Source organism: Thiocapsa bogorovii (genome assembly GCF_021228795.1).
In the GTDB taxonomy this organism is placed as follows: Bacteria; Pseudomonadota; Gammaproteobacteria; order Chromatiales; family Chromatiaceae; genus Thiocapsa; species Thiocapsa bogorovii.
On record NZ_CP089309.1, the window covers coordinates 3,522,992 to 3,715,000 of the forward strand.

Consider the following 192,009-nt stretch of genomic DNA (forward strand, 5'->3'; position numbering starts at 1 on the left):
CGTCGCCGGACGCGAACTGCAACCCGTCCCACCGACGGTTCTCGGCGACATGTCGCGCGACACGGGAGCGGATGCCCCGTCCAATCCGGCGAACCGAGGGAGGACCGTTCCGGAAGGGGTTTTTGATCGACCCGCTGGGATGCTCCGGTCGGCGATGATCGGTTGCAATGGTTTGGGAAAACGCTCACGCCCTCGGCGACGCGCCGTGAGCCTCGAAGAGCCGCAAGTTCTGTACGAGCACAAACGAAATCCATGAAATCACCCTACGACGACCATCCGGAGTTCTACACTCAAGACCATCGGCAGAACCGCCTGTTGTTCCCGATCAACAAGGAACAGTTGGAGAGTCGTCACGCCGCGATGTTTTCCGAATGGAATCTTAAAGAAAAGACGGTGCTGGATCTCGGTTCCTGCATGGGGGCGACGGGCCAGTGGGTGCTGTTTAACGGCGCGCGACACTATACCGGCGTCGAGGCACAGGCCGCCTATGCGGAGCGATCGCGGCATCTACTCGGGCATTATTCGGACCGTGTCAGGATCGAGCAGACATCCATCGAAGATTTTCTGGCCGTGAATACAGAGGAATTCGATGTTGTCGTGATGCTCGGCGTGATCTACGCCTTTTTGAGCTATCACGACCTCCTCGCGAAGGTCGCGCGAATCTGCAAGGAAACACTGATTATCGAAGGGGTCTATCCGTATCCGAACGTCTGCAATCCGAAAGCCCCGATCGTCGAGATCACGACCGAGCAATCCATGGTGGTGGCGGACGCCGAGCAGCACGTGCAAGGCATCGGTGTGCGTATCTCCCCGTCGGCATTGTCGATCGTTCTCAGCACCATGGGTTTCGAGCCTGTGGGGAAGCCGACGATGCCGAAGCACATCACGAGCGTGATCGACAATTTTCGTGGAGATCCATCCGAGACCTATTCGGTGCGCTATATCGAGTCGTTTCGTAAGGTGGACAGGATCTGTCGGGTGTTGACGGATGAGTTGGTCCACCCGACCGAGGACACTAGAATAAAGGCATGGGCCGATTTCGAGAAACATCGGCCCTATGTCGAGCCGAAGACCCTGGCGCTGGCGGAAAAGCCATGGCAGTTCGATCAGAAGGTTGCCGAGAATTTTCCGGACGAGGCACGGCAGAATATCCCCGATTACGGGCGCGTGCTTGACGTCTGCATCGAGATTGCAGACATGTTCTTGGAGAAGGACGCCCCGGTAATCGATGTCGGTTGTGCCTTGGGCGAGGCGTTGAAGCGCTTCCATGAGCACGGCTATCGACATCTATACGGCGTCGACAACTCACGCGACATGCTGGCGCGTGCGTTCAACAGTACCGATCAGACTTTGACCTATATCCTGTCCGATCGTTTTCCATCCGAGCATGGACCCTATCGTTTGGTGACCGCGAATTGGACGCTCCATTTCATCAAACAACGCGAGGACTATTTACGAGACATCCATGCGGCGCTCGAAGACGGCGGTTTTTTTGTCTTGACCGAAAAGGTCATGCTGTCCTCGATGATGGATCGTCTCTATAAGCAATTCAAGTTGGATGCCGGGTTGAGTCAGGACTACATCGATTACAAGGAAGAGGCGTTGAAGGATGTTCTCGTGCCCTATCCTTTGGATTGGTACCTGGTGAAGCTCAGGCAGATCGGCTTTCGGTCGGTCGAGATTCTCAACGCGAGACTGTCGTTCGTGACCTTTCTCGCCCGCAAATAGACGGCTCGTTCCTCCGGGGACGCCGGCGATAGGGTGGCGGAGTTGGGTGCATTCAGTCGAGGCAATCAAGAGGGTATCTCGATGTATGTCGTCACGAATCGGAAGGTCAACAGGCGCAAGGAAGGTCTGGATCTCTTCGGCGATACGCCGAATACCGTTGGCCCCAACGAGCTGCGGCTCGTCAAGGTTACCAAACAAGGCTCCCATTACGTCACCGAGCTACTCGCCGACAGGCTGACACAGGCCGAGGTGCGGGAGCTGAAGCGACGACATGCGCTCGACATCGACGAGCGGGCGGATTGGTATGCGAGTTTGAAGGTCGCCTGCGAGCTTATGGAACAGGTTGCTCGCGAGAAGCGCCATTTGTTGATCTATGTCCACGGCTACAACAACGACATGCGCGACGTCGTGAGCACGGTCGAGGCGCTCGAGGCACTCTACAACATCATCGTCTTGCCCTTCAGTTGGTCCGCCAACGGGGGCGGGGCGGTCAGCGGGACGGCGGACTACCTCGACGACAAACAGGATGCGCGGGTCTCGATGGACGCGTTGAACCGCCTTTTCGATAAGGTGCAGTTCTACCACGAGAAGCTGACCGAGGCGCGTCGGGATGCCTTTTGGCGGCAGGCCATGGCGGAGGACGGCGGTCGGGGAAATCGGGAGGCCGTGCAGGCACGCTTCACGCAGCTGTTGGCCGATGACTGCAAAGTCACGCTCAACCTGATGTGTCACAGCATGGGCAACTATGTGCTCAAATATGCCTTGCAGCCAAGCGCTGCAGCCTCTGCAAAACTGATCTTCGACAATGTCTCGCTGTTGGCCGCCGATACGAACAATGCGGCTCATGAGATCTGGGTCCAGCGCATCCAGGCCCGCAACCGTCTCTATGTCGTCATCAACGAGAACGACTTTGCGCTTGCGTGGTCGCGCCGTAAGCCGGGCGAGGCGCAGCGGGCGCGGCTCGGCCATTATCTCAAGAACCTGTTTGCGGCGAATGCGCGCTATATCGACATCACCCGGGCCGATGGCGTGGGCAACGCCCACGGGTATTTCACGGGCGAGCCGGTGGCGCGCAACGCGGCACTGAAGGCCGTGTTCAGCGACGCCTTCGAGGGCGGGCGTGCCGAGGATCGGTTGTCCTATGCGGCCGATATCAACGCCTATCGGTTGATGTAAGCCGCGTTCGGAGTGACGACGAAGGTTGGGTGAGAAACGGGCTTTTGTGTTCCATTCGGTCTTGCAGGTGACGCGGCTTCAATGAGTGAACCGCGCCGACACGAGGGCTGATGGCGTTCACGTATCTGTACGCTTTGCTTCTGAACCGTCTCTAAGCGACCTGCGCCCGGTCTTCGTTCCAGCGCTCTGCGCTACGGGAGTCGCCGTCGGTGCGCATGGCCGGGGTGGCCCACACCCGACCCATTCCTGGGCCGAGCTCGAACTCGAAGGGCGTGGGCAGTCGGTCCATCGGCGACTCGGGCGAGACGTCGAGCATCGGGTCGGATGCTCGAGCGGCCTGGCAGATGTCGTCGATACGCAGGTGCTGGTGATTCCAGGGGTCCTTGTTCAGGGCGAGCAGTGCCGTGTCCCGACCCGTGTCGGACCCTTTGCGGAGCAGGAGGATGGCGGAATTCGGATGATTGAGTCGCTCGAGCGGCCCTTCCTGGCGGAACACCGGGAAACGGTCCTTGATGCGGTTGACCTCGGCGATGAAGCCGGTGAGATCGAGGTTTATGTCCTCCCAATCGTCGGGTCGAGTCTGGACGACGTCGAGTCGCCGTCTGAATCCATGCTCGAAACCGATCGGGATCATAACGCCCGCCGAGAAGAGCGCGGCGAACAGGTAACGTTGCTTCATGGCGTCGGGGTTGCCGCCGGATTCCTGAAAGAGCCGCTCGGTGTCGTGGCTCTCCGGAAAGCTGATCGAGGGGACCAAGCGGCGCGTCTGCTCGTATTGCTCCAGTAGCCAGCCGCCCTCGAAGTCCCACCATTTGGAGCTGTTGAAGATGGCGTCGAAGCCGGCGGCCGCGGTCTCTCGGGTTTGTTCCGGCGAGCAGCCCAGTGTCTCGGCGACGAAGACGACATCCGGATGCGCCTTGCGGATGTGCGCAATCAGATGCTCCCAGACCGGTTTCGGGATCTGATAGGCCGCGTCGCAGCGGAAGCCGCGAAAGCCCAGCGCGACAAGATACTCGACCATCTTGATGCAGTAGGCGAGGAGTCCCGCGCGATCGGGCGAGCCGCGGTGATCGAATTGCGCCAGATCGTGCCAAACGACCCGATTCCCGTCGGACTCGACACAGAAGGCGCTGGCGACCTCGTTGCCGTCGCGCACGAACCATTCCGGGTGCTCATGCACCAACCGCGAGTCCTTGGCGCAATGGTTGATCACGAGGTCGATCATCATGCCGAGACCGAGCCGATCGGCCTCCGCGACCACGGCGCGAACCTGCTCCTCCGCTGTCCGACCCGTATCCGGTGCAACGAAGGTGGCGTTGATCGCGAAATGATCCGCGATCGAGTAGAGGGAGCGGGACTGGCCGAGGACCTGGATCGGGTTGACGAAGATCCAGTCGAAACCCATGGCGGAGGCCCGCTCGAGGTGGGGCGTCCAATCCTTGAAATGTCCGGCGAGCCGGGGAAACAGATTGTAGATCTTCATCGAGCCGATGCGCTCCTTGCCGCGTCTCGGCGCGGCGGATTGAGGGCTGGGTCAAGACCGTCGCGCGGCCGTTCAGCCTTCGCGGATATAGTCGTAGATATTGAGATAGTCCTGGCCGGGCATGTTCCAGGAATAGTCGGTGCGCATCCCGTTCTTCATCAGTTCTCTGAAGTGCTCTGGGTGGTTGCGATAACAGGCGATGGCGCGTCCCAGCGCTGATTCCAGGCCGGGGTTGTCGAAATCGCGGAAGACATAGCCATTGCGCTCGTGCAGCGGGCGGTGCGAATAATCCTTGTCGAACACCGTGTCGGCGAGCCCGCCGACCTCCCTGACCACCGGCACCGTGCCGTAGCGCAACGCGATCAACTGGGTCAGCCCGCAGGGCTCGAAGCGACTCGGCACCAGCATCATGTCCGCTCCGGCATAGATGAGGTGCGAAAGATCCTCGTCGAAGCCGATCTCCAGATGACAGTCGGGGCTGTCGTTGAGCATCCGTTTGAGGCCCCAGAAATCGCCGTTGATTCGGTCATCCGGACTGGATCCGAGCAGCACGAACTGGGCGCCGCGCTCGAGCGTGTAGAAGATGGCGTGACGCACCAGGTCCAGACCCTTTTGGGGGTCGAGTCGGCCGATGAAGGCGACGATCGGCTTCTCGTTGTCGGCGAGCATCAGGCGATGACGCAAGGCGCGCTTGTTGTCGTACTTGCCGTCGATGCTCTCGACGCTGTAGCGCACCGGGATTTGGTGGTCGACCTCGGGGTTCCAGATGTCGTAGTCGATCCCGTTGACCACACCGCCGTATTTCATCTGATGGGTATGCAGCGTCGGCTCCAGGCCGAATCCCTGGCCCTGATCCTTCGTCTCGAAGGCGTAGCGCGGCGAGACCGTGGTGATGAAATTGGAATAGACGATGCCGGCCTTGAGCAGATTCAGTGCCTTGGGATGCGTGTTGTCGGCCATGCGATCCTGATTGAAAAAGCGTTCCGGGCGGTTCAGTCCGGTCGCGTGCAGGATCTCCACGCCCGTCACCCCTTGATGGGCAAAGTTGTGGATCGTCAGGCAGACCCGCGGATGGGTCATCCCGAGCGGTTGATAGAACTCGTACAGGAACACCGGGACCAAGGCGGTCTGCCAGTCGTGTACGTGGATGACGTCCGGATGCTTGCCCGCCTTCCAGAGGAACTCCATCGCGGCGCGCGAGAAGAAGGCGTAGCGCAGCACGTCGTCCTTGAAGCCGTAGATGCTGCCGCGGTTGAAGAAGTTGTCCTGCGAGTGCGGCTCGATGAAGAAGCACTTTCGCCCGTGAACGAATCCGAAGAAGACCGTGCAGTGGATGGCGCCGTCGTACCAGGGGACCCAAAGATCCTTGTAGACCTCGCGCATCTCGAAGATCTGATCGTGCCGCAGGGTCGCGTACATCGGCAGGATGATCTCGACATGATTGCCGCGGATCGCCAGCTCGCGGCTTAGACCGAAGACCACGTCGGCCAGCCCGCCGACCTTGGCGACCGAGGCCAGCTCGGGCGTGATGTGGACGATAAAGAGGCTCGGGCGATTGGGCGCAGGTGGCGGCGGAGCAGGCTCGTGGATCGGCTCGTGCTCGGGAGGTTGCTCGTGGGCCGGCTCCGGCTCCGGCTTGGGCTCGGGTTCGGGCACCGGCACCGGCGGTGGTACCGATGGCGTTTCGGCCTCCGGCTCCGCGAATGGCCCCGGCTCCGCAGGGGGCATCGGCGCGGGCGCGGATGACGGCTCGGGGTCGCGCGTCGGACGTGGTCGCATCGGGGGTGATGCCGGTTTCTCCGCGGGCGTCGAAGCGAGTGCCGGCGGTGTGACCTGCTTCACCTCAGGCTCGGCTTTCGGCTTGGGCTCTTGAGTCAGCTCGCCGCCTGAGGCCGATTCGCCCGGCGGACGTGCTCCAGCCGGCGTCGGCGTCGGCACGGAATCGGTCGGTCGCGGAGCGGCAGAGGCGGCTGTCCGGGGAGTTTGTGCCGAGACTGCAGGAGGGGATTTCTCGCTTTCAGGCATATTGCTCTCAGGCTTGCCTGCCGGGGGCGATACGCTCCGATCCCGCACGGACGCGTCCGCGCCTCCCGCGGTGCTCCTTGCCTCGCCCGCTGACGGTGGCGGATCGTTCTTCGCCGAGGACTTGGGGGCGGTGTGCTTGGTTGGGCCGCGGCGTGCGGCGTCCCTTTTCGATCCGGTTGGCTTGGATCCACTCGGCTTTTTCGCCATGCCTGTTTTCTTCCTGCAGCGGTGTTCGTTCCGGGTGAGACTCAGTGACTGATGCCTAGTGTACCCCGGGCGTCGCGCCGCGGTGTCCCTGGACGGGTGGTCGCGAGCCCCCCACCGAAGGTCTCGATCGACAGTCCCATGCGAGGCGCCCCGACCCGAATCACGTCCTCGCGGGCAGGTCGCCGTGCCGCGGGCCGGCGCCGTAACGGCGAATCGCGTCGCGATAAAAGCGACCGCTGTCCTTGATCAACCGTTGCCGATCGACGGGGTCGACGCGGACCAGGCCGAAGCGCTTCGCATAGCCGTAGCTCCACTCGAAATTGTCCAGCAGCGACCAAGCGAAATAGCCGCGCAGATCGACCCGTCGGCGCACCGCACGAGAGGCCGCGCGCAGATGGCTGCGCAGATAGGCGACGCGCTCACGGTCGTGGAGACGCCCCGCGATCGGCGGCGGATCGTCGAAGGCCGCGCCGTTCTCCGTGATGTAGACGGGCGGGTTGCCGTAGCGTCCCTGGATCCAGAGGAGGATGTCGGTCAGCCCCTGCGGGTAGACCTCCCAATCCATCGCCGTATGCGGGCGCGTCTCTTGGCGCACACGGCGGGCCCCGACGGGCTGCTCGGTCGGATCGGCGCGCACGACCGAGCGCGAGTAATAGTTCACGCCGATGAAGTCCGGCGGGGCACGCAGGGCCTCCAGGTCGCTTGCGGTGAAATCGGGCCAGTCCGTTCCGAAGATGGTCTCCATCTCTGCGGGGTAGCGTCCGAAGAAGACCGGGTCAAGAAACCAGCGATTGATGAAGGCGTCGCGCCGCGCCGTCGCGGCGATGTCGTCCGTTGATGGGCTCGCCGGATACTGCGGTTCCAGGTTGACGGCCAGCCCGATGTGCTCGATGCCCTCGGCACGACCGCTCGCCACACCCGCCGCATGGGCGCGCAGCAGGTTGTGTGCGACGATCGGGGTTTCGTGCGGGCTGCTGTGCCCGGGCGCCATGTCGCCGTAGAGATAGCCGCCTGCCGTGATGACCCAGGGTTCGTTCAGGGTGATCCAGAGTCGGACCCGATCGCGGAGGGCGCGGTAGAGGATCTGCGCATAGTCCGCAAACCATCCCGGACTTGCGTTGCTCGCCCAGCCGCCGCGCGCATCGAGCGCCTCAGGAAGATCCCAGTGGTAGAGCGTAAGCATGGGCTCGATCCCCTGCTCCAGCAACGTATCGACCAGGCGTCCATAGAAATCCAGGCCCGGCTGATTCACCCGCCCGGTACCCTCGGGGAGGACACGCGCCCAGGCCACGCTGAAGCGATAGGCGTTGACACCGAGCGACGCCATCAAGTCGACATCCTCGCGCCAGCGCCGGTAGTGATCGCAGGCGATATCCCCGGTGTCGTCGTTCAAGACGCGACCGGGCGTGTGGGCGAAGCGATGCCAGATGCTCGGCCCCGCCCCGTCGGCGAGCGGCGAGCCCTCGATCTGATAGGCCGAGGTCGCGGTACCCCACAGGAAGCCGCTTGGCGGCGACTTGGTCGGCATCTCGGGTGCCTGCTTGCTTATGTCTGCGCGCTCCAACTGCCGTCCTGGTCGACCAGCAACACCTCGTCATAGGCGCCGGGATCGTCGTCCTCGTCCCCGAGCGTGATGTAGGTCATCCCGCGCTCGCGCAGCATCCCCAGCAGCTCGTCGATCTGGCATTCGCTCAGCGCCCGGGTCGGGTGGTCGAGCATGACGAAGGCGGGCTCGGCGAGGATCACCCGAGCGAACGCAAGAAGCTGCTGCTCGCCGAGCGAGAGCAGCTCGTTCCAGTTGCGTTCCACGTCGAGCCCGCCTGCCCGAACAAGTGCGGGCTCGAGCTTGAGCGCCCGCAAGGTGGCGAGGATGCGCTCGTCGGTGAAGGAGCCGTTCGAGTCGCTCGGCGTGACCAACTGTCGCAACGTCCCGGGCGGAAGATAAGGCCGCTCGGGGAGGAACATGAGTGCTCGATTGTTCGGGCGGAGGATGCGCCCTTCTCCGGCGTCCCAAAGACCGGCGGTCGCGCGGAACAGGGCGGTCTTGGCCGACTCGTTCGGCGCGATGATCAAGAGCCGTTTGCCGTGCGGGACCGAAACGGACAACGCTTTGATCAGATCGCGTCCGCTGCGCGGCGAGCGCAGCGTCAGTGCGTCGAACGCCACGCGGTCGCCGTCGTCGCGGATCTCGATGTTCGAGGGCTTCGGGGTTTCGTCGTCGCCCATGGCCTCTCGTAGCCCCGCCAGACGTGCAATCACGGCCGTGTAGGCCGAGATCGACTGAAACTGGGTGACGATCAGCGAAAAGGCGCCGAGCAGGTGGGCGAAGGCGATCGCGGACTGGGCAATGACCCCGAACTGGGCGTCTCCCTTGATGAATAGCGGGGCGACGACCAAGGCCGGGATGATCTGAATCATGTAATTGTAGCCGGTGGTGAAGAAGCCGAGGTTGCGGTTCACCAGGATGATGCGCTGGAAATTCGCGGTCAGATCGGCGAGGCGCTCGAGTAGCTGGTATTTCAGCCTGGCCTCGCGTCGCAGGAGGGCGATGGAGTCGGCGTTCTCGCGGACGTGGATCAGGCGCGAGCGAAAATTCGCCTCCTTGTCGAGCTGATCGTAATTCAAACGGATCAGTGGTTTGCCCAGGAGAACCGTCATGAACGAGCCCAGCGCCGCATAAGAGACGGCGACGACGAACAGAAGCGGGCTGATGCTCCACATCACGCCCGAGAAGGCGATCACCGTGAAGCTCGCGTTGAGCAACATCAAGACGAACGACAAGGTGGTCGCGGTCAGCGAACGGATGTCCTCGCTGATACGCTGATCCGGGTTGGCGAGATCCCCCGTGTCCTGGAGGCGAAAATAGGTCCGATTGTCGAGATAACGCTCCACCGCCCTCGCTGTGAGCCAGTTGCGCCACACCAGACCCAATCGCTCCTCGCTGTAGCGAAAATAGACCGCGACCAGGGTCGAGAGTGCGAACACGCCGATATAAAGGAGGGCGAAGTGCACAAAGCGGCCCATGTCCTTGTTCTCGATGGCCGTCATGAAATCCCGGCCGACGTAGCTGTTGAGTACATTCAGGCCGTTGATGCCGAAGAGCAGCAGGATCAACAAGGCAAACAGCAGCTTCGCTTTGCCGCCGACCTCCGAGCGCGCCAGCATGGCGAGCATTTCGAGAAAGCGTTTCCAGGTCGTGCGGCTGATGGTTGTGCGCAGTGCAATCATGGTGGAGCCGAGCCTTCGCGATCGGTGAAGCGAGTGCCGGCGGAGCGCACGACGACCCTTCCGGCTACCCTGGCCCAACGTCGCGGATGACGCTGGCCGGGCGCGAGTATAGCCTTACGGCCTGACCGGTTGCGTGATCGGTTGCGCGGTATCCTCGTCGCGATCCCGCCGACCCCCGAACCGACGTCCTTCAACCCCCACCCGCGGGATCCGCAGCCCATGACGATCGAGATACCGGAAGACTTCGTCGACCCCTCGCGCTGGCAGGCATACGCCTCGGGACGGGCGCAGCTCCGGCTGCAGTGCGATACCGGTCACGACGCATCGGCGCTGCGGCTCGACTTCGACTTCCACGGCGGTGGCGGCTTCGTCGTCGCCCGGCGTCCGGCAAGGCTCACGCTGCCGCCGGCCTACTGTCTGCGGCTCGCCGTCCGCGGTGAGATGCCGTCCAATCGATTCGAGCTGAAGCTGGTCGATCCGGGCGGGACCAACGTCTGGCGCTACCAGCAGGAGACGCTCGAGCCCGACGGCGATTGGCACGATATCGAGATCCCAAGTCGTCTCATCGACTTCGCTTGGGGACCGGCCGGCGGCGGTGTTGCGCGCGAGATCGGTGCGATCGAGATCGCGATCGTCGCAGGGTCCGGTGGTCGAGGCCATCTGTGTATCGCCGATCTTCGCATGGAAGACCGCACACCCCCTTGGCCGCCCGGACTCAAGGCATCGGCCGCCCTGCCGGGACATCCGCCGACGGCTGTCCTCGACACCGGGTCCGCGACCGATTGGCGAGCCGGCCGCGGTTGCGGCGAGGCATGGCTCACCCTGGATTTTCGGCGCGAATGCGAGTACGGCGGATTGATCCTGAACTGGACCGAACCCGCGGACGGCTCGCCGGGCGATGGGGCACCCGACTCGGCGTGCGAGCGCGCCTTCCGCGTGCTGGCCTCGAAGGACGAGGAGGATTGGCGCCTGCTCTACACCGCTGAACGTGCCGGCGGCGCCTGCAGCTTCGTCGGTCTACTGAACGGATCCTCGCGCTATCTGCGGCTTGCGCTCGATCCGGGGCCCGACGGCGTCTATCCGGCGCTCGGATCGATCGAGCTTCAGCCCGATGCCTTTTCGCGCTCCCCGAACGAGCTCTTCCATCATGTGGCCGAGCGTGCACCGCGCGGGCGCTATCCGCGTTGGCTCTATCGCGAGCAGACCTACTGGACGGCGGTTGATGTCCCGGACGGGGGGATTCCGGCCCTGCTCAACGAGGACGGGTCGGTCGAGGTCGGTCCCGCCGCGGGCCGGGGCGCCGGCTGGACGCTCGAGCCCTTCCTGTTCATCGACGACCGTCTGCTCGGTTGGGCCGAGCTGGCGCCGGTCCCTGCCCTGGAGCAGGGCGAGCTGCCGATCCCCTCGGTGACCGGGGCGGGGCCCGGTCTGGTCCTCGCGACCACCGCCTATGCGTCCGGTGCTCTCGGGCAGCGGGTGCTTTATGCCCGATATCGTCTGGAGAATCGGCGCGATACCCCGCTCGAGGCCACCCTCTTCGTCGCGGTGCGCCCCTTCCAGGTCTCCCCGCCGTGGCAGGGCTATGCCGACATCGGCGGCGTGAGTCCGATCCATCGGCTGGCCTATCGCGACGGGCGGGTTCGTGTGAACGAGGACGAGGTTGTGATCCCGCTGAGCGCGCCGAGCGGATTCGGCGCGGCGACCTTCGATCAGGGTGCGATCACCGATCGGCTCGCCGTCGGCCGGCTGCCGACGGACCAAGCGGCGGACGACCCGCTCGGCTTCGCCTCGGGTGCGCTGCGGTTCGATCGGGTGCTCTCGCACGGCGGGGTCGAGGAGGTCGTGATTGCGATTCCTTTCGCTCGGGACGGCGCGGGGTCGGACGCGGAGGCGCTGCGTCTCGGGCACGGACTCGATGCGGACGCCGGATTCGCCGAGGCGGTGCGCGAGTGGTCTCACCGACTCGGCGCCGTTGCCTTTGACCTTCCGCCCTCGGCCCGCATCCTCGCCGCGACCGCCAAGACGGCGCTCGCCCACATCCTGATCAACCGCGACGGACCGGCCTTTCAACCCGGCCCGCGTCGCTACACCCGCTCCTGGATCCGCGACGGCGCAGTCATGTCCGCCGCGGTGCTGCGCATGGGCTGCCGGACCGAGTCGGCCGACTTTATTCGCTGGTACGCAGGGATTCAGACCGAGGCCGGCGAGGTCCCCTGCTGCGTCGATCACACCGGCCCGGATTGGCTGCCCGAGCACGACAGTCTCGGCGAATTCATCTTCGCCGTCGCCGAGCCGGTCCGTTTCACCGGTGATCGGCAGCTGGCGGCGGATCTCTGGCCTGCCGTGTGTCGTGCGGTGGCCTATCTGGAGCAGCTGCGCGCCGGTCGGTTGACCGATGCGGAGCGCACGCCCGAGCGCCGCGCCTGTTTCGGTCTTCTGCCCGAGTCGGTGAGCCACGAGGGGTATCTCGCCCAGCCGGTGCATGCCTACTGGGACGATCTCTGGGCGGTGCGCGGGCTCAAGGATGCCGCCTGGCTCGCCGAGGTCCTCGGCGAGGATGCCGAGCATGCGCGTCTAACCGCGCTCTGCGAGGACTTTCGCGGCACCCTCTACGCCTCGATCGAGCGCACCATGTCCGAGCACGGGATCGACTTCATCCCCGGCTCGGTGGAATGGGCCGACCCCGACCCGACTGCGATTGCCGTGGCCTTGACCCTGATCGACGAGGGCCATCACCTGCCCGAGGCGGCCTTGCAGCGCACCTTCGAGGAGCTTCTGAAGCGCTTTCGCGCCATGCACGATCAATGCGTGGACTGGACCAACTACAGCCCCTACGAGGTCCGCGTGGTCGGAGCCCTCGTCCGACTCGGCCGCCGACGCGAGGCCCATGAGGTCCTGCGCGTCCTCCTCGCCGATCTGCGCCCGCCGGCCTGGCATCAGTGGCCCGAGATCATCTGGCGTGATCCGCGCGCGCCCGGCCATCAGGGTGACCTGCCGCATGCCTGGATCAGTGCCGAGTATGTCCTGGTCTTCCGCGATCTCTTCGCCTACGAGCGCGAGGCGGACCGCTCGCTCGTGGTCTGTGCGGGGATTCCGCGTGAGTGGCTGGATGAGGGCCCGGTGAGCGTGACCGGGTTGCCGACCTGGTACGGCCGACTGGACCTGCATCTCGGGCGCGGGGCGGGGGATGCCTTCGAGCTGAGTCTCTCCGGACTCGACCGGATCCCGCCGGGCGGGATCCGCTTCGCACCGCCGCTCGATCTCGCGTCGCGGTCGGTCCGCGTGAACGGCGGCGAGGCGGCGGACGAGGTCACGGCGACCGAGCTAGTGATCCGGGCCTTGCCGGCGCGCGTCGTCGTGACCTGAGCTGCGTCTGTGCCGACCGAATTCGTCTTTAAACCGCGTCTAGAGCGACATGCGACATTTGCGTTTTGGGTTTGGCTTTGGAGACGTCCTCGATCTCGGTGATGCGCGGTTTAAACTTTAATTTTTTTCATGGGTTTAGATGACGCCTGTCGGGAACCTCAACGATGGACACTGATCGCTACAACCGACCGCAGGTCGCGCCTCCCGTCGAGTATCGGCTCACGAACGGGCGCTACGCGGTGTCGTTTTCGGAGGTCGGCAGCGGTGCGTCCTCATGGGACTGGATCGGTCTGACCCGCGGGCGTGCCGATCCCGTGATCGACGACCTGGGCTCGGTCCTGTATTTGCGCGATCTCGATTCCGGTCATTTCTGGTCTGCGGGCTATCAGCCGACCTGTGTTGCTGCGTCGCTCTACCGCTGTCGCGCGATCGGCGAGGGTTCCGATGCAAGCGTCGAGCTCGAACGCGAGACCGAAGGGCTGCTGACCCGTCTGTCCCTCGGCGTCGAGGCTGCGGTCGACCTGGAGTGTCGTCGTCTCAGCCTGCACAACCGATCTGCGCGTCCGCGGCGTATCGAGGTGACCAGCTATCTGGAGGTCGTCCTGAACGATCCGAACGCGGACGCCGCCCACCCGGCCTTCAGCAAGCTGTTCGTCCAAACCGATCGCGACATCGCATCCGGCGCCCTCTTGGCCCGACGCCGGCCGCGTGCCGCCGAGGAGCGATGGCCCTGGCTGGTCCACGCCGTTGCGGGTGCGCAGGTGACCGGCTGGGAGACCGACCGTCGGCGCTTCCTCGGGCGCGGTGGCAGCCCGCATGCCCCGGCGGCCTTGATCGGCACGGAGCCCCTGTCCGGTGGGTTCGGCAGTGTCCTGGATCCGATCCTCGCCTTGCGCGTCGTCGTCGAGCTCGCACCCGAGGGAGAAGACGAGATTCTCTTCCTGACCGGCGCAGCGGAGGGGCGCGAGGCGGCCTTGGATCTGATCCGACCCTTTCGAGATGGACGCGACGCCCGGTCCCCGGCGGGGCGGTTGTCGCAGCCTCAGGAGTCCGCGACGACGACGGCGCCGCCATGCGCCGACACGGATGCGATCGACCGGGACGGCGAAGCCCTGCAATGCTTCAACGGACACGGAGGATTCTCGTCGGATGGTCGTGTCTATGTGATCCGCCTGCCTTGGCACGGGAGCGCGCTGCTCCGTCCGCCTCAGCCCTGGATCAACTTGGTCGCGAACGAGTGTGCCGGGTTCCTGGTCAGCGAGACGGGTGCGGGCTATACCTGGTGCCGCAACAGCCAGGCCAATCGCCTGACGCCTTGGTTCAACGACCCGGTCGGCGATCCGCACGGGGAGGCGCTCTATCTGCGCGACGAGACCGAGGGCGATTCGGCAGAGGCTCCGCGGGGCTTTGACGTCTGGTCGCCGCTGCCGGGTCCATGCCCGGCGCCGGTGGACTACGAGGTCCGCCATGGTTTCGGCTATTCTACGTTTCGTTGTGATTACAAGGGTCTGGCGCAAGAGGTCACGCTCTTCGTGCCGCGTCGCGACCCGGTCCGTATCCTGCGCATGCGCCTGACCCATCGAGGGACTCACCCGCGCACGCTCTCGACCTTCGCCTATCAGCATCTGGTCTTGGGCAGTCAGCCCAGCGCACCCGGGACGATCGAGACCAGGTTCGACCTGGAGCGCAACATCCTGCGCGCAGTGAATCCGGCCGCGGGCGATTTCGCCGGTGCGATCGTCTTCGCCGCGACCCTGGTCACGAGCGGTACTGTGGAAGCGGTCGGCTTCACCTGCGATCGCTTCGCCTTTATCGGCCGTCATCGCGATCTCGTCTCGCCGGCTGCCGTTATTTCCGGTGCCGACCTCCGCGGTGGCGACCTCCGTGGTGCCGAGGGAACCAGCTCGGCCCCCTGTTTCGCGCAGCAGTCGAGGATCCGGCTTGCCCCCGGCGAGACGGCGGAATGCGTCTTCCTGCTCGGGGAGTGTCTCGACGAGGCGGAGCTGGACGCCCTGCTCGCACGCTATCGGCGTGCGGATGCGGTCGCCGAGGCCCTCGCCGAAGTGACGCGGTTCTGGACCGACCTGACCGACGCGCTCCGGGTCGAGACCCCCAGCGCGGCGATCGATCTCATGCTCAACGGCTGGCTGACCTACCAGAACCTGGCCTGCCGCCAATGGGCGCGCTCGGCCTTTTATCAGTCCGGTGGTGCCTTCGGCTATCGTGACCAGCTGCAGGATGCCTCCGCCTTGGTCGGCCTGCGCCCGGATCTGACCCGCGCCCAGATCCTGCTGCATGCCGCTCATCAATTCAGCGAGGGCGACGTGCTGCACTGGTGGCATCCCGCGCCTCTGGAACGGGGGCTGCGCACCCGCTTCTCGGACGATCTGCTCTGGCTGCCCTTCGTGACGGCCGACTACATCCGCGCGACGGGCGACATCGCGATCCTGGACGAGTCCGTCCCGTTTCTGACGGCGCCGCTGCTCGCGCCGGGCGAGGACGAGGTCTACCTTCGGCCCGAAGACAGCGGCGAGTCGGCCGACCTCTACGAGCATTGCTGTCGGGCGATCGACCGCTCGCTCACGCGCGGCGCACACGGTCTGCCGCTGATGGGGACGGGTGATTGGAACGACGGGATGAATCGTGTCGGGCGACTCGGGCGCGGGGAGAGCGTCTGGATGGGCTTCTTCCTGTATCGCATCCTCGAGGATGTTCTGCCCATCTGCACCAGCCGCGGAGATGCTGCGCGCGTTGCCGCTTACGGGGCTTATTGCGACGCGCTCATCCCGGCACTCGAAGACGCCGGGTGGGATGGGGCCTGGTATCGCCGCGCCTACGACGACGCCGGCATTCCGATCGGCTCGCACACCGACAGCGAATGTCGGATCGATTCGCTCGCTCAGGCCTGGTCCGTGCTCTCGGGCGCGGCCGATCGCACCCGTGCCGAGCAGGCGATGGCTGCCGTGCACGCCGAGCTGATCGACGAGGACCGGGGTCTCATCCGCCTGCTCACCCCGCCCTTTGTCGACACGCCGCAGGATCCGGGGTACATCAAGGGCTATGTGCCGGGCGTGCGCGAGAACGGCGGCCAGTACACCCACGCGGCCTGTTGGGCCGTGATGGCCTTTGCTGATCTCGGTCAGAACGCGCGCGCGGCCCCGTTGCTCGAACGTCTCACCCCGGTCTGGCACACGAGCACGCCCGAGCGGTTGGCCACCTACGGGCTCGAGCCCTATGTGGTGGCGGCCGACATCTACGGCGCGGCGCCGCATGTCGGGCGCGGCGGCTGGAGCTGGTACACCGGCTCCGCCGGCTGGCTCTATCGGGCGGCGCTTGAGTCGGTGCTCGGGCTGCGTGTCGAGGCGGGCCGCACGTTGCTGATCCGGCCCTGTATCCCGAGCGATTGGCCCGGTTTTCGGATCCTGTACCGCCTCCCCGACGGGGCGACTCGTTGCGACATCCGGGTCGCGAATCCGCATGGAGGCACCGAGGTCGTCGCCGCCCGTCTGGACGGACGGGCGGCGACGACCTCGGTGGGGGCGGCGCGTATCGTCTTGCCTGCTCCTGCGGATCTCTATCGCATCGAGATCGACATGGGCGGGGGAGCCGCACACGGCGACGAGTTCGGCGCCCGACCGGAGAGACGATGACCTGTGTCGGGCCTCTTTCGGGGGCTTCACGCGGACGCGATGCTCACTTAAGATGTGCGTGTATATTGACCTGATTGATGGCAGTGGAGAAGGAGCCGGGGCGTCTCGCTTCGGATCGATGCCGCGTCGAACGCCAGGGTCATACTCACCTTCGCGGTGCTCACCGCGGGTCGGCCGATCGGTCTCTTCCGTGGTGGCCATGCGTCGACGGCGAGTCCGCGGCGAGCGATCCGAATCCATCCTCGACGATCCCGATGCACGGTCGCGGCCGAAAACCGAGCCCATCGATGTCGGTTGTCCGGATCGTACGGGCCCCGCGTCCGGCATCGACGACTCCGCCATTCGCAACCCCGTATTCGATCTCCCGACCGGCATCTCTTACTGGACAACCTGGCGCTTCCGACTATGAATCGATCTCGCGACCTCAAACGCATCTCCGCCGGCCTGCTCGTTGCTTTTGCGCTGACGCTGGCGGGAGATGCCTTCTCCCAGCCCGCTGCCGCGCCGGAGGATGCGGGCGTGCCCGGTGCATTCACCTTTGCGAACGTCGTGCGCCGTGCTGCCGAGCTGGCGCAGGCACCCTACGAAAGGGATGCGCCCGAGCTTCCCGAAGCCTTTGCATCGCTCGACTACGACGGGTTTCGCGATATCCGTTTTCGACCGGATCATTCACTATGGCGCGGCGACGGGCTGCCGTTTCAGGTCCAGTTCTTTCATCGCGGATTCATGTTCCAAGACCGGGTGACCATCAATATTATCGACGGGGATAAGGTCACTCCGGTCGAGTTTTCGACCGAGTTGTTCGATTACGGCAAGAATTCGGTCCCCGAGCAGATCCCGCACGATCTGGGATTCGCAGGCTTGCGGCTGCTCTACCCCATCAATCGCGACGATCTTTTCGACGAGGTTGCGGTGTTCCTCGGCGCCAGCTATTTCCGCGCCGTCGCCCAGAACTTGAACTACGGCATCACGACGCGCGGCCTGGCGATCGATACCGGCCTCTCGACCCGCGAGGAGTTTCCGCTGTTTCGCGAGTTCTGGATCGAAAAGCCTGCCGAGGACGCCGTGGAGATCACGGTCTATGCCCTCATGGACAGTCCGAGCGTGTCGGGGGCCTACCGGTTCGTGATCAAGCCCGGGCTCGAGACGACCATGGACGTCAAGAATCACCTCTATTTCCGGGACTCGGTCGAGAAGGTCGGCATTGCGCCCTTGACGAGCATGTTCATGCACGGGGAGCTCACCGAGCGGTTCATGGATGACTTTCGCCCCGAGGTACACGACTCGGACGGACTCATCATCGAGACCGGAACGGGCGAGCGCATCTGGCGCCCTCTGACCAATCCGCTCGGTCTTCGCATCAGTACCTTCCAGGTCGAGAACCCGCGGATGTTCGGTCTGCTGCAACGCGACCGTGACTTCGCTCACTATCAGGACCTCGAGGCCCACTACCACAACCGTCCGAGCGCGCAGGTCGAGCCGATCGGCCCTTGGGGAAAAGGCGTGGTCGAGTTGGTCGAGATTCCCAGTACCTCGGAGCGATACGACAATATCGTTGCCTTCTGGACGCCGGAGCGCCGTGTCGAAGCCGGCGACGAGATGGAATTCGCCTATCGTCTGCGCTATTCCGCCGATCCCGAAGCACGCCTGACCGGCGGACGCACCCTGGCGACCCGCATCGGCGCCGCCGGCACGGACGTCCTGGATTCCGATCGACGCAAGTTCGTCGTGGATTTCGTCGGCGAGACCCTGTCGCAGTTGCCGCCCGAGACCCCGGTCATGGCGACCGTGACGACATCCTCAGGCGAGTTGTCACCCCCGATCGCGCAGCACAATCCAGAGACGGGCGGTTGGCGCCTCTTTTTCGAGCTGACACCCGAGCGCGAACGCTCAGCCGAGCTGCGGGGGTTTCTCTACGACGGGAGCGATGTGCTCTCGGAGACCTGGAGCTTCGAATGGATTCCGCAGTGAGCGCGCGGATCGCCGATGCGCGGTATAGCGCGCATGACGGCAGCGAGCCGTCGGCCGCATCGCCGGCCGACTGGGGGCAGGCTGCGCCGCGTGTCGCCCTTTATCTGCGGGCGCTCGGGGTGAGCGACCGGCGCGATTTGGAGCTGCTCATGGCGAGGATCCGCGACCGATTCGAGCATCGGGTCGAGACAAACCTCGTCGCAAGCGCCGTCGAAACGGGCATCGAGGAGGCCTCCGATCTGCTCGACGAGTGGTTGGCCGCGGAGCTCGGCTCGGATGTCCCCGGACCGAAGCGGGGGGTGGCTCGCGCCGTGGTTCTGAGTGGCGCGATTCGTGGGTGGGTCGGCGTCTGGTCGGGGCGCACGCCCCAGCCCGGTGATCAAACCAGAGCTCGGTCGGTTGGCGAGCGCATTCGTGCAAGCAGTCTCGCGCCCGTCCCGGACCCGGCACCTCTGTCCATGATGACCCAACGCATCGATCCCTGTTGTTATCGTCTCTTCCGACGGCTTGCACGCCGGCTGCGCTGGATGCGCTCCGGATCGATTCCCGGATCTGTTCAGCGGCGGCGAGCGAATCTCGGACGATCCATATGACGGGCGTTTCCTCGCAGGGGCGTGCCGACTCCGCCTATCGTCGGATCCTCTTCTTTTCCCTAGTGTTTCTGACCACGTTCGGCGCCATGAGCCTGTTGAGCGGCGTCTTTCAAGAGGGCGGCATCACCCCGCTGGAATTCGTGCTGCTGCTGCTCTACGCCATCTTGATCCTCTGGATCAGCGCCTCCTTCTGGACCGCCGCTATCGGCTTCATTCGCCTGCTGGTCCGTGAGCAGGAGCCGCCTCCGAGCGCATGCGCCACCGTGACTCGGCCCGGAGCGGGTTTCAAGACAGCCCTGGTCATGCCGGTTTACAACGAGGATCCCGAGCGGGTCTTCGCCGGTTTGCGTGCGATCGACCGATCACTGCAGGAGACCGGGCAGGCCGAGGGTTTCGAGATCTTCGTGCTCAGCGACACGCGCGACCCGGACATCTGGGTCGAAGAAGAACTGCAATGGCGAAAATGGGCCGTCGAGGCGGGTCTTCCCGAGCGCGTCTTCTATCGCAACCGCGTCGAGAACACGAGCCGCAAGAGCGGAAACCTGGCCGATTTCTGTCGTCAGTGGGGCGGGCGCTATCGCTACATGATCGTGCTCGACGCAGACAGTCTCATGGCGGGCGAGACCCTCGTGGAGATGGTCGCCCGCATGGAGCGCAATCCGGATGTCGCGCTGATCCAGGTCCCGCCGGTCCCGGTTAACCGTGTCTCGCTGTTTGCGCGGGTCCTGCAGTTCGCCAGCAGCCTCTACGGCCGCATCTTCGTTGCCGGGCTGAGCTACTGGCAAGGCGATACGAGCAACTACTGGGGACACAATGCCATCATCCGGGTCGAGGCGTTCGCGGCCCATTGCGGCTTGCCCGAGCTTCCCGGGCACGAGCCGTTCGGCGGCGAGATCCTAAGCCATGATTTCGTGGAGGCCGCGCTCCTGCGGCGCGCCGGGTGGAAGGTCTGGCTCGCCGACGATCTGGGCGGGAGTTACGAAGAGATCCCCCCGACCTTGATCGACTATGCCAAGCGCGACCGACGCTGGTGCCAAGGCAACCTCCAGCACGCACGGCTCGTCTTCGCGGGCGGCTTTAGGCCCTTGAATCGGGTCCACCTGGCGATGGGTGTCATGTCCTACATGGCCTCGCCGCTGTGGCTCCTGTTTCTGCTGCTCACGGGCGTGCAGGCATATCTGAACAGCCTGGATGTGCCCGTCTATTTTTTCGGGGACTATCTCCTGCCGATCTGGCCCGTGTCTTACGTCGTCGAGATGGCGACCGTCCTCTGGGTCACGCTGGCGATGCTCTTTCTGCCGAAGTTGTTCGCCCTGGTCCTGCTTGCGGTGCGCCCGCGCTTGGGCGCAGCCTATGGCGGATTGCCGCGCGCCATGCTCAGCGTGCTGCTCGAGAGTCTGTTGTCGGTTCTCTATGCGCCTGTCCTCATGCTGTTTCAGAGCAAGTTCGTCGCCTCGATCCTGCTGCGCAAGGTCGTCGGTTGGCCGCCGCAACAGCGGGGCGATCACGGGACCGGGTTGACGGAGGCGGTGGGCGCCCATGGTGGTCAAACCCTCTTGGCGGTCGGGGCCGGGCTGTTGACCTATTATTACGTCCCGGCCTTCTTCTGGTGGTTCACGCCTGTATTGGCGGGACTCCTGCTCGCGATCCCGGTCTCGATGGCGACGAGTCGGGTCTGGCCCGGCGAGCGGGCGAAGGCGCTCCGACTCTTCCTGACACCCGAGGAGCACAAGCCGCCGCGCGTGCTCGAGCTGCTGACCGAGCAGATGAAGAACACCGGAAGCGCTCTGTGCTCTGCGGATACCGCCTCGGATGGGCAGGGCTCCGAGGAGATCGTCGGCGATCTCTGGTATCGCGCCGTCATCGATCCCTGCGCCTATGCGCTACACGCCTCCCTCTTACCGGAAGAAATCCCCAACCGGCGGCGCAGGCATTATCTCGAGGGTCTGATCTTTCAGCTCCAGGACGAGGGGCCGGACAGCCTGAGCGCGGCTGAAAAGCGCGTACTTCTCTCGCATCGCGACGGGCTCGAAGAGCTGCATCTGCTGCTGTGGTCGGCGCCGGTGGGTCCCGTTGCCGTACAGGCTCCATCGCTGCAGCCGAGCTGACGGAGTCGGCGCGAAGGCAAGCGGCGTGCCTGTCGAGACTCAGGGCAAGGTCAGGCCGAGGAGTTTTGCGGCCTGATTCAAACGCCGGTCGAAGCAGGCGAAACTGAGCGGCAAATCCGACTGCACCATGGCGATGTGGGCTGCCGCCAATTGCACTGCATCGTAGCCGCGCAATGCGAAGGCATCGGCAAACTCCCCGGCACGCACCACAAGGTTTTGCGTGACCTCCATCACGACATAACGGGGCCAGTCCCGGGCTAGGTCCGCTTTGGCGAGCTCCAAGGCATCCTGATCAGCCGGGGCTGCACGTGCGCGCCGTGCCACCGCTGCATGAAATTCGGCCCAGGCGATCCGGCACACCACCACTGCGTCTGCCTCCGCGACGAGGCCCTTCGCCCGGGAGCTGTCCGGCTCGGCAACGTAGAGCTTGACCACGGCGGATGTGTCGCAAAACAAAATCATCCCCGATCTTCTTGGACCAGCTCCGAGAGCAAGGGCCCATCTGGCGAAAGACGAATATCGGCGCCCGCTGGTTTGCCGCCGCTCCACTGCGCCGCCCCGGAGACCAGTAGTCGGCCGATGCCTTGCTCATCGCCGTTCGGAACGGCTGTCAGCCGCGCAATCACCCGGCGGTGCGACGTGATTTCGATGGGTTGGCCCGTGCGAGCCTCGGCAAGATAATGCGCAAGCCTGGATTTGAGCTCTCGAACCGACACGGACATTTTGTAGTCACCAATGTAATAAGATGACTTGATTGTGGTCACCGTGTGGCATCCTGTCAAGGACGTCAATGGCCTTTCATTCATCACCTTCATCCGCCGGCCAGCCGGCGCTTCGGGTTTGCATACGACGCTCGTGACGTCCCGTCGACCGCGCCGTGCGCCATTCGTTTCCGAAGCAACGAGAGTCCGGGTCAGCCGCCGTTCCCACGCGTGTTGAAGGCGACGTTCCAATGCTCGTCCGGTGTGTCGACCGGGATTGCCGTCAGCTCCAGCGTCCCGACCTCCGTCACCGTGGCCTGAAGTCGGACCGCAACGACCTCGCCCTTCTTGTGATCTTTCGCGGGCAGCACGGTCTGGATCTCGGCGAGCTCCTCGAGCTCCTCTTCGAGCCACTCCTCGAGCAACTCGCCGACCTCGTCCTCGCGGCGGACGCTCGAGCCGAAGAAGCGAAAGCGCACTGGCTCGCCGACCACGAGACCGAACTCCTGCGGCGGCGCGACCGGATCCGAACCCTCTTCGAGTCCGAAAGGCACGAGGCAGAGCGCCTGGATCTCGGGCTCCATGCCGGGAATGGCCGGCATGGCGCTCTCCACGCCGACGTAATACGAGTGGCTCGTACCGCCGCGGATCCGCACCCCGCCGTGGCGCCGGACATGGGCATAGAAAGCCGCACCGCGGGCCACGGCCAGGTCCAAATCGCGTGCATCCAAGAGCCGTGCTTGGGGTGCATCCTCGGCCGCCAACCACTGGTTGAGCACCTCCAGCACGCGCTCTTGGAGGACCTGCGCCTTGAAGACGCCTCCGTTGAAGAGAACGGCGGTCGGATGCAGGAAGCTCGCCCCCGGTGTTTGAGCGACGAATCCCTGTAGGTCCTCGGTCGCTCCGGTCTGTCGGCCGAGGAAGGCGGCCAGATGGCGCGTGACGGCCGGATCCTGTGCGTAAGGAAGACCGACCTTGGTGATTGCGCCGCGCGCCCGGCTCGCCGGGCGGCTGTCCGCGCCGACCGCAGGGAAGAAACCCTCGATGAGGGTCGAGCGGACCTCGTCTCGGGTGAGCTCCGTGCGAATGCTGCCGCCGATCAGACGGGAGCCGCGGCTGGGGACCACCACCGGGATGCTCTCCAGTTCGGCATCGGCCAGAAGTAACTCCTTGGCGATGCGGCAGCCGTGCGTCAGGGCCTGCAGCTGCCAGCGATCCAGCTCCACGCCGGTCTTTGCCAGCTTTTGTTTCAACAGATGCGCGAGGGTCAGGTCCATGTTGTCGCCGCCGAGCAGGATGTGCTCGCCGACAGCGACGCGGGTCAGCTCGAGCGCCCCGTCTTGCTCGGTGACTGCGATCAGCGAGAGGTCCGTGGTCCCGCCGCCGACGTCCACGACCAGGATGATGTCGCCGACCTGCACCTCATGCCGCCAAGCGCCCTTGGTGTCGTTGACCCAGGAGTAGAGCGCCGCCTGCGGCTCTTCGAGCAGGACCAGGTGCTCGATACCGATCGCGCGAGCAGCCTCGGCGGTCAACTCGCGCGCGGCCGGGTCGAAGGAGGCCGGCACCGTGACCGTGACCTCCTGACGGCTGAGCTGATCGTATGGAAATTGCCCGTTCCAGGCATCGCGCAGATGGGCGAGGTAATGCACCGTCGCATCGAAGGGCGAGATCCTCGGGATCTCGTCCGGAGCGCCGGCCGGCAGGATCCCGGACTTGCGGTCGACGTCCGGATGACAGAGCCAGCTCTTGGCGCTCGAGACCAGACGGATCGGGGTTGTTGTGCCCTGGTTGCGGGCCATCTCGCCGCAAATGCGAGTGGTGTCGGTCTGCCAGGGTAGGCCCAGATCCGCGGCCTTGAGCTCGTCCGGATGCGGCAGGTAGAGAGAGGACGGCAACAGGGGGCGGGCCTCGACGGATCCGGGCCCGATGAGCTGCGGGATGGCGACGAGACCCTGGACGATATTCTCGCCCTCGCTCTTGTCCGAATCCACGAACGAGAGCGCGCAATGGGTGGTGCCCAGATCGATGCCGACCGCGTAGCGATAGTGACTCACAGCTCCACCTCCGCGGCGGCGAGGATGCGCAGGTCATGTCCGCCGGTGGTCTTGGGGAGATCCATCTCCGTGACCCGCCAGCCGCGATGCACCAGCGTCCCCTGGAACGGGGGATCTCCGACGACGTTGCCGGTCGGTCGATTCGCCGAGGCGTCGAAACCGGGCGCCAGGGTGACGCGGCTGCCCTCGGGTTCCTCGCGCACCGGTGCGATCTTCAGATGTGCGTTCAGGACGTCTCGACAACCCTGATGAACGATCCGTGCGGCGGCGCCGATCTCCTGATCGGAGGCGCCCTTGATGTCCTCCTTCAGAAAGTCCACCAAGCGGCCTTCTTTCTGCAGCAATCCGAGCAGGAGCAAAGCCGAATCGGGCGCCGCGCTCGCCGGAGGCACCGCGGCGGGCGCGGCTGGCCGCGCCAGGGCGTGCTCGGCGTCGCCCTTGGCGAGCGCCCCGACGGCGCGGGCGAAGCCAGGATCCTTCAAGATACGTTTGAAGCTGGTGAAGGCAATGAGGGCCCTCCGGAAGAAGGAAGGCGTTGCTGAGCCCATGGAAGCATCCTCGTGACGGCCGGTGTAATCAGTTCGGACGGCGGGCGAGCGCACGCCGTCCCGAGATGCGCATGGTACCGCGCCGCTCGCCGTCGCTCGACCGTGGATTTCAACAAAACCGGGCATGCCTCTCGGACCGCCGCTCGATGGCATAATCCGCGAATCACGAACCGCCCGGATCGGGCGATACCAGGGGTTCCAAATCGATGAAGCCGACGGACAGTACGGCGTCCCGCGCGCCGAGCAGCCACGAGCGACGCAAGATGATCGAGATCGCCGCCTACTATCTCGCCGAATGTCGCGGCTTTGCCCCCGGTGGGGCGGATGCCGACTGGCTCTGTGCCGAGCAGGCCATCGACGCCGTCATCGCCGGCAGACTCGCCGACCGCACGGACGGGTCTTCGGAGCAGGGTGAAGGGCATCGCGACGATGTGGTGGAGGGGATTCGCAACGCGCTCAAGCTCGGCGGCGGACTGTCCGGGTGATCTTCGCCAGGCTCCGAGCGCATGTCAGCGGATTGGGTGACGGGCAGGAGATTGGGCGCTCAATTCACGGAGGATGCTGAGTCAAATGATCCGCTCGGCGGCATTGGATTCGTCGACCCATCAAAGCCAGCCAGGATGACCCGGTTACCGATCTGTATCGGCTTTCAGCAATCGAGCTGACCTGACAACTCGCGCGTCCCGCCGAGTCGATCGATCGCTAAGGAATTTTTGTCGCTTTAGCCTTGATGCCCCGCCGGCGTAATGAGCCGCTATTCTGAGAAGTTATGTAGACGCGAAACCGTCCACATCCCTCCCCGCATCTCGCCCGCAAGGGCGGCGTTGCAAAGGTCCTTCGGCGGTCGTGCGACTGGCGCCGTGGCGCGCCGAATTATCGTTCTCTCGCAGGCCAAGCGCGCTTGTGGACCGCTCGCGGAGTCTGTCAGCCCCTCGGTGTGGGGTTGTACAGTTTCGGAGCCTCCGCTAGCCTTAGCTTCAGATCGTTTTGCGGCGCTGAGGGGCGCTTCGATTTCCTAATGATTCTTATACGACAGTCCGAGGCCTCCGAGTCGGTCTGGTTGAAAGTCGCAAGCCCCACCGTCCTCGACCAGCTAACATGGCCGTTCCTGATTACCAACGAGACTCCGCAGGCTCACGTTTTGAGCCACCGGCGGTCGCACACTGGTGCCGTGACCACCACCGGGAGTCTGCACCATGGCCAAGAACCTCATCCAGTTTCAGAAGGGTCTGAGTTTGCCTGACTTTCTTGCGCAGTACGGCACCGAGGAGCAGTGCGCCGACGCTCTGTTCGGCTGGCGCTGGCCGGCGGGCTTCGTCTGCCCTGAGTGCGGACATGCCGAGGACTTCACGGCGCTGCGCACGCGCGAGCTGATGCAGTGCAGGCACTGCCACCACCAGACCTCGTTGACCGCCGGGACGATCTTCGCCTACACCAAGCTGCCCCTGACCGTCTGGTTTCTCGCCATGTATCTTCTCACGCAACAGAAAAACGCCATCTCCGCGCTTGAGCTCAAGCGCCATCTCGGGGTGTCCTACCCCACGGCCTGGAAGGTCAAGCACAAGCTCCTGCAGGTCATGCTCGAACGCGACGCCGATCGCCAACTGAGCGGGGTAATCGAGATCGACGACGTCTACTGGGGCGGCGAGGTTCATGGCGGCACCCCCGGACGCGGCTCACCCAACAAGACCCCCTTCGTTGCCGCCGTGGCCAAGAACGACAAGGGCCACCCGATCGCGCTGCGCATGAGCGTGGTTGCAGGATTCCGCAAGACCGAGTTGGCGCACTGGGCCGCCAAATTCATTCATCCCGACAGCATCGTCGTCAGCGACGGCCTCGCCTGCTTTCGCGGAATCGCGGATGCCGGCATCGAGCACCAGGCCATGGTGACCGGCAGCGGCGCCGGCGGCGTCGAGTTGCCCGAGCGCAAGTGGGTCAACACCATCCTCGGCAACGTGAAGACCGCGATGAGGGGCACCTATCATAAGGCCAGCTCCCAACATCTGCCGCGCTACCTCGCGGAGTTCTGCTACCGGTTCAATCGCCGCTTCGACCTGGCGGCCATGCTGCCGCGCCTCGGCATTGCGGCCGCGCGAACCCCGCCCATGCCCTACCGTCTGCTCAAGTTGGCTGAGGCTCATTGGTAATCAGGTGGCCGTTTGCTGCAAATCCGATCAGAGCAGCGAATTTCCATCACACCCTTGGATGCTAACCTTATGGTTTCCGGTCAATGAAATAGGCAGGTGCCAGGGTCGTCCCGACAATCGGAGGATGGGAATGCTGCGAAATTCGCTCTTGAGTGTCCGGTGCGTCGGGCTAGGTTTGGCTCTGCTGTTGTTCGGAAGGGGCGAAGCATCTGCGCAGAACACATTGCTCGCACTCTCCGAACAAGGGGGTGGCGCAGTACACGTCAGTCCACTTCTGAGTTTTACGGATATAGAGCAAGGAAACTTTCAGCCGATACTCGAAGATCTATTGGGCGGGGAGCCAGCGCCAACCGATCTGGACTTCCGTATTTTCGCCTTGTGCCACGACGTCTCCGACACGAATGGAGATGAAACGCGCTGTCGGACAGGGTATGAGAGGTTTGTCGATGCGCTTCGAGATGTGCCTTTCGGCGATCGACGCGTCGATCGCTTTTTCGATAGAATGGTGTTTCAGGTCGTCGACGACGGTCTCCCCGATGAGGACATGGTCTTCCAGGGCGAGCTTCAAGGGTTTCGATTCTTGGTCCGTTTTGCGGGGAGGAGGGTCTCTGAAGATCTGCCCGGTCCGCCGGTATCCGATCCCGCCGAAGACGCTTTATTGGCAGGGGTGCGGGCAGCGCCGGCCGGGGATGTCATTCTCAGCGACGTTCTCGGCTTCGAGGCGGTGGGAGCTGGCCGTGGGGCTCGGTTTGTTGAAGCTTTGATCGACGGCCCGGTCGCGGCCAACGATCGGCGCTATACCACCCAGGTATTCTGCTTCCAAAAGACCGAAGGCGTCACCGAACGCGACGAATGTAACGCCCGCGGCGAAGATTTGCGTCGCGCAATTCTATCGATCCCGAATGACGGCGACAGGGTTCGAAAACTCTCGGAAGGTTTGAGCTTTCATCGCCTGACGAGCGGACTACCGGATGATTCGCTCCAGCTGCGCTCGGATATAGAAGGCTTCCGCTTCATCATCCGATTGGCTCCGCGTTTGCTGCCGCCGCGGCCAACCGTCGATACCGCAGCGCCGGCCTATGCACCGGCTCAAACCGAACGCGTGATCCTGCATCCCGATCTTGCACCGCCTGGGTTGGTGATGGCCGAAGCGGATCGAGCGCCGCCCAAAGGCTTGGCTATGGATTTTTGGATGTCGGCGGATTGGTTCGGCCAACGGAAGGTGCCGCCGACACTGCTCTCATTGCAAGGTGAGCAGGGGCCTGTTTTCGCTGTCCACATCATGCCGGACCGATCCGGTCTCGCCGTGTCCGATGGATCGGGCACCGTTGTTTATTCTATGGACAGACGTTTCCAACGCGGTCACCTTTACCGTATCTCGCTGCAATCAACTTTCGGCAAGACAACCCTTTATGTCGACGGTGAGTGGGCAGGCGAGGTCGGTGTCGGATTCATCCCAGGCGATACGATCCGATCTTTGCAAGTGGGTGCACTTAGCGATGGCAGTTGGCCGTTCGAGGGCACGTTCGGAAGGCTCCGCCTTTGGGGGGCCAGCCTTGACTTTATCTTCGCCCGTGAAGTCGCCCAAGAGACTGACCCGGAGCGTCCTCTCCCCCAGGCCGTCAGGCTCATTCTGACCGCCGATGCCACAGGTCATGCCCTCGACTTCAACGAGGCACCCGCTTATCGAACCCCGACAGATGGTTGGTGGCGCCAGGCGACCCAGACCGAGACCCGTATTCACAATCTTGAAGCCTTCATCAAGGGCGGGGAACCGCCGAATCTATCGCCGCTGCACGAGGCCCTCGACGGATACCACAACAATGAAGCGGTATACGGGCCAGCAGCGCGGGCGGCGCTCAGCCAACTGGTCAGTAGCGCGGTGCAGGGAGATGACAACCAAATCGAGCATGGCCAGTTCTCGATCCACCCCCTCTATCGCCTGATCGCCGATGATGGTCTGGACGCCAGCAAATACCAGCTAACGGACGAGCACGGGGAGTGGGTTCAGCCGGATCGTCGACCATTGCCGACCGGGCGGGTGTCTGGACTGCTGATGACGCAGTTCGAAGACCGGCTGACGTGGATCGGCATTATCGCCTGCGACAAACCCGATGATCTGGAGCGGGAGAACTGGTTTCCATACCGGCCCTTGATGACAAGCTCCCAACAAGACCTGCCGGCTCAGGAACCGTTTCGGGTGCAATGCGATCTGCCGCGGGAGCGGCGGCGCCAAGACTATGTCTGGTTCGCCGACGACGAGGAGATCCGGGGACTGACCTGGCGGGTGATGGATGAAGGGAAAATCGCCGCCTTGGAGATCCACACTAACCGACAGACCTATGGTCCGTTCGCCAACGGCCCGCAGGCACGAGCGAAAATCAACCGCTTCACACCGGTACGCAGCATCTGGATGGACCGCGGTGTCGGTTTCTACGGCTTGCAGGGCAAGAGTACCGATGCCTTCACGGGCCTGGCCTTTATCGCGCCGCCGCGGCTCGAAGAGCCGGGTGTGACCCTGATCGCAGAGAACGGAGACGCGCTGCGGTTCGTTCAGGAGAATCCAAACTTCTGGCGCGGTAGCGACGCTCGACAATTGGTGGCACCGTTCGACAACCCGACCATGCAGATCAATCCGGGTGGGTCGATCCAGGTGACGGCTATCGATCCAACCCCGGATTGGGCATTCGGCACCAAAGCGATCACCTTGGAGCGGATCGAAGATCCCGATGCGGTGACGCCGAACGATACTTACAACAACACCTTCGTCGCGCTATCCAAGGCCGTAAATCTTCAGGCCAGCTACACGGGCTACGATCTGTTGCAGATGGACCCGATCCACCTCACCCGGACAGGTGCTTCGGGGATGGTGTTCCGCCAACCGCAAGGGCGCTCAAAGGATTATTACGACTTCAACCGGATCTTCGTTCCCCGGGGGTTGAACTTCGTGCCCGAATTCACAGGTGACATCCATAAGGAGACCCACGAGACCACCACCTATCAGGAGTTCAAAGATGCGGTTTCGAGCTCGGTCAGCGTCGGCCTGAAATCCAAAGCACTGCCCTCTTTTTCCCTCAGTTCGACGATGAAGGAGGCCGAACAGACGATTTCCGAACAGAAGAAGATACGTTCGATCGGCTTTTCTCGCGCCTATTTTTACGACCTCATCTTGGACAAGAGCGCCATCGAGCTCGATGATAACTTCCGCCAGCGGATCGCGCGTTTGGTGCAACACCAGGATTTTCAGAGCTTCATTGAAACCTATGGCACCCATTACGCGGTTGGGGTGATTTACGGTGGTGCTGGCGTGTTGACTGTGGATACGGACGAACGCACGCGTGGAACCTTGCTCGAGAAAGGCATCGATACCAAGACCGAAGTCGGCTTGGTGCTGGATGCCAAAACCGAAACCGCTTTGAACTTCGGTACAGAACACGCGGAAGAGACAGCGCGCCAGTTCCGCGATGTCGTGGGCTCGTCGAATGAGAACTTCTACTGGATCGGCGGCGCCCATGTGGGCCTTGGCGCCGAAAGCTGGTCCGTGGGCACCGATGGCGTCGTCCCGGTTCACGTTGTGCTGCGACCGATCGACGAGCTCTTGTCATCGGTCTTTTTCTCCGATCCGGAGATTTCCCTTCGGGTTCGCCACCAGTTGCGAAGCGCGATCGGCGACTACATCGCCAGCCATGATGGCATTGAGCCAAGACCATCGGCGCCACTGCGTCAAGGGTACTTGGAAGTGCGCTTCGACCACCTCTACTGCGGTGAGACGCCGCCCGACGAAAATTGGGCAACTTGGGGCACCCTCAAGATCGAAGAGGAAGAGAATGTTGCCTATATGGACTACCCGTCCAGGCAGGGCCAGTCGCTCCAGCCGCAGGCGCACGCCACGTATCCATTGATCAGCGTTTCTGCCTATGACCGCAATGGCCACCTGCTGCTCGACCACGCAGCCCCCGCCGAGTTACCAAAAGATGAAGACGGCAAGGCGCTGAAGCCGATGGCGATTCAAGTCCTCTGCAACAGCTTCGACGACATCTTGCCCAAGAGCCAACACTTGCAAGCGAATGCAATGGCTAGGTTCGCGATGAGCGCGGAGGATATCCTCTGGGGTGGCAACGTGGAGTTCATCAACCGCCGCGATCGCGAGTTTCGGGTGCTCCACCGCCATGTGTCAGACGACATGACCACAAAGGACGCGCTGTTGGATGGTGCGCTCGATGGCGCTACCCTGGGCCTCAAAATTCTTTGGGACGAATACGTGACCGGCAAAGGTTCAAAGCTGGTCGATGCCATCAAGCAAGCGGAAAAACCCGAGGAAAGGCCATCTGGGTTATCTAAGTGGTCACCGGCTCTCTGGCTTCTTTGTGCCGCTGGGGAGAACTGCGGACCAACTACCCCGGCCGAACTCGATGGTATCGCCGGCCAGTGGTTCCAGCACACCCTGACCATGGAGCCGCCAGCCGAGAACTGCGCCGACTGCGTCGACCATATCCTCCACTACAGTGTGAGGTACCTCCAATGATCGAACGAGTCTGGCTCATACTGTTGCTGTTGAGTTTAGCGCCTTGTTCCCAGACGCTCGCCAACGGTGAGAGCTCAAGTGAAAGTTCAAGCGAGCGCTCAATTCAGGGCGACCAAGAGAGGGAAGCGGAACGCCAGGACAATGCGGTGGACGAGCAAGGGCTCACGCAAACGACACCGCAATGGCGCCAAGGCTATCGCGGGGAAGAGTTCATTGAATTTGTCGAGGTCATCGGTGAGGAAGCGCCTGCAAGGCACAACGAATTTTTTGAGGCGCGCGCTGAGCACCGGCGTCGGGCACGCGGCCTGCCGGAAAATAGCCGGGCGGTGCGGATCGAGAGGCGTTTAAGTAGTTTCGACGAAGATCACGGACACCCGGAGACGATGCCCGATTTTGAACGGCTTACGGTCGGAGAATCGGAAGGCAGGCTGGCACAGCATCTGGTGAATATTTTTGCGGCATATCGACAACCGGGTGACGGAGAGTTCGAAGCCCAGCTTCAGAACTTCAGAGAGCTGATTGGTCAAGAAAATACCACCAAGCTGAGCGAGAGCTTGGAGGGCATTCGGGACTACATGAAGCGGCTTCCCTTATCCAAGAACAATGAACCCACTGCAGTGCAAAAAGCGCAGCTTCAGTCTGGTATCAACTCGATCGATGCGCTCCAAGCCCTGATCGATATCCGGCGGGAAGAAAAAAGCAGCAGAATGCTTCCAGGTCGAAGCGAGCCAGTCCTAGACCAAATCAAAACTGCTCTGGTTAAGGCCAGTCAACGATTCTTTGAAAATCTCACAGGCGACCCCGTCGCTCGCGATCTCAATCTGAACTCTTTGAAACAACTGGGTGGTGATAATGCCAAGGTCTACAAATTGTATGTTGATTGGAATACCCGTAGCGTAGCCGCTGACCAGAATGGGCGTACCAATGCCGTCTTCAAACCCGACGGTGTATTGAACGACTCTGACGTCGTAACAGACGCGAGAATCGGACTCACCAACGATGCTACGCTTCGCCAAGGTGCGCGGCAGATTATGACCTATCGGCTCGCCCAAGAGCTTGGTATTGGCGAAATGGTGCCGCGAACTGAAGCCTTCAACGTTGCCGGCCGGAATGGCGTGATCCAGGGTGAAGCCGAAGGGGGACCAGCACGCGAGCCGCGCCGGTTAAATATTCTCTCCCGGCAACATGTACAATACGCGGACTTCGACCGGCAGCTAAAGCTGGCGGAGGCTGGCGACGAAGCCGCTATCGCGAACGTGGAGAAAGCGGGGATCTATCGTTACCGCGACGGTCGCATTGGTGTCGGGATTGATCCTCAAAACCAGAGCGATCAACTCGGGCCAGACTTCCGTAAGGCGGCCATGCGGCCGGAACTATGGCGCAATCTCGCGAGGGCCGAATGGTTCGACCTATTGTGTGGTCAAGTTGATCGCAACCAAGGCAATTTCTTCATCACACCTAAGGGTGGCGTCCAACTTATCGACAATGATCAGGCATTCGGTCATAACCGTGATCCTTTCCTGCCGCGCGGTACGCTGCCGGAGCGTCCGGCGTTTATAGATCAGGAACTTTTGAATCGCCTGAAGGCGCTCACTCCAGAGCGCGCGCGCCAGATATCTGTCGGGCTCCTCGATACACCGGAGCAGAACGCTCTGGTCGCACGTCTTGAGGCACTGAAGGAGCATCTGGAAACCGTCATCGAACAAAAAGGCGTGATCGGCACGATCAACCGCTGGCGTAGCCAGGAGGTGATGGAGCATTTCTCAACCAGGCAACATCATTACAACAAAGCGGACCCAGGTGGTGAAGCGATTCCGAAAGAAGTCTAACCCACGCCTAACATTCCGGCCTGAGCGTGTGTAAACGGGTGGTATCACAAAGCGTGGAATCGCTGATCGGGGTCGTGTCCGGCAAGTACGTATCGGATGAGTCGGATTTCAACGGCGCCGTCGCCAAGCGTCGCGACCGGATGGTCCGCGTGTTCCTGTCGGTGGCCGCGAACGCCTTGCTAACCCGAGTAAGCTGTCGGATCTAGGTTGAAGCGCTGGGGCCACGATGTCATCAAGTGTCGTGGAAAAGTGCGCGCACCGGTCCCCGTCGCGAGGCGCCTGGCAGTGAGCGGACACAAGAGACGGATACGGACTGGAACTATTCTCTCGCGGGCCCGAATCGCGGCTTAGCGTCATCCTGAAATGCGAAGGGGAGCAACACCAGGTAATTCGCCGCGGCTGATGCGTTCGGCAGCACGCGGGCCCGACGACATCTCCGAGTCTTCTCCTGCCCTTGCGGTTCCAAGCACGAATTTTCAGAGACGGTTGGCCCGCGTTTTGTTCCCTCCGCCGGTCCCATCCGTCATCTGGACTTTCTTCCGCCAGCGGACCGCAGCTGGGTAAGATGGAAAGCAAAGCACTTTTCGAAGCTGCATTCGGCCTGTCCTTCGGGGAGTCGCGACTCACTTTCCTTGCGAAGTCTTCACCGTCGCCGGGGCACATCCCCCAGTCCGTACTCGCGCTGTCATCTTTGAATAACATGGTGCAGACAGCTTCAGCCTGTTTTGATCGGCTGTTGCGGCCTTGCCGCCGATTCCACCCATGCGTGCGGTCGCCGCCGCTTATGAGGTGGACCGTCTTCAGAACCCGAGTTCATCCGGCAGAGTCGCCACACCGCCTTCCGTTCCAGCGTTCGATGCTTGTTTCCCGGCCGCGCTATCTCTTGGCCATACCGCTGGCGCGGGTGTTCGAGCCCGCGAATGCATGCCGCCACAAGGCCAGAATAGGCGACGTTAGTGTCGGTCAGCTCCCGGAGACTACAGTTTGCTCATGAGAGACCGCATGAAGGATCGGAGCGGCGTTCTCTTGAGTACCGATCGGCCAACGTAAGACCCGTTCTGTTGTGCACCTGCGCGTCGCAATCGAGACGACAAGGCCAAAAGCCCGGAGCCGATCGGTCTTCAATCAGAAGGGCTGTCGACAGTCGTCGTTCTAGCGGCGGATCAAGCTGAGATCCGGCACCCCGGATGAGCAACCGATGAGAGCGACATGATCACCCGTAAACTTCTGATCCGACAAATGTCCCGGCGAGAGCTAGACGAGCTGGTGAACTCGGCAGCGCAGGAGGGCTGGAACCCGGGCCTGCATGATGCCGACGTGTTCTGGGCCACCGATCCCGATGCCTTCGTCGCCGCCGAGCTCGAAGAAGCGTTGATCGGCGGCGGCGCCATCACGTCCTATGACGGTGAGTTCGGCGTCATGGGCTTCTTCATCATCCGGCCGGAATTTCGGGGTTTGGGTCTCGGCAATGCGCTTTGGCACGCCCGCCGTGAGCGCCTGCTCGCCCGACTGCGCCCGGGGGCGAGCATCGGCATGGACGGCGTCTTCGCGATGCAGGCTTACTACGCCAAGGGTGGCTTCGTGTTCTCTCATCGAGACATTCGCTTTCGTGCAGAGATCCCGGACCATCTCGACGCTACGCCTGTTGGCGGCGAGCAGATCACCCCGCTTACCGAGATTGCTTTCGAACAGGTTGTCGCCTACGACCGGACCTGCTTCCCCGCCGCCCGCGCGAGCTTTCTAAACGGCTGGCTGTCGCAGCCCGACACCTTGGCCCTCGGTTGCCGGCGTGCCGGCCGGTTGAGCGGCTACGGCGTCATCCGCCGCTGCCGGGAAGGATGCAAGATCGGCCCGCTGTTCGCCGACGATGCGCAGGCCGCGGAGTCGCTGTTCCTGCACCTTCAGGGTTTTGCCGCCGGCGGTCCGTTGTTCCTCGATGCACCGGAGAACAATCCCGCGGCGATCGAACTCGCGCGACGCTACCGAATGGTCGAGGTCTTCGGCTGTGCCCGGATGTATCTGGGCCCGCCCCCGGATCTTGCGCACCGGCGTATCTTCGGCGTCACCACCTTCGAGCTGGGCTGATGGCGGAGCGCGATCTGGTCGGCTACGGCCGACGGCCTCCCCATCCGCGCTGGCCCAATGCGGCTCGGGTTGCGGTTCAGTTCGTGCTCAATATCGAGGAGGGTGCGGAGTCGAGCATTGTCAATGGGGATGCGCAGTCGGAAGCCTACCTACACGAGCTGTACGGCCGACCATCGCGCGTTGACGAACGCGACCGCAGCATTGAGAGCATATACTCAAGGATGCCTTCGACCAACTCTGGCAGGAAGGGGCGTACTTCCCGAAAATGATTAGCGTCGGGTTGCATGCTCGCATCAGCGGTCATCCAGCGCGCGCGGCGGCCCTCGCGCGCTTTCTCGATCATGTGCAGAGTTACGACTCAGTGTGGGTCTGCCGCAGGGAGGAGATTGCCCGGCACTGGATGACGCAGCACCCGGCCTAGAGGGATCTCGACGAGTCCCGGCCGGTGATGTTTGATCGACTCGCGCCAGCGGGATTGTCCGGCGACATCGACCCGTCGAGCGACGGGCAAAAAAAAAGCGCGACGGGCGTCGCGCTCAGAAGTTACCACCAAAGGAGGATGGAGGAGTGCACCGAAGCGCGAAGCTTCAGTACATCACCAGTTTCTTATTTACCGTTTCTCTTGTCAACCCCTCCTTGAGGGTTTCGAATCCGATCCGAAACGTCGATTTCCGCACCACGCTGTTGCGGGCGCGGCCTCGCCCCCAACTCTCGATGCGAGAAGAGGCCGAAACGGGTGACGATCTCACGCGGCCTCGGTGCGCCACGGCGCGGTTGCGAAGCACAGCGGGAGCGAATAGAGATGGCGATTGAGACAGCGACACTCGGCGGGGGGTGCTTTTGGTGCCTGGAGGCGGCCTTTCAGGGGCTCGAAGGCGTGCAGTCCGTCGTCTCCGGATATGCCGGGGGCGCCGGTGCTCAGCCGACCTATCATCAGGTGTGTACGGGTACGACCGGCCATGCCGAGGTGGTCGAGATCGGCTTCGACAACACGCGGATCGATTTCGAAACGCTGCTCGAGGTCTTCTTCACGATCCACGACCCGACGACCTTGAACAGGCAGGGTGCCGATGTCGGCAGCCAATACCGCTCGGTGATCTTTTATCACTCCGAGGCGCAGCGCGAGGTGGCCGAGCAGGTGATCGCGCGGATGAACAACGAAGGCGTCTGGCCGGACCCCATCGTGACCCAGGTCCAGCCTGCCCCGATCTTCTATCCGGCCGAGGCGTATCATCAGGATTACTACCGCCGTAACCCGAGTCAGGGCTACTGCCAGGTCGTGATATCGCCGAAGCTCGCCAAGCTCAGGGCGCGTCATGCGGCACTCCTGGTCGAGTGATCTCGGTCGACGAATCGGCACGCTCGGCGCAGGATAGAGCCATGCCCGCGTACGCCATTCGACTCATCACCCTCGACCTGGACGATACCGTCTGGCCCTGCGTGCCCGTGATCCAGGCCGCCGAAGAGGTCTTCCACGATTGGCTGCGTCGGCATGCCCCGCGTCTGGCCGAGGCCCACGATCTGGCGAGCATGCGCCGTCACCGTCGCGAGTTGATGGACGCCATGCCCGAGATCGCGCATGACCTGGGTCAGATCCGCCGCCGCTCGCTGGCCATGCTGCTTGAGTCGTTCGACTATGCGGTCGGATTGGCCGAGGAGGCGATGGCGTTGTTCGACGAGCATCGCAATCGGGTCGAGCCCTTCGACGACGTCTCTCCGGTGCTGCGGACGCTTTCGGAGCGCTATCGCTTGGTTTCGCTCACCAACGGCACCGCCAATCCCGAGGCGACACCGCTGCGAGGGCTTTTCGAGCACAGCATCACGGCAGCCGATGCGGGTGCCTCCAAGCCCCATCCGGCGCTCTTCATGCGCGCGCTCGAGCATGCCGGCTGTGCGCCGAGCGAGTGCCTGCACATCGGCGACGACCCCCTGATGGATGTCGAAGGGGCGCGCGCGGTCGGGATCACTGCGGTTTGGGTCAATCGCTATGGGCGGACCTGGCCGGACGATCTGGCGCCGCCGACGCTAACCGTGACCACGCTCCATCAACTCCTGGATTGGCTCGACGCCGAGCCGCGGCCCGACCCGAGGTAAGCACGCATGGATTTCGATCTCCTGGCCAACGATGGACTGGCCCGGCGCGGCCGTTTGCGCTTTGCGCGCGGGACGGTCGAGACCCCCGCCTTCATGCCTGTCGGGACCTATGGGACCGTCAAGGCCATGACTCCGGAGGAGCTGACCGATCTCGGCGCCGAGATCGTGCTCGGCAACACCTTCCATCTGATGCTGCGTCCCGGCACCGAGATCATTCGACGCTGTGGGGATCTGCACGGCTTCATGCACTGGGAGCGGCCCATCCTCACGGACTCGGGCGGATTCCAGGTCTTCAGCTTGGGCGCACTGCGCAAGATCACGGAGGAGGGCGTGCGTTTCCGCTCGCCGGTCGACGGCAGTCCGGTCTTTCTGAGCCCCGAGATCTCGATGCAGGTGCAGCGCGCGCTCGGCTCCGACATTGTCATGATCTTCGACGAGTGCACGCCTTATCCTGCCGACGAGGCGCACGCGCGCGCCTCGATGGCGCTCTCGCTGCGCTGGGCGGCACGCTCGCGCGAGGCTCATGGCGACAATCCCTCGGCCCTCTTCGGCATCGTTCAGGGCGGCATGCACGAGGGACCGCGCGGCGAATCCTTGGACGGGCTCATGACCATCGGCTTCGACGGCTATGCCGTGGGCGGCTTGTCGGTCGGCGAAACGGAGGCGGAGCGGCTGCGCATCCTCGATTTTCTCAGCGACAAGCTGCCGCAGGATCGCCCACGCTATTTGATGGGTGTGGGCACGCCGGAGGACATCGTCGCCGCCGTCGGTCGCGGCATCGACATGTTCGACTGTGTTCTGCCCACCCGCAACGCTCGCAACGGCGACCTCTTTACGCACCAAGGCAAGGTCCGGATCCGCAATGCCGCGAATCGCACCGACGAGGGTCCGTTGGATCCGCTCTGCGATTGCTACTGCTGCCGCCATTACAGCCGCGCCTACCTGCACCACTTGGACAAGTGCAAAGAGATCCTTGGGGCTCGGCTGCAGACGATCCATAATCTTCACTACTACCAGACCCTGATGCGCGGTCTGCGCGAGGCCATCGCCGCAGGCCGCTACACCGACTTCGTCCGCGAGTTCGAGGCATTGCGCGCAACACCCGATCCGGCATGATCCCGGCATGATCCAAGACGCGTCCTTCCGAGGCCAAGGTGCGCGGCGACGTCGGGCCGATCTCGAAACCATGCCCGACGCAATCGACGCGTCTTCCCCGACGCTGCAACTTGCTCCGCGCTATGCCATAATCCGACGCCGAGTTTTCCGGAGGTTGTGTGGCCTTTGCGGTCCCGTCCTCGTCCTAAACCGCCGGATCGCAACCGAGCGATCCCCAGACCATAGGCACTGAATAGATGAGCTTCCTGATCTCCGATGCCGTCGCTCAAGGCGAGGCCGCCGCCGGTGCGGGTGACCCCTTTCTGGCACTGCTCCCGCTGGTGTTGTTTGCGGTCGTCTTCTACTTTCTCCTTATCCGTCCGCAGTCCAAGCGCCAGAAGGAGCATCGCAAGATGGTGGAGTCCTTGGCGAAGGGTGACGAGGTCGTCACCATCGGCGGGATCGCCGGGCGGATCGCCGAGATCGGGGACAACTTTGCGCTGCTCGACATTGCCGACGGTGTTGCGGTGAAGATCCGGCGCAGCTCGGTCGAGTCCGTGATGCCGAAAGGAACCCTGAAAGACCTGTAAACCCTTCGCCCGCACCTCGGCCGCGGTGCCTCGGGCGCCGCGGCGTCTTGACCGGATTCCTCCGGCTCAGGGCGCGGGCGCCCTCCTTGGCGCCGGCCGGTGTCCGGCCCATCCCCGATCGCGCCCGCTGTTGCGACTGGAATTGCAATGAACCAATACCCCTTGTGGAAGAATCTCCTGATCCTGGGCATCATCCTCGGCGCCTTGCTCCTTGCGGTTCCGAACCTCTTTTCTCAGGACCCGTCGATCGAGATCACCGCCGCGCGCGGCTCCGAGGTGACCGAGGCGAGTCTCGCCGAGGTGCGTGCCGCACTCGAAACCGCCGATGTCCCCGTGAAGGACATCGAGATGCGCGAAGGCGGCAAGCTGCTGGTGCGTTTCGCCTCCTCGGGCGCTCAGCTGGCGGGGCAGGATGCGATCGAGCGGACCCTCTCGGAGCGTTACCGCACCGCGTTGACCTTGTCGGCAGACCTGCCCGGCTGGGTGCGGTTTCTCGGCCTCAACCCCATGTCGATGGGTCTCGATCTGCGCGGCGGCATCCATGTCGTGATCGACGTGGACATGGAAGCGGCCCTCGACCAAGCGCTCGAGCGCTATGTCGGCGACATCCGCACCGAGCTGCGCGACCGCAAGATCCGCTACTTGACCGTTGCGCGCGAGGGCTCTCGCATCCTGATCAAATTCAACGATGCGGCGATGCGTGACGATGCTCAGCGGGCGCTGAACAACGAGTTCCGGGATCTCGATATCCAACCACTCGACGAAGGCGGCGATTTCGTCATCGCTGCGAGCTTGCCCCCGGCCCAGCAAGAGGAGGTCCGCTCTTTCGCCCTGCAGCAGAACATCACGACCCTGCGCAACCGCGTGAATGCGCTCGGTGTCGCAGAGCCCAGCATTGCCCGGCAGGGCGATCGCCGCATCGTGGTCCAATTGCCGGGCGCGCAGGACCCCGGGCGATTGAAAGAGCTGCTGGGTGCGACCGCGACGCTCGAATATCGCCTCGTCGATACCGAGCACAGCGTCGCCGATGCCCTCGATGGCCGTGTTCCGGTCGGCAGCCGGCTCTATCGCGAGCGCGACGGCACGCCGATCCTGCTCAATCGTCGGGTTATCGTGACCGGCGATCAGATCACCGATGCCTCCGCCGGCTTCGACAGCCAGAGCGGGAGCCCCGCGGTCTTCGTCAACCTGGACGGGCAGGGCGCCCGGCGCATGCGGGATGTCACGACCGAGAACGTCGGCAAGCCGATGGCCGTGGTCTTTATCGAGAACGTGACCACCACCGAGGTTGTCGACGGGGAGGCGGTCAAGCGAACTCGCAAGGTCGAGGAGGTCATCAGCGTTGCGACCATTCGCGAGCCCTTCGGGCGCCGTTTTCAGACCACCGGATTGGACAGCAGCAACGAGGCGCACAATCTAGCGCTGTTGCTGCGCTCGGGCGCCTTGGCGGCCCCGATCCAGATCGTCGAGGAGCGCACCATCGGTCCCAGCCTCGGACAGGACAACATCGACCAGGGCTTCCTGTCGGTCATGATCGGTCTCGGGCTGGTATTGGTCTTCATGGCGCTCTACTACCGCGTCTTCGGGCTGGTAGCGAACGTCGTCCTGGTGGTGAATCTCGTGATGATCGTCGCGATCCTCTCGATGCTCCAGGCCACGCTGACCTTGCCCGGGATCGCCGGCATCGTGCTGACCGTCGGTATGGCGGTCGATGCAAACGTTCTGATTTACGAGCGAATACGCGAGGAGATCCGCAACGGCAGCACGCCCCAGGCGAGCATCCACGCCGGATTCGACAAGGCGCTTTCGACCATCGTCGATGCGAACGTCACGACACTCATTGCGGCCGTCGTGCTCTTTAGCTTCGGCACCGGACCGATCAAGGGGTTTGCCGTCACGCTCTTCATCGGGATTCTGACCTCGATGTTCACGGCAATCTTCGGGTCTCGCGCCATTATCAATCTGATCTACGGCGGCCGGCGCGTGAAGAAGTTGGCGATTTGAACCGCGCTCTCGGGTGGTGCTCGATACCCCGGCGCCTGGTGCGCCGTCGAGGCCGCCCGAAGTTTCGGTGTCGCGCGGTTCAAGTGAAAACGGGATAAAGACTTCAATCGCGTTTCTCTCCGAAGCTCGGGGATGAATTTCTAGCCGTTCGCACGCTGAACCGGTGCACGCCGCGCCGAACGCGATTGAACCAATGACGATCTCAATTCAGGGCGCTCGATGTCCAGAGCGCCCTAAACCAAGGGCGATTCGATGAGAGACCTGAGTGTCATCAATGAGCTGAATATCGATTTCATGGGTATTCGCCGCCCCGCGGTGATCTTATCCGGGGTCGTGCTGCTGCTGTGTATATTGGCCATGGTGATCCGTGGCTTCAATCTCGGATTGGACTTCACCGGTGGCACCGTCCTTGAGGTGGGCTACCAAAATCCGGCCGAGCTCAGCGATGTCCGAGCGGCACTCGAGGCGAAGGGCTTCACGGGTGCAACCGTCCAGCACTTCGGCACGCGCAGCGACGTCTTGATTCGTCTGGCCCCGGAGGCAGGCGAGGAGGCGAGTGCCGAGCTGAGCGATAGCGTGTTCCAGGCATTGAGCGAAGCGGTCGGAGGGCAGGTCGAGCTGCGTCGAGTCGAATTCGTCGGGCCTCAGGTCGGCGAGGAGCTTCGTGAGCAGGGCGGACTCGCGGTCCTCTTCGCGCTGATCGGTATCCTGGTTTATGTCGCCTTGCGCTTCGAGTGGCGCTTCGCGGTGGGTGCGGTCGTTGCCATTGTGCACGACGTCATCTTCACTGTCGGGATGTTTGCACTCTTTCAGATCCCCTTCGATCTGACCGTCCTCGCCGCCGTACTCGCGGTCATTGGCTACTCACTGAACGACACCATCGTCATCTTCGACCGCATCCGCGAGAATTTCCGCCGGATACGCAAGGGAACGGTCATCGACATCACAAATGTCTCGATCAACCAAACCTTGTCGCGGACCGTGGTGACCTCGGGGACCACTCTGCTCGTGCTCATCGCGCTCTATATCTTCGGCGGCGAGGCGCTCAATGGTTTCTCGCTGGCGCTCATCATCGGCGTCGTCGTCGGTACCTATTCGACTATCTTCGTGGCCACGGCGGCCGTGATCTTCCTCGGGGTGAGTCGCGCCGATCTCCTTCCGGTTCCCAAGGAAGGGGCCGACGCGGGCAGCAGCCTGCCTTAGGATGCGGCGTATCAAGCATGTCCGCTTTGCTTGCTGTTCAGCCGCTTGAGCGGCTGAACAGATGCCTCACGCAGCCGATTCACTCGGCTGTCTCAAGGTTCCAGCGGCCGCTCGAACTTCTCGTGGTTGAGCACCGCGACATCGGACACGAACACGGTGAGGTGATAGCCCTGGCCGATCAGTGCGTCCAGGTCATCAAGCAGGTCGGACATGCGATCGGGAGGCAGAATGACCTTCAGAAGGAGGTTCGTGTCGACCTCCAGGTTACCCGACTGTAAACCGTCGGAACCCGCGCCGCGTGCGCGCAGCAGCGTATAGCCGCTTGCACCGCGGCGACTCACCGCGGCGACGAGGCGGTGTTCGAGCACGTCGGTGGTGATGACGGTGACGAGTTTTTCAGGGACAAGGCGGTGCATCTGGATAGACTCCTGCGACTTGCGATGTGACAGTCCGACGGGACACGAGGGTTGCCGTGCCGCGTGCGTCGATCAGGCCCCGCCGGCCAACAGCAGAGCCAGTTGGTGATAGATCGGGATGCCGAAGACGACGTTGAACGGGAAGGTCACGCCGAGCGACAAGGTCAGATAGAACGACGGATTGGCCTCGGGTATCGCCAGGCGCATCGCGGGCGGGACGGCGATGTAGGACGCGCTTGCGCCCAGTACCCCGACCAGCGTTGTGCCGCCGACACCGAAACCGAGCATCAGGTGTCCGACCAGCACGCCGATGACACCGCCGATCAGCGGCATGACCAGCCCGAAGGCCACGAGAGCCCATCCGACGCGCCGGAAGTCGGCGAAGCGCCGCCCCGCCTCGAGCCCCATCTCCAGCAGGAAGAGGCAGAGCATTCCCATGAAGATATCGGTGGTGAAGGGGTGCAGCGACTCCATCGCCTTCGGGTTCGCGATGGCACCGATCAGCATCGACCCGATCAGGAGCACCACGCTGCCGTTCGTGAAGGCATCGCGCAGGATTTCGGCAAGATGGCCTTCACCCCGCTCGGCGGGCGCGGCGCTGCGGTTCGGGTCGGTCTTGGCGGCGCGCCCGCGACTCCAACTCGCCAGCAAAAGACCGACGACGATGGCCGGAGACTCCATGATCGCGAGCATGATCAGTGGATAGCGCTCGTAGTCGATCCCTTGGCTGCCGAGGAAGGCGATTGCGGTGAGGAAGGTGCCGGCGCTGACCGAGCCGTAATGCGCGGCGATCGCGGCGGCATCGAGCGGACCGACTCGACGCGTCGCGAGCAACAGCCCGAAGCCGATGATCGGCAGCAGGAGTCCGAGCAGCAGCGCCCAGACCACCGCCGCCAGGGCCTCGCCGAGATCCGCCCTCGCCAATTCCACGCCGCCGTGCAGGCCGATCGAGACCAGAAGGTAAATGGAGAGGATCTTCGCCAGATCGGGCGGAAAGCGCAGATCGGATTTGATCAGGCGTGCGATGAAACCGAGTGCGAAGAAGAGTACGGCCGGGATCAACAGGTTGGAAAACGCCGACATCATGACTCCGTGGTCCCGGAATGGGAGCTTGGACGATCGGAACTCTCGACACAGCTTCGCGCCGCGCAGGGTTGGTTAGATCATAATCCTAGATCCGGCAGTTGACCGCTTCGTGCCGCATGCAAGGGTTTGACGTTGTTGAGCATCATGGTCATCTGATGCCTCACCCGCCGGGTGGCGGCCGCTACGACCCCTGGAGCACGTCCCGCGCGGCGCCCGACCGCGTTGCAACTCGTTGTCGTAGAACCACTACGACGCCTCGTTGCGCCTTGCCGGACACCACGCGGGACGCACTCCAGGGGCCGTTCAACTGCCGGATCTAGGATAATCCGAAATCCGGCAGTTGACCGCTGCGTGTTTTATGCAAGGCTCGGGTCGGCCGGGACAGGGCACTGCCGACGGGCGCGAGGATCGGGATGCTCTGCCTGCTCCCGCTCGGAGCGCACCCTGACTAGCGGTAGGGGCGCAGATACCACCACTCGAAGCCGAGCTTCATCCAGTGGAAGAACCGTGTCGAGGGCAGCACCCAGTTGTTCTTTTCGGTTCGCGCGACCAGCATGCCCGTATCGTTGGCGTCGACGATGCAGACCAGCTCGACCTTGAAGGTCTCGCTCGGCGCGCGGCCCTGCAACTCTGCGAGCAGATTCTTCACCGCCGCGCGGGCCTGCAGGTCCGCCATGTGGGCCTGTTTGGGCATCCAGTCCGGACCGGGAAAACTGCCCGAATCGCCCGCGACATAGACCCGCTCGTAGCCGGGGACACGGCAATGGGCATCAGCCTGCAGGAGTCCGCCCGGCGAGCGCGGAAGATCGGTATTGTCGAACCAGGTGTTGCCCGTCATGCCCGGCATGAAGAGGATGAGATCAGCGTCGAATTCGCCGGCCTCGGTCGTCACCTTCGACTCCGAGAACGACTTGAGCTTGTGGCCCAGATGGGTCTCGATCCCGCGCCGCTTCATCTCGGCAAGGATGCCGTCGACCGCCTTCGGGCCAAGCCGGTTGCCGGGTCGCTCTGCCGGGGTGAAGAAGTGCAGGCGGAAGCGGTCGCGACGCCCTTCCTTGCGCAGTTGGCTGTCCATCCCAAAGATGAACTCGAAGATGGGTCCGCCGCGCATCGAGCTCGGCTCGTTGGGGTTTCCCGCAAAGCCCATGGCGATGCTGCCGCCGTCCATCGCCTTGACCCGATCCCGGATCGCCTCCGCGGCAGCGATGCCCTCGCAAGGCGTGATGGCGTGCTCGATGCCGGGGAGCTTCTTGATGAAACGCCCGCCGCTGCCGATGACGAGTCCGTCGTTTTCGACCGGACCGGCGGTGGTTTCGAGCGTGCGCCCGTCCGGGCTCAGGCCGGTCGCCTCTCCGGCGAGATGGCGCACGCGCATCCGCTTGAAGAAGGGGCGCAGATCGATGCGCAGATCCTCGCCGCTGCGGATCCCGCAGGGGACCCAGATGAGGCCCGGGTAGTAGATGAACTCGGCCTTGTTGCTGACGAGCGTGATCTCGGCGTCGGGGGCGGTCCGTCGGATGCTTTGAACGGCCGTGAGGCCGGCGAATCCGGAACCGACGATGGTGATGCGATGCATGGATGACTCCGGTGACCCTTAAACCGCGCCCTGCGCGGTATGCGTCGTTGTTGGATGGGATCGGCCTCGGCCGACTTGACGAGCGTTGAATCCGGCGCGGTTTGGACGGTTCATAAGGATGCGTTGGATTGTATACCGATCCGGCAGTGAGACCGGGACAAGTGGACACGCATCGGGAGTGGGCTTCGGATCGGGCGCGCCGCCGCGATCTATCGGCTCGACTCCAGCAGCGGCTCCAAGACCGGCCAGACATTGTCGAGTATCCGCGGCTGCGCCTCGGCGGTCGGGTGCAGCCCGTCGGCCTGCATCAGATCCCAATTCTCGGCCACTCCGGCGAGTAGATCCGGCACCAAGGGGACGGATTCGGCCTCGGCGACCTCCCGAAACACTGCTTGAAAGCCGTCGGTGTAAGCCGCACCGTAGTTGGGCGGGAGGCGCAAGCCGGTCAACAGGACGCGGCTGCCGGAGGTCCGACTTCGCTCGATCATTTGGATGATGTTGTTGCGGATGACCTCGAACCCCAAGCCGCGCAAGCCGTCATTCGCACCGAGCTCGATCAAAACCAAGGTGGGTGCATGTTCGTCGAGCAGCGTCCCGAGCCGCGTCAGCCCCCCGGCCGTCGTATCGCCCGAGACACTCGCATTGACGACGCGGAAAACCATTCCACGCTCGCGCAGACGCTCTTCGAGGAGCGATACCCAGCCGCTCTCGCGATCCAAACCATAGCTCGCACTCAGGCTGTCGCCGAGGACCAGGATGACCGGTGGAGCGGCCGGCGCGTCGGTCGTGGTTTTTCCGAGCGTCAGGGCAGGCAACAACATACAGGTCAGCAGGAGTAAACGGATCATGTCGGGACAAAGACCTCGGGCCGTGTCGAAAGCGGTCGCAGTGGGGAAGCATGTTACGGGGCCAGCCGGCGGCTTGACCATCTTGGAACGCCTCGACCTTGAGATCCAAGCCGGCGAGGCGGTGGCCATCCTCGGTGCTTCCGGTTCGGGTAAGTCCACATTATTGGGGCTCTTGGCCGGTCTCGACAGTGCGACCTCGGGCGAGGTGTGGCTGTGCGGCCAGCGCGTCGACGATCTCGACGAGGACGGACGCGCGGCCCTGCGCAGCGGGCGCGTTGGCTTCGTCTTCCAGAACTTCCAGCTCCTGCCGACGCTGACAGCCCGCGAGAACGTGCTGCTGCCGCTTGAGCTCACCGGAACGCGCGACGCCGCCCGCCGTGCCGACGAGGCCCTGGATCGGGTCGGTCTGACCCCGCGTGCCCGCCACTATCCGCGACAGCTCTCGGGTGGGGAGCAACAGCGTGTCGCGATTGCTCGGGCCTACGCCCCGCGACCCGAGGTGCTGTTCGCCGACGAGCCGACGGGGAACCTGGACCAGGTCACCGGCGAGCACATCATCGATCTCCTCCTGGACCTGCGCAGCGACGCCGGTGCGGCACTGGTGCTGGTCACCCATGATCCACGACTGGCCGAGCGCTGCGATCGTCGTCTGCATATGAACTCCGGCCACCTGGAGCAAGGCGCGTGAAGACCTGGCGGATTACCCTGCGACTGCTCGGCCAGGATTGGCGTAGCGGCGAGCTCTATCTGCTCGCCTCGGCCCTGATTCTGACCGTCGCCGCCATCACGGCGGTGGGCTTCTTTACCGATCGCGTCGAAAGCGCCATGGCCCGTCAGGGCGGGGAGCTGATCGCGGCGGATCTCGCCTTGGAGTCGGCCACCCCGCTGCCGTCCGAGTACCGGGAGCAGGCGGACCGCATGGGTCTAACGACCGCCCGCATCATCGAGTTTCGCAGTGTGGTGGTTGGTGGGGAGGGGCCGCAGCTCGTCCAGGTGAAGGCCGTCGATGACGCCTACCCCCTGCGCGGGCGGCTGAGCATCCGCGATGCGCTCGATGCGCCTGATCGCGAGGTCGAGACGGGGCCTCCGCCCGGCGAGGTCTGGGTCGAGTCGCGTCTCTTGCCCTTGCTGGGTGCGGGGCTCGGCGACGAGGTCGGTCTCGGTGAGTCGCGTCTGCGCATGGGCGCCATCCTGAGCAACGAGCCGGACCGAGGCGGTGCGCTCTTTGCTCTGGCCCCGCGGGTCATGCTGAGCCAGTCCGATCTCGCGGCGACCGGGCTGATCACCGAGGCGAGCCGGGCCGAGCATCGCCTCTTGATCGCCGGGGAGGCTGCGGCCGTCGAACGGTTCAAAAGGGCTATCGAAGCCGATCTGCCGGCCAATATCGACTTGATCGACGGCAGCACCGCCCGGCCCGAGTTCGAGTCCGCGGTCGATCGCGCCTCGCGTTTCCTGCACTTGGCTACCCTCGTCACCTTGCTAGTTGCCGGGGCCGCGATCGCGCTGGCCAGTCGTCGTTTCGTCGAGCGCCAGACCGACGCCGTCGCCGTGATGCGTTGTCTGGGTGCGCCCAATCACCTGCTGATGCGGGTCTTCACCATGCGCCTGGTCCTCTTCGGGCTCATCGCCAGCTTGATCGGCTGTCTGCTCGGCTGGCTGGGACAGCTCGGGCTCATGAGCCTGTTGTCGGAGTGGTTTGCGGCGGATCTGCCGACCCCCTCGCTCGCACCCGTCGTGGTCGGCGTAGCGACGGGTCTGGTCGCGCTCTTGGGCTTTGCGCTCCCGCCGCTGTTTCAATTGGCGCAGGTCTCGCCCTTGCGTGCGCTGCGGCGCGACCTGGGTGCTCCGCGCGGATCGGCCATCCTCACGGTGGTCGGTGCTGCGTCGGCCTTGGCCCTCTTGATCGTCTGGCAGGCCGATGACTTCCAGCTGGCCTGGAAGCTGATGGCCGGTGTGCTCGGCGCCGTTGCGAGCCTGGTCATCACGGTCCTCGTCCTGGTGCGTCTCGCGGGCGGGCTTGCCGGGCGTGCTCGCGGGGTCTGGCGACTCGGTCTGGCGGCACTGGCGCGACGTCCCTCCGCGGCCGTCCTGCAGATCTCCGGCTTGGGGTTGGGCATCCTGGCCCTGCTGCTGCTGGCCGTGGTGCGTGTGGATCTGCTCGAGACCTGGCAGGAGACCTTGCCCGAAGGTGCGCCGAATCATTTTCTGATCAACATCCAGCCGCAGGATGTCGAGCCATTGGGCCGGTTCCTGCGCGAAGGGGGGCTGGGCGAGTCGGCCATCTACCCGATGATCCGCGGCCGACTGGTGCGGATCAACGACCGCGAAATCGTCCCGTCCGACTACGAGAATCCGCGTGCCGAGCAGCTCGCCTCGCGCGAGTTCAACCTGAGCCAGGGCGCGGACCTGCAATCCGACAACCGCATCGTCGCCGGTACATGGTGGCCCGATGCGGATGCCTCCCCGCAGTTCTCGGTGGAAGAGGGCATCGCCGAGACGCTCGGTATCGCCTTAGGCGACGAGATCACCTTCTTGGTCTCCGGGCGCGAGATGAGTGCCCCTGTGACCAGTTTGCGCGAGGTCCAGTGGGACAGCTTCAACGTCAACTTCTTCGTGATCTCCTCCCCGGCGCTCCTGGGCTCGGAACCCGCGACCTTCATCACCAGCTTCTACCTCCCCGACGATCGTGAGACGCTTGTTCCGGAGCTGGTCAAACGCTTCCCGAGCGTGACCCTGCTCGACGTTGACGCCTTACTGACGCAGGTCCGTCAGGTGGTCGACCGCGGCGTCATGGCGGTGGAATACGTCTTTCTCTTCACGCTCGCGGCCGGGATCCTGGTCATGTACGCCGGCATCCAGGCCAGCCTGGAAGAGCGCCGACTTGAGCACGGTATCCTGCGCACCCTGGGCACGGGTCGCCGCGCTTTGCTGACCAGTCTGGCCGTGGAGTTCACCGCAGCCGGCATCCTCGCGGGCGCGCTCGCCTCCGTCTTCGCCGAGCTGACCGGCTGGCTGCTGGCCGAACAGCTCTTCGGTCTGACCTTCAGCTTCAACCCCACACTCTGGCTGGTCGGCGTCTTCGGCTCCGGCGCCTTGATCGGAATCGCCGGAACCTTGGCAACCTATCCGTTGCTGATTCGCCCGCCGTTGCAGACTCTGCGGCAGGCGGGATAGCGGATTGTCCGATTCTCAGCGCGTTTCTTCTGTGTTGTCTTCTCTAAACGCAGAAGCGCCGAGGTAGCTGAAGAAGATCTCATCCCGTTGCCGGAATCTTTTGCGGAGACCCTGACCGGGGGCTTCTCGCGGATCGTCTCCTGAGAACTGCATCGGTTATTCTTTAACTGTAAGGTTGTTTTGAGATCGGCGAGGGTAGCCCGACACCGTACGGAGGGGCCCGCATGAGGATCGATTGGACACCCGCGGAGGCGTTGGCGTTCGCCTGCCCGGTCTGCCGTTCGGACGGCGTCAAGCGGTCCGTGTTGGCGGTCGAGTCGCCGTTCAACACCCAGGACCCTTTGCGGCTGCACGCCTGCGATGTGTGCGGAACCCTCAGCTTTCCGGGGCTGACGCCCCCTGCCTACGAAGATGACGGAGCGGCTGCGGATGCCGGTGCCGACACGTCCCTTTCGCGGGCCGCGATCAAGTTCTATGTCGAACAGGGTGCGGCGCCCGATACCATGGTCGAGCCTCTGTTTTGGTTCGATCACGCCGATATCGGACGTTACGCGGAGGTTGGCTGCGGCTTCGGGTTTGGTCTGGACTTCGCCCGCGAGGCACTCGGTTGGGAGGTCCGCGGGTTCGATCCCTCGCCGCTTGCGCGCGCCGGGCGGCGATTGCTGGATTTACCCGTGACCTCCGACTATCTCGGGCCGGAAACCTTGCGCGGGGAGGCGCCGGTCGATGTGCTGTTGGCCTCCGAGGTCATCGAGCATGTCGTGGACCCGCACCGTTTCCTGGACGACATCACCCCGACCTTGTCTCCCGACGGCTGGTTGGTGATCAGCACCCCGAATGCCGCCGGGGTCAGTCGCGAGGCGTCCTGGGGCGCGCTTCTGCCGATCTTGACGCCCGGATATCATTTGGTGCTATTCAGCGAGGCGGCGCTGAGCCTGCTGCTTGAGGCGCATGGCTTCACGCAGGTTCGAATCCGAGCGTCGGAGACGAACCTGACGGCGCTCGCCTGCCGTCGTCCCAGGTCTTGCGACCTTTCGCGGACACTCGATCGTGCGCTCTACCGCGACTATCTGAAGCGCCGAGTCGGCGCCCTGGATCCGGACGAGCCGCTCGCGCACGGGTTTTCCGGCCGCTTGATCAAAGAGTGGGTCAATGCGGGCGACATCGAGGCGGCGCAGGCGGAGTTCCATCGTCTGGCCGGCACCTACCGGCGTCGTTACGGAATCGATCTCGACCGCCCCGAGACGGTCTTGGTCGAGCCGATCAAGGCCGAGAGTTTCCAGCGTTTTGCCGCCGCGACCCCGGCGAATCTCTGCGGTCTGGCCTATCGCAGCGCCTTCATCGCGCTGCGTCACGCAAACGATCCGGAACGGGCGTTGGCGGGTTTCGAGCTCGGCGAGCGTGCCGGAGTCGCGCTGCGCGAGGCGTTGCAGTCGATCGGCTCGGACGACGGCGAGACCGAGCATCTCGTCGAGCTGTGCCGGCTCGGCGTGTTGGAGTCTTCGATCCGCGTGGCCCCGTCCGAAGCTCCGATGCGCTTGAAGGCTGCCCGCGAGGCATTCGTCGGAACCGACGGCGACGGCTTGCGCGCGTCGCGTCGTTTCGAGATCGCGGTGGAACACTGCTTCGTTGATCTGGTCTTCGGCGGTGCATACGCAGCGGCGAATGCCTTGGCCGGCGCGCGTTGCGCGCGAGGGTGGGACGCGCCGGAGGCATTCGACCGGGAGTCAGACCCAGCGACCGACCTCGCGCCGCACGAACGGGCGCGTTCCTGCCACGCCCGTGGATTACTGGCCCTGAACGATCGAAGCGATGCGGCGGCGGCGCTTGTGTGGTTCCGCGCTGCCGGCGAGTATCTTCGGGTTGCGACCGTCTCCGACGGTGCGGTCGAGGATCTGGCGGGAGCGATCGAGATGGCCCGCTTCTCGGCGTGGGCTGTGGCCGAGCCCGCGGGCGCTGCGCTTGAATGTGCGGAGCGCTTGGCCGCGACCCCGTCGCCCTCCGCGCAGCTGTTCGGCCTTTGTTGCGAGGTCTTTCAGCGCCTGATCCACGGTGGGGCTTATGCCGAGGCGGCGACGCTCGAGCCCGCCATCACAGATCGACTGAGCCTCGCGCCCGAGATGTTGTCGGCGGAGCTGGCCTTCGTGCTCGGGATTCTCGCGTTGAATCATGCAGCGGGCCCGGTCGATGCCTTCGGGTGGTTTTCGCAAGCGGCGCAGTTGGCCCCTCCCGAGCACCCGCTGAAGGAGCTCGCCCTCTTACATGCACGTCGCGCCCGGGCGGCAGCCGGTATTGAAGACGCGGGCATCGGTTCAGAGTCGCGCACGTCCGAATAACCCTAACCACGCAGTCAGAAAGGATCCGATATGGGTTTGCGCGACTTCCGTCAAACGCTCACTAGGCGCCGAATCCGCAACTTCATCGAGCACCGAACCTCTTGGATGCGGGTGCGTCTGGCGCGGGATCCGACCTGGGTCGTGCAGCGCTGGGGCGGCGACGGCGGATTGGCCGGGGCCAAGCGGATCGCTGTTTTCGTCCATTTCGACGACAAGGGCCTGGTACATCCGTACGTCCTCTTCTATCTGGAGCAGTTGCGGGAGGCCGGCTACAGCATCCTGTTCGTGACCAACAGCCCTCGGCTGTTGCCGGCGGCGGTCGATGTCTTGCGGACGCGCTGTGGGTTGATCCTACGGCGGCGCAACCGAGGGTATGATTTCGGGGCCTATAAGGATGCATTGCGCGAGATTCCGGACCTCGCCGCGCTCGACAGCCTGATCCTCGCCAACGACAGCGTCTACGGGCCGTTTCACGACTTGAGCGCGCTCCTGGAAAAGGCAGGCCCGAGTCAAGCCGACATCTGGGGAATCACGGATACCTTCCAACACTACTATCACCTTCAGAGCTATTTCCTGCTGATCCATCGCCCGGCCTTGGCGGCGACCGAGTTTCATCGGTTCTGGAAGGATGTGTGCTATACCCAGTCGAAAGAGTTGGTCGTGCATCATCATGAAATCGGTTTCTCGCGTCGTATGCTGGCTGCCGGACTGCAACTGGAGGCGCTCTATCCCTACCGCACGGTAGCGATGGAGCTGATCGAGGACCTACAACGCCGGTCGTACGACAATCCCGACTGGGCCGCCGGCTTGCCGCAGCGCGATTATCTCAAGTGGTTGTTCGAGGCCCTGATGGCCGGTATCCCGGTGAATCCCAGCCACTTCTTCTGGGAACCCTTGTTGCGTCGGCATGGCTACCCCTTTCTGAAGCGTGAGCTGCTGACCCGCAATCCCTGCAGCGTGCCGTTGACCCAGTACTGGGAGAGTGCAGTTCGCCAGGTCAGCGGATACGATACCCGCTTGATCTCTCGACACCTGCAGCATGTCCTGCGCGATCGCAGCATCTGACCGGAAACCGAGACTCCCGCGCCGAGTCTGAGTTTATGATCAACGCCGCGCCGCGCTCAGCCGCCGGACCGGGCTATCGTTCTAGGAGGCGTACGCCATGAAAGCACTGCCGAAACAGATATTCTCGGGGCTTGCCGCACTCTTGATCTGCGCGACGGGCTATGCCCAGATCACCCCTTCCTGTTGCGAATCCTCTCGACCGGACACCGAAGTCGATGCGACCGAGCGAGCGCATCCCGGCGCCGGTGTCTTCTCCGATGCTGTCGCTTCGGACACGGATCCCGAAGTCCTCTACCGGCGCGCGGCCGATCACGAGACCTGGATGCGCGAGCACCTGATGCCGGCCGGCGGGGTCATGTCCGGGCAGTTCACGGACGACACCTATACGCAGGTGAAGAGCTACGGCGGCGAGCGGGATCCTGCGATCTGGACCGGCGCCTATCTCGCCGCGCAGGCCCTGCGGTTGGAGGCGACGGGTGCGGCCGATGCGGCCGATCAGCTCGCCGAGACGGTCAGGGTGCTGCATCGATGGTGGCGGATCTCGGGCGATGCGGGCTATCTCGCCCGTTTCGCGGCGCCCGCCGACAGTTCGGACGCGATCTTGGCCACCTTGCCGGCCGGCGACCCGGAGGTCATTCGGGACGTCCCCTACGAGGATGCGCTCTGGCACTGGCGCGGCCGGGTCAGCCGGGATCAATACCAGGGCGTACTGCTCGGGATGTCGCTGGCCTACGAGGCGACATCGGATCCCGGCATCCGTCAGCTCATCAGAGAAGACGTTGCGACCTTCGCCGAGCAGCTCATGCGGCGCGAGCGCAAGCGCGTGAAGGTCATCATCAACGGGTCGAGCAACTTCTCGACCACGCTCGAGCTACAGCATGCGGTCTACACCGACGACGAGACCCCTGACGGAATACCCATCCTCAACGTTCGCACCAGCCCCTTAGAGGTGGAAGCCTCCGGGATGGTGGTGTTTTGGCCGAACCCGAGCGAGTTCATTCGCCAGATCCCGGGTCTGGGCTGGCTACCCGATGTGCTTCTGCCGAGTCAGGCGATCCAACTTGCCGCGGCCTTCCGGGTTGCGCTGCAGGTCACCGCCGGCGTTCCGGGGTACGAGGCGCGTCATGCCGCGCTGTTGGCCCATTACGACGAGCAGGTCGACGACTGGCTCGACATCGCGACGGGTTGGGAGAACACCAACGAATGCGGAGAGGCCTACTACGGTCTCAATGTCGCTTTTATGCCGATGTACAACTGGGTCAGACTGGAGGACGACCCGGTGCGGCGCGCGCGACTGCAGCGCGATGTCCTGCGCGATGCGCTTTGGTCTGCGGTCGAGGATCATAAGAACGTATTTTTCGCGTTTCTCTATGCCGCTCAGGCAGCGCCCGAGGATGCCGTCGAGGCCGTGATCGAGGCACATCTGGCCCAGCTCGCGTTGTTCCCGAACCCCCCTCAAACGGCGGAGCCGATCGACGTGCGTTCCGAATATCCCGCGGATCCGGAATGTCCCGGACTGTCTGCCGTCGCCACCGATGTCGACGATCGACCCGGCGCCACCTTCGTTTGGGAGCGCCAGCCCTGGAAGCTCGTCGATCCCGGAGCGCCCGAGTTCGCATTCGCGGGCGTCGATTATCTCCTGGCGTACTGGCTCGGGCGTCAAACCGACTTCATTGAAGGGAGCGGGCGCGTCACGGCCGCGAAGGCGGGTACGGGTGACGGGACCATCACCTCGAGCCCGCCCGGCATCGACTGCGGCAGCACCTGCGAGGGCGACTTCGATCTCGGATCCGAGGTTTTTCTACAAGCCGTTGCATCGCCCGGCTCGGTTTGGACCGGTTGGTCCGGTGATCCATCCTGCCCCTATCTCCATCCGCTGGAGGGGGCGACCGACTGCGTTGCAACCTTTGAGTCATTGCCAATCGGCGAGACACGGATCGAGGCGGCAGTGCTCCCGTATGCCCGCGCCGTCGGTATCGGCGAGACCGCAACCGCCTTCGCCAGTCTCATTAACAGCGGTGACACGACGGCCACCGACTGCTCGATTGCACCGCCGGGCGGTCTGCCCGTGACTTTCACCTATCAGACGACCGATTCCGGCAACGCCTTGACCGGTACACCGGATACACCGGTGGAGATCCCGCCGGGGGCGACGCAAGGGTTCGTCTTCGGCATCACACCGAGCCTGGCCCTGGCTGCGACCGAGATTGCGCCGGTGTTCGACTGCACGAATACGGCGCCGGCGTTGAGCTACGCCGGGCTGAATACCTTCATCCTCTCGGCGGCGGCAACCGCGCCGCCGGACCTCCTCGCGATCGGCGTGACCCCGAGCGGGGACGGCGTGGTGCGGCTGCCGAGTCGCGACGGCACCGGGTTCTTCGCGACCGCGGCGGTAAACATCGGCAGTGCGGGCACGGTGAGGGTCGGCGTCGACGACGGTGGTCGCGCCCTGCCGCTGGCCCTTCGCGTGTGCGAGACGGATGCCGCGGGGACCTGGCTGGTATGCGGCGACAGTTTGTTCCGCACGATCGGGGCCGATCAGACGGTCTACTACACCGTCTTGGCCAGCGGAAACGGGCAGCCGATCGCCTTCGATCCTGCGATCAACCGACTCTTTCTGCGTTTCGAGGCAAACGGGACAACCGTCGGGGCGACCAACGTGGCGGTCACTACGCCCTAGGCGCGAGTGACTTCGTCCAGAGTCGGCGGGGCGAGAGCCGCGAGGAACCCTGTCTTGGCCTGCGCAGACAGCGGGTGGCCGAACGGCTGGACCTGTGCAGCGACGAGTGCCGAAATGCGAGGAGACGGCTCGGTATGAATGCGATGTGGTTCGCAGGCAGACAAAAGGCGGGTCGCCCCGCCTTTCGGTCCGCTCTTCTGGAGGTGATCGCGCCGAGGCGCTTACATCGAGCTCAGGTCCTTCGGACCTAGGCCTTGACCCAGTCTCCGAAGTTGTCCGTATTCTTCTCTTCGCCGTCCCCGTAGCCGGCCTCGTAGGCCTCGGTGAGGCGCTGCTCTTCGCGCTTCGGGTTCTGGAGGAAGCCGCACTGCCAGCCTTGGATGTACTCGTCGTCGACACCGAGTTGTTCCATTTTGGTTACAGCGTCGTAATAGAACTGGTTCATGTCCGCTCTCCGGGCTCTTATCGTTGACGAAGGGTCGGCTTGGAAAGGCCTTGCCTTCAAAAACCTTAATCTTATTGGCGACGTGGATTCGGGTGCGTCGACCCGGACCCTCGGGTCCTCTCTCGAGTCTCGTATGGAGCCTAGCCCGCACAACCCGCATGGTCATGAGGGGGCGAGAAGGGCTATAAGAATACAGCGTTTTTCTTATGTGTGACAAGGCGATCGCGCACCCGGTTGCGCGCGTATTGCATCAGGTCCTGGCGTTGCCTTGTGAAGCCGAGCGCTAAAACCCACTCTCTTTCCAACTCAATTGCGGTGGTCGCCCGATAACGGGTCGCCTTCGCCCCGGGGTCTCGCGGACGAGGCCCTTTCGCACCAGGCTCAAGAGGAAGACGACCCGCTATGCGTCCAGCCCAGTTGCTCCGCGTCCTCGAGCGCGAGTTTTCGAGTACCGCGGAAGGTCACCACACCCCGGTCATGCTCTGGGGCCCTCCGGGTGTCGGAAAGTCGCAGATGGTGGCGCAGATCGCCGAGCGTCATCGGGTGCCCATGATCGATATCCGCCTGTCGCAGATGGAGCCGAGCGATCTGCGCGGGATCCCGTTCCGCGCCGGCGATCGGGTAGAGTGGGCGATCCCCGCCATCCTGCCGGACGCCGACCGACATGGGCCGGCCGGAATCCTCTTTCTCGACGAGATCACCTCGGCGCCGCCGGCGGTTTCGGCGGCGGCCTACCAGTTGATCCTGGATCGCCGACTCGGCGAGTATCAGGTTCCCGAGCGGTGGGCGATCTTCGCGGCCGGCAATCGGCAGGGTGATCGCGGCGTGACCTACAGCATGCCGTCGCCGCTCGCCAACCGCTTCTCGCACTTCGAGGTCGAGACCCATCTGGACGACTGGGTTGCTTGGGCCTACGCGCAGGGCATCGACGAGCGTGTCATCGGCTTTCTGCGTTTCCGTCCGGAGCTGCTGTTTGATTTCGACCCGGCCCACAACCCGGTCGCCTTCCCCTCGCCTCGCTCCTGGGAGTTCGCGCACCGCTGTCTGAAGAAATTCGAGGACATCCCCGAGCTGCTGCAGGGCACCTTGCAGGGTTGTGTCGGGCCGGCGGCGGGGATCGAGGTCGCCGCCTTCGTCGACAGTCTGGATCAAATGCCCGATCTGGATGCCATCCTGGCGGGCGAGGTCGTGCCTGTCCCGCGCGAGATCGATCTGCAATACGCCGTCGCGGCTGCACTGGTCGGCCGTGCCATCCGCGCGCAGGCGGAGCCGGACAAGGATCGGGTGATCGGCAACATCCTCGCTTACGCAGGTCGTTTTCCGCAGCGCGAGATGGGTGTCATGCTCGTGTCCGATCTGCACCGCGCGGTCGGAAATAGCCTCTTCGAGGTACCGGCCTTCGCGGATTGGGCCGCCGTCGTTGCCGGCGTGATGCTCTATGAGTAGCGGTGTCGGTGCCACAGGCTGCGCCGTCATATCCGATACCGAGCGGCAAGCCATCGAGACCAAGCTCGCGGCAGCCCGGACGCGCTTGATCCTGGACAAGCCTTTCCTCGGCGCCTTGGTGCTGCGTCTGCCGATGCATGCCTCGAACCCGGATTGGTGCCCGACGACGGCCACCGACGCGCGCGCCTTCTACTACAACCCCGAATACATTCAGAGCCTGAGCCTCGACCAGACCCAGTTTATGCTGGCGCACGAGGCCCTGCATTGTGCACTGTCGCATTTCGCTCGGCGGCAGCATCGCGTCAAGCACAAGTGGGATCTCGCTTGCGATTACGCCATCAATCCGCTCTTGATCGACGAGGGTCTGAAGCCCCCGCCGAATGCCTTGGTGATGCCGCCCTACAAGGGCATGACCGCCGAAGAGATCTACCCGCTCATCGACGACAATGACGAGTCCGAGACCCTCGACACGCATGCCTACGATCGCGACAACCAGCAGGGCGGCAGCCGGTCCGGGATGAGCGAGAAGGATCTCGATCGCATGCCCGAGCAGCCACAAGAGCAACAGGGCGAGTCCGAAGCCGGGCAGGGGACGACACGCTCCTCGCAACCGAACCAAGCCGACGGGTCCGACGGCGGCGTGGGCAAGCCCGAGCCCTTGACCCCGGACGAGCAAGAGACCCTCTCTGTGCAATGGCAGCAGCGTCTCGCAGGGGCTGCGCAGCAGGCCGGCAAGCTCGGCGGCGAGATGGCGCGGATGATCGACCATCTCCTACAGCCGCGCTTGCCCTGGCGCATGCTTCTTGCGCGCTACATGACGGCCGTCTCGCGAGACGATTACAGCTACGCGCGCCCGTCGCGTCGCGCGGGCGACTTCATCATGCCCAGCCTGCGTAGTCATCAGACGGACCTGGTGGTCGCAGTGGATACCTCGGGCTCGATCAAGGCGGAGGAGCTGGAGGAGTTTATCGGAGAGATCGACGCGCTCAAGGGTCAGGTGCGTGCTCGTGTGACCCTCTTGCCCTGCGATGCGGCCTTGTGTGAAGGTGCCCCCTTTCGGTTCGAGCCTTGGGAGAGCTTTCAGCTGCCCGAGGCGATCCGCGGCGGCGGTGGTACGAGCTTCCGACCGGTTTTTCAGTGGATCGATCGGGAGGGCGTCCGCCCGGATCTGCTGGTCTACTTCACCGATGCGCAAGGCGAGTTTCCACCGGCCGAGCCGGCGTTTCCGGTGATCTGGCTCGTGAAGGGGCAGGGAAAGGTGCCCTGGGGGCAGCGGATCCAGCTCAACTAGTGCTGAATCGCGTTCGGGGTGGCAGGGTTTGTTTCGAGGTCGATGTAGCGAATGCGTGAACAACGACCTCGGTGCGACGCGATTCAGGAGATTTTTTGTGTTCGGGACGCGCCGCCGGAACGAAGCCCGCGTGTGGTGAACAGCTTTACGTCGACGAAAACCTTAGATGGTTCGCGCACGGCGCGCGCTTTCAGGAACTACCAGGTACGCATTGCGTCTCACGAAACCATGATGATCCGGATGTTTCTCGGTCGGTGTCGACGGTTCGCGCTCGGCGGGCTTGCGTGCTTGGCGGTCATGTCCACGTCGATATCTATGCCGGTCTCGGCCGATGCCTACAGCCTTCCCGATATGGGCAGCTCGTCGGACAGCATGATGACCCGGTCCGCCGAGGCGCGGCTCGGAAAACTTTTCATGCGCAGTGTGCGCAACGCCCTGCCCGTCCTGGACGATCCGCTCGCGACCAGCTACATCGAATCCTTGGGCACCGCCTTGGTGGAGTCTGATCCGACCGCCGGGGGAAACTTCACCTTCTTCGTGATCGATGAGCCGGTCGTCAACGCGTTCGCGGGTCCGGGTGGTTATATCGGCGTCTATTCCGGGCTGATCTTGGCGGCGGAGACCGAGAGCGAGCTCGCGGCCGTGATGGCGCATGAGATTGCGCATGTTACCCAGCGCCATTTGATGCGCTCGTTCGAGGACCAGAGCAAGCTCAGCCTTCCGACGACGGCCTTGCTGATCGCTGCGGCCGTCCTCGGCGCGCAGGTCTCGCCGGATGCCGGTGTCGCTGCGATCGCGGGAGTGCAGGCCGCGGCGCTTCAGCGCAGGATCAACTTTACCCGCGACAACGAGAAGGAGGCCGATCGGATCGGGATCCAGACCCTGGCCGGTGCCGGTCACGACCCCTTTGCGATGGCCGGCTTCTTCGAGCGGCTCGCCAAGGCGACCCGCGTCTACGAGTCCAACGCGCCGGAGTTCCTGCGCACGCATCCGGTGACGGCCGACCGAATCTCGGATTCGCTCGGGCGAGCCGAGAGTTTCGGCGTGCGTCAGCGTCCGGATAGCCTGGGGTTTCAGCTGACGCGCGCCAAACTGCGCGAGCGATCCTATCGGAGGGCCGAGCAGTCCGTCGCCCATTTCGAGGACACCTTGCGGGGAGGACGCTTTCGCGAAGAGATCGCCGAGCGTTACGGCTATGCCCTCGCCCTGCAGCGCGCGCGACGGTTCACCGAGGCGAAGCGCGAGAGCGACAAACTCATCGCAGCTCATCCGAGCCGGGCCGAGTTTATCGTCCTGGATGCCGAGCTCGATTCGGCACTCGGAAAGGGAGCGGAGGCTCTGGCGCACCTCAGGCAGGCCGTGAGCCTTTTCCCGAGCCAATGGCCGTTGCGCGTCGCTTACGCCGAGGCCCTCACGACGGCCGGTCAGCCTGCACGTGCGCTCGATGAGCTGAAGGCCGTGGCCAGGGTGCGGCCGGCCAATGCAATGCTCTACGAGATGATCGTGCTGGCGGCGACCCAGGCGGGCGATCAGACGAGTGTCGATCGCTATCGCGCGGAGAAGCTTTATGTCGAGGGGGATCTCGAGCCTGCCATCAGGCATCTCGAGCTGGCGTTGCGTCGACGCGACGTCCCTTATCACGACGCCGCTCAGATCCAGGTCCGGCTCGACGCCTGGCGCGAAGAGGAGCGCGACGAGAAGAAGCGAGGCGGAAATCCCCTGCGCGCCGCGCCCTTGAGCCTGCGATGAAGTGCGTTCCAAGTCCAGTTGGAGTGCGGTAACATTGTCCGGGCGTGGATGTCGGGAAAGCGCTCCGACGCGTCGGATCCGGCATCCGGCATGACCGTGGCGGGTGGCCTGATCCGGCCAGCCCGTGCAGTGGATCAATAATAAGATCGAGAAGAAGTGGAGGATTTCACCGTTCACACCCCACGCGGGTCGGATCGGGTTGAAGCGGGCTTGAGCGTCCGCGTTTCACGTCCGATTTCCGGTCGCGCGCCTACTTCATCAAGGTCGTTCGACTCCCGGGATGCCCGGTTGCCCGCATCGGGCCCTGCCGGTCACTCGGGAACGTCCTCGGTGCGCCGGCGTCTGCGAACCGTCCCGACGCGTGTGATGCTTGTCGCAATCTAGACCACCCACCCATGCTCCATAGGAGATGTTCCATGATCGATGCAAAACGTCGAATCCTGCTGAAGGGTTCACTCGCCGCCGGTACCGTCGGAGTCGCCGTCGGCGCCGGTCTGCTGTCCCCCCGAATGGTCCTTGCGAGCTGGAACGAGGCGGCCTTCCATGCGAAGGATCTGCCGGCGGCCCTGACGAGTCTGATGGGATCGGATGCCACCGAGACCAGCGATACGATCAAGATCAAGGCACCGGACATTGCTGAAAACGGTGCAGTCGTGCCGGTCACCGTCGAGACGGATATGGAAGGCGTCAAGTCGATCGCGATCGTTGCCGACCAGAACCAGACACCGCTCATTGCCTCGTTCGACCTCGGCGAGTCTGCGCTGCCCTTCGTCTCTACGCGGATCAAGATGGCCAAGACATCCAACGTCGTAGCCGTGGTTCAGACCGCCGACAAGCTCTACAGCAACGCCAAGGAAGTGAAGGTCACCATCGGCGGCTGCGGCGGCTGATCGAATCGATTCCCGCGGGACACGGCATAGACACCAAATTCGAGGTATACAGAGATGTCAGACATCAAGATCCGCGCCAAGCTCAAAGACGGCGAAACCGAAGTCAAGTGCTTGATGAGCCACCCGATGGAAACCGGGCTGCGTAAGGACAGCAAGACCGGCGAGCTGGTTCCGGCACACTTCATCCAGGAAGTCGTCTGCAAATCCAAGGATCAGGTCGTGATGACCGCCAATTGGAGCGGCGGCGTGTCCAAGAACCCCTATCTCGCATTCAAGTTTGCGGGCGGCGCGGCCGGGGATCCGATCGAGGTCACCTGGACGGACAATATGGGCGAAACCCAGAGCGCAACCAGCGAGATCTCCTGATCTCCGGATCGTCTATCCGGGCACAGGGATGTGCTCAGGTCGCCTCCGATATCCTGCTGCGCAATCGCGACACCTGCTCGAGCGTATGCCGGTCCGCAAGCGGTCCGTTGTAGAGACCCGGGGCCCCCTGCGGGCGACGTCTAAAGCGTTTGTACGGCCAAACGTATTGCTCAGGGCAGATCGAGACACACTGCTCGATCCCTTTGTTGAGCGCAGTCGCCGCCTCGATATCGTCCGCGCTGTCGATTCCGGCCGGAGCCGGGATGCAGTGCATCCTGAACCCCTTCGCCCCCTTCATCCGTTCGGCAAACATGAAGATCACGGGCGCGCCCGTGCGGCGCGATAGTCGGTTGACCAAGAGCATGGTAAAGGCCGGAATCCCGAAGAAGGGTGCGAAGACAGCGCCTTTGTCGGCCTTGGGCTCCTGATCGGGTAAGATACCGACATAGTCCCCGCGTTCAAGCGCCTGGACCAGGACCCGGATGCCCTTCGCCGTGATCGGTGCGAGCTCGGCTCCGCTGCGGGCGCGAGAGGCCAGAATCATATCGTCGAGATATTTCTGCGGTTTGTAGAAAATCGCTGTCGGACCTTGTGCCGCGAGGTGCAATCCGGCCAACTCCCAAGCGCCTAGATGCGGGGAGAGGACGATCAAGCCCTTACCGTCGCGCCGCTCCAGCAGTTCGCCCCCTCTGACCTCGCGGACCAGTGCGAGCACCTCATCCGCCGGGCGCAACCACAGATGTGCGATCTCGACATAGGTCTTGCCGAACTCCCGCAGATTTCGGTTGCGCAACCGGATCTGTTCCTTCCCGTCGAGATCCGGAAAGCAGAGTGCGATATTCACGAGCGCGTTGCGTCGTTGCTTGTTGGGCCATAGACCGATCAGCAGCCCGATGGCCGAGCCGAGGCCGTGTGCTGTGCCGAGCGGTAGCCGGTTCAGTAGACGCATGAGGTTGCGCACCAAGGCATCCTTTATGTCTGCGCTTCTTGGTCCTTCGACAGGTTGCCTCTTGTGCCCCAAACCGATCTCCTTTGAGTCTTCGCGCCCTGCCGATCCTTCTCGGATACAACGCTGCGTTGCGCTTCGGATTCGAACGATAGATCCGAGTCGCTTGTTAAACTGCCCGGAGCCGCTGACCGCCATCGGGTACCGCCGGGATGCTCTCCGGTTCAACGGCACTCCGCCGGGATGCGATGCGGCGATCAATCACAACAACAACAACAACCACAACCACAACCACCAAACGAGGTATCCCGCGTGAATGACGATCATCCGAGATCACTAACGCCCCAAGAGGCCTTCGACATGCTCCAAGAGCATCCCCAAGCGGTTCTTGTCGATATTCGCTCCTCGATGGAGTTTCTCTTCGTGGGCCACCCCAAGGGTGCCGTGCATGTCCCCTGGATCGACGAGCCGGATTGGGTGGTCAACCCCCATTTCGTGACCGAGATCCGCAAACTCTTACTCGGCGGCGCCGTCTGCGAGCCGGGAGCGCCATGCGCGCCTGTCATCCTGATCTGTCGCAGCGGCAAGCGCTCGCTCGAAGCCGGTAAGGCGTTGGTCAAAGACGGGCTCAAGGCCGTCTATCACGTCGACGAGGGCTTCGAGGGCGATCTCGACGAACATCACCATAGAAGCACCCAAGGCGGTTGGCGCTTCCGCGGCTTGCCCTGGGAGCAGTGCTGAGTTGTAGAGTCGCTGCGTGACGCCCGGCCCGATCCGCCCCGGGGCCGGGTACTTAGCGGCCGGTCTCAGGACCGGGACGTCAAAGCCGCTCGACGGTCCTCGGCATCACGTCGACAGGTCCCGACGAGCTCGAGTTGGCGCAGGATCTCGCGTGCCGTGGTGAGGTTCTGCGGTGACGGATCGGCGAGCACACGCTGCAGGTCCTTCTCCAGAGACGCCCCCTGCTCGGCGAGATCAGTCAGCATCCCGGCCACCGCTGAAGCCGGATCAGGCCGGCTGGTTGCCTCGTCGAGGCTTTCACGCAGCTCGATCTCGGCCATCAGGAAGCCTTCGAGGGCGCCATACTCGCCGGCGCCCGAGCCGTAGCCTTCGCTTCGGCATTCCAAAAGATCGAGAAGGTAAGCGGCGCGGGCCAAGGGGTCGAGCAAGGTGCGGTAGGCCAACTCGATCTCGATCGGCGACTGCTCGCACGTCGAGTCCTCCGCCGATTCCGGAACGCCGTACGAGTTCGCCGAGTCCCCGTCGAGTAAGGCTCGGTAGCGCTCGCACAGGCGGGAATGGTCGACCACAAATCCGATCGGCAGATCGAAGAGATCGAAATAGTTCTTGGAACCGTTCAAAACGGCGGAGATCGTTGCCACCTGCGGCGAGCCTCGACCCGGAATCCGACAACCGAACCCGAATGCTAGTGCCTGCAGGTCACTCAAGGCAAGCCGACGGCGTCTTTGGCGGCAACTCCGCGTGCGTCGCCGCGGCGTTGGGTCAGGCGTTGGCGACGATGCGTTGCACGCCGAGCTTGACGTCGACGGCCGTGCAGGTCGTGCCCGGACGGTTGCCCGTTTCGTCGCGGCGGTCGACAAGCTGCTGGAGGCTGATGCGATTGAGATAATCGTAGATGCGTTCGCTTAGATCGTGCCAGAGGTCGTGGGTCAGGCAAGGGCCGTTGTTCTGACAGTTGTGCGCGCCGCCGCAGCGGGTCGTGTCGACGTTCTCGTCTACTGCGGCGATCACCTCCGCGATCTGAATGTCGGCGGCTTGGCGTGCCAGGTTGTATCCGCCGCCCGGCCCGCGGACGCTCGTCACGAGTGCGCGTCGTCGCAGCTTCGCGAAAAGTTGCTCGAGGTAAGACAGGGAAATGCCTTGACGTTGGGCGATGTCGGCCAATGCGATCGGCCCTTGCCCTTGATGGATGGCTAGATCGAGCATTGCCGTGACCGCATAGCGGCCCTTCGTGGTCAGTCTCACGTGCGCCTCGCTCCGTTAAACGATATGCCGCAATATGATACGTTACCCGACCACGGTGATCAATTAATCCATACTGAAATTGCGATTAAATCGCGTCGCGGTCGGTCGCGGGTGGGATCTCGACCTCATCGAGCGTCGGGTCGTGCTCGAAATGCTGCATGATGCCGCGGCTTTCGAGCGCCCGGGACATCTGCTCGACGCGCTGATCCATGTGGTGGATGTGATCGAGCATGCGGTTGATGGCGTTCGCGATCGGGTCCGGCGCATCGCGCGTGGCGCCATAGGCGTCGAAGCCGATCCGCTTGGCGGTGTCGGCCCGCCGCCGGGTCGTCGCGTCCTTCGCCGGCTCGATGATGCGGCCGGGGACGCCGACCACCGTCGCGCCCGCCGGTACCGACTTCACGACCACCGCATTGGAGCCGATGCGCACGCCGTCGCCGATCAAGAGCGGGCCCAGCACCTTGGCCCCGGCGCCGACGACCACGTCGCGCCCCAACGTCGGATGACGCTTGCCCTTTTGCCAGGTGGTGCCGCCCAGGGTCACCCCGTGATAGAGGGTGCAGTCGTCGCCGATCACCGCCGTTTCGCCGATCACGACACCCATGCCGTGATCGATGAAGAAGCGCCTGCCGATCACGGCGCCCGGATGGATCTCGATCCCGGTAAAGAGTCGCGCCAGATTGGAGACGACGCGGGCGAGCCACTTGAGATTGCGTTTCCACAACCGGTGCGTCAAACGGTGTGCCAGCACGGCGTGCAGCCCGGGGTAGGTCGTGAAGACCTCGAACCCGGTGCGCGCTGCCGGGTCGCGCTCAAAGACGCAGGCGATGTCTTCCTTCACTCGTTCGAACATAACTGCAAGCCTTTGAAACGTCGGTTTAGTCGGCTGGAGGCGTCGGCCGTCTGCCGCTCTTTCTCCCCTGAGCGGCGCTCAGGATCCCGCGCAGGATGTTGATCTCGACGCGATCCGGGCGCGCGCGATTGAAGAGATGGCGCAGGCGCAGCAGCAACTTCTTGGAGCTGTCGGGGTCGCCGAAGCCAATGTCGCGCAGGGTGTCGGCGAGGTGAGCGTGCAGACCCTCGAGCTCCTGCGCGGTGGCGAGATCGCGCTGGATCTCGTCTGACGGTGCGCGTGCCGGCTCCGTGAGATCCTCGCGCCAGCAGCGGCGGATCTCGTAGGCGAAGACCTGTGCCGCGGCCGCCAGATTGAGCGAGCTGAAGTCCGGGTTCGTCGGGATGTTGACCAGAAACTGGCAGCGTGCCAGCTCCGCGTTCGTCAGGCCGGAACTCTCGCGTCCGAGCAGCAGTGCGACCTCGCCCGCGGCGGCCTCTGCGAGGAGTCTCCGTGCCGCTTCGGGCGGTTCCAGGGTCTCCCAGTCGAGCGTGCGCCGGCGCGCGCTCGTGCCGATCACCAGTCGGCAGTCGGCGATGGCCTCGGGCAGATTCGCGTGGATCCCTGCGTGTTGCAGCAGGTCGTCCGCTCCGCAGGCCCGAGCCAGGGCCTCGGCATCCGGAAGTTGCCTGGGCGAGACCAGTTCCATGCGCGAGAGGCCCATCGTCTTCATGGCCCTGGCGACGGCCCCGATGTTCCCGCTGAGAGTGGGTTCGACCAGGACGAAACGGATGCGCGCGAGCGCGTTGTCGGGGTTCTCTGTCATCATGGTGCAAGTTCTTCAGAACATCAGTAGATTGTCAATCTTTGATCGGGGACGCGCATCGGTTATCTTGCACGGCATGCAACACCCAAGCCTTAATATCGCCATTCGCGCCGCACGCAGTGCCGGCAAGCTCCTGTTGCGCTACATGGACCGCGTCGACTCGCTGAAGGTCGAGTCCAAGAGCCGCAACGATTTCGTGAGCGACATCGACCGTGGTGCGGAGGCGATCATCATCCAGGAGCTGCGGGCGCGCTTTCCGGACCACGCGATCCTCGCCGAGGAAAGCGGCGCACAGGGTCGAGGCGACTTCCAGTGGATCATCGATCCGCTCGACGGTACCACCAACTACCTGCACGGTTTCCCGCAGTTCTCGGTCTCGATTGCGCTCAAGCACAAGGACCAGCTCGAGTGTGGCGTGGTCTACGATCCGCTGCGCGAGGAGATGTACAGTGCCGCCCGCGGTCAGGGCGCGCAACTGAATGACCGGAAGATCCGGGTCGCCAATCGTCCCTCGCTCGAAGGCGCCCTGATCGGGACCGGCTTCCCCTTCCGCGACCAGCGCCACATCGACGTCTATCTTCGGATGTTCAAGGACATGACCTTGTCCACCGCGGGATTGCGCCGGCCGGGCTCGGCCGCGCTCGATCTCGCCTATGTGGCGGCCGGACGCACCGACGGTTTCTGGGAGATCGGTCTCGCTCCCTGGGATTGTGCGGCGGGCGCGCTCCTCGTCACCGAGGCGGGCGGCACCGTCACGGATCTCGCCGGCGGGAAGACCTTTCTCGAGACCGGTAATCTGATCGCCGGGAACCTCAAGGTGCATCGCGCGATGCTGGACCTTCTGACACCGCACCTCACCGAGCAGTTGAAGGCTTAAACCCATCCGGCGGCACCGGTGCCGCCGGATGGCTGAGTTCGCTTTTTCATGCACCTTCGGGCGCCTGCGCGGATGCCGGCGAGCGACGGCCAATCTCGGTTGGAGGGTCTAGACTTCTCTGTGGGTCAATCCACCGCAGGAGGTGATCATGTCCATCCCGTCAACGCTCCAGTCTTACCTTAAGGAGCAATCCGTCGATTTCGCCTTGGTTCGTCATCCGCACACGGGTGCGAGCATGGACACGGCGCAGGCGGCGCATGTCCCGGGCGATCATCTGGCGAAGGGGGTCGTCGTCAGCCAAGACGGCCGTTATCTTCTGGTTGTCGTTCCGGCCGACTATCATGTCCACCTCGGACGACTTCACGAGCACCTCGGCGAGCCGGTAGGCCTTGCGACCGAGGCGGAGGTCGCGGGGCTGTTCCCGGATTGCGAGCCCGGTGCCGTGCCCCCGATCGGCGGAGCCTACGCGCTGAGGACCCTTGTCGATCGCCATCTCATGAATCTGCCGGAGGTCTACTTCGAATCCGGCGACCACGAGCATCTCGTCAAGATTTCCGGGGATCGATTCGCCGACCTCATGCGTGCAGCCGAAGTTGTGGACGTCGGTCGGCACCTTTAGAAGAATCTCGGTATGCCGCTCGGGCGCGAGCGGCGTTTTTTGCGGGGCGACCGTTCGAAGATCATGCCGCGCCGATGACTCCGACCCTACAGATGCTGGTGTTGGTCGTCTGGGCGAACGGCGTCCCGGTCTTGTTTCGTCTGCTTCTCGGGCCTCGCTTCGGGTGGTCGCTCGACGGCGGTCGCCTCTTTCGCGACGGTCGCCCGTGGCTCGGTGCCTCCAAGACTTGGCGCGGTCTCGGCGCAGCCCTGCTGACGACGCCGGTGCTCGCCCTTCTCCTCGGTCTACCTTGGCTCCTCGGTCTGGCCGCCGCCCTTGGCGCCATGACGGGGGATCTCCTCGCCAGCTTCCTCAAGCGACGCCAGGGGCGCCAGCCGAGCGAATCCGTCCTCCTGTTGGATCAGATTCCCGAGGCGCTTATCCCGACGATCATGCTGATGGCTGTCTTGGATCTCTCGGCATCCCGGGTCGCGTTCGTCGTGATCGCATTCACGCTGATCGATCTGCTCTTGACGCCGTTTGCGGCGCGGCTGCGTCGCTTGATCAAGAGGCTCCGCGGATCGAGGTAACGATCCCTTTTGGTTGGCCCTGGATCCGGATCTAGTTCAACTGCCGGATCCCGGCTGACGGGTCGGGGTCTGGGTCCCCACCAACATCGGCATGGCGACTAGAGTTGCGCGCGCCGCAGCTCGTGCACCGTGACCTCGGGTAGGCAGTTGAGTCGGGCGTTGACCACCGAGGTGCCGGCGCCGACCGAGGTGTAGCCGGTCAGCGCGCCGTAGCACCAGGGGCCCGAGGCCATAGCGCGGGGACACCGCGCATCCCAGACAACAGGGATACCGCCGGGTAGGCAGATCTGGCCGCCGTGGGTGTGACCGCTGAGCATCAGACTGAACCCCGCATGGGCGGCCAGGCGATAGATCTCGGGGGTGTGCGAGAGGAGGATCGAGACGGCCTCGTCAGGGATCTCGGCTGAGGCGCGGTCGATGTTGTGGACCTGATAGTAATGGGCATCGTCCACGCCGGCGAGGTGGATCAACTGGCCATCGCGTTCGATGACGACCGCCTCGTTCAGCAGTAATCGGATCCCGAGCGCCTCGAGGCCGGGCACCAGACGCAGGGTGTCGTGGTTGCCGAGGACGCCGTACACCGGCCCCTTGAGCTGAAGTCGGATCGTCGCCATCCCTGTCAGTACGCGATCGATCGGGCCGAACGTGCGGGCGCGATAGTCGCCGGTCAACACGCAGAGGTCGTACTTCAAGCCGCGCACGCACTCGCTGATGGCATGGGTGTTGCGGCTTTCCATGTCCACGTGCAGATCGGTCAGATGCAGGATGCGAAAGCCTTCGAAGGCCGAGGGAAGATTCGGGATGGCGACGCGGTGTTGTTTCACCTGGATGCTGCGGGCGTTGCGCTGGGCTCGGGCATAGAGTCCGCTGAGACGCAGGCACGCGCGAATCACTCCGTGCACCGAGTACCAATTCTCGGGATAGAAGAAATGGGCGCCGGGGCGGCGCAACACGAAGACCTCGTGGTCGCCTTCCAGCCCCAAGCGTTGGCGCAGATGGGTGCGGCCGATGCGTGCGGCCATGCCGGTGAGATCGACCCCGTTGGGATCACTCGTCGTGTCTTCGGTGTCCATGCGGTGCTCGATGCCTTGGCAGTCGTGGAAAGACGGGGTTGAGACGTATCCTGTACGGATCGAGGTTCAACCCGCCCGAAGCTATCATAAGGCAGGGCGAGAAAACGTGACCCGCATCCTACGCACGGGCGGCGTCCAGCGCCGTTTCGCCGTGGGTGTCGCGGAAGAGGCTTCAGGACGATGCGAATCCAGTTTCCCGAGAGTCTGATCTGGGGTGCCGCAACGGCGGCCTTTCAGATCGAAGGTGCCCCTGATGCCGACGGCAAGGCGCCATCGATCTGGGATCGCTTCACGGCGCGCCCCGGGCGCGTGCAGGACGGCAGCCACGCCGGTATCGCCTGCGATCATTATCGCCGTTACGCCGAGGATCTTGATCTGATGGCGACACTCGGCCTCGGGGCCTATCGCTTCTCGATCTCCTGGCCTCGGGTGATGAGCGGCCCCGAGGCTCGGGTGAATCGGCGCGGCCTGGATTTCTACGATCGGCTGGTCGACGGACTGCTCGAGCGCGGTATTCGGCCGTTCGCGACCCTGTATCACTGGGATCTCCCCTGGTTCGAGGAGCAGCGCGGCGGCTGGGAGTCGCGCGCGACAGCCTGGCACTTCGCCGACTATGCAGAGGTCGTGGCGCGCCGTCTCGGGGATCGCGTCAAGCATTGGGTCACCATCAACGAGCCGCTGACCGTCGTCGCCGCGGGCTATGTTTCCGGCGATCATGCGCCGGGCCGGCGTAACCCCTTGATGGCGTTTCGCGTCGCGCATCATCTCTTGTTGGCCCACGGAGCCGCTTTGGAGCGTCTGCGCGGTCTGGTGCCGGATGTTCGTGTCGGTCCCGCGCTCAATCTCTTTCCGGTGATCCCGCGGCGGCGCGGTGATATCCGGATCGCCGAGCGGATCGATGCGCTGGCGAATCGGCTCTTCGCCGATCCCATTTTAGCCGGAAGGTATCCGAACCCGGTTCGGCGTCTCCTCTCGGTCTTCAGCTGGACCTTACGCCCGGGGGACCTCGACCTGATCGGCCAGCCCGTCGACTTCGTCGGCGTGAACCATTACTCGCGCATCATCATCGAGCGCAGCCGGATTCCTTGGCTCGGCTTTCGACTGGCACGCAGTCCGGATCCGAATGCGGTGCATACCGACATGGACTGGGAGATCTACCCGCGCAGCTTTCTGGATACACTCACCTGGCTGCGCGAGCGCTACGACAACCCGCCGGTCTATGTCACAGAGAACGGTGCGGCCTTCGCCGACCGGGTGGAGGCCGACGGCAGCGTGCAGGACGCGGCGCGGCGCGACTATCTGGAGGCCTACCTCTTCATGCTGCGCAAGGCGCTGGATGCCGGCAGCGATATCCGCGGCTACTTCGTTTGGAGTCTGCTGGACAATTTCGAATGGGCCTTGGGCCTGTCCAAGCGCTTCGGGCTCGTTCATGTCGACTACGACACCCTGACACGCACACCCAAGTCGAGCGCCTACTGGTACGCATCGGTCTGCCGCACGGGCGGATTCGATCTCCCCGAGCCGATGTATCGAACCTTGCTTGCCACGGCGCTCGACGACTCGCTCGATCTGATCGAAGAGCATGACCTCGCGAGGGCAACACCATGAAGGCAAGCGTCGTTATTCCTACGTTGAACGAGTCCGGTCTGCTGCCTAAGCTGCTAGACCGGCTCGACCGACAGACCTTTCGCGACTTCGAGGTCATCGTCGCCGACGCCGGTTCGACCGACGGTACACGAGAGATCTGTCGCTCGCGCGGTGTGATCCTCGTCGACGGGGGCATGCCCGCGGTGGGGCGCAACCGTGGCGCGGCCGCCGCACACGGCGATCGTCTATTCTTTTTCGACGCCGATGTCCTGCCTCCGGATGACTTTCTGGAAAAGGCGCTCGCGGAGATGGACGCCGAAAACATGCGGCTCGCCACCTGTTGGTTCGAGCCGGATTCGGACAATCCGCTTGACGAGCTGCTCTTCGAGCTCGCCAACACCTTCGTCAAGCTCAGTCTCAAGACGGACCCGCACGCCGGTGGGTTCGCCATCTTCGTCGATCGAGCGTTATTCGATCGCGTGGGAGGATTCGACGAGTCGCTGCGTCTCGCCGAGGATCACGATTTCGTCAAACGTGCTGCTCGGCATGCGCCTCTGCACATGCTCGACTCCACGCGGATCCGGATGAGCGTGCGTCGCTTGGAAAAGGACGGTCGCTTCAGCTACAGCGCCAAGTGTGTCCAGGTCGAGCTCTATCGCCTCTTCAAGGGCGAGGTCACCGAAGACATTGTCGACTACGGCTTCGGCTACGACGAGAAGGATAAGACCGGGAGAGCGGACGAGGCCCTGAAGCGTCTACGCGAGCGGATGGATGAGTGGCGCAAAGAGCACGCCACCGTCATCCGCCGAATCTCCAAGGAGGTGACGCCGGAGGTTCAGGACGCCATGGCCGAGATCAGACGGAATTTCGATACGTTGAAAGAGTCCGTCCGGGCCTATCTCTCGCGCTGAAGCGAGCATCAACTCTTGTCTCGGGCTTCTGCGTCGTCGGTTCCCCGCGCCGCCTCTTCGCCTTTGTGGTCGGTCTCCGGCCGCTCGGCGCCGGGGGACGGCTTCTTCAGTGCCTTCATCTGTGCATAGGCGAACCAGAAGAGGCCGCCTGCAATTAACAAGACCTCGATTCCTTTAACGGCTCCAGCTGACATATCTGTTGCTCCTGATCGTTGTGGACTGACTGTTCAAAAAGTGGGCACGATCTGCGTCCCACTCCCCTGTGATGTCTGAGGATTCCGAATAAAATCAAGGCTAAGATTCAATATGAGCGATTGTGGGCGCTTCGATCGGGGTCCTGCCGTGCGCTCGCAACCCTCTTGAGGTCGTAATGACCATGTTCTGAAAATAGGATTTCTTGTCTCTGTTCAGGTTGCCCTAATACTTGACCGCGTGGGTAGGTAAATGCGGTCGCAACGCGGTCTACGCCTCGATCGCGACCGTTGCGGTCCTTCAACTCGTTCAACTATGACAGAGGTACCTGACGATGAGCACCGAAAACGCACCCGAGAGAAACCCTTGGACCATCGCCGTCGTGTTGGCGATCGCGCTGGGTCCGCTGACTGCATTGGTCCTCGGAAGCAAGTATGCGGACGAGGAGACCCGCGAGCGGGCGAATGCCGGACTGGTCAACGCCACGCCGTCCGATTCCCTCAACCCGTACGACACGACGCGCGCCCCGGGCTACGCTTCGGAGAAGACGCTAGGCGACATCACCGGCGGCTCGGCGATATTCAGTCAGCTGCAGGCGGCGATCAAGGCGGCTGGGTCCGAAGCCATGCTCGAGGGCGAAGGCCCCTACACCGTGTTCGCACCCAGCGACGAGGCCTTTGCACGGGTTCCCAAGGAGAAGCTCGAGGCTCTGCTGGCTGATCCCGTCGCACTCCAATCGCTAATCTCGGCGCACATCGCCCCCGGACGACTGAGTGCGACCGAGATGATGCAGGGTCTAACCGCCACCAATCTTGCCGGAGAGACGGTGCCGGTGGGTGTCCAGGGCAATCTGAAGGTTGGCGATGCGACCGTGTCGCAGTCGATCGTCGCCAAGAACGGCATCGTTCATGTCATCGATCGTGTGATGCTCTAAAGCGCAAGATGATTTGAGTCAACGGGGCCGATCTCCAGCCCCGCGAACCCGAAGGGCGTGCCGACGCGGTTCGAAAGCGCGCGGTACGCCCTTCGTCTATCGTCCGACCCGATAATCGACTTCCCTTCGGCCGTTTCGTTTTCAGCAGGCCGGTCGACGGTTACGGCCGCTGCTTCGAACGCGGTTCCTTGCCCGATGCGTCTCCGTCGATGAGCTTATCGTCAGGCTCGATCACCTCTTCTCGAAGGAGCGACTCGATGCGATCGGCCGGTTCGGGTCGGCAGAAGAGGTAGCCTTGCGCCTCCCGGCACCCGTGAGCAATCAGGAAGGTCCTCTGATCCTCTGTTTCGACCCCTTCGGCGATAACCTGAAGACCGAGGTTCTCACCCAAGCCGATGATCGCCTTGACGATCGTTTCGGCCTGAGGTTCCGCGGGACCTCCGCTGCCGATCTCGGCGAGGAAGGAGCGGTCGATCTTGAGGGCCTGCACCGGCAATCGGTTCAAGTAGCTCAACGAGGCGTAGCCAGTCCCGAAATCATCGATCGCAAGCTTAAACCCCAAGTCGCGCAGCTCCGACAAGACCTTGACCGCTTGGTCGATCGAGCGCATGGCGGCGCTCTCCGTGACCTCGATCTGCAAGAGCCGGGGATCGATACCGATCTCGCTCGCGGTCATCGCGATACGGCCCGCAAGCCCGTCCTGATAGAGCTCGGTGGCGCTGAGGTTGAATGCCACCGGTACCAGAGGAACGCCGGCACTGCGCCAGGCGACGATCTGCTCGCAGACGAGTCGCACGACAATGGGTCCGACGAACAGGATCAAGCCGCTGGACTCGGCGACCGGGATGAAGCGGTCCGGCCGGATCAGCCCGAGCTCCGGATGGTTCCAGCGCACCAAGGCCTCCAAGCCCTGAATGCGGCCGGTGACGATGTCGATGCGCGGCTGGTAATGAAGAAGCAGCTCGTTGTGCTCGATCGCGCGGCGCAGGGCCTGCTCGAGCCGAAATTGCTCCTGCAGATCATCGTTCAAGGCCGAGGTAAAGAACCGATGGAGCCCGCGGCCCTCCCGTTTTGCGCCGTGCAGTGCGGTGTCGGCATGACTGATCAGCTCTTCGGCCGTGCTCGCATCCTCCGGGTAGAGTGCGATGCCGATGCTGCAGCTCACAACGACGCCTTGCTCGCCGAGGACGATCGGTTTCGCCAAGGCGTTGTGGATCCGATCGGCAAGGCCGGAGGCATCCTCGACCTGCCGCAGGCCGGTGGCCAGGGCAATAAAGTTGTCGCCGCTGAACCGGGCGAGGGTATCCTCGTCCCGCAAGAGCGGCTGCCAGCGTTCGGACACGGCGCGCAAGAGCAGATCGCCCGCCGGGTGGCCGAGCGATTCGTTCACGGACCTCAGGTCGTCCAGGTCGATCGAGAGAAGCGCGAGAAGCGTGTCGGAATGTCGCGCGGCGATCAGGGCCTGCTCGACGCGCTCGCGCATCGATGTCCGATTGGGAAGGCCGGTGAGCGAATCGTATCGGGCTAGGTAACTGACCTGCTGCGAGAGCGCCTTGCGGTCGCTGATATCCTCCGCCAGCTTGACGTAATGAGTCACCAGGCCCTGCTCGTTGCGCAACGGAGTGATGTGGGCGTACTCCCAATAGGCCTCGCCCGACTTCTTGCGATTCTCGAATTCCCCGGTCCAGACCTCGCCGTGTTGCAGCGTGCTCCAGATCTCCGAATCCTCATCCGCGGTGCGGGTCGTGGATCGCAGGATATCGACCGGTTGACCCAGGACCTCCTGTGGCCGATACCCGGTGCTCTCGCAGAAGCGCGCGTTGACGTATTCGATCGTCCCCGCGATGTCGGTGATCAGCACGATACTCGGGCTTTGCTCGACCACCAAGGCAAGCCGCTCGATCTCGGCCTCGCGCGACTTGTGCGCGGTGATGTCCAAGAGACCGCCGTAGAGTCGACGCAGCGCCGGGGCGGCCCCTTCGGCGACGCACTCGGTCGTGGCGCGGAGCCAGCACACCGCACCGTCCTTACGGTGCAGACGCAGCTCGCAATCGGCCCTGGCTCCCGGGGCAAGTCCTGCGACCTTGTCGGTGAAGATCACCCTATCCTGATCGATGACCAGACGACTCCAGCATCCCATCTTCCGCATCTCGGCCAAGCTGTAGCCGGTCAGTGCCTCGATCGACTCGGTCATCCAGTCGATCCGGAAACCTTCGCCGGGACGCTCCAAGCACGAGTAGGCGACGTCGCTCATCATCGCCGTGACGCGCCGATAGCGATTCTCGCTGGCTGCCAGGCCGACCTCCGATGCGGTCCGGAGCAAGGCCCCGGCGACCACCTCGCCGATCACCTGCAACATTCGAATCTCATCGGCGTTCCAGTCGTGTGACTGCGTGACCGTTTCGATCCCGAGCGCACCCCAGACCCGGCCGTGGCTGGACATGGGCACGGTCAAGGCCGACCGGACCGATTGACGTTCGAACTCCGCGCGTTCTGCCGCCGCCTCGTCCGGGAGCGCCGAGACGTCCGGGATCGAGACCGGAGTCCGGGTGTGCAGCCTTGCGGCCCACCAAGGAAAACGCTCGAGAGAGACCCCCTGGAACTCCTCGATGAAGGGCTGGATGCCCGCGGCGCACCACTCATGGCTCATGTCCATGCTCGTGTCGTCGTTCGTCAATCGGAACAGGTAGCAGCGATCGACTTCGAGCACGGTGCCGATCCGCTCGAGTGCCCAGCCGACGATCGGCTTGAGTGTATCGCCGCCGGCGTCGATGAGGCGGGACGAGACCTCTGCGACCAGCGCCTGCAGATCCAGCTGGCGTTTAAGGCTCTGTTCTGCCTGTTCGCGCTCGGTAACATCGGTCACGATCCCGTGAAAATAGAGCAGTTGCCCGTCCGGCCCAAAAACCCCGCTCGTTTCCTCGTCCACCCATCGCTCGGAGCCGTCCGCCCAACAGACTCGATAGGTCTGCCGAAAAACTTCGCGGCCTTCTTGAGTAAAGCTCTCGAAAGCGGCGATCAGGCGGTCACGATCTTGGGGATGCACGAGATCGAGGTAGGTCAAGCGCCTCGCGACGAGCTGCTCGGGCGGATAGCCCCAGCGGCGAACGTTCGGCGAGGCGTAGACGACCGGCCAACCCGGCTCCGGCGCCCAATGAAACGCGATCGTAGAGCTCGCATCGATGACCTCGGAGGCCATGCCGAGTGCCGTTTCAAGCGCGACCTTGTCGGTCACGTCCAGATTCGAGCCGCGGTGTCCGAGCGGGCGTCCGCTCTCGCCGGTGACCGGAACGCACAGATGCTCGATCCAGCGCAATTCCCCCGTGCGGGTGTAGATGCGAAACCGCATCGGCTTGAATCGATGGGTCGCGTGTGCGCCGTGAAGATGCGTGAGGTAGGCTTCCAGGTCTTCCGGATGGATGATCCGCGACAAGAGCTCCGCGTCCTTCAGGAAGGCCGCCGCCGGGTAGCCGGTGATCCGCGCGCAGGCCGGGGAGACATAGCGGAAGCGTCCGTCTTCGCCCATCCAGTAGGCCCAGTCGGGCGCGAAGTCGGCAACGATGTGATAGCGTTCCTCCTGGATGCGCAGGCGCCGGTTGGCAGCGACCAGATCCTCGCGCTGAGCGACCTGCTCGGTCTGATCCACGAGGTTGCAGACGATCTCGGCATCGTGTTCGTCCATCTCGGGGAGACGGATCAGACGCAGGTCGGCGACCAGGAGGCCGTCCCCTTGGCCCCTCAGGGAAATCTCTCGACAATCCGCGCGGCCCGTCCTGCGGGCATCGAGCAGTGCGTTTTCGAGTGGTCTCGTCTGTCCTTCCACAGCAAGATGGATGAAGAGCCGACGATCGAGCGGCAGCAGTCGCTGGGCCGCCGCGTTGCCTTCCTTCACGCGTCCTTGCGCGTCGATCAGCAAGACCGGGAAGGGCAGCTCGCGATAGAGCCGGGTGAAGCGCGCGAGTGCGCGCTCGGTGATCTGCTGGCTCTCGCGCAGTGCCTCCTGCTGGAGGTACAGCTCGGCATGAAAAATATGCAGCTCTTCGAGGAGCCTCTCGAAATCAAGATGACCCTGCTCGAAGGCCTCGATGGTCTCGTCGAAGGTATGGTCGCGAAGGATCCGGCGTGCGCGTTCACGCAGATCCGTCATCTCGGCGGCGTCCAATTTATGTGTCGTCATTGCGTCGTCACGCCTCGCCGAGCGGCCCCTACGGCCCTCGAAACAGGATGCTGCGGCTCTCCGACCGCTTCCGGGGGGTCAGATGCCGTACATCGGCCCGCCGGCCCGAGCCGGCACGGTTTGCGCAATGATAGCCCCATCGATGCCGATTCATGAACTGCCGGGGATGTTCTGCGACGGCCGAGTCAAGACAAGAGCCGAACGACCGCCTCCGGTGGCACCGCGGGGCTAAAGAGATAGCCTTGCGCGCGGTGGCAGCCGACCCCGAGCAGAAACCGCCGCTGAGCCTCCGTCTCGACCCCTTCGGCTAGGACATCGAACCCGAGGCTGTTGCCGAGCGTCGTGATGGCAGTGACGATGGCGGCACTGGCGGGGTCGTCCGGGAGACCGACGATGAAGCTCCGATCGATCTTGAGTGTGTCGAACGGCAGCCCCTTGAGATAGGCGAGCGACGAATAGCTGGTGCCGAAATCATCCATCGCCAACGAGATCCCCAGGTGTTTGAGGTCGCAGAGGAGTCGCTGCGCGTCCTCGCGCAGATCCATGACGAAGGTTTCGGTGAGCTCGAGCTCGAGGCGTTCGGCACCCAGTCCGGTCTCGTGCAGGATGGATTCGAGCGTCCGTGCGAAATCGCTGCGCTGGATCTGAACACCGGAGACGTTCACCGCGATGCGCCCGAACGGGATCCCTGCCGCCTCCCATTCCCGGGCCTGGAGGCAGGCACGTCGCAACACCCATGCGCCGAGGGGGATGATGAGCCCGGTTTCTTCGGCCAACCGAATGAAGCTGTCAGGCAGGACCATCCCGCGCTCGGGATGTTGCCAGCGCACCAACACCTCCAGCCCTGTCACCCGTGAGGTTCCGGTGTCGACCAGCGGCTGATAGTGCAGGCGCAGCTCGTCGCGCTCGATCGCGCGGTTGAGCTCCGAGGTCAAGGTGACGCGCTCGCGCGCGTAGTCCGTCAGAGCGCGTGCATAGTGGCGGTAGGTGTTGCCGCCGGCCTCGCGGGCTTGATAGAGGGCGGCATCGCAGTTCTGCATCAGCTCGGAGACGTTGGTGCCGTCCTCGGGATAGACGGCGATCCCGATGCTCGCGCTCATGAAGAGCTCGGCGGTCTTGACCATGAAGGGCTTGTTCAGACTCTCGCGGACGCGCTCCGCCATCAGTGCGGCGCGGGTGTCGATGTCCTCGTCGCCCTCGATCAGCAGGGCGAGCTCGTCGCCGCTCAGCCGTGCCACCGTATCGTCGATGCGCACCAGATCGCTGAGGCGCTTGGCCACCTCCCGCAGCGCGATGTCGCCGACCGCGTGTCCGAGGCTGTCGTTGATATGCCGGAAGCCGTCGAGGTCGACCAGGAGCATCCCGACGCGGGCTCGGCTCGTGCTCGCGCGCAGCAGGGCCTGCTCCAAGCGGGTACGGAACAGCAGCCGGTTGGGGAGGTCGGTGAGCGGGTCGCGGTGCGCCAGGCGTTCGATCTGGGCCTCGGAGCGCTTGATGTCGCTTAGATCCGAGAAGACCCCGACATAATGTGTCGTTTTCCCCAGTTCCGAGCGCACGGCGTTGATGTTGACCCACTGCGGATAGATCTCGCCGTCCTTGCGCCGGTTCCAGACCTCGCCCCGCCAGTGACCACGGTCAAGCAGGGCCCGCCACATCGCCTCGTAGAAGGGCTGCTCGTGCCGTCCGGACTTGAGCAGGCTCGGGTTGCGGCCCATCACCTCCTCCGGGCGGTAGCCGTTGATCTCGGTGAAGGCCGGATTGACCGCGATGATCGACGGGGTCGTATCCGTGATGACGACGCCCTCGCTGGTGCTCTCGAAGACGGCCGCCGAGAGACGCAGGCCCTCTTCTGCGGTCTTTCGCTCGGTGATGGTCCTGAAAGGCGCCTTCCACGTGGGTAATTCGACCCGCGACGTCACGCGCCGCGGCACCGATGGTTCTGACCCAGACCCGCCGGCCCCTCGCCGTGATGATCTGGAGCTCCTCGTCGTAGCCGACACCCTCCCGCGCGCAGGCCGTGAAGACGCGCGTAATGCGCTCCCGCCATTCGGGGGCGTAGTAAGAGATGCCATCCTCGACGCGCACCACCGTGCCGGGCGGCTCCTCGTGGATTCGGCAGACCTCGTCCGACCAGGTCGCCCGGTTGGCGAGGAGGTCGACATCCCAGCCGCCGATCCGCGCGAGGTTTGCGGCCATCCGGATCAGACGGTCACGTTCGCTCAGCCTGGCCTCCACGAGCTTGTGCTCGGTGACGTCGCGCAGGTAGACCACGGACACCTCATGACCGTCCATGGCCATCTCGACGCAGCGCATGTCCGTCGACACGACCCCGCCTGCGCGCGGAATCTCGATCTCGGTCGGCTCGTCGGGGATCACGATGAAGCCGAAATCGGCACCCAGCAAGGCATCGACCGGACGAGCGAACAGAGACGAGGCGGCGGCATTCGCGTAACGGATGATACCGTGCCGGTCCAGCATCAGGATGGCATCCGATGCCAGTGCGACGATGCGCTCGAAGTCGACGCGGCCCGAAGCCATCAATCGACCCTGAGATCGAGACCGACCAAGACCTTCTCTCGCTCGGATAGGTCGCCGACGACCCGTCGCATCGGCAGCGGCAGCTTCTTGATGACCACGGGGGTGGCGAGGATGCGCTCGTCCTCGGCGAGTTGCGGACGCTGGAGGATGTCGATCACCTCGACCTGGATCACCAGATCCGGCGTGGCGACCTCCACGGCGAGCCGTTCCAGGTTTTCTAAGGCGCGATTGGCTGCGGGCGTGCGCCCGGCGATATAAAGCCTCAGGAGGTGCGTCGTCATGTGCGCCCTCGTCCGACCGCGGCGCGCGTGCGCTCGACACCCGCTAGGCGGCGCTCGATTTGGGCGACTTGACGGTCGAGATCGGCCGTCTTGACCTCATGCTCGGCCCGCGCCAGACGCTCGTTGGCCGCCTGGATCTCGCTCAGCTCGGCGCGCATTTGGCGTGCGCGCTCGAGGTCGAGGTGCAGTTGGGCCATCGTCTCCTCGTCTTCCGCCTGACGCGCCATGCGCGCGGTGCCGTAGACGATGCCGCCCTCGCCGAGATAGGGGTCGACGATCCGCAGCCCGTCGCTGCCCATCCGAAACTCTTTGACCTGGTCCGATGTGGGCAAGCCGCGGGCCTTCACGACCGTGATCAGGCGGTTCATCTCACCGTTGTTTTCGTGTCGGCGCAGCTTGATCCAGACGTCGATGATGGAGGAGACATCCAGATGACTGACGCCCGAGCTGTCGTCGCCGAGCAGCTCGGTCGCCACCGTGGTGACGCCTTCTTCCTTGATCAGATAGAGCAGGCGCAGCAGCATCTCCTTGGCGACCGGATCGCGGCTGCGACCGGCCAAACCGCTGACCGGGTCCAGGATGACGAGCGCCGGGCGATGCTGTCGCACCGAGCGGATGACGCGCATCAGATGCTCCTCCAGACCCAGCTCCACCGCGCGAACCGGCTGAAGCAGCAGGGCGCCGAGCCCGTCGACCGCGCGGCTGTCCGTGCGGTGATAGCGGGCGAGGTCGATGCCGATACTGTGCTGGTTGCGGATCAGCTCGTCCAGGCTCTCCTCGAAGCTGATGTAGAGGGTCGACAGCCCGGCCTCGCAGGCGGCGCGGGCAAAGCTGCAGGCGATGCTCGTCTTGCCGGTGCCGGCTTGGCCGGACAGCAGCGTGATCGAACCCCTATAGGGACCTTGGCCGCCCAGCATGGCGTCGAGACCGGGGATACCCGTGGAGAGACGCGCGTCGGACACCTTGGCGCTGAGGACGGAGCCGGTGACCGGGACCAGGAAGATCCCGCCGCGATCGAGCAGGAAGGGATTTTCGTTGGAGCCGTGCGCCGCACCTCGGCGTTTAACCACGCGCAGTACGCGCGTCATCACCCGGTTGTTGACCTCTTGGGTGAGGGCGATCACGCAATCGGCGATATAGTCCTCGAGTCCGTAGCGGGTGCTGAAGTCGGCATATTCGCCGACCGTAATGAGGCAGGTCACGGCGCGATCGCGGATCCAGTCGAAGACATGCGTCAGCTCGCCGCGCAGGCTGGGCAGATCGGCAAAACCGGTTTCCATGCCGTCGACGGCGTCCATCACCAGACGGGTCGCACCCAGACTATCCAGCGCGAAACCGATGCGGGCGAGGATAGCGGTGAGCTCGATGGTCTCGCCGACTAGCACATCGTTGCGATCCGGACGCATGTCCAGGATGCGCAGACGTCCTTCGGCCAGATAGCGCCGGGCGGGAAAGCCGAAGCCCTCGGCGTGGCCGAGGAGCGCTTCCGGGGCCTCGTCGAAGGTCACGAAGACCGCGGTCTCGCCTGCCGCGATCCCTTGGCAGAGAAAGGTCAGCGCGATGACGGTCTTGCCGGTGCCCGCCGCGCCGCGCAGCAAGGTGGGTCGCCCGGACGGGAGACCACCTTGGAGGACGAAGTCGAGCCCTTCGATTCCGGTGGGGACCGGATGCCTCTGCATGGACTCTTCGGCCGAGTTCGATGCGGGGACGCCGACGTTGCTCCTGGGTATGGTCATGGCGACCGGTGATTCTCTTCTCATAGCCCTGTTTGAAATGTTATCGGGAGTCGGGTTCGGGCTCGGATCCGCCGACAGGCGCTCGCCTGTATCCGTCACGGACCAACTCTCCAGGAAAGCACTTGTCGCCAAGGATCGACCATACAGGTAACCCTGCCCTTCGTCACAGAATTCGTTGCGTAGGAAATCATGCTGCGCGCGTGTCTCAATGCCCTCGGCGATGACCCCGAGTCCGAGACTGCGCCCCAAGGCGATCACGGCGCGGGCGATCGCCTCGTCGTCGCGATCCTCGCCGTGCCGCTCCACGAATGACTTGTTCCCATTCGGTCGATTCAGGGGAAGCCGTTTCAGGTTTGGCCAATTGCAGCGCTTGGCCGTCGATGCGATGCCGGCCAGGATCTCGTCGGCGAGATCGAAGCGTCCGCTGTCGAGGGCCTCGGCCGCGCGCACGCGCACGCCATCGACAGTGTTCTGTCCGATTGGCGGCAGGGTGGCACTGCTCGCGCTTCCCGGGTTGCCGTTGCGACGGTCTGTCATGGTCCCTGTCGCCGTTGGTCGATCTCTGTGCGATCGCGCATCATCCGTGCGGGCGCCGCGATGCATGAGCCGACGGGCGTCGTGCAGGGGTCTCGCGGGAGCCGCAGAGGGTCGAGCAGGATCGCGAGGTCGCTCGCGTTCGTCGCCGAGAGTGCGACGAGCCCGCGTACGCAGGGCAGTGCAGACAGCGTCTCCATGAGTGCGGGGAGTGGATGGATCGCCTCGGCCGGTGCGCGCCGCAGCGAGACCGGCTCCTCGATGCGCACGTCCGTGGTTTGTGCCCCGTCCGACGCTCCGCCCTGCGACGTGTGCCTGAATCGGAGCAGACGCTCGCGCGTTCCATCCGTGTGGGCCGATGCCGGGTCGGGTCCACGCGCGAGGCCGAGCAGATCGGCCAATGCGGGCGCCCGTATGTCCGGCGTCTCGGCGAGATCGGCGATGCCCCGAATGCGCTCGGAGGCAACCGCGAACCTCAGCGCGCCGACGCTGAAGACCACCAAGTCGATCCCGGCGTCGTCGCCCTCGTTTCGAGGCTCTTGTCTGCACCCCATCCGCGTCACCGCTGCTCGGGCACTAGGGTCTGAAACACCCGATCCAGATCGAGCAGCATCACGACGTGTCCCTGATGCTCGAACACCCCGGTTGCGAGCCCGCGCAGGGGCTCGGGCAAGCTGTCTGGCGGGGCTTGGATGGACGCCTCGGTCACGTCCAGAACGTCGACCACCCGATCGACCCGCAAGCCGCTGCGCACCTGCGTGCCCCGGGCGAGCAGGATGGCCGAGCGACGCGCGGACGGGGCATGCGTCAGGCCGAGCAGATCGCCGAGGCGGACCACCGAGGCGATATCGCCGCGGACATTGATGACGCCCTCCAAGGCCGGTGGGCAGCCGGGGACGAAATGGATGGTCGTGAGCGGAAGGATTTCCACCAACACGCGCGCCGGGAAGGCCAGCAACGCCTCGCCGACGACGAAGATCACGAGCTTGACCTTGGCGGTCTCCACCTCGACGACCTGTGCGCCGGCTCCGCGTCGCCGATCCAGGATCATGTCCAGCTCATCGTGATCGGACGCGATGGTTTCCGATTCGGTTCGCTCAAGATCCATGGGATGTCCCCGTCGATTCAGGCGCAGGTTCGGGCAAGGCGTCTTCCGCCGCCGCGATCTCGACCCGGTTGCGACCGCCGTTCTTGGCTCGATAAAGCGCCCGATCGGCGGCTTCGGTCATGGCGTCCGGCGTGTCGAAGGTCGGAAAGTCCGACACCCCGACGCTGAAGGTGCAGCGGAATTCCTGTCCGTCGGAGAAGAAGGTGACATTCCAGAAGCTCGTGCGCAGGGCGTCGAGGATACGCTTGGCCTGCTCGGCGCCCACGCCGTTGAGGACCACCGCGAACTCCTCTCCGCCGTATCGTCCGACCAGGTCGTCCTCGCGCAGGCGCAGGCGCAGCGTCCGGCTCAGCGCGATCAGGACCTGGTCGCCGGTCGGATGGCCGTAGGTGTCGTTGACCGCTTTGAAGTGATCGACGTCGATCATGGCGAAGCACAGGGGCTTCTCGGCACGGCGCGCGTTCGCCACGGCGACCCCCAGGAACTGCATAATCGCGTTGTGGTTGAAGAGTCCCGTCAGACCGTCGCGGACCATCAGGGAGTGCAGGATGCGCATCCGCTCGGCTCGCAGACCGACCTCCGCGATCAATCGGGCCGGTTCGATCGGTTTGGTCAGAAAGCCGTCCGCCCCGACCGCGAGCGCCTTGTGCTGGCGCTCCACGTCGGTCTCGGAGGAAACATAGATGATCGGCAGGCTCACATGACCCGGGATCTGGCGCAGGATCCGAGACAACTCCGGGCCGGAGCAGTCCGGCATGTACATGTCCATCAGCACGAGATCGGCATCGAAGGTGTCGAGCAGACCCAGCACCTGTTCCGGATCGCTCACCGCCTTGGCGACCATGCCCGCCTCTTCCAGTACCGTTGCGTGGAACTGGGCCAGCTCGCGGTCGTCGTCCACCACCAGGACGTTGATGGGCTCGGGCGGATGCGGGTTGGTGAGACGATCGAGGAATTCCAGCAGCTCGACCATCTTGATCGGCTTGGTGCAGTAGGCGTTGCCGCCGGCGCGCACCGCCTGGAGGCGCCCGCCGAAGTCGTCGCGGCAAGAGATGAAGATGCAGGGAATCGTCGCCTGCTTCCCGCTTCTGAGCTCGGCCAGCATCCTCGGCCCGGCGTTCTCGTCCTCCGGGAAAACGACGTCGAGGATCAATGCCGACGGGCGTTCGGCTTCGACTGCCTCGCGCAGATCGGGGAGGTTCGTGAAGGCCCGCACGCGATAGCCGAAGCATCCGAGCTGACCGGCCAGTTGCGCGGCGAGATCGGGGTCGTCGTCGCAGAGATAGACCATCCGCTGGCTGCGATCCGCCGATTGTCCGGGGCGTGCGTCTGACGGTTGTCCGGCTGCCGGCTCGGACCGAGGGAGCTCGAATCCGGGAGCCACGTCGGGGTCCACCTGCACATCGGCGGCCAGCGCCAGCGCGTCCAGATCGTCCATCATGCGTTCGAGCGCGTTCGGCAGCGCGGCCTCGACCGGAGCGCCCGAGTCCATGGCGTTCCGCACGGTCTGCTCGGCGGCTTTGGCGGCGTCGCTGATCTGTCGGAAGCCGAAGGTGGCGCCCGAGCCCTTCAGGGTATGGAAGAGGATGTAGAGCGCGTCGAGATGTGCGTGATCGATCTCGCCCGGGCGCAGCTCGGCGACGGCGCGGCGGGCATCGGCAAGGCGCCCCGGCAACTGAGACAGAAAGGATGCGCGCAGCCGCGCCTTGCGGATCTGAAAGGATTCGGCCTTGTTCGGTGCTGCGGGCGCAGGGGCGTTTCCCCGTTCGGCGACCATGGTGTCCTCGTTAAATCCCGGCGACGGCTGCCGGCAAGGTGGCCTCGAGCGATGCATCCTTCGTCAGGCAGGCGGCAAGGCCGGGCACCTGCGCGCGCAACGGCTCCGGGTCGTCCCCGGTCAGCAGAACAAAGGGTGTGGCGATACCTCGATCGCGCATCTCCCGAAACAGGTCTAAACCGCTCAAGAGCGGCATGTGCATGTCCGAGATGATCAGGTCGAATCCGTTCTGCGCATCGCCGAGGGCCTCAAGGGCCTCGATGCCGCTCTCGACAAGCCTGCAGGTGTGTCCCTCTGCATCCAGAATGGCCTCGGCCATGGCTCCGGCGAAGGGGTCGTCGTCGACGATCAAGATACGCATAACAAGAAGTCCTAAAAACTGTGTGTGATCAGCCGAGCAGATTCCGCAAAGTGTCGACTAGATTCGATTGGTCGAAATCGCCTTTGACGATGTAGGCGTCGGCGCCGACCTGGATGCCCCGCTGTTTGTCCTCGGGGGTCTGACGCGAGGTGACGATAATGATCGGCGTGGAACGGCATTTTTCGTTCTCGCGCAGCTTGGCGGTGAGTGAAAAGCCGTCCAACCCCGGCATCTCCACATCCGTCAGAATCGCGTCGAAGCGCCCGCCCACGGCCTTCTGCCAGCCGTCGAGACCGTCTTCGGCCAGGGTGACGCGGTAGCCGGACGCCTCCAGGACCTCCTTCTCGATCTCGCGCGTGTTCAGCGAGTCGTCCACCACCAGGACGCGCTGGCCCTGTTGTCCGGCGTGCCGCGGCGTCGAATCCTTCACCGCCGCCTTGATCGCCTCGCCGCGGATGCGTCGTGCCGCGTCCAGCAGGGCAGGGGCCTGAAGCAGGCTGACCAGCGCGTTGGTGCCGGTGACGACGACGCCGCCGACTAGGCCGCCGAAGGCACCGCGGCCGCGCATGTGCTCGGGCAGCGGCTTGAGGACCATGTCGCGTTCGTCAACGAGCTGATCTACGACCAGCCCCAGCTTCGCCTGGCGCACCCCGATGACGACGACCAAGAGCGCCTCTTCGTCGACTCCGGGCCGCCGTCGTGCCGCCGGCTCGGCCGGCAAACCCAGAAGATCGGCCAGGCGAATGAGGGGGACCAGCTCGTTGCGAAGCACGACCGCCGGGCGTCCGGCGACCTGAATCGTCTCGGAGCGGGATGTGCGGATCAGCTCGGAGACGTGCGGCGCGGTCAACCCGAAGCAGTGCCCGGCCGTTTCGAACAGCAGGATGCGCATCACCGCCAGAGAGAGCGGGAGCTTGAGCGTCAGGGTGGTCCCGGCGCCCGGCCGAGAGTTGATCGAGACCGATCCCTGCAGGTCGTCGGTGATGGCGCGCTTGACGACGTCCATCCCGACGCCGCGACCCGAGACCTCGGTGATCATGGTGCTGGTGCTGAAGCCGGGTTGGAAGAGGAGGTCGGCGACCTGCTCGTCGGTCAGCTCTTGCCCGGTCGCTTGGATGGCGGCGGTCTCGATCAGGCCCTTTTGGATTGCCTTCTCGAGGATGCGCGCGCGGTCGAGTCCGCGGCCGTCGTCGCTGATGGCGATCAGCACGGCACCGCCTTCCTGACGTGCCGCGAGACGAATCTGCCCGAGCGCCGGCTTGCCGGCGGCCAGACGCTCCTCGGCCGACTCGATGCCGTGGTCGACGGCGTTGCGCACCAGGTGGACCAATGCATCGCTGAGATGGTCGATGATCTGGCGGTCGAGCTCGATCTCGCTGCCGTCGATCTCGCACCGGATTTCCTTGCCGAGCGAGCGCCCGAGCTCGCGCGCCACCCGGGCGATCGGGTCCAGGACCGTACCCAGAGGCAGCATCCGCATGCCGAGTGTGCGGTCGTTGAGCTCGCCGACGAGCCGCTCCTGATCGAGCGTCAGGTCGCGCAGATCGAGCGTGAACCGGTGCAGCGCATGGGCCAGCTCTGCCGACGCGGATCCCGTCTCGGCGACGGCGCGGGCGGCAAGCGCCCCGGCCGCGGCATCGAGCCGGCGCGCCTCGCCCAGTACATGACGGAGCCGCGCCTGATTGGAGACCATCTCGCCCATCAGTTTGACCAGTGCGTCGAGCTTGTCCGTGCGTACGCGCACGCTCTCGGGTGCGCGGATGATTGGTGGGAACTCGGCGCCGGTCGGTCGGGGGGGCTTTGGCGTCGGGTGTGTCGCGGATGAGGTCGCGGGCGAGGGCTGCGCGGGGTCTCCGGGCGGGATTCGGTCTTGGAGGGCGCCCGGCGTTGCGTGAGCATCGACAGCGGTCGCGACTGCGGTTTCGCCAATGGCCGGGGGACCCGGTTCCGACCAATCACCTGCAGCGGCCCGGGTGAGCCGCTCGCATAGGGCCTGATCGGGTGGTCCGGAGGCCGCGCCCGCGCCGGAAGCGGCGACCTCTTCGATCATTGCGCCGATCGCATCGACGGCACGCATCAGCAGTGCCGCGAGTGCCGGGTCGGGTTGGATCTTGTCTTCGCGTAAGACCCCGAGCACGTCTTCGAGATGGTGTGCGGTCTCGGCGATGCTCGCGAGCTTGAGCATCCGCGCAGACCCTTTGATGGTGTGGGCGGATCGGAACAGGGCGTCGATGCCGTCCCGGCCCCCATCGCCCGCCGTCCCGAGCCTGGCGAGTCCGGTTTCGAGTCGGGCGATATGCTCGCGCGCCTCGTCGACGAAACGGCCGATGAATTTGGTGATGTCGAGTGCCACGACGAGGTGCTCAGGCCGCGGTTTCGGCGAGACGGGCCAGGTGCGTCTCGCAAAGGAAGCGCAGATCCTTCACCGACAGGAGCGAGGGCAGCGCGCCCGTGTTCTGCATTGCGAGTGCATCGTTCTGCAGCTGGCGCAGCACGATCCGGTACTCGCGTCCTGCCGGCACGGGCTCGCCTCTCTGGCGATAGATTTCGGCGAGCTGGAAGTGGGCTCTCCAGCAGCCGGGTTTGTCGTACACCACCCGACGCAAGGCGCCGATCGCTTCCTGTGTGTCGCCGCGCAGAAGTGCGCAGCGCCCGAGCAAGAGGAGCGCTTCCAGTGACCAAGGATCTTGCGTCAAGGCCCGTCGTGCGGCCGCTTCCGCGCTGGCCGTGTCGCCGCGTTCGAGCAGCAGATGGGCTTGGAGCGAGAGATGCTCGGCGGCGGCGTCCCGGGGATCGCAGAGCGGGCCGAGATGGTGAAGCGCCTCTTCGAAACGCTCGGATCGGGCCGAGGCCAGGGCCCTCTCGTAGCGCTCTCGATCGACCGTGTTCGTGACCGGCGCGATCGAGCCGGCTGTTTCCGGGCGAAGGTCGATCGAGCCCGGATCACGTCGATCGGCCGAGTCGGATCGCACTGGGTCGGCTCGCGGCGGGCGGGCGCACGGCCGCGTCTTCCCGGCCGCGGCCGAGCGCCCACCGAGTCCCGGGTCCGCGATCCCTTGCAAGGGCTCGACCGGGGCCCGCTCGAACAGGAAGACGCCGTCCAGCGCCACCAGGCGCATCAGTCCGAAGTCGTTGGCGAGTGTCTCCGAGGCACCGACGATCAGATGACCACGGGGCTTGAGCAGATCCCGCAACCGCGCGATGACCGCCTTGCGGGTTGTCGGGTCGAAGTAGATCGACACATTGCGGAAGAAGATGATGTCTTGTTCCTGCATCGCCGGCGGGTAGTCAGGCGCAAGCAGGTTCCAGGACATGAAATCGACCTGTTGGCGGATCGCCGCGTCGACGCGTCGGTGCGTCCCGTCAAGCGCCGAGAACCAGCGATCGCGAAGCTCGGCGGGCAGGGCCCGAAACGCGAACGGGCTGTAGACCGCCGTGCGGGCGCGCTCGAGTGCGGTTTCGTCGACATCGCCTGCCGTGATCCTAAACAGACGCCCCGCGAGATCGCCGTAACGCTCGCGCAAGGCGATGGCAATCGAATAGGGTTCCTCGCCGGTGGAGCATCCCAAGGAGAGAATCCGGATCGGATTGCCCTTCTCGGCTTGGGTCAGGCGCGCCGGCACGAGCCGCTCCACGAGCAGATCGAGATGATCTGGCTCACGGTAGAAATAGGTCTCCTTGACCGTCAGCAAGCTGGTCAGGTGCCCGAGCTCGACCGGATCGGCCGCGACGGATTTCAGGTAGGCGTCGATCGATCCCGCGGCGGTTGCCGTCATCCTGCCCGCGAGGAGGGATCGGAGTCGTTCATCCGCGTCCGGGCCGAAGTGCAGCCCGAGGCGATCCTTGACGAAACCCTTGAAGGACTGGAGGGGCATCAGGCAACCCCGGCGCCGATGGCAGCGCCACAACCAGCCAGCATGCAGAGCTTGTCCGCGATGAGATCGAGCGGCAGCGTCAGCTGCACGCCGCCGGCGAGGATCGCCTCGCGGTTCATCCCGAAGATGACGGAAGTGGCTTCGTCTTGGGCGATGGTTGTCCCGCCGGCCTTCGCGAGCGCGAGCATCCCTTGTGCGCCGTCGCGCCCCATCCCGGTGAGGATCACGCCGACCGCATCGCGCCCGACCTGCGCCGCGACACTTGTCAGCAACCGATCGCAGCTCGGGCGATACACGTCGGACTCGGCGCGCTGCTCCAAGCGGATGCGCCGGCCGGCACCGAGCGTCATGTGGGTGATCGAATCGGCGATATAGACCCGCCCAGGCAGGAGCGCCTCGCCCTCGACGGGGATCTTGACCGGCAGCGCGCAGAGTTGATCCAACCAGTCGGCCATTGCCACGGCAAAGCCATCGGAGATGTGCTGTGCGATCAGAACCGGGGCCGCAAAGTCTGCGGGGAGGTCCGGTAGGATTCGAGCGAGGGCCTGAGGCCCGCCGGTCGAGGAGGCGATGGCAACGACAGGCGAGCCGGGTCGGCTCGGCGGTGTGTCTCTTCGCGTCTCAGGCCAAGCCGAGAGTGTCGGATCGTCGGGCACGTCTTTGACGACGAGTGCGCCGTTGCGGCGGATATGGCGGATCACCGGAATCCGGGCCAGGATGCGCAGGCGCGACGCCAATCCCGCTCCCTCGTCGAAGGTCGGCTTGCGCGCGGCCTCGAGTGCACCGCGTGCCACCGCTGCCATTGCGTTGGCGGCGTCGGCCAGGTCGGAAAGGACCAAGATCGGCACGGCATGACGAGACATGATCTCCTCGATCGCCTGCATCCCGTCCATCTCGGGCATCTGAAGATCCATGGTGACGACGTCGGGCTTGAGTGCGAGGGTCTTTTCGACCGCCTCCCGACCGTCCGCGGCTTCGCCGCAGACGACAAGCCCCGGCGCGGTTTCGATCAACGCGCGAATCAGGCTCCTTGCGGAGCGGCTGTCGTCGACCACCAGGACCCGTACGGGTGGCCTCGAGTGCTCGGTCATGAGGACGCGCTCGACCCACCGGATGCGGCAGCCGGCGTGTTTGCTCCTTCGAGTACGAACTGATCCAGGCTGGACTGCAGCGCACCGGCGAGCTCGTTCATGTCCCGCGCGATATCGGCAATCTGGCGCACGGCACCGGCGGTTTCCGAGCTGGCGGTAACGATCTCGCGCAAGGCGACCACAACCTGACTACTGGCGGTGCGCTGTTGTTGCGTGGAGAGACTGATCTGCTGGGCGGAGGTCGAGGTCTCGCTCGCCGCCTCGACGATGGCTTGGAGGATGTCGGCCGTGCTGGCCGAGTCCGCGATTCCCTGCTGGATCCCGGTGGAGCCTTTTTCCGAGCTGATCACCAGCCGGTTGATCGACTCCTGGATCTCGGCGACCTTCCCGGTGATCTCTCCGGTGGATTCGGTCACCGAGTCGGCGAGCCGGCGGATCTCGGCGGCGACAACGCCGAAGCGTTTTCCGGCTTCACCCGCAGAGGATGCCTCCAAGGCAGCGTTGAAGGCGATCAACTTGGTTTGATCGGCCACCGTATCGATGATCTGCATGATCTTGGAGATCTCCTTGGAGCGGGTGCCGAGCTCGAGGATCTCGTTCAACGCCGTCTGATTGTCCTCGCCGATCCGTCGCATCTTCTCCACCAGACGCTGCATGGCATCCGAGCCGCGAAGGCTGTCGTCATAGGTCCGACCGGCGATGTTCACGACGGACTCGGAGTATTCCGCGATCTGGGTCGAGGAGGCGGAGAGCTCTTCCATCGTCGAGGTGATCTCGGCCACGGAGGCCGACATCTGACTGGAGGTCGCGGCCTGTCCGTCGATCGCCTGCGCGATCTCGCGTGATGCCGCGTGGACCGAGAAGGCGGTCGTCTCCACGCCCGTCACCAACGCATTGAGATGCTCGCGCATGCCCGCGAGCGCGCGGGCGAGGTCCGCCAGCTCGTCCTTGCCGTCGATCGCGTCGCCACCGCTCAGATCGCCATTGGTCACACGATCGATCTCGTTGGTCAGCCGGCGGATCCGTGCGGTCATGGCGTGGGCCGTGATCAACGAGATCCCGATACTGAAGAGCGCGACCAGCACGCCGATGATCATGGCCTGCATGCGCGTCTCGTCGAGGGCCGCAACGTGCCGGGTGCGATCCATCGCTACCTCGACCACGCCGAGCGGTTTGCCCGAATAATCCGTAATCATCTCCGCGTAGGCCGCGGCCGGAGTTGTTCCGATCTCGATTTCCGCGACTTGGGGCTCTCCGGCGAACGCAGCGCTCAGCGCGTCCGGGCCGAGGAAGGGCTGACCTTCATGGGTACTTGCAAAGGTCTCCGCCTCGCCGTCACGGAGAATATAGAGCGCCGCATCGACGCCGTAGCTTGCTTTGAAGTCGTCGAAGAAGTCTTGTCCGAACGACATGCCGAATTCGACCGAGCCGAGGTGGCGCCCCTCTCGGAACACCGGCACCACGCCGCGAGCGCCGAGACCCGCAACACCGAGCTCCAACCCGCGGTGAGGCTTGCGATCGCGGTTGGTATCCACCACGGACTGACGGAAGCTCGAAAGGTCGTCGCCGAACTTCTCCAGCATGTGCAGCCGCAGAAAAGACGTGGCCGGGGCGGTGTGGAACTGGAACTGAACCGCACCGAAGTCGCGCGCGAGGGCCTCGAACGGCGGGTGAAGCTGCTCGACGAGCCAGCCGCGATCGCCCGCGGCGAAGCGCGCCTGGACCTCCGGCATCTCGGCGACGAGGACGCTGAGTGCCTCCGCCAAGTCGACGTCATCGCGGATGCGTGCCTGAACCATTGCCGCGAACTGACGCAGCTCGGACTCCTCCGAATGACGGCTTAGGGTCTCGAGATTGTGCAGGCTCACGAGCGTGAGCGTGGTGATGGCCAGGACAATTGCGGCGCCGATCACCAGGAGAATGTTGGCCCACAGACGGATTTGCTTGAACATCTGGACGCGTCTCTTATGTGGAAGCGAGCGCCCGATGTCGGTCCGGCGCGGAAAATACTTAGAAAGTGTAGCTGAATTCAAATCATCGACGGTGAGAACTCGCGAGCAATCCCGCGCGGCTTTTCGGCCGCGCTTTGGGTAGACTCATGCTTTTTATTCCTCGCCCAGACTTTGGAGTCACGGCATGCACCGCACCAGCGGCATTTTGCTTCACCCGACATCGCTGCCCGGCCCGTTCGGGATCGGCGATCTCGGGCACTCGGCTCGACGTTTCGTGGATTTTCTCGAGGCAGCGGGGCAGGGGTTGTGGCAGATGTTGCCGCTCGGGCCGACCGGATATGGCGAGTCGCCCTATCAGTGCACCTCCGCATTCGCCGGTAACCCCTTCTTGATCAGTCCGGAGCTCTTGGTGGACGCGGGTTGGCTCGACCCGGACGATCTCGATGTCCCGGATTTCTGGAGCGATCAGGTCGATTTCCATGCCGTCATCCCGTGGAAGCGGGCGCTGATTGCACGCGCGGTGCATGCTTTCCAGGAGCATGCGAGCGAGACCGATCGCGAGGACTATCTCCTGTTTCGGCGGGCGCATGCCGACTGGTTGGACGACTTTGCTCTCTATCATGCGCTGAAGGTTCACCATGGTCATCGTCCCTGGACCGAGTGGCGTGCCGACCTGGCGCGACGCGAGCCGGAGGCCCTGGCCCGCTGGAGTAAGTCGCATGCGCGCGAGCTCGATGCCCAGCGCCTGATCCAATACTTCTTCTTCACGCAATGGTCCGGGCTACGCGCCTATGCCAACAGCCGGGGTGTTCGCCTCATCGGCGATATGCCGATCTTCGTTGCCCATGATTCGAGCGAGGTCTGGACCCATCGGGAATGGTTTCAGCTCGACGAAGCGGGTCATCCGACGGTCGTCGCCGGTGTGCCTCCGGATTATTTCAGCGCGACCGGGCAGCGTTGGGGCAATCCGCTTTACGATTGGCCGAAGGTGGCGGCCGACGGCTACAGCTTCTGGGTGCAGCGTCTGCGACGGGTCTTGGAGCTGGTCGACCTGGTGCGGATCGATCACTTCCGTGGGTTCGCCGGTTACTGGGAGATCCCGGCGGCGGAGGAGACCGCCGTCAACGGCCGATGGATGCCGGGTCCGGGGATGGCGCTCTTCGACGCATTGCGTGCGACGTTGGGGGAGGGGCTGCCGTTGATCGCCGAGGATCTCGGGGTCATCACCGAGGACGTGGAGGCCTTGCGCGACGGGCTCGACCTGCCCGGTATGGCGATCCTGCAATTCGGGTTCGAGGACACCGAGGGCGGATTCGGACGCTCGTCCTTCCTACCCCACAATCATCGTTCCAGCCTCGCGGTCTACACCGGGACACACGACAACAACACCTTGCTCGGATGGTGGGCGCTGCGCGACTCGGAGACCCGACACAACGCGATGCTTTATCTCAACAGCGACGGCAGCGAAATCCATTGGGATTTCATTCGCAGCGCGCTCGGGTCGGTCGCAGCGCTTGCGCTCTTTCCGATGCAGGATGTCCTGGGTCTTGCCGAGGCGTGCATGAACCGTCCCGGCACCTCCGAGGGCAACTGGCTCTGGCGCTATCGCGACGACATGTTGACGGACGACGCAGCGGAGCGGCTGCGCGTGCTGAGCCGGATTTACGGTCGGTTGCCCTATCCGATCTGAAGCTGCATGCTGCCAGCGGCGTCTTGTGCCTCGCTCGGCTCGGCACAATCCCGCGGTACGCTGATCCGCAGTTAGCGCTGGCGACAGTAAGCGCAACAGGCATCGGCGGAGCAGCGCGGCCTAGATTTTCAAAAGCTTTCGAATCTAAACCGCGTCAGCTCCGACAGTCGTTGTTGCGGCCGTCGTCGATCCAATTCACAAACCAGACGTGCGGCTCCGGACGCGGTTTAGCAGGAATGGCAGTAATACCGCGGCAACCCGGCAAGACGACAGGCCTGCTTGCAGCCTCCGTTCGGAAAGAGTCCTTCCAGGTGCTTGCGCGAGCAGGGTGTATGGGGTGAGACATGCGCGCCGACGGTCTTGATGATGACCTTCGGGGAGGGCGGCATCTCGTGGGTTGCGTAGTACTCGCGAAGGAAATTGATGACCGCCCAATGGCATTCGGTCAGGCTCAGACCTTCCTCTTCGGCCAAGGCCGTCGCAACCGACGGCTCCCAATCGTCGAAATAGGCCAAATGGCCCTGCTTGTTGACCTCGAGCTGCCGTCCGGCGATCTGCATGGCTGACATTGCGTGCTCCTCCACCCTGCGGGTGGCCTGATACTGCTTTGGTGGTTTTATGCCTGTCCGATGGCTTTTGGTCCGTGTTCGGGGTCGTTTCGGACGTATCACTCGTCCGACTAGACAATTGTCAATGCAATTTCGCCTAATCATGGACCGAAATCCGGCAGATGCAACCGGATCCAGATCAACGGGAGGCCAAATTTCGATCCGAATCGCTCGCTCGTCGCTCGATCAGCGCCGGGCCAGGACGACCAGATCATCGCCGCGCTGGACGCGCAGATTCAGGATGTCTCCGGTTTGGCGCAGGATCTGTACAACGTCTTGCAGGCTCGCGACCCGTTGGCCGTTGACCTGGAGCAGCCGATCGCCCTCGCGAAGACCGGCGTTCCATGCGGGGCTGCCGGGCTCGACGGTCCCGACCGGGAGTGCCGGTATACCGCCTCGGCGATCGAGCTCGCCGAGCAATGCTCCCGCCAGTTCGGGTGCGACACGACGCCCCTCGACGAAGGCCTCGTAGGGGTCGGCGATGGTCCCTTTGATCCGGCGGGTCTTGCCCCCGCGCGAGATCTCGAGCTCTACTCGTGCGCCGACGCGCAACAAACCGAATCGGTTGCGCAGATCGTCGGCCCCTTTTACGGCGGCGCCGTTGACGGTAAGAATGACGTCGCCCTCCTGAAGGCCGGCCGCGGCGGCGGCCGAGTCGGGCTCCACCGCGTTGACCACGGCCCCGTCGCGTCCCGCGATGCCGAGCGCGGCGGAGAGCTCGGGCGTGAGATCCTGGATGGCAACGCCGAAAAGACCTCGGCGGACCGACCCGTGCTCCACGAGCTGCTCCATGACGGCCCCCGCCATGTTTGCCGGAATCGCGAAACCGATCCCGATATTTCCGCCGCCCGGCGCGAGAATCGCCGTGTTGACGCCGACTAGTTCCCCACGCAGGTTCACCAGCGGACCACCCGAGTTGCCGGGATTGATGGAGGCGTCGGTCTGGATGAAGCTCTCGTAGCCTTCGATCCCCAGACCCGAGCGGCCGAGTCCACTGACGATGCCGGAGGTGACGGTCTGGCTCAGGCCGAAGGGATTGCCGATCGCGACGACGAAGTCGCCGACCCTGAGCGCGTCGGAGTTCACCACTGGCAAGGCGACCAGGTCCTTGGCCGGGATGCGCAGGACCGCGATGTCGGTCTCGGAATCCGCACCGATCAGCTCGGCCACCAGCGTTCGCCCGTCGTGCAGGGTCACCCGGATTTCGCGTGCCTTGGCGATGACGTGGTGGTTTGTCAGCACGAGGCCGCGCTCGGCATCGACGATGGTCCCCGAGCCCAGGCTGTTCTCTTCGCGATGCCGATGCTCGGGCGGGATCGTGAAGAAGTGGCGGAACCAGGGGTCGCGCATCAGCGGATGCTCGGCCGCCTCGATTCGCGTGACGGTGGAGATATTGACGACGGCCGGTACGGTCTGCTCGAGCATTGGGGCGAGGCTCGGTAGGGGTTCACCCGCGACCTGAAGAGGCAGGGCCGCGCCGGCGCTGCCGGTGCCGCTGGAGAAGGCGAGCAAGATCCAGCATAGACGGATCGAAACGGAGAAACGCATGGGTACGATCGTGATGTCGAGGGGTTGATCGAAGGGCTTATTTGAACCGCAAAGGCGCGAAGGGCGCAAAGGCTTTCAATCTGTCGGGTGATCGCGCGTCGGGCGGGAATCTTGCTCCTGACGGAAGCGCGTATCGGAGCCACGTCGCAGCGCGCACAAAAGTAAGCCGGGCGACAGCCCGGCTTGTTTTACGATCGAGCGAAGCCGCGCTCAGAGCGAGATGCTCACCGTCGAGTGAGCTCGACGGTTGATGCATCTATGGCCCTTAGCGTGGACGCTCCGCCTCACGAATCAGGCAGCGGCCTGGGTCTTTTGAGGTTCGCCCTCGAGATATCGGCCCGTTTCGCCGCGGATCTCGATCTTGCGGGGCTTCATCGCCTCAGGGATCTCGCGACGCAGGTCGACATGCAGGAGGCCGTTTTCGAGTCGTGCATCCAGGACCCGCACATAGTCGGCGAGCTGGAATTTGCGCTCGAAGTTGCGGTTGGCGATCCCGCGATAGAGGAACTTGGATTGACCCTTGTCCTCGTCATCCGGCCGGGCACCCGAAACGGTCAGGATGTTTTCCTTGACCTCAAGGGTGAGATCCTTCTCGGTGAAACCGGCGACCGCCATGGTGATGCGGTAGTCGTTCTCGCCGCTGGCCTCGATGTTGTAAGGGGGATAGCCGCCGGGCTCGGAGCGGTAGGCCGTCTCCAACGCGGACGACATCCGATCGAAGCCGATCATGGAGCGGAAGAGTGGTGAAAAGTCGATGTTTGTCATTGACATATCCTCGATTGAGCAATATGGAAGTTGCGCGTTCTCGTGAACCGCGGTTTCTGCAGACCCCTTGCGAGCGTCTGCGTTATGTAAAGTAGAATCCGTCGCGGCGGATGTCAAGTGGTGTCGCGAAAAATATTATGTCAATTTATTTCCCAAGGCGTTGGGTCGCGGATGTCGGGTGAAATTAAGTCAATGAACCCTCTCGAACGCTGCCCATGCGGCGCACCGGCGGAGTATTCGGCCTGTTGCGGACGTTATTTGGACGCGGATCTGCGTCCGGACACCGCCGAGGCCCTGATGCGCTCGCGCTATGTCGCCTACGTCCGGGGGCGGTCGGATTATCTGTTGCGCACCTGGCATCCCTCGACGCGGCCGGCGATGCTTAATCTCGAGAGCGAGCCGCCACGCTGGCTCGGCCTTCAGGTGCGTCGCGTCCAGTCAGGCGGTGCGGGTGATCGGCACGGGATCGTCGAATTCGTGGCCCGCTACAAGGTCGGCGGCCGCGCACATCGTCTCCATGAAACCAGCCGGTTCGTGCGCGAGGAGGGTCGGTGGTTTTATGTGGATGCGGTGGTCTGAGTTTCGATGCCGGCGTCCGGTCGTTGCTCAGGCGCCGTTCGCCGACGCCCCGAAGATCTCGGAATCCGAGGTGGCGCCGATCGCCAGTCGCAGCCATCGGCGTAATTGGTCGGGATCGACGCACTCCCGAACCGCTGCATGTTGCTCGGGGCCGATGCTCAAGGCCCGCTGATCCAGGATCAGGACGAGTGCGTCGCGCAAGGCTGCCAGCTCGCCCTCGTGACGTCCCTCGGCTTTGACCTCTGCCTTGCCTTCCAGCTTGCCTTCTATCTTTCCGTCGTTGCGTACGTGCTCCAGATCACGGTAGCCCTTGCGTTGCAACAGATTTCGTAAGGTCACCTCATGCGCGGCGTCGCGGTCGAAGAGGGCCGCGACCGGTACGGGATTGCGCAGGATGCCGGGGGCTGCGAGCACCTCGCCGGGATAGGCGAGTTGCATCGCGCCCTCGGGTGAATGGATCTCGACGCGGTGCGGGCCGATCAGCCGCACGACCCAAATCAGGCGCGTTCCGGCGGCCAGTAGGTCGGCGATCTTGGCCGTCAACTCCGCTTCGTCGTGGCCGGTGTCCGCATACTCGATCGCCAACGGCGGTGCCGTGCCCTTCAGCCAGCCCGGCGCGTCGGTGACATTGCCTACCGCGACATCCGGCGCGCGGAGGGTGTCGGGCGTCAGTGCGAAGCCGGTGTCGATACCGGCGGATTCGACGTCGGGATCGGTGTCGAGGATGGTGGCGCCGATCAGATTGGCCCGCGAGCCGCGTCCCCCGACCGGCAGGCACGCGATGGGGTGTCCCCCCGAGAGCTCGTAGGGGTCGCCGGGCTTGAGCTGATCCGTCCGGAAGGGGCCGGGGAGGTTGAAGCCGGCAAGCTTTCGGGTCATGGCGCGCGACTCCGTCAATGAGGATGTGCGATTTGCGTGTCGAGGGTCGAGGTCGTGCCGGTTTGCCGGAGCCGATGCTTCCGGAAGTGAACGTGGTCGGGGCGATGCGTCTCGGCTTCTACTGTCCGGGTCGCCCGGCGCGATCGGCCGAGCCGGACGGCCGTAAGGCCTCGTCACCATGTTCTATACTGCCATGAGGCAGCACGATGTCCAGCCCGATGCTCAAGCTCGCGGGAGGTGCCGATGAATGCGTCCGCAACCGTCACGGTCGAGGGTTTCGTGGCGGAGTCGCTTGCAACCCATGGCCGAGATCCGCGGCACCTGCTCCAGCATCTGATCCGCGTCCAGCAGCGTTTTTCCTATGTGCCCGACGCGGCCGTCGAGGCCTTGTCCGTGGCATTGGATGTCACGCGCACCCAGGTGCGCGCTGCCATCGCCTTCTACGCCTTCCTGCACGACCGTCCTCGCGGCGCCTTCGAGATCCGTTTCAGCGACAACATCACCGACCGGATGCTGGGCAGCCGGCGTCTGATCCGTCTGTTGATCGAGCGTCTCGGCTTGACGGGTTTGCCGGCGTGGGGCCGCGACCTGGTCCGCCCGGACGGGCGCGCGAGCGTCGGTCTCGCCTCCTGTACCGGGATGTGCGACCAAGGCCCCGCACTCCTGGTCAACGGCCAAGCCGTCACCAACCTGGATGCGCAGCGGGTCGATCGCATCGCGGATCTGGTGCAGGAGGGCATCCCGCTCGAGCGTTGGCCGGGCGAGTTCTTCCGGGTCGAAAACAACATCCGTCGGCGCGGACTGCTCCTGGGTAATCCGGCGACCGACGGCGCCGCCGTTCGTCGACTTCTCGATGCGGGTGCGGAAGCGGCGCTCGCCGAGGTCGAGCGCTCGGGGCTGCGCGGACGCGGCGGGGCGGGTTTCACGACCGCACTCAAATGGCGCTTTTGCCGCGAGGCCCCGGGGACCGATCGTTACGTCGTCTGCAACGCGGACGAGGGCGAGCCCGGCACCTTCAAGGATCGCGTCCTGCTGACCGACTACACGGACCTGGTCATCGAGGGCATGACGGTCTGCGCCGGGGTTATCGGGGCCCGTCGCGGCTTCCTCTATCTCCGCGGCGAGTATCGTTACCTTTTGCCGCATCTCGAGTCGGTCCTCCAGCGCCGCCGCGCCGAAGGTCTGCTCGGCACGCGCATCCTCGGTGCGGACGGCTTCGACTTCGACATCGAGATTCACCTGGGTGCGGGCGCCTACATCTGCGGCGAGGAGTCGGCGTTGATCGAGTCGCTCGAGGGTAAGCGCGGTGTGACGCGTAAGCGCCCGCCCTTTCCGGTGACCAGCGGCTTCGACGATCAGCCCACCGTGGTCAACAACGTCGAGACCTTCCTCGCCGCCGCGCGGGTGGTTCAGTGGGGCGGCTATTGGCTCCGCGGGGAAGGCACCGATCAGTCCGCCGGCAGCAAGATCCTTTCGGTCAGCGGCGATTGCGCGCGCCCCGGTATCTACGAGTATCCCTTCGGCACGCCGGTCCATCAGGTCCTCTCCGATTGCGGTGCGGAGAATACCCAGGCGGTTCAGATCTCGGGTGCCGCGGGTGCGACCCTCTCGCCGGCCGACTTCGATCGCATCATCGCCTTCGAGGACCTGCCGACCGCCGGCTCCTTCATGATCTTCGATCACAGCCGCGACCTGCTCGACATGGTCCGCAACTTCGCGGCCTTCTTCGCACACGAGAGCTGCGGCTTCTGTACCCCCTGTCGGGTCGGCGGGGCGCTCCTGCGCAACCTGGTCGAGAAGGTGGCCGCGGGCCAGGGCTCGGAATACGACCTGAGCGAGATGCGCCGGATCGGCACCGTGATGCGTCGCGCGAGCTACTGCGGTTTGGGTCATACGGCGCCAAACCATGTGGTCAACACGCTCGACAAATTCCCGCTGATCTACGGTCGGCGCCTAGCGCGCGCGTCACACACCCCGTCCTTCGATCTGGACGCGGCGCTGTCGCAGGCCCGCGCACTCACGGGTCGAGACGACATCGGGGCCCATATCGGCGACGGCTCGGAGGTGTCCGCATGAGCAAGACCTTTAAGCTCGACGGCCGCGAGATCCCCTTCGAGACCGGCCAGACCATCATGGATGCGGCGCTCGCCGCCGGGGTTTACATCCCGCACCTATGCCATAACCCGGAGTTTGCGCCGCACGGCAGTTGCCGTGTCTGCGTGGTCGACATCGGCGGTCGTCAGGTCTCGGCCTGCACCGCCGCGGCGAGCGAAGGCCTGGAGGTCGACAACAGCTCCGAGGCGATTCAGGAGACGCGCCGGGCCATCCTGCAGATGCTCTTCGTTGAGGGTAACCACGTCTGCCCCGCCTGCGAGAAGAGCGGGGCCTGTCAGCTCCAAGCGGTCGCCTACTACACCGGGATGCTCGCGCCGCACTTCACCCACTTCTTCCCGCGCCGATCGGTCGATGCCTCGCACCCGGACGTCGTCATCGACTTCAACCGCTGCATCCTCTGCGAGCTGTGCGTGCGGGCCAGCCGCGATCACGACGGCAAGCGTGTCTTCGCCATCAGCGGTCGGGGCCTCGAGAGCCATCTGGTGATCGACTCGCACAGTGGCCTGTTGGGCGATTCCAGCTTTGCCGCGACCGACAAGGCGGCCCATGTCTGTCCCACCGGTGCCATCCTGCCGAAGGGCCGAGGCTACGAGACCCCGATCGGCGAGCGTCTCTACGACCGCGAGCCCATCAGCATCGTCGGCGACGTCCGGGCACACGAGGAGGAGGTGGTCTGATGGCCGAGAAGCCCCGTGTCGCGACCGCCTCGCTCTGCGGCTGCTTCGGCTGTCATATGTCCCTTTTGGACATCGACGAGCGCATCCTGCAGCTGGTCGATCTGGTCACCTTCGATCGCACCCCGTTGACCGACATCAAGACACTCGGCGACTGCGATCTGGGTCTGATCGAGGGCGGGGTCGCCAACGCCGAGAATGTCGAAGTGTTGCGCGAGTTTCGGCGTCGCTGCAAGACCCTGGTCGCCGTCGGCGCCTGTGCGGTCAACGGCGGGATCCCGGCGATGCGCAACCAGTTCAGTCTCGCCGAGTGCCTGCGCGAGTCCTACTGCGACGGCGTCGGGGTGCACAATCCGGGCATCCCGAACGACCCCGAGATCCCGCTGCTCCTCAACCAGGTGCATCCGATCCACGAGGTGGTTGCGATCGACTACTTCTTGCCCGGGTGCCCGCCCTCGGCCGATGCCATCTGGACCTTCCTCACCGAGTTTTTGGAGGGGAGGCCGATCGCGTTTCCCTACACGCAGATTCATTTCGATTAAACCGCGCACTGCGCGGTATGCGACGTTATTGGATGGGATCGGCCCCGGCAGACCTGACGAGCGTTGGAGTCGGCGCGGTTTAAGACATTGAAAAATAATTTATTGTAAACCGCGTTCCCGCTAAGGGTTGTGGATGAACGAAACGTCGAGATCACTCGAAAATGAGCGTCTCGCTCTGGAATCGGTTCAGAGGGTGAGGTCGGGGGTCCAGTAACCTCAATGCCGAACCCCGAACCCCGAACCCCGAACCCGCCCGAGTTTTTACCATGACTAAGAATCTGGAGACCGCCCGGCACCCCGAGACCCTCAAGCGGGTCTGTATCGAGCCTCTGACCCGCGTCGAGGGTCACGGGAAGGTGACCCTGTTGCTCGACGAGGACGACCACGTCAAACAGGCGCGGCTGCATATCGTCGAGTTTCGTGGCTTCGAGAAATTCATCCAGGGCCGGCCCTATTGGGAGCTCCCGGTGCTGGTGCAGCGTCTGTGCGGGATCTGTCCGGTCAGCCACCATTTGGCCGCGGCCAAGGCGTGCGATCGTCTCATCGGTGTGGATCGCTTGACGCCGACGGCGGAGAAGGTGCGCCGCCTGATGCATCTGGGGCAGGTGCTCCAATCCCACGCGCTGCATTTCTTCCATCTCTCCTCGCCCGATCTGCTGTTCGGCATCGACGACGCGGTGGCCCACCGCAACATCGTCGGCGTGATCCGAGATCATCCCGAGATCGCCATGGAGGGCGTGTTGCTGCGCAAATTCGGTCAAGAGGTCATTCGCGTGACCTCGGGCAAACGGGTCCACGGTACGGGTGCATTGCCGGGCGGGGTCAACAAGAACGTGAGCCTCGAGGAGCGTGATTTCCTCCTGGCCGACATCGACCGCATCGTCGACTGGGCCGAGAAGGGGGTTCAGCTTATCAAGCGCATCATCCTCACGCGCGCCGACTTTCACTATCGCTTTGCCAACGTGGATGCCAATACGCTGAGTCTCGTCTCCCCGGACGGCGGCTTCGAGCTCTACGACGGCGGGCTGCGCGCGCGCGGCCCGCAGGGCGAGACCCTCTTCGATCATGCGGACGATCAGGGTTACGCGGAGCTGCTCCACGAGGAGATCAAGTCCTGGAGCTACATGAAATTTCCGTTCATCGTCGCGCTGGGGCCGGAGAAGGGCTGGTATCGGGTCGGACCGCTCGCGCGCGTCAACAACTGCGAGCGTTTCCATACACCGCTCGCCGAGCAGGAGCGTCAGGACTTCGCGGCCGCCGGCGAGGGTCGCCCGCTTCAGGCGGCGCTGACGACGCACTGGGCGCGGATGATCGAGTTGCTGCACTGCGCCGAGGCGATCCGCGAGCTGCTCGCCGATCCCGACCTGCAGGGCACCGACCTGCGCCGCGAGGGCGAGCTGCAAACCACCGGCATCGGCGTGCTGGAGGCCCCGCGCGGGACGCTCTTCCATCACTACGAGATCGATTCCGATGGGCTGGTGACCCGCGCCAACCTCATCGTGTCCACCACCAACAACAACCAGGCGATGAACGAGTCCATCCGCCGCGTTGCGGCCGACGATCTCGACGGGCATGCGCTCACCGAGCCTTTGCTCAACCGTATCGAGGTCGCGATCCGGGCCTACGATCCCTGTTTGTCCTGCGCGACCCATGCGATCGGTCAGATGCCCCTGGAGCTCGAGCTGCTCGATGCAGAGGGACGGCGCATCGGACGGCTGGTGCGGCACGCCGACGGTTCGATCGACGCCTGAAGACGCATCGAGCGCAATGGCGCCGACGGGCCGCAACCTGCCCCGCGTTGCCGTGTGACTCGCGGGGCTCGGCATTACCCACGACACCGAGAGGCAGCCGTCGGTCGGCCCTTGCGAGACGCTCTTCCTCGGTGCATGCTCCGCGCCCAATCACACGCACACCTGGAGCAACGACGCATGAGCAAGATCCATTTCATCGGCGGGGAGAAGGGCGGGGTCGGTAAATCCGTGCTCGCCCGTTTGTTGGCGCAGCACCATATCGACAGCAACCAACCCTTTACGGTCTTCGACACCGACCAATCCCACGGGGCGATGCTCCGATTCTACGGCGACTATTCCAGATCCGTCCTGCTGGATTCCTTCGAGGATGCCGACCAGCTGATGGAGGCTGCGCTTGCGGCGCCTCAGAATGTATTGGTGGACCTGGCGGCCCAGACCTCGGCCCCCTTGTTCCGCTGGATCGATCAGAACGACTTCCTGACGCTCGCCGCGGACGAAGGGGTCGGAGTCGTCTTTTGGCATGTTATGGACGACGGTGCCGACGGTATCGGTCTGCTCCAGCGGCTCGTCGACCGCTACGGTGACGCGGCTGACTATGTTGTGGTGCAGAACTACGGTCGCGGGAAGGATTTTTCGGCGTTTCGGAACTCTCAGGCCCGAGCAGCTGCGGAGGCCGTCGGCGCCCGTTTCATCGAGCTCCCCGAGCTGCACGCGGCCACGATGCGCAAGGTCGATCACCTGGCAGCGAGCTTCTGGGCCGCCGGCCAGAGCCGACCGGGCGGGCTGGGTCTGATGGACCGCCAGCGCCTTAAGGTTTGGATGCGCAAGGCCAACGAGCAGATCGCTTCCTTGGGTCCGGTCCTCGCCGTGAGCTCGCCGGTCGAGCCCGTTCCGGCTTGGCTGACCGGTGCAACCGACGAGACATCACCTGGATGACCGGATATCCGGCTGACGGTCGGTGCGATCGCCGCCCCGGAATCCGGCAGGTCGAAGCCGTTATCGAACATCGAAACTACCCTAAGAAGCGCTAGCAACGGTATTATAGGGAGCCAAAATTTCGGAGAGAGTCATGGCGCAGGCGACACGATACGGGCAGTTGACGTTCAGCGACTACGTGGAGCGAGCGCTCCGCGAGGGCGCCATGTGGACCCTCATGGTCGTGGCGCTCTATCTGGTGCTTGCCCTGGCCAGCTACTCCCCCGATGACCCGGGTTGGTCCTATGTCGGCGATGTGTCGCAGGTCAGCAACGCGGCCGGCCGGGCCGGGGCCTGGTTTGCCGATGTCACGCTCTTTCTGTTCGGGTTCTTCGCCTATCTGCTCCCGGTGATGGTCGGCTGGAGCGCCTGGCTGGTGTTTCGCGGTCGCGGCGAGGAGCCGGCGCCTCGCACCTGGATCTTGGCGTTGCGCTGGATCGGGTTCTTCATCACCATCCTGGCCGGGTGCGGTTATGCCGCGATTCACCTCGCGGACCTCGGCGTCGATCTGCCGAACGGGGCCGGCGGTGGTCTGGGCCTGCTCGTGAGCGACAACATGCGCGCAGCCTTCAACACGACGGGCACCGATCTGCTGCTCGGTGGCGCCCTTTTTGTGGGCGTCACGCTGTTCTCCGGGATCTCCTGGCTGAGGGTGGTCGACAATACGGGCGCTGCCGTTTTGCAGGCTGCGGGCTGGATCACGGGTGTCGTGCAGGGCGCCCGGAGGGGGCTGGTGTTGCGTCGGCAGGCTGCCGCAGCAGGGGAGTCATCCGGGCTTCCCGAGGCATTGAACCTGATCGATGCCCCGACGCCATCGGATGGACGATCGATGCGTTCGCAGCATGCGTCCGGTTCCGAAGCGCCGAGCTCCGAAGCGCCGGGGCACAAGGCCGGCGAGCGGCCCGATCGTCGTTTAGAGGGATTGCCGCGGCGTGTCCGTGAGGCCATGGCGGAGCCCGAGACCCTCTCACTCGAGGATCTCAAGCGTGGTCAGAAACCCGTGCCGGCGGAGGCACCGCGGATCAAGACGGTCCCGCGCCCGGTGAGCAGGCCGGAGCTGTCGATTCCCGCCGCCCCGGCCCCTTCGATACGGGCGCCATCGGTCGCCCACGCAGCAACCGGCCGGACCGACGAGATCAGTCTTCCGCCGCTGGACCTGCTCGATCTGCCGCGTCCGAGCGGGCGAGCCTACTCGGACGAGCAGATCGAGGATCTATCGCGACAGGTCGAGCTCAAGCTCGCCGATTTCGGCGTCCAGGTCCAGGTCGTGGCCGTCTACCCTGGTCCCGTCGTCACACTCTTCGAGCTGGAGCTTGCGCCCGGCATCAAGGTCAGCAAGATCACAGGATTGGCGAAGGATCTGGCGCGCGCCCTCTCGACCATCAGTGTACGCGTGGTAGAGGTCATCCCGGGCAAGTCGGTGATCGGCATCGAGATCCCCAATCAGCAGCGCGAGACGGTCTTTCTACGTCAGACCTTCGGCTCGGCGACCTATCAGGATGCCAAGTCGCCCCTGACTTTGGGTCTGGGTAGCGACATCTCCGGTCTGCCGGTGGTCGTGGATCTGGCCAAGATGCCGCACGTCCTGATTGCCGGCACGACCGGCTCGGGTAAATCGGTGGCCATCAATGCCATGATCCTGAGCCTGCTCTACAAGGCCGGGCCGCAGGACGTGCGGCTCATCATGGTCGATCCGAAGATGCTCGAGCTGTCGGTCTACGAGGGCATCCCCCATCTGCTCACACCTGTCGTGACCGACATGAAGGAAGCGGCCAATGCGCTGCGCTGGTGTGTCGGGGAGATGGAACGCCGCTATCGCCTGATGGCGAAGCTCGGGGTGCGCAATATCGGCGGTTACAACCGCCAGATTGCCGAAGCGGCGGCACAAGGGCAAACCATCCCGGATCCCACCATCGCCGCCGATTTCGCTGCGGAGCAGGGTATCGAGGTGCCGGCCCTGGAGCATCTGCCCTACATCGTCGTGGTGATCGACGAGCTGGCAGACATGATGATGGTCGTCGGCAAGAAGGTTGAGGAGCTGATCGCACGTCTGGCGCAGAAGGCGCGTGCGTCCGGCATCCATCTCCTGCTCGCCACACAGAGGCCGTCAGTCGACGTCCTGACCGGGCTGATCAAGGCCAATATCCCGACCCGCATCGCCTTCCAGGTCTCATCACGGATCGACTCGCGCACCGTCCTGGATCAGATGGGCGCCGAGCAGCTGCTCGGGAACGGCGATATGCTCTATCTCCCGCCCGGCGGCAACATCCCGCAGCGCGTACATGGCGCCTTCGTCGACGATCACGAGGTGCATCGGATCGTCGAGCACCTCAAGCAGTTCGGTGCGCCCCAGTATCTGCAGGACGTGCTGCGCGAGCCGACCGAAGTGCTGCCGGGTATCGACCCCGAGCCGCGCGGCGACACCGAGGACACGGATCCCCTGTTCGACGAGGCGGTCCAGATCGTCGTGGAGAGCAGGCGGGCCTCTATCTCGGGGGTACAACGGCGTTTGAAGATCGGCTACAACCGAGCCGCTCGTATGATCGAGGAGATGGAGCGCATCGGGATCGTGGGCGCCGCGGAGACCAACGGTAACCGCGAGGTCCTCGCGCCGCCGCCTATCGAGGATTGATTTTGAATCTTCGGTGGTTTTTCGTGTCTTCCGTGATTCAAACAGCTGTATTGCAGGATTTGATATGACAGATTCCGTCCCAGCGGTCGATCGACCCGGCCACCCCCCGAGGCGGCTGCAATCCCACGGTCGACCATCGTGCTTGCGAGCCGTCCTATTCACCTTGTTCTTCCCGCTGATCCTCCTGTGCGGGACGACAACCGCAAACGCCGCCGACGGTGCGAAGCGGGTCAACGACTACCTCGCCGGACTCAGCAGCCTGCGCGCGGACTTCGAGCAGTTCACCTTCAATGCCGAGCGCACCCGGATGATGGAGTCGCGCGGCACCCTTTACCTACAGCGTCCCGGCCGGTTCCGCTGGGAATACAGCACGCCGAATCGGCAAGTCATCATCGCCGACGGCAGCCGCGTCTATCTCCACGATCTGGAGCTCAAGCAAGTCTCGCATCAGAGCCAGAGCCGCGCGCTGAGCGGAACCCCGGCCCTGCTTCTGGCCGACGGCGGGCCGATCGAGAAACACTTCGAGGCGTCGCCGATGGAAAGTACGGACGGCCGGACTTGGGTCGAGCTGATCCCCAAGGCACAGGATACCGACGTGGTTCGGATCGAGCTCGGATTCGGCAAGGACAACCTGGAAAGCCTCATCATGGAGGACAGCTTCGGACAAACGACCCGGCTGAATTTCACGGGGGCGGAGCGCAACGCCAAACTCAGTTCGGATCTGTTCAAGATGGAGCAGGGGGCGATGGACGATTTCCTCTCCTTCGACTGAAGCGCGTCCGGTCCGGTATGCGCTGTTGATCGTTTGCGATCGGTATTGCGGGGTTCAACCGGCGTCGGCGGGGACGCGCTTCAGGAGATTCATTTTGTTTCTGAACACCGTTCGCCGCAAAGATCTTGCGTACTGCCGAATGTCAGACACCAGCGAACCGGTCTCTACCGCTTTGGTCGTGGTTCAGAATGACTGATGCACCACTCGCCGAGCGGATGCGCCCGGCCACGTTGGAGGGATTCTTCGGTCAGCAGCACCTGCTTGCGCCGGGCAAGCCCTTGCGTGAGGCGATCGAATCGGGCCAACTCCATTCGATGATCTTCTGGGGGCCGCCCGGCTCGGGCAAGACCACGCTCGCGCGTCTCATCTCGCGGGTCTCCGGTGCCCATTTCCTCAGTCTGTCCGCCGTACTCGCGGGCGTGAAGGATATCCGCGATGCCGTTGCGACGGCGCGAGCGGTACGCGATCGGGAGCAGCGACCCACGCTGCTCTTCATCGATGAGGTGCACCGTTTCAACAAGGCCCAGCAGGACGCCTTCCTGCCGCATGTCGAAGACGGCACCCTCACGTTTATCGGGGCCACGACCGAGAATCCGTCCTTCGCGCTGAACAATGCACTGCTGTCGCGTGCGCGCGTCTATTTGCTTCATGCCCTGGACACCGAAGAGATCGAGCGCGTCCTGGCTCGTGCCCTCGCGGACCCCGTTCAAGGGCTCGGCGACCGTCGATTGCGTGTAACCGACGAGGCCGCTCATCTGCTCGCCCGCAGTGCCGACGGCGACGCCCGTCGCGCGCTTAACCTGCTTGAGCTGGCGGTCGGTATGACAGCAGGCGAGGAGATCGCGCCGGGCACCATCGCCGAGGTCATCGCCGGCAGCGTGCGACGCTTCGACAAGGGCGGTGATATCTTCTACGACCAGATCTCTGCACTGCATAAGTCCGTGCGTGGGTCGGACCCGAACGCGGCGCTCTATTGGCTGGCCCGGATGATCGACGGTGGCTGTGATCCACTTTACGTGGCGCGGCGCATCGTGCGGATGGCCAGCGAGGACATCGGCAACGCGGATCCGCGCGCGCTGGACCTGGCGCTCAATGCCTGGGAGGCTCAAGAGCGTCTCGGCTCGCCGGAGGGCGAATTGGCGCTCGCCCAAGCGGTCGTCTATCTGGCCTGCGCAGCCAAAAGCAATGCGGTCTGTCTGGCCTGGAACGAGGCGCTGGCCGATGCACGGTCGTCCGGCTCGCTCGATGTGCCGGTTCATCTGCGCAATGCCCCGACCAAGCTGCTCAAGGCGCTGGGACATGGACGGGCCTATCGCTATGCCCACGACGAGCCGGAGGGTTACGCGGCCGGAGAGACCTATCTCCCGGATGCCTTAGCGGGGCGACGCTATTACAGGCCGGTCGATCGCGGCCTCGAGATCAGGATCCGCGAGAAGCTGGAGCGTCTGAAGACGCTGGACGAGGCAGCGGGACGAGACTGAGCGTGGCGCAGTCATGTGGGCGACTTAGGCGATTTCCGGGAATCGACATCCCAACTGCACATCCGATTGGCCGGACGTGACGCCGCTTCGCGACGTTGCTTCCGGCCAATCGGATGGGCTTAGCGGGTGCGCGGTTTAGAGGAAGTCCGGCAGACTCTTGCGGATTGCCTCGGGGCTATGGGTTGTCAGGTTTTTGTCGATCTCCCCGGCAACCAACTGTTTGAGCGGAGGGGACTGATGTTTGCGCAGCATCCCGAGGAAAGCCGGGGCAGCGATGACGTAGAGTTTCTGGAGCTCCCCTTTGTTGCGCGCGTTCTCCAGCGTTTCGCAGACCAGGCCGGCGAAGCGTTCGGCATTCTCCTGCTTGTGCGCCTCCTCGCCGTTGATACCGTGTGCCCCCGACATGGGGTCGTGACCGCGACCGCCCTTGTCGGTTGTCAGATCGCCCTCGTGAAGCCGGCCTTCCGGGAAGGCCAGGGTGTGGATCTCGCGCAGCGCGCCTGCTGATTTATCGGTGGCGAAGATGCGTGCGCGGCTGTTGTCGGCGGCCAGTATCCAAGTCAACATGATGTCACCTTACTCCCGTGCTGAGCCCGGCCGCGATGCGGTCGGAACCTTGGGTGCGACGGGAAGATCACCTTCGGGATGCGGGGTGATGCGGTGTCGGGCCCCGCCCTGTATCGGTCAACTCCCGTCTCTTTTAGTGTAACAGGCCCGTCACGGAAATCAGTGGCCCGGCCGACTCGCGACGGCAGCGCGTTCGACGCACTCGAGGTAGCTCGCGGCGTCGAAGGAAGCTTCGTTGCGTTGCAGCGTCCAGAGCGCCTCGGCGAGGCATTCCATGATGCGATGCTCGGTCTCGTGCGGATCCCCGGTGATCTGCATGAGGCGGCTATAGAGCCCACGGATGCCCGCCGGTTGATCGATGCTCAACTGCTCGAGGATAGCGATGTGCAGGCCCATGTGCAGGAATGGATTGGACTCGCCGTGTTCGGGGAGATAGTCGCGCTCCAGGGTCTTGTCCGTATCGGTCATGAGCCGGTGATATTCCGGGTGTCGGCGCAGGACCTCGACGATCTGTGCCTCGACCGGCTCCAAGGGTTGGCCGGATTGGGCCTTCTCCCAAGCCGTGATGAAGGTGCGACGATGACTCTCACGATCGTTTGCAGGCATGGTGTCGAGGATCTCGGTGGGTGCAGGGATTCGGGCTCGGCAAAGCCTTCGACGGGCCTTGCTGCGATTGCGTTCGATGCTTGCGTCATTGCGGCGGCGTCTTGTCGCGATAGTCGCAGAGATCGGCGATCGGGCACTCGGGGCAGCGCGGTTTACGTGCGAGACAGACGTAGCGTCCGTGCAGGATCAGCCAGTGGTGGGCATCCTTCAGAAAAACCTTGGGGACATGCCGCAGCAATCCCTGCTCGACCGCGAGCGGGGTTTTTCCGGGCGCGAGGCCGGTGCGGTTGGCAACGCGGAAGATATGGGTGTCGACGGCCATCGTCGGCTCGCCGAAGGCGGTATTGAGAACCACGTTGGCCGTCTTGCGTCCGACGCCGGGGAGCGCCTCCAGCGCTTTGCGCTCGCGCGGGACCTGACCACTGTGCGCCGCGACAAGGATCGCGCAGGTCTTGATGATGTTGGCGGCCTTGCTGTTGAAGAGTCCGATGGTCCGAATATGGGCCTTGAGGCCCTCTTCGCCGAGGGCGAGCATCTTCTCCGGTGTATCGGCAACCGCGAAAAGATGCGCCGTGGCCTTGTTGACCCCTTTGTCGGTTGCCTGTGCCGACAAGATCACCGCGACCAGAAGCTCGAAGGGTGTGCGATACACCAGCTCCGTCGTCGGCGCCGGATTGGCGGCGCGAAGACGCTCGAAGATGCGATTGCGCTTTTCCTTGTTCATCGATGGATAATCCGGGGCGACTGTCTAAAATGACAGTCCATTTCGTCGAGCGATGTTCCGATATGAGCAATGACCTGACCCTCCGGCAACAGCAAATCCTGGAGCTGATCAGGTCGCATATCCGTGAGACCGGGGTGCCGCCGACACGCGCCGAGATCGCGCGGACCTTCGGCTTTCGGTCCGCCAACGCTGCCGAAGATCATCTACGGGCCTTGGCCCGGCACGGCGCGATTGAGCTGACGCGAGGTCGTTCGCGCGGCATCCGGCTCGTCGATCAGGCCGCCCGTGAGGTCGAGCTTCCGATCATCGGGCGTGTTGCCGCCGGCAGTCCTATCCTGGCCGCAGCGCATATCGAGGACTGGTGTCAGGTCAATCCGGACCTGTTTCGTCCCCGCGCCGACTATCTTCTCCGGGTTCGCGGCAACAGCATGTGCGATGCCTGCATCCTCGACGGCGATCTGCTCGCGGTGCATATCACCTCCGAGGTCTTCGACGGCCAGATCGTGGTGGCACGGTTGGGTGACGAGGTCACGGTCAAGCGCCTGCACTGGCAAGGGCAAGGGGCCAACCGTGCTTACCTGTTGCCGGAGAATCCGAGCTTTGAGCCGATCCCAGTCGATCTGCGCACACAACAGCTGGTCATCGAAGGATTGGGGGTCGGCGTGATTCGCCGTTTCGCGGGGGGCAGGACTCAAGGGACGACCAGCGTGACGCCAGGCATCAACTGATTGGGGTCTTCGAGGACATGGCGGTTGGCCTCGAACAGCGCACGCCATTGACTACTGTCGCCGTAGCAGCGGCTGCTGATCAGGGCCAGTGAGTCGCTGGGCCGAATCCGATAGGCGCCTTGCGCATCGAGTACCCGTGCCAGGGCGAGTTGATTCCGATGCAACAGTTTCTCGAAGGCAGTGATCGCCTGCTCGGCGGTCGCATCCCGTTTACTCTCTGGAATCCGCAGCGTTTCGCGCAGCTTTTCGTACGCATCGCGGGCAGCCTGGCGCGCCTGGTCCGCGTCGAGTGTGCCGCCGTCTTGTCGCGGAACCCGTGCGCGGAGCGCGTCGAAGCGGCGTTCGAGCGCCTCGTGGGCAGTGGTCAGCGAGAGTCGGCTGGCATCGAGCTCGGAGAGTTGTCGGTCGCGCTCGCTCAGGGTCTGCTCAAGCTCGAGCAGTGCCTCTCTGAGCCGCTGTACCTCACCGTTCAGGCGCTCAATCTCCTGGCTCCCCTCCGCAAGCCGACGCTCCGCCTCCATGCGGGCTTGGTCTGCGCTTTTGCGCGCATGGGCCGACTCCTTGAGTTTCCCCTCCATGCCGAGGAGGCGCAGCGTCATCGCTTCGATCTCGGCATCGGGAGCGACCGTCGGCTCGGGATCTGCCGACGGATCCTCGGCCCCCCAAGCTGAAGCTGCAACGAGCAGTATCAGGATTACGGAGAAGGGGCCGGTGTGCCGAGAACGATCCCGGGTCATCTGATTCTCCTGGCGTCGTCTCGGCTAGAGGTCCGATGCCCCGGATCTAAGCGACGCTCGGAAGCCCCGACAGGGCCATCGCGACCTCGTCCTCGGCATAGGTCAGGTCCTTCAGCTTGCCGGCCAAGTAATCCGTATAGGCCTGCATGTCGAAGTTGCCGTGCCCGCAGAGGTTGAAGAGGATGGTCTTGGACTCGCCCGACTCCCGACACTTCTCGGCCTCGACGATCGCGGCCTTCACGGCGTGGTTGGCCTCGGGCGCCGGGACGATGCCCTCGGCCTTGGCGAACTGGATGCCGGCGGCGAAACAATCCAACTGATTATAGGAGGTCGGCGTGATGTAGCCGAGCTTGGTCAGATGGCTGATTTGCGGCGCCATGCCATGATAACGGAGGCCCCCCGCGTGAAAGCCCGGCGGCACAAAGCTGGAACCGAGCGTATACATCTTGACCAGCGGGGTGAGCTTGGCGGTATCGCCGTAGTCGTAGGCGAAGAGACCTTTCGTCAGCGTCGGGCAGGCCGATGGCTCGACGGCGATCAGCTCGATGTCGCGTCCGCCGCGCAGCTTCTCGCCCAAGAAGGGGAAGGCGATGCCGGCGAAGTTGCTGCCGCCGCCGGTGCAGCCGATGATCATGTCTGGGTAGTCTCCGGCCATTTCCAACTGCTGTTGTGCCTCGAGGCCGATGACGGTCTGATGCAGCAGGACGTGGTTCAGCACGCTGCCGAGCGCGTACTTGGTGTCGTCACGCTGGGCGGCCAGCTCGACGGCCTCGCTGATGGCGATGCCGAGACTGCCGGTGCTGTCGGGATGCTCCGCGAGGATGGCCCGTCCGGACGCGGTGGTTTCGCTCGGACTGGCGATGCACTGAGCCCCGAAGGTCTCCATGAACGCGCGTCGGTATGGCTTGTGGTTGAAGCTCACCTTGACCATGTAGACCACGATCTCTAGGCCGAACATGGATCCGGCCAAGGCGAGCGACGAGCCCCATTGACCCGCCCCGGTCTCGGTGGTGATCCGTTTCACGCCTTCCTGCTTGTTGTAGAAGGCCTGCGGGATGGCGGTGTTGGGTTTGTGGCTGCCGGCCGGGCTGACACCCTCGTACTTGTAGTAGATCTTCGCCGGGGTGTTGAGCGCCTTCTCCAGTCGACGTGCCCTGTAGAGCGGGGATGGTCGCCATTGCCGGTAGACCTCGCGCACCGGCTCCGGGATCTCGATCTCGCGCTCGGTGCTCATTTCCTGCTCGATCACGGCCCGCGGGAAGATCACCGCCAGATCGTCCGGTGTAATCGGCTGTTGGGTGCCGGGGTGCAGGACCGGATCGAGAGGCCTCGGAAGATCGGCGTTGATGTTGTACCAGGTACGCGGGAGATGCTGCTCGTCGAGCAGATACTTGACTGAGTCGCTCATGCTGTAGTCGGACCTCAGGGTGAATGGGTAACCGGCTGTCGTTGCGGCCGGTCTCTTGCGTCCGTCGACAAGTGTGCCAGTTTTGTGACCGATCTTGAATCCCATCAGGCGTGACGAACGCCCTAGCGACGCCTGAACCGCAGACCGGCGGTGGCGAGCATGACCTCGCGCAGGAAAAAAATCAGGGCTGCGATGAACGCGAGCATCGCGGCAATGAAGATGAGCGCCACCAATACAGCCGCGTCGAAGGTCAGAAAGGCACCGAGGAAGAGGATCGCAATCACCGCCGAGATCAGCAAGGCGGTAACGGTGCAGAGTCCGATCGAGAGCCCGATCAGCTTTGCGCGACGCGACAAGCGCTTGAGCTCGGAATCCGGCGCGGTTGGGTCTAGAGCCTTTTCAGCAGCTTCGCCTTCGACCCGGCGAGCCCGGTCTACGATGCGCCCGAGCCGATTGGTCATAACCGCAAGCATCGCACCGATACCCGAAAGCAGGAATACCGGCGCGACCGCAAGCTGGATGATCTGCGCGATATCGGTGATAGGGGATTCCTGAATCACGTTGATCCTCGGTCGAGCGCGGCGCGGCCGGTAGGGGAATCCAATCGGCGTCTTTCTTCATGGCCGGTGAACGATACGGCAGGTCAGTAGGCGAGCTCGTGGGCCCCGATATCATAAGCACCCCGTTGCGGCAGACCTGTTCCGTAAAAATCTCGGGTGCCGGTCGATAACCCCAGCAGCGCTTTCAGATCGATTCCGCGATTGACGAGCGGTGAGTTTGTTTTTAAGCGATAGTCCAGCATCTTGTTCAACCTATTCGGGTTTCCGATGGTTCCGCCGAGTCCGGGATTCACTAGCCCGGGATCAACAGCGAGTCCAGTGGAAACACCGTTGAGCGTTTCTTGGCCGGTGACTCGGAAGGCCGAGAGGCTCGAGTAGCGGGTCGGCCCCCAGTAGATCTTGAATGGGGACCCATTTGACCAATAGTTGTTGCCTTGAATCGCTAGCCCTTTTTGGCCGCCAGCAACACAAAGAAGAGGAGCGCCGGAGGTCGTGGAGATGATGTTGTTGCGAATGCTCAATGAAGAGGTCTGGGATGCCACCCTGATTCCGCAAACGTTTCCGGTCGGCGACGGAGAGAGATAGATGGTGTTGTTGTAAATGTGGCTGTTGGAGATCTCCAGCGGTGCCTTGCTCCAGACCACGATCCCGCCAGACCTGTTGCGGCGCCCGTCGTTCTCGGAGATGTTGTATCGAATGACGTTGTTCTTGAACGAAGGGGCCGAGTCGTATTGGGCAAAAAGATATCCTGCGCCGTCGTTGTCGTGCGAGTAGGTGTACTGCAGTGTCGAGTTCGTGACACCGCCGTCGAGATCGAAGCCACCGCCGTCGGCGGCTCCCGACGTCGTACGGTTTCCGTATGACTCACTGAATTGGATGGTGATTCGGTTCGTGCGCCATGCCCAAATTCCGATCGGGCCGCTGCTCGATGTGTTGCGCTCACCGTTGGAATGGGCCACGCATCGCGCGATCCGGCCACCATCCACATTCGACATGACGATGCCGTTGCCGGTTGGCTCTCTCACACCGGAAACCCCCGGGTTTCGGTACGCGAAGCTTCCGGTAATGTAGACCTTGGCATGGGCGTAGCCCTTGAAACCGGGTGCATCATATCCCCAGACGTTGATCCCGTTGCGCGCGTTGTCGTATGCACGTACGCGGTCGATGGAGACATTCGTAAACCCGGCTGTTCCGTTCCACGCGCCGATCTCGACCCCTGCATGATGAAACCCGCTTGCATCGATCTTGTTCAAGGTGACGCCCTTGAGCTTCACGCCACCCGGAAGGTCGGTGTAGAAGATGATCCCGGCACCATCGTTGACATCCGCTCCCGAACCCCTGAGGTTGAGATTGGAAATGACGAACCCGGCTGTGTTGTAGGCCAAGATGCCGTCGCCGTCGCCGGCCAGTATGGTCGCTCTACCGGTTCCATAAGAGCCGATCCGGATCGGGGACGCCGCCGTTCCTCGATCAAACGCGTCGAAAAAGAGACTGCCGGAAAAGTTGTCGCCGCCGCGCAGGAACACGCGATCGCCGGGATCAAGAATCAAATCATTGATTTTGTTTAAGGACCGCCAGGGGGCTTGCGAAGAGCTTCCGGAGTTGGTGTCCCGGCCGGCGGCACTCAGGTAGTAATCGGCGCCGAAGGAGCCCGTAGGCAGCAGGAGCAGTGCGAACAGCAATCGGTCGAACATCCATCGTCTCCACAGGTGGTCGCCTTGCCTGTCTTCGACATCCGCTATCGCTTGCGATTGACGAACGTTTTGAGGCGCTGACGGTGTTTGATCTGATGAGGGGTGAGTTTGTTGCGGCGCCCTTCGAAAGGATTGGTGCCGCTCTTGAACTCGATCCGTAGGGGGGTACCGAGAAGCTTGAGCTCGCGTCTGAAGCGATTGATGAGATAGCGCCGGTAGGTGTCCGGGACCGCATCGGTCTGGTTGCCGTGGATGATGATGATGGGCGGGTTGCGTCCGCCCTGATGGGCATAGCGAAGCTTGATGCGTCTTCCGTGCACCAGGGGCGGTTGATGCTCTTGGACGGCAGCCTCGAGCAGTCGCGTCAGCTCGGGGGTCGAGAGGTTGCGGGTGGCGTTGGCGTAGGCCTTCTCGACCTCGTCGAGCAGGAGGCCGACACCGCTGCCGTGCAGGGCGGAGACCAGGTGCATCTTGGCGAAGTCGAGGAAGGCGAGCTTGCGCGCGAACTGTGTCTTGATCTGCTCGCGTTCGTCGGGGGCCAACCCATCCCACTTGTTGATTGCGACCACAAGCGCCCGCCCGCGCTCGATGATGTGTCCCGCGAGGGTGGCGTCTTGTTCGCCGACACCCTCATGTGCGTCGAGCACCAGGATGACGACATTGGCGGCGTCGATCGCCTGCAGGGTTTTGATGACGCTGAATTTTTCGATGACGTCGTCGATCCGGGCGCGGCGGCGCATGCCCGCTGTGTCGATCAGCGTGTAGTGGCGACCCTGTTGCTCGAAGGGGACGAAGATGCTGTCGCGTGTGGTGCCGGGGCTGTCGAAGGTGACCAGTCGGTCGTCGCCGAGGATGCGGTTGATGAGAGTCGACTTGCCTGCGTTCGGGCGCCCGACGATTGCGACGCGGACGCCTTCCTTGGTCTCTGCGGCACCGATCCCATCGTGGTCGGTCGTCGGGAATACGGCAAAGACGGCGTCGATGAGATCCTGCACGCCGCGTCCATGTGTGGCCGAGACCGCCATCGGCGCACCGAGGCCGAGTCGATGGAAGTCAGCGGTGGCCAGCACCGGGTCCATGGTGTCGCTCTTGTTGACCACCAGACTGACTGGCTTGCCCATACGGCGCAGGCGTGCGGCGATCTCGATGTCGCCCGGTGTGCAGCCGTCGCGGGCATCGACGAGGAAGAGCAGATGGTCGGCTTCCTCGATGGCGAGCCGGACCTGCCGTTCCATCAAGGCCTCGACACCGTCGATGGCCTGGCTGATGCCGCCGGTGTCGACGATGACATAACGGCTCGGTCCCACGACGCCGATTCCGTACTGACGATCGCGGGTCAGGCCGGGAAAATCCGCAACCAGCGCATCACGCGTGTGCGTGAGGCGATTGAAGAGTGTCGACTTGCCGACGTTGGGCCGGCCGATCAGGGTGATGACGGGCAGCATGCCGTTCAGGGGCTGGACTCCGGTGGCGCCGATCCCGGCGAATCGGCCGGTGCGGTGTCGACATCGCGCGAGGCAGCGCCTGCATCGGCGGGCGCGCTACCACGGAGACCCATCTTCGCGGAAGGTGCAGCGCCGACGGACAAGGCGGCCAAGGTGCCGTCGTCGGCGAAGACATAAAGACGGTTGCCGACGACCAAGGGGCGTGCCGTGATCGCGCCTTTCCCGGTCACGCGGGTACGCCCGACCAAACGGCCGTCCGAGCGCGCGAGCAGGTGGACATAGCCGTCTAGGTCGCCGACCGCGATGAGATTGCCGACCAGCGCGGGCGCGGTCACCTGACGGTAGCGCAGACCCTCTTGGCGCCAACGTCCGGCGCCGTCGCTCGGGTCCGCACCCCAGATCTGGTCGCTCGAGTCCGTGACGAAGAGATCGGAGGTGTCGGCGGCGAGCCCGGCGTGGGCCGAGAGCTCGCGCCGCCAGATCACGGTGCCCGTCGTGATATCGACGGCGGCTAGATCGCCGTTGTAGGAGCCGACGAAGGCAATGGTCCCGATCACGACTGGATCGGCATCGATGTCGGCGATGCGCGAAAGCTCCGAGCGCCCGCTCGGGCGGGTGATGGCGACTTCCCAGAGTGGGGTGCCGTCAGGCGGGTCGAGGTTTAGGAGCTTCCCGCCGGAAAGACCGACGAGGATCCCGGCGGGGGTGACGACCGGGCTGCTGCTGCCGCGCAGCGTGAGGACGGGTGCAGGATAGTTGAGGCGCCATTGTTGGGCGCCGGTGTTGGCGTCGATCCCGTAGATGCTGTCGTCCAGGGTGTGGACGATCACTTGGGCCGTGTCGGTGAGGCGCGGAACGGAGAGGACCTCGCTGCCGAGCTGTGTTCGCCAAAGCTCATTGCCGTCCCTGCTGGAGAAGGCGACGAGCTCGCCCCGGCTGGTGCCGATGACCAGACGCTCGCCCTTGACGTCGGGGCCGCCGCTGAAATGCAGATCGGTATCGCGCTCCCAGAGAACTCGCCCGCTGTCGGCGGCGACGGCGACCAGCCGACCGCGTGAATCGGCGACAAAGATGCGATTTTCGGAGATGACCGGGACCAGGTAGAGCCGCCGTTCCCGGGTGCCGCGCGTGACCCGCTCGGACCAAAGGGTGTTCAAGCCGACCGTCTGTACGATCTCGGTGAGCTTGGTCGGCGGGGTGGGGTCTTTGTCGGCGCCGAGCCAGGGGAACATTCCGCAACCGCCCAACAATCCGGCGAGCAGCAGCGTCCCGAGACGGGCGGCGCCCGCTGTCGATTGCGTGACCATTGGCGGCTCTTTGACCACTATCCGGCTGCGGGGAGGTTGTCGAGCTTGAGGCGGAGCAACTGCGAGAATCCGGTCCCCTCGGCGAGCGCCCGTTCGTAGGCCTTGCGTGCCGCGACCGTGTCCCCGCGTGCCGCTGCGATATCGCCCTGCACCGCAGCAAAGTCACCGGCAAACTCCGGGCTGGTGTCGTGATCAGCAACAGTCTTTTCCGCATCGTCGAGTTTCCCCTCCGCAACCTGGATCCGCGCCAGGCGAAGCGCCGCGATGCGAGCCATGGCCGGATCCGGGGCGTCGTTGATCACCCCCGTTAAGGCAGTCATGGCCGCCTCGGCTTGGCCGGATTCGTAGAGCGCCTTCGCTTCGACCAGCTTGCCGAGTGCGGCATAGGGGGTCGATGAGAAGTCCTCGTTCAGCATCCGGGCTTGGGTCACGACCGCCTCGGTTTGACCGGTGGCGGCGTTCGCGAGGACCTGGTCGAAGACTGTCGATCCCTGAGCAGCGACGCTGTCGCGGTAATCGCCCCAGTAACGCCAGCCGACGATCGCGCCTAGTCCGATGGCGATGCCCATGACGATCGCCACACCGTTCTCTTTCCACCAGGCCTTGATGGCTTCGACCTTTTCGTCGTCGGTTTCGTAACTCACTGCTCTCTCCGTGGTGACGTGGATTCGCGTGCGGCTCGACTGAAGTCGTCGCCCGCAGCCATCAATCCGGGCTCGCGATCTCGCGGGTCAGGAAATCGACCAAATCGTCGAAACCAAGCTCCTGTTGACCGCTCTCGTCGCGTAAGGGTTTGACGCCGACAATCCCTTGCGCCAACTCCGCCTCGCCGAGGATGAGCGCGAAGGTTGCGCCGCTTCTGTCGGCCTTCTTGAACTGGCTCTTGAAGCTGCCCCCGCCGCAATGGGCCATGAGGCGCAGACGGGGCAGGGCATCGCGAAGGCGCTCGGCCAGAAGCGGGGCCTCGAGCTGTGCCTGATCGCCGACCGCGACCAGGTAGGCGTGCACTGCAGGCTCGCCGGAATGGCCTCCGAGCGCGAGCAGCTCCACCAGTCGCTCGAGTCCCAAGGCGAAGCCGACTGCAGGTGTCGATCGGCCACCGAGCTGCTCGACCAAACCGTCGTAGCGACCGCCGGCACAAACGGTGCCTTGGGCGCCGAGATCTTCGGTGATCCACTCGAAGACCGTGCGATTGTAGTAATCCAGACCCCGCACCAGCCGCGGATTGAGTCTATACGGGATGCCCGCCTGATCCAGACCGTGACGGATGCCCTGAAAGTGCGCCAGGCAATCGTCGCTGAGGTGATCCATCAGCGTCGGTGCATCCGCGACGACCTTCTGTGTCTCCGGATGTTTCGAGTCCAGGACGCGCAACGGGTTGGTGTAGAGACGTCGGAGACTCTCGGCGTCCAGATGCTCCCGCCGCGCTTCCAGATAGGTGACCAGCTGTTCGCGATAGAGCCGACGTTCATCCGGGTCCCCGAGACTGTTGATCTCCAGGCGCAGACCCTGCAGTCCGAGCGCGCGCCACAGGCGCGCGGTGAGCAGGATCAGCTCGAGATCGATGTCCGGTCCCGTGAGCCCGAAGACCTCGGCGCCGATCTGATTGAACTGCCGGTAACGGCCGCGTTGCGGGCGCTCATGGCGGAACATCGGGCCGCGATACCACAGGCGCTGAGGCTGGACGATCAGCCCGTGCTCGACCGCCGCGCGCACGCAGCTGGCGGTACCCTCCGGCCGCAGGCTCAAGCTCTCGCCGTTGCGGTCGTCGAAGCTGTACATCTCCTTTTCGACGATGTCGGTGACCTCGCCGATGGAGCGTTTGAACAGATCCGTGACCTCGAGGATCGGAGTGCGGATCTCGGCATAGCCGTACCCCGCAAGAATCGTTCGCGCGGTGTCCTCGATACGATGCCAGATGGGGACGGCCTCGGGCAGGATGTCGTGCATCCCGCGGATCGCCTGAATGTGTTTACCCATGTTCCCCGGCTCGATGTGTGCGGGCGAGATTCGGCGTGGTTCGGCCCGAGCGAGCCGTCACTCGGGTGACTCCGGGTCGAGCGAGAAGCGCGCCACGTTGCCGCGCGAACGGGCCTCCAGATCAAAGGGTTTGCCGTCGACAGTCATGCTGCTGTTGTTGACCCGTCCCACCGTGAACCGAAACGGGCCCTGCCCGGTGACCTCGCGCCGATCTCCGGCCTTCATCTCGCCGACGATGAGGCGCTCCCCGGCTGCATCGCGCACTTCGAGCCACGAGGGGCCCGTAAACTCCAGAACAATCCCTTTCTCTGACGCCGTAGGCTCGGCGAAAGCGGGGGGATCGACCTGCGGCTGACTCGGCGTCCGATCGGGTAACTCGCTTGTCGATTGCACCGGGGGATCGCCAGCAAGGCTCGGCGCGATCTCGGGGAGCGGGGGCGGTGCTGCCTCCGAGGACGGTTCGACCTCCGGGTCGGCTGCCGACGAGGCTAGCGTCGCCGGTGTCTGCTGTGGAGCCGTTTCGGAAGGATCCGCGGGCGGAGGCTCCGAGGTCTCGGAAAAATCGGCGCTCGTTCGGTCCGTCCGGTCGGCCGGCTCGGACGCTGTGTCAGCTGTTTCGGCATCGGCGCCGGAGACGCTTGCATCCACCGAATTAGACGCCGGATCGAGCGCGATCTCGTCCGGCTCGACTCCGGCCGTTTCAGTCTCGAGCTCCGGCGCTACCTCGGGTCGATCGTGCCACCAGAGCGCGATTACGGCGATGACTGCAGCCGCCAGGGCAAAACTGACAAGGCGCACCAGAATGCGGGTTCCGCCCGAATCGAGCTCCGAGCCCGCGCCCGAGCCCGACATACGGCGTGACGGCAAGACGGCGTCCGTGCTTTCGGCATGGGACTGGTAGGCCGCGATCAGAGGTGCCGGGTCGAGCCCGAGCGCACGCGCGTAGTTACGCAGATAGCCGGTGACGAAGACCGGGCCGGGCAAGAGGTCGAATCGGTCCTGTTCGAGCGACTCGATGACCTCGGGCTTGAGGTGCAGCTGTGTCGCGATCCGCTCGATCGCCAGGCCACGCGATTGGCGTTGGACCCGGAGGCGTCGCCCCGGGCTATCGCCGAACTCGACTACGTTCTGGTCGTTCGGGTCGGTGGATTGTGTCTGGTTAGTCACTCGTGAGGTCCCTACAGCTCGCGGGTCTCGGGTGTATCGGGAAAGCTCGCGCGCAACGCCTTCTCGTACTCGGCTGCGCGGGCTCGGTTACCTAGTGCGCGTTCGGTTGTGACCGCGGCGGCGAGTGCCTCGCGGGCCGTTGCCGGGGTGCGCAAGGTCGTCGGCTCGAAAAAGCGATCCAGATAGAGCTTCGCCCCCTGCATGTTGCCGCGTTTGAGCTCGATCTCCGCGAGCTTCACCAGCGCCGGGCCGAAACCCGGGTTGGCGCCGACCGCAGCGCGATAGTAGCGTTCCGCCTTGGCCGCGTCACCGGCACTGCTCGCACAAGTGGCTGCGTTGGTCATCGCGACCCAAGGCGTTGCGTAGAGTGGATTCTCAAGTGCCTTTTTGAAGTAGACGTCCGCCTCTGCGTAGTGTCTTTGTCGACACTGATAGGCCCCGAACGCGTAGAGGACATCCGAGTTGTTCGGGGCGAGCTTGACGGCGCGCTCGTAGTGCGTCGCCGCGAGGTCCGGCTTGCCCATCTCCTCGTACATGAAGGCGAGCCACACGTGGGCCTTGGGATTCTTTCTGTCGGCCTCGATCGCCTGTTGGGCGCGACGGAAGGCGACCTCGGTCTGGCCGCGATTGTAGTACTCCTCGGCCATTTCGACGTAGAGGGTGGCGGGGCTGTCCTGCGGATCCAGCCCGAGCGGGTCGGTGTCTTGTCGGTTGGCTTTGCTCGCGCAGCCGAACAAGCCCAAACAGAGCGCGCTCGGGACCATGACGGCATGCGTGACGAGGCGGACGGCGAGATGACTCGTCATGAGTTCGCCGCCTTCCCGGCCCGGAAACTGCCGTCCAATGGGCTCTCCGACGGAATCGGGACCGCGACGCGCCCGAGCCGACGGGTGCGATCCTCGACCCGCCCAACGAGCTGTCCGCAGGCAGCGGCGATCTCGTCGCCGCGTGTCTTGCGGGTCATGGTGAAGATGCCGGCCCCGGCGAGGCGCGCGCGAAAGGCCTCGATGCGTTCGGGCGGCGAGGTGCCGTACTGGTTGCCGGGGAACGGGTTGAACGGGATCAGGTTGACCTTCGACGGGATCCCCTCGAGCAAGCGGATCATCTGCTTGGCATGCGCTAGGCTGTCGTTGATGCCGTCGAGCATCACATACTCCCAGGTGATGCGGCGGCGTTTGTCGGCACCCACGTAAGCCTTGCAGGCCGGCAGCAGCTCGGCGAGCGGGTACTTGCGGTTGATCGGCACCAACTGGTCGCGCAGGGTATCGTTCGGCGCATGCAACGACACGGCCAGCGAGACGTCGCTGACCTCGCGCAGCTTGTAGATATTCGGGACGATGCCCGAGGTGCTGAGCGTCAGGCGTGTCTTCGCGATCATGTAAGCGAAGTCGTCTTGCATGATCGCCATCGCCTTGACGACGGCATCGAAATTGGCCAGCGGCTCGCCCATGCCCATCATGACGACGTTCGAAGGCGCGGTGCCGATTTGTCGTGTCGCATGCCAGATCTGACCGGCGATCTCGCCGACCGTCAGGTTGCGGTTGAAGCCTTGTGTGGCGGTGGCGCAGAAGGAGCAGTTAAGCGCGCACCCTACCTGCGAGGAGACGCAGATGGTCGTGCGGCGTCCCTCCGGGATGAAGACGGTCTCGATGCGCTGGCCGTCTTCCAGTTCCATGATCCATTTGATGGTTCCGTCTGCCGAGGGTTGATCGTAGATGATTCGGGGCAGTCGGATCTCGACGCTCTCGCGCAGTGCATCGCGCAACGCCCTGGAGAGGTCCGTCATGGCGTCGTAATCGACGACGCCATGCTTGTGGATCCATTTGAAGAGGCTGCGGCCGTGAAACGCCTTGAAACCGAGCCCGAGCACCAGTCTCTCGCAGTCGGCAAGATCCAGGTCGAGGACATTGGGCTTGAGCTCGGCGTTGGTCACGGGGATCCTCAGCGGGTGCGCGGGCAGACGCCTTCCGGGAAGAAGAAGGCGATCTCGACGGCCGCGGTATCCACGGCATCGGAGCCGTGTGCCGCGTTTTCGGTGAATGAATCGGCAAAGTCCGCACGAATGGTGCCCGGCGCGGCATTGGCCGGGTTGGTCGCGCCCATGATGTCGCGATTCTTCGCGACCGCGTCTTCCCCTTCGAGCACCTGGACCATCACCGGACCGGAGGTCATGAATTCGACCAACTCGTCGAAGAAGGGCTTGCCTTGGTGGATCCCGTAGAAGGCCGATGCCTGTTCCTTGCTCATGTGAAGCATTCGCGCGGCGACGATGCGCAGCCCGGCGGCTTCGAAACGGCTCAAAATGGCGCCGATGGCGTTCTTCGCCACGGCGTTGGGCTTGATGATAGACAGGGTCTGCTCGATGGCCATGTTGGTTCCAAATAGAGGATTCGAAAAGAGGTTGGGTCGGATCGGCGGAATCGCGAGCTGAGTTCCCCGGGACAATCTGCCCGTTGGCTCGCCACGCGGCCCGACCCCGTCGGAGACTTGAGTGGATTGCAAAGTCTACCGATCACGAACGCCTCGAGCAACGCCGGCAAAGCCGTGTTCGGCGTGAACGGCGTTGCGAGGCGTCATGAATGGCGGATGCGGATTTGGACCGGTCGGGCGATTGGGCGGATAATCATCTGACATCCATCTGCACGCAAACGGTTTTCCAGATGAGTCAATACGATGTCTTCAACGGCGACGCCGACGGTCTCTGTGCTCTGCAGCAGCTGCGTCTGGCCGAGCCGATCGAGAGCATCCTGGTCACCGGGGTCAAACGCGACATTGCCCTGCTCGATCGGGTCGAGGCGGTCGACGGCGATCGGGTGACTGCGCTCGATATCTCGTTCGACAAGAATCGCAGTGCGGTCGAGCGTTTGCTCGGGCAGGGTGCGCGCATTCGCTATTTCGATCACCACTTTGCCGGCGAGATCCCGGTCCACCCGTCGCTCGACGTTCACATCGAGACGCTGCCCGACAAAGGGACCAGTCTGCTGGTCGATGACTATCTACAGGGTTCCCAACGCGCGTGGGCCGTGGTCGGGACCTTCGGGGATAACTTCGACGCGTCCGCGCGTCGTGCCGCTGAGCCTTTGGATCTGACCGAAGGCGAGCTCGGGCTGTTGCGCGACCTCGGTATCTACCTCAACTACAACGGTTACGGTGAGACGGTAGACGACCTCTTGTTTGCCCCGGACGTCCTTTTCCGCAGCTTGCAGCCCTACGCAGATCCCTTGGCCTTCATCGTCGAGGATCCGACGTTCGCGGCCTTGCGTGACGGCTATGCCGACGATATGGCCCGTGCCCGTGCCGTTGACCCCGCGTTCGAGAGCGAGCGGCATCGTCTCTTTGTCCTGCCGGCCGAGCCTTGGTCCCGCCGCGCCAGCGGCGTTTTCGCCAACGAGCTGGCCGGGCAGGCGCCCGAGCAGGCTCACGCCATGCTGACACGGTTGGCCGGGGGCGGATTTCTCGTCAGTGTCCGTGCCCCGCTCGCGCGCCCGGACGGGGCGGACGCGCTCTGCCGCAGTTTTCCGACCGGCGGTGGGCGCAAGGCGGCAGCCGGGATCAACCTGCTGCCCGAGGCCGAATACGAAACCTTTCTGGAGCGGTTCCGCGCCGCGTTCTCATAACGAAAAGTCGCAGCGCCTCCAAGGAGGCGCTGCGACATCGGGCACGGGCTCGGTGCGGGGCCTATTCGACGTCGGCGACGAAGTAACCGACCTCCTCGAACACGTGCGTCCTCTCCCGATCGCGCGACTGCTCTTCTTGGACCCGCAGCTCCACGGAGTCGACGTTCAGATTATCCCACCGCAGGGCTGCCGTATCGTCGCCGTGTGTCGTCTGCATGTCGGCGACGAGCACCGGAGGCCGTACGAACGCGGTTTGGTAGACCAGGTTGTGCGCCTCGTGGTCGACGTTGCGTCCGGTGCGTCCGACCTCGTATCGCATCCCGTCGACGACACCCGTGGAGGCCTCCCAGGCGATGAAGTCGACACGTTCGGGTCGATGCCGTTGGCTATTGGCCTCTTGCTCGCGCAGTCCGACCTCGAAGCCGTCGGACGCGATCGCGTGCAACCGTGCCGTCACGGCATCGCTCTCGTTGAAACTGACGACGCTCGCGAAGACAACCGGGGCGTCTGCAAAGGACGCTCTGAAGGTCTGGCGTTGGAAGGCCAGCGTCGTTCCGGTGATCAGCGATCCGGCCTCGATCTGAGCTCCGTTGGCCAGTTGATGGCGCCCGCGCTCCATCACCACGTACGAGACCGTTTCCAAGTCGTGTGCGCCGTCGAGAGAGTCCCATTCCTGCACGCGAATCGAGAAGCCGTTGGCGTTGATCGCGTCGACCCGGACGATCGCCGGCTCGGTGTCTTAGTTACTCAACGCCTTGACCACGACGACCGGGTCTACGAACGCGCGCTGGAATTCGACCCATTGCCATTCCTGATTGATCTCCACCTCGCCGATCTCGATGGCCGGACGAGTTGCTGAGAGGGTGTTATCGGCGGCGACCGAGGCCGACCGCCGAGCGGATCGAGCATTCGCCGCCGCGCGCATGGTCACGACCCCGGATGCCGAATGCGGCGTCCCCGGAATATCGACATTCACCTCGTTGGAGAAGGCGCTGCAGAGCTCCCCGTCGCTCGTGCATGCCCGCGTTGCGAAGAAGTATTGCGAGCCGCCCTCCAAGCCGGAGACGGTCGCCGATGCGGTGGTGACTTGAACGTTCGAATCGTAGGTCTTGCTGGCGGTCCCGTAGTGCACCTCGTAGCGAGCGACCCGACTGTCGTTCACCGCATTCCATACGAGTTTGACCTCGCTGCCGGTCGTGGCTCCGGACAAGCCGCTTGCCGATGACAACAAGAGCAGAAGGAAGAGCTGCGCAAACAGAACTAGGCCGAGGTAGATGTCGGTCCGAAGGTGAACTTGGAGTGCCCGAGTGCGTCGCATGGCGTTCCCCGTGTCGGTTCGAGTGACGAGGCCGGGTCTCGGAATCACTCTCTACTCAGCGCGTGTCGGAGGGGCTCCGAGGGCTCGGGAACCGAATCGGATGGTTTGTCCCGGGTTGAGCCCCTCGTTGACTCCGGTACCCTTTGAGCTGAGTTAACCAGCTACGCAGGGGCGGTTCTGCGACCTAGGCGTCAAAACACGGGTGACGAGGGCGGCGCGTGGAACGAAGTGTGCGGTGGGTCACATTGCCGACGACATGCCGAGAGCGGGTTGCGGGGAGTGCCGAGACCAAGGGAGCCGTCTTTGCGTGTGCGAAGCTCAATGCGCGGATGTCGCCGGACCGCGGTTGCCGGCGTCTTCGGGCCGCGTGAAGGGGCAAGCGTGAGCGGGATGGGCCAGGCGCACTCGGGCGGCGCGCAGCGATTCAGCGTCGCAGGATCCGCCCGTCTGTTGCGACGCTCACCGGGCTATCGGTGCGAAAACCCTCGATCACCATGTCCGAAATCAGGCGTCCGGTCATGACGGGTTCGGTCATCTCCGCGAGCATCGCGTAGCCGTCTCCGCCGGCCGCGAGAAAATCGGAGGTCACGATCCGATAGCGGCGTGCGGGATCGATGGGGATGTCGCCGATCGTGGCATTCGCAAGTCGTCCGTCCGCGATGATGTTGCGCACCCCGGAGACCTGGAGAAAGCCGCCGGGGTTCTCCGACGGGTCCAGCGCCGCGCTGCGCTCGAGCGCAGCGAGCAGTCGAGCGCCGGTCAGTTCACCCAAAACCAGCTCGTTTCGGAAGGGGAAGGCCTGATAGATCGACTTGAGGGTGACGGGCCCGGCGGGGATGCTGGCCCGAAAGCCGCCCCCGTTGAATAGGGCGACATCCGCCAGGGTGATTTCGCGGGCCAGATCGGCCACGAAGTTGCCGAACGGGGCTTCTTCGCGACGAATCAGCTCGCGCCAGGCGCTGAGCTCCTGCGCACTGAGACCCACCTCCTTATTGAGCTCCCGCTCGGCGTCCAGCGTGATGCGTTGGACCTCTTCGGCGATCTCCGGATCCTCCGGGCTCGCGGCGTCGATGGGAATCAAGGCGTACTCGTCGGGCGTGAGTCGACCCTCGAGACAGCTGAAATCCATGCGTCCCAGCCAGCCGCCGCGCTCGCCGGCCTGGACGATGGGCACGTTATCCGTCAACACCGGCGTCTCGTAGAGGTTGTGGGTGTGGCCGCCCACGATCAGGTCGATGCCGGACACGGATTCGGCCAGCCGGCGGTCGTCCGCGATTCCCATGTGTGAGAGGACCACCACCAGATCGGCGTCTTCCCTCAGCGCAGGCAGCAGGCGTCCGGCGACTGCGATCGGCTCTTCCACGCTGATGCCCTCGATGTTTCGCGGATGGGTGGCGGTGGTCAGCTCCGGTGTGGTGAGTCCCAGGACCGCGATCTTCGGTTCACCCGGCCGTCCGATCACGATGGAAGACAGCACCGGCAGCGGCTCCGGGTCGGACGCCACATTGGCGGTCAGGAAAGGGAAGGCGGCTTCTTCGGTCAAACCGCGGAACACCTCTTGACCATAGTCCAGCTCGTGATTCCCCATGACCGCGGCGTCCACACCCATGCGCTCGAACAGCACCAGGTCGGGCACGCCTAGGAAGAGACTTGAGGTCAGTGTCCCTTGCAGGAGGTCGCCCGCGAACAACAGCACGACCGGGCGGCTCGGATCTTCCGCCCGAACCTCGGCGACGGTCGCGGCAAGGCGGGCGATGCCGCCGCGCTCGGTTCCGTCGCGCGGGTCGGTGTAGGGCTCCAGCTGGCCGTGGAAGTCGTTGAAATGCAGGAGTGTCAGGGCGTCTCCCGGCTCGCAGGCGGCTCCGGAAAGGGAGGGGCCCAGAACAAGGAGGAGAAGCCACGACCAACGGTGGATGGGCCTTACGGACTGCATGTCGTGTTCCTTGGGTTGAACCGACGGACGGTGAGTTGGGTCGTTGAGGTCGGACACCAAACGGCGCGACGGCGGCGAGGCCGCGTCATCGCAATCGATCCGAGTGGCTGCCCCGAGCCATCGCCGTGATTGCGACGGGGCTCACCGCTTCATCGCAATCGATATGCGATCGGTACCACGATCTCCAGCCTAGACCGACCCATGCTTGCCGGGATCGCAGGCATCGGGGATGCCCGTCTCAAAAGCTCCGATGCGGCACGGTCGAGCGCAGTATGGCCGGAGCTTGATTCAATGCGATGTGAGATGACCTTCCCGTTGCGGTCGATCACGAAACGGACCCTGACGATGCCTTCCTGGCGCAGCTTTCGGGCTTGGGATGGATAGCGTTTGTGTCGCTCCAGCCAGGCTGCGAGCTGTGCGTAGTAACGGTCTTTGGATTTGCCCCCGTCAGCCTTTCCGGCCGTTCCGCCGCTGCCCGCTCCGGCCGCTGATGCGGCGTCTCCGCCGCCCGAGCCAGGTTTGGCGCTGGCTTTGCCGGCCGCTTTCGCATCGACGGAAGCTGTCTTGGCGCCGCTCGTTGGGGGCTTTGTTGTTTGGGCTCTCTTCTCGGGTTTCGGCTCAGGGGCGGCCCGAGCGGTTCGTGCCGGCGGGGTCTTAGGGGCGCGGACGCTCTCGGCTTTCGGCTTCGGGCTCGCGGGCTCCACGGCAGTGATCGGTGGAGGCGGTTGGGGCTCGGCAGCCCGGATCGTCTCGGTGGCCGTGACGAGGGCGGAGGCGCCGATGGCCTGGATCGCGGTCGCCTCCAAGGTCGCGGCCGGGGGGATGTTTGCCTCGATGGACTCGATCCCATCTGCTGCGCCCTCGCCACCGGCAGCCCCGGCCCCTCCGAGAGCGATGCGGATGCCGGGATCGTTTACTGCGATCGGTGCAGCCGGTTCGAGCAGCTTCGCGAGGGCGAGATGGACAGCGAGGGCGAAGAGGAGCGCAAGCATCCACTGATAACGTCGCAGTTCCATCACTCCTCTCGCGCCAAGGTCAAAAGGTCGATGTCTTCGGCCCCGGCGGCGCGCAACCGGTCGAGCAGTTCGACCACGCGAAGCGCTTCGAGGGTCGCGTCGGCCTTGATCTGTAGGTGCGGAGGGCCGTTCGCGAGCCGTTCGGCAACCCGCTCGGCGAGGGTCGTCTCTTCGAGCAGCTCGCCGTCGAGGCTCATCTGTCCCGTTCGGTCGACCAGCAGGATCAGCGGCGTCGCGCGTGCGCTCTGCGGGCTATCCGAGCGCGGGGGAGCCAAGGCGGCCGAGTCGGTCGGGGCGAGTCGGCCGGCCAACATGAAGAAGATCAGCAGCAGAAAGACGACATTGATCAGCGGGATCAGATTAGCCTCGCTGTCGGCTGCTGGTTTGGGCCGTTTCAATCGCATGGGATTCAGAGGCGCAGGAGGGTCAGGTCTGTTGCGCCGGCGTCGCGCAGGAGATCCAGGGCGTCGACCAATCGCTGGAGGCTGACGCCCGCCGCGGGCTGGATCAGGATCCGTTGCGACGGGTCTTCGGCGATCCGCGAGGCGACTCGTCGGGAGAGCTCGGCGGCGGCGATCGCCTCCGCGTTGAGATCCAGGCCCTCGGGTCGCACGCGCACCAGCCAAGCGCCGACCAACGAGGTCCCGGCGGTCGCCGAGGCCGGCGCGCCCATCTCGACAGCTTGCCATTTGATGAGGCTCGATGCGAGCATGAAGAAGACGAGCAGGATGAAGACCACGTCGATCAACGGGGTCAGGCCGATCAGTCGGCGACGGGGTGCGGGCGACTCAAACCGCATGCCGGATCCGAGGCGCGAGAACGGGCGGTTGTTGTGACGACACGAGCGGGCCGTCGAGCTGCAGGCCTCCGGTGAAGACGCGGGTCACCTGATCCTCCAAGCGACGCGTCACTCCTTCGAGGATGCGCTCGAGCCAATTCAGCGCGACGACGGTCGGGATGGCGACCGACAGTCCCGCGGCCGTGGTCAGCAGTGCGACCCAGATTCCACCGGACAGCACCGAGGGATCGACCTGATTTCCGGCCGCCTCGAGGGCGCGAAAGGCGTCGATCATCCCGATCACGGTTCCCAGCAGACCGAGCAGCGGACTGAGGCTGGCGATCACCTCAAGCCCGCGTAGATGGCTACGCAAGGCCGTGATCACCCCCTGAGCTCGGCGTTCGACCTCTTCGCGCAGAGCCGCCGGATCGTTCGCGTGAAGACTGCCGAGCATAGCGGTCCGAACCACCCCGGCGAGTGGGTTGTCCGCGAGGGCGAGCCTCTCGACCGCCTCGCCCCATCGACCGGCCTGCCAGTCGTTCAGCGCGCTCTCGACGCGCTCGGCGCCGCCCTTTCGCAAGCGAGAAAACTGCCAGAGCTTGATCAGGACGATGGTCAGGGCGAAGACCGACATCGCAGCCAGGATCAGCATCACCGGGCCACCGGCGTCGATCAGTGCGCGCAGCGGCTCGGGAATCGCAGTCGCGATCGGGGACGGTACGATCATACCGAGCCAGGATCCCGTTGCCGCCACCGGATCAGGTATTTCGGAACCTACAGCGGTTAGCGGGGCGAATGCGGCGGCGGTCGCGGTTTCAGACATCGGGTCTCTTCTCGGGGCTGGCCTCGGCGCGGCGCGGCATTTACGGTCACTTTACCAGAGGCGTCTCGGCGCGCGTCGACAGTGTCAGGCGCTCGATGCAATCGGAGTGCGGGCCCTCGGCATCGCGACACTCGAGCACCTCGTTGATCAGGATGCGACCGATGTCGGTGCAGTCGAGATCAGGAATATCGAACAGCTTCACGGTGGTCTTCGCCGCCCGTAGAGGTGCGGTGTCGACGGCAAGCCGCCGAGCGATCACCCCGGCTTGATCGAACAGGATCAGATCCAGTTGCAGCGCCTCGATCGCCGGTCCGCCGCTGGTGTCGAAGACCAGATAGGCGCGACAGGCCTTCGTCTCGGGCTGGGGCTCCAACTTGTTGAGCTCGAGCTTGATCTCCTGTGCGCTGCCGATTCCGGCGCAGGTGCCGATGGTCAGGAGCAGGAAGGCCTGTAGAAGGTTGCGTTGAGTCATCCGATGGAACCGATCAGCTATCCAGCTGGAGATCTTCGCCGCCCTCGGGGCATGGGTCAATCGGGGACGATCGAATTTCGAGATACAGCGGGGCCCCGGATCCGGCGGACGCGGGTGTGATCAGTCGACCACGCTCACAAGATCGCCGATCTTCATGCGCTCGAATAGGAAGCGCGCATCCTTCTCGCCGACGCGCACGCAGCCGTGCGAATCCGGATAGCCCGGAAGCCAGCCCTCATGCAGAAAATAGTGGCCGTAGAATTGAATGGAGTAGGGCATCCAGGCCTGCATGCCGAGCTGATTGGTATAGCGGGAAGAGACCTTGTCCTTCTGCTTGCTGAGCACCGAGAAGGTGCCGCGAGGCGTTCCGTACCCCTCGCGTCCGGAAGAAATGGGGCCTGTGCGGACGACTTGATCGTCCTCCGCGTAGATAAACGACTGGCTGCCGATCTGGATCGTCAAAGAACGCTTTGCCTGTTCCGTGGCCGGAGCGTCTACGGACTCTGCGGCAGAATCACTCCCGGCAAGGCCCGTTTCCGGCTCTGCCGCGCGCGCGCCGTTGTCGCTCTCGACGACCTCGCCCGGCTGACGTTCGGGCGCCGGTCTCGTCGGGGATTGAGCGCAGCCCACGATCAAGGCGGCCGCGATGAACAAGGGTAAGATCCGGAGCAAGAAAACCATGAGATGCGAGGGCTCCTGTCGTCGGACACCTGTCCCGTAACCCGCCTATATGAGGTTGCGGTCGTCTCGACACCACCATCGGAGGGTCAAACGCAGGGCACTCCGCCATCGGATTCCGGAATCCCCGGACATTCACCGGCATGCAGCCCGAACGTGGGGGCGTCGTGGTTCGAGCAGCTCCGGTTGTCCACGGCGGTACTCGGTCTCACGCGACGGCTGCGGCGGCGGCTTCTCGTGCCCGATCGTCGATCGCCAGGCTGCGTCCGGCCAACCAGACCAGGACCACCACCGGGACGCCGATCAAGGTCGTAAAGACGAAGAAACCGGGATAACCGATCCCGTCGACGATCGAGCCCGAATAACCGCCCAGGACCTTAGGCAAGAGTGTCATGAGCGAGCTGAAGATGGCGTACTGGACGGCGGTGAAAGAGACGCTGGTCAGGCTCGACAGGAAGGCGACGAAGGCCGCGCTGGCAAGTCCAGCGGCGAGGTTGTCGGCTGCGACAGCGATGTAAAGCCAGGTCAGTTCAGGTCCCGCGAGCGCCAAGACAACGAAAATGAGGTTGGTCGCCGCGGACAGGATGGCCCCGAGCATGAGTATCCGCATGACCCCGTAGCGGGTTGCCATCAGCCCGCCGAGGAGCCCGCCGAGGATGCTCACGACGACCCCGAAGGTCTTCACAGCGGTCGCGATCTGCGGCTTCGAGAAGCCGATGTCTTGATAGAAGACATTGGAAATGACACCGAGGACGATGTCCGAGATCCGATAAAGCCCGACCAGGGCCAACAGGAGTAGGGCGGTCTTCAGTCCGTAGCGGCGGAAGAAATCCAGTGCCGGCTCGAGCCAGGTCTCACGCGCCATCACGGCGTTCACCGCCCCGGCCGCCACCAACAGCCAGCCGGCCGCGACCGCAGCCGAAACGGCCACGGCGAAATGAAGTGTCTCCAGCAGAAAGCCGGTGATGGGTCCTCCGCCCGCCCCTGCCTTGAGCCACGAGAAGGCCGCTGCGGAGACGAAGAACCCGCCGGCAAAGGCAGTCGCGGCCACAAGGAAGACGCCGACCAGTCGCAGATAGTCCGTTGCGCTGTAGACATGGGCGTCGGGACGCCGTGTCTCGGGCTCGGGGATCAGCAGTGTCGTCAGCACCCCGATCAGCATGGTGGAGGCCATGATCAGATAGGTGTGCTGCCAGGCGCGGAAGCTGTAGTTGCCCGCCTCGGATCCGAAGAGCGCGGCGAGATAGAGCGCACCGGCACCGGCGACGACCATCCCGATCCGATAGCCCGCGATATAGGTCGATGACATGAGCCCCTGCAAGCGCGGCGCGGCGGATTCGATCCGGTAGGCGTCGATCACAATGTCTTGGGTCGCCGCCGAGAAGCCGAGCAGGACGGCCGCGATCGCCATGCGCGTGACATGGCCGGTGCCGGTTGCCGGATCGACCAGTGCCATCCCGACGATGGCGGAGATGATCGCGAGCTGCGAGACCAGCAGCCACGCGCGCCGCCGTCCGAGTCGACGGGTCAGCAAGGGCAGAGGCAACTTGTCGATCAAGGGCGCCCAGACGAACTTGAAGGAATAGCCCAGTGCGGCCCAGCTGAAGAAGGTCACCGCCTGACGCTCGACGCCGGCCTCGCGCAGCCACAGCGAGAGCGAGGAGAAGATCAACAGAAGCGGGATCCCGGCGGAGAAGCCGAGAAAGAGCATCGAAAGCACTCTTGGATTGGAGAGCTCGCGCGCCGTTGTCTTCCATCCCCCGGTGTTGCTGGTGTCGACTGACGTCATGGGGCTCTCGATGGCGTCCTGCCGGCCGGAGCCGGCTCGGCAGCGATTGGAAACGGGCAAAACGCCGGGGAGGATACCGTTCGGCGCGTCCTCCGCTCAAGGTCGAACGGGACAGTCTTCGCCTGACGTCGGGCCGCGGACGTACTACCATGGTCTGCGTGCGGGAACCGACCTCGCAGGCGCGTTCAGCCGGCAGGCGGGTCGACCTCGTACAATGCAAGCCGCGACTCGCGTGAAGGACAACCATTAGGAGACTCAAACGTGTCGAATGCAAACCAACCTAGTCTGACCCAACCCGACGATGGCCGGCGCAGCGGCCTCGCTCGTCTCATGCTGGAGCAATGGCCCTATGTTCTTCTCTTTGTGGCTGTGATCGCGGGCGTCGCCTTCACCGATATGCGGTTGGAATTTGCGCTGCTCTACTGGCAGATCCTGATCCCGGTCTTCGGCCTGGTCTCGCTGGCCATCGGCTGGAACAGCGTGGGCGATGACGGCAAGGGGCGGACAAGTCTGATCATCACGACCATCCTGCATTGGGGCGCCCTGTTTGTCTTGGTTTGGATCCTCTATCTGCCGCAGCTCAAGGATGTCCTCAACGCCGAGCTCACCGGATTGCAGATCATCTTTCTGCTCGGCCTGACGGCGTTCCTCTCGGGGGTTCACGGCAATCCGCGGATGTCGATCATCGGTGTCTTTCTGATCGTCAGCGGCATCGTCGTCGCGTTTCTGGACGACGCAGCGCTCATGATGTCCGTGCTCGCCGTCGCGGTGCTGGTCGGATTGATCTTGTGGCAGAAATTTGCGGGCGGGAAATCCGCGTCTGCTCGTTAAAGACCCGTCGCCACAGGTATCGATTCGGGTGAGAGGCGGCCACTGCAACCGACGGTTGCAGTGGCCTACGCCGGACCCGTGCGCGAGGAGCTGTGCGTCCTCGGCGGAACCGCCTTGGGACTCCCTGCTCACGAGCCCGAACGTTGAAAGGGCAGATTCACATCCCTGAAACTGCCCACATCCCGTGAATATCAGTTTTCGTGCCAGAGCGTGATCCACGGCCCGGCAGGCCCCACGCGACCGGTCGCTGGACCGACTCTGACCTACCCTGTCATGAGGTGACGGTTTCCGGCTCTGTGCCGTCGTCGGGTCAATTCGTCGTCTGATGTTTTTCAACGCAATGATCAGCCAATAAAAAGGCCATCGTGCTCGCCTTGGCGAATCACGATGGCCTAAGTGTCGGAGGCGGGCGGAGGAGGGGACCCGACCCCGAGTGCTTGCTTGGCTTGGCTGAATGTCGCCGTTCGGGGTGGGTTCGGACCACGTCTCCGATCGGTCACGTTGTGTGCGTCCCTCGGCGTCTGCGAAGCTGTCCCCTTCGGGGCGCCTCTGACCGTGTTTCCGATGACTCCAATCGCCGTTGTTCGGGGGCGCGTCGCCCGGTTCTAGCGACCGACGCGCCGATGCTCCATGCGTGCTTCCTGCGCGGTACCGTCCTGGTCCCTGTCGAGTCCCTTGGGCTCCTGTCAACTCGTGGTTTCTGCTTTCGCCTTCGTATACGCAGTGGACGTGCCAATGTTCGATTGCGTGCGACGCTGGGCCGGGCTCGCCGATCGGACGGTATCGTAGATCGTTTGCCGTACAGCGTTGAACGAATATAAAGCGCTGAAATCGATGAAAATAAAAAACTGCCCAATGGCGGGCGGTTCTTTCTTCGGCAGCAACCGAAGTCGTCCTGCGAGGCGGGCGGTGGACACCGATGCGCGATGCCCGGGTCCGTCTTGGATGACCTAGGTCGTCATCTGATGACCCGTTTCGGTCACTCAGCCTGCACCGCGGCCAAAGCTGTCATATTGAGGAGTCCTCGTACGGAGGTGCTCGGCGTCACGATATGGGCGGCACGGTCTGCACCGAGCAGCATCGGGCCGAAGGCGCCGCCTTCGTTGATGGTGCGCAGCAGGTTGAAGGCGATGTTGGCCGCGTCCTGGTTCGGCATGATCAGGAGATTTGCGCGACCGCTCAGCTTCGAGTCAGGGAAACGCGCCTCGCGCACGACGGCGTCCAGTGCCAGGTTGGCGTGCATCTCGCCTTCGACCTCGAGGTTCGGAGCGCGGGTGCGGAGCAGTCGCATCGCTTCCTGCATCTTGCGTGCGGCGGGGGACTCGTGACTACCGAAGTTGGAGTGCGAGAGCAGCGCGATCTTCGGGCGCAACCCGAAACGTTGGACTTGCGCCGCACACAGGAAGGTGATCTCGGCGAGATCCTCGGCGCTCGGGTCCGCCTGTACATAGGTATCGGCGATGAAGAGCGGCCCCGCCGGCAGGACGATGGCGTTCATGGCGGTCAAGTGACGCACGCCCGGCGCGGTGCCGATCACCTCCTCGACATGTTTCAGGTGTCGCGCAAAGCGTCCGACGACGCCGCAGATCATGGCATCGGCATCTCCGCACCGGACCATGGTCGCGGCCAGTACCGTGGGGTCGTTGCGGATGTATTCGCGCGCCTCGTCGGGCGCGTAGCCGCGTCGCTGGACACGCTCGTAGAAGGTCCGCCAGTGTGTGTCGAAGTTGGTGTTTTCGCACGGAACGATCAGATCGAAATCACGCTCCGGGCGCATGGTGAGGCTCAGATCCTTCAAGCGGTTTCCGATGACCTCCGGACGGCCGATCAGCATCGGGCGAGCAATCCCTTCGAGGATGGCCTGCTGAGCCACCTGCAGGACGCGCTCGTCCTCGCCCTCGGCATAGATCACGCGTTTCGGTGCGGCTCGCGCCTGATCGAAGACGGGCTTCATGGTCATCCCGGTGCGATAGCCCCGGAGATGCATGGCGGTGCGATAGGCGTCCAGGTCGGCGATCGGTCGCGTTGCGACACCGCTCTCCATCGCGGCACGCGCGACCGCGGGGGCCAGATTCTCCATGAGACGCCGGTCGAAGGGTTTTGGAATCAGATACTCGGGCCCGAAGGTCAGCTCGCCCCCGCCATACGCCGCGCGCACGATATCCGACGGCTCGGCCATGGCGAGATCGGCGATCGCCTTCACACAGGCGATCTTCATCGCCTCGTTGATCTCGGTGGCACCGCAATCGAGCGCGCCCCGGAAGATGAAGGGGAAGCAGAGGACGTTGTTGACCTGATTCGGAAAATCCGACCGCCCGGTGGCGATGATCGCGTCCGGTCGGGCGGCACGGGCCAAGTCGGGCATAATCTCGGGGACCGGATTGGCGAGCGCCATGATGATGGGCGCGTCCGCCATCTTGATCAGCCACTCGGGTTTAAGGATGCCGGCTGCGGAGAGTCCCAGGAAGATATCGGCGCCCTCGATGGCCTCCTGCAGGGTGCGCTGCTCGGTCTCGATCGCATAGCGCGCCTTGTAGGGGTCCATCTCCTCGGTGCGTCCGCTGTGGACCACGCCGGCGATGTCGGTGAGGGTGACGTTCTCCTTCGGCAGGCCCATGCTCACCAGCAGGTCGACACACGCCAACGCGGCAGCTCCGGCGCCTGCCGTGACCAGGCGGGCCTTTCCAATGTCCTTGCCTACCACGCGCAGGCCGTTGAAGATGGCCGCGGAGACGACGATGGCGGTGCCGTGCTGGTCATCGTGGAAGACAGGGATGCCCATCCGTTCCTTCAGGGCGCGCTCGATGATGAAACACTCCGGCGCTTTGATGTCCTCGAGGTTAATGCCGCCGAAACTGGGCTCCATGCGTGCGACCGTGTCGACGAACCTCTCCGGGTCGCGCTCCTCGATCTCGATGTCGAACACATCGATGTCCGCGAACTGTTTGAACAGAACCGCTTTGCCTTCCATGACCGGTTTTGAGGCGAGCGCTCCGATGGCGCCGAGACCCAGCACAGCGGTGCCGTTCGTGATGACGGCGACGAGGTTGCTGCGCGCGGTATAAAGCGACGCGTTCATCGGGTCCTTTTCGATCTCGCGGCACGCCGCCGCGACCCCGGGCGAATAGGCCAGCGCCAGATCCCGCTGATTGCCCATGGGCTTGGTCGGTTTGATCTCCAGCTTGCCGGGCTTGGGATAGCGGTGATAGTCGAGCGCGCTCTGGTCGAATGAGTCCGGCATCTGAGTCTCCGTTGGGTGGTGGGTGCGGCCCCGTTGACCGACTTCGACGGTACGGCCGTCATGTTCGGTTGATTATGCTGCGGCGCAGCAGATTGCTGCAAAGATTTCAATCGGAGTCGATGCGAGCGACGCAAAGTGTGATTTCGTTTTTTCCGATCAGTCGTTGAGCAGACCTGTCGGTCCACTGCCCGACAGACCTAGCTCGACGCTGTCATGTAGCTCCGCGACCTCGTCGAGGGCGGCACGGTCCAAGATTGTGACCTCGGCGCCGTGGACCTCGATAATGCCTCGGCCGGCAAGCTCCTTTACGACACGCGAGAAGGTCTCCGGCTGGATCGACAAGCGTGAGGCGAGCACGCCCTTGCGCACGTCCAGCTTCAAAGAACGCCGTTCGGGCGGAACCTTGGCGAGCAGGTAGCGGGCGACTCGGCTGCCCGCCGTGTGCATGGTGAGGTTGTCGATCTCGCCGATCAGTCCGCGCAGGCGCTGACTTAATGAGCCGAGCATCAGGAAACAGGTGTCGACCGACTCGCGCAGCATCAATGAGAAATCGTGTGCATCCAGGCTGAGCAGCTCCGAACGCGCCAGAGCCCCGGCGCAGACCGGATAGCGCGGGGCGTTGAGAAACATCAGTGCCTCGGCGAAGGTCTGCCCGGGGGAGACCAGCTCGATGACCTTCTCTGCGCCGCCCGGCGAGAGACGAAACAGCTGAATCCGGCCCTTGAGAACCAAATAGAAACGCTCGGCGGGATCACCCTGACTGAACAGAAGCTGTTCGGCGCCGAGGGTGATCCGCGTGGCGTGCTGGCTGACGCGCTCCAGTTGGTCGTGGCCGAGTCCGGCGAGGAGGGGGGCGGTCTTCAACTCATCGATCATCGAGTACCTTGTGGCGTGGTCGCCGGTGGTGAGGTCTCGCATGGGTCTACGGGACCGGGACGGGACTCGGCAGCCTTTCGGGCCGACGTCCTCTCGGGTTACGCTGACGCGATCCGAGAACTTCTTCCGACGCGGTGCTCGGATCCGCGGCCGATCCAACGATGGTCTGGATCGGGATCACCACAATATCCACAACCTCGAGGTCATCGCTATGCGCTTCCTTTCCACACTCTTCCTGGCCTTCGCCTTGATCGCCGGCGGTCTCGTGGCGCCCGTCCTGGCGGGCGACGACGACCCGCTCTTCATCAATTTGACCACGGACGACCCGCACCGCGCGAATATGGGCATTACGTTCGGGATGAGGCAGTTCGAGCGCGGTCACCCCTTGACCATCTTCCTCAACGACAAGGGGGTCTTCATCGGCGCCAAGACCAACGCCGGGACCTTCGTCGAGCACCAGGAAAAGCTGGCTGCTTTGATCGAGAAGGGCGCGTTGGTCCTGATTTGTCCCATGTGCATGAAGCACTACGGGGTCGCCGAGGCGGATCTGATCTCGGGTGCTCAGATCGGTAATCCCGAGCTGACCGGCGGTGCACTCTTCAAGGACGACACGCGAACCTTGACCTGGTAATCGCCTTCGAAGGGCATCGTCGACGACGGCTTTGGCCCTTCGATCACCCTCGAGGACACCCTGCCGAGCGGGTCGCCATGCCGGAGAAGGATTCAAGGCCTGATCGCGATCCGGTCCGGACGAGAGGGTGTCCGCCTTGTGCGGACGCCGCCGATCGACGCGTTTCTAATCCAGAGCGCAGGGCGAGGTGCAGGAAGCGGCGGGGGTGACGCGGAGTCCGACGCTGCACATGTTGGCCATTACTGTCGGCTCCGCGTCCGCTCCGGCAGATGCCGGGACGGGAAAGCTAGGGTCGACCCGTCGAAGAACGACGCCTTCTTGGAGTGTCGTACCGACGACGATTTCGGCGATTCCGTTCAAACCCTGCTGCGCCGAGCCGATGTTATTGATGTTGCCGCTCAACAACCCCGAACCCGTAGGTGTGGAGATGGCGACGGTGTTCGGCGCGCGGCTCACGACTCTTCCGTCAGGCAGGTCGCGCCGAAGATGTCGGCCGCGGCCCCCGGGGCGACGCTTCCCTGCTTCGTGCGCTTGAGCGGGAAGACGCATTGCGTGGGCGGCGCGACCCGGCCAGGACCCCGTGTACCGACGGCTCGGCGCCGCATGCGGGAGTTTGACGCCGTGAGCCCGGCCATACAAGCGCAAGGCCAACGCGGGGAGGAGCGGATGCGTCGCCCGGCCCCTGCGATCCCTTTGCGTCAACCCGCCGGCGGATGGCGAAGGATCTTTTTTGGCTCGGGCGTCTCGGACAGAAGCCCGTCGATCCGTTCGGCGATCTCCGCCGCCGGTGTCGAGTACCCGAACTTACGAATATAGCCTCCGTCCGGGCCGAGGAGATACATGCCGGCGCTGTGATCCACGGAGTAGCGATCGGCCGGTGATCCCGGTTCGGTGACCTTTTCGTAGCGTGCGTTAAAGTGTCGAGCGGCGCGCGCGATGAGCTCGGGCGAGCCGGTCAGACCGATGATCCGCGGATGGAAGTAGGCGGTATAGGTCGCCAGCACCTCGGGCGTATCGCGCTGCGGATCGACCGTGATGAAGATCGGTTGGACGCGGTCCGCGCGATCGCCCAACCGCTTCAGGATCGCCGCCGCCTCGACCAGTGTGGTCGGGCAGACGTCCGGGCAGTAGGTGTAGCCGAAGGCGACGAGCTGGAATCGGCCCGGGAAGTCGGCGTTGGTGACGGCGCGTCCGTTGGCGTCCATCAGGAGATAGCGTCCGCTCGGCGGGGGCGCGGCGTCGTCGGGCAGGGCGGCGTCGACCGACCCCGACGCCGCGCTGGCTGTCGGAAGCAGTGCCGCGATCAGGGCGACGACCGGGGCCTTCATCATCCGTCCTCGTCGATCGACAGGGACGGCATGACCCCCGACGGTTTCAGGTTCACCTGCTTCGGATACGCCGCCCTCAGCGCTGCCGCGGATTCCGCCAGTCGAGCCTCGAGATCGGCCCCGGTCGGGCAGGGCGCGCCGTCCTTGGTCGCCTTGAGGAAGGCGCTGTTGGTCGCCGTCTCGAAGAGGGTTCCGTAGCGACGGGTCTTGGGTACGTGGTCGATCATCAATGCCTTCGCGCTGTTGGATGCAACGAACTGCCGACAGGTCAGCGCTTGGCCGTTCAGCGCACCCAACGTGCGGACCTCCGCGAAGCCGACCTCGGTCGAGGCGATCGGATCGGCGAACGCGAACCCCGTCGACACCAGCAAGAGACCGGTCAGAATCGGCAATCGCATGCGGGTCCTCCAGGGCTTCGGCGGGTTCAGTGTCTTCGCGGATGCGTTCGGTACAACATCGGCCGATAGGACGAACGAGCGAAAGCGAAGTCCACCGAGCCATGTACCGACGCCGTTGGACTGCGCTGCGCTGATCTCTACGGCTTCGCTCGGCGACGTGGCCGGGTTGATGCGCGAGGCGCTGGCTCGGTCCTCAGCATAGCCCGAATATTTCATAAAAAAGGGCGACTCTCGTTCAACCCATTGATAAAATGGCTGTTCCGCCAAGAACGCTTCGGAAGAAGCTAAACGAGGTCGCCCATGCCCGAGTCTACCCCGGAACAGCTGCGTTTTCCCCCGGTCGCCGGTTTCACGGTCCGCGGCGACTTCGACGGCGGCGCCATGTCGTCTGACTTTGGCCCCATGATTCTGCGCGGGGTTGATCGGCAGATCGGCCTGACCGAGCGGTTGAGCGCAGCGATCGATGATTGGCGCCATCCGTCCTACACCACCCATCCGATGCGTGAGCTGATCGCGCAACGGGTCTACCAGATCGCCTGTGCTTACGAAGACGGCAACGACGCCAATGCGCTGCGCCGTGATGCGCTGTTCAAGCTGGGGCTGGAGCGCAAGCCGCTGGATGCGACGACGGACCTGGCCAGCGGGCCGACCTTCTCGCGTTTGGAGAATGGGGTCGGCGCGCGCGACCTCTACCGCATGGCGCAGGCCTTCGTCGAGGCCTTCATCGCCAGCTACCCGAAGGCGCCGCAGGTGATCGTGCTCGATATGGACCACTCCGAAGACGCCACCCATGGCCAGCAGGAGTTCGCGTTCTACAATCATCACTACGGCAACCATTGCTACTTGCCGCTGTTTCTCTTCGAGGGCCTCTCGGGGAAGTTCATCACCGCGGTGCTGCGTCCCGGCAAGCGCCCCACCGGCGCCGAGAACGCGATGATCCTCAAGCGCGTGCTCAAGCGGCTGCGGGCCGCGTGGCCACGCACACGCATCATCCTGCGCGGCGACGGACACTTCTCCAACCCCGAGTTGATGGCCTTGGCGATGGCCGATCCGTTGACGGATTTCATCTTCGGCCTGGCGGGTAACCGGGCTCTCACGCCACGGGCCGAGCCGTTCTTGGCCGACGCCCGCAAGCTCCATGCGCTGCGCATCGAGAACGCCCGGCGCGCCGACGCCGACGTACCCGAGCGGACCCGCACCTACCACGAGGTTGACTACCGTGCCGGTTCCTGGCCCGGCGCGTGTCGGACCATCCTCAAAGCCGAGGTGACGGCGCGCGGCGACAACCTCCGCTTCGTCGTCACCTCCTTGGACTTGCCCAGTCCCGAGTGCGTCTACCGCGATCTGTACTGCGCGCGCGGCCAGGACGAGAACTTCATCAAAATGATCAAGAACGATCTGGCCAGCGATCGCACTTCCGACAGCACCTTCTTGGCCAATCAGATGCGCTTGTTCTTCTCCTGCGCCGCTTACGTCTTGCACCAAACGCTGCGCACCGAGGTCCTCGTCGGCACGGAACTGGCCAACGCCCAGCCTGCCACCGTGATCATCAAACTGTTCAAGCTCGCCGTGCGCGTGGTGCAGTACAAAGACCGCGTGCGCCTGCACCTGCCCTCGAGCTGTCCGGTCAAGACGCTGTTGCAGCAGGTCACCGAGAGGCTCTTCAACGCGCAGCCCCGGCGGCGCCCGCCTAGACGCACATACATCCCCGCACGGGGATTTCAGCACGCGCACGACGACTATGCCCACCTCGGGCAGGGCATCGTACGCCTGCGCGGCGACAAAACTACTCGTGCCCCGTTGATCAAGCCCGTTGCCGCTCGGTATTTCCACCATTCAACCCCCGCGGCGTCCCGGTCATCGCCCTCGGTGACGCCCAGCGCCGCGCAAATCCGCGAGGCCAGTGTCGGCTGTGTCGGTTTATGAAACATCCGGGATAGACGAGCGGGATCTCGATCCCTTGACGCAGGTCAATTCCGTTGTTGCCGCTCGCGGGCGCATCCGCGCGGAGCGAAAGGCCCGGAGAGGTGTTCGCGTCCAGCGGCGAACGGCTCGGGCGCGCATCCCATCGACGTGCCGCCGTCGGCGGGCGATCGCTCCGCGATGACGGCGTGCAGGGTCGACAGTGCTGCATCGAGCACGGGCGACTCGCTCTCCAACGGATAGACCACATAGGTCGGCAAAAAAAACCGCGGGCTTTCGGGTGCGACGTGCAGGCATCCGGCGCGCACGTAAGGTGCGGCCACGCGCTCCGGGACGAAACAGGTCCCTCCGTTGGCCAAGATCAACTGAAGGCCGAGCCAGCCGATGTTGGCCATCTGGGCCGGCCGTTCCAGATTCGGGTAGACCTTGCTGTGTTGGGCATAGAAGGTCGGCCCCCAGCTGACGTAGACATAGCCGTCGTCGAGCTCGGTGCGCTTCGGATCACTGGTCACCAGAATCAGGGTTTCATCGAACAGGTGCTCGATCTGGAGGCCCGCGCTGTGCTGGGGCGTGTACATCAAGGCGAGGTCCAGGGTGCCCTCGACGATGCGCCGCATCAGGTCGTCCTCGAAACCGATCTCGCTGCTGATCGAGACGTCCGGTGCCTGCTCGCGCATTCGCCCGGCCCAGAGCGGCAGGAATCCATCCCAAAGAGCGATCCGGGCGCCGATCGTGATGCTGGCCCGAAAGCGGCTTGGCAGACCGACGTCGTGACGGGCCTGCTCAAGCGTGAGAACCAACGTCTTCGCGTGCCGAAGAAATCGCCGGCCCGCGGGGGTGAGTGTCGCGCCCGAGCGGTTGCGCACGAACAATCGGGCGTTCAGGTAGTGCTCGAGACCCTGAATGCGTGCGCTGACCGTGGATTGGGTCACATGCACGCGGTTGGCGGCCTCTTGGAAGCTCCCGTGCGCGGCGACCGCCAAGAAGGTTCTGACCTGGTCAATGTCCATAAGCCGCGTCCGGTATGGCATGCGCTCGCGTGATTTTGGTGAGCCTTTGTATCAGTCCCCAGAGGCCGGAGCAAATGCGACTTCACTCCTTTGGTATCGAGAAAATCGATATCTACCTCCGAAAGGATTCGTTTGTCTCGGGATCAAGTAGCAACTAATTTGATGATATAGATCAAGAGCAATGGAGTCGGAGAAGAGACGATGATTGACGTAAAGGTGTCCATGAAGGTGACGAACGAACCGCTGAAACGCACGCCCGTCGTCCTCAAGCTGGATGCGGACGGCTCCGAGACGGCGCCGGTCTTTACCGACCGCGCGGGCCTTGCGCACTTCGATCTGCCGCCGACCAGCGGCAAGGTGCTGGTGTCGGGCGTCGAGCGTTTCGACGGACGCCTCGACGGCGAGATCCCGATCGAGCTGTGGTCGATCACCCAATCCGAGCATGACTCGAAGGGCTTGCCGGGCGAGTTTCCTTCCGGCAGCAACGCCTACCCGAGCATGAGCACGCGCAGCATCCAGGTCGGTGACCGCGCGATCCTGACCGACAGCGAAGGCTACCTCGTGGATCCGTCGGATTGGTCGGAGGAGTTTGCCCGCGCCCTGGCTGCTCAGGACGGGCTGGAGCTGAACGCCGAGCACTGGGAGATCATCCGCTTCTTGAGAGCCAGCTATGTCAAGCGCGGCACACAGGCGACGGTGCGCGACATGATTGCTCATTTCCGCAAGGTCTGGGGGGTCGAGAAGGGCAGCAACCGCTACCTACATCGCCTCTTCCCGCGCGGTGGTCCGCAGAAGCAAGGCAACCGCTTGGCCGGCCTGCTGCGCACGAAGGGGGAGCATTGAGCAGTCGGAGCAGCACGAATCAGGTTCTCGGCCCTGTCCTTGAAGGCGCCGGCTGGTAAGGCGTCGGCTGGAGCAGGGCGGCGAACCGTCGATAGGTGCGCGCGACGCCGATCAGCAGCACGATCAACACCAAAGAAGACAGCGCGAGTGTGATGCCGGCGGGACGGGCAAGCACCGGAATCCACAGACTGCCCAATAGCAGCGCCAGGGCGAGGAGATGCAGGCCGAACTGAACCCGTGCCCACCGCGTCGACAGCAGGCTGCCCATATGCGGAATACGCAGGTCGAACCGTCCGCTCCCGAGTTGGCGATGCTGGAGGTGAAACCAGGTCAAGAACGGAAAGATCTAAAAGAGCATGCCGGCCGGTAGCCCGACGCCCAGCCCCACCAACAGCAGCACGCCGATCAGGGTCGGCGGCGCCGCGATAGTCCAAGCGAGTGCGGCGCCGCAGAGACTCAGCATGGCCGCCCACCAGTGCAATAGGGTCGGATCCATCCGCGGTCGCTCGCGACGGCCGATCAAGCGCAGGGTGACGAGGGCAAAGCCGGCGAAGCCCAGCGCGCTCGCACCAAAGACGGCTTGCCCGGCGAAATTGGCCCCCTGGATCCAGGCTGCGCTCGCCGCGGCGTTCCCGATGAGGACGGCCGGCGCAAACCAGCGCCGCATCGGAGCCGGATAGGCCGGGGTCACATAGAACATCGGCAGCACCTGGATGGCCACGCCGACCACCAGCAACCCGACCCAGCCCATCAACCCCCAAGCGGCATGCGCATCGACCCAACGCGTATGCTCCGGCACCCGAATCCACCCCTGGATAACGGCAACGAGCAACAGCCCCAATGCGACCGTGACGGACAGTGCGAGGGCGGCCGTGCGCAGCGCCATCAGGGTCCCCGGCGCACCGCGCGCCCGCACCAGGGCGACGGCGACCGGGACAATGAAGACCAGGAACCCGGACGCCGCGGCTCCCGCGCCGATCCCGATCAGGGTTGGGCCGCCTCCCGCTAGACCCCAAGCCAATCCGGCGGCGCCGATCGTGAGCAAGAGATGTGTTGCCGTGCCGACCAGCCGCACCGCCGGGATCGGCGCTCCGGCGACCACGGGCAACATCTGAAGCAGCGCGCCGCACATGATCAAGCCGAGATAGCCAATGGCGATCAGATGAGTCGCGGCAAGTGCGCCGGGCATCCAGCGCGAGACCAAGAGGGTCGGGCCCTGCCAGGCCAAGAGCAGGCCGGCGGCGATCGCAAACAGCGGCGCGGTCAGGAAGAAGCGCGCCGGGATGTCGATCGGCGGGGCCTGATCGAGTGAAAGTCCGCCGGTGTCCATTATTTTTTTGAGCCGCGTTTGGAGTGCGTGTGGTCGTTTCTTCGTTTGGGTTCAGTGTTGCGGACACCTGGGGGGATCGGCGCAACGCGGCTCAAAAAAATAAATAGATTCATATTTTTAAACCGCGCAGCTCCGACGTAGGTGAGGAGGTCGGAGTCTTCAATCCGGCACTGAACGCAGCCCAAATCCGACGAGCGCGGTTTAAAAACGGCTCACGCCCTGTTGCCGGATTCGACTGACCGGACGTTGTTGCTTCGGCACGGGTGAGATGAGGATGCGATAGCGATCGTCCTCGGAGCTGATCTCCCAGCGGTAACCCATACGTCGCAGCATGTCGTAGAGCGGATAGGGCTCGCGACGGTGGAGCACGCACAGGCGATCGCCGGGCGGCAGGTCGGCGAGTGCATCGAGGATCCGCTCCATCGGCTCCGGAGCGGGAAGATCGCTGACATCGAGTGTTCTGTCCATGGTCTAGGCCGCCTGCAGCCGGTTCAGGATGTCCGGTGCCTGGTCGCCCAGACTCTCCTCGGCCATCGGGTAGAGGATGCCTTCCTCCTTCGAGTTGTGCTGCTGGGTCACCAGATGGAGGGTCTCCAGGATTCCGAGACAGGCGTCGGCATCCTGGGCGTGGACCGCCTCATCGAGCTGCTCCACCAGGGCACGCATCTGTCCGTGTTCCATGGTCATCATACCGGTTGGTCCGCTTGCCCGGGGCATGACGGCGACCAACTCCGGAAAGAGGATCTGCTCCTCCATGTCGAAATGGCCGATCAGGGCCTTCGAGAAATCGGTTGTTTGCGCGGCGAGTCGATTCCAATCGCCGCCCGAGACGGCCCGCTCGCAGACGGCGAGCAGGTGGTCACAGCGCTGATGGTCGTCGGTCATAAAGGTGGCGATCGAATCGGACATGGCGAATCCTCCGGTTGAATGCTCCGGCATTGTCCCGGCATGGGGCAGTGCGTCCTTGACCTAGGTCAGATCGTATCGACCGCGATCGCGCCGGCAATAGACACCAACGCGCAGCGGCCGGACAGATTTGACCTGTGTCAAGGACGACAAATCACCTGACTGTCAACCTTCATTGACACTCACCACAGGCCGGGGGCTTCACGCATGCGCATTCTCTTCATCCACCCAAACTACCATTCGGGCGGCGCCGAGATCGCCGGCAATTGGCCGCCGGCCTGGGTGGCCTATCTCACCGGTGCGCTCAAGACCGCCGGTTACACGCAGGTGCGCTTCGTCGATGCCATGACCAACGACCTGTCCGAGGAGCAGGTGCGCGACGCCGTTGCCTCCTATGCCCCGGATATCGTCGGCTGCACGGCCATCACCCCCTCCATCTACAAAGCCCAGCGTCTGCTCGAGATCGTCAAGGAGGTTGATCCGAAAATCGCTACCGTCCTGGGCGGTGTGCATGCCACCTTCATGTATCAGCAGGTGCTCGGTGAGGCGCCCTGGATCGACGCCATCGTGCGCGGCGAGGGCGAGGAGATCATCGTCGATCTGGTCCGCACCATCGGCCAAGGCCGTTGGCCGGACGAGCGCGGCAAGGTCAAGGGCATTGCCTACGCCGTCGACGGCAAGATCATCGCGACCCCGGCCGCCCCGACCGTGAAGGATCTGGATGCCATCACGCCCGATTGGAGCGTGCTGGAATGGGAGAAGTACAACTACATCCCGCTCAAGAAGCGCGTGGCCATCCCGAACATGGCGCGCGGCTGCCCCTACACCTGCTCCTTCTGCTCGCAGTGGAAGTTCTGGCGCGACTACCGGATTCGCGATCCCATGAAGGTCGTCGACGAGATCGAGACACTGATGCGCGACCACGACGTCGGCTTCTTCATCCTCGCCGACGAGGAGCCGACCATCAATCGCAAGAAGTTCATCGCCTTCTGCGAGGAGCTGATCGCGCGCGACCTCGGCATCCTCTGGGGCATCAACACCCGGGTCACCGACATCCTGCGCGACGAGGACGTGCTGCCGCTCTATCGCAAGGCCGGGCTGATCCATGTCTCGCTCGGCACCGAGGCGGCGGCGCAATTGAAGCTCGACCGCTTCAACAAGGAGACCACGGTCGCCGACAACAAGCGGGCGATCGGTCTGCTGCGCGATGCCGGGATCCTCACCGAGGCGCAGTTCATCGTCGGGCTCGAGAACGAGACCGCCGAGACGCTCGAAGAGACCTATCAGATGGCGCGCGATTGGAAGCCGGACCTCGCCAACTGGGCCATGTACACCCCCTGGCCCTTCACGGATCTCTTCCGCGAACTGGGCGACAAGGTCGAGATCTTCGACTACGAGAAGTACAACTTCGTCACGCCCATCATCAAGCCGGCCGCCATGGATCGTGCCGAGCTGCTCGACCGCGTGATGCACAACTATCGGCGCTTCTACATGCAAAAAGCGCTCTTCTCTTACCCCTGGGCGGGCAGCGGCGAGCGGCGGCGTTACCTGCTCGGCTGTCTGAAGGCGTTCCTCAAGGCCGGCTTCGAGCGCAAGTTCTACGATCTAGGCAAGGTCAACTACTGGGGTCCGCAGTCCAAGAAAAAGGTCGACTTCCACTTCGACCCCAAGCGAACCCGCGTCGCCGAGGGCGGCACCGACTGGAAGGCCAAGCACAGCCGCAAGATCAAGGGCGATGTCCAAGCGCAGATTATGGCCTGCGGCGGCGGCAAGGAGCAGCTCGATCAGGCCGAAATCGATGCCCTGGCCGTTGCACCGCCGTTGCTTCCGAAGGCAGCCGGGGAGGCGTCGGTCAAGGTGACGATCGAGTAGGCTGGGGTTGAAGGGTTCTCTTCGGTTTAGGCCGGCTTTGCCGACCTTCACGAACACGTGACACCGCTCGGCGGTGTCACGTATGTCTCCTGGCGTTCTGCGCTCCGTGACCCTCGCTGACCAGCGCCTGCCAGCTTGAGGTGTCCAACCGCAGCAGCATCAGGTTGCCCCGGGGAACAGCGTTCAGGCATCCGAGCCGAACGCTCTTGTGATGTCGGTCGGATTCAAGCGGATTCAGGCGGGGTCGTCGTGGTGGTTGTCTTCCTCCGGACCGCAGCTCACCCAGCCTTGCCCCGGCACACGCCGATGAATGCTCCCGTCCCGATCGTCCAATCGGAAGAGGTGCAACCATCCGTTGTCCACCAGCTGTTGTACCAATGCGTGGCGTGCGACGATCTCGTCGATCGGCGCGTGCGGTGCCTGCAGGAAGACACTGAGGCGCAACGGTTCGTGGATCCAGCGCTGTCCGTCGTGGAGTGACTGCATCGGCAGACCCACGCGTAGATCGCCAGCATTGCCTTCGAGCACCCCGATGGCGCCTCCGACCACGTTGTGCAGGACCTTGTTGCCGCTGCCGAAGCGTCGGTTGTCGACGGTGGAGCCGTAGTACTGGAGGTTGATCCAGGTTGCGACCACCATCGGCGCGGTCATGATCAGCTCCAGGACCTTGAAGCCGGCATCGGCGCGCCAGTCGTAGTCGTGCAGGAAGGTTCGGCCGCCGAGATCAAGGCCGTGTGTGCGTGTGCGCGGTGCGGCGATGAAGGCGGCATTGCCGGCCAGACCCCACTCCGGGCGGACCTGGGACCAGTCGCGACTCCGCTGTCGGATGCTCGCCTCCAAGCTGTTTCGGCGCCGACCGCCGAGCCCCAGAAGGGTGGCCCGTTGCAGACGCGTCAGCTCGCCGGCCTGCTTGAGCCAGCTGCTCAACTCGGCCAGCTCCTCGGCGTAACCCGCAGGCAGAACATCGGTGTCGAACAGGTGCACGTCGTCGACCGTGGTGTCGTGCAGACCGGGCAGGAACCAGGTGTCCTCGGGTATCGTCAGACCACGCTCGAGTAGGCCACGGCGCACCGCCGGGTCGTTCAAGAGCGCCGCGACGACGCGTGCGCTGGCCTCACCGGTCTGACCCGCGCAGGCCCCGCAGTCGAGCCCGGTGGCATGGGGATTGTTCACCGAGCTGCTGCCGTGACCGACCAGCAACACCAAACGGGCGAAGCCGTCGGTAAGTGACATGGCGCGGAGAATCCCTTCGGCGAGCGGAACCCGATCGGCCTCCGGGATACCGGCACTCGTGCCGTCGAGGGCGCCCATGGCTCCACAGATGCCTGCGTGGTCATGGGCGTGCCCATGCGCATGCGAAGGTGCGTCGAGGGTCGGTCCGACGCGTCGCGCCTCGGCCGCGTCCAAGCGCAGGTCGTCGGGGGCCGGGACGGGCCGGCTCCAACCCAGGGTGTCGCTGACGAGCTTGGGCGCATAAAGCCAGATGCCGGCCGATTCGACGAAGGAGAAGCAAGAGGAGGCGCCCATCTTGAACGCCTTCCAGGACTTGCTGATCCCGAAGCGGCGGCGCTGGGTGGCCAGGGCGTGATCGGCTTCTTCGGGATCGGCGCCGTGGATCTCGGAGCAGACCCGGTAGGATGGCGTGAGCAAGACCGGCACATGCGTGCGTGCGTTGACGGCGCCGAGCGGGACATGCTCGATCGGCACGCCGAAGAAGCCGGCGAAACCCAGCGTCCGCGCCTGCGGACAGACGGTCTCGAAGGCGCGGCGCACCACCTCGGAGCGCACGTCGATACAGAAGGCGGCCTGCACGGTGGGGCGGATCTCGTTGTCCCCGTTCGCCGCCGCGCGCAACTGTCCGATCAGGCTGCGCTGATAGGCGAGCTCAGCCGCGGTGAGGAGCACTTGGTCGATCTCGCGATCGCCTGCGTCATCGCGCGCGTCCTCGGTGGTGGTCGCGCGCTTGCCGAGGTCGGCGCAGACACGTCGCCAGCGCTGGCGCAGCTCCGGGCTGGTTTTGTGCTCGTAGACCAGCACGTCCCAGGCCAGGCGGATCGCGAGCAGCTCCTCGATGGTGTCGTCGCTGCCGCCGGCGAGCTCCGCTTGCCAGCGCAGCAGACGGGTCCAGGCCGCCCAACCGCCGATATCCATCAAGGCTGCATGCATGTAGTCGAGCGCAGCGGTCGGCGGGATGCCCAGACGGTTCAGGGCCGAGCGGATGCAGTCGCGCGGCGCGTCGGGCAGCGCCTTCACCCGGCCACGCATGCCGCCTTGCCCCATCATGGTCGCGCTGAAATCGAGCGCCGCGAAGCGTCGCCAGGAGGCGTACAGCGACATGCCCTGCCAGGGCTGCTTCCAGGTGGCCTGGCCCATGTCGAAGAAGGCCGCGCAGTGTTGGCTGATGCGGTCGACGACGAAGCTCGACCAGTCATCAGCGTCCATCTCGTCGAGCACAGCGGTCAGTAGCGGCACGCGCCCCGCTGGTCGTGGCTCCACATCGAGGGCGCTTTGGAGGGTTGCCGGGTCGAGCCGGCTCCCGCACATGGCGACGGCCCCGCGTAGATCATCTGCGGTGATCCGGCCCTCGGCGATCTGCTCTCGGTAGTAGGCCCTCGGCATGTACATCTGCGCGCCTGCGACCCGGCGCATGATGGCGGCCGCCTCCTGGAACGGTGCATCGCGCAGGCCGTGGAAGGGGTTCACCGCCACGAAGCGATCCAGCGGCCAGAGCGGCGCGATGCGCTCGCAGGCCGCAGCGATCTGCTCGGCGAGTATCGCGGCCTTGGCGGCATCCGCCCGTTTTGCCTTGGGTGATTGATCCGTCGCCGGGGTCATCGCAGTGGTCGGCGTCTGCTCGAGTGTGCTGAAATCGTTTAGGTTCATGGCTTCATCCCCTCATGAAATGGCGGGCGCCGGGCGCAGCGGCCACAGACGCGTGATCAAGCGGGTCACCAACACATCGACGTAGAGCCCGTTGTAGAGATGCACCTGGATCGCCTGACGCAGCGGGGGCGCCATGCGCATAAAAAGGTGCTGCAAGAGAAGCAAACCGATGAAGACGGCGACGACGGCGATGCTCAGGATCAGATCGAAGATGCTGCCGGACGGCGCCACCGCGCCGACACTGTCGGCGATGGCATACTCGAAGGCCGCGTGCAGACCGAAGTACCCGAAGCAAACCAGTGCACCGATCGCGCTCGCCCTGAGGAGCAGCGCGGCGTTGTCCTCCAGCTGAAGTGCCTGCAGCAGCAGTTGTGCGACCGCGACTGCAATAATGGCGCCGGTCACGATCAGCGCCGGTTCGTGGACCGGATCCACCCCGAACGCGAACCCCGCGACAATGGCCGTCAAGAGTGCGCCCTGGAAGGCCACCAACCAATGCCACGGCTGAGGGCTGCCGTCTCGGAACTTGGGCGTCGCGGCCCGGAAGCCGTCAACGCTGCTGCCCGATGCGAGAAAGGCGTGTGCCTTGTACAGTGAATGCGCGACCAGGTGCAGCAGCGCCAGGCTATAGAGTCCAAGACCCGCCTCCAACAACATGAATCCCATCTGCGCGGACGTGGACCAGGCCAGCGACACCTTGATGCTGGTTTGGGTCAGCATCACGAGCGAGGCGACCGTGAGTGTGACCAGGCCGATCACGGCCAGGGCATCCAGCGCTGCACCGGACAGCGACATGATCGGTGCCATCCGAATGATCAAGAAGGCACCGGCGTTGACGATGCCGGCATGCAGCAAGGCAGATACGGGGGTGGGCGCCTCCATCACTTGCAGGAGCCAGCCGTGAAAGGGAAACTGCGCGCATTTGAGCGCCGCGCTCAGCACGATCAGCCAAGCCGCCGCTTGCAGCGCTGTCGGCAGCGGCCCATCCAGCTCCTCCATGGCGGCGTAGACGCCGGCAAAATCCAGCGTGTGCAGGCTTGCACCGATTAAGAGAACCGCGATCAGCAGGCTTGCGTCACCGATACGGCTGAAGACGAATTTCTTATGCGCCGCCATCACCGCTGCGGGGCGCTCCGGATAGAAGAGCAGCAGGCGGTGCAGGCTCAGACTCGTCGCGATCCAAGCCAGCACGAACATCAGCAGGTTGCCCGAGACAATGAGTGTCAGGATTGACGCTAGGGTCAGCAGCAGCCACTTGTGGAAATGCCCCTCTGCGGGGTCGCCGTGCATGTAGTTTCGCGCATAGGTCGAGACCAGTGCACCGACGAACGAGACCAAGGTCAGCATGATCACCGTAACGGCGTTGACATAGACGCCGATGGCGAAGGCGCCGCTGTCGAAAGGCAGATCGATCGACAGCAGGGTCAGGGACTGGGCTGGCCCGAAGCCATGCCCTGACAACACCGCCAGGGCAAGCGCGAAGGCCGTCCAGGCCAAGACATTGGCGAGGCGAGCCATGAGCGGCCCCGAGCGGTTCGCGATCCGACTCGGGATTGCCCCGGCGAACCACAAGACGATCGGCGCGGCGACCGCCGCGGCGGTGACGAGCGTGAGTGCGGACGACATCGATGCCTCCCGGGCTTTCGCCCAGCTGTTGGGTCCAAGCCGATGTTGGGGGTGAATTGATGCCTTGAGAAATCTATCTTTTCGATCCGACCCATCGGCGATGGTCTAAGTATGGTGGGTGGCTTTTCGCGTGAACGAGCGAAGAAACAGCCTCGGGCGGGTGATGTCGGAAGACAAAGCGCAGGCACTGCGAAGCGACAACGGAAAAGGCCCGATCGAGTAGACCGTGTCCGAGATGAGAATGCTGACTACCCTCGCGTCGTCGGCTTCAGTTAGCATTGACCGACAAGAAAAATCAGCGATCGGCCACGTTTTGGCAACAGGATCAAGGGGATCGAGCTCATGAAAGGCGTTGTATTCGTGGAGTTCCTGGAGATGGTCGAGGCCGAGTTCTCCCCCGAGATGGCCGATGACATCATCGACGCCTGCGATCTGCCCTCAGGCGGCGCCTATACGAGCGTCGGCACCTATAGTCATCGCGAGATGGTTGCCCTAGTAGGGGCGCTGTCCGAGCGCACAGGCACCCCGGCGTCGACCTTGATTCGGGCGTTTGGAGAGTTCTTGTTCAAGCGGTTCCACGTTCATCACGGTGAGTTCTTTGTCGGTATCGGCAACAGTCTGGATTTTCTCGAGCGGATCGAGGATGTGATCCATGTACAGGTCCGAAAGCTCTATCCGAATGCGGAACTGCCCCGCTTCGAGATTGATCGGCCGGACCGGGACCACCTGCAAATGGTCTATCGCTCCGACCGACACATGGGCGATTTGGCCGAGGGCCTGATTCGTCAGTGCATTGCGCACTATGGGACGCCGGTTGCCATCGAGAGACACGATCTTGACGACACCGGCGGACACGTGCGCTTCGAGCTAAGCCGAACATGACCGAGACGCAAAGCGATCCAGCCCGGCTGCTCCGGCGCGTCGAACGCGAGCGGCGTGCCCGCAAGGAGGCGGAGCGGCTGCTGGAAGAGAAAAGCCTTGAGCTCTATGAGGCGAATCAGGCACTGCAGAGCCAGGCCGTTGCTTTAGAGGAGCAGGTCCGAGCGCGTACAGCCGAGCTGAACGCAGCCTTAGAGCGGGCGGAGGAGGCAGTTCGCGCGAAAAGCGATTTTCTGGCGGTGATGAGCCACGAGATCCGCACGCCGTTGAATGCGGTCATCGGCATGTCTGAGCTCTTGTCGCTCGAGTCTTTGGCGCCGGAGCATCAGGAACAGGTTTCGCTCATTCACGATAATGGGCGAAACCTGCTCGCGCTGATCAACGATATCCTCGATTTCTCCAAGATCGAGGCAGGAAAACTGCAGCTTGAGCAGGAAATCTTCGACCCTGCCGATCTTCTGCGAGGGACCCTGCGCTCGTTTGAGGCAACGCAAATTCCTCACCACGTGCGACTGCATTCGCAGCTTGCTCCACTGCCCCGGTGGGTGATTGGAGACCGCCTACGTTTGCGGCAGGTGCTCACCAATCTCATCGGCAACGCGGTGAAATTCACGCCGCACGGCGAGGTGCGCCTTGAGGCAGCAGCGGACGAGACGACCGACGGCTGGCGCTTGCAAGTGCGCGTCGCGGACAGCGGCATCGGTATGACCGCCGAGCAGCAGATCCGTTTGTTCCAGCCGTTTTCCCAGGCGGATGCGTCGACGAGCCGTCATTTCGGAGGCACCGGACTGGGGTTGGCCATTTGCCATCGGCTCGTGCAGGAAATGGGCGGAGAGATCGCATGCGACAGCGTCCCGGGAGAAGGGTCCGTTTTCTCGTTCCATGTGCTCCTGCAACGGGCTGACGATGTGCCTAGCGCCCGCAATGCGGTCGATGACGATCACCTTTGTCGGTGCACTGCACCCAGCATCCGCCTTCTCATCGTCGATGACAATCCCGTCAATCGGTTGCTTGCTCGGCGCATGGCCGAGCGCCTCGGACACCAGCCGGAGATGGCCGCTTCCGGTCCCGAAGCACTGGAGATGGTCCAACGGAATGACTACGACGTGATTCTGATGGATTTCATCATGCCCGAGATGGACGGTCTCGAGACCACGCAGCGGATACGCGCATTGGATCTAAACCGCCAGCCACGCATCGTTGCCCTGACTGCAAATGCCTTCCCCGAAGATCGGGCCAAGGCGTTGGACGTTGGCATGGACGCCTTTATGAGCAAGCCATTGCATCTTGAGCAGCTTCGACTCGAGTTGTGCTCGATCTGTATAGCGAAGCACGCGCAGGGTTCTTCCGTCCCGCCACCACCATCAAATTCGTATGGGCGTCCTGTATGAGCCTAATGCCTCACAATCATCAGAGGTTCTCTGTCGTCGGCATCGATTTCGGTCGCAAGGACAACGTATTCTGGAGTAGGGCTGAGACGTCGATCGATGCGGTCGGCGACTAATCGCTCGGCGCCGGCCACCTGGCGATGCTCGATCGAGACGTCATTCATGTCGGACTGCATGACGCCGCATACGACTGTGTAGCCGACCGACAAGAGCAGTGTGAGGCCAGTCTTTGACCCCAGTCGCTCCGGCAACTATCGGGTCGTTGTGGTCACCCTGAATTCATCCCAAGTGCCGATCGCGCCCTGTCCGAACAGGCGCTCTGCCATCGGAATCGATACGCTCAACTCCGGCGCCTCGGGGTGCTGCTAGGAGAATGCATCGAGCAGGTTGAACAACCCGTGACGGATGACGAACGCGTTGAGTCGATCTTTCAGCGGCTCACCATCGCCCGTGGAAGGCGCGTAACCGGTGTAAGGAGCAGGGATGAACCAGGGCTGATTGATTGGTTTCGGAGGCGGGTTACACGACCCGCCCAATCCCCTCCGCTTAGCTTTTCCCCTGCGGCTCGGGGACGGCATCGAGCGCAAAGGTCTCGATCACCACGGCGTCCTCGACCGCCTTCAATGCGAGGTTGGCCTCGTAGTACTTGCCCTCGCCGATCAGTTTTGCGGCGTCGTCGATATGTTCTTTGGCAAATTTCAACGGAACCAAGCCGGCCGTGACCGCAACGTCGATCTCGCCGACCTTTAGGACCTCGAGGGCCTCCTTCTTCTCACCCCTGCGCAGGTGGTTGTTGGCCTTCTTGATGTGCTCGGCCTTCTCGGGGCTGGGCTCCAGGGTATCCATCACCGTCAAGCTTGCATCGAACGGGACGTAGCTGTCGTCCATCGGCGGCTTTTTGGTCGCGAGCGCGTATTTTTCCGCATCCTTCACCGCATCCTCGACCCGCGCGACGGATGCATCGACATAGGTCCGCGCCTGATCCGTGAGGCCGTTGAAGATCGCAAGCCGAGCACTGTGAAGGTCGCGCATCGTCAGCAATGCGTCTTCCGAAACCTTGACGAAATCCTTCTCCACCGCATCCTCCGTTGCCACGTCCTTGGCCTGTTCGGGTGCCGGAGCCGGCGTGCTTGCAGGGGCCTTCTCCGCGGCGAAGACCGGGGTCACACCCGAAACGATCATACCGGCAGACAGGACGGAGGCCATCGCTGCCGCGACCAGATTTTGCTTGGTCATTGTGGGATCTCCTTGTGTGAGTGGCATGTCGATTACGGCTGTCCGAAGCCCCGCCCGGGGATCGAAGCAGCTTGCGGAGAATGATGGATCCGCTCACCTCACACGAGGATGGACGCTGCGTGAAATTTCGTTCATTCGGGACTCCCCGGCAGAGGCGGTCGCCGTGGACTGCGCGGCCGCGGTGCGACAACGCGGCGCCCGCCCGACTAGGACGCGTCGGTCGGCCTTGGGGGATCGGAGCTAAGCGCCTCCTCGAGCGATTCCAGGCGCTGCATCTGTTTTTCCGGCAGGCGCATGACGTCCAGCGATGGTGTGCAGCGTCCCCGACATCGGTGTTGCGTCGGGCTGGAGGCGATTGGGCGGCATCGGATGCAGCGTAGCAGGCGCCCTGTCACTGCGCCATCGCAGTGGACACGATGACGGGTCGATCTCGACAAGCCCGACATCGGGGAAGCGGTAGCCGGGGCTGCGGGTGGAGCATATCGGCTTGGTTCTGCTCCGCGCCACCGGTGGTTCGGGTAAACGTATCCATCCGCCCCAGTGGCTGTTTTCGAACCGTAAGTAAAGGAATTCGGAAATCTTCAATTTCAGGAGGCTGCGGCGGGGATTCATTGCCGAACGGCAGCTGCGCACAATGCCTGCCGGTGCCGCGTGCCCGACCGAGCGAGTAAAGAGATCATTTCAAACTGACCCATCTATACTCTGTTGAGTGATCTCTCCACATACACGATTGTAGTTATCGCTAATTTTCGGGTCATCGGGGCGGAGCTGAAACGCCTTCCGAAAGAAGGCCGCTGCCTTCTCCGTATCACCCAAGCAAGCCCAAAGAACGCCCAAGGCATTGATAACTTCATGAAGCATGTCATCGATGAACAACAATTCATGCAGTCTCGCGATAGATTCCTCTATCGGGTTGCGACCTGTCGTAACGGACAGGTAAATATCCCGATACTCTCGATCAAGCGACCCTATTTGGTAAGGCTGCGCAAGGCGACTCGATTCGCCATCATATCGGCAGACACGGATATAATGACTTTTAGCATTGCCGACGTCATCACTTTGAAGCAAGTGGCAATTTTCACAGCGGGAGAGAATGTTGCCAGAAAAGAAGCTGCTTCTGAGTCTCCGATAATGATGTCCATGCCAAATATCTAAGAAATCGTTTTCATGGATATTCCCAATGCGATTTCGATCCGGACTGCAGCAAGCCTCCACCTGCCCATCGAATTTTAAATAGCACATCTGCTCGATTTGGCCACACCGCAGCCGATTCGCTTTATCTCGGTAGCGCCATAGACGAGGCCGTTGACGTGCGGCGTCCGAAATGCTCTCCTCGAACATATCGGGATGCTGAATAGCGATGTCGTGCACGCTTGCGGCGGTAGTTGCTTCACGGAGATGGCGATCATAGAGTGAGGGCGTAAAATACAACGACTCCCGGAGAAAATGTACCTCATCGAAGAAAATTTGGAATTGGAAGCCGACGTTTGTAAATCCAAGACGGCTCGCAAGCCTAATGATATCGGGCATTTCATGGACGTTGGCCTGCGACAGCGTCGTCAGGAGCGTCCGCCCCGGTGGGCGATGCAAAGAAGCACGGGTCTTCTTATCGAGGTCCTCAAGGTTACGGATCAACCTGTCGAAGTTTCCCGGACCTCGAAAGTGCTCGTAGGTCGCCTCGGTGGCGCCATCGACCGAAACGCTCAAGTTGATTCGGGGATGTATCAAATCATCAAGATGCTTGTGAATCAGTAGCCCATTGGTGATATACGCGATTTGAAGCCCTTCGATGTTCTTGGCAAGCTGGAGAAATCGACGCCAATGCGTCGCAACGAAGGGTTCACCACTCTCGTTGAGCGCCAGCGCTCCGATCCTTCCGCCTCCAAGGTATGGGTTCAACCTATCCAGTAGCTCGATATCGGCATGGCCTTTCCGGAATGGCGGGTATTTGGAATGGCCGCAGTGAGTGCATTTCAAGTTGCAGAAATTGGTCGTCTCGATACTAATCGTGGATGGCAAGGGCTGCCCGAGAAGAGAATCGTGAGCCTGCAGGCCCGTAGAAAGAAAATCTGGGATATCGATATACATTTAGCGAGTCTCGGTTCGAATCAGGAGCGGGCCTTGACGTGCTGTTGTTGATCTTTAGCATCCGGTTTGGGTCCGGCGGGCCCGCAGACTCACCCAAAGCAGGCCCTGCGCCCGGGATCCGGCTGCACCGCGTCAGTCCGGCCCCGTTGCGACCGGTCGCTCGGGTGACCGGATCCATTCGCTCCAAGACCCGGCATAGAGTCGCGATCCCTGCAGGCCCGCGAGCTCCATCGCCAAGAGGTTGTGGCAAGCATTCACGCCGGAGCCGCAGCTGTGGACGACGGATGACGGCTGGGCTTGTCCGATCGATCGCGTGAAGCGTTCGCGAAGACGGTCTGCGGAGAGGAACCGGCCGTCCGCATCCAGGTTATCCGTCAACGGTAGATTGATCGCGCCCGGGATGTGGCCCGCGACCGGATCGATGGGCTCGCTGTCACCGCGGAAGCGCTCGGGTGCGCGTGCGTCGATCAGGGTTACCCGGCCGGTGTTCAGATCGGCGGCGAGCGCCTCGGTGGTGATCCAACGGGTGTCGTCGGGCCTGGCGATCAGCTCCCCGGGCTCGTGACGAGGGACCTCTCGCGTTAGTGCGTCGCCCGCGGCGATCCAGGCTTGAAGCCCTCCGCCGAGTAAGGCGACTCGGTCGTGCCCGATCCAACGCAGCAGCCACCAGAGCCTCACGGCGAATCCGCCGCCCACATCGTCGTAGACGACCACGCGAGTCCTTGGCGTCACGCCGCAGTCGCCGAGCCAGGCAGCGAGATGCGCTGGATCGGGCAAGGGATGGCGCCCCGTGTTCGGTCGGATCCGGGAGGACAGATTCACGTCGAGATCGGCGTAAGCGGCCCCGGGAAGATGGCCCTCCGCGTAGGTTCGACGTCCAGCCTCCGGGTCGGTCAGGGAGAAGCGGCAGTCAAACAGTCGCAGGTCCGGATCTCCGATGCCGGCGAGCAGGGTCGGCGCGTCGACGAGATTCTCTCTCACGCGGTGCTCTTGGGCACGGTTCAAGCGTTGAATGCCTCAAGCCCGGAAAGACGCATCCGGTGATTCCCTTCGACAGCGCGGCGCGGCGTTTGGCCGTCCACGGCATGCGCGATGGCGCGGATATGATCCGGTGTACTTCCGCAGCAGCCGCCGATGATGTTTAGGAAACCCGACTGCGCCCACTCTTGGATCTGCTCGGCCATCTGATCCGGAGTCATGTCGTAACCGCCCATCTCGTTGGGCAGTCCGGCGTTCGGATGAAAGGTGGTGAAGGACTCGGCGATCCTCGCCATGTCTTCGACGTGCGGTCTCAGGAGGTCCGGGCCCAAAGCGCAGTTGAGTCCGATCGCGAAGGGCTTGACGTGGCGAAGGCTGTTGTAGAAGGCCTCGACCGTCTGGCCGGAGAGGGTGCGCCCGGAGGCGTCCGTAATCGTACCCGAGATCATGACCGGCAGGATGACGCCGTCTTCCTCGAAGACCTGATCGACTGCGAACGCGGCGGCCTTGGCGTTGAGCGTGTCGAAGATGGTCTCGATCAGGATGATGTCGACATCTGCAGCGATGAGCGCTCGGGTCGCCTCGGCATAGACCTCGACGAGCTCGTCGAAGTGGGTGTTGCGTGCGCCCGGGTCGTTGACGTCCGGCGAGATGCTGGCGGTCTTGCTGGTCGGGCCGAGGACGCCGGCGACGAAGCGCGGCTTGTTCGGGGTCTTGGCGGTCCAGGCGTCGGCCACCTCGCGGGCGAGCCGGGCCGCGGCGGTGACGATCTCTGCGGTATAGTCCTGCAGACCGTAGTCGGCCTGGGACAGACGATTGCCGTTGAAGGTGTTGGTCTCCAGGATGTCGGCGCCCGCCTCCAGATACTGTTCGTGGATGTCGCGAATCACCTCGGGTTTGGTCAGCGACAGCAGATCGTTATTGCCCTTGAGGTCCGATGGCCAGTCCTTGAAGCGCTCGCCGCGATAATCGGTCTCTTCGAGGTGGTGGCGCTGGATCATGGTCCCCATTGCGCCGTCGAGGATAAGGATGCGTTGTTTGGCGAGTTCGGTGAGTCGGGTGCGTGAGTCTGGCATGATAGCGATCGTTCGAGAATCGATGAAGATGGCGTCCGAGTATAGCGGGTCATTCCGAGCAGTCGCGAGCCGATGCGCGTTCGTCTGATCGCGGTCGGGCGGCGAATGCCCGGATGGGTGGAGTCCGGTTATGCGGAGTATGCCAAGCGTCTCCCTTCCGAGTTTGCGTTGTCTTTGGCCGAGATCGAGCCGGGTCAGCGCGGCAAGGGTTGCAGCCCCGAGCGTGCCGGCGCAGCCGAAGGCAAACGCATTCTGAAGGCGATCCCGAACGGCGCGAGGGTCGTGGCGCTCGACGGAGCAGGGGAACCTTGGAGCACCGAGGCCCTGGCCGAGCAGTTGCGCACCTGGCTGGCCGGGGGGCGCGATCTGGCCTTGCTGGTCGGCGGTCCGGAGGGTTTGGCCGAGCCCTGCCTGGCGCGGGCCGACCAGCGATGGTCCCTGTCCCGGCTGACTTTTCCGCACCCGCTGGTGCGGGTCATCGTCGCCGAGCAGCTCTATCGCGCCTGGACGCTGGTGCAGGGGCATCCGTACCATCGCGGTGGCTGAAAAGCCGCCAGCCGCCACCCGCCATCCGCCAGGCGCGAGCTTTTTGCTTCCAGTTTTCATCCTTCATCCTCACATCATGGAGGTAGAAGGCAGAAGGCAGAAGGCAGAAGGCAGAAGGCAGAAGGCAGAAGGCAGAAGGCCAACTGCAACCGTTGGACTCAACAGCGATGCCCCAGCCCCGGTCAGACATCGACACCGACCATCACATCTATCTCGCCTCGCGCTCGCCGCGGCGGCTCGCGCTCTTGGAGCAGATCGGCGTGCGGGTGGCCCTCGTCGAGGCCGAGACGGACGAGGCGCGGCGGCCGGGCGAGTCGCCCGAGACCTATGTTCGGCGTGTTGCCTTGGAGAAGGCGCGAGCCGGTCGCGCCGCGGTTTCCGAGGACGAGCGGCGACCCGTGCTGGCGGCGGACACCGCGGTCGTCCTCGGAGACATGACCCTCGGTAAGCCCACGGATCTGGCTTCCGCTGCGCGCATGCTAAGCGCCTTGTCCGGGCGCTCGCACCGCGTCCTGACCGCGGTGGCCCTGATCGCCGGCGAGCGCGAGCTGGCCGATCTGAGCGAGAGTCTGGTGACCTTTCGCGCTTTGAGTGAGGCCGAGATCCTGAGCTACTGGGACACCGGTGAGCCATGCGACAAGGCCGGCGCCTACGGTATTCAGGGCATCGGCGCGCTGTTCGTGTCAAACCTGCAAGGCAGCTACTCGGGCGTGATGGGGCTGCCGCTCTTCGAGACGGGTCGACTGCTCGGCACAGCTGGGATCCAGGTGATCGGGTCGGCGTCCGGCGCAGGTTGAGCGCCGTTTCTCCATGCGTCTGAAAAACCACTGGCGCCTGTCTTTCCGCGCCGAACGCAGGTAGGCTCGAAACGATATCCAGACAGGCCAAAGAGCGATGTTCCCGTGAGCGAAGAGATCCTGATCAATGTCACGCCGCCGGAAACCCGGGTCGCCGTGGTCGAGAACGGCGTGGTGCAGGAGATCATCATCGAGCGCGCGGAGCGTTGCGGTCTGGTCGGTAATATCTACAAGGGGCGGGTCTGTCGGGTCCTGCCCGGGATGCAGGCGGCGTTTGTGGACATTGGCCTGGATCGGGCCGCCTTCCTCCACGCCTCCGACATCATGGGGCCCCAAGGCGAGCCGCGTAGCGACCAGATCCACGAGCTTGTGCACGAGGGCGATCGGCTCGTGGTACAGGTCGTGAAGGACCCGCTGGGGTCCAAGGGTGCGCGTCTGACGACCAACATCTCGGTGGCCTCGCGTTACCTGGTCTGCATGCCTGCTCTGGCGAGTACCGGGGTTTCGCAGAAGATCGAGGACGAGGACGAGCGGCGTCGTTTGCGCGACATCCTGCAGCGCTACGTTGATTCGCACGAGGGCGAGGGCGGCTTCATCGCGCGTACGGCGGCGGATGGCGTGTCGGAGGAGTCGCTGTTTCGCGATATGGCCTTTCTGGCCAAGCTCTGGCGCGGGATCCGCGAACGTTGCGCGGCGGCTACCGAGATCGGTTTGGTCCACGACGACCTGCCGCTGGCCATGCGTGCATTGCGCGACCTGGTGACGCCCGAGGTGGAGCGGGTGCGGATCGACTCGCGGGCGATGGTCGACAAGGCCATGGCCTTTGCGACCAAGTACATCCCCGAGATCAAGGAACGCATCGACTACTATCAAGGCGAGCGCCCGCTGTTCGATCTCTACGGGGTGGAGGAGGAGATTCGCAAGGCGCTTCAGCGCAAGGTTCAGCTCAAGTCCGGCGGCCATCTGGTGATCGACCAGACCGAGGCCATGACCACCATCGACATCAATACCGGTGCCTTCGTCGGCCACCGCAACCTCGAGGAAACGATTTTCAAGACCAACCTGGAAGCGGCCCAGGCGATCTGTCGGCAGTTGAGGTTGCGCAACCTCGGCGGCATCATCATCATCGATTTCATCGACATGTCCGAGGACGAGCACAAGCGCCAGGTGCTGCGTGCCTTGGAGAAGTGTCTCGCACGCGATCACGCCAAGACCCACATCACCGAGGTTTCCTCGCTGGGTCTGGTGGAGATGACCCGCAAGCGCACCCGTGAGTCGCTCGAGCATGTGCTCTCCGAGCCGTGCCCTTATTGCGGCGGGCGCGGCTCGGTGAAGACCGCTCAGACGACCTGCTACGAGATCTTCCGAGAGATCCTGCGCGAGTCGCGTCAGTTCGACGTCGAAACCCTTCTGGTGCTGGCCTCGCAGGAGGTCATCGACCGCCTCCTCGACGAAGAATCGGCCCATCTCGCCGAGCTCGAGGCCTTCATCGGCCGTCCGATCCGCCTCCAGGCCGAGGCGCTCTACACCCAAGAGCAATACGACGTGGTTCTGATCTGAGGTCCGCCATCGACCGTTCGGCATGCCTGTTTCGCACACCCGCACAAACCGTCTCATGCGACGTCTCGTCTCGGTCGCCGTCGTGGTCGCAACGACTGCACTGGTGCTGGCCGCACTTGCTGCGACGGCTGCGCGCTTTGCGCTGCCGCTGACCGAGGCCGACAATCGCTGGGTCGCCGCCATGCTGGGGGAGCGGCTCGGCTATCAGGTGGAGCTGGGTTCGGCATCTTTGCGTCTCTCGGGACTCGGCCCACGTCTGAGCGTGCGCGACATTCGGCTGTCGGATCCTCGCAGCGACAAGGATGTGATCGTCCTCGACGGACTTGAGATCGGGATTGATCCTCTCGCGTCCCTGCGCATGGGTGTGCCGCAGATCACCGCCCTCACCCTTGTCGGCTCGCGGCTTGCCATGCGTCTGGATCAGAAGGGCCGTCTCCAGCTCGATGGTCTGGAGCTGTTGAGCCGCAGCGACTCGCGCGCGCTGGAGTTTCTGCTGACGCAAGCTCAGGTCGAGCTGCACTTGGGCGAAATACTGATGCGCGACGATCGACCCGAGACGTTGCTCGAGGGGCTGCGGCTGACGAACGCCAGACTGCGTCTCGTCAACGACGGCGATCGCCACATCTTGAGCGCAAGCGCGGGGCTTCTGCCGCTCGGTTCCGCCGCAGCGTCGATATGGGGCGATCCCGGCCCGAACCGTCTGGACCTGATCGCCGAGCTCTCCGGTCCGTCGGCCGATCCACTCGCCTGGAGCGGACGCGTCTATGCCGGCCTGGATGCGGGCGACTTGGGAGGGATCCTTCGCGGCAATGGGTTTTCGGCAGTCAACGTCCGCAACGACCGCGTCGCGATCGAAGGTTGGTCGCGGATCGGCTCCGGGCGTTTGGAGCATGCGTTGTTTCGGGTCGATCTCGCCGGCCTGCGTCTGGGGCCGCCGAATCAGACCGATGCGTCGCACGGGGAGCGTGCGCTGCGCGTCGAGCATCTGGACGCGGTGATCCGAGCTCGGCCGAGTGGCGATGGTTGGCATCTGCAGGTCGGCGATCTGCACGGGCGTGCAGCGGGCCGTGATCTGCCACGGCTCGACCTTGACCTTCTTTTGAATTCGGAGCAACGGCCCGAGCGATTGCGCCTGGCGAGTGCCCCGCTGGACCTTGCCGCCGCAGCGTCCATGCTTGCGGTCTCCCCTTGGGCGTTGCCGAAGGCCCTGTCAGAGCTCATCGCCCTCAAGCCACACGGGCGTGTCGAAGATCCGCTGCTGAGGGTCGACTGGGTCCCCGAGCAACCACCGCGCTGGCAGGCGAACGCTGCGGTGTCCGACCTCGGCTGGGATCGCTCGGGGTCGCTTCCGGGGGTCGACGGGCTTGCGGTGCGGTTGCGCGCCGACCGCGAGGGCGGTGAGGCCCGCGTGGGCTCCGCCGGGCTCGCGCTGGATCTGCGTCCGCTCTTCAGCGATCCGCTCGCGCTCGACCGTCTGTCCACATGGTTCGACTGGCGGATCGATCCCTCCGGGGCGGCTCGGATCTCGGCGCGGAATCTGACCTTCGAGAATGCGGATCTGGCCGGCCGCGCGAGGCTCGCGCTGGACCTCCCGGCGGACGGTTCCAGCCCCCGAATGGATCTGCGCGCGAGTTTTCATGACGGCGAGGGCTCGCGCGTGCGCCCCTATCTGCCGGTCGGCATCATGCATCCGGATTTGGTGAGCTGGTTGGAACGCGCCGTCGTCTCAGGCCGTATACCGCAGGCCGATCTGGTCTTTCGTGGTCCGCTCGCAGCCTATCCATTCCGTGGGCATGACGGGCGGTTCGAGCTGCTGCTCGAGATCGAGGATGCGGTCCTCGACTACCTGGACGACTGGCCCGAGATCCGGAACGCGGCCGGGCGGCTTCGCTTTGTCGGCCAGGCCCTCGCGATCGAGCTCGACCGAGGTCGCATCCTCGACAGTCGACTCGTCCGTGCGCACGCGGAGATCCCGGAGCTCTGGGGAGCGCCGGGCATGGCGATTGTCGGCGAGACCGAGGGCCCCTTCTCCGACGGTCTGCGCGCATTGATCGAGACCCCTTTGGCGAAGGATCTGGGGCGGCTCGCCGGGAGCCTTGAGGTCAGCGGCGACTCGCGGCTCCGGCTCGCGATCGATCTGCCCTTCATCAAGGGCAGGGAGCTTGGTGTGGAGGGTCGTCTGTCCTGGCCGAAGCCGGCGACCCTGGCGATTCGAGACACGGCGGTCGAGCTTTCGCGGCTTGGCGGCGAGGTGACTTTCACCGAGAAGAGCCTTGCCTCGGAGGCGCTCGAAGCGGTGCTCTGGGACCGGCCGGTGGGTCTTTCCATCGCCACCCTGAAACCGGGTGTTGCGGACGCCTCGGTCACACGGATCGCGGCGCGGGCCCGCACGCCCGCGAGGGAGCTCGCGCGGCGCTTTCCGAGCCCTTCTTGGGAGCTCGTGAGCGGCGAGATCGACTGGAATCTCGACGTGACCATCCGCAACCGCGACGTGCGCTCCGCAGCGCTGCCGCTCGAGTATCGTCTGGCCTCGCCGTTGAAGGGGCTCGCAATCGACCTGCCGGCGCCCTTGGGCAAGAGCGCCTCGGCGAGGCGCGATCTCGATCTTGTCGGTGAGCTGGTGCCGGGACGGTCGCTGCGCGTTGCCGGTCATCTGGGCGAGGTGGCCGGCGAGCTGATGTTCGATCTCGGTGTGTCGCCGGTACCCGCGATGCGGGCCCATGTGCGTCTCGGCAGCGAGACCGCGCCGTCGCCCCAGGGCGAGGGCGTCTTCTTGGACGGGCGCTTGGCCGATCTCGACCTGGTCGAATGGTTGGGGCGACTGGAGGCGCTCTCGATCGGGAAGCAGGACGACGAGTCGCCGCGGGCGACTGGCCCGCCGGCGTGGCTTCGTGGCGCCGATCTGCGGATCGATCGCCTCGGGTTGGGCGGACCGCGTTTGAGCGAAGTCGACCTGCGTCTCACGCCGATCGACACGGGGTCGTTGCGCAAGGGCTGGGAGGTTGCCGTGCGAGCCGACGAGCTCGCAGGCGCGGTCGAAATCCCGGCGACGAGCGATGTGCCCGTGCGTATCGCTCTGGAGCGGCTCGATCTGCTTGCCTTTCAGGATGCGCCGGAGAAGGTTCAATCCGAGCCTTCGGTCGTGCTCGTGGACGAGCCGTTCCGCGGCCTTCGTCCCATCGACGTGCGAATCGCACGCCTGAGTTGGGGCGATGCCGTGCTGGGAACGCTGGAGATCGACCTGCGCTCGGACCTGCTGGGCCTGCGCCTGCCGAGCATCCGGCTGCTCGGCGACGGGCTGGTCTCCGCCGAGGGCGATGGGGCATGGAGGGCGTCCGACGGCGGAGGTCGCAGCGCGCTCTCGATGCGTGTCGAGTCCCTCGACTCGGGTGTCTTGCTTCGGGCGCTGGATTCGCAGAATCGCCTCGAGGGTGCGCCGATGCAGGCGCAGTTGATGCTTGATTGGCCGGGCGGATTCGGCGACTTCGAGCTGGCGCGGGCACTCGGTTTCGTGGATGTCGAGGTGGGCTCGGGACGGCTGTTGGAGGTCGAGCCCGGGGTCGGGCGGGTGCTCGGGTTCCTGAACCTCAGTGCCTTGAAGCGGCGTCTGTCGATGGACTTCACCGATCTCTATGGCCAGGGCTTTGCCTTCGAGGAGATGCGGGGTCGGGTTCGGATCGCCGACGGCAAGGCGGCCTTAGACGACTTCACCATCGAGGGCCCGGCGAGCAAGGTAATCGTCAGCGGGTCGAGCGATTTGGTGAATCAGCGTTTCGACCAGAGTGTCGTCGTGGAACCGCGGATCGGCTCGAGCGTTGCGCTGGCCAGCGCGGTTGCCGGCGGTCCGGTCGTGGGAGCCGCCGTCTATCTGGTCGATCGGATTGCGGGCAATGCGATCGACCGTCTCGGGCGTTACCGCTACCGAGTGAGCGGGCCCTGGAGTAATCCGGACGTCAGCCGGGTCGGCTGGGATCCGGCGGTCGGTGCGGAGTCATCAACCTCGCCTTCGCCCGAGGCCGCGCCGACGCCGCCGGCGCCGAATCACTTTCTGGATTGAGCCCGGTCGAGCGGGATTGTTTCGGCCGACCGGAAGGGGTGGTATCGTTCCGAATCGATAGGGTGACGGCGCGGTGCATTGGGCCGCTCGGGCATGCCCGAGCGGCCGTCGTGTCCACGACCCTCGCCCCCGAGTCGCCGATCGGATCGCATCGCAGGCCGAATCGGATTGGCCCGCCCCTTTGCCTGCCGGGGCAGCAGTGATTGCGGTAGAGACCATGAAGACAAAACCGAAGGTCGGAGCGGTCCAGATGGCAACCGGTCCAAACGTAAACGCCAACCTCTTCGAGGCGGAGCGCCTCATCAAGGCGGCCAAGGAGAAGGGTGCGAGTCTCGTCGTGCTTCCCGAGAACTTCGCCTTCATGGGCAAACGCGATCAGGATCAACTGGCACTGCGCGAAGAGGACGGCGACGGACCCTTGCAGGCTTTTCTGGCGCGTGTGGCCAAACAGCAGGGCGTTTGGCTCGTCGGCGGGACCATCCCGCTGGCTGCACACGATGCAAGCAAGACTCGGGCGGCCTGTCTGGTGTTCGACGATCGCGGCCAGCGGGTGGGGCGCTACGATAAGGTGCATCTGTTCGACGTCTGTCTGCCCGAGGGTGGGGAGCGCTATCAGGAGTCGGCGACGATCGAACCGGGGGGCGAGACCCTCGTCCTCGACACGCCATTCGGACGCATGGGTGTTGCGGTCTGCTACGATCTGCGTTTTCCGGAGATGTTTCGTCGCATGCTCGACGGCGGGATGGAGATTCTGGCGATCCCTTCATCTTTTACAGCCATCACAGGGAAGGCCCATTGGGAAACCCTGGTGCGCGCCCGGGCCATCGAGAATCTGGCCTACGTGATCGCGGCCGCGCAAGGCGGCTTCCACATCAACGGCCGCGAGACGCACGGCCACAGCATGATCGTCGATCCCTGGGGCACCGTGCTCGCGCAGGTGCCGAGGGGATCGGGCTTCATCTGCTGCGCGCTGGATGACGACTATCAGGATTCGGTCAGACGCAACTTCCCGACGATCGACCATCGTCGTTTGAAATGCCACGCTTAAGACCGCAGCTTTAAGTTATTCCGACAGGCCCGCGTGCATACAGGTTCGCGACACTGTCTCCTCGACGGAGCCCGACAACACCCGATGACGACCGACCCGATTGCGATTGCACGCACGAGTATCCTCGAGCCCGCGGGATTGACCGAGCAGGACCTCGATCGTCTACTCGGACTGCTCGCCGGCTCCACGGTGGATGCCGCCGATATTTACTTTCAGTCCAGCCGGCTTGAGTCCTGGGTCCTCGAGGACGGGATCATCAAAGACGGCAACTTCAGCATCGAGCAAGGCGCCGGGTTGCGGGCGATCAGCGGGGAGAAGACGGGTTTTGCGTACTCGGACGAGTTGCGTTTCCCGGCGCTCGCACAGGCGGCGGAGGCCGCCCGCGCGATTGCGCGGATCGGGCAGGGTGAGCAGGTCCGCATCGGCGAGGTTGCAAACAAGCGCAGCCTCTACGACCCCACCAATCCGATCGCCAGCCTGCCCGATCCTGAAAAGATCGCTCTGCTGCAACGGGTCGATGCCGAGGCACGGCGAGCCGATCCGCGTGTGCGCGAGGTCGTCGCCAGTGTGGTCGCCGTCCAGGACACGGTGCTGGTGTTGGGTGACGATGGCGCCTTGTCGGCCGATGTGCGCCCCCTCGTGAGGCTGAACGTGAGCGTCGTGGCCGAAGACGGCGGACGGCGCGAGCAGGGATCGAGCGGCGGCGGTGCCCGAGCCGATTTGGATTATTTCCTCCTCGAGGATCGAGCGCTGTCCTTCGCGCGCGAAGCCGTGCGCCTTGCGGTCACCAATCTCGAAGCCGGCGATGCGCCCGCAGGGACTATGACGGTCGTGCTCGGATCCGGCTGGCCGGGCGTCTTGCTGCACGAGGCGATCGGGCATGGGCTCGAAGGCGATTTCAACCGCAAGGGCAGCTCTGCCTTCGCCGGGCGGATCGGCGAGCGGGTGGCTGCCCCGGGCGTGACGGTCGTGGATGACGGCACCTTGCCGGGTCGGCGCGGGTCGTTGAACATCGACGACGAAGGGACCATGACCCAGAATACCGTCTTAATCGAAGACGGAGTTCTCTGCGCCTATATGCAGGACAAGCTCAACGCGCGTCTCACCGGGACGCACTCCACGGGCAACGGTCGCCGCGAATCCTACGCTCACCTGCCGATGCCGCGCATGACCAATACCTACATGCTCGCCGGCGAGCGCGATCCCGAAGAGATCATCGCATCGGTAGACAAAGGCTTGTACGCGGTCAATTTCGGCGGCGGGCAGGTGGACATCACCTCGGGCAAGTTTGTCTTCTCGGCGAGCGAGGCCTATCTGATCGAGAACGGCAAGGTCGGACGCCCAGTGAAGGGTGCGACCCTCATCGGCAACGGTCCGGATGTCCTGACCCGCGTGAGCATGATCGGTAACGATCTGCGACTCGACCAGGGCGTCGGCACCTGCGGAAAGGAGGGGCAGAGCGTCCCGGTCGGGGTCGGCCAACCGACCTTGCGGATCGACGGTCTGACCGTCGGCGGGACGAGCGCCTGACGGGGAGGCCCGCTCTCGCGACACGACCAGGCCACCGACGCCGTGCTCGGAACCTCTCTCATACAAAGGACATGCCATGTCGATTGCCGCCACCGATGACACCGCGGATCGCCTCGCCCGCCTGAAACAGACGATCGAGGATCTCCTCAAGGAGGCGAAACGACGCGGCGCGACCGCCGCCGAGGCGTCGGTCGGCAGCAGTGCCGGACTTGAGGTCTCGGTCCGGCTCGGCGAGGTCGAGACGGTCGAGCACACGCGCGACAACGGCCTCGGGATCACTGTTTATTTCGGAAACCGCAAGGGTTCGGCAAGCACGTCCGACCTCAGTGCCGGCGCGGTGCGCGATGCGGTGAAGGCCGCCTGTGCCATCGCCGAGCACACCCAGGAGGACCCTTGCGCGCACCTCGCCGACGCGGCCCTGCTGGCCGCCGAGATCCCGGACCTGGATCTCTATCATCCCTGGCATCTGGGGGTCGAGGACGCGATCGAGATCGCGGCGGCCTGCGAGGACTCGGCCCGCGGCTATGATCCGCGGATCGTCAACTCGGAGGGAGCGAGCCTCTCCACGCACACCGGGATCCAGGTCTACGGCAACAGCCATGGATTTGTCGCCGGATACCCGACCAGTCGGCACGGGCTCAGCTGCGCCGTGATCGGTCAGGAGGGCGAGAGCCTGCAACGCGATCACTGGTGGACCAGTGCTCGGGCAGCGGCCGATCTTGATTCGGCGCGCATGGTCGGCGAGCGTGCGGCCGAGCGCACCGTTGCCCGGCTCGGGTCGCGCCGCATTCCGACCTGTCAGGTCCCCGTCCTCTTCCGTGCCGAGGTCGCGACGGGCCTGATCCGCAGCCTGGTCTCGGCGATCCAGGGCGGCAGCATCTACCGGCGCACCAGCTTCCTGCTCGACCACCTCGGCGAGCGCATCTTCCCGGAGTTCTTGCGGATCCATGAAGAGCCGCACCTGCCGCGGGGTCTTTCGAGTGCGCCGTTCGACGGGGATGGTGTGGCGACGCGCGCCAAGGATCTGATCACCGACGGGGTTTTGCAGACGTATCTTCTGGATGCCTATTCCGGCTGTCGGTTGGGTATGCCGACGACGGGCAACGCAGGCGGCGTGCGCAACCTGCGCATCGGCATGGGTGATCTCGATCGCGCCGCCTTGCTGCGCGAGATGGGGACCGGACTGATGGTCACGGAGCTGATGGGGCACGGCGTGAATCCGGTCACGGGCGACTACTCGCGCGGTGCCGCGGGCTTCTGGGTAGAGGGCGGAGAGATCCGACATCCTGTCGAAGAGATCACCATCGCGGGCAACCTCAAGCGCATGTACGCGGGCCTGCTGGCAGTCGGCAACGATGACGATTATTCAGGCAGCACACGCACCGGCTCCTGGCTGGTCGACAAGATGACGGTTGCAGGCGAATAGGACGGCCGTTGCAGGGGCTCGTCGCCCCTCTCGCCGTGCTCGGTGCGCCGAGTCCGGCGATATTCGGAGGATTCGGGGGTCCGTCGCCCCAAAGATCACACCCGCAACACGATGGATACACCCGACCCGCTGACCGAAACCTTGGCGCTGATCGCGTCGGCACCCGAGTCCGCCTCGGCGCTGACGCTCTACGCCCTTGCCTGCACGCTTGAGCATCAAAAGGCCGGCTGCCTGTTCAAGCTGACCAAGCTCTTCGATCTGCCCGCCGATCACCGCCCGCTGGCCTACGGCCTGATGGAGCTCTTGGCTGCGGGCGAGGTCGGCACGCAGCGCTGGACCGACGCAAAGTCAGGGATGGACGAGCTGATCCGCGGAACGCCGCGGCGTTCGGTCTGAGCCCGGCGGATCCATCTGCCTTCCAAGGTTTTCGTCTACCCGTCAGTCGGGCTCTTGAGCTGTTCGAGCGGCGCTTCAATATTGGACGAAACATGAACAGCCTTCGTGCTGTTGTGGGCCCTGTAATCGGGATCAAACGGAAGGATCAATTCGGATGTCAGTCAAAACAATCGGGATCGTCGGCGGCGGTATTGGTGGGCTGGGCGCGGCCTGGCTGCTGGATCCGCGTTACGAGGTGACCCTACTCGAGCGTCATGCGTATGTCGGTGGTCACAGCAACACGCTCGATGTCCCGGACCCGCGCGGGGCCTTTCCGGTCGACACCGGATTCATGGTCTTCAATCGGCGCAACTATCCGTTGTTGACCGCGATGTTCAAGCATCTCGGTGTCGCAACCTATCCGACCAGCATGTCCTTCGCGGCTAGCCTGGAGGGCGGGCGAATCGAGTACGGCGGAGACAGTCTGAATACACTGTTCGGCGCGCGCTCGAATCTGTTGGATTGGCGTTTTCTGTGGATGATCAAGGAAATTCTGCGGTTCAACGCAGCGGCGAAAAACTTCATCAACTCCAACCCCGGCGATACCCTGACGGTCGGGGATTTTCTGCGGCGTGGTCGTTACTCGGAGCGGTTCGCCAGTCACTACTTGCTTCCCATGGCAGCGGCGATCTGGTCGTGTCCCACCGAAGACATGCGGGACTTCCCCTTCCTGAGCTTTGCCCGATTCTTCGCCAACCACGGTCTGCTCGATCTGGTCGATCGCCCGGATTGGGAGACGGTGCGCGGCGGCAGTCGTGCCTACGTGCAGGCGATCCTGGCCCGGTTCCGAGGGCGTTGCCTGCCCGACACGCCGGTTAAGCGAGTGCGGCGTCGCGAGCAGGGAGTCGAGGTCGAGACCGCGGCCGGCGAGCTTTTGCAGTTCGATGCGGTCGTGATGGGGTGTCATGCCGACGAGGCACTCTCTTTGATCGAGACCCCGACGCCGGTCGAACGCGATATCCTCGGCGACTTCCGGTATCAGACCAATCAGGTCTTTCTGCACACGGACCCCGCGCTGATGCCGAAACGCCGCCGGGTCTGGTCGTCGTGGAACTATATCCAACAGCCGGGCGAGGGCGCCGATCGTCCGGTGACGGTGACCTACTGGATGAACAGCCTTCAGGATCTACCGTCCGACCGCGATGTCTTCGTCAGTCTAAACCCGCGCGTGCCACCGCGCAGCGGTTCGATCCTTGCGGAATTGACCTACGAGCATCCCATGTTCGACGCGAGCGCCACCGATGCCCAGCAACGCATCGGCGAGATCCAAGGCCGCGATCGGATCTGGTTCAGCGGGGCTTATCTGGGATACGGATTCCACGAGGACGGCTTGCGTGCCGCAGTGGATGTGGCGCGTGGGCTCGATGTGCGTCCGCCCTGGGAGACGGCTGCGCCGTCGACCGCGTCGAGCGCCGGCGAGGTTGCGGGCGCCGTGTCCCGGCGGAGTCGCATGACGGCGTTGTCCTCGTGAGCGCCGTCGCCGGCCGAGTGATCTTCGGCGATGTCATGCATCGGCGGCTCTTTCCGGTGCGTTATCGCTTCGTCTATCGCGTCTTCAGCATGTTGCTGGATGTCGATCGGGTCGGCGAGATCGCGCGCGATTGCCGCTGGTTCTCTTACAACCGCTTCAACCTGTTCTCGTTTTACGATCGTGATCACGGCGCGCGCGACGGTCGTGGTCTCAAGCCCTGGTTGCTCGAGCGACTGCGCTTGCGCGGGCAGCAGATGGAGATCGCCCGCATCGAGTTGCAGTGTTTTCCCCGTGTGCTCGGATTCGTCTTCAATCCCTTGAGTGTCTGGACGTGTTTCGACCACTCGGACAGGCCTGTCGCGGTGCTGTGCGAGGTCAACAACACCTTCGGCGAGGCCCACAGCTATCTGTTGCACGAGCAAGGTGCGCCGATGGACTGGCCGATCCGTCACGCGCATCGCAAGGACTTCCACGTCTCGCCCTTCGTCGACATGAACGCGGACTATCACTTCCGCTTTACCCGGCAAGGCGATCGACACGCGATCGTGATCCGCGAGTATCAGGACGCGTCATTGATGTTGGTGGCCGTCCAGCAGGGGACCGCGGAGACGATCACCGACGCCAAGCTGCTGCACGCCGCCTTCGCCTATCCGTTCCTGACGCTGAAGGTCGTTCTCATGATCCATTGGCAGGCTTTGAAGATCTGGCTCAAGGGCGGGCGCTACCATTCCAAGCCAGCTCCGCCCCTAGAGGAGGTGTCCTGATGTCCGCAGAGGAGTTGATCGAAGAACCCTTATCCCGCCGATCGAGCTGGCCGAGCCGCCTGATCGGCGGGTTTTGCCGGCACCTGGCGTTCGGCCAGCTCTTGGTGCGTTTTCCCGACGGAAGCGCCACCCTGCATCGCGGCCGGTTCCCGGGCGGGAGCGGTGCGATGGAGGTGCAGTCGCCGCTCAAGATGGCTGGACGACTGCTGACCCGTGGCGAGGTGGGTTTCGGCGAATCCTACGTTGAAGGGCATTGGACGACGCCCGATCTCGCCGCATTGCTCGAGGTCCTCTACGACAACATGGAGCACCTCGGCGTGGGGCCGCGCGGGATGCGTTGGTCGCGGCTTTGGGATCGGTTGAGCCATCGGTTGCGCGACAATCACCCCATCAACAGTCGCCGCAATATTGCCCACCATTACGACCTGGGCAACGACTTCTACAGGCGTTGGCTCGATCCGAGTATGACCTACTCGTCCGCGCTCTTCGCCGACCCGGCGCGGGACAGCCTGGAATCGGCCCAGGAGCGTAAGTATCACCGATTGCTCGATGCAATGGACGCCAAGCCCGGCGAGCATGTTCTGGAGATCGGTTGCGGATGGGGCGGTTTTGCGGAGCTGGCGGCGCGGCGTGGTCTGCGCGTGACCGGCGTGACCCTCTCGCGCGAGCAGCTCGCCTATGCGCGCGAGCGCCTCGAGGCCGCCGGTCTTGCCGATCGGGTCGACCTGAGGCTTCAGGATTATCGCGACATCGAGGGTCGCTTCGACCACGCGGTCTCCATCGAGATGATGGAGGCGGTGGGCGAGGCCTTCTGGTCGACCTACTATCGGGCATTGCGTCGGTTGGTGCGGCCGGGCGGTCGAATCGCCTTGCAGGTCATCACCATCAACGAGGACGATTTCCCGGTCTACCGCAAGCAACCGGATTTCGTTCAGCTCTATATCTTCCCGGGCGGGATGCTGCCCACACCCGAGCGCATGACACGCGAGGCGAAGGATGCGGATCTTCTGATTCGGGAGACCGCGTGGTTCGGCCTCGACTATGCCGAGACCCTTCGACGTTGGCGTCTCGCCTTCCATGCGGTGGATCAGGAGGTGGCCCGGCTCGGGTACGATGCGCGTTTCCGGCGGATGTGGGATTACTATTTGGCCTATTGCGAGACCGGCTTCAGAACGGGCTGTATCGACTTGACCCAAACGGTCCTCGAGGTCCCGCAACAGAGCTGATACCGGTCGGGTGGAGGAAGGCGCGGGCGCGCGTTCAGCGCATCCCACTCCTGCGCGCGCGTTCGGTATAGACTGCGCCGGTTTGCTCAATCCGAACATTTCGTAGAATCCACGCGCAATGGAAACCGCATGAGCGAGATCGTCCTCATCAACGTCTCGGGCGAGGACCGTCCGGGGATCACTGCGGCCCTGACCGAAATCCTGGCACGGTATCGGGTGCCGATCCTCGATATCGGCCAGTCGACCATCCACAATGCCTTGGCGCTCGGTCTCCTCGTCGAGCTACCGGCGGACAGCGCATCCTGCCCGGTGTTTCGCGATCTGTTATTCACCGCCCACGGCATGGGGCTGGATCTTCGGTTTACGCCGATCGATCCCGACGCCTACGAAGACTGGGTTGCCGAGCAGGGGCAACCGCGGCATATCCTCACCCTTCTGGGCCGCGAGATCGATTCTGAGCATATCGCGCGGGTTGCCGCCGTGGTCGCCGAATACGGCCTCAACGTCGATCGGATTTCCCGACTGACGGGGCGGATCTCGCGGCGTGTGCCGGAGCGCCATCCGCTTGCCTGCGTGGAGCTTTCGGTCCGCGGTGCGGTAGCGGATCTCTCCGAGCTGCACGCAGGTTTGCTTGCGCTCGGACAGATCCTGGATGTGGATGTCGCGGTGCAGGAGGACGATATCTTTCGGCGCAACCGCCGTCTGGTTTGTTTCGATATGGACTCGACCCTGATCCAAACCGAGGTGATCGACGAGCTGGCCGCGGCAGCCGGTGTCGGACCCGAGGTCGCGGCCATTACCGAGGCCGCGATGCGCGGCGAGCTCGACTTCAAGGAGAGCTTCCGGCGCCGTATCGCACTGCTCGAAGGACTCGACGAGTCTGTCCTCGGCGAGATTGCGGAGCGCCTGCCGATCACCGAGGGCGCCGACAGGCTCATCGCGAGTCTCAAGCAGCTCGGCTATCGCATTGCCATCCTTTCCGGCGGCTTTACCTATTTCGCCGAGCACCTGAAGGGTCGATTCGGGATCGACGACGTTTATGCGAATTCGCTGGAATTTCGCGACGGAAAACTGACCGGCACGGTCTCGAGCGAGATCATCGACGGGGCGCGCAAGGCCGAGTTGCTGCGGGAGATTGCGGCCCGCGAAGGGATTCGCTTGGAGCAGGTCATTGCCGTGGGCGACGGCGCCAACGATCTGCCGATGCTTGCGATCGCCGGCCTGGGGATCGCGTTTCATGCCAAGCCGATCGTGACCAAGCAGGCGCGTCACGCCATCGCGAACGTCGGGCTCGACGGGATCCTCTATCTGCTCGGCATGCGTGACCGCGATCTCGAGCGTCTCGCCCAAGGTGCGTCGACGTCGAGCGACGAGGCGCTCGCGGCGGCTTCCCGATAGCCAGCCGTTTTGCCGGAGGTCAACGCGCGGCTTGTCGGCCAATCCGACCAGGGCGCCGATCGGACCGGTCGGAGGGACAAGCCCCCCGCGAAGCTTCCTGCGGTACGTGCCTTGCTGCGCTATGTCGGCAGTCGGTCGTCGTCTGATTCGGGTCGAATAAACCCCGCTCTCAGGTGTCGTTCGACGGCCTTGGCCTCCATTGGAGGCGCGAACCACATCCCCTGCCCGCACCGGCACCCCATCGCCTCCAAGCGCTCGGCTTGCTCGCGGGTCTCCACGCCCTCCGCCACCGTGTCGAGGTCGAGTGCCCGCGCGACCGCAAGCAAGGCCTGAACGGTTTCGACGGACTCGGGGTTGTCGTCGAGGTCGAGGACGAATTGACGGTCGATCTTGAGCGTGCTGACCGCGGACCGACGCAGATAGGTCAGGGACGAGAAGCCGGTACCGAAGTCGTCGAGAACAAGCCGAACGCCGAGATCCCGGAGCACGGCAATCTGGGTGCGATAGTGTTCGCCGTACTCCATCATTGCGGTCTCGGTGAGCTCGAGCTCGAGCCGGGCGGGGTCGATCCCTGTCTCCTCGGCCGTTGCGAGGACATCATCGGCGAGACAGCCGGCGCGGACCTGCTGGGGCGAGACATTGACGCTGATCCGACCGAAGGCGAGGCCCCGGTCATCCCAACGGCGTGCCTCGCGCGCCGCCGTGCTCAGCACCCAACTGCCGAGGACATGGAACAATCCCCGGCGTTCGGCGAGATGCACGAAATCACCGGGCGGCAGGATGCCTTCGACCGGATGGCGCCAGCGCACCAGTGCCTCGACCGCCGTGATCCGCCCGCTCGCGAGCTCGACCTGTGGCTGGTAGTGCAGAAAGAGCTCGCCGCTGCGCACGGCCTGGTCGATCCGATCCGTCAGGGCTGCATCGCGGCGGACCTGCCGTGTCATGGCGTCGGTGTGGAATGCGTAGCTGCCGCGTCCGTTGTTCTTCGCCTTGTAGAGGGCGACATCGGCCCGGCCGAGGAGGGTTTCCAGGTCGATATCCGGCTTGGGAATGAAGACGACACCGACGCTTGCTCCACAAGTGATGGCATGGCCGTCGATCGAATAGGGCCGACTCAGGTGCTCGACGATCTTCGCGGCCAAGGTGGCAGCATCCGAGATGCTTTGCGCATCCGGTTGAATGACCGCGAACTCGTCGCCGCCGAATCGTGCGACCGTGTCCATGCCGCGAACGAGGGTCGACAGGCGCTGGGCGACCTCCTTTAAGAGCAGATCGCCAACGGGGTGACCTAGGGTGTCGTTGACCTCTTTGAAGCGGTCGAGATCGAGAAAATGCAGCGCAAAGCCCTTATCGGCGCGCCGGACCGAGGTGAGGCGCTTGGTGAGCTGGCTTTTGAAAAGGGTGCGATTGGGCAGGCCGGTGAGGCTGTCGTAGTAGGCGAGTCGCAGGATCTGCTCCTCGGTGCGTTTGCGTTCGGTGATGTCGTGGAAGGTGACGACGACGCCCATCGCGGAGTCGCCGACGCGGATCGGCGTGGCGCGATACTCGACGGGAAACGCCGTACCGTCACGTCGCTGCAGGACCTCGTCGCTGACCACGATGTCCTTGCCGGTATGCATCACGGAGAGCATGCGGCAGGCGGTCGCGTCGCTGTCGCCTTCTTCCGGGCCGTCATGGGTAACGGCGGGGCAAGGCTTTCCGACGAGGTCGTTCGGGTCGTAGCCCAACAGGCGTGCGCCGGTGGGGTTGATGAAGGTCGTCACGCCGTCGGGATCGAGCCCGAACACCCCTTCGCTCGTCGACTCCAAGAGTAGGCGGGCGCGTTCCTCCGCGGCGATCCGCGCGGCGCGATCACGTGCTTGCTGCAAGGCGACCGCGACCAGCGCAGCGCCCTGCGCGATATACATCAACTGTTCTGCATCGGGTTTTCCGGGTGCCCGCGAATAGATGTCGAAGGTTCCCAAGATGTTTCCGCCGACATCGCGAATCGGCTCGGACCAGAAACTTCGGACACCGCTCTCTTGCGTGATCCCTGCCAGCGACTGCCAGTACGGATGATAGAGAACGTCCGCGACGACCAGAGGCTCGCCGCTCGGGCGGGCGGCCGTTCCGTTGGCCGGTTCGTTCGTCAGGCGGTCGATCGCCTCGACGAGTCGCTCCGGAAGGCTCGGCGCCGTGCCGACGCGCAGGCGGTGTGTCGCGCTGTCCATCAACATGATCGAGCACATGAGGGTCTGGTCGAGCGTCTCGATCGACGTGGCGATCGCATCGAGCGCCTCCTGCACGGGAGCGCCGTCGGCGATCAACTCCATGATGCGAATGCGGCTTTCCTGAAGCATCCAGGCGCGTCGGGTCTCGGTGACATCGCGTACCGTTCCGGTCATGTGCGTCGGACGGCCGTGCTCGCGGGTCAGCGTCGCGCGCTCGTGGAGGTAACGTACCTCGCCGTCCGGCAGCAGAATTCTGTGCTCGCAGTCGTAGTCCCGGGTCCCGGCGATGGCCGCCCGAACAGCACGCTCGACCCGACTCCGGTCGTCCGGGTGAACGCAGTCGAGGAAGCCTTTGTAGTTGCCCGGGAAGCTCTCGGGCGGGATCGCGAAGATGCGATAGACCTCAGCGGACCACTTGAGTCGGTCGTTCTCGGCATCCCACTCCCAGGTTCCGAGGTGCCCGAGCCGTTGTGTCTCTTCGACCAAGCGTTCGGTTCGAGTCAAGCGCTCTTCGAGCGCGGCGTGTGCCTCTCGTGCCTGCGTGAGCTCGGCGGCGATGTCGCGACGCAGTCGCCGGAAATGCCGGGCCGCGGCGACCGCAACGACAACCAGGAAGGTCAGTGTCAGCGTCGTGACCATCGCGATGGACGCTGGCCAAGTCGCCGCCGCGGGCTCGGATGCGAGCACGAGTGTCGTGGGGCTCCAGGTGATCGGAAGCCAGATCCATCGGGTCGGAGTGGGCAAAGCGATCGGTGGCTCTGGCCTCATGTCCATTTGGGCATCAATGGTGATCGTTGGGTGTGCGGTCGAATTTCGGGACTGCGGGCTGTTCTCGCAGACCCGCTCGTGGCAGGCATCGTGAGTCGTTGCCGTGCCGGTCTTCAAACGGAGTATCCGCATCCATCGCCTGATGGGATAATGCCGGCCCGACTGTCCTCACTGCAATGGCCCATCGCCGGAGATCCGCAGATGCCCGACCTCGACCGGACCTACCGGATCGGCCCGATCCATTTGGCGCCCTCCGTTCTGCCTCGGAACGGCTGGACCTTCTTGGCGGCTGCCTTCTTCTCGATCGGGTTGATGATCTTCATCTCCATCGGCCAGACCTACATCCTCAACGAGCATCTCGGGGTTCCGGAATCCAAGCAAGGCGCGATCAGCGGCAACCTTGTGTTCCTCACCGAGATCGTGACCCTGTTGCTCTTTCTGCCGGCCGGCGTTCTCATGGACAGAATCGGTCGCCGAGGGGTTTACGCGTCGGGGTTTCTGGTCCTGGCGTTGACCTATGTCCTCTATCCGCTGGCGGAGTCGGTCGAGGCGCTCTATGTGTACCGGGTCCTCTATGCGATCGGTGTGGTCGCGGTCGCGGGCGGGTTGTCGACCGTCCTTGCCGATTATCCAGCAGAACGCTCCCGCGGCAAGTTGGTGGCCATCGTCGGTGTCATGAGCGGCTTGGGTGTCGTCCTCATCAGTCAAGGTCTCGGTGCCATGCCGAAGGTCTTCACCGGGGCGGGTTTCGACGGCGTCACCGCGGGAAGGTTGACCCATTTTATCGTCGCGGGCCTCGCCGTCGCGGTTGCTGTATTGCTCCTGTGGGGTCTTAAACCGGGTGTTCCCGTGCGTCTCCAAGATCGTCCAAGCGTGCGCGAGCTCTTGGTCGGCGGGTTTGCGCACGGGCGTAATCCGCGCATCCTCCTGGCATATTCATCTGCATTCATCGCACGCGGCGACCAATCGGTCAACGCGATCTTTCTCGTCCTCTGGGGCACCCTGGCCGCCAAGGCGGCCGGCATGGAGTCCGCTTCGGCGGTGATGAGCGGGACCCTGATCTTCGTGATGGCGCAGATCTCGGCACTCGTCTGGGCGCCGGTTCTCGGTCCGTTGCTGGATCGGATCGACAGGGTCACCGGGCTCGCGATCTGCATGGCCCTGGCGGCCTTGGGTAATCTGAGTCTGTTGGCGCTCGAGGACCCGCTCTCCACGTACGGACCGGTCTTCTTTATCCTTTTGGGGATCGGGCAGATCAGTGTCTACCTCGGCGGTCAATCCCTGATCGGGAAAGAGGCACCGGTTGGGCAACGGGGCTCGGTGCTCGGTGCCTTCAACGTTGCCGGAGCGATCGGCATTCTCTTGATTACGCCTGTTGGCGGGTATCTCTTCGATCGGATCGATCCCCGCGCACCCTTTATTGTTGTGGGCCTGATCAACGTGATGCTCGTCTTCGCGAGCATCTACGTGCGCATCAGGCATTCGCCGGAGCCGTCGAGTGCATACGGCGAGAACAGAACCTTCCTGCGATGAGCAGGATGCCCCGCGCAGCTTGGCGTGACGTGTCTCGAATACGAAAAAGCCGGCATTCGCCGGCTTATTCATTCGAAGATTTGGTCGGGGTGACTGGATTCGAACCAGCGACTTCTGCCTCCCGAAGACAGCGCTCTACCAAGCTGAGCTACACCCCGAAACGGTCAATCAGTGCTTGCGGTCAACCGAGAAATCCGCCAGTGTCGCCAAGGCTTCCGTGGCGGGGCAAGGAGGAAAGGCGCGCAGTGCACGTTTTGCTTGATCTGCGTAGTCTTCCGCAAGCCGCTTAGTATAGGTAATGGCGTCGGTCGACGCAATCACCGCTACCACGGATTCCATATGCTCACGACCGCCCTCTTCGATGGCCTTGCGCAGGAGGAGCTTTTGATCGGGTGTTCCGACTTCCATGGCCCGAATCACCGGAAGGGTGGGTTTGCCCTCGTCGAGGTCGTCGCCGACGTTCTTGCCGAGCTCGGCGTTTGCCGGACTGTAATCGAGCGCGTCGTCGATCAGTTGGAACGCGATCCCGAGGTTCAGGCCGTAGCTCGCTGCGGCCTCCTCGACCCCGGGGTTCGATCCGGCGAGTACGGCACCGAGGCGCACCCCCGCTTCGAATAGCGTCGCCGTCTTGCGCGTGATGACTTCCATGTATCGGCCCTGACCGGTGTCGGGGTCGCGGGTATTTAAGAGTTGGAGCACCTCGCCCTCGGCGATCCGGTTGGTCGCGTGTGAGAGGATGTCCATGACGCGCATGTTCCCGACATCGACCATCATCTCGAACGCGCGCGAATAGAGGAAGTCTCCGACCAGAACGCTGGCATCGTTACCCCAGACGACGTTGGCCGTTTCGCGGTTGCGTCTGAGCTCGGAGGCATCGACGACGTCGTCATGCAGGAGGGTCGCCGTGTGGATGAACTCCACGACGGCCGCGATATCGATATGGCGGTCACCGCTGTAACCGCAGGCTCGAGACGCGAGGAGCACCGAAAGCGGGCGCAGTCGTTTGCCGCCGCTGTTGACGATATAGTTCCCGATCTGATTGATCAGCACCACGTCTGACCGAAGTCGGCGCAAGATCAAGGCGTCAACGGCCTTGACGTCTTCGGCGACGGGTTGTCGGAGCGCGGTGATATCCATGAGGTGACTATGGACTGACTGATCGTGGCGGCGGATGCTAGGTGCGGGATGGGGGCATGTCAAGTCGGAGGCGGGCTGCGAGGTCGTTGCGTCGTGGAGCCGTCGGGGGGTTCGCTCATGGATCCGGTTACGGGTCCGGTGGCGCTTTCCGACCGACCTCCAGACAACGTCCTTGACCGTGGTTTGCGCGTCGAGTAGTATTCCGCTTCTTTTGTTTCGGCGCTTGCCGCCGATCTCGCCGAATGGTTTTGGGGATCTTCAGACATGTACGCGGTCATTCAAACCGGTGGCAAACAATACCGGGTTTCGGAAGGCGACACCGTTAAGGTTGAAAAGATAGTTGCCGACGAGGGTGCTGTTGTCGATTTCGATCAAATCTTACTGGTGGCCGACGGAGACGATGTCAAGATCGGCAAGCCCTACGTCGAGGGCGGTAAAGTGAGTGCAACCGTGGAACGCCACGGTCGCGCGAAAAAGGTCATGATCGTCAAGTTTCGGCGGCGTAAGCACCACCTGAAACGGCAGGGCCATCGCCAAGCATTCACGGCCCTGAAGATTACGGCGATCAGCGCCGGCTGAAGAGGAGAGTCCCATGGCACACAAGAAAGCTGGCGGCAGCTCACGCAACGGGCGTGATTCGGAATCCAAACGGCTCGGCGTCAAGGTCTTTGGTGGGCAGGTCGTGAAGGCGGGGTCCATCATCGTTCGCCAACGCGGGACCCGATTCCACGGCGGAGTCAACGTCGGCTGTGGACGGGATCACACCCTCTTTGCCCTGCGCGACGGGATCGTGACCTTTGTCGAGCAAGGCCCGAAGAATCGGAAGTTCGTGACGGTGGTCGAGAAGCCGGCCGACGTCGGCTCCGCCTGATCGTTCCGGGCGCCGACCCATCGCAACGGGCTCGCGAGCCTCGTCGTTTCGGCGGGGCTCTTTTCGTTTTGGCGATGAGGTCTTTTGAGTCATGAAATTCGTCGACGAGGCGTTCATTCGGGTCGAAGCAGGTGACGGGGGCAGCGGCTGCGTCAGCTTTCGTCGCGAAAAATATATACCCAAAGGCGGGCCCAACGGCGGGGATGGCGGCAACGGCGGCAGCGTCTACTTGGTCGCCGACGCCAATCTGAACACTCTGGTCGACCTGCGTTATCAGCGCGTTCATCGCGCCGAGCGGGGGCAGAACGGCAGAGGTCGAGACATGACCGGTCGTGCCGGTGCCGATCTGGTCATCCGGGTCCCGGTCGGGACTCGCGTTGTCGAGCGAGAGACCGGCGAGTTGATCGGCGAGCTTCTGGAGTCCGGGCAGCAGATGTTGGTGGCGCAAGGCGGCTTTCACGGCATCGGGAATGCTCGGTTCAAATCCAGCACCAACCGAACGCCGAGACAGTTCACTCCCGGAACACCGGGCGAGCGCAGAGATCTCCAGCTCGAGCTGATCCTGCTTGCAGACGTCGGTTTGCTCGGTTTCCCGAATGCCGGTAAATCCTCTCTCATCCGCCAGGTTTCGAGCGCCCGCCCGAAGGTCGCGGACTATCCGTTCACCACGCTGTATCCCAACCTCGGTGTCGTTCGGCTTGGCCGCGACCGCAGCTTCGTTATTGCCGATATCCCCGGCGTGATCGAGGGTGCGGCGGACGGTGCAGGTCTCGGGAGTCACTTCCTCAAGCATCTGTCGCGCACACGTTTCCTGCTTCACCTGGTCGATGTCGCCCCCTTGGACGAGGAGGTCGATCCCGTCGAGCAGGTCCGCAAGATCGAGGCGGAGCTCTCAGCGTTCGGCGAAGGACTCGCGCTCAAGGAGCGTTGGTTGGTGCTCAATAAGATCGACCGGCTTCTCCCCGACGCGTACGCGGCGCGGCGCGAGGACATCATCTCCCGACTCGAGTGGAGGTTGCCCGTCTACGGGATCTCAGCGTTGACGGGGGAGGGCACACCGGTGCTGATGGGCGATCTGATGAGTCGGTTGGAGGCATTGGCTGCCGCTAGGGCCGCCGAGCAGGCCGGAGCAGATCACGATGCGGGCGGCGACGGCGATTCTGCATCACCCCGGACCGATTGGCATCCGCTCGACTGAACTGGTTGGACCTTTCCTATGATTTCGCGCGCCATGATCCCCTTCACGCGTCGCTGGGTCGTGAAGATCGGAAGTGCCTTGTTAACCCGGGACGGCGCTGGACTCGAGCGCAGCATGCTGGCGCCTTGGGTGGAGCAGATCAGCGCGCGCCGAATGGCGGGCAACGAGGTCGTTCTGGTGTCCTCGGGCGCTGTCGCCGAGGGAATGGCGCGGATGGGTTGGACGGCGCGTCCCAAAGCCCTCCATGCGCTGCAGGCGGCTGCGGCGATCGGACAGATGGGTCTCGTGCGTGCTTATGAAGACTGTTTCCAGGCGCGCGGACTGCACACCGCGCAAGTGCTCCTGACCCGTGACGATCTGGCCGATCGGGCCCGATATCTCAACGCCCGCAGCACGCTTCGGACCCTGCTCAAGCTCGGTGTGATCCCCGTCATCAACGAGAACGACACGGTTGCAACCGACGAATTGCGCTTCGGTGACAACGATACGTTGGCTGCTCTGGTCGCGAACCTCATTCAGGCCGACCTCCTGATCCTCCTGACGGATCAGGACGGCCTGTTCGACCGCGATCCACGCGCGCACGCCGATGCCTGCTTGATTCCCGAGACCCGGGTCGACGATCCGCAACTCGATCAGGTCGCGGGCGGCAGCGTCACGGGCCTAGGTACGGGTGGAATGGTCACCAAGGTCCGTGCGGCCCGGCTCGCGGCTCGCTCGGGTACGCCGACGGTGATTGCGCCCGGGCGCGGCGAGGACGTTCTAAGGCGGATCGGCGAAGGGGAGGGCGTCGGCACCTTGTTGGTGCCCTTCCAGGGGCCTCAGGCGGCGCGTAAGCAGTGGTTGGCCGGTCATCTTCAGGTTCGTGGTCGTCTCACGCTCGATGCCGGTGCCGTGAGCGCCTTGCGCGAGAAGGGGACGAGCCTCCTCGCCGTCGGCGTCAAAAAGGTCCAGGGGACCTTCCGCCGTGGCGAGGTTGTTGCCTGCGTCGATGAATCGGGACGCGAGGTGGCGCGCGGCTTGGTCAACTACGATGTCCAAGAAGTCGAGAGGGTCAAGGGCGAGCCGTCGAGTCGATTCGAGGCGATCCTCGGCTATCTCGACGAGCAGGAGTTGATCCATCGCGACAACTTGGTGTTGCTCTAAGCCGCGTCCCGAGTGCCCCGCCTTCTCTTCAAGCGACTCGATCTCTCGTCCATCAACGATCGTCTGAGCGGGCTCGGTTTAGATCCAGGGTTGCTCTCTTTCGATTCCCCTGGTCGCCTGACCTTAAGCGGTGCCGAGTCCAGCGGCATTTGCGACCGCATCGGCGATCCCGACTTGATCCTGATCCGACAGGTACGGATGCATCGGCAGACTGATGACCCGCTGCGCAACGCGGGCGCTGACAGGCGTTCCGAACCGCTCCAGACTGGGTTGAAACACGGGTTGATCGTTCAACGGCACGGGATAGTGTACCGCCGTCGGAATCCCTTCCGCCGCCAGCGTCTCTGCCACTCGATCGCGCCCGTCGACCTGGATGGTGTACTGCGCATAGACCGATTCGTTACCTGGTGCGATGAATGGCGTCAACACCGCGCCGTTGCCGATCTCGCTGGAGACTGCTCCTCGGGCCTGAAGCATTTCGGAGTAGCGTGCGCCCAGCCGGCTCCGCGCATCGACCTCATTCCGAAACAGGGGTAGCTTCGCAAGGAGAACCGCAGCCTGAAGCGTGTCGATGCGGCCGTTCAGGCCAAGACGCGGGTGGTGGTAACGGCGATCTTGACCGTGGTTCCTGATCTCTTTCAGCCTTTTCGCCAAATCATCGTCGTTCGTGAAACAGGCACCGGCGTCGCCGTATGCGCCCAGCGGCTTGGAAGGGAAGAATGACGTGCAGCCGATCGAAGACAGGGCACAGGACCGCTTCCCCTTGTAGGTGGCTCCGAAGCTCTGTGCGGCGTCTTCGATCACGGGCAGCCGGTGCCTTGCGGCGATCTCATTGATGGCATCCATGTCTGCGCATTGGCCGTAGAGAGAAACGGGCATGATGGCTCGGGTCCGTCCAGTGATGGCCTCTTCGATGCGGGCGGGGTCGATGTTGTAGGTCGCGGGGTCGATGTCGACGAAGACGGGACGCACGCCGAGCAACGCAATCATCTCCCCGGTGGCGATAAAGGTGAACGGTGTGGTGATGACCTCGTCGCCCCGACCGATCTCCAATGCCATCATGGCCGCGAGCAAGGCGTCGGTCCCGCTCGAAAGACCGATGCAGTGCCGCGTGCCGACGAATTCGGCGAGCGCGATCTCCAGCGCTTCGACCTCGGGTCCCATGATGTATTGCCCGTGCTCCAAGACCGCATGAATGCGGGCCCTCACGTCGTCTTCGATCAGTCGATACTGTGACTTCAAGTCGATGAATTGCATTCGATCCGCCTTAAACCGCGCCCAGCGCGGTATGCGATGTTTTTGGATGGGGTCGGCCCCGGCAGACTTGACGACTGCTGAAGTCCGCACGGTTTAAGATATGAAAAAATGTAGCATTTTAAACCGCGCTCCGCTAAAGGCCCTGGATGCACCAAACGTCGAGCTCACTCGAAAATTTAGCCTCTCGCTCTGGACGCGGTTTGGATCGTTGGTCTGGATGACAGATTCAATCGGCATCAGGATACCGGGTTTCTGTCGAGACGTCTTTTCCTCGGGCACAAAAAAAACCCCCGCCTGGTTGAGGCGGGGGTTTGGGTGTAAGGCCCTGGCGGTGACCTACGTTCGCATGGGGAGGCCCCACACTATCATCGGCGAGACACCGTTTCACGTCTGAGTTCGGGATGGGATCAGGTGGTTCCAGTGTTCTATGGCCGCCAGGAAAACGGGCGGTCGCGCCCCGTTCGGGGGACGCGTCCTGTTCGGTGAGATCGCAGTTGCGGGAGAGGTCGACACCCGGCGCAACGCGCTTGGGTGTTATATGGTCAAGCCGCACGGTCAATTAGTACGGGTTAGCTTCACGCGTTGCCGCGCGTCCACATCCCGCCTATCAACGTCGTGGTCTTCGACGGACCTTCAGAGGCATCGAGTGCCTAGGGAGACCTCATCTCGGGAGGGGCTTCCCGCTTAGATGCTTTCAGCGGTTATCCCGTCCGAACATAGCTACCCGGCAGTGCCACTGGCGTGACAACCGGAACACCAGGGGTTCGTCCACTCCGGTCCTCTCGTACTAGGAGCAGCTTCCCTCAAGTCTCCAACGCCCACGGCAGATAGGGACCGAACTGTCTCACGACGTTCTAAACCCAGCTCGCGTACCACTTTAAATGGCGAACAGCCATACCCTTGGGACCGACTTCAGCCCCAGGATGTGATGAGCCGACATCGAGGTGCCAAACACCGCCGTCGATATGAACTCTTGGGCGGTATCAGCCTGTTATCCCCGGAGTACCTTTTATCCGTTGAGCGATGGCCCTTCCATACAGAACCACCGGATCACTAAGACCTACTTTCGTACCTGCTCGACGTGTGCGTCTCGCAGTCAAGCACCCTTATGCCTTTGCACTAAACTCCCGATTTCCGACCGGGATTAGGGTACCTTCGTGCTCCTCCGTTACGCTTTGGGAGGAGACCGCCCCAGTCAAACTACCCACCATGCACTGTCCCTGACCCGGATGACGGGTCGAGGTTAGAACGTCAAACAGACCAGGGTGGTATTTCAAGGTCGGCTCCACGGCAACTGGCGTCACCGCTTCAAAGCCTCCCACCTATCCTACACAAGTCGGTTCAACGTCCAGTGCAAAGCTGTAGTAAAGGTTCACGGGGTCTTTCCGTCTAGCCGCGGGTACTCGGCATCTTAACCGAGATTTCAATTTCACTGAGTCTCTGGTGGAGACAGCGCCGCCATCGTTACGCCATTCGTGCAGGTCGGAACTTACCCGACAAGGAATTTCGCTACCTTAGGACCGTTATAGTTACGGCCGCCGTTTACCGGGGCTTCGATCAAGAGCTTCTCCGAAGATGACCCCATCACTTAACCTTCCGGCACCGGGCAGGCGTCACACCCTATACGTCCGCTTACGCGTTTGCAGAGTGCTGTGTTTTTAATAAACAGTCGCAGCGGCCTGGTCACTGCAACCCCTCTGGGCTCCGGCCGCAAGGACCTTCACCTACCAGGGGCGTACCTTCTCCCGAAGTTACGGTACTATTTTGCCTAGTTCCTTCACCAGAGTTCTCTCAAGCGCCTTGGGATTCTCACCCTGCCCACCTGTGTCGGTTTGGGGTACGGTCACACCGAACCTGAAGCTTAGAGGCTTTTCCTGGAAGCATGGCATCAACCACTTCGTCTCCGTGGAGACTCGTCGTCACGTCTCGACATTGAACCCCCGGATTTGCCTAAGGGTCCTGCCTACACGCTTAAACCGGACACCAACTGCCGGCTGGCCTAGCCTTCTCCGTCCCCCCATCGCAGTTCGGTCTGGTGCAGGAATATTAACCTGCTTCCCATCGACTACGCCTCTCGGCCTCGCCTTAGGGGCCGACTCACCCTGCGCCGATGAACGTTGCGCAGGAAACCTTGGGCTTTCGGCGAGGGGGATTTTCACCCCCTTGGTCGTTACTCATGTCAGCATTCGCACTTCCGATACCTCCAGCATGCCTTACAGCACACCTTCAACGGCCTACGGAACGCTCCCCTACCATGCGTACAAGTACGCATCCGCAGCTTCGGTACATGGCTTAAGCCCCGTTACATCTTCCGCGCAGGCCGACTCGACCAGTGAGCTATTACGCTTTCTTTAAAGGATGGCTGCTTCTAAGCCAACCTCCTGGCTGTCTGGGCCTTCCCACATCGTTTCCCACTGAGCCATGATTTAGGGACCTTAGCTGGCGGTCTGGGTTGTTTCCCTTTTGACGACGGACGTTAGCACCCGCCGTCTGTCTCCCGTGATTGCACTTGCCGGTATTCGGAGTTTGCATCGGTTTGGTAAGCCGGGATGGCCCCCTAGCCGAAACAGTGCTCTACCCCCGGCAGTGATACACGAGGCGCTACCTAAATAGCTTTCGGGGAGAACCAGCTATCTCCGGGCTTGATTAGCCTTTCACTCCGACCCACAGCTCATCCGAATCTTTTTCAACAGATCCCGGTTCGGGCCTCCAGCGCGTGTTACCGCACCTTCACCCTGGCCATGGGTAGATCGCCCGGTTTCGGGTCTACTCCCAGCGACTGAATCGCCCTGTTCAGACTCGCTTTCGCTACGCCTCCCCTCTTCGGTTAAGCTTGCCACTGAGAAGTAAGTCGCTGACCCATTATACAAAAGGTACGCAGTCACCCCCGAAGGGGCTCCCACTGCTTGTACGCAGACGGTTTCAGGTTCTATTTCACTCCCCTCAACGGGGTTCTTTTCGCCTTTCCCTCACGGTACTGGTTCACTATCGGTCGGTAGGGAGTATTTAGCCTTGGAGGATGGTCCCCCCATGTTCAGACAGGATATCTCGTGTCCCGCCCTACTCGATTTCACCCGGAAAAGAGTTTCGCGTACGGGGCTATCACCCTGTATCGCCGGACTTTCCAGACCGTTCCGCTACTCTTGACCGCGCTTAAGGGCTAATCCCCGTTCGCTCGCCGCTACTGAGGGAATCTCGGTTGATTTCTGTTCCTCCGGGTACTGAGATGTTTCAGTTCCCCGGGTTCGCCTCGTACACCTATGAATTCAGTGCACGATACCTGCCTGATGGCAGGTGGGTTTCCCCATTCGGACATCCCCGGATCAAAGTCTGTTTGCCGACTCCCCGAGGCTTTTCGCAGGCTACCACG

The 192,009-nt window shown here is 63.9% G+C and carries 149 protein-coding genes, 1 tRNA gene, 2 rRNA genes and 3 pseudogenes (1 of these 155 running past the window's edge); 72 read left to right on the plus strand and 83 right to left on the minus strand.

All coding sequences use genetic code 11. The features are described from left to right. Window positions 1-252 precede the first annotated feature (252 nt). Window positions 253-1,728: a class I SAM-dependent methyltransferase gene (locus LT988_RS15835; RefSeq protein WP_232406504.1), complete on the plus strand. Its 1,476-nt coding sequence runs from the start codon at window positions 253-255 to the stop codon at window positions 1,726-1,728. Between the two features lie 81 nt (window positions 1,729-1,809). After that, complete coding sequence (locus LT988_RS15840) at window positions 1,810-2,904, plus strand: alpha/beta hydrolase (RefSeq protein ID WP_232406505.1); 1,095 nt, start codon at window positions 1,810-1,812, stop codon at window positions 2,902-2,904. 151 nt (window positions 2,905-3,055) lie between these two features. Here LT988_RS15840 and LT988_RS15845 read toward each other — a convergent pair whose 3' ends face one another. The 4 genes from LT988_RS15845 to LT988_RS15860 form a co-directional block, all read right to left on the minus strand. Further along, window positions 3,056-4,387, minus strand: coding sequence for an alpha-amylase family glycosyl hydrolase (locus tag LT988_RS15845; RefSeq protein ID WP_232406506.1), 1,332 nt, complete (start codon window positions 4,385-4,387; stop codon window positions 3,056-3,058). 72 nt (window positions 4,388-4,459) lie between these two features. After that, complete coding sequence (locus tag LT988_RS15850; RefSeq protein ID WP_232406507.1) at window positions 4,460-6,115, minus strand: glycogen synthase; 1,656 nt, start codon at window positions 6,113-6,115, stop codon at window positions 4,460-4,462. Between the two features lie 664 nt (window positions 6,116-6,779). Continuing rightward, window positions 6,780-8,147, minus strand: coding sequence for a GH1 family beta-glucosidase (locus LT988_RS15855; RefSeq protein WP_232406508.1), 1,368 nt, complete (start codon window positions 8,145-8,147; stop codon window positions 6,780-6,782). Window positions 8,148-8,164: 17 nt separating this feature from the next. After that, complete coding sequence (locus LT988_RS15860; RefSeq protein ID WP_232406509.1) at window positions 8,165-9,847, minus strand: ABC transporter ATP-binding protein/permease; 1,683 nt, start codon at window positions 9,845-9,847, stop codon at window positions 8,165-8,167. 219 nt (window positions 9,848-10,066) lie between these two features. Here LT988_RS15860 and LT988_RS15865 point away from each other — a divergent pair, with 219 nt between their 5' ends. From LT988_RS15865 to mdoH, 5 genes are all read left to right on the plus strand, one after another. Further along, complete coding sequence (locus tag LT988_RS15865) at window positions 10,067-13,213, plus strand: discoidin domain-containing protein (protein ID WP_232406510.1); 3,147 nt, start codon at window positions 10,067-10,069, stop codon at window positions 13,211-13,213. A gap of 164 nt (window positions 13,214-13,377) precedes the next feature. Next, window positions 13,378-16,863: a GH36-type glycosyl hydrolase domain-containing protein gene (locus LT988_RS15870; RefSeq protein ID WP_232406511.1), complete on the plus strand. Its 3,486-nt coding sequence runs from the start codon at window positions 13,378-13,380 to the stop codon at window positions 16,861-16,863. A gap of 405 nt (window positions 16,864-17,268) precedes the next feature. Continuing rightward, entirely contained in the window at window positions 17,269-18,834 is a 1,566-nt protein-coding gene (locus tag LT988_RS15875; protein WP_232406512.1) for a glucan biosynthesis protein, read from the plus strand. Beyond that, a complete protein-coding gene (locus LT988_RS15880) occupies window positions 18,819-19,427 on the plus strand; it encodes a hypothetical protein (RefSeq protein ID WP_232406513.1) in 609 nt (202 codons plus the stop codon). Before LT988_RS15875 ends, LT988_RS15880 begins: the two co-directional genes overlap by 16 nt. Further along, the gene (gene mdoH / locus LT988_RS15885; protein WP_232406514.1) at window positions 19,424-21,535 is read left to right on the plus strand and encodes a glucans biosynthesis glucosyltransferase MdoH; all 2,112 of its coding nucleotides are present in this window, start codon (window positions 19,424-19,426) and stop codon (window positions 21,533-21,535) included. Before LT988_RS15880 ends, mdoH begins: the two co-directional genes overlap by 4 nt. Before the next feature lie 39 nt (window positions 21,536-21,574). Here mdoH and LT988_RS15890 read toward each other — a convergent pair whose 3' ends face one another. The 4 genes from LT988_RS15890 to LT988_RS15905 form a co-directional block, all read right to left on the minus strand. Continuing rightward, complete coding sequence (locus LT988_RS15890; RefSeq protein ID WP_232406515.1) at window positions 21,575-21,997, minus strand: type II toxin-antitoxin system VapC family toxin; 423 nt, start codon at window positions 21,995-21,997, stop codon at window positions 21,575-21,577. After that, a complete protein-coding gene (locus tag LT988_RS15895; protein ID WP_232406516.1) occupies window positions 21,994-22,299 on the minus strand; it encodes a type II toxin-antitoxin system Phd/YefM family antitoxin in 306 nt (101 codons plus the stop codon). The genes LT988_RS15890 and LT988_RS15895 overlap by 4 nt, the downstream gene beginning before the upstream one ends. A gap of 149 nt (window positions 22,300-22,448) precedes the next feature. Beyond that, window positions 22,449-24,293, minus strand: a complete 1,845-nt coding sequence (locus LT988_RS15900; RefSeq protein ID WP_232406517.1) for an Hsp70 family protein — start codon at window positions 24,291-24,293, stop codon at window positions 22,449-22,451. After that, the gene (locus LT988_RS15905) at window positions 24,290-24,841 is read right to left on the minus strand and encodes a DUF2760 domain-containing protein (RefSeq protein ID WP_232406518.1); all 552 of its coding nucleotides are present in this window, start codon (window positions 24,839-24,841) and stop codon (window positions 24,290-24,292) included. The genes LT988_RS15900 and LT988_RS15905 overlap by 4 nt, the downstream gene beginning before the upstream one ends. 206 nt (window positions 24,842-25,047) lie before the next feature. Here LT988_RS15905 and LT988_RS15910 point away from each other — a divergent pair, with 206 nt between their 5' ends. From LT988_RS15910 to secF, 12 genes are all read left to right on the plus strand, one after another. Continuing rightward, window positions 25,048-25,326 carry a DUF2934 domain-containing protein gene (locus LT988_RS15910; protein ID WP_232406519.1) on the plus strand — a complete coding sequence of 93 codons (279 nt, stop codon included), beginning with the start codon at window positions 25,048-25,050 and terminating at the stop codon, window positions 25,324-25,326. A gap of 711 nt (window positions 25,327-26,037) precedes the next feature. Then, window positions 26,038-26,988 (plus strand): IS1595 family transposase, encoded by a 951-nt coding sequence (locus LT988_RS15915; protein WP_232406520.1) that lies wholly within the window; start codon window positions 26,038-26,040, stop codon window positions 26,986-26,988. Between the two features lie 130 nt (window positions 26,989-27,118). Beyond that, the gene (locus LT988_RS15920) at window positions 27,119-31,513 is read left to right on the plus strand and encodes an MAC/perforin domain-containing protein (protein WP_232406521.1); all 4,395 of its coding nucleotides are present in this window, start codon (window positions 27,119-27,121) and stop codon (window positions 31,511-31,513) included. Then, window positions 31,510-33,342 carry a hypothetical protein gene (locus LT988_RS15925; protein ID WP_232406522.1) on the plus strand — a complete coding sequence of 611 codons (1,833 nt, stop codon included), beginning with the start codon at window positions 31,510-31,512 and terminating at the stop codon, window positions 33,340-33,342. The genes LT988_RS15920 and LT988_RS15925 overlap by 4 nt, the downstream gene beginning before the upstream one ends. A 53-nt stretch (window positions 33,343-33,395) precedes the next feature. Further along, on the plus strand, window positions 33,396-33,548 hold the full coding sequence (locus tag LT988_RS15930) for a hypothetical protein (protein ID WP_232406523.1): 153 nt from the start codon (window positions 33,396-33,398) through the stop codon (window positions 33,546-33,548). Window positions 33,549-34,551: 1,003 nt separating this feature from the next. After that, complete coding sequence (locus tag LT988_RS15935) at window positions 34,552-35,427, plus strand: GNAT family N-acetyltransferase (protein ID WP_232406524.1); 876 nt, start codon at window positions 34,552-34,554, stop codon at window positions 35,425-35,427. Window positions 35,428-36,229: 802 nt separating this feature from the next. After that, window positions 36,230-36,766 carry a peptide-methionine (S)-S-oxide reductase MsrA gene (gene msrA, locus LT988_RS15940; protein WP_232406525.1) on the plus strand — a complete coding sequence of 179 codons (537 nt, stop codon included), beginning with the start codon at window positions 36,230-36,232 and terminating at the stop codon, window positions 36,764-36,766. 41 nt (window positions 36,767-36,807) lie between these two features. Further along, a complete protein-coding gene (locus LT988_RS15945) occupies window positions 36,808-37,521 on the plus strand; it encodes an HAD family hydrolase (RefSeq protein ID WP_232406526.1) in 714 nt (237 codons plus the stop codon). A 6-nt stretch (window positions 37,522-37,527) separates the two neighbouring features. Further along, window positions 37,528-38,637, plus strand: coding sequence for a tRNA guanosine(34) transglycosylase Tgt (gene tgt, locus LT988_RS15950; protein ID WP_232406527.1), 1,110 nt, complete (start codon window positions 37,528-37,530; stop codon window positions 38,635-38,637). Window positions 38,638-38,873: 236 nt separating this feature from the next. Then, the gene (yajC, locus tag LT988_RS15955) at window positions 38,874-39,206 is read left to right on the plus strand and encodes a preprotein translocase subunit YajC (protein WP_232406528.1); all 333 of its coding nucleotides are present in this window, start codon (window positions 38,874-38,876) and stop codon (window positions 39,204-39,206) included. Window positions 39,207-39,353: 147 nt separating this feature from the next. Beyond that, entirely contained in the window at window positions 39,354-41,210 is a 1,857-nt protein-coding gene (secD, locus tag LT988_RS15960; RefSeq protein WP_232406529.1) for a protein translocase subunit SecD, read from the plus strand. A gap of 252 nt (window positions 41,211-41,462) precedes the next feature. After that, window positions 41,463-42,413, plus strand: a complete 951-nt coding sequence (secF, locus tag LT988_RS15965) for a protein translocase subunit SecF (RefSeq protein ID WP_232406530.1) — start codon at window positions 41,463-41,465, stop codon at window positions 42,411-42,413. Between the two features lie 92 nt (window positions 42,414-42,505). Here the strand turns inward: secF and LT988_RS15970 are convergent, their stop codons facing one another. The 4 genes from LT988_RS15970 to LT988_RS15985 all read right to left on the minus strand — a co-directional run bounded on the left by LT988_RS15970 (window position 42,506) and on the right by LT988_RS15985 (window position 46,339). After that, window positions 42,506-42,829, minus strand: a complete 324-nt coding sequence (locus tag LT988_RS15970; RefSeq protein WP_232406531.1) for a P-II family nitrogen regulator — start codon at window positions 42,827-42,829, stop codon at window positions 42,506-42,508. Between the two features lie 72 nt (window positions 42,830-42,901). Further along, window positions 42,902-43,915, minus strand: a complete 1,014-nt coding sequence (locus LT988_RS15975) for a sodium-dependent bicarbonate transport family permease (protein ID WP_232406532.1) — start codon at window positions 43,913-43,915, stop codon at window positions 42,902-42,904. Window positions 43,916-44,363: 448 nt separating this feature from the next. After that, a complete protein-coding gene (locus LT988_RS15980; protein ID WP_232406533.1) occupies window positions 44,364-45,491 on the minus strand; it encodes an NAD(P)/FAD-dependent oxidoreductase in 1,128 nt (375 codons plus the stop codon). Window positions 45,492-45,700: 209 nt separating this feature from the next. Further along, a complete protein-coding gene (locus tag LT988_RS15985; RefSeq protein ID WP_232406534.1) occupies window positions 45,701-46,339 on the minus strand; it encodes an arylesterase in 639 nt (212 codons plus the stop codon). Between LT988_RS15985 and LT988_RS15990 the strand changes: the two genes are divergently transcribed. The 5 genes from LT988_RS15990 (at window position 46,338) to LT988_RS16010 (ending at window position 55,594) form a co-directional block, all read left to right on the plus strand. Then, on the plus strand, window positions 46,338-47,027 hold the full coding sequence (locus tag LT988_RS15990) for an ABC transporter ATP-binding protein (RefSeq protein ID WP_232406535.1): 690 nt from the start codon (window positions 46,338-46,340) through the stop codon (window positions 47,025-47,027). The genes LT988_RS15985 and LT988_RS15990 overlap by 2 nt on opposite strands. Then, entirely contained in the window at window positions 47,024-49,513 is a 2,490-nt protein-coding gene (locus LT988_RS15995) for an ABC transporter permease (protein WP_232406536.1), read from the plus strand. Before LT988_RS15990 ends, LT988_RS15995 begins: the two co-directional genes overlap by 4 nt. 224 nt (window positions 49,514-49,737) lie before the next feature. Continuing rightward, entirely contained in the window at window positions 49,738-51,849 is a 2,112-nt protein-coding gene (locus LT988_RS16000) for a class I SAM-dependent methyltransferase (RefSeq protein ID WP_232406537.1), read from the plus strand. Window positions 51,850-51,879: 30 nt separating this feature from the next. Then, window positions 51,880-52,914: a rhamnan synthesis F family protein gene (locus LT988_RS16005; protein WP_232406538.1), complete on the plus strand. Its 1,035-nt coding sequence runs from the start codon at window positions 51,880-51,882 to the stop codon at window positions 52,912-52,914. 97 nt (window positions 52,915-53,011) lie between these two features. Beyond that, window positions 53,012-55,594: a hypothetical protein gene (locus LT988_RS16010; RefSeq protein ID WP_232406539.1), complete on the plus strand. Its 2,583-nt coding sequence runs from the start codon at window positions 53,012-53,014 to the stop codon at window positions 55,592-55,594. Between the two features lie 247 nt (window positions 55,595-55,841). Here the strand turns inward: LT988_RS16010 and LT988_RS16015 are convergent, their stop codons facing one another. Continuing rightward, window positions 55,842-56,039, minus strand: coding sequence for an Alvin_2107 family globule sulfur oxidation protein (locus LT988_RS16015; RefSeq protein WP_093031698.1), 198 nt, complete (start codon window positions 56,037-56,039; stop codon window positions 55,842-55,844). A 402-nt stretch (window positions 56,040-56,441) separates the two neighbouring features. Here LT988_RS16015 and LT988_RS16020 point away from each other — a divergent pair, with 402 nt between their 5' ends. The 5 genes from LT988_RS16020 to soxZ all read left to right on the plus strand — a co-directional run bounded on the left by LT988_RS16020 (window position 56,442) and on the right by soxZ (window position 61,781). Beyond that, the gene (locus LT988_RS16020; RefSeq protein ID WP_232406540.1) at window positions 56,442-57,485 is read left to right on the plus strand and encodes an AAA family ATPase; all 1,044 of its coding nucleotides are present in this window, start codon (window positions 56,442-56,444) and stop codon (window positions 57,483-57,485) included. Further along, window positions 57,478-58,776 carry a vWA domain-containing protein gene (locus LT988_RS16025; RefSeq protein ID WP_232406541.1) on the plus strand — a complete coding sequence of 433 codons (1,299 nt, stop codon included), beginning with the start codon at window positions 57,478-57,480 and terminating at the stop codon, window positions 58,774-58,776. Before LT988_RS16020 ends, LT988_RS16025 begins: the two co-directional genes overlap by 8 nt. A gap of 297 nt (window positions 58,777-59,073) precedes the next feature. Further along, window positions 59,074-60,525 (plus strand): beta-barrel assembly-enhancing protease, encoded by a 1,452-nt coding sequence (locus tag LT988_RS16030; protein ID WP_232406542.1) that lies wholly within the window; start codon window positions 59,074-59,076, stop codon window positions 60,523-60,525. A gap of 416 nt (window positions 60,526-60,941) precedes the next feature. Then, window positions 60,942-61,415 carry a thiosulfate oxidation carrier protein SoxY gene (gene soxY / locus LT988_RS16035; RefSeq protein WP_232406543.1) on the plus strand — a complete coding sequence of 158 codons (474 nt, stop codon included), beginning with the start codon at window positions 60,942-60,944 and terminating at the stop codon, window positions 61,413-61,415. A gap of 54 nt (window positions 61,416-61,469) precedes the next feature. Further along, window positions 61,470-61,781, plus strand: coding sequence for a thiosulfate oxidation carrier complex protein SoxZ (gene soxZ / locus LT988_RS16040; RefSeq protein WP_232406544.1), 312 nt, complete (start codon window positions 61,470-61,472; stop codon window positions 61,779-61,781). A gap of 34 nt (window positions 61,782-61,815) precedes the next feature. On the opposite strand, the gene LT988_RS16045 is transcribed toward soxZ, so the two are convergent. Then, entirely contained in the window at window positions 61,816-62,742 is a 927-nt protein-coding gene (locus LT988_RS16045) for a lysophospholipid acyltransferase family protein (protein ID WP_232406545.1), read from the minus strand. A 297-nt stretch (window positions 62,743-63,039) separates the two neighbouring features. Here LT988_RS16045 and LT988_RS16050 point away from each other — a divergent pair, with 297 nt between their 5' ends. Next, on the plus strand, window positions 63,040-63,468 hold the full coding sequence (locus tag LT988_RS16050; RefSeq protein WP_232406546.1) for a rhodanese-like domain-containing protein: 429 nt from the start codon (window positions 63,040-63,042) through the stop codon (window positions 63,466-63,468). 65 nt (window positions 63,469-63,533) lie between these two features. Here LT988_RS16050 and LT988_RS16055 read toward each other — a convergent pair whose 3' ends face one another. From LT988_RS16055 to LT988_RS16070, 4 genes are all read right to left on the minus strand, one after another. Next, complete coding sequence (locus LT988_RS16055) at window positions 63,534-64,109, minus strand: iron-sulfur cluster co-chaperone HscB C-terminal domain-containing protein (protein WP_232406547.1); 576 nt, start codon at window positions 64,107-64,109, stop codon at window positions 63,534-63,536. A gap of 121 nt (window positions 64,110-64,230) precedes the next feature. Further along, a complete protein-coding gene (gene iscR, locus LT988_RS16060) occupies window positions 64,231-64,713 on the minus strand; it encodes a Fe-S cluster assembly transcriptional regulator IscR (RefSeq protein WP_232406548.1) in 483 nt (160 codons plus the stop codon). A gap of 85 nt (window positions 64,714-64,798) precedes the next feature. Continuing rightward, a complete protein-coding gene (gene cysE / locus LT988_RS16065; protein ID WP_232406549.1) occupies window positions 64,799-65,566 on the minus strand; it encodes a serine O-acetyltransferase in 768 nt (255 codons plus the stop codon). Between the two features lie 25 nt (window positions 65,567-65,591). Further along, window positions 65,592-66,371, minus strand: a complete 780-nt coding sequence (locus tag LT988_RS16070; RefSeq protein ID WP_408648079.1) for an RNA methyltransferase — start codon at window positions 66,369-66,371, stop codon at window positions 65,592-65,594. A gap of 76 nt (window positions 66,372-66,447) precedes the next feature. Here LT988_RS16070 and LT988_RS16075 point away from each other — a divergent pair, with 76 nt between their 5' ends. The 3 genes from LT988_RS16075 to LT988_RS16085 all read left to right on the plus strand — a co-directional run bounded on the left by LT988_RS16075 (window position 66,448) and on the right by LT988_RS16085 (window position 68,436). After that, complete coding sequence (locus tag LT988_RS16075) at window positions 66,448-67,248, plus strand: inositol monophosphatase family protein (RefSeq protein ID WP_232406551.1); 801 nt, start codon at window positions 66,448-66,450, stop codon at window positions 67,246-67,248. A 148-nt stretch (window positions 67,249-67,396) separates the two neighbouring features. Beyond that, the gene (locus LT988_RS16080; RefSeq protein ID WP_232406552.1) at window positions 67,397-67,867 is read left to right on the plus strand and encodes an aminoacyl-tRNA deacylase; all 471 of its coding nucleotides are present in this window, start codon (window positions 67,397-67,399) and stop codon (window positions 67,865-67,867) included. Between the two features lie 74 nt (window positions 67,868-67,941). Then, a complete protein-coding gene (locus tag LT988_RS16085) occupies window positions 67,942-68,436 on the plus strand; it encodes a CDP-archaeol synthase (protein WP_232406553.1) in 495 nt (164 codons plus the stop codon). 98 nt (window positions 68,437-68,534) lie between these two features. Here LT988_RS16085 and LT988_RS16090 read toward each other — a convergent pair whose 3' ends face one another. After that, on the minus strand, window positions 68,535-69,509 hold the full coding sequence (locus LT988_RS16090) for a metallophosphoesterase (RefSeq protein ID WP_232406554.1): 975 nt from the start codon (window positions 69,507-69,509) through the stop codon (window positions 68,535-68,537). A 180-nt stretch (window positions 69,510-69,689) separates the two neighbouring features. Here LT988_RS16090 and LT988_RS16095 point away from each other — a divergent pair, with 180 nt between their 5' ends. Together LT988_RS16095 and LT988_RS16100 are read left to right on the plus strand one after the other, a co-directional pair. Then, the gene (locus tag LT988_RS16095) at window positions 69,690-71,117 is read left to right on the plus strand and encodes a GH1 family beta-glucosidase (RefSeq protein ID WP_232406555.1); all 1,428 of its coding nucleotides are present in this window, start codon (window positions 69,690-69,692) and stop codon (window positions 71,115-71,117) included. After that, window positions 71,114-72,007, plus strand: a complete 894-nt coding sequence (locus tag LT988_RS16100) for a glycosyltransferase (protein WP_232406556.1) — start codon at window positions 71,114-71,116, stop codon at window positions 72,005-72,007. The genes LT988_RS16095 and LT988_RS16100 overlap by 4 nt, the downstream gene beginning before the upstream one ends. Window positions 72,008-72,015: 8 nt before the next feature. On the opposite strand, the gene LT988_RS16105 is transcribed toward LT988_RS16100, so the two are convergent. Further along, on the minus strand, window positions 72,016-72,201 hold the full coding sequence (locus LT988_RS16105) for a hypothetical protein (protein WP_232406557.1): 186 nt from the start codon (window positions 72,199-72,201) through the stop codon (window positions 72,016-72,018). 332 nt (window positions 72,202-72,533) lie between these two features. Between LT988_RS16105 and LT988_RS16110 the strand changes: the two genes are divergently transcribed. Continuing rightward, the gene (locus LT988_RS16110; protein ID WP_232406558.1) at window positions 72,534-73,133 is read left to right on the plus strand and encodes a fasciclin domain-containing protein; all 600 of its coding nucleotides are present in this window, start codon (window positions 72,534-72,536) and stop codon (window positions 73,131-73,133) included. A gap of 160 nt (window positions 73,134-73,293) precedes the next feature. On the opposite strand, the gene LT988_RS16115 is transcribed toward LT988_RS16110, so the two are convergent. The 13 genes and pseudogenes from LT988_RS16115 to LT988_RS16175 all read right to left on the minus strand — a co-directional run bounded on the left by LT988_RS16115 (window position 73,294) and on the right by LT988_RS16175 (window position 92,563). Further along, entirely contained in the window at window positions 73,294-77,310 is a 4,017-nt protein-coding gene (locus LT988_RS16115) for an EAL domain-containing protein (protein WP_232406559.1), read from the minus strand. Window positions 77,311-77,495: 185 nt separating this feature from the next. Continuing rightward, window positions 77,496-79,310 carry a putative bifunctional diguanylate cyclase/phosphodiesterase gene (locus LT988_RS16120; protein ID WP_232406560.1) on the minus strand — a complete coding sequence of 605 codons (1,815 nt, stop codon included), beginning with the start codon at window positions 79,308-79,310 and terminating at the stop codon, window positions 77,496-77,498. Further along, window positions 79,255-79,848 (minus strand): annotated as a pseudogene (locus tag LT988_RS16125) (PAS domain-containing protein); the annotation flags it as partial. The pseudogene LT988_RS16125 and the gene LT988_RS16120, both read right to left, overlap by 56 nt. After that, window positions 79,848-80,129, minus strand: coding sequence for a circadian clock KaiB family protein (locus LT988_RS16130; protein WP_232406561.1), 282 nt, complete (start codon window positions 80,127-80,129; stop codon window positions 79,848-79,850). The gene LT988_RS16130 and the pseudogene LT988_RS16125, both read right to left, overlap by 1 nt. Next, complete coding sequence (kaiC, locus tag LT988_RS16135; RefSeq protein WP_232406562.1) at window positions 80,126-82,402, minus strand: circadian clock protein KaiC; 2,277 nt, start codon at window positions 82,400-82,402, stop codon at window positions 80,126-80,128. Before kaiC ends, LT988_RS16130 begins: the two co-directional genes overlap by 4 nt. Next, window positions 82,399-82,953, minus strand: coding sequence for a hypothetical protein (locus LT988_RS16140; RefSeq protein ID WP_232406563.1), 555 nt, complete (start codon window positions 82,951-82,953; stop codon window positions 82,399-82,401). Before LT988_RS16140 ends, kaiC begins: the two co-directional genes overlap by 4 nt. 5 nt (window positions 82,954-82,958) lie before the next feature. After that, a complete protein-coding gene (locus tag LT988_RS16145) occupies window positions 82,959-83,507 on the minus strand; it encodes a chemotaxis protein CheW (protein WP_232406564.1) in 549 nt (182 codons plus the stop codon). After that, entirely contained in the window at window positions 83,497-85,284 is a 1,788-nt protein-coding gene (locus tag LT988_RS16150; protein WP_232406565.1) for a diguanylate cyclase, read from the minus strand. The genes LT988_RS16145 and LT988_RS16150 overlap by 11 nt, the downstream gene beginning before the upstream one ends. Before the next feature lie 10 nt (window positions 85,285-85,294). Further along, a complete protein-coding gene (locus LT988_RS16155) occupies window positions 85,295-85,645 on the minus strand; it encodes a response regulator (RefSeq protein ID WP_232406566.1) in 351 nt (116 codons plus the stop codon). A gap of 28 nt (window positions 85,646-85,673) precedes the next feature. Next, window positions 85,674-87,998 carry a hybrid sensor histidine kinase/response regulator gene (locus LT988_RS16160; RefSeq protein ID WP_232406567.1) on the minus strand — a complete coding sequence of 775 codons (2,325 nt, stop codon included), beginning with the start codon at window positions 87,996-87,998 and terminating at the stop codon, window positions 85,674-85,676. 10 nt (window positions 87,999-88,008) lie between these two features. After that, window positions 88,009-89,520, minus strand: a complete 1,512-nt coding sequence (locus tag LT988_RS16165) for a CheR family methyltransferase (RefSeq protein WP_232406568.1) — start codon at window positions 89,518-89,520, stop codon at window positions 88,009-88,011. Next, entirely contained in the window at window positions 89,520-90,611 is a 1,092-nt protein-coding gene (cheB, locus tag LT988_RS16170) for a chemotaxis-specific protein-glutamate methyltransferase CheB (RefSeq protein WP_232406569.1), read from the minus strand. The genes LT988_RS16165 and cheB overlap by 1 nt, the downstream gene beginning before the upstream one ends. Continuing rightward, on the minus strand, window positions 90,608-92,563 hold the full coding sequence (locus tag LT988_RS16175) for a methyl-accepting chemotaxis protein (protein WP_232406570.1): 1,956 nt from the start codon (window positions 92,561-92,563) through the stop codon (window positions 90,608-90,610). The genes cheB and LT988_RS16175 overlap by 4 nt, the downstream gene beginning before the upstream one ends. 184 nt (window positions 92,564-92,747) lie before the next feature. Between LT988_RS16175 and malQ the strand changes: the two genes are divergently transcribed. Next, window positions 92,748-94,253 (plus strand): 4-alpha-glucanotransferase, encoded by a 1,506-nt coding sequence (gene malQ, locus LT988_RS16180; protein ID WP_232406571.1) that lies wholly within the window; start codon window positions 92,748-92,750, stop codon window positions 94,251-94,253. 227 nt (window positions 94,254-94,480) lie between these two features. Here malQ and LT988_RS16185 read toward each other — a convergent pair whose 3' ends face one another. The 3 genes from LT988_RS16185 to LT988_RS16195 form a co-directional block, all read right to left on the minus strand. Continuing rightward, a complete protein-coding gene (locus LT988_RS16185) occupies window positions 94,481-94,822 on the minus strand; it encodes a TusE/DsrC/DsvC family sulfur relay protein (RefSeq protein WP_007191634.1) in 342 nt (113 codons plus the stop codon). Window positions 94,823-95,047: 225 nt separating this feature from the next. Continuing rightward, the gene (locus tag LT988_RS16190; RefSeq protein ID WP_232406572.1) at window positions 95,048-96,409 is read right to left on the minus strand and encodes a DegQ family serine endoprotease; all 1,362 of its coding nucleotides are present in this window, start codon (window positions 96,407-96,409) and stop codon (window positions 95,048-95,050) included. Between the two features lie 291 nt (window positions 96,410-96,700). Next, a complete protein-coding gene (locus LT988_RS16195; RefSeq protein WP_232406573.1) occupies window positions 96,701-97,174 on the minus strand; it encodes an Hsp20 family protein in 474 nt (157 codons plus the stop codon). Window positions 97,175-97,366: 192 nt separating this feature from the next. Between LT988_RS16195 and LT988_RS16200 the strand changes: the two genes are divergently transcribed. Further along, window positions 97,367-97,753, plus strand: a complete 387-nt coding sequence (locus LT988_RS16200; RefSeq protein ID WP_232406574.1) for a YchJ family protein — start codon at window positions 97,367-97,369, stop codon at window positions 97,751-97,753. Window positions 97,754-97,780: 27 nt separating this feature from the next. On the opposite strand, the gene LT988_RS16205 is transcribed toward LT988_RS16200, so the two are convergent. Further along, window positions 97,781-98,632: a Uma2 family endonuclease gene (locus LT988_RS16205; RefSeq protein ID WP_232406575.1), complete on the minus strand. Its 852-nt coding sequence runs from the start codon at window positions 98,630-98,632 to the stop codon at window positions 97,781-97,783. Between the two features lie 243 nt (window positions 98,633-98,875). On the opposite strand from LT988_RS16205, the gene LT988_RS16210 reads away from it, so the two are divergent. The 8 genes from LT988_RS16210 (at window position 98,876) to LT988_RS16245 (ending at window position 109,574) form a co-directional block, all read left to right on the plus strand. Further along, the gene (locus LT988_RS16210) at window positions 98,876-100,708 is read left to right on the plus strand and encodes an NADH-ubiquinone oxidoreductase-F iron-sulfur binding region domain-containing protein (protein WP_232406576.1); all 1,833 of its coding nucleotides are present in this window, start codon (window positions 98,876-98,878) and stop codon (window positions 100,706-100,708) included. After that, window positions 100,705-101,424 carry a 2Fe-2S iron-sulfur cluster-binding protein gene (locus tag LT988_RS16215; RefSeq protein WP_232406577.1) on the plus strand — a complete coding sequence of 240 codons (720 nt, stop codon included), beginning with the start codon at window positions 100,705-100,707 and terminating at the stop codon, window positions 101,422-101,424. The genes LT988_RS16210 and LT988_RS16215 overlap by 4 nt, the downstream gene beginning before the upstream one ends. Next, complete coding sequence (locus LT988_RS16220) at window positions 101,424-101,963, plus strand: NADH-quinone oxidoreductase subunit B family protein (protein ID WP_232406578.1); 540 nt, start codon at window positions 101,424-101,426, stop codon at window positions 101,961-101,963. Before LT988_RS16215 ends, LT988_RS16220 begins: the two co-directional genes overlap by 1 nt. 266 nt (window positions 101,964-102,229) lie before the next feature. Then, window positions 102,230-103,714, plus strand: coding sequence for a Ni/Fe hydrogenase subunit alpha (locus LT988_RS16225; protein WP_232406579.1), 1,485 nt, complete (start codon window positions 102,230-102,232; stop codon window positions 103,712-103,714). Between the two features lie 177 nt (window positions 103,715-103,891). Next, window positions 103,892-104,650, plus strand: a complete 759-nt coding sequence (locus tag LT988_RS16230; RefSeq protein ID WP_232406580.1) for a P-loop NTPase family protein — start codon at window positions 103,892-103,894, stop codon at window positions 104,648-104,650. 133 nt (window positions 104,651-104,783) lie between these two features. Beyond that, entirely contained in the window at window positions 104,784-107,321 is a 2,538-nt protein-coding gene (locus tag LT988_RS16235) for a DNA translocase FtsK (RefSeq protein ID WP_232406581.1), read from the plus strand. 64 nt (window positions 107,322-107,385) lie between these two features. Further along, complete coding sequence (locus LT988_RS16240) at window positions 107,386-108,093, plus strand: LolA family protein (RefSeq protein ID WP_232406582.1); 708 nt, start codon at window positions 107,386-107,388, stop codon at window positions 108,091-108,093. A 188-nt stretch (window positions 108,094-108,281) separates the two neighbouring features. Continuing rightward, window positions 108,282-109,574 carry a replication-associated recombination protein A gene (locus tag LT988_RS16245; protein WP_232406583.1) on the plus strand — a complete coding sequence of 431 codons (1,293 nt, stop codon included), beginning with the start codon at window positions 108,282-108,284 and terminating at the stop codon, window positions 109,572-109,574. A 135-nt stretch (window positions 109,575-109,709) separates the two neighbouring features. Here the strand turns inward: LT988_RS16245 and LT988_RS16250 are convergent, their stop codons facing one another. The 3 genes from LT988_RS16250 to nth form a co-directional block, all read right to left on the minus strand. Continuing rightward, entirely contained in the window at window positions 109,710-110,141 is a 432-nt protein-coding gene (locus LT988_RS16250; protein ID WP_232406584.1) for a host attachment protein, read from the minus strand. A 159-nt stretch (window positions 110,142-110,300) separates the two neighbouring features. Beyond that, on the minus strand, window positions 110,301-110,747 hold the full coding sequence (locus LT988_RS16255) for a DUF1841 family protein (protein ID WP_232406585.1): 447 nt from the start codon (window positions 110,745-110,747) through the stop codon (window positions 110,301-110,303). Between the two features lie 85 nt (window positions 110,748-110,832). After that, window positions 110,833-111,471 carry an endonuclease III gene (gene nth / locus LT988_RS16260; RefSeq protein ID WP_232406586.1) on the minus strand — a complete coding sequence of 213 codons (639 nt, stop codon included), beginning with the start codon at window positions 111,469-111,471 and terminating at the stop codon, window positions 110,833-110,835. A 62-nt stretch (window positions 111,472-111,533) separates the two neighbouring features. On the opposite strand from nth, the gene lexA reads away from it, so the two are divergent. Further along, window positions 111,534-112,199 carry a transcriptional repressor LexA gene (lexA, locus tag LT988_RS16265; protein ID WP_232406587.1) on the plus strand — a complete coding sequence of 222 codons (666 nt, stop codon included), beginning with the start codon at window positions 111,534-111,536 and terminating at the stop codon, window positions 112,197-112,199. On the opposite strand, the gene LT988_RS16270 is transcribed toward lexA, so the two are convergent. From LT988_RS16270 to ndk, 12 genes are all read right to left on the minus strand, one after another. Next, window positions 112,163-112,936 carry a LysM peptidoglycan-binding domain-containing protein gene (locus LT988_RS16270; RefSeq protein ID WP_232406588.1) on the minus strand — a complete coding sequence of 258 codons (774 nt, stop codon included), beginning with the start codon at window positions 112,934-112,936 and terminating at the stop codon, window positions 112,163-112,165. The two genes, lexA and LT988_RS16270, sit on opposite strands and share 37 nt — an antisense overlap. Before the next feature lie 46 nt (window positions 112,937-112,982). Next, the gene (locus tag LT988_RS16275) at window positions 112,983-114,344 is read right to left on the minus strand and encodes a TrpB-like pyridoxal phosphate-dependent enzyme (RefSeq protein WP_232406589.1); all 1,362 of its coding nucleotides are present in this window, start codon (window positions 114,342-114,344) and stop codon (window positions 112,983-112,985) included. Window positions 114,345-114,466: 122 nt separating this feature from the next. After that, window positions 114,467-114,904 (minus strand): DUF2721 domain-containing protein, encoded by a 438-nt coding sequence (locus LT988_RS16280; protein WP_232406590.1) that lies wholly within the window; start codon window positions 114,902-114,904, stop codon window positions 114,467-114,469. 83 nt (window positions 114,905-114,987) lie between these two features. After that, window positions 114,988-116,598, minus strand: a complete 1,611-nt coding sequence (locus LT988_RS16285; protein WP_232406591.1) for a right-handed parallel beta-helix repeat-containing protein — start codon at window positions 116,596-116,598, stop codon at window positions 114,988-114,990. Between the two features lie 44 nt (window positions 116,599-116,642). Next, window positions 116,643-118,043 (minus strand): ribosome biogenesis GTPase Der, encoded by a 1,401-nt coding sequence (gene der / locus LT988_RS16290; RefSeq protein WP_232406592.1) that lies wholly within the window; start codon window positions 118,041-118,043, stop codon window positions 116,643-116,645. 5 nt (window positions 118,044-118,048) lie between these two features. Beyond that, window positions 118,049-119,350: an outer membrane protein assembly factor BamB gene (bamB, locus tag LT988_RS16295; RefSeq protein ID WP_232406593.1), complete on the minus strand. Its 1,302-nt coding sequence runs from the start codon at window positions 119,348-119,350 to the stop codon at window positions 118,049-118,051. A 17-nt stretch (window positions 119,351-119,367) separates the two neighbouring features. Next, the gene (locus LT988_RS16300; protein ID WP_232406594.1) at window positions 119,368-119,994 is read right to left on the minus strand and encodes a YfgM family protein; all 627 of its coding nucleotides are present in this window, start codon (window positions 119,992-119,994) and stop codon (window positions 119,368-119,370) included. A gap of 61 nt (window positions 119,995-120,055) precedes the next feature. Then, complete coding sequence (gene hisS, locus LT988_RS16305; protein ID WP_232406595.1) at window positions 120,056-121,330, minus strand: histidine--tRNA ligase; 1,275 nt, start codon at window positions 121,328-121,330, stop codon at window positions 120,056-120,058. A gap of 57 nt (window positions 121,331-121,387) precedes the next feature. Then, window positions 121,388-122,497 carry a RodZ domain-containing protein gene (locus tag LT988_RS16310; protein ID WP_232406596.1) on the minus strand — a complete coding sequence of 370 codons (1,110 nt, stop codon included), beginning with the start codon at window positions 122,495-122,497 and terminating at the stop codon, window positions 121,388-121,390. Between the two features lie 11 nt (window positions 122,498-122,508). After that, on the minus strand, window positions 122,509-123,303 hold the full coding sequence (gene pilW, locus LT988_RS16315; RefSeq protein ID WP_232406597.1) for a type IV pilus biogenesis/stability protein PilW: 795 nt from the start codon (window positions 123,301-123,303) through the stop codon (window positions 122,509-122,511). Next, the gene (rlmN, locus tag LT988_RS16320; RefSeq protein ID WP_232406598.1) at window positions 123,300-124,430 is read right to left on the minus strand and encodes a 23S rRNA (adenine(2503)-C(2))-methyltransferase RlmN; all 1,131 of its coding nucleotides are present in this window, start codon (window positions 124,428-124,430) and stop codon (window positions 123,300-123,302) included. Before rlmN ends, pilW begins: the two co-directional genes overlap by 4 nt. 8 nt (window positions 124,431-124,438) lie before the next feature. Beyond that, the gene (ndk, locus tag LT988_RS16325; protein WP_232406599.1) at window positions 124,439-124,867 is read right to left on the minus strand and encodes a nucleoside-diphosphate kinase; all 429 of its coding nucleotides are present in this window, start codon (window positions 124,865-124,867) and stop codon (window positions 124,439-124,441) included. A 290-nt stretch (window positions 124,868-125,157) separates the two neighbouring features. Here ndk and LT988_RS16330 point away from each other — a divergent pair, with 290 nt between their 5' ends. After that, window positions 125,158-126,114, plus strand: a complete 957-nt coding sequence (locus LT988_RS16330) for an acetyltransferase (RefSeq protein WP_232406600.1) — start codon at window positions 125,158-125,160, stop codon at window positions 126,112-126,114. 61 nt (window positions 126,115-126,175) lie between these two features. Here the strand turns inward: LT988_RS16330 and LT988_RS16335 are convergent, their stop codons facing one another. The 10 genes from LT988_RS16335 to LT988_RS16380 form a co-directional block, all read right to left on the minus strand. Continuing rightward, a complete protein-coding gene (locus LT988_RS16335) occupies window positions 126,176-126,757 on the minus strand; it encodes a hypothetical protein (protein ID WP_232406601.1) in 582 nt (193 codons plus the stop codon). 96 nt (window positions 126,758-126,853) lie between these two features. Then, entirely contained in the window at window positions 126,854-127,432 is a 579-nt protein-coding gene (locus LT988_RS16340; RefSeq protein ID WP_232406602.1) for a fibronectin type III domain-containing protein, read from the minus strand. A 424-nt stretch (window positions 127,433-127,856) separates the two neighbouring features. After that, on the minus strand, window positions 127,857-129,365 hold the full coding sequence (locus tag LT988_RS16345) for a bifunctional metallophosphatase/5'-nucleotidase (protein ID WP_232406603.1): 1,509 nt from the start codon (window positions 129,363-129,365) through the stop codon (window positions 127,857-127,859). Window positions 129,366-129,514: 149 nt separating this feature from the next. Beyond that, window positions 129,515-130,381, minus strand: a complete 867-nt coding sequence (locus LT988_RS16350) for an energy transducer TonB (protein ID WP_232406604.1) — start codon at window positions 130,379-130,381, stop codon at window positions 129,515-129,517. Continuing rightward, window positions 130,381-130,785 (minus strand): ExbD/TolR family protein, encoded by a 405-nt coding sequence (locus tag LT988_RS16355; protein WP_232406605.1) that lies wholly within the window; start codon window positions 130,783-130,785, stop codon window positions 130,381-130,383. Before LT988_RS16355 ends, LT988_RS16350 begins: the two co-directional genes overlap by 1 nt. 5 nt (window positions 130,786-130,790) lie before the next feature. Further along, entirely contained in the window at window positions 130,791-131,180 is a 390-nt protein-coding gene (locus tag LT988_RS16360) for an ExbD/TolR family protein (protein WP_232406606.1), read from the minus strand. Continuing rightward, window positions 131,170-131,886 carry a MotA/TolQ/ExbB proton channel family protein gene (locus LT988_RS16365; protein ID WP_232406607.1) on the minus strand — a complete coding sequence of 239 codons (717 nt, stop codon included), beginning with the start codon at window positions 131,884-131,886 and terminating at the stop codon, window positions 131,170-131,172. Before LT988_RS16365 ends, LT988_RS16360 begins: the two co-directional genes overlap by 11 nt. A 142-nt stretch (window positions 131,887-132,028) precedes the next feature. After that, window positions 132,029-132,454 carry a Tat pathway signal sequence domain protein gene (locus LT988_RS16370; RefSeq protein WP_232406608.1) on the minus strand — a complete coding sequence of 142 codons (426 nt, stop codon included), beginning with the start codon at window positions 132,452-132,454 and terminating at the stop codon, window positions 132,029-132,031. Window positions 132,455-132,574: 120 nt separating this feature from the next. After that, a complete protein-coding gene (locus LT988_RS16375; RefSeq protein ID WP_232406609.1) occupies window positions 132,575-133,135 on the minus strand; it encodes a L,D-transpeptidase in 561 nt (186 codons plus the stop codon). A 205-nt stretch (window positions 133,136-133,340) separates the two neighbouring features. After that, complete coding sequence (locus LT988_RS16380; protein WP_232406610.1) at window positions 133,341-134,921, minus strand: AmpG family muropeptide MFS transporter; 1,581 nt, start codon at window positions 134,919-134,921, stop codon at window positions 133,341-133,343. A 261-nt stretch (window positions 134,922-135,182) separates the two neighbouring features. On the opposite strand from LT988_RS16380, the gene LT988_RS16385 reads away from it, so the two are divergent. After that, the gene (locus LT988_RS16385) at window positions 135,183-135,752 is read left to right on the plus strand and encodes a hypothetical protein (protein ID WP_232406611.1); all 570 of its coding nucleotides are present in this window, start codon (window positions 135,183-135,185) and stop codon (window positions 135,750-135,752) included. A gap of 979 nt (window positions 135,753-136,731) precedes the next feature. On the opposite strand, the gene LT988_RS16390 is transcribed toward LT988_RS16385, so the two are convergent. Together LT988_RS16390 and LT988_RS16395 are read right to left on the minus strand one after the other, a co-directional pair. Further along, window positions 136,732-138,993, minus strand: coding sequence for an NADP-dependent malic enzyme (locus LT988_RS16390; protein WP_232406612.1), 2,262 nt, complete (start codon window positions 138,991-138,993; stop codon window positions 136,732-136,734). Between the two features lie 156 nt (window positions 138,994-139,149). Then, window positions 139,150-139,869 carry a Crp/Fnr family transcriptional regulator gene (locus tag LT988_RS16395; RefSeq protein ID WP_232406613.1) on the minus strand — a complete coding sequence of 240 codons (720 nt, stop codon included), beginning with the start codon at window positions 139,867-139,869 and terminating at the stop codon, window positions 139,150-139,152. Between the two features lie 211 nt (window positions 139,870-140,080). Between LT988_RS16395 and LT988_RS16400 the strand changes: the two genes are divergently transcribed. After that, window positions 140,081-140,500, plus strand: coding sequence for a DsrE family protein (locus LT988_RS16400; protein WP_232406614.1), 420 nt, complete (start codon window positions 140,081-140,083; stop codon window positions 140,498-140,500). A 698-nt stretch (window positions 140,501-141,198) separates the two neighbouring features. Here the strand turns inward: LT988_RS16400 and LT988_RS16405 are convergent. Continuing rightward, a complete protein-coding gene (locus LT988_RS16405) occupies window positions 141,199-141,831 on the minus strand; it encodes an SCO family protein (protein ID WP_232406615.1) in 633 nt (210 codons plus the stop codon). Next, window positions 141,828-142,226 carry a hypothetical protein gene (locus LT988_RS16410; RefSeq protein ID WP_232406616.1) on the minus strand — a complete coding sequence of 133 codons (399 nt, stop codon included), beginning with the start codon at window positions 142,224-142,226 and terminating at the stop codon, window positions 141,828-141,830. The genes LT988_RS16405 and LT988_RS16410 overlap by 4 nt, the downstream gene beginning before the upstream one ends. Before the next feature lie 300 nt (window positions 142,227-142,526). On the opposite strand from LT988_RS16410, the pseudogene LT988_RS16415 reads away from it, so the two are divergent. Continuing rightward, a pseudogene (locus tag LT988_RS16415) lies at window positions 142,527-143,915 on the plus strand (IS1380-like element ISTro1 family transposase); the annotation flags it as partial. 281 nt (window positions 143,916-144,196) lie between these two features. On the opposite strand, the gene LT988_RS16420 reads toward LT988_RS16415, so the two are convergent. Next, entirely contained in the window at window positions 144,197-145,159 is a 963-nt protein-coding gene (locus LT988_RS16420) for a LysR family transcriptional regulator (RefSeq protein WP_232406617.1), read from the minus strand. A 201-nt stretch (window positions 145,160-145,360) separates the two neighbouring features. Here LT988_RS16420 and LT988_RS16425 point away from each other — a divergent pair, with 201 nt between their 5' ends. Continuing rightward, the gene (locus tag LT988_RS16425; RefSeq protein ID WP_232406618.1) at window positions 145,361-146,002 is read left to right on the plus strand and encodes a TusE/DsrC/DsvC family sulfur relay protein; all 642 of its coding nucleotides are present in this window, start codon (window positions 145,361-145,363) and stop codon (window positions 146,000-146,002) included. Between the two features lie 19 nt (window positions 146,003-146,021). Here LT988_RS16425 and LT988_RS16430 read toward each other — a convergent pair whose 3' ends face one another. The 4 genes from LT988_RS16430 to LT988_RS16445 all read right to left on the minus strand — a co-directional run bounded on the left by LT988_RS16430 (window position 146,022) and on the right by LT988_RS16445 (window position 148,241). Next, the gene (locus tag LT988_RS16430) at window positions 146,022-146,336 is read right to left on the minus strand and encodes a hypothetical protein (RefSeq protein ID WP_232406619.1); all 315 of its coding nucleotides are present in this window, start codon (window positions 146,334-146,336) and stop codon (window positions 146,022-146,024) included. Window positions 146,337-146,348: 12 nt separating this feature from the next. Continuing rightward, window positions 146,349-147,332, minus strand: a complete 984-nt coding sequence (locus tag LT988_RS16435) for a hypothetical protein (RefSeq protein WP_232406620.1) — start codon at window positions 147,330-147,332, stop codon at window positions 146,349-146,351. A gap of 201 nt (window positions 147,333-147,533) precedes the next feature. After that, the gene (locus tag LT988_RS16440; protein WP_232406621.1) at window positions 147,534-147,800 is read right to left on the minus strand and encodes a DUF2249 domain-containing protein; all 267 of its coding nucleotides are present in this window, start codon (window positions 147,798-147,800) and stop codon (window positions 147,534-147,536) included. A gap of 3 nt (window positions 147,801-147,803) precedes the next feature. Next, window positions 147,804-148,241, minus strand: a complete 438-nt coding sequence (locus tag LT988_RS16445; RefSeq protein ID WP_232406622.1) for a hemerythrin domain-containing protein — start codon at window positions 148,239-148,241, stop codon at window positions 147,804-147,806. Between the two features lie 204 nt (window positions 148,242-148,445). On the opposite strand from LT988_RS16445, the gene bchE reads away from it, so the two are divergent. After that, window positions 148,446-150,110: a magnesium-protoporphyrin IX monomethyl ester anaerobic oxidative cyclase gene (gene bchE, locus LT988_RS16450; protein ID WP_232406623.1), complete on the plus strand. Its 1,665-nt coding sequence runs from the start codon at window positions 148,446-148,448 to the stop codon at window positions 150,108-150,110. Between the two features lie 234 nt (window positions 150,111-150,344). On the opposite strand, the gene LT988_RS16455 is transcribed toward bchE, so the two are convergent. After that, window positions 150,345-152,993 carry a YbcC family protein gene (locus LT988_RS16455; RefSeq protein WP_232406624.1) on the minus strand — a complete coding sequence of 883 codons (2,649 nt, stop codon included), beginning with the start codon at window positions 152,991-152,993 and terminating at the stop codon, window positions 150,345-150,347. A 12-nt stretch (window positions 152,994-153,005) separates the two neighbouring features. Further along, entirely contained in the window at window positions 153,006-154,619 is a 1,614-nt protein-coding gene (locus LT988_RS16460) for an NADH-quinone oxidoreductase subunit L (protein ID WP_232406625.1), read from the minus strand. Between the two features lie 342 nt (window positions 154,620-154,961). On the opposite strand from LT988_RS16460, the gene LT988_RS16465 reads away from it, so the two are divergent. Next, window positions 154,962-155,501: a heme NO-binding domain-containing protein gene (locus LT988_RS16465; RefSeq protein ID WP_232406626.1), complete on the plus strand. Its 540-nt coding sequence runs from the start codon at window positions 154,962-154,964 to the stop codon at window positions 155,499-155,501. Beyond that, entirely contained in the window at window positions 155,498-156,889 is a 1,392-nt protein-coding gene (locus LT988_RS16470) for an ATP-binding protein (protein ID WP_232406627.1), read from the plus strand. The genes LT988_RS16465 and LT988_RS16470 overlap by 4 nt, the downstream gene beginning before the upstream one ends. 543 nt (window positions 156,890-157,432) lie before the next feature. On the opposite strand, the gene LT988_RS16475 is transcribed toward LT988_RS16470, so the two are convergent. From LT988_RS16475 to LT988_RS16490, 4 genes and pseudogenes are all read right to left on the minus strand, one after another. Then, complete coding sequence (locus LT988_RS16475; RefSeq protein ID WP_232406628.1) at window positions 157,433-158,122, minus strand: YfdX family protein; 690 nt, start codon at window positions 158,120-158,122, stop codon at window positions 157,433-157,435. Window positions 158,123-158,803: 681 nt separating this feature from the next. Continuing rightward, a complete protein-coding gene (locus LT988_RS16480) occupies window positions 158,804-160,210 on the minus strand; it encodes a radical SAM protein (RefSeq protein ID WP_232406629.1) in 1,407 nt (468 codons plus the stop codon). A 132-nt stretch (window positions 160,211-160,342) separates the two neighbouring features. Beyond that, window positions 160,343-161,191: a sulfurtransferase gene (locus tag LT988_RS16485; RefSeq protein ID WP_232406630.1), complete on the minus strand. Its 849-nt coding sequence runs from the start codon at window positions 161,189-161,191 to the stop codon at window positions 160,343-160,345. Between the two features lie 26 nt (window positions 161,192-161,217). Next, a pseudogene (locus LT988_RS16490) lies at window positions 161,218-162,264 on the minus strand (homocysteine S-methyltransferase family protein); the annotation flags it as partial. A gap of 72 nt (window positions 162,265-162,336) precedes the next feature. On the opposite strand from LT988_RS16490, the gene rlmH reads away from it, so the two are divergent. The 12 genes from rlmH (at window position 162,337) to serB (ending at window position 178,522) form a co-directional block, all read left to right on the plus strand. Further along, entirely contained in the window at window positions 162,337-162,810 is a 474-nt protein-coding gene (gene rlmH / locus LT988_RS16495; protein WP_232406631.1) for a 23S rRNA (pseudouridine(1915)-N(3))-methyltransferase RlmH, read from the plus strand. Window positions 162,811-162,977: 167 nt separating this feature from the next. Beyond that, on the plus strand, window positions 162,978-163,607 hold the full coding sequence (locus LT988_RS16500) for a Maf family protein (protein ID WP_232406632.1): 630 nt from the start codon (window positions 162,978-162,980) through the stop codon (window positions 163,605-163,607). 105 nt (window positions 163,608-163,712) lie between these two features. After that, complete coding sequence (rng, locus tag LT988_RS16505; protein WP_232406633.1) at window positions 163,713-165,167, plus strand: ribonuclease G; 1,455 nt, start codon at window positions 163,713-163,715, stop codon at window positions 165,165-165,167. A 55-nt stretch (window positions 165,168-165,222) separates the two neighbouring features. After that, on the plus strand, window positions 165,223-169,224 hold the full coding sequence (locus LT988_RS16510; protein ID WP_232406634.1) for a YhdP family protein: 4,002 nt from the start codon (window positions 165,223-165,225) through the stop codon (window positions 169,222-169,224). Between the two features lie 217 nt (window positions 169,225-169,441). Next, a complete protein-coding gene (locus tag LT988_RS16515) occupies window positions 169,442-170,272 on the plus strand; it encodes a carbon-nitrogen hydrolase family protein (RefSeq protein ID WP_232406635.1) in 831 nt (276 codons plus the stop codon). 84 nt (window positions 170,273-170,356) lie between these two features. Beyond that, a complete protein-coding gene (gene tldD / locus LT988_RS16520; protein WP_232406636.1) occupies window positions 170,357-171,802 on the plus strand; it encodes a metalloprotease TldD in 1,446 nt (481 codons plus the stop codon). A gap of 76 nt (window positions 171,803-171,878) precedes the next feature. Beyond that, window positions 171,879-173,228 (plus strand): metalloprotease PmbA, encoded by a 1,350-nt coding sequence (gene pmbA / locus LT988_RS16525; RefSeq protein ID WP_232406637.1) that lies wholly within the window; start codon window positions 171,879-171,881, stop codon window positions 173,226-173,228. Between the two features lie 111 nt (window positions 173,229-173,339). Then, on the plus strand, window positions 173,340-173,624 hold the full coding sequence (locus LT988_RS16530; protein ID WP_232406638.1) for a hypothetical protein: 285 nt from the start codon (window positions 173,340-173,342) through the stop codon (window positions 173,622-173,624). Between the two features lie 154 nt (window positions 173,625-173,778). Continuing rightward, on the plus strand, window positions 173,779-175,134 hold the full coding sequence (locus tag LT988_RS16535; RefSeq protein ID WP_232406639.1) for an NAD(P)/FAD-dependent oxidoreductase: 1,356 nt from the start codon (window positions 173,779-173,781) through the stop codon (window positions 175,132-175,134). Further along, window positions 175,131-175,898, plus strand: coding sequence for a DUF1365 domain-containing protein (locus LT988_RS16540; RefSeq protein WP_232406640.1), 768 nt, complete (start codon window positions 175,131-175,133; stop codon window positions 175,896-175,898). The genes LT988_RS16535 and LT988_RS16540 overlap by 4 nt, the downstream gene beginning before the upstream one ends. Further along, a complete protein-coding gene (locus tag LT988_RS16545; RefSeq protein WP_232406641.1) occupies window positions 175,898-177,124 on the plus strand; it encodes an SAM-dependent methyltransferase in 1,227 nt (408 codons plus the stop codon). Before LT988_RS16540 ends, LT988_RS16545 begins: the two co-directional genes overlap by 1 nt. A 129-nt stretch (window positions 177,125-177,253) precedes the next feature. Then, window positions 177,254-178,522 (plus strand): phosphoserine phosphatase SerB, encoded by a 1,269-nt coding sequence (gene serB / locus LT988_RS16550; protein WP_232406642.1) that lies wholly within the window; start codon window positions 177,254-177,256, stop codon window positions 178,520-178,522. A gap of 119 nt (window positions 178,523-178,641) precedes the next feature. On the opposite strand, the gene LT988_RS16555 is transcribed toward serB, so the two are convergent. Next, window positions 178,642-181,476 carry an EAL domain-containing protein gene (locus LT988_RS16555; protein ID WP_232406643.1) on the minus strand — a complete coding sequence of 945 codons (2,835 nt, stop codon included), beginning with the start codon at window positions 181,474-181,476 and terminating at the stop codon, window positions 178,642-178,644. 225 nt (window positions 181,477-181,701) lie between these two features. Here LT988_RS16555 and LT988_RS16560 point away from each other — a divergent pair, with 225 nt between their 5' ends. After that, the gene (locus tag LT988_RS16560; RefSeq protein WP_232406644.1) at window positions 181,702-183,033 is read left to right on the plus strand and encodes an MFS transporter; all 1,332 of its coding nucleotides are present in this window, start codon (window positions 181,702-181,704) and stop codon (window positions 183,031-183,033) included. Window positions 183,034-183,114: 81 nt separating this feature from the next. On the opposite strand, the gene LT988_RS16565 is transcribed toward LT988_RS16560, so the two are convergent. Both LT988_RS16565 and LT988_RS16570 read right to left on the minus strand, forming a co-directional pair. After that, window positions 183,115-183,191: transfer RNA gene (locus LT988_RS16565), tRNA-Pro, on the minus strand. A gap of 10 nt (window positions 183,192-183,201) precedes the next feature. After that, window positions 183,202-184,170: a polyprenyl synthetase family protein gene (locus tag LT988_RS16570; RefSeq protein ID WP_232406645.1), complete on the minus strand. Its 969-nt coding sequence runs from the start codon at window positions 184,168-184,170 to the stop codon at window positions 183,202-183,204. Window positions 184,171-184,434: 264 nt separating this feature from the next. Here LT988_RS16570 and rplU point away from each other — a divergent pair, with 264 nt between their 5' ends. The 4 genes from rplU to proB all read left to right on the plus strand — a co-directional run bounded on the left by rplU (window position 184,435) and on the right by proB (window position 187,382). Next, window positions 184,435-184,749, plus strand: coding sequence for a 50S ribosomal protein L21 (gene rplU, locus LT988_RS16575; protein ID WP_232406646.1), 315 nt, complete (start codon window positions 184,435-184,437; stop codon window positions 184,747-184,749). A 13-nt stretch (window positions 184,750-184,762) separates the two neighbouring features. Then, window positions 184,763-185,041, plus strand: a complete 279-nt coding sequence (gene rpmA / locus LT988_RS16580; RefSeq protein WP_232406647.1) for a 50S ribosomal protein L27 — start codon at window positions 184,763-184,765, stop codon at window positions 185,039-185,041. A 91-nt stretch (window positions 185,042-185,132) separates the two neighbouring features. Further along, a complete protein-coding gene (gene cgtA, locus LT988_RS16585) occupies window positions 185,133-186,239 on the plus strand; it encodes an Obg family GTPase CgtA (protein WP_232406648.1) in 1,107 nt (368 codons plus the stop codon). Window positions 186,240-186,257: 18 nt separating this feature from the next. Further along, window positions 186,258-187,382 (plus strand): glutamate 5-kinase, encoded by a 1,125-nt coding sequence (gene proB / locus LT988_RS16590; protein ID WP_232406649.1) that lies wholly within the window; start codon window positions 186,258-186,260, stop codon window positions 187,380-187,382. A 123-nt stretch (window positions 187,383-187,505) separates the two neighbouring features. Here the strand turns inward: proB and LT988_RS16595 are convergent, their stop codons facing one another. The 3 genes from LT988_RS16595 to LT988_RS16605 all read right to left on the minus strand — a co-directional run. Next, window positions 187,506-188,639 carry a DegT/DnrJ/EryC1/StrS family aminotransferase gene (locus LT988_RS16595; protein WP_232406650.1) on the minus strand — a complete coding sequence of 378 codons (1,134 nt, stop codon included), beginning with the start codon at window positions 188,637-188,639 and terminating at the stop codon, window positions 187,506-187,508. Between the two features lie 323 nt (window positions 188,640-188,962). Then, window positions 188,963-189,078, minus strand: a 5S ribosomal RNA gene (rrf, locus tag LT988_RS16600). Window positions 189,079-189,177: 99 nt separating this feature from the next. Then, window positions 189,178-192,009 (minus strand): 23S ribosomal RNA (locus LT988_RS16605); it runs 56 nt beyond the window's last position.

What these genes read in the sequence shown, in the direction of transcription:
- LT988_RS15835 (WP_232406504.1), top strand. Translation starts at nt 253, where the DNA reads ATGAAATCACCCTACGACGACCATCCGGAGTTCTACACTCAAGACCAT.
- LT988_RS15840 (WP_232406505.1), top strand. Translation starts at nt 1,810, where the DNA reads ATGTATGTCGTCACGAATCGGAAGGTCAACAGGCGCAAGGAAGGTCTG.
- LT988_RS15845 (WP_232406506.1), bottom strand. Translation starts at nt 4,387, where the DNA reads ATGAAGATCTACAATCTGTTTCCCCGGCTCGCCGGACATTTCAAGGAT.
- LT988_RS15850 (WP_232406507.1), bottom strand. Translation starts at nt 6,115, where the DNA reads ATGCCCCCTGCGGAGCCGGGGCCATTCGCGGAGCCGGAGGCCGAAACG.
- LT988_RS15855 (WP_232406508.1), bottom strand. Translation starts at nt 8,147, where the DNA reads ATGCCGACCAAGTCGCCGCCAAGCGGCTTCCTGTGGGGTACCGCGACC.
- LT988_RS15860 (WP_232406509.1), bottom strand. Translation starts at nt 9,847, where the DNA reads ATGATTGCACTGCGCACAACCATCAGCCGCACGACCTGGAAACGCTTT.
- LT988_RS15865 (WP_232406510.1), top strand. Translation starts at nt 10,067, where the DNA reads ATGACGATCGAGATACCGGAAGACTTCGTCGACCCCTCGCGCTGGCAG.
- LT988_RS15870 (WP_232406511.1), top strand. Translation starts at nt 13,378, where the DNA reads ATGGACACTGATCGCTACAACCGACCGCAGGTCGCGCCTCCCGTCGAG.
- LT988_RS15875 (WP_232406512.1), top strand. Translation starts at nt 17,269, where the DNA reads ATGAATCGATCTCGCGACCTCAAACGCATCTCCGCCGGCCTGCTCGTT.
- LT988_RS15880 (WP_232406513.1), top strand. Translation starts at nt 18,819, where the DNA reads ATGGATTCCGCAGTGAGCGCGCGGATCGCCGATGCGCGGTATAGCGCG.
- mdoH (WP_232406514.1), top strand. Translation starts at nt 19,424, where the DNA reads ATGACGGGCGTTTCCTCGCAGGGGCGTGCCGACTCCGCCTATCGTCGG.
- LT988_RS15890 (WP_232406515.1), bottom strand. Translation starts at nt 21,997, where the DNA reads ATGATTTTGTTTTGCGACACATCCGCCGTGGTCAAGCTCTACGTTGCC.
- LT988_RS15905 (WP_232406518.1), bottom strand. Translation starts at nt 24,841, where the DNA reads ATGGGCTCAGCAACGCCTTCCTTCTTCCGGAGGGCCCTCATTGCCTTC.
- LT988_RS15910 (WP_232406519.1), top strand. Translation starts at nt 25,048, where the DNA reads ATGAAGCCGACGGACAGTACGGCGTCCCGCGCGCCGAGCAGCCACGAG.
- LT988_RS15915 (WP_232406520.1), top strand. Translation starts at nt 26,038, where the DNA reads ATGGCCAAGAACCTCATCCAGTTTCAGAAGGGTCTGAGTTTGCCTGAC.
- LT988_RS15920 (WP_232406521.1), top strand. Translation starts at nt 27,119, where the DNA reads ATGCTGCGAAATTCGCTCTTGAGTGTCCGGTGCGTCGGGCTAGGTTTG.
- LT988_RS15925 (WP_232406522.1), top strand. Translation starts at nt 31,510, where the DNA reads ATGATCGAACGAGTCTGGCTCATACTGTTGCTGTTGAGTTTAGCGCCT.
- LT988_RS15935 (WP_232406524.1), top strand. Translation starts at nt 34,552, where the DNA reads ATGATCACCCGTAAACTTCTGATCCGACAAATGTCCCGGCGAGAGCTA.
- msrA (WP_232406525.1), top strand. Translation starts at nt 36,230, where the DNA reads ATGGCGATTGAGACAGCGACACTCGGCGGGGGGTGCTTTTGGTGCCTG.
- LT988_RS15945 (WP_232406526.1), top strand. Translation starts at nt 36,808, where the DNA reads ATGCCCGCGTACGCCATTCGACTCATCACCCTCGACCTGGACGATACC.
- tgt (WP_232406527.1), top strand. Translation starts at nt 37,528, where the DNA reads ATGGATTTCGATCTCCTGGCCAACGATGGACTGGCCCGGCGCGGCCGT.
- yajC (WP_232406528.1), top strand. Translation starts at nt 38,874, where the DNA reads ATGAGCTTCCTGATCTCCGATGCCGTCGCTCAAGGCGAGGCCGCCGCC.
- secD (WP_232406529.1), top strand. Translation starts at nt 39,354, where the DNA reads ATGAACCAATACCCCTTGTGGAAGAATCTCCTGATCCTGGGCATCATC.
- secF (WP_232406530.1), top strand. Translation starts at nt 41,463, where the DNA reads ATGAGAGACCTGAGTGTCATCAATGAGCTGAATATCGATTTCATGGGT.
- LT988_RS15970 (WP_232406531.1), bottom strand. Translation starts at nt 42,829, where the DNA reads ATGCACCGCCTTGTCCCTGAAAAACTCGTCACCGTCATCACCACCGAC.
- LT988_RS15975 (WP_232406532.1), bottom strand. Translation starts at nt 43,915, where the DNA reads ATGATGTCGGCGTTTTCCAACCTGTTGATCCCGGCCGTACTCTTCTTC.
- LT988_RS15980 (WP_232406533.1), bottom strand. Translation starts at nt 45,491, where the DNA reads ATGCATCGCATCACCATCGTCGGTTCCGGATTCGCCGGCCTCACGGCC.
- LT988_RS15990 (WP_232406535.1), top strand. Translation starts at nt 46,338, where the DNA reads ATGTCGGGACAAAGACCTCGGGCCGTGTCGAAAGCGGTCGCAGTGGGG.
- LT988_RS15985 (WP_232406534.1), bottom strand. Translation starts at nt 46,339, where the DNA reads ATGATCCGTTTACTCCTGCTGACCTGTATGTTGTTGCCTGCCCTGACG.
- LT988_RS16000 (WP_232406537.1), top strand. Translation starts at nt 49,738, where the DNA reads ATGAGGATCGATTGGACACCCGCGGAGGCGTTGGCGTTCGCCTGCCCG.
- LT988_RS16005 (WP_232406538.1), top strand. Translation starts at nt 51,880, where the DNA reads ATGGGTTTGCGCGACTTCCGTCAAACGCTCACTAGGCGCCGAATCCGC.
- LT988_RS16010 (WP_232406539.1), top strand. Translation starts at nt 53,012, where the DNA reads ATGAAAGCACTGCCGAAACAGATATTCTCGGGGCTTGCCGCACTCTTG.
- LT988_RS16015 (WP_093031698.1), bottom strand. Translation starts at nt 56,039, where the DNA reads ATGAACCAGTTCTATTACGACGCTGTAACCAAAATGGAACAACTCGGT.
- LT988_RS16020 (WP_232406540.1), top strand. Translation starts at nt 56,442, where the DNA reads ATGCGTCCAGCCCAGTTGCTCCGCGTCCTCGAGCGCGAGTTTTCGAGT.
- LT988_RS16025 (WP_232406541.1), top strand. Translation starts at nt 57,478, where the DNA reads ATGAGTAGCGGTGTCGGTGCCACAGGCTGCGCCGTCATATCCGATACC.
- LT988_RS16030 (WP_232406542.1), top strand. Translation starts at nt 59,074, where the DNA reads ATGTCCACGTCGATATCTATGCCGGTCTCGGCCGATGCCTACAGCCTT.
- soxY (WP_232406543.1), top strand. Translation starts at nt 60,942, where the DNA reads ATGATCGATGCAAAACGTCGAATCCTGCTGAAGGGTTCACTCGCCGCC.
- soxZ (WP_232406544.1), top strand. Translation starts at nt 61,470, where the DNA reads ATGTCAGACATCAAGATCCGCGCCAAGCTCAAAGACGGCGAAACCGAA.
- cysE (WP_232406549.1), bottom strand. Translation starts at nt 65,566, where the DNA reads ATGTTCGAACGAGTGAAGGAAGACATCGCCTGCGTCTTTGAGCGCGAC.
- LT988_RS16070 (WP_408648079.1), bottom strand. Translation starts at nt 66,371, where the DNA reads ATGACAGAGAACCCCGACAACGCGCTCGCGCGCATCCGTTTCGTCCTG.
- LT988_RS16075 (WP_232406551.1), top strand. Translation starts at nt 66,448, where the DNA reads ATGCAACACCCAAGCCTTAATATCGCCATTCGCGCCGCACGCAGTGCC.
- LT988_RS16080 (WP_232406552.1), top strand. Translation starts at nt 67,397, where the DNA reads ATGTCCATCCCGTCAACGCTCCAGTCTTACCTTAAGGAGCAATCCGTC.
- LT988_RS16085 (WP_232406553.1), top strand. Translation starts at nt 67,942, where the DNA reads ATGACTCCGACCCTACAGATGCTGGTGTTGGTCGTCTGGGCGAACGGC.
- LT988_RS16090 (WP_232406554.1), bottom strand. Translation starts at nt 69,509, where the DNA reads ATGGACACCGAAGACACGACGAGTGATCCCAACGGGGTCGATCTCACC.
- LT988_RS16095 (WP_232406555.1), top strand. Translation starts at nt 69,690, where the DNA reads ATGCGAATCCAGTTTCCCGAGAGTCTGATCTGGGGTGCCGCAACGGCG.
- LT988_RS16100 (WP_232406556.1), top strand. Translation starts at nt 71,114, where the DNA reads ATGAAGGCAAGCGTCGTTATTCCTACGTTGAACGAGTCCGGTCTGCTG.
- LT988_RS16105 (WP_232406557.1), bottom strand. Translation starts at nt 72,201, where the DNA reads ATGTCAGCTGGAGCCGTTAAAGGAATCGAGGTCTTGTTAATTGCAGGC.
- LT988_RS16110 (WP_232406558.1), top strand. Translation starts at nt 72,534, where the DNA reads ATGAGCACCGAAAACGCACCCGAGAGAAACCCTTGGACCATCGCCGTC.
- LT988_RS16115 (WP_232406559.1), bottom strand. Translation starts at nt 77,310, where the DNA reads ATGACGACACATAAATTGGACGCCGCCGAGATGACGGATCTGCGTGAA.
- LT988_RS16130 (WP_232406561.1), bottom strand. Translation starts at nt 80,129, where the DNA reads ATGACGACGCACCTCCTGAGGCTTTATATCGCCGGGCGCACGCCCGCA.
- kaiC (WP_232406562.1), bottom strand. Translation starts at nt 82,402, where the DNA reads ATGACAGACCGTCGCAACGGCAACCCGGGAAGCGCGAGCAGTGCCACC.
- LT988_RS16140 (WP_232406563.1), bottom strand. Translation starts at nt 82,953, where the DNA reads ATGGGGTGCAGACAAGAGCCTCGAAACGAGGGCGACGACGCCGGGATC.
- LT988_RS16145 (WP_232406564.1), bottom strand. Translation starts at nt 83,507, where the DNA reads ATGGATCTTGAGCGAACCGAATCGGAAACCATCGCGTCCGATCACGAT.
- LT988_RS16150 (WP_232406565.1), bottom strand. Translation starts at nt 85,284, where the DNA reads ATGGTCGCCGAACGGGGAAACGCCCCTGCGCCCGCAGCACCGAACAAG.
- LT988_RS16155 (WP_232406566.1), bottom strand. Translation starts at nt 85,645, where the DNA reads ATGCGTATCTTGATCGTCGACGACGACCCCTTCGCCGGAGCCATGGCC.
- LT988_RS16165 (WP_232406568.1), bottom strand. Translation starts at nt 89,520, where the DNA reads ATGCCCCTCCAGTCCTTCAAGGGTTTCGTCAAGGATCGCCTCGGGCTG.
- cheB (WP_232406569.1), bottom strand. Translation starts at nt 90,611, where the DNA reads ATGACCGAGCACTCGAGGCCACCCGTACGGGTCCTGGTGGTCGACGAC.
- LT988_RS16175 (WP_232406570.1), bottom strand. Translation starts at nt 92,563, where the DNA reads ATGTTCAAGCAAATCCGTCTGTGGGCCAACATTCTCCTGGTGATCGGC.
- malQ (WP_232406571.1), top strand. Translation starts at nt 92,748, where the DNA reads ATGCACCGCACCAGCGGCATTTTGCTTCACCCGACATCGCTGCCCGGC.
- LT988_RS16185 (WP_007191634.1), bottom strand. Translation starts at nt 94,822, where the DNA reads ATGTCAGCCATGCAGATCGCCGGACGGCAGCTCGAGGTCAACAAGCAG.
- LT988_RS16190 (WP_232406572.1), bottom strand. Translation starts at nt 96,409, where the DNA reads ATGCGTTTCTCCGTTTCGATCCGTCTATGCTGGATCTTGCTCGCCTTC.
- LT988_RS16195 (WP_232406573.1), bottom strand. Translation starts at nt 97,174, where the DNA reads ATGACAAACATCGACTTTTCACCACTCTTCCGCTCCATGATCGGCTTC.
- LT988_RS16200 (WP_232406574.1), top strand. Translation starts at nt 97,367, where the DNA reads ATGAACCCTCTCGAACGCTGCCCATGCGGCGCACCGGCGGAGTATTCG.
- LT988_RS16205 (WP_232406575.1), bottom strand. Translation starts at nt 98,632, where the DNA reads ATGACCCGAAAGCTTGCCGGCTTCAACCTCCCCGGCCCCTTCCGGACG.
- LT988_RS16210 (WP_232406576.1), top strand. Translation starts at nt 98,876, where the DNA reads ATGAATGCGTCCGCAACCGTCACGGTCGAGGGTTTCGTGGCGGAGTCG.
- LT988_RS16215 (WP_232406577.1), top strand. Translation starts at nt 100,705, where the DNA reads ATGAGCAAGACCTTTAAGCTCGACGGCCGCGAGATCCCCTTCGAGACC.
- LT988_RS16220 (WP_232406578.1), top strand. Translation starts at nt 101,424, where the DNA reads ATGGCCGAGAAGCCCCGTGTCGCGACCGCCTCGCTCTGCGGCTGCTTC.
- LT988_RS16225 (WP_232406579.1), top strand. Translation starts at nt 102,230, where the DNA reads ATGACTAAGAATCTGGAGACCGCCCGGCACCCCGAGACCCTCAAGCGG.
- LT988_RS16230 (WP_232406580.1), top strand. Translation starts at nt 103,892, where the DNA reads ATGAGCAAGATCCATTTCATCGGCGGGGAGAAGGGCGGGGTCGGTAAA.
- LT988_RS16235 (WP_232406581.1), top strand. Translation starts at nt 104,784, where the DNA reads ATGGCGCAGGCGACACGATACGGGCAGTTGACGTTCAGCGACTACGTG.
- LT988_RS16240 (WP_232406582.1), top strand. Translation starts at nt 107,386, where the DNA reads ATGACAGATTCCGTCCCAGCGGTCGATCGACCCGGCCACCCCCCGAGG.
- LT988_RS16245 (WP_232406583.1), top strand. Translation starts at nt 108,282, where the DNA reads ATGACTGATGCACCACTCGCCGAGCGGATGCGCCCGGCCACGTTGGAG.
- LT988_RS16250 (WP_232406584.1), bottom strand. Translation starts at nt 110,141, where the DNA reads ATGTTGACTTGGATACTGGCCGCCGACAACAGCCGCGCACGCATCTTC.
- LT988_RS16255 (WP_232406585.1), bottom strand. Translation starts at nt 110,747, where the DNA reads ATGCCTGCAAACGATCGTGAGAGTCATCGTCGCACCTTCATCACGGCT.
- nth (WP_232406586.1), bottom strand. Translation starts at nt 111,471, where the DNA reads ATGAACAAGGAAAAGCGCAATCGCATCTTCGAGCGTCTTCGCGCCGCC.
- lexA (WP_232406587.1), top strand. Translation starts at nt 111,534, where the DNA reads ATGAGCAATGACCTGACCCTCCGGCAACAGCAAATCCTGGAGCTGATC.
- LT988_RS16270 (WP_232406588.1), bottom strand. Translation starts at nt 112,936, where the DNA reads ATGACCCGGGATCGTTCTCGGCACACCGGCCCCTTCTCCGTAATCCTG.
- LT988_RS16275 (WP_232406589.1), bottom strand. Translation starts at nt 114,344, where the DNA reads ATGAGCGACTCAGTCAAGTATCTGCTCGACGAGCAGCATCTCCCGCGT.
- LT988_RS16285 (WP_232406591.1), bottom strand. Translation starts at nt 116,598, where the DNA reads ATGTTCGACCGATTGCTGTTCGCACTGCTCCTGCTGCCTACGGGCTCC.
- der (WP_232406592.1), bottom strand. Translation starts at nt 118,043, where the DNA reads ATGCTGCCCGTCATCACCCTGATCGGCCGGCCCAACGTCGGCAAGTCG.
- bamB (WP_232406593.1), bottom strand. Translation starts at nt 119,350, where the DNA reads ATGGTCACGCAATCGACAGCGGGCGCCGCCCGTCTCGGGACGCTGCTG.
- hisS (WP_232406595.1), bottom strand. Translation starts at nt 121,330, where the DNA reads ATGGGTAAACACATTCAGGCGATCCGCGGGATGCACGACATCCTGCCC.
- pilW (WP_232406597.1), bottom strand. Translation starts at nt 123,303, where the DNA reads ATGACGAGTCATCTCGCCGTCCGCCTCGTCACGCATGCCGTCATGGTC.
- ndk (WP_232406599.1), bottom strand. Translation starts at nt 124,867, where the DNA reads ATGGCCATCGAGCAGACCCTGTCTATCATCAAGCCCAACGCCGTGGCG.
- LT988_RS16330 (WP_232406600.1), top strand. Translation starts at nt 125,158, where the DNA reads ATGAGTCAATACGATGTCTTCAACGGCGACGCCGACGGTCTCTGTGCT.
- LT988_RS16340 (WP_232406602.1), bottom strand. Translation starts at nt 127,432, where the DNA reads ATGCGACGCACTCGGGCACTCCAAGTTCACCTTCGGACCGACATCTAC.
- LT988_RS16345 (WP_232406603.1), bottom strand. Translation starts at nt 129,365, where the DNA reads ATGCAGTCCGTAAGGCCCATCCACCGTTGGTCGTGGCTTCTCCTCCTT.
- LT988_RS16350 (WP_232406604.1), bottom strand. Translation starts at nt 130,381, where the DNA reads ATGGAACTGCGACGTTATCAGTGGATGCTTGCGCTCCTCTTCGCCCTC.
- LT988_RS16355 (WP_232406605.1), bottom strand. Translation starts at nt 130,785, where the DNA reads ATGCGATTGAAACGGCCCAAACCAGCAGCCGACAGCGAGGCTAATCTG.
- LT988_RS16360 (WP_232406606.1), bottom strand. Translation starts at nt 131,180, where the DNA reads ATGCGGTTTGAGTCGCCCGCACCCCGTCGCCGACTGATCGGCCTGACC.
- LT988_RS16365 (WP_232406607.1), bottom strand. Translation starts at nt 131,886, where the DNA reads ATGATCGTACCGTCCCCGATCGCGACTGCGATTCCCGAGCCGCTGCGC.
- LT988_RS16370 (WP_232406608.1), bottom strand. Translation starts at nt 132,454, where the DNA reads ATGACTCAACGCAACCTTCTACAGGCCTTCCTGCTCCTGACCATCGGC.
- LT988_RS16375 (WP_232406609.1), bottom strand. Translation starts at nt 133,135, where the DNA reads ATGGTTTTCTTGCTCCGGATCTTACCCTTGTTCATCGCGGCCGCCTTG.
- LT988_RS16380 (WP_232406610.1), bottom strand. Translation starts at nt 134,921, where the DNA reads ATGACGTCAGTCGACACCAGCAACACCGGGGGATGGAAGACAACGGCG.
- LT988_RS16390 (WP_232406612.1), bottom strand. Translation starts at nt 138,993, where the DNA reads ATGCCGGACTCATTCGACCAGAGCGCGCTCGACTATCACCGCTATCCC.
- LT988_RS16395 (WP_232406613.1), bottom strand. Translation starts at nt 139,869, where the DNA reads ATGATCGATGAGTTGAAGACCGCCCCCCTCCTCGCCGGACTCGGCCAC.
- LT988_RS16400 (WP_232406614.1), top strand. Translation starts at nt 140,081, where the DNA reads ATGCGCTTCCTTTCCACACTCTTCCTGGCCTTCGCCTTGATCGCCGGC.
- LT988_RS16405 (WP_232406615.1), bottom strand. Translation starts at nt 141,831, where the DNA reads ATGATGAAGGCCCCGGTCGTCGCCCTGATCGCGGCACTGCTTCCGACA.
- LT988_RS16410 (WP_232406616.1), bottom strand. Translation starts at nt 142,226, where the DNA reads ATGCGATTGCCGATTCTGACCGGTCTCTTGCTGGTGTCGACGGGGTTC.
- LT988_RS16420 (WP_232406617.1), bottom strand. Translation starts at nt 145,159, where the DNA reads ATGGACATTGACCAGGTCAGAACCTTCTTGGCGGTCGCCGCGCACGGG.
- LT988_RS16425 (WP_232406618.1), top strand. Translation starts at nt 145,361, where the DNA reads ATGATTGACGTAAAGGTGTCCATGAAGGTGACGAACGAACCGCTGAAA.
- LT988_RS16435 (WP_232406620.1), bottom strand. Translation starts at nt 147,332, where the DNA reads ATGGACACCGGCGGACTTTCACTCGATCAGGCCCCGCCGATCGACATC.
- LT988_RS16440 (WP_232406621.1), bottom strand. Translation starts at nt 147,800, where the DNA reads ATGGACAGAACACTCGATGTCAGCGATCTTCCCGCTCCGGAGCCGATG.
- LT988_RS16445 (WP_232406622.1), bottom strand. Translation starts at nt 148,241, where the DNA reads ATGTCCGATTCGATCGCCACCTTTATGACCGACGACCATCAGCGCTGT.
- bchE (WP_232406623.1), top strand. Translation starts at nt 148,446, where the DNA reads ATGCGCATTCTCTTCATCCACCCAAACTACCATTCGGGCGGCGCCGAG.
- LT988_RS16455 (WP_232406624.1), bottom strand. Translation starts at nt 152,993, where the DNA reads ATGAACCTAAACGATTTCAGCACACTCGAGCAGACGCCGACCACTGCG.
- LT988_RS16460 (WP_232406625.1), bottom strand. Translation starts at nt 154,619, where the DNA reads ATGTCGTCCGCACTCACGCTCGTCACCGCCGCGGCGGTCGCCGCGCCG.
- LT988_RS16465 (WP_232406626.1), top strand. Translation starts at nt 154,962, where the DNA reads ATGAAAGGCGTTGTATTCGTGGAGTTCCTGGAGATGGTCGAGGCCGAG.
- LT988_RS16470 (WP_232406627.1), top strand. Translation starts at nt 155,498, where the DNA reads ATGACCGAGACGCAAAGCGATCCAGCCCGGCTGCTCCGGCGCGTCGAA.
- LT988_RS16475 (WP_232406628.1), bottom strand. Translation starts at nt 158,122, where the DNA reads ATGACCAAGCAAAATCTGGTCGCGGCAGCGATGGCCTCCGTCCTGTCT.
- LT988_RS16480 (WP_232406629.1), bottom strand. Translation starts at nt 160,210, where the DNA reads ATGTATATCGATATCCCAGATTTTCTTTCTACGGGCCTGCAGGCTCAC.
- rlmH (WP_232406631.1), top strand. Translation starts at nt 162,337, where the DNA reads ATGCGCGTTCGTCTGATCGCGGTCGGGCGGCGAATGCCCGGATGGGTG.
- LT988_RS16500 (WP_232406632.1), top strand. Translation starts at nt 162,978, where the DNA reads ATGCCCCAGCCCCGGTCAGACATCGACACCGACCATCACATCTATCTC.
- LT988_RS16510 (WP_232406634.1), top strand. Translation starts at nt 165,223, where the DNA reads ATGCGACGTCTCGTCTCGGTCGCCGTCGTGGTCGCAACGACTGCACTG.
- LT988_RS16515 (WP_232406635.1), top strand. Translation starts at nt 169,442, where the DNA reads ATGAAGACAAAACCGAAGGTCGGAGCGGTCCAGATGGCAACCGGTCCA.
- tldD (WP_232406636.1), top strand. Translation starts at nt 170,357, where the DNA reads ATGACGACCGACCCGATTGCGATTGCACGCACGAGTATCCTCGAGCCC.
- pmbA (WP_232406637.1), top strand. Translation starts at nt 171,879, where the DNA reads ATGTCGATTGCCGCCACCGATGACACCGCGGATCGCCTCGCCCGCCTG.
- LT988_RS16530 (WP_232406638.1), top strand. Translation starts at nt 173,340, where the DNA reads ATGGATACACCCGACCCGCTGACCGAAACCTTGGCGCTGATCGCGTCG.
- LT988_RS16535 (WP_232406639.1), top strand. Translation starts at nt 173,779, where the DNA reads ATGTCAGTCAAAACAATCGGGATCGTCGGCGGCGGTATTGGTGGGCTG.
- LT988_RS16545 (WP_232406641.1), top strand. Translation starts at nt 175,898, where the DNA reads ATGTCCGCAGAGGAGTTGATCGAAGAACCCTTATCCCGCCGATCGAGC.
- serB (WP_232406642.1), top strand. Translation starts at nt 177,254, where the DNA reads ATGAGCGAGATCGTCCTCATCAACGTCTCGGGCGAGGACCGTCCGGGG.
- LT988_RS16560 (WP_232406644.1), top strand. Translation starts at nt 181,702, where the DNA reads ATGCCCGACCTCGACCGGACCTACCGGATCGGCCCGATCCATTTGGCG.
- LT988_RS16570 (WP_232406645.1), bottom strand. Translation starts at nt 184,170, where the DNA reads ATGGATATCACCGCGCTCCGACAACCCGTCGCCGAAGACGTCAAGGCC.
- rplU (WP_232406646.1), top strand. Translation starts at nt 184,435, where the DNA reads ATGTACGCGGTCATTCAAACCGGTGGCAAACAATACCGGGTTTCGGAA.
- rpmA (WP_232406647.1), top strand. Translation starts at nt 184,763, where the DNA reads ATGGCACACAAGAAAGCTGGCGGCAGCTCACGCAACGGGCGTGATTCG.
- cgtA (WP_232406648.1), top strand. Translation starts at nt 185,133, where the DNA reads ATGAAATTCGTCGACGAGGCGTTCATTCGGGTCGAAGCAGGTGACGGG.
- proB (WP_232406649.1), top strand. Translation starts at nt 186,258, where the DNA reads ATGATTTCGCGCGCCATGATCCCCTTCACGCGTCGCTGGGTCGTGAAG.
- LT988_RS16595 (WP_232406650.1), bottom strand. Translation starts at nt 188,639, where the DNA reads ATGCAATTCATCGACTTGAAGTCACAGTATCGACTGATCGAAGACGAC.